The organism is Flavobacterium shii (genome assembly GCF_025847235.1).
In the GTDB taxonomy this organism is placed as follows: Bacteria; Bacteroidota; Bacteroidia; order Flavobacteriales; family Flavobacteriaceae; genus Flavobacterium; species Flavobacterium shii.
The window spans coordinates 1-230,686 of record NZ_JAOZEW010000002.1 but is presented as its reverse complement, the minus strand read 5'-3'; the positions used below and the strand labels follow the sequence as shown (position 1 = coordinate 230,686).

Genomic DNA, 230,686 nt, shown 5'->3' with positions numbered 1-230,686 from the left:
CAACGGCTATTTATGGTTCCCGTGGAGCTAATGGGGTAGTGCTCATTACCACTAAAAAAGGGAAGGAAGGAAAAACCAAGTTTACCATCACTGCTTCCTCAGGCGCAGGAACAGTCACCAAGTTCATGAAACTCATGGATACCCAGCAATACCTTGCCATGCGCCGTCAGGCATTTGTCAATGATAAAATCACTACATATCCCACCAGTGCATACGATATCAATGGCACATGGGATCAAAATAGATACACCGATTGGCAAAAGGAACTCATAGGTGGTACAGCTGTAATAACAGATCTGCAAGGAACCATAACTGGAGGATCACAGTATACCCAGTTCCTTTTTAGTGGGAATTACAATACCCAATCCACAGTATTCCCCGGTAATTTCTTGTACAAAAAAGGAGGTTCTCAGTTCAATCTTAATCATCAATCTGTAGATGGTAAATTTCGTTTGGTATTCTCAGTTGGATATACTGCGCAGAATAACAACCAACCAGCAGGAGATCTTACCTATGATTCTCGTGCGCTGTCTCCCAATGCCCCTGCACTCTATGATGCAGTTGGAAACCTCAATTGGGAAAACGGAACATGGGACAATCCCCTTAGAAACTTGTCAGCGGAATCTAAATCCAAAACCAAAGACTTACTGGCAAATACAATCTTGTCTTATGAAATAATACCCAATTTAATAATTAAAAGTAGCTTTGGATATACCGATTTGCAACATGAAGAGAGTCGTATTAGTCCTTCAACTATTTATAACCCTTCTTATGGATACACTAGTGCTAATTCTGGTTTATACCTCAATAATACCAAACGTAGCTCTTGGATTATTGAACCCCAAATCAATTGGGAAAAGAAATTTGGAGGTGGCAAATTTGGTATTCTACTAGGAGGAACCTTCCAGCAACAAACAACTTCCCGATTGTTTCAATCCGGCAGTGGGTTTAGCTCCAACAGCTTAATCTATGATTTAGCATCAGCAACTACAAAGCAAGTACTCCTAAGTGATGAAACTATATACAAGTACCAAGCATTCTTTGGTAGAATGAACTACAATTGGCACGACCGTTATATTGTAAACCTAACTGCAAGGCGTGACGGCTCGAGTCGTTTTGGACCAGGGAATCAATTCGCCAATTTCGGAGCAGTTGGTGTAGCTTGGTTATTTTCTAATGAAAGCTTTCTTAAAGACAGTTCCTGGTTCAGCTTTGGAAAATTGCGCAGCAGTTATGGAACAACAGGGAGTGACCAAATTGGGGATTACCAATATTTAAATACCTATAATTCTTCGGGTGTTAATTATGAAAGTATTGTCGGATTACAGCCCACACGTTTATTTAATCCTGACTTTGGATGGGAAATCAATAAAAAATGGGAGGCTGCCTTGGAAATGGGATTCTTTGCGGATCGTATCTTTTTCACAGGAGCATGGTACCAAAACCGCTCTTCGAATCAACTCGTTGGGATACCACTTCCCGGAACCACAGGTTTTACCCAACTTCAAGCCAATCTGGATGCAACGGTGGAAAATACAGGATTAGAATTCACACTGCGCACCGTCAATTTTTCTACTAAACATTTTAATTGGACCAGTAGCCTTAATCTCACTATTTCCCGTAATGAACTCCTAAGTTTTCCTAATTTAAAAAGCTCCACATACAAAGACAGATACCGTATAGGAGAACCACTGAACATTCAATTGGGATACAAATATGTTGGAATTGATCCTGTAACTGGCGTTTATCAATTTGAAGATCAGAACAACGATGGGATATTATCTTCTCCGGATGATAAACAAACAGTAGTGAATCTTAATCCAGACTATTTTGGAGGATTGCAAAATCAATTGAGTTACAAAAATTGGAAACTGGATTTTCTTTTTCAATTTGTAAAACAACTCAATCGAAGTTATCTCTTAGGACTTGGCGGACTTATGATTAACCGACCGGAAAGAATGGTAGATAGTTGGCAACAAACAGGAGATACAGGATCCTATCAAATCTATAGTACAGGATACAATGCAGCTGCTGTAACAGCACAATCTCGCTACAGTACCAGTGATGCTACTGTTGTAGATGCTTCTTATATAAGGCTAAAAACCGTTGCAGTAAGTTATGCTGTTCCATTAAAGACAAAAGCAGTACAATGTACCCTTACGTTGCAAGGACAGAACCTTTTGACTTTTACTCCCTATGAAGATGGAGATCCAGAGTTTAAAAGTAGTGGCTATCTCCCGCCGTTAAAAGTGATTACCGCTGGCATTCAACTAACTTTTTAATCTATAGAGTATGAAAACGATATATGCAAAAAAGAAAAAGCACTTGAATATAGTGCCTGCAATACTATTTTTAGGTCTTGTGCTATCCATGTCTTCTTGTGATTCCTTTGTGGAGGTAGATCTTCCAAAATCACAACTTACCAATGTTACCGTATTTCAGGATTATGCTACAGCCAATGCTGCTATGGCAGATGTTTATTCCAAGATTCGCGATAAAGGAGTCCTTACAGGAAGCCAATTTGGGATTTCAAATTATTTGGGCAATTATGCAGATGAGCTTATTTTTTATGGACCCCCGAGTAATTCGGCTTTGGCTTTTTACACCAATCTGGTTTTGCCTTCCAACAGTACTATAGCACTGTTTTGGAACAATTCCTATAATCAAATTTATGCTGCCAATGCCGTATTTGAAGGAGTTGGAGCATCTACTTTTAATGTTGAAGAAAAGGCACAATTACAAGGGGAAGCGCTCTTTGTACGTGGACTACTTCATTTTTACTTACTCCAACTCTTTGGAGCTATTCCTTACGTGCAAACCACCGATTACAAAGCCAATAGTGTTGTAAAAAGAATGTCGAGTAATGAAGTTTATGCACAAATTATAAGCGATTTAAAAACAGCTGAAACATTGCTTTTACCTTCCTATGCAAATACAGAAAGGGTACGTCCTAATTCATTTGTAGTAAAAGCACTTTTAGCACGAGTTTATCTTTATAAAGGTGCATGGGATGATGCTAATAAAATGGCTACAGCTGTGATAGAGAATAATACGTTGTATGTTTTTGAAAACAATCTCGATAAGATATTTCTAAAAACGGCTACAGAAACAATCTGGCAATTCATGCCTACTGTCGCAGGGAAAAACACAGATGAAGGTGCTTTTTTTATTTTTACTTCAGGACCACCTCCACTGGTAGCACTCAGCGAATCACTCATAAATTCTTTTGCTGTGAACGATCTTCGTAAATCACGTTGGACCGCCTCAGTAAGTAAAGGAAGTGGGATATGGTATTATGCCTATAAGTACAAGGAATCCAAATTTACTTCGGCTTCAAAGGAATATTCCATAGTACTAAGGTTGACAGAGCAATACCTGATTCGCGCAGAAGCTCGCGCAGAACTAGAAAATCATATCGGAGCAAAACAAGATTTGAATAAAATCAGAAAACGTGCAGGACTCTCTGATATAGTGACAAATTCAAAAGAAGAACTCTTGGAAGCAATCCAGCAGGAAAGAAGAAAAGAACTTTTTTCTGAATATGGGCATCGTTTTTTCGATCTCAAGCGCAGAGGTAAACTTGATGCTGCTTTGAGTGGAAAGTCAGGATGGAACACTACCGATAGTCTTTTGCCTATTCCAGAGAGTGAACTCAGTGTCAATCCGAATCTAGGGCCTCAAAATCCAGGTTATTAAGAATTTAATTCTAGTGATAAAACCAAGTGCTAAGATGAAAATACCACCCAGAACAACCGTTAGATTGCCATGGCGAAAGCCATTCTTTTTATTAGTTTTTATTTTGCAATTAGTAGCCTGCTCCCTTTGGGGGCAGGTAATGCAAAAAAAGACATTAACAGTAGCCGATTACCCAAAGTGGGGCAGATTAAATATCGATAAAATGAGCCCAAACGGTGAATGGATTAGTTATACCATGTCTTATCATTCGGGTCTTGATACATTATTTATAAAGAATACCAAGTCATTAAAAACGCATTTTTTTGCACTTGGAAACAGAAGCAGTTTTATAACATCTGATTGGTTTACCTGCCAAACTACAGAAGGTTTACAACTGATGAATTTGAAAACAGGAAAGAAAGAAACAGTGTTTGATGCAGTCAAATATGTTTATACTCCAATAGCTAAGAAACTCCTTATTTTGATAAAAGAAAAGAAGAAATTAAACACACTGCTTATTCGGGAACTAGATGGAGTGGCACAGGATCTTATTATGGGGGTGAATGAATTTACAATAGATCCTACAAACCAAAAAGTCCTCTATACAACAACAATGGGAAAAGAGCATACTGTTGGTCTTTTGGAGCTTTCCAAGAAGAACCAAAAAACAATTCTGCTTAGTAGCACTAGTTCTTTTTCTAATTTGGTTTGGCATATAAAAGGAAAAGCCCTCGCTTTTATGCAAAAGTCTATAGATGCAAGTAGTCCCAGCAATACTATTTTTTATTATAATCTGTCAAGCAAGAAATTATATAAACCCAATCCTGAGATAGAGCAGACCTTTCTGAGCGACTCCCTATTTATACCAACAGTAAGTTATAAATTAAAAATTTCAGATGACATGCAGAGCGTTTTTTTTGCTGTAGTGCAAAGAGCAAAAGCCAAAGATAGTACAACAGATTCCGACGTGCAATTATGGAATGGAAATGCCAAATTGATTTATCCAATGCAAGAAAAACTAAAACAAAATCAGACAATTTATCTTGCACTATGGCATCCCTTGACAGATAGGTATCGACTTATTTCCAATGATAGTTTATCAGAGTTTATGCTAAGCGGAGATCAGAATTATGCCATACTATCGGATCCCCAACAATATGAGCCACAATATGCTTATAATGGTCCTCGGGATTTTTATTTGGTTGATTTGTCTACTGGTAAAAGTGAGCTGCTTTTAAAGAAACATTCGGGACATTCTCAATACACCATTGCATCTCCCACGGGAAAATACATTTCTTATTTTCAACAAGGAAATTGGTGGGTTTATACTATTGCAAAGAAGACCCATGCCAATATTACTGAAAATATAGGACAATCTTTTTCTAACAACGAAAATGAGTATCCACAAAAAGCGAGTCCTTATTCCTCTTTAGGATGGACACAACAGGATAAAGAAATCTTATTATATAATGCCTATGATATCTGGGCAATTAGCCCAGATGGAGTGTCTGTCCGTAGGTTAACCCAAGGCAGGGAAATCCAAACTTGCTTTCGACTGGCAGGATTTTCCAATAAATTTGTATCCAAAGAAAATTACAATGGAAGGATTCATGAAACCATTGACCTCAATCAGGGATTACTATTAGCGGCTAGAAATGAACAAGAGTATTCGGGTTATTACAAATGGTCTCCTAGGTCCAATGAAAAAATGGTATTTTCAGACAATATGAGACTGGATGAGTTAATTCAGTCTGCCAGTGGTGATACCTTTGCATATAAAGAAGAACGTTATGATCTTTCTCCACGATTGATGCTGCAAACTCCTACTGATAAAGTACCTAAGATACTATTTCAAAGTAATCCACAACAGCAGGATTTTTATTGGGGAAAAGCAGAACTAATTCATTATAAAAATGCAAAAGGCAAATCCTTACAAGGCATCTTGTATTATCCAGCGGGTTATGACAATCAAAAGAAATATCCAATGATTGTTTATATTTATGAAAAATTGTCTCAGGGACTACACAATAAATATATCAATCCTTCTGAGTTTACAGGGGATGGAATGTTTAACATTTCTACTTTTACAACACAAGGTTATTTTGTACTCGCTCCGGATATTTCATATGAGATAGGTAACCCTGGAGTGTCAGCAACTGATTGTGTTGTTTCGGCAACCAATGAGGTAATTGCACGAGGTCTTATATTGCCGGATAAAATCGGACTCATTGGGCATTCTTTTGGAGGGTATGAAACTGATTTTATCATCACGCAGACGAACCTTTTTGCTGCTGCTGTGGCTGGCGCTGCTGCAACAGACTTAACAAGTTGGTATCTGACAGTGGGGGCTTCAGGGAGACCTGACATGTGGCGTTTTGAAAATGACCAACATCGTATGGGGAAATCGTTATTTGAAGATAAAGAAGGCTACGACAGAAACTCTCCAATTGTGCATGTGAAGAATATCACAACACCATTACTGTCTTGGTCAGGAGCAGAAGACAAACAGGTGAACTGGAATCAAAGTATAGAACTTTATTTGGCATTGCGTCGTTTGGAAAAGAAACATATTATGTTACTCTATCCCAAAGAACAGCATATACTTACCAATAGTGGCAATCAGAAAGACCTTTCCATTCGATTACACCAGTGGTTTGATTATCATCTAAAAAATGTACCACCAGCAACTTGGATAAAGACAGGGCTTAAATAATAACCAGTGTTAAATAACAATGCAGTTCCAAAAGAACTGCATTGCATTTTAAAGGGTATTTTTAAAAATTAAATTTATGGACGATATACGACTTCCGTACAAGTCGTTGGGCTGTCTTTCGCAAAGGCTTGTGGTCCTTCGTCATCAAAAAGACGACATGCGTCACCTTGGTCCGTACTACATTCTACTTCGATACTACAAGGAGCCCCTGGTACGGTAACATAACCCAATATAGGATCGTCATCTACTTTAGCTTCACTTTGCATCGATGTGGTTAGAAATGCACCGGAAATGGCCAGTACAAAAACTGCAACTGGCATCATATTGCTTTCATAATAGTAAAATTTAAAATTAATAGCGATCTACTTTTTTCTACAGGTGTTCGATATCGTTTTTGATACTTAGTCTGTTAGCATTTTCTATCATGGATATATTATGTCCATGATTATGATTAAAATGCAACTTACCTTTGTAAAAGGTAGGAAGTTATTATTTTTAGATAGGTAAATTTTACCTATCATTTTAAAAAAGTAGCTTCTTATCTTTGTTAGGAAGTATGATTTTAATGTAGAATTAGCAAAAGACCGTTATAGCGGTCTTTTGCTATTTAATGAGGGAGGTACAAGATGGGAAATGAAGAAACAGATGAAAAAAGAAGAATCACTCCAGAAAAAGTCTTTAAAAGGTTACAGGCAAAAAGACTGGATTTAACGCTGCAACGCAGAAAAAGAAAGCTCTGTAAAATAAAAAGCAATGGGGGAAAGAAACAAGGTAAATTGACAATTGAAGAATTAAGAAGATGTAAAGGTTTTGATGAAATATCAGAATCGGAAGCAAATGAGCTAATTGATAGTTTGTTTCAATTAGCAATAATCATATATAATTTAAAAGAGTGAATTATGGGAATAGAAAATTTTAAAAGATTTCAAAAAGAAAAAATAACCCAAAAGATTGCCGTGAAAGAGGTTTGGGGTTATACCAGAGTGAGCTCCAAATTACAATTGGTAAACAATAGTTTGGAAGAGCAACGAAATGAAATAGTCCAATTTGCGAGCAAAAACGGCTATACTTTGAAAAACATCCTTGGAGGAACTTATGAAAGTGCTTCGGGAGATTTCACAAGGAAAGAGTTTACGAAATTATTAGACGAGGTTAAAAGTTCCAAACAAAAACCTTTTGCAATTGCTATAAAATTTATCAGCAGATTTTCTCGAACTGGTGGTAATGCTATAACCATCGTACAAGAACTAGTAGATAAGTTAGGAGTTCATTTGATTGAAACATCATCAGGGCTTTGTACTAATGACGAATATAGTAAGTTGGATATTTATAGCAAACTATTAGATGCCAGAAGAGAAAACATGGATAGATTAGAGAAAACTATTCCTGGCATGAAAGCACTGCTCAGAGCAGGTAATTGGTTAGGAAAAGCACCTAGAGGATATACCATGAGAGGGAGAAAAGTATCCGATTATGCCTTACTTCAAGAAACGCAATCTATTACAGTCAATGCCGAAGGAGTTATTTTAAAAAAAGCTTGGAAATGGAAGCTCGCAGGCGAAAGAGATTTTGTAATAAGACAAAAACTAGATCTGTTAAATTTAAAAATAACAAAACAAGGGCTTAGTGCTATGTGGCGCAATCCGTTTTATTGTGGAATATTGGTTAATTCTTTGCTGGAAGAGCCGGTGAAAGGAAATTGGGACGGATTACTGAGTCAAGAAGATTTTTTGATAATTAACAATATCCTTTCGGAAAATAATAACAATGCAGTTAAGGAACATACCAAAAGTAAGGTCAATGAGTTTAGACCCCTGACAGGATTTCTACGATGCGAATGTGGAAGCTTGCTTACAAGCTACGAAGTTCGTGTAAAAAACAAACATTATTACAAATGTCAAAAGTGTAAAAATGCTAGTTTTAATGCAATTACTACTCCAAAATCAAAAACAGAGGGATTAAACAATTCATTTGAAAATTTATTATCAAATTACACACTTAACGCTCGATTTGTCGAACCTTTTAAATTACAGTTAAACAAACTCTTTGATATGATGAATACAGAGGGTAAGGATGAAATAAAAAGTTTACTTGTAAAGAAAAAAGAATTAGAAATAAAAATAGAGAATTTAGACAAACGCTATTTTGATAATCCAACTTTTGGTGATGAAAAATATAATAAATATGTCACACAATTTGAAGCAGAATTAAAGGCAATCATAGTGCAGATAAACATAAATGAAAAGAAACTATCTAACCATAAGAAACATATTGACAAGGTGGTTGATAAAGTTGTAAACATCAATAAATGCTGGAAAGAAGGAGATATTGATAGTAAAATAAGGATTCAAAATTTGGTGTTTCCTGAAGGATTGTCAATTGGGGCGAAAAATAGGGAATATCTAATTGGAAAAGTGAATTCTATTTTTGTTTTAATCTCAATGATTACAAAGGGTGATCTAAGTAGTAAAAAACAAAAAACCCATCAATATTTTGATGGGTCATTCTTAGTAGCGGGAACAGGACTCGAACCTGTGACCTTCGGGTTATGAGCCCGACGAGCTGCCTACTGCTCTATCCCGCGTTGTTTCGGGTGCAAATGTATAGCCAATTATTGGATATTTCAACAAAACTGAGCATTTAACGAATAAAAATAAAATAAACAAAGCTTCGGATTTCTCTGAAGCTTTTTTGGATATCCACATTCATTTAAGTATCAAAAACATCCAGCTAAATAAAAGTCTTTTTGAATAATTTATAATGGAAAAATTATATATTTGAAAATAAATAATGTGTAATACTTATCATATATATCTACCCTAATTTGGGGAGTTTTGTGTGGTTTTGACATACGTATAAATAAGTCGGGGCAATTTTCGGGAACCTTAATAATAAATAATAAACCAAAAAAATAATAAACCAAAAAAATAATAAACCAAAAAAAAGATAATACAACATGAAAAAAAAAATACTCTTACTTCTTACATTATTCATTGCAAATTTTAACTATGCCCAAAACATATTACTTGACAGTTTGGTTCAAAAGAATAGTTTTCCTTTCCAAAATGATAAAAACGTTTCATTTCAGGGAAAAGGATGGGATGTTTTGCTAGACGAAATAAAACAATCTAATTCGGTTTTGTTGGGAGAAAGTCATTTTACAAACGAAATTCCTTATTTCACAAATGCTATTATCAATGAGGTTAAGTTTGATAACTATTTTCTTGAGGTTGATCCTTATTCAGTAGATATAATCGAAAAAAAAATTAAATCTCTATCTGCCGAAAAGCTTAATTCTTTTGTTAAAGAATATAGTACAAACTTTTCTTTTTTGGAGTATGAACCCGAATTTAATTTGTTTAAGGATTTAGTTAAACGTAACACCAAAATATATGGTGCTGAGCAAATTAGCGTTTTTGCGGATCAAATGATAATTTCAACTTTAAAAGAAACTTCAAAAAATAAAAAAGTAATTGAGATATATGAGCAAATGCTTCATAATTCCAAACTAGTTGCGTCTAAAGAGGGTTTTGAAAAATACTACCTATTATCCGAAGATTGTCTTCAAAAAATAGATTTGTTGTTGAAGTTAAAACTTTCTGACAATGAGCGAAAACAAATCGAAGCATTAAAGTTAAGTAGAGAGATTTATAATAATAGAAATCATCCCTTAAGGATTCAATTGATGAAAAGCATCTTGCTAAACCAAATGCCCGACTGGAAAGACAAAAAAAATCTTTTCAAATTTGGTGCGGTACATCTACCAAAAGGTGAAACCATATTAATGAAAACTGATATATATGATATAGGCAACTTAGTTCTTAATGTTGAAGAGGCAAGTTTTAGGAAATCGTTGCATATAATGCTTATTGGTAAAGGAGAAGACGAAGAAGATAACACAAGTTTTAAATCTTTTCTAAATGTGCAAAAAGAGGAACAATGGTACTGTTTTGATTTAAGACCTTTAAAGAAATCTATTTTACAAAACAAGCTAAAACTAGATGATGCATACTTATTGAGAGTTATAAAGGGGTATGATTATCTTATTTATATTCCTAAAGTGACTAAAAGTAAAGAAATTTCGATAAAATAACAAAGCACAACCGCCGTCTGGCAATGTGGTGGGTTTATTAATTTGAAGATGGTTTTGTAATAGGAGAATTAGTCATAAGTCGATAAATTGGGCTTTTGTAATACTTAATTCGTTTATTTGTAAAGAATTATGAATATATTTAGTTCAGACAAATATAACGTTTGACATTCTTATCAATCCAAAATTAGGTGCCTTTGCATGATTTTGTCATATATATGTTAGTCAACATTGTAAAAAAAACCGCTTCTCTAAGAGTTTTTGTGGAAAGCTGTGTGAATGTCTCCTGACTTCGCACCCGCAATCTAAATCAAAAAGAAAAGTATTTGATTTTTAGTAGTGTTGCTTATGAAAAGTTGTGCAAATATCAATTTTATAAAAACTAATATAAACGAAAAAAGCTCCAGATTTATCTGAAGCTTTTGTCTTAGTAGCGAGAAGCATTCAAATATCTAATCGATTTGTAGAAGATTTTAATCAAATTTTATCTACTTAATTTAGTGCCAAACCCGCTGTAGTAGTGGAATGTTAGAAGTCAGTTTAGTGCAGAGAAAATTATAAACAGAAAATATGAAGATATTTAAAATAATCGTTATTCTTTTTCTTTTTAATATTTGTCATGGACAAATTCCACCAAAAGGAACAATTCAATATAAATACTATAATTATTGCAATGAAAACTTAAGCGAAACGGAACGATTAAAAACATATCCTTTTTATCCAACTGAAGAATTATGTTCAATTAGAAAATGCTTCAGAGGAATAAGTTATCCTGAAATTAACGAATTAATATACAAAAGAATAGTTGAAATTGCTAAAGTGAATTTTGATGAAAAAAATTACTTATATTTAATTAAAGGAAAGGAATGTATAGAATTAGCGGAGATGAAAAATAAAAATTTAGAGGATGATAATAAGCTAATTTATATTGGGATTGACGAAATTTATTACGATGAAGAAGTTTCGAAAGGTATAGAACTTTATAATTCTGAAACTGAAAGACTAATGAAAATAAAACGGAGCCGCTAACAGCTACCCGCTCTGTGAAGAGTTCTTGCGAAAAATAAATTTGTAGAAAGTGCTGTGCAAACGTCTCTGGCTTTGCCCCCGCAACTATAATCCACAAAGAATAGAAATAAGAAAACCCACTGCGGAAAGTGTTCCTAATTAAAAAAAGCACAAATGTCCTGTTAGGGCTGGAATTGTTGCTAGAGCATCAGATTATGTCTATTCTAGTGCAAGTAATTATGTGAATGATTTAGGGCTTTTAGCAATCGAAAAAGCAGATAATCCTGTTGTTAATGTTTTAGATTCTAAATATTTAGTGAGAAACAATTTATATTGAACTATATTTGAAAGTCAGAGATTTTAGAACTTTTTAGTTTTTGGATTAAATTTGTTTAAAAATGACGTAAAGTCATAGACATTTGCGTAGCGTTGGTGATTTATACTTCTCGGAGAGCGGGGAATTCTCTATCACAAAAAAACTTAAGTAATAAAATAATTTTATAAAAAAATGAACCTAAAAACAATACTTTTTTTCTCTCTTTTTTTTCAATATATGATAAGTTTTGGGCAATTTAAAGGTCCTGAACCAACAATAATTCGGCCTGAAGTTATTCTCCCAGAAAATCAATTAAAAGACTATACAAAATCTTATAATAAAAAAATTAAAAAAACGATCATTGATAAAAAAATCACGGAATATGATGTAAATGGAAATATAACCAAAGAAATAGATCCTGGGATTTCTTCGACGACAACAACACTTTACACTTATAAAAATAATATTTTAGTTGAGAAAATCACGACCACAATATCGGATTCGGAAATAGTGAAAAGGAATAATGCTGAGAATGCCGCTTACATAAAAGAAAGTTTAAAAAGAGGTGAACAAAGCGTTGCAGTAGCTTCATTTAATGACGAAAACAAATTGAATACATACAAAGCTATTTTAGATAAAAAAAATCGTGTGATTTCGTATATATCTGAACAAAAAGAAAATGACGGTTATAGACCAATTGATATTACCAAACAAGTTAAAATCGTTTACGATAGAGATAAAATAGTAGAAATTAACACGAACAATACTGGAAAAAAGCATTATTTCTATGAGAAAAATTACCTTGTAAGATCTGAATCTTCAATAGATGATGTTGATTCAAAATCATCCTATATAGATGATTATGTTTATGATAGTAATAATAATTTAGTTCTAATAAAAAGCAGTAGTAAAGGGAAACCTTTTCAATATAGTGCTGTTAGGGATTCAGCCGTTTATGATAATAAAAACAATTTAGTTTGGGCATATTATATAAGTATTTATAGACCATCGCAAGAAAATTTAAAAAAACAATTTATAACTTATAAATATGATAACAATAATAAACTCATCGAGTCTTCTCGATATGAGGATGGAATTGAGTATGAAAAAAATGAATATTTTTATGAAAATAATCTAATAACAAAAGCAGTAAAAACCTATTTCGTTGGTTTTCCTGTTAAAACTATTGGCTCAAAAACTTATAATTACACCGATGGTAAATTATTAGGATACAATGAAATAGATCCTTTTACTAACAGCGAAAAACAATGTGTTTATGAATATGATGATGCTAAATATTTAAAAAAGATAACTGAAGTAAGTAAATATACAGATAGAGAAACAGGGGAAATTACAAATTACAGTACAACAGCTGATTTCTCTTTTAATAAAAATACACTCACTTTTAAAAATCAAATAGGACAATTAGAAATTTATGAATTTTTTTAATAAAAGCTTGATAGATTAGATTCATAACTACAAATGAACAGAAGTTCTTAAAACGAAAAAAGCTCCAGATTTCCCTGCTGCGCAAAGTGTAGCTGGCTGTGCAAACGTCTCTGACTTTGCACCCGCAACTATAATCCACAAAGAATAGAAATAAGAAAGCCCACTGCGGAAAGTGTTCCTAATTAAAAAATGCGCAAATATCTTTGACTTTGCTCATTTTTTTGTGTTCTTAAAAACCGTAAATCCATAAAAAGTCTCCTGACTTTCTATAACTAGTTCTTGGTGTTCTTTAATCTCGATCAGAACGAGTAAAAACTGCTGTAAACCAAAAAAGCTCCAGATTTCTCTGAAGCTTTGTCTTAGTGGAGGGAAGTATCAAAATATCTAGCTGATTTGTTGATGATTTTAATGGCATTTTATCTGCTTGAGTAGAAGTTTACTTGACATAGACAGTTTAAATTGTAAATTGAATTTTTATTTCAAAACATCTAATAAATTTTAATAGAAACATTTCATATATTAGTTTGAAATAAAAGTAAGCTAATGATGCAAAATTAATTTTAAAACAAAATCTTATTTCATTACTGTTACAAATAACCTCTATACAATGTATTTTATCATCTCAATTCTTTTTTCGATTTTTAATTTGAACAGCCAATCGGAAGAAAAAACCTATTTTGGAAGATCACACAACTACAGTGCAATTTATAGTTATAGTGTTGCTGAAATTCACATTTCTTCAGATTCGACAATGACAAGATATGATTATAGATTACCGAATAAGAGAGAATGGAAAAACTATAAAAATTATGAAGCTAAGAAAGAAGTGGAAATAATTTCAAAAAAAGGAAAATATTATTCATTAATTAATCCTGTGAATCATTTAGAAAATGAAATGCATTGTGTTAAAATAACAGATAGCAGATTAACTTATTATTATAAAGCCCCAGATGGGAGTTTCATAAAAGGTTTTACGTTTAAAAGAAAATGAACTTAGAATAATCCCTTCTTTGATGCTTTTCTACGGAAACATGTTGAAATGAAGAAACGGGATTTTTTCATAAAAAAAACTCCAGATTTCTCTGAAGCTTTGTCTTAGTAGCGGGAACAGGACTCGAACCTGTGACCTTCGGGTTATGAGCCCGACGAGCTGCCTACTGCTCTATCCCGCGTTGTTTCGGGTGCAAAGGTATAACCAATTATTGGATATTTCAACAAAAACTTTAAAAAATGTTTTATTTTCTGTATTGACTTGATATGACTACCTTTGCAGAATAAATAGTACACAAATGTCACATAAAGCAGGTTTCGTAAACATTATCGGAAATCCAAACGTTGGAAAATCAACACTAATGAATGCCTTCGTTGGAGAACGATTGTCTATAATTACATCTAAAGCACAAACTACACGTCATAGAATCCTAGGAATCGTAAATGGAGAGGATTTTCAGTTAATCTTATCTGATACTCCTGGTATCATTAAACCAGCATACGAAATGCAGGAATCGATGATGAACTTTGTAAAATCGGCTTTTGAAGATGCTGATATCCTAGTTTATATGGTCGAGATAGGGGAGCAGGAACTTAAGGATGAAGCTTTCTTTAATAAAATTGTTCACGCCAAAATTCCAGTTTTATTATTATTGAATAAAATCGATAATTCGAATCAGGAACAATTAGAAGAGCAAGTTGCATTCTGGACTGCTAAAGTTCCTAATGCTGAGATTTTCCCAATTTCGGCTTTGCAAAACTTTAATGTGCCTGAGGTTTTTGGTAGAATCATCGAATTATTGCCAGAATCTCCAGCGTATTACCCTAAAGATCAATTGACAGACAAACCGGAACGTTTCTTTGTAAACGAAACTATCCGTGAAAAAATCTTATTGAATTATAGTAAAGAGATTCCATACGCAGTAGAAATTGTAACAGAAGAATTTTTTGAAGATGAGAATATCATCCGCATTCGTTCTTTGATTATGGTGGAACGCGATACTCAAAAAGGAATTATCATTGGGCATAAGGGGGCTGCTTTGAAAAAAGTAGGAATGGAAGCTCGTGCTGATTTAGAGAAATTCTTTGGTAAACAAATTCATATTGAGCTTTATGTAAAAGTGAATAAAAACTGGAGAAGTAATGCTAATATGTTAAAACGTTTTGGGTATAACCAATAAGGTTAGTATTCAGTGACAGTCTCAGTATTAAGTTTTCAGTTTTGCAAATAAAACGTTTAGTGTAAAACTGAAAACTTGAACTGAAAACTGGATTTTAGCCCTGATAGTAGTGGAGATCCTTTTGTGACGCTTCTTCAGCGGAACAAAAGATTAAAACGTCCCGAGGCTTCGGGAGCAGGGAATAGCTCCTGATAAAAGTGTTTAGTCTCAGTTTTTAGTAGCAGTTTGAGAGCTTTTTTTACTGAAAGCTTAAAACTGATAACTACAAACTAAAAAAGACTACCTTTGCAAAAAATTAAAATAAAGCATTTTGGACTACAAGTGATTAGGTTTTTGGGTAACTAAAAATCTAAAATTTGAAATTCAAGATCTAAAATTCAAAAAAATGAATAACATTGTTGCGATAGTAGGAAGACCTAATGTAGGGAAATCAACCCTTTTTAATAGGCTGATACAAAGAAGAGAAGCTATTGTAGATTCAGTATCTGGGGTTACCCGTGATAGAAACTATGGTAAAAGCGAGTGGAATGGAAAAGAATTTTCTGTAATTGATACGGGTGGATACATTCGTGGATCGGATGATGTTTTTGAAGGGGAGATTCGTAAGCAAGTAGAATTGGCTATTGACGAAGCCGATGTAATTATTTTTGTGGTAGATGTCGAAGAAGGTATAACTCCTATGGATGACGTTGTTGCCCGCCTGTTGCGTAAAGTGACTAAGCCAGTTTTATTGGCTGTGAATAAGGTAGATAACGCTATGCGTGAGAAAGATGCGATTGAGTTTTATAACCTTGGTTTAGGTGAATATTATACGTTTGCAAGTATATCCGGAAGTGGAACGGGAGATTTATTGGATGCTTTAATTGAGTCTTTTCCAGTAAAACCAGAACCAGTTCAAGAAGAGGTAGTTTTACCTCGTTTTGCTGTTGTAGGACGTCCTAACGCTGGGAAATCAAGCTTTATCAATGCACTTATTGGTAAAGAACGTTTCATGGTAACCGATATTGCTGGAACTACTCGTGATGCAATTGATACTAAATTTGACCGTTTTGGTTTTGAATTTAACCTGGTTGATACTGCGGGAATCCGTCGTAAAGCTAAGGTGAAAGAAGATTTAGAGTTTTACTCAGTAATGCGTTCGGTTCGTGCAATTGAACATGCTGATATTTGTATCTTGATTATTGACGCTACGCGTGGATTTGAAGGACAGGATCAAAGTATTTTCTGGTTGGCAGAGAAGAACCGTAAAGGAGTTGTTATCTTGGTAAACAAGTGGGATTTGGTCGAAAAAGATACCATGTCTACACGTGATTACGAGGCTAAAATTAGAGAAGAATTAATGCCTTTTACTGATGTGCCAATTTTGTTCGTTTCGGCTTTAACGAAACAACGTTTATTGAAAGCATTAGAAGCTACGGTTCAGGTTTTTGAAAATAGAAAACAAAGAATATCAACATCCAAATTCAATGAATTTATGTTGAAAGTTATTGAAGCATATCCACCGCCAGCAACTAAAGGGAAATATGTGAAAATTAAATATTGTATGCAGTTACCAACACTAACGCCTCAGTTTGTGTTTTTTGCCAATATGCCACAATATGTTAAAGAACCATATAAGAGATATCTTGAAAATAAGATTAGAGAAAATTGGGACTTCTCAGGAGTGCCAATCGATATTTATATTAGAGAGAAATAATAAACAGAAATCCCGAGTAATCGGGATTTTTTTATGCCTTTAATGTAATGTTTAATATAACTGTTCGTTATGTATTAAAATAAGGATTGTTTCAAAAAGTGAATACAGATTAAACGAATTTGTTCTTGGGTTAGTGTTAGATACGAGTTCTATAGGTTGACACAAATAATTAGTGGAAATTCGTGTAATTGGCAGCAATAAAAAAATGTATTAATTAATTTATTGGTACTTGAAACGTTTGCTTTTAGTAGGCTATCTTTGTCTGGATGATTATTTACCTGATTGAAAAAATATATGGGTAATTAGTAATAAAAACAGATTAAACCTTTGTCCTTTTTTTAGGTCTTATAGTATTAAAAAACTCCTTCATGTTTAGATTTTACTTCTTTTTATTGTTTCTTTTTTTAGGTTTTACTGCCAGCGCTCAAAATGATATTGTTATTAAAGGGACGGTCGTTGATATTAATACGCAACTACCCATGGAACTTGCTACAGTATATTTTACTACAGTTAAAGATTCTACTATAATTGAATATGCTACGACCGATAAAAATGGATTTTTTAGTATAAGCACTAAGAAATATGATAAGCCTGTTTTCTTAAAGATTAATTACATGGGGTATCAGCCTTATTTTGAGGAAGAAAAAGGACTTCTTGCAAGTAAAGATTATGGTAAATTATATTTACTCGAAAATGTAAATGCCTTGGATAATGTGGTTGTAAAGAGTGAGGCTGCGCCAATTACAATGAAAAAAGACACGCTGGAGTTTAATGCATCTTCTTATAAAGTGCGTCCAGACTCTAATGTTGAAACATTATTAAAACAATTGCCGGGGGTTGATGTGGATAATGATGGTAAAATTACGGTAAATGGAAAACAGGTAACTCAGTTTTTGGTAAATGGGAAACCTTTTTTTGATAAAGACGGTGCTATTGCGTTGAAGAATCTACCGGCAGAAATTATAAAAAAAGTTCAGGTATCTGATTATAAAACCAAAAAAGAAGAGTTGTCAAAGCAAGAATCTACTTCGGATTATTCTAGTATTAACTTAACTATAGATGAAAAGAAAAATAAGGGCTTCTTTGGAAAAATAGTTGGCGGTTATGGCTCTGATGATCGTTATGAAAGTAGCCTTATCATGAATTTTTTTAATAACCAACGAAAGATAAGTATTCTCGCCTCTTCAAATAATATTAATTCTACAGGATTCTCTATGGATGATGTATTTGATAACATGGGAGGAGGGAGAAATAGTAAAGGTTTAAGTGGTAGCTCATCTGGAGGAGGAAAAGGAATTACGCAGTCTAACTTAGTTGGATTTAATTATTCGGATGATTGGGGTAAGGATTTGGCAGCTACGGCGAGTTATGATTTTTCGAATACGATTAATGAAAATAAAAGTAAGTCGGATCAAACCAGTTTTTTGCCAACAGGAAATATTCAAACCAGTTCGGAATCGAATACAAGAAATGAAAATACAGGAAATAATGCTAATCTGGAATTAGTATACAAAATTAATCCCACGACCCAGATTTTTGTTTTACCAAAACTTAGTCAATCTCGTTCCAATAATAATTCGGATTCGTCTAGTTTTTCTGAGGATGAGAACGGACAACCTTTAAACGAAAGCAATTCTAAATCTTATACTGAAAGCACAAACACAAGTTTTAATAACGTTATTAACTTTAATAAAGCTTTTGAGAAGAAAAATCGTAATCTAAGTTTAGTTCTTATTAATGCTAATACAAGTAGTGACTCGGACGCATTAAATCTTTCTAAAACCATTTTTTATCAGGATACTAAGCCTAACGACGATAGAAATCAGAATACTAAGAAGAATACAGTTAGTGATTCTTATTCATTGGATGTTGAATATACAGAACCCATAACCGATTCATTGAGAGTAAGATTTGGGTCGGATTTTGATTGGGCAAGTACTATAAATGATGAGAAAACATTCAATTTTGATCCTGGTACACAATCGTATTCAGATTTAAATTTATCATTGTCTAATTATATTACTTCAAAACAAAATTCGATTAGTCCTAAAGTTGGTATTACTTGGCAGAAAAATAAATTTACTGTAAACTTGGATTCCAGAACGGCAATTGTAGATTATAATAATCATTCTTTATACTTGAATACAACTACAGATTTGAATCAAAAGTATGTTTTACCTTATGGGGGAGGGCAAATAAGATATAAGTTTAATAAATCAAAAAACTTAACGTTTAAGTATGATTATTCGAATACGCTTCCTACTTCGGCTCAGTTACTACCAGTTTTGAATTTGAGTAATCCGTTGAACACTATAATAGGAAATCCAGATTTAAATCCTATCGAAAAAAATAGTGCTAATTTTAGTTTTAGAAATTTTGATTTCCGTACACGTTCCGGTTATAGTTTGTTTGTAAAAGCAGATTATTATAATAACGATGTTGTTTCGACTTCTGTTTATGATGATAGCGGAAAAAGAACGACTACTTATGCTAATATTTCAGGAACTTATATTACTTCTGTAGGCGGAAATTGGAATCAGTCTATAAAGAAAGATGCCCATGTTTTAAGATATGGTGTTGGGTTAAATGGTAGTTATTCTTTTGATAAAGGATATACAAATGCTGTTTTATATAATGCAAAATCTACTGCAATCACTCCAAAAGTGTACTTGGCATATGATTATGGTGAGTTGCTTACCATTGCTCCATCATATAGTTTATCTTATAATGAAACAAGTTATGAGAATTATTCGAGAGACGCTACCTCCAATGTAATTCATAAAATTAATTTGCAAACAACATCATATTGGCCAGAGAATTTGGTTTTCGGTAATGATTTTGGATATACTTATAATTCTAATATTTCTAGTGATTTCAAGAAGGATTTTTTTCTATGGAATACAAGTTTGTCTTATGGAATTCTAGATAAAAAAATGTTTGTTAAAGTCAAAGTTTACGATGTTTTAAATCAAAACCAAAGCGCTACGAGAACAATCTCTTCGACATCGATTCGCGACGAAGAAAATACTGTTTTAAAAAGATATGTGATGTTTTCGCTATCTTATAAAATTGGAAATTTCATGTCTGATAAAAAAGAATCTAAGAAGAGAGGGAAGGAGAGGTTTTAGGTCAAGGGGTTTTGAGGCTCAAAGGGTTTAGAGGTTCAAAGTGACAAAGGTTAAAGGTATTGGTAAAAAAGGTTTTAGTTTAATCTTTTGCATTTTACATCTTATAGATTTCATGATTTGACTGCTTGGTTAAAAAATAGAACGTAGATAAATACGAATTTCTCTTTGATGCTTTTAAAAATTCGTGTTTCCTTTTAGGTAATCTTTGGTTCTAAATAAAAAAACTGGAGCAAGTTGTTTAAGACTTACCCCAGTTAATAGGAATTTAATTTATGAAGAATAAGTTCTATAAAGAATATTTAAACGTTACTCCATATGTTCTTTGATCTCCTAGTACACCAGCATATTGTCCTGCATTTCCTCCAGCAGGTAATAGTTGTTCGTAGTAATCTTTGTCCAATAAGTTACGTCCCCAGAAGTGGATTGATAATCCTTGTGATGCGCGGAAACCTATGCGAGCATTAAATATTGCATAACCTTGAACATTTAGATATTTAGATGCTGAGGCGCTTGATGAGAATTCTGAACGAGCATAAGAATCAATAGCTAAAAAAACTTTTCCTGCGTTTCCAAAGAATTTTGCATTATCAGAAAGTTCACCTCCTAAAGACCCTGCCCATTTTGAAGCACCAGGCAAAGAAGAACCAGATACATCTTTAAATGCTACAGGAGCTCCTGTTTCTTCTAATGGAAGTGGTGCATTTGTAAATTTAACATATTTAGCATCAGTATAAGTTGCAGCACCATTTATGGTTAGGTGTCTGTTTACTACAAAACTAGCATCTAGTTCTGCTCCTCTTACACGTACTTTATCTGCATTGGCAAGATATCCACGGTTAACACCTAGTTCAGCAGCTTGAACATTTGTTTGGTAATCTTTTATTTCTGTATTAAAGAATGTTAAGTTGAATATAGAGTTTTTAAATGGAGAGGTTTTTACTCCAATTTCATAATGATTTACTTTTTCCGGTTTAATTACGGCAAGATCTAGTAGAGGCTTACCAGCAGAATCTGTTGGAAGTCCAGCTACATTTACACCAACTGGTTTATAACTTTTTGCATAAGTTGCATAAGCGTTGATCTTGTCTGTTGCTTTATATGATACTGTTAAGTTTCCAGAAAAGTCGGTATTATCTGTATTTGATGTAAAAGCCTGATCAGAGTAAACTTGTTTTTTCAAAGCAAGTAATGCTGGATCGGTAGTTTGAAGTCCTCCGTATGTTGTACGGGCGTAATCGGCATCTTTTTTGTCGTAATTGTATCTTAAGCCTGGTAATATGTGTAAACGATCTGTAATTGCCCAGTCTAGTTGTCCAAATACAGCTGCACTTGATGATCTGATACTAGCATTAGTTTTGATTCCGTATCCTTCAAAAAGACCCGGAGTTTTCCATAATGGACTAGTAGAGCTTTGTGAGAATCTCCACTGTGCATTACCAGACTCTTCAGTACCATTTGTTTTTGATGTTTGATCAATATAAAATACACCTACAACACCGCTTATTCTAGATGTAAGTTGACCTGCGTAACGAACCTCTTGTGTTATTTGTGTTTGTCTTGTTGGATTTTGTGATTTTGCAAGTACTTGTAATCCTGTAAAATCTCTATCATTTGATGGGTCCCAATTCCAAAAACGCCAAGCTGTTGTTGAGGTAAGAGTTCCGCCTCCAATTTTTGTATCAATATTAAGTGATAGACCACCTAAGTCTTGTCCTGAACGCCAAGGCGTATCTTGGTCAATCTTACGGTCAAAAGCATTCTGACTTGGAAGTTGGTAGTTTAAATCGGCAATAATTGCGTCAAATTGGCGGTAAGCAGCTCTTTGAGTTGGAGCAACACCAGCAACTACCTGAGCATATCCATCTGGGCGTTGAGTGGTGATATCTGCTGCAAATATAATATTGGTATTTTCTGATGGAGTATAAAGTAATTGACCTCTAATTCCTTGATTGTTTAGTGTGTTTGTAGGTCTTCCTGTTACAACATTGTCAATAAGACCATCACGTTGAGTACCAGAAAATGATAAGCGACCTGCTATTTTGCTGCTTAAGGCTCCTGTAACGGAAGCTTTGGCTTGCAGGAAGGCATAATTTCCGTAGCTTACTTCAAAGTCTGCACCCGAAGTAAAACTTGGTTTGCGAGTTGTGATATTAAAAGCACCCGAAGTTGTGTTTTTACCAAATAATGATCCTTGTGGTCCGCGTAATACCTCGATTTGTTCTACATCGATAAAATCCAAGGTTGTTGCTGCCGGACGTGCATAATACACACCATCTACATAGAAACCAACACCAGGATCGATTCCGTCATTGGTAAGCCCAAAAGGAGATCCAAGGCTTCGAATGTTAATGCCTGTATTTCTAGGATTTGATGAATAAAGTTGTACTGATGGAACTAACTCTTTAATACGGTTAACGTTAAAAGCTCCAGTTTGTTCTGCTTGTTTACCTGTTATAACCGAGATTGCGATTGGAACGTCCTGAACTTTTTCTATTCTACGTCTTGAAGAAACTACAACTTCTATAAGTGCATTTTCTTCATTTAAAGTTAGTAATAAAGGAGTTGTTGGTAAGTTGGTAAGTTCTACCTCTGTGGTTTTGTAACCTATATATTGAACCAAAAGCGTTATAGGAAGTTTGCCTTTACTGTCTATTGTGAATTTTCCGCTAGAATCTGAAGTTGTATTCGATGTTGTTCCTTTTATGATAACATTGGCGGCTTCTAATGGAATGTTTTGATTATTTGTTACGACGCCTTCAATGTTTTGTGCAAATGAAATTGAGAAGGTTAAAATTGATAGTATTGTAAGTGTTTTTTTTATAGAATTTTTCATTTTTATATTAAGTATATGTGATTAGTAGAATTTAAATTAAATTTTTTTACTAACACATACACATAATAATACGATCACTATTTTTTATAAAGAATCTTGAAATTGTACTCTGCAATCGGCTTGTCTTTATAACAAGTTTACTTTCACGTAGTTTCATAGGGTTGGTTTTAATTAGTTTTTTTTTGGCAAATATATATAAATTCTACATGATTACTAGAATTTGAAATATATTTTTTTATTTTTTCACTAATGAGGCTATGGTAATGCCTTGCATTGCTTGTAAAGTTTTATCTCGAATAAGCATTAAGCCGTGTCTTAAGTGGCATTCTGATTCGGTTTTGCAATCTGAGCAAGGTTCATAAAAGTTTAAAGATGCACAAGGCAAAAGCGCAATTGCACCATCAAAAAGACGGTGAATTTCGGCTAGTGTAATATCGTTTTTGGATTTTATAAGGTAATAACCACCGTATTTTCCTTGTTTACTGCTCACAAAATGGCCTCTCTTTAGATCAAGTAAAATTTGTTCTAGAAATTTTTTAGGAATATTGGCACCCTCAGCAATTTCTATAGTTTTAGAAATGTGATTTTCGTCTTGCTCAGCTAGATAAAGTAAAGCTTTAAGGGCGTATTTGGCTTTATGTGATAACATTATTATGAATTATAATTTGCAAATATATTATAAGTTTTTAAACTGTGACTCTTAACTGTAACTGAAAACTAAAAATTACCAACTTCCGCCTGATCCTCCGCCAGAAAATCCACCTCCGCCAAAGCCACCACCGAAACCTCCGCCTCCGCCAGATGATCCTCCGCCAAAACCACCACCACCAAAACCGCCTCCGCCACCTCGACCAAGACTACTTAGGATGATAACGTCGAGTAGGCTAGGGCCCCCACCGCTATTGTTTCCAGAATTTCCTCCGTCACTATTTTTATTTCTTGATATAAGGAATATCACAATAGCTATAATAATAATGAAAGGAAAAATAGGGAAATCTTGTCCTTTGGTTGCTTGTTTTCGGGTTCCTTTATATTTTCCTTTAAAGACGTCAAAAAGTGCATCGGTACCTTTATCAAGTCCTTTGTAATAGCTTCCTGCCTTAAATTCTGGAATAATTATATTTCGGGTTATTTCCCCACCAATACCAGCTGTTAATCTGTCTTCGAGACCATAACCTGGTGAGATCCATATTTTTCTTTCGGCTTTTGCCAATAAAATAAGTACACCGTTATCATCTTTTGCTGTTCCTCCAATTCCCCATTGATGTGCCCATTTTGGAGTTAAAATTCCAATATCTTCACCTTTAAGGCTCTCGATTGTAATTACAACAATTTGGGTAGTAGTAGAATCAGAATAGCGAATAAGTTTTTCTTCCAGTTGTGTTTTTTCCGTAGGGCTTAAAACATTGGCATAATCGTAAACAGAAGTCTGAAATTTTGGTTTTTCAGGAATTGTAAATTGAGCAAAACCTATTTGGGTAAAGAACAGACAAACGATTAATTTTAGAAAAATCGTGGTATTTAGTTTGGGTGTAATCATTATCCTTTAGAGATTTCGTTTGATAATTCGTCGGTATTGTCAGCAGACCAAGGGAAATGTTTTTTCAATTGTTCACCCGCTATCAGGATACCATCGATAAGTCCTTGTTTGAAGTTTTCTTGTTTAAAATGTGATGCAATGGCTTCTTTTGTAGAATCCCAAAAATTAGCATGTACAACATCATTTATTCCTTTGTCTCCGCAAATAACGAACTTATGGTCATCAACGGCAACATATAATAAAACACCATTTTTAAGTTGTGTTTCATTCATTTTTAATTCATGAAAGACTTCCAAAGCTCTGTCATAATGAGCTTTGGAAGTTGAACTTTCTATATGAACTCTAATTTCGCCAGAAGTATTTTTCTCGGCCACACGAATAGCTTCAACAATTGCTTGTTCTTCTTCTTTGGTTAAAAAATCTTCTACTTTTGACATTGAAATTAGTTTTGAGTTAATTTATAATATTAAATCTTTTTAGAATTTTACTTCAACAGGTTTATCAGCACCATCAACAGCAGTGAAATATGCTTTTTCTTTAAATCCAAACATACCAGCAAACAAGCTGTTTGGGAAAGTTTTGATATGACTGTTATAAGGTTTTACTGCCTCATTAAAACGAGTTCTAGCAGTAAGAATTTGATTCTCTGTACTCGCTAATTCGTCTTGTAATTTCAAGAAATTTTCATTCGCTTTTAATGTCGGATATTGTTCAACAGAAACTAATAATCTAGACAAAGATGAAGAAACACCACTTTGAGCTTTGTTGAATTCTGCAAGTTGCTCTGGTGTGATATTAGTAGGGTCTACAGTTACACTTGTTGCTTTTGCACGCGCTTCGATAACTGCTGTTAAAGTTGATTTTTCAAAATCAGCAGCACCTTTTACCGTATTTACTAAGTTTCCGATAAGGTCATTACGTCTTTGGTAAGCAGTTTGTACATCTCCCCAAGATTGTTCAACATTTTGGTTTAAAGTAACTGCTGTATTGTTAATTCCTTTAACCCAGCTGTAAATACCAATGATAACAACTATTCCAATAATCCAAGGCAAAAATCTTTTCATGTTTGTTTAATTTAAGTTTAATAATTTATTGTTACAATTCGTTTTTAATTTCAGTCAATTGTGTTTTTATCGTCTCTAATTTACGTATTATTTCGAATTTATCTAAAGTTTTCTTTTGTCCTTCCTTTAAATGTATTTTGGCGCCTTCTAATGTAAAACCGCGTTCTTTGACCAAATGAAAAATTAATTGTAAGTTTTTCACATCCTCAGGGGTAAACATTCTGTTGCCTTTGGCATTTTTCTTTGGTTTTAGAATGTCAAATTCTCCATCCCAAAACCGTATCAAAGAAGCATTCACATGGAATGCCTTGGCGATTTCGCCAATACTATAATATCGTTTATCGGGTTGTAATTCAATATGCATATTGTCTTTCTAGTTGAATATTTTTTAGATAACTAATTTAAGGATTCTATCAGAACTGAGTACCGACAGAGAATACTTTTTTGTTTATGTTAATCTAATGATTGATTTTCTTGGTTTGCTAATTTTGTAATGGCTACATATTCCACCGCAGAGATGTTTCCGTAATAAAAATTAAGCGGATTCACTACTTTACCATCTTTATGAACTTCATAATGACAATGAGGCCCCTCGGATCTTCCTGTGCTTCCTACATATCCTATTACATCTCCACGTTTTACTCTTTGTCCCGGTCGGCAGTTGTATTTGCTTAAATGGGCATATAAAGTTTCGTAGCCAAAACCATGCCTAATTACGACGTGATTCCCAAAACCAGAGGCATTATTGTCTGCTCTGTCTACTACACCATCTCCAGTGGCATAAACAGGAGTTCCTACTTTGGCTGTAAAGTCCATACCCTCATGCATCTTACGTACTTTGGTAAAAGGATCTGTTCTATATCCAAAACCTGAAGCCATACGTTTTAAATTCTCGTTCTGTACTGGCTGAATGGCAGGAATTGCAGATAATAAATTTTCTTTGGCACCTGCCAGTTTCAAAATCTCATCCAATGACCTCGATTGTATCGCTAATTGTTTAGTGAGTACATCAATTCTTTTTGTGGTATTGATTACTAATTGTGAATTGTTGTAACCTTCTAAAACTTTATATCTTTCGATTCTTGAAAATCCTGCTTTTCGTATAGAATCCGGAATTTCTTTTTTATTAAAATAAACCCTGTATAAATTATTGTCGCGATCCTCAAGACTCTCAACAACAGCATCAATCTGATCCATTTTTTTATTCAAAATCGAATAATTCAACTTTAAATTTTCAATTTCTCGAGCTTGTAATCGGTCTTTTGGAGTTTCGAAATAAGGTGTGTTAAGCAATATTACAAATGCTAAAAAACCAAATAATGCCGATGCCAATAAAAATAGGATAATGAAGCCAAATTTTATTCTCTTTTTCGTTTTTATTTTTCGGTAGGCCAGATTTTCCGAATCGTAATAATATTTTACTTTCGCCATATTTTAAAATACCCTATTTTTGCACACTGTAAAAGTGTTAGTCGAACAAATTTAATAAATGTTTCAGTTGTTCCGCCCTTTTTTCAATAATAAATATAATAATGTGCCCAATCCGGCTATTCGTTTCAAGTTCTCGTTTATAAAACTTTTTTATAATGAGTTAGCAGGAGCTTCCTTCGGTCGCTCTGCCCACTCAATAAAAAATAGATTTATAAATTTCGAAGCTTTTCACTACTATCCGGGGCAAAAAGTTGATTTGGTTAATTGTTTAATCGGTTATTCGATAAAGAACTAAAAACAATTCAACGATTCAACAAATTATAGATTAAACTAACAAAAATGAAATCACAAGACGTACGTAAGCAATTTTTAGACTTTTTTCACAGCAAAGGACATTTAATAGTACCATCTGCTCCAATTGTTCTTAAGGATGATCCAACCCTTATGTTTAATAACTCGGGAATGGCCCAGTTTAAAGAATATTTTTTAGGAAATGGAATACCAAAAAGCCCTAGAATAGCCGATACGCAAAAATGTCTTCGCGTTTCAGGAAAACATAACGATCTAGAAGAAGTAGGTATTGATACCTATCACCATACCATGTTCGAAATGCTTGGGAACTGGTCTTTTGGAGATTACTTTAAGAAAGAAGCAATCAATTGGGCTTGGGAATTATTAACCGAAGTTTATAAAATTGATAAAGACATTCTTTACGTAACCGTTTTTGAAGGAAGCGAAGAAGAAAACGTTCCTTTTGATCAAGAGGCATACGATATCTGGAAAACACTTATTGCCGAAGACAGAATCTTACTTGGAAACAAAAAAGATAATTTCTGGGAAATGGGAGATCAGGGACCATGTGGACCATGTTCTGAAATTCACGTAGATATTCGTTCTGCCGAAGAAAAAGCATTAGTTCCAGGAAAAGACCTTGTAAATAATGATCATCCACATGTGGTAGAAATCTGGAATAATGTATTCATGGAATTCAACCGTAAGGCTGATGGTTCTCTTGAAAAATTACCAGCACAACACGTAGATACCGGAATGGGATTTGAGCGTTTGTGTATGGTTTTGCAAAATGTACAATCGAATTATGATACCGATGTTTTTACACCGATTATCCACGAAATAGAATCGATTACAAAAACAAAATATCACATAAAAGCTACGAACGAAGCCGAGGATAAAGTAAATATTGCTATTCGTGTAATTGCCGATCACGTTCGCGCAGTTGCTTTTGCTATTGCCGACGGACAATTACCATCTAACACTGGAGCGGGTTATGTAATACGTAGAATATTACGTCGTGCTATTCGCTATGGTTTTACATTCTTGGATACCAAAGAGCCTTTTATCTATAAATTGGTTGAAACACTAAGCACACAAATGGGTGGTTCATTTCCGGAAATTAGATCACAAAAAGAACTTTGTGCAAACGTGATCAGAGAAGAAGAAAATTCTTTTTTACGTACACTTGACCAAGGATTGGTATTATTGGATAATATAATTACTAATAGTTCGGGTAAAGTTATTTCGGGTAAAAAAGCATTCGAATTATATGATACGTATGGTTTTCCTATCGACTTAACTGCTTTAATTCTTTCTGAGAAAGGATTAACGTTGGACGAAGGAGATTTTGAATCAGAATTGCAAAAGCAAAAAGAGCGTTCTCGTGCAGCTTCGAAAGTAAAAGCAGGAGATTGGCAAATTTTGATTGATGATGAAGATGAAGAATTTATAGGGTACGATCGTACAGAAGCAATGGTAAAGATTACTCGTTACCGTAAAGTAGAAAGTGCAAAAGATGGAGAAATCTATCAAATTGTATTTAATATGACGCCTTTTTACCCAGAAGGTGGTGGACAAGTAGGAGATAAAGGATATTTTGAAGCTAGTAACGGAGATGTAATTTACATAATCGATACTAAGAAAGAGAATAATGTAATCATACATTTTGCCAAAGAACTTCCGAATAATCTATCGGAGACTTTTAAAGCTTTTGTAGATGTAAGTACAAGAAAAAGCTCGGCTTCAAATCACTCAGCGACACACTTAATGCACCAGGCATTGCGTTCTATTTTAGGAACGCACGTAGAGCAAAAAGGATCATTGGTGAGTCCGAAACATTTAAGATTTGACTTTTCTCATTTCTCTAAAGTTACCGACGAAGAATTGCAACAAGTTGAAGATTTTGTAAATGCAAGAATTCAAGAACAATTACCATTAATAGAAAGACGTAATGTGCCATTTGAACAAGCTGTAGAGGAAGGCGCAATGGCATTGTTTGGTGAAAAATACGGAGATCATGTTCGTGCTATCAAATTTGGGGATAGCATGGAATTATGTGGAGGAATTCACGTAAACAACACAGCCGATATTTGGTATTTCAAGATAGTGAGCGAAGGTGCAGTTGCGTCTGGAATTCGTCGTATCGAAGCAATAACTTCGGGAGCTGTAAAAGAATATTTTGCAAGTCAGGCAGAGAAATTAAAAGAGATCAATGCAGTTTTAAAAAATGCGCAAGATCCTATAAAAGCAGTTGTTTCGTTGCAAGATGAAAATGCTAAACTTAAAAAACAGTTAGAAGCTTTATTAAAAGATAAAGCCAAAAATATGAAAGGAGATTTGGCTAAAGAAATACAAGAAATAAATGGAGTTCAGTTCTTGGCAAAACAAGTAGATTTATCTCCGGAAGGTGCTAAAGATTTGGTTTACGAACTAGGTAACACAGCAACAAATTTATTTGTAGTATTGGCTACAGCCGAAGAAGGAAAGCCAATGTTAACGTGTTATATTTCTAAAGAGTTAGTTGCTGATAAAAAACTAAACGCAGGACAAGTAGTTCGTGAGTTAGGAAAATATATCCAAGGTGGAGGTGGAGGACAACCTTTCTTTGCAACTGCTGGAGGAAAAAATGCCGATGGTATTCCAGAAGCCTTGGTTCGCGCAGTTGATTTTGTGAAGTAAGCATTATTTTCAATCTCGCAAAAACGCAGAGTCGCAAAGTTTTATAAGCTTTGCGACTTTTTTGTTTATGAAAGCTGTATTTTTATAAGTTTATACTTTATTTTTTAAATATGACTGAAAATGAGATTTCAACTACCGTGGTCGATACCTGCTATAAAATATACGTTAAACTTGGTACAGGATTATTAGAATCTGTATATGAAGCAATATTTTGTATCATGAATTAGCAAAAAGAGGATTATCAATAGAAAGACAAAAGCCATTACCTGTATTTTGGGACGGAATTAAATTAGATATTGGATTCAGAGCTGATTTAATAGTTGAAGAAAAAGTAATTTTGGAAATTAAATCAATTCAACAAATTACTGATGTTCACACAAAACAAGTTCTGACTTATTTTAAAATTTAGGCTTACTAATAAATTTTAACGTCCCAATTATTAAACTAGGTATTAAAAGAGTAGTTTCTAATCTCTAGCTTTTTAAACTTAAAAATTTTATTTATAAAAAAAAAACAAAGCAGCAAAGCCATATAAAACTTTGCGACTCTATGTCTTTGCGAAATTATTTCTTTCCTAAATTTAAAGAAAATATATTTTTACTATTACTTACGCTCCCCAATTTGCTGGCGCCACATTGCATAATACAAACCTTTTTCGAGTATTAAATCATCGTGTTTACCTTGCTCAATAATTTTACCTTGTTCTAATACAAATATTTTATCGGCATGCATTACAGTAGATAATCGGTGTGCAATTAAAACAGTAATTCTGTCCTTATCGGATATGTTTCGGATTGTAGTATTTATTTCTTCTTCGGTAATAGAATCTAATGCAGAAGTTGCTTCATCAAAAATCAATAAATTAGGATTTCTTAAAATAGCACGAGCGATAGATAAACGTTGTTTTTCGCCACCAGAAACTTTAATTCCACCCTCACCAATTGTTGTGTTTAAACCGTCTTCGGCACGATGTAATAGTGTCTCGCAACTGGCTCTTTTTAAAGCATCGTATAAATCTTCATCAGTAGCAGATGGTCTCACAAATAGTAAATTCTCGCGAATTGTTCCCGAAAATAATTGAGCATCCTGAGTTACAAATCCCAATTGCTTTCTTAAATCTAATAAATCAATTTCGGTAGAATCAATATTGTTATAAAGTACTTTACCTTCCTGTGGCACATATAATCCGACTAATAGTTTTACCAAAGTTGTTTTTCCAGCTCCGGATGGTCCGACAAAAGCAACAGTTTCACCTTGCTTGATATCGAAATTTATATTCTCTACAGCTTTGAATTTGGCAGTTTTATGCTGGAAACTTACATTCGAAAAAAGTAACGAACGGATAGCACCAACGTGTTTTGGGTTTTTCGGACGGAATTCTTTTGGAGCGCTTAGTAAGGTTTTAAAGTTTTCCATAGAAACTTTGGTTTCGTTAAGTGCAATTATAAAATTACCTAATTCTTGTAAAGGTCCAAAGATGAAAAAAGTAAAAAATACCATAGTAAGTAAATCTCCCACGATGATTTTTTGTCCAAACAAGAAATAATACAGAGTAAAAACTACACAGGTTCTTAAAAAGTGAACCGTAGTACCTTGAATAAAACTTAAACTTCTTATAAAACGTATTTTTTCTAATTCCAGTTGCAGGATTTTAAACGTATTTAAATTCAAGCGTTTCTCTTCTTGATACGTTAACCCAAGACTTTTTACAAGTTCGATATTTCTTAAACTCTCGGTTGTAGAACCAGCCAATGCATTGGTTTGATTTACAATTTTGCGAGAAACAATTTTTATTTTCTTACCCAGATATGAACTTACTAAAGCAATAATTGGAGCAGTAATTAAAAATATTATCGAAATACGATAATCAATACGGGCAACGTAAACGATTACAAATATGAATCCTATAACAGTTTGAAAAATTAAAGAAATAGAAAGTGTAATTAGTTTTTCGGAGTCAGAACGCACTTTTGTCAATTTGCTTAATGTTTCACCACTACGTTGATCTTCGAATTCTGCAAAAGGCAAATCGAGAGATTTTTTAATACCATCAGTATACATTTGAGCGCCAGTTCGCTGGATGACTACATTGGTAAAATAATCCTGAAAATTTTTGGTAATTCTGGAAATCATGGCCGCACCAAGCGAAAGACCTAGCCAGAAAGCTACAGATTTAATAAATCCGATTTCATTTCCTTTGTATTTATACAATCCAACACCGCAATCCTGCATTAATTTACCGGTAATAACAGAGTCGGATAAACTGAAGCAAATGTTTATAGACGCCATAATTAAGGCTAAAAACAATAGCATTTTATGTTTGATTATATAGGAATATAGTAATTTCATATGTGAATTTTAATTAATTGCAGATGCAAAAGTAGTGAATAGATTGACTTTATAAATCTGATTTTAGTTATTAAAAAATCTATTTTTTTGAATAGATAAGCTTATCTTTTAGTTTTTTAAATGAAGTAGATTGGTTTAATTGGTTGTTTTTTAATAGAGTAAAGGCGTAATGATAAACAGAGATAATTGCAGGTAAAAGAGAGTTGTTTGTTGTATTATTAGTTTTGGTTTCTGTTATATTTGCAAAAAAAAACTTAAAATCTATAAATGAAAAAATTACTCTATTTATTTCTAACTTCTCTATTAACGCTAGCTTCTTGTTCATCTGATAATGATAATTCTTCTTCTGTTCCTTCAGAAGATACTTCGATCTTGCCAAAAACTACAACATCTATTTATTCTGAGGGAAATAGGTCAATCTCAACAAATACTTATGAAGGTAACAAGATTTTAAGTGTTACAAGTAAAGATAGGAGAGTAGATTTTATTTACGATGGTGATGTAATTGTAAAAGAAAATCAGTACAATACAGAGAATGGCAAAGATATAAAGGAAGTGGTGACTACTTATACTTATGCAAATGGAAAATTAGCTACGGTTTTGCATGCGTATAATTTTACGATTCATTCTTCGGAGGAAAAATTTGAATTAATTAAAGATATTTATACTTATAATGCAGATGGTAGTATCAATATAGAATCATATTACACTGATGTAAATGGAATAGAAGATAAAGATAGTTTTGGAGCCAAAGTTTTGACTTTTGAAAATGGAAATTTAACTAAAAGTGTGTCGATAAACAGGGAAATAGGAAAAGTAATTAGCTCTGAATTATATGAATATGACACTAAAAGTAATCCTAAAAAATATATTTTAGGGTTTAATTTACGGGTTTATGGTACTACAGCGAGTATTAATAATGTAGTTAAGAGAACTTTTTTTTCAACAGATAATTCTTCAATAGATTATAAAACTAGTTATGAATATAATGCTGATGGATTTCCTATTAAAGTAATTTCTTATAATTCAGATGGAACTGGAGCTGGTGTAATAGAATACACTTATTAACTAAAAACAAATGTTTAAAAAACCAAATACTTCTGTATTTGGTTTTTTTATTGGTGAAAATTGGTGAAATTCGTGTATAAATTAAAAAGATGCAATTCAGAACCCAAATACCGATATCACAAAGCAACAATCCAATTGATTATAATTCCAGAGTATTGTCTTTAGGTTCTTGTTTTGCAGTAAATATGGCGGAGAAGCTAGATTATTTTAAGTTTCAGAATAGTTGTAATCCGTTTGGGATTTTATTTCATCCTCTGGCAATTGAAAAACTAATAAGTTTTGCGGTTTTGCATAAGACATTTACCAAAGAAGATGTGTTTTTTCATAACGAGCGTTGGCACTGTTTTGATAGTCACTCGGATTTGAGTAATCCTAATAAAGAAGATTTAATCAATAATTTAAATGAGATTATTGAAAGATTATATAAACAATTAACCGATTCAACGCATGTTATAATTACCTATGGAACTTCGTGGGTTTATCGAAATATCGAAAGTAGAGAGCTTGTTGCAAATTGCCATAAAGTACCACAAAAGCAATTTACAAAAGAGCTTTTATCAGTTGATACAATCACCGAAAGTATAAAAAGAACCATAGATTTAATTGCTTCAATCAATCCAGCGGCAAAATTCATATTCACTATTTCTCCTGTTCGCCATATAAAAGATGGTTTTGTAGAAAATCAACTTAGTAAATCGCATTTGTTTACCGCAATCCATGCGACTTTTGACTTTCGACTTTCGACTTTGAGCTACTTCCCTTCCTATGAAATCATGATGGATGAACTTCGCGATTATCGTTTTTACGCCGAAGATATGCTACATCCCAACCAAATTGCTATCGATTATATTTGGGAACGATTCAGTGAAAATTATATCTCCAAAGATGGAATTACTACAATGCAAAAGATCTCAGAAATACAAAAGGGACTTTCGCATCGCAGTTTTAATCCAGATTCTGAACAACATCGTATTTTTTTATCAAAACTGGATAATAAAATAAAAACTATAGCAGAAAAATTGCCGCATATAAAGTTTTAAAGACGTTCTTTACTTGTGTTTTTAAGTAAAAATATGCTTACAATATTGTTTGATTCTAGAGTAAGTTTAGATAATTTTGTAAAATGTTGGGGTATATTTTTTACAATTTTGTAAATTGTATATACTTAGTTAAATTTAGTAACTAGATACCGATAATCTAAACCAGTTTTATTAGCCTCATTTTCTTTATATGAACAAGAAACGAATTTCTTTTCTTAAAAAAATACTACGTGTGCTACTTTGGTGCGTAGTAACAATAGTGGCATTATTGTTATTACTTATAATCTTAATTCAGGTTCCAGCAGTCCAAAATTTCGCAAAAGATAAAGCCATCACTTATTTACAAAAGAAGATAAGAACCAAAGTTTCTTTGGATCGGATAGCAATTAGTTTTCCTAAAGAAATTGTGTTGGAAGGATTTTATTTTGAAGATCAAAAGAAAGATACTTTGCTTAGCGGAAAAAGATTGGAGGTTGATATTGACTTATTTAAAATAATAAATAATGAAGTAGAAATAAACTCGATTTCTCTTGAAAATGCCACTGCAAATATTTCACGAAACAAAGATGGAGTTTTTAATTTTGATTATATAATAGCAGCATTTGCTTCCAAAGAATCTAAACCTGCGGATCCCAATAGTAAACCTTATAAAATATCGGTTGTAAAAATCAATTTGGATAAAATCAATTTTAACTTTAAAGATGATTTATCTAAGAATGATATTCGAGTTAAACTAGCTAATTTTCAAACAGAATTTAAAAAATTCGATTTGGATAAAATGGATTTTGATATTCCGAATATAGATCTAAAAGGATTGAAATTAGTTTTAAATCAGGATTTGGTAGAGAAAATCGCCGAAGTGTCTGTAAATGCCGTAGATACAGTGTCGAAAAGATCAGATTTTAATTTAAAACTGAATAAAATCAACTTGTCTAAAATTGATATTTCTTATGACAATAAAGATTCTAAACTAGCTTCAGGATTAGTTTTGGATAAATTACAATTGAAGGTTAATAAATTAGATTTAAACAAGCAAATGCTGGATTTTGATTCTTTTGAATTAAAAAACCTAAAAGGGAATTTGCAATTAGGGATAAAAGATAAGCAGCTTAAAACTCCCAATCTTGATACTACAGCTATAAAACAAGCAGGGTGGAAATTAAAACTTAAATCTGCCGATATACAAAACGTTGCTTTTAAATATGATGATATGCAATCGAAACCTGGTAAAAAAGGAGTCGATTATGGGCATCTTGATTTAGATAATTTTAATCTGAAAGCCGAAAAGATCTATTATGCGAATGATACAATTTTGGGAAGTATAAAATCATTTGCAGTAAATGAGAAAAGCGGACTTAAAATTCAGGAATTTAAAACAGATTTCTTTTACGGACCTAAAAATGCTTATTTAAACGATTTGTATTTAAAAACGCCACAAACTTTATTGCAAAAGAATATTAAAATTGGATATCCATCAATTGCAGCCGTTACAAAGAATATTGATAATCTAACTTTGGATGCCAATTTAAATCAGGCAAAAGTTGGATTTAAAGACATATTACTTTTCGTTCCTGATTTACAAAATACCAATCCTTTTAAGAGTAATCCTAATGCGGTTTTATCTATAAACGCAAGAGTGAATGGGAAAATAAAAGATTTGATAATTTCTCAGTTTGAAATCAGTGGAATCGGAACCACAAAAGTTTCGGTTTCGGGGAAAATTACAGGATTACCAGATGCACAAAAAGCGTATTATGATTTGGATATAAGAAACTTTGTGAGTTCATCCAAAGATGTAATTTCATTTGTACCAGCAGGAACAATTCCCAAAAACATTCAATTGCCTTCTCAATTTAATTTAAAAGGAAAATTTAAAGGTTCAGTTAGTAATTTCAAAACTAATCTGGCGCTAAATGGTAGCTTCGGAAATGCCAAAATCGATGCTTTATTTGATCAGCGAATTAAGAAATCCGAAAAATATGATGCTACAATTTCCTTCTCAGATTTTGATTTAGGTAAACTAATAAAAAATGATTCAATAGGAAGAATTACGCTTAAAGCAAAAGTACAAGGGAAAGGACTGGATCCCCAAACAGCACAGGCACATTTGGACGGAATTGTACAAAAAGCTGTATTTAATAAATATACATACCATGATTTAACTTTGAATGGAGAGATTGCAAAAGGTGCATTTTCGGTAAAATCTGGAATAAAAGACCCAAATTTAAATTTTGGACTAGTCGCCAATGGAAGATTTGATGATAAATATCCAGCGGTGAAACTAAAATTAAATCTTGATATTGCCGACCTCGAAAAATTAAATCTTCATGCGGGACCGATGAAACTTCGTGGTAATGTCGATGCTGATATTGCCAATAGTAATCCTGATTTTTTAAACGGAAAAGTTTTCATGTCGAATATTCAGGTTTTAAAAGAGGCGCAGCCAATTGTTTTAGATTCTATTAAAATTTTGGCTTTTGCAGATAATGAAAAAAATAATATCAAGATAATATCTCAGTTCCTGAAAGTCGAATTAGATGGTAAATATAAATTGACAACATTACCGGCAGCATTAAAGAAATCGCTATCTAAATATATGGATTTGCAAGTTCCTAAAACCAAAGGAGATTCAGATGAGCAGCGATTAACTTTTAATTTGTCTATAGATAGTGATCCATTACTTTTTCAGCTTGTTCCTGATCTTAAAGGATTGGAACCTATTAAAATTACAGGAAAATATAATAATGTGGTAGATTCTTTGGAGATAAAAGGAACTATTCCGAAGCTTATTTATGCAGGAAATACAATTTCTGATGGTAAGATAAATATAGAAGCAAAAGATACGGCATTAGAATATCAAGTTTCTGCGTCCCCGTTACAAAGCGGAGATTTTAAAATTCCTTATGTTGGAGTATCAGGTAAAATTGAGAATAATGTACTGGAGTATGCTTTGCAAGTAAAAGATAAAGAACAAAAAGAACAGTATTTCATTAAAGGAGAATTGCTTCATGAGAATAATAAAAACACAATAAAATTTGATTCTGATAATTTTGTATTGAATTACGATAAATGGAATTTAGATCCGGAAAACTGTGTTGAATTTGGAGATAAAAGACTTTATATTGATAAATTTTATTTAGAGAATTCAGGGAATCAACTAAAAGTTCAATCTCAAAATGAAGGAAAGAATGCGCCATTACAAGTTGATTTTGTGAATTTCAAGATTGAGACAATTTTGAATATGGTTAAAACAGACGAATTATTGATGCAAGGGTTGATTAATGGATCTGCTTTGGTCGAAAATGTCATGACGAAACCCACTTTTACCTCAGATTTAAAAATAGAAGATTTTGCTTTTAAAGGGGAGCCTATTGGGAATATTAGTATAAAAGTAGATAATAAAACGGATAATGTATTAGCAGCCAATGTTACACTAAGCGAGCAAGGGAATGATGTGAATCTTATCGGTAATTATAAAATAGATGATAGTACTTTTGATTTTGATATAAATCTTAATCATTTAAATATTAAAAGTATTCAAGGTTTTAGCATGGGTAATATTACTGATGGAGCTGGTTTCTTATCGGGTAAATTTAAAATTACAGGAAATACAAATGCACCGAAACTTAATGGAGAGTTAGATTTTAATGATACAGCTTTTAAGATTACAAAGTTTAATTCTATTTTTAAAATTGGCAACGAAAAAATCAAGTTTGAAGATGAAGCGATTGTCTTTGATAATTTCTCTGTTTACGATGAGAATAAGAATGAACTATTTGTAAATGGAAGTATCAATTCAAAAAATTTCAGAGATTTTGGTTTTGCTTTAACAGTAAAAGCAGATAAGTTTAGAGCGATTCATTCTACCGAAGTCGATAATGATTTATTTTATGGAGATTTATCATTAGATGCAAATTTAACTATTAAAGGAACGTTGAATAATCCTGTTGTTGGAGGAAATATCAAGATCAATGAGGATACTAAATTTACTGTTGTTATGCCGCAATCCGATCCTTCGATTGCCGATAGAGAAGGAATTGTAGAGTTTGTAAATGAGGATAATTTGCTAAAGACACAAACTGCAGCAATGGAAAGTAAATTAAATCAGTCTCGATTGATTGGTATGGATGTAAGTGTTGCTATTTCGATAGATAAAAAAGCAGAACTTACTTTGGTAATCGATAAAGGTAACGGAGATTACCTAAGATTATTAGGAGAAGCAGATCTTATTGGTGGAATTGATCCTTCGGGGAAAACTACACTTACAGGGAAATATGAGTTTAGCGAAGGGGCTTATGAGATGAGTTTTAATATGATAAAACGAAAATTTGATATTCAAAAAGGTAGTTATATTGTATGGAATGGAGAGCCGACAATGGCAAATTTAAATTTAACTGCAATTTATAAAGTAAATACGGCTCCGATAGATTTATTAGGGAATCAACTAGGTACTCAGTCTGCAACGGTTAGAAATACGTACAAACAAAAAATTCCATTTCAAGCTTTATTAAAGATGAACGGAGAACTTATGAAACCCGAAATTTCATTTGATATTGTTCTTCCAGATGGTAACTATGATGTCTCATCGGATATTGTAACAACATCTCAGGCAAAACTGGAGCAGTTAAGGCAAGATCCTGGAGAACTAAACAAACAAGTTTTTGCATTATTACTCTTAAACCGATTTGTGGGCGAGAATCCTTTTGCTAGCGAAAGTGGTGGTATGAGTGCCGAATCGATGGCAAGACAAAGTGTTAGTAAGATATTATCGGATCAATTAAATAATCTTGCGGGAGATTTAATAAGTGGTGTACAATTGGAATTTGATTTGCAATCGACAGAAGATTATACTTCGGGATCAAAAGAGAACAGAACCGATTTGAATGTAGGTCTTTCGAAAAAATTACTTGATGATAGATTAAAAGTTACAATAGGAAGTAGTTTTGGACTAGAAGGGCAAGAGCGCAACAATGAGCAGGATACTAATATTGCAGGGGATGTTGCTATAGATTATCAGCTTACAAAAGATGGGCGATATATGGTAAGAGCATATCGAAAAAATCAATATCAGGTTGCTGTAGAAGGTCAGGTTGTCGAAACAGGAGTTGCATTTATTATTACAATGAATTATAATAAATTCCGAGAACTGTTTCATCGTAGCCAGGAAGAAAAAGAACTCATTAAAAAAGAAAAAATACGTAAAGAAAAAATCGAGCAGAAAAAGAAAGACGAGAAAAAGCAAGAAGAATTAGATAATGAGCAAGAGCAAAAAACATAGAAATATGAAAATCAACTATCTTAAAAATTTTATAGTGCTCTCCTTGTTTTTTACTTTCGGATGTAGCAACACTAAATATCTGCCAAAAGGAGAATTATTATATACAGGAGGTTCGGTTAAAGTGGAGGATTCTATTCTTAAAAAGAAAGAAAGAAAAAATCTTGAGGCCGAACTAGAGGCGTTGTTACGTCCCAGACCTAACAAACAATTTTTAGGATTGCGTCCCAAATTATGGATATATAATGTAGCAGGAGTTCCTAAGAAAAATAAAGGAATCAGAAATTGGCTTAGAACCAAAGTCGGGGAAGCTCCAGTATTTTATAGTAAGGTAGATTTAGATTATAATTCGGCAGTATTAAGAAATGTTATCGAAAATAGAGGTTATTTTAAAGTAAAGGTTAGTGCCGATTCTACAGCAAAAGACAAGAGAGCAACTGCAGAATATACAGTTTTTACTAAGCGACAGTATAAAATAAAAAGTGTTACGTTTCCTGATGATTCTTCGGCTATAGCCAAAGAAATAGCCAAAACAAGTCGTAGATCATTATTAAAAGTAGGTAAACCCTACGATTTGGATGTTATAAAATCGGAGAGAGATCGTATTGACTCCCGATTAAAAGAAAAGGGATATTATTATTTTAATCCCGATTATATCTTGGCGCAGGTCGATAGTACCAAAGGAGATTATGAAGTAAGTATTAAATTAAAAATAAAAGACGAAACTCCGGCCAAAGCCAAAATTGCTTATACAATTAATGATATTGTCGTGTATCCTAATTTCTCAATTTTAAAAGACAGCGTTGTTTATAAAAAAGAAAATGTAGTAAAATATAAAGATTTTACGATAATCGATTCTACAAATACATTTAGACCAAGAGTATTTGATAGAGCTTTATATTTTAAAAAAGGGGATTTTTATAATCGGACACATCATAATCTTTCCCTGAATCGCTTTGTGAATTTAGGAACTTTCAATTTCGTTAAAAACGAATTTAAAGAATCAGATAGTGTTAAGAATGCTTTAGATGCTTATTATTATCTTACGTTGTTGCCTAAGAAATTTATACGAGTTGAGGTTTTAGGAAAAACAAATTCGGCTAGTTATACAGGTTCAGAGGTAAATGTGAATTGGAATAATCGAAACCTGCTTAGAGGTGCCGAGTTGTTTACGGTATCTATATTTGGAGGCGCCGATTTTCAAATTTCAGGTCAGAATAAAGGAAATAACATTTATAAAGTAGGAGGGGAAGCAAGCCTAACATGGCCAAGATTAATTACTCCATTTAATTTTCAAGGTTCCAGTGAATTTGTTCCCAAAACAAAAGCTACTTTGGGATATGAATATCAAAACCGAATTAACCTTTATGCGCTAAATTCTTTTAAAGGATCTTTTGGTTATATATGGAAAGAAAATATCCGTAAAGAACATCAATTGGATATTTTAGAAGTTAATTATGTGAGTCCAAATAACGTTACACCTTATTATAAGCAAGAAGCCCTGAGCGATCCATCATTATCCAAGGTACTGGAAAAGCAATTGATTTTTGGACCTACGTATTCGTATACTTATACCAATACAATGCAAAAAAGGAAAAAGAATACATTCTATTTTAATGGAGAACTGGATTTAGCAGGAAATATAACTGGTTTGGTTACTGGAGCCAATGCCAAAAAAATGGATACCATAAAGATATTCAATGTGCCTTTTAGTCAATATGTGAAGATAAAGACCGATTTTAGGCATTATTTAAAGCTAGGGAAAGAAAGTCAATTGGCAAGCCGACTTGTTCTTGGAGCGGGTATCGCATACGGGAATTCAACATCATTGCCTTCCATAAAGCAATTTGTAGTGGGTGGAACCAATAGTATTCGTGCCTTTAGAGCTCGATCCATTGGTCCGGGTACTTATAAAGATAGAGATACGACAACTACATTTTTGCCGGATCAATCGGGAGATTTAAAATTAGAATTTAGCACAGAATATAGAGCTAAACTTTTTAGTATCGTAAGAGGAGCATTGTTTATTGATGCTGGAAATATTTGGCTTTTAAATGCCGATCCAAATAAACCAGGGGCAGAAATCAGTAAAGACTTCTTGAAAGAAATTGCTGTTGGTGCCGGAGCAGGTTTGCGTTTTGATTTATCTTTTTTAGTGTTAAGAACCGATTTAGCATTCCCGTTAAGAATACCTTATTTGCCACAAGGGCAACGATGGGTAATAGATGATATTAATTTTGGAAGCGGTTCCTGGAGAAAGGATAATCTGGTACTTAATATTGCAATAGGATATCCTTTTTAGGTGTACTTAAAAGTAGTTTTTTATCATAAATGAATTAAAACAGCATCGTGCTATTAACATCTATACCTTTAAGTAATTGCACATTTGTTTTTAATAAATTTGATAAAAGCAATTTTTTTGATTTGTCCTTTTTACCGCTTATATCTCGAATGATTCTGTAAATATATCGTTTGGTGATATACTTAATTTTTCTGTGAGTTTTCATAATTAAGGGAGTTATAATTTGTTATCTAAAGTTACAAAAAATATTTTTTGAATCCATCAAGTTAAGCTAAGAAGTTTGTTGTCTTTAAGTTATTATATAATTATTAAAAATAATGAATTATATTTATCGTTGTTATATTTATTTAACGCTGTTAAAAAATTATAATTCAATTAACAATTGAGAATTTTAAGACTTAAAATTAATGGCTAATTTTGTAAAAAGATAAAATCCAATGAACAATAATATACCCATTTCTTTACTAGAATTAGCATTCATTACTCAGGATAGTAATGCTGCAGAAACTTTTGAAAAAACAAAAGAACTTGCACAACTGGCAGATAGTTTAGGTTATAATCGATTCTGGCTGGCCGAACATCATAATATGGCTCACGTAGCAAGTACAGCAACCGTTATTTTAATTGGATATGTTGCAAGTCAAACCCAAAATATTCGTGTGGGATCAGGAGGAATAATGCTTCCAAATCATTCGCCACTTATAATTGCAGAGCAATTTGGAACTTTGGCAACACTTTACCCTAATAGAATTGATTTGGGATTGGGGAGAGCACCAGGTACAGATTCTCTAACTGCGCAAGCTATTCGCGAAGATTTTTATGCGCAATCACAGCAATTTCCAAGAAATGTACAGGTAATTCATGATTATTTTTCACCAGATAATGCTTCCGCAAAAGTACGTGCTTTTCCTGCCGAAGGGACAGATGTGCCCGTTTGGATATTAGGCTCAAGTATGGATAGTGCCTCTCTTGCTGCTGCCAAAGGATTACCATATGCATTTGCTGGACATTTTGCACCAAGAATGATGTTACAGGCATTCGAGTTTTATCGGGAGAATTTTATTCCTTCAAAATATCTAAAAAGTCCAAAAACAATGGCATGCGTAAATGCTATTGGAGCAGATACTAATGAAGAGGCCGAAGTTTTATCGACTACTTTATATCAGATGTTTCTAGGTTTAATACGTAACAATAGGAAACCAATGCAACCACCACTGGCAACATTAGAAGGATTAATGAGTGAAGAAGAGAAGTTTCATGTAGATCAAATGACAGCTTGTACTTTTACAGGAAGTAAAGAGAAATTAGAAAAAGATTTAAAACAGTTCATAGATCATTCTCGTATAGATGAATTGATGATTACAAGTCCAATTTTTGATCATCAGGATAAGATGAAAAGTTTGAAAATTCTTAAAGAAGTTATAGATAACATAAATAAAGGGTAGTGATGTTTTCTAAAAAAATCACTAAATTGGCTTAATAATAGACATCACTAAAATAGAATTATGCTGAAAAGAGTTTTAATCGGAATCGTAATCATAGTCGGAATTGTTCTTGCATTTAGATATTGTGAATTCAAGAAAAATGATGCATCGACTTTGGATTACAATACCAATTTGATACAGCAACAAATTGTAAATGTTGGAAAACTAGTAGTTACCGAAGGTCATTTCTCTGAAGTAGTGACCTATAAAAACTCAAATAAGTATTTGCTAGACATGATTTCTTTCGAAAAGAAAGCATTAATTATAGTGAATGCAAATGTTACAGTTGCCTACGATTTGCATAAAATGAAATATGAAATTGACGAAAAAAATAAAGTCATAAAAATTATATCGATTCCAAAAGAAGAAATTACAATCAATCCCGATATTCAATATTATAATGTTGAGCAAAGTCAGTTAAATGCGTTTACAGGAGATGATTATAATAAAATAAACAAATCGGTAAAAGAGAGTTTGGCTAAGAAAATAGAGAAATCTTCGCTTAAAGCAAATGCACAAAACCGACTGATTAGCGAATTGTCTAAGATTCTAATCCTGACAAATACTATGGGTTGGAAACTACAATATGATGGTAAAACAATTCAAAACGAAACTGAGCTTAGTAACGATTTGAAGTTGTAAAAATCTAGGTGTAAAGGTTCAAAGTAGCAAAGGCACAAAGTTTTTCTCTCAATCTTGTCATGCTGAGCGGAGTCGAAGTACCGCAATCTTGTCTTTCCGAGGAACGAGGAATCTCCACAAGAAACTAACACAAAGTATTTCTCCGTTGTAGAGCTACTCGTGGAGATTCCTCGTTCCTCGGAAAGACAAGTTTATAAATAAAAGTCTCTTTTTAACACTTTTCCTTATCAAAAATTAAATCTAAACCTCCAGCAATTAAATGCGCAACTTTAGGTCTTTTTGATTTTAAGTTTTCAAGATGGGCCAATACTTCTTGTAGTAATTGAGGTTGATTACTGTTCTTTAAAAGTTCAGTAATTTCTACAGATAATAACCAATCATTAGTATGATTAGCTTTTATTTTCTCAAATACAGAAGTCAGTAATGTTTCGTGAGAATTGGTTTCTCTGATGGTTCTAACCTGTTGGTATAATTCTTCAAGCTCATCACGTTCTTTAGAATGTTTGGCTTTGATAGTTTTTGTCTTCGGAATAGAATCTATTAGATCAAAACTATTTACATCGGCTGGACCAGAAAATGCCGAAACTACTTTCTTGCCAATTGCCATGTCATAATTCCCCCATTCAGGTTTAAACAAAATAGTATTTCCGTGAGTTACGGTACAGTTTTTAAAACTGATTAAAATAATTTCGCCATGTAAATTTCTAGAACCGGTAATGATTTCTCCTTCTACAATAATACCACCTTCAAATTCTAGTTTGACATTTTCATTTTCGACAATTTTGTAAGCATACAAATCCATCGGACTCATGTCTTCAATAGCAAGATTAAAGCCTTTTAATTTTCCGATAGGACTACCAAAACCTTCAGGATGTGTTAGCGTTCCGTGACCAACTAATTCTTTTTCGCGGTAAGATAATGCTGTTTTTCCTGTTGTTTGTATATAAATAGGCTTTCCATCAGCTTCAATAACATTGGTAAAAACACCAGAAATTTGTAAACCTGTGCTTAGTTCTATTGTGCCTAAAGCATTCGAATTTATTAATTTCTCAATTCCCGAGATACCTCCTGTACGTAAAGCCATTTTATTAGCAAATTCTTCAAGAATAAGACTTAAATGGGCAAAAGTAGGCGTAACATATAGTTGAGGTTGCAATTTTGTAATATCAAAACTCTGGTTTGCAGCCGAGATATCGTAAGGGATTTTAATCACGTTATCCGTCATACACCAAGCGCTTTCTCCGATTGATGATAATAAACCAGCTCCATAAATTTTAGGATTTTCGATTGTGCCAATTAAGCCATATTCAACAGTCCACCAATGTAAGTTTCTTATTTGTGCCATTTCAGACAATTCGCCCATATTGTTTTGCAAATCTTCAACTGCTTTTTCGGCTTGATCGATATCGGCTTGTGGAGTTCCTTCGGCTTCTTTTAAAATCGAAAGCAATCTTATCGCTTCATACATTTGGTAATCTTTGTGCGAAGAAATGGCTTTGCAACCAATCTCACCAAAACGACGTAAGTATTCGGCATATTCAGGATTAGCAATAATAGGAGCGTGACCGGCACCTTCGTGAATAATATCGGGTGCGGGAGTATATTCAATATGTTCTAGCTGACGAATATCCGAAGCAATTACCAAGACATTGTAAGCTTGGAATTCCATAAATGCATTTGGCGGAATGAAACCGTCAACTGCTACAGCAGCCCAACCAATTTCGGTTAAAATTCGGTTCATGCCATACATACTTGGAATATTATTGATTTCGATTCCAGTTTTCTTTAATCCATCTAGATATGAATGGTGAGCAACTTTAGATAAATAGTCAACATTCTTACGCATTACATATCTCCAAACCGCTTGATTAATTGGCGTATAATCGCTATAATCTTGTGGTTTAATAAATTGCTTTAAGTGTTTAGGCAACCTGTCCAATAATGGATTTGTTTCAATAGTTGGGTTCATTTCGAAATCGTTGTAGTTCTTCTGCGAAATTACGAATTTATCAAGCTATTTTTAGCTTTATTAGTAATTTTTTGCATTATCATTTTGATAAGAAATTTGAAACTTACTTTAGTTTTTTAAATTCTTTGTCAAAATCAGAAATGATTTTTTGAGTTTTGTAAGGTTTTTTTTAGATCTTAGTTCAGGTTTATGAATTAATTTCATTTGTAAACTATAGATTACAACTATTTATAATTTCTTTTCTAAATTCCTAAAATATTCAATTTTGTAATTAAACATATAGGCCATATTAGCTGCACGAACTTTGGCTTCTTCAGCAACAATTCCTTTAAAAAGACTATCAACAGTTTCTGTGAAAATTTCCATCCATCTGTCAAAATGTGATTGATCAACAGGTAAATGTTTGTGTGGAGGAAATGGGCTTCCTGAATAAGTGTGTTGTTCTAATAAAATGGTTTGCCAGAATTTATACATTTTTTCCAGATGTTCCGGCCATCTTTTCTGAATCTTCTCATTGAAAATGACTCCAATGTAAGTGTCTTTCTGTACTTTATCGTAAAAGGTGTTTACTAATAATTTTATGTCTTCTATAGTAGTTATATCGTGAATTGCCATGTTTTTATATAAAAAAATTATATGCAAAAATACGATATAATATAGTGTTTAACCATTTTGACTAGTTAAATGAATCTAAAAATTTGTACGAATAAAGCTGTAATTCTGTTTTAAAGAGATTTAGCTGTTTGATGAGTAAATAGTTATTTCATTTGTATGTTTATGAAAGGTTTTAAAAGCTTATAATTAATGCTTTTTTGTTGTTTTAAGATGGGTTTTTGTAGTGTAAAGTTTATTATTTGATGTGTTTTTGTAATGCTTTTAAATTATTGTTTTGATTAAAATTAACATAATATTACATGATATTAATAAAAATAACAGAAATTTTTTAATTAATCCAAATTATTAAAAACCTACAAAAAATGAAAAAAATTACTAAAAAATTTAAAGAAGAAGGATGTAAAATAATAATGATGTTTTTCGTCGTTATTGTTTCGTTTATTTCAAAATTAGAAGCGCAGACCGTTACGCCGTGGATGACTACTGGTGATCAAACCAAATTATTACAACAACAGGGCAATGTAAGTTTTGGTACAAATTCGGGTTCAAACCCATCAACTGTAACTATTAATACAGGTACTACGTACCAAACGATGGACGGATTTGGTTACACTCTTACCGAAGGAAGCGCTGAGGTGATAACTGCAATGGCAGCGACTCAACAAAATGCATTGCTTAATGATTTATATAATCCTACTACAGGTTTAAATGCAAATGTAGTACGTATAAGTATTGGAGCTTCAGATTTAAGTAGTTCATCTTATAGTTATAATGAAACTGCGGGAGATGTAAATATGAATAATTTTAGTCTTGCAGGACCCGATGCTACTTATTTAATTCCGATTATAAAAAAGATATTGCTTATAAATCCTAATATAAAAATATTAGCAACTCCTTGGTCAGCACCACGCTGGATGAAAACTAATAACTCGTGGGTTGGCGGATCTTTGCAAACACAATATTATGCTGCTTATGCGAGATATTTTGTAAAATATTTTGATGCTATGAAGGCACAAGGAATAAACATATGGGGAATTACACCTCAAAACGAGCCGGAAAACCCAAACAATGAACCAAGTCTTTTAATGAATTCTACAGAGCAAAAGAATTTTATTAATTCTCAGCTTGGTCCACAAATGGCAGCAGCCGGATATGGTGGAATAAGAATTATAGCTTTTGATCATAATTGTGATAATACTGCCTATGCAATAGATGTTCTTAATAATAGCAGCTATGCCGAAGGTGCAGCATTTCATTTGTATGCAGGGAATATCTCGGCGATGTCTACGGTGAGAAATGCGACAAATAAAAATGTCTATTTTACAGAGCAATATACTGGACCAAACGGAAGTTTTTCGGGAGATTTTGGCTGGCATATGCAAAATGTTGTAGTTGGCGCTACAAATAATTGGGCAAAAACAGTTCTGGAGTGGAATGTGGCAAATAATCCGAGTTTAGGTCCACATACTCCAGGAGGTTGTACAACCTGTTTAGGAGCAGTGACGATAAATAATTCGACAAGTTACACACGTAATGTTGCTTATTATATTATTGGGCAAATATCAAAGTTTGTAAAACCTGGGGCATTTCGTGTTGCAACATCCAGCACAAATAGTACGATAGTTTCTTCAGGATTTCGTAATCCTGATGGTTCTGTGGCTCTTTTAGTTTACAATCAAGGTTCTACAAGTAATACAATCAAGATAGTTTCCGGATCATCTGCATTTAATTATACTGTTCCGGGATCATCTGCAGTGACATTTAATTGGTCATCTGGAGGAACACCGACGCCTGCATTTCCTGGATATTATAATATTATTTCTAGAAATAGTAATAAAGGACTAGATGTTGCCGATAATTCGACTATAAGTGGAAGCCGCATTCAGCAATATGATATTACAAATGGAGGAGGAAATAACCAACGTTGGAAATTTGTATCAGACGGGAGTGGAAATTATTACATCATCGTGAAATCAACTCAAATGTATCTGGCAACCGAAAATAACGGAACTGGTGACGGTGTAAAAGTGGTGCAAAGATCTTTGGTAAACTCAAATGAATTTAAATGGACAATTACCGATATTGGTTCAGGATATTATAGCATAATTAATGTGAATAGCGGGAAATCACTTGATGTCGAAAATGTTTCGACTGCCAATGGTGCTAATATTCAAGTATGGGCATATGGTTCAGGTTTAAACCAGCAATGGCAATTTGTTCAAGTAGAATCTACTGCTAAAAACATTGCCGAACAGCCACTTTTTGTAGAAGAGGGCGAGTCGGTTTTTGTCTACGCAAAAGGGAATTCGTTAAAAATAAACAGTACTTATTCTGGTCATGGAGAAGTACAAATATATTCGGTAACTGGACAGATTGTCTTGAAAAAAGAATATGATTTAGCAAGTACAAAAGAGGCACAAATAGATATTTCTAAATTGTCTAAAGGGATTTATATTGTAAAAATCAATGATGAAAAAGGAACACACTCCAAAAAAATCATTAAAGAATAGATTAGTTAAAATTGAGTTGGTTTTAAAAATGCTGTCTGAGAATCAGACAGCATTTTTTATTTTTACCCAATTAGTTGCGCGTATAAATCTTGATTTTCATTGAGATATTGAAATTCAAATCCTTTGGTAACCATATTGGTTTTAATATTCACGATGTCTTTTTTGTTTTTAAGTTCTAATCCAACTATAACTGAACCAACCTCTCGACTGTTTTTCTTGGCAAATTGAAAATAAGTGATATCATCATTGGGACCTAGAATGTCATTTACAAATTCTTTAAGCGCACCAGGACGTTGTGGAAACTGAATCATAAAGTAATGCATTAATCCTTCATAGAGTAGGGAACGTTCTTTTATTTCGGCAGTACGCTCAATATCATTATTACTTCCACTTACAACACAAACTACCGTTTTTCCTTTTATTTTGTCTTTATAAAAGTCTAATGCAGCAATGGTTAATGCTCCGGCAGGTTCTACAACCATCGCTTCTTCATTATACAAACGTAAAATCGTAGTACAAACTTTGCCTTCGGGAACAAGAATAATATCATCTAAGTTTTTACGGCAAATATCAAAAGTCATATCGCCAACTTGTTTTACCGCTGCGCCATCTACAAATTTATCAATGGTTTTTAATGGTGTGTTTTTACCATCAATAATAGCCGTTTTCATCGATGGAGCCCCTTTGGGTTCTACCCCAATAATTTTAGTTTCAGGACTCAAATGTTTAAAGACTTCTGAAAGTCCAGATGCAAGTCCGCCACCGCCAATAGGAACAAATACATAATCTATAGGTTCTTTGTAGAATTCCAGAATTTCTAATCCTACGGTTCCTTGACCTGCAATAACTTTTAAATCATCAAAGGGATGAATAAGGATTTTGTTACTTTTTTCAGCATCTTCAGTTGCAGAGGCATAAGCATCATCAAAAGTATCGCCAATAAGCACAATTTCTACAAATGATTTCCCGAATAATTGTACTTGTTTTACTTTTTGTTTCGGAGTTGTTTTCGGCATATAAATCTTGCCTTTTATTTGTAATAAATTACAAGAGTAGGCTACACCCTGAGCATGATTTCCTGCACTTGCACAAACAACGCCTTTTGCTTTTTCAGTAGTGTTTAACGATGAAATTTTATTATAAGCACCTCTAATTTTATATGAACGTACAATTTGTAAATCCTCTCTTTTTAATAAAATAGTCGATTTAAACTCGTCCGAGAGATTTAGGTTTTGTGTTAGTGGAGTAGCGGCAACTACTTTGCTTAGTTGTTCTTTGGCTGTAATTACTTCATTAAATAAATTCATTGTGTTTGTTTTTTGCTACGAATCTCACGAATTAGCACTAATTTGTATTGTTTAAAACGAAAATAATTCGTGGCTATTTTTTAATCATCCATTAAAATAAAAAAACCTCCCGATTTGGGAGGTTCTAATAAATTGTATTTTGTTTACTTATTTATATAACACCTCGCCATTATTGCAGAATTACAATAATGTTAATAGCGATAATAATGTTATTTAAGTTTGTCATTATTTATTATTTGAAAAAACAAATGTATTAATTATTTAATAAGAATAATAAAAAAGATTATTTTTTTGCAATTACAGGAGGATATTGTGCTAATATTTTAGTCACAAAATCAGTTACTATTTTATCTTTTTTATCTCCTCCTTGTTGGGTTAAGGATCCAACACCTTCACCTTGCCAAATCATTTCTTTTTTCTTAGCATCGATGAAATCAATGTATAAAGTTCCTTGAGTAGATGTTGTAACAGAAGTTTGGTTTCCCATCATTAAGTAAGGATTCCACCCATATCCCCATCCATAACCCCAACCAGCACTAAACTGGTTCACATTCACTTCTTCTCTGGCTTTTGTAAAAATGTTTATTAATAAATCTGGATTATCACTTTTGGCAAAACCTTTAGCAGCCATTTGCTCGTCGATAGCGCGTAAAATCCTTCTTTTATCCAAGTCAGAAATTTCTACTTTATCAATACCGGCTTTAAAATAGGCATATGTTTTATAACGATTAAAATCGACAGATTTATCATAATCTGAGTACACACTAACGGTACTACAAGAAGTTAGAAAAAGAAGGAATAGAATCGGTAAAATAAATAATTTTTTCATGTTTAATTAATTTAAAAGTTATATCGACTTTAATTTAGAATAATTTTTCGTCAACTATATTAGGGATGGTCACTTTCAATAAAGGTTGCGTGTTCATAGCTCTTTTTATTGCAAAAATTGCTTCATCATTACGTGCCCAACTTCTTCTTGAAATTCCATTGTTTACATCCCAGAAAAGCATTGATGCTAAACGTCTTGATGCCTCCTTAGATCCATCAAGAACCATACCAAAACCACCGTTTATAACCTCTCCCCAGCCTACGCCACCGCCATTATGTATAGATACCCAGGTTGCTCCTCTGAAGCTGTCACCAATGACATTTTGTATTGCCATATCGGCTGTATATCTTGATCCGTCATAAATGTTTGAAGTTTCTCTGTAAGGAGAATCTGTTCCCGAAACATCATGATGATCACGACCTAAAACGACTAGTCCAATTTCGCCTTTGGCAATAGCTTGATTAAAAGCTTCGGCAATTTTTATACGACCTTCGGCATCGGCATATAAAATACGTGCCTGAGATCCTACAACCAGTTTATTTTCTTGGGCACCTTTTATCCATTTGATATTATCCTGCATTTGTTGCTGAATTTCATCGGGTGCAGTTTTTGCCATTTCTTCTAAAACTTGAGAAGCAATAGTGTCTGTTTTTTGTAAATCTTCTGGTTTTCCAGAGGTACAAACCCATCTAAAAGGACCAAATCCGTAATCAAAACACATAGGACCCATGATATCCTGAACGTAACTAGGATATTTAAAATCGATATTGTTTTCGGCCATTACCTGAGCACCTGCACGAGAAGCTTCTAGTAAGAAAGCATTTCCGTAATCAAAGAAATAAGTTCCTTTGGCAGTGTGTTTATTTATAGCATCGGCATGACGACGAAGTGTTTCCTGTACTTTCTCTTTGAACAACTCAGGATTATTTGCCATCATTTCATTGGCAGCTTCAAAGGTAATTCCAACAGGATAATACCCACCAGCCCAAGGATTATGTAATGAAGTTTGATCAGAACCTAAATCAATCTTAATGTTTTCTTGATCGAATTTCTCCCAAACATCTACTATGTTTCCTAAATAAGCAATAGAAACCACTTCTTTGTTGGCTTTCGCCAAAGCAACTCTTTTTACCAATTCGTCAAGGTCTTCTACAATCTCATTGATCCAACCTTGTTCATGACGGATTTTTGTGATTTTAGGATTTACTTCGGCACAAACAGTGATACAACCTGCAATATTTCCAGCTTTAGGTTGAGCACCACTCATTCCGCCTAATCCAGAAGTAACAAATAAGTTCCCTTCAGGATTTAGTTTTATTTTTCTAAAACCATTTAATACCGTAATTGTCGTTCCGTGTACGATTCCTTGTGGTCCAATGTACATGTAACTTCCCGCAGTCATTTGCCCATATTGAGAAACCCCAAGCGCGTTCATTTTCTCCCAATCATCCGGTTTAGAATAATTCGGTATAACCATTCCGTTAGTTACAACTACACGTGGAGCTTCGGGATGCGAAGGGAATAAACCCATCGGGTGTCCAGAATACATGGTAAGCGTTTGTTCATTTGTCATTTCCGACAAATATTGCATTGTAAGCAAGTATTGCGCCCAGTTCTGGAAAACAGCTCCGTTACCACCATAAGTAATTAATTCGTGTGGGTGTTGCGCTACAGCATAATCCAGATTGTTCTGAATCATTAGCATAATCGCTTTTGCTTGCTCCGATTTTCCAGGATATTCGCTAATAGGTCTGGCATACATTCTGTAATCCGGACGAAAGCGGTACATATAAATACGTCCGTATTGTTCTAATTCTTCCGAAAATTCGGTTATTAATTCCGCATGGTGTTGTGGTTCAAAATAACGTAATGCATTTTTTAAGGCTAGTTTTTTTTCTTCAGCCGAAAGGATCGCTTTACGTTTTGGTGCGTGATTTATAGCCAAATCGTAGGTTGCCTTTGGAGGTAATATTGATGGAATTCCTTGTTGAATTTGTTCTTGGAAAGTCATTTTTTTTAGATTGTTAGATTATTGGATTTTTAGACTTCTTAGATTTCTACAAACTAAGTAATCTAAAGAATCCATTAATGGGATTTTTTAATTGTAATTTTTTAGACTTTCGAATAACCGAAATAGTCTAAAATTGAATAATCATTTTTCTAAATTAATAACTAGGGATACCGAATATCCGACCTATGATAGGATTTGTGGATTGTAATCCTATATTTTTGAGAGCAGATATCCATATTTCGTATTTAAAGATTCAAGAATTCGTTTAAAGATAATTATCTAATTTTCAAATTGGCACATTTTCTAATTGACTAGCAATCTATTTTCTTATTTCTCCTGTTTTTTTATCATATCCATAAGGACAGTGGCGACATCCACTTTTGCAACAATATCCTCTTTTTAGATGGTGTTTTTCGGTGAAACATTTGTATCCTTCGGGGGTATAATAAAAATCTTCGCCTTCAATTAATTTATTTTCCTTATTTTGTTCGTTCATAATTCTGAATCAGGCAAAATGCTATTTTTATGTTTAATTTTAAGTAAATTCAATTGATTATGATTTTCTTTGTATAGAAGTAATTTACTACTACAAATTTATAAATTTTACAGCGAATGTTTTTGATTATTGCTAAATATTTAATTCCGAAAGGATATCGAGGAATGGCTGTGTTTCCGTTTGTATTGGTAAAATATCCTTCGGACAAAAAGAATCAGGTTTTTGTTAATCATGAAAAAATACATTTACGCCAACAATTGGAGTTATTGATAGTGCCATTTTTTCTTTGGTATTTAATAGAATATGTGGTGCGTTTATTTCAATATAAAAATGCAAGTCTAGCCTACCAGAACATTAGTTTCGAAAGAGAAGCCTATCGAAATGAAACGAATATAGATTATCTGAAAAACAGACCATTCTTTCGATTTGTACAATATTTAAATTAAAAATAAATTAGATCTTGAATCAAAAAAACCATACCGTTTTTCCCAGTAATATTTCACTTACAATTAAAAGAGAAGATTTAATTCATCCTTTTATTTCAGGAAATAAGTACCGAAAGCTAAAATACAATTTACTTCAGGCGAAAGCCGAAAATCAAGAAACGTTACTCACATTTGGTGGGGCATTTTCCAATCATATTGCCGCTGTGGCTTATGCAGGAAAAGAAAGCGGATTTAAAACCATCGGGATTATCCGTGGCGATGAACTTATCGATAAAATCGAAGGGAATCCAACTTTAAAATTTGCTCAGGAAAACGGAATGCAATTGGAGTTTGTTTCCAGAGAGGACTATCGTCTTAAAAGCGAAAAAGACTTTTTGGATAATCTAAAACAAGAGTTTGGAGACTTTTATCTTGTACCCGAAGGAGGAACAAATGAATTAGCAGTTCGAGGTTGTGAGGAGATTTTAACGCCTGAAGATTCAGTGTTTGATTATGTATGTTGTGCAGTAGGAACTGGTGGAACAATTGCGGGAATTATTAATAGTGCTTTACCAAATCAAAAAGTTTTAGGGTTTCCAGCGTTAAAAGGGGACTTTTTAAAAGATGAAATTCGTATTTTTGCAAAGAATGAAAATTGGAAATTGATTACAGATTATCATTTTGGCGGTTATGGCAAAGTAAATTTGGAATTAATTACCTTTATTAATCAGTTTTTTGATGAAAATCAAGTGCCTTTAGACCCAATTTATACAGGAAAGATGGTTTTTGGCGTTATAGATTTAATAATGAAAAAATATTTTCCCGAAAATTCAAAAATTCTGTTGATTCATACAGGAGGATTGCAAGGAATAAAAGGAATGAATATGAAGCTGAGGAATAAAAATTTACCAATAATTAAAAGCGATGTTTAAAAAAACACTACTACTCTTAATAACAATAAGTCTAATAGGTTGTTCGGCTAGCAAACCAGCTATTGCAACAACCAAAAAGGCAGCTACTACCCAACAAAGACAAAGAGTAGCAATCCAGACGAAGAAAAAGCCAACTTATACCAAACCAACAGTAAATACTACGAGCGAAGTTATCGAGTCGACTTCCAAAACGGTTGTTACCAATACCTTAATTAGTGATTATATCTTGCAGTATAAAGATATTGCAATGGGTAATATGAAAAACTACGGGATTCCTGCAAGTATTATTTTGGCGCAAGGAATTTTAGAATCAGGAGCTGGAAAAGGAGATTTAGCTCTTTCGGCAAATAATCATTTTGGAATAAAATGTCATAAAGATTGGGTTGGAGAAAGTGTTCGTCATGATGATGATTCGGCCCAAGAATGTTTTAGAAAATATAAAGAACCATCGGAATCGTTTCGCGATCATGCTTTATTCCTAACAGGAAAAAGTCGATATGCTACCTTGTTTACTTACGAAAAAGGAGATTATAAAGCATGGGCAAAAGGATTAAGAGCAGCCGGATATGCTACAGATCCTAAATATCCCGAAAAGTTAATTAGTTATATTGAGCGTTATGAATTACACCAATACGATAACATAGCTATGGGTAAAGATTATGTAGTAATAGAAAAAACTACAACGGTCGTTGTGACAAAACCTAGTACAACAAATAATAATAATGCAGGTAATCTTCCTTTGTACGAAGTCCAAAAAGGAGATACATTGTATTCTATTTCAAAAAAATTCAACGTGCTTGTTGATGATTTAAGACAAAAAAATAATCTTGCTGATAACACTCTTTCCATCGGACAGAAGTTAATTGTGAAGTAGGATTCCAATAAAAATTCAAGTATTTTCGAAAGAAAAACAAATCCAAAAAAAAATATTTTTTAATGAGTTATAATAGATGAAGATTTAAACCTAATAGTGTAATCTAAAATCAGAACTCTAAAATTTAAAATTAATAATGATATATCAAAGAAGCAGTCAGCTTTTTGCTGAAGCAGAAAAAGTAATTCCGGGTGGTGTAAATTCGCCTGTAAGAGCATTTAAAGCAGTAGGAGGAACTCCAATTTTTGTAAAAAGCGCCAAAGGAGCTTATTTATATGATGAAGACGGAAACAAATTGATAGATTATATCAATTCATGGGGACCAATGGTTTTAGGCCATGCATACGCTCCAGTTGTTGATGCTGTAATTGAGAAAGCCAAATTAGGAACCTCTTTTGGGATGCCAACAGAATTGGAAACGCAAATCGCAGCTTTGGCAGTTTCGATGGTTCCAAATATAGATAAAATTCGTTTTGTAAACTCAGGAACTGAGGCTTGTATGAGCGCAATACGTTTGGCAAGAGGATTTACAAAGAGAGATAAAATTATAAAATTTGCAGGTTGTTACCACGGGCATTCCGATTCATTTTTGATTCAGGCTGGTAGTGGTGCTGTTACTTTTGGGAGTCCGAATAGTCCAGGAGTTACAGAAGGAACGGCAAAAGATACTTTGCTGGCAAAATACAATGATCTGGAAAATGTAGCGACATTAATTAACGCTAACAAAAACGAAATTGCAGCCATTATCATAGAACCTGTTGCGGGAAATATGGGTTGTATTCCGCCAAATAAAGGATTCTTAGAAGGCTTACGCGAATTATGCACAGAAAACGGAATACTATTGATCTTTGATGAGGTTATGACTGGATTTAGACTTGCACGTGGTGGAGTTCAGGAATTATTTAATATCAAGGCAGATATCGTAACATTTGGTAAAGTAATCGGTGGTGGTTTACCAGTAGGAGCATTTGCTGCTCGTGCAGAAATCATGAATTACTTAGCACCAATAGGACCAGTTTATCAAGCGGGAACATTATCAGGAAATCCGTTGGCAATGGCAGCAGGATTAGCAATGTTACAAGCGTTAGATAATGACCGTGCTATTTTTACTCGTTTGGACGAGAAAACGGCTTATCTAGAAGCTGGAATTGACAGAGTTCTTAAAGCTAATAATGTAGTTTTTACAATTAATAGAGTAGGATCGATGATTTCGGTACATTTTGATGCCGCTCCAGTAACAGATTTTAAAAGTGCTGCGAATGGAGATAACGAAACGTTCAAGAAATTCTTCCACGGATTGTTAAATGAAGGAATATATATTGCTCCTTCGGCATACGAAACATGGTTTATCACAGATGCATTAACATACGAAGATTTAGACTTTACAATTCAGGCAATTGATAAAGTTTCTAAAACTTTCTAGATTAAATAAATTTTACCATTAAGAAATTAAGCCTGTTATGGCTTAAAAAAAACTTCCAGTTTTGAACGCTGGAAGTTTTTTTATGTATTTTATTGGTTGCTTTTTTTGTCTTTCATTTTTTCTTTAAACTTGTCTTTGTTCTCTTCTTGTATTGCAGTCCATTTTTTGTACTGGTCGGCATTTAGGATAGATTTCATTTGAGCATCGTTTGCTGCTTTTTCATCCATCATTTCTTTTTTAAGAGCAGCTTTTTCTTCGGCAGTTGGTTTTGCATTACTGTCTTTTCTAGCTTTTCTGGCTTCCATGTACTTTTCAGCTTTAGCACTTCTGTCGGCTAATAATTTCCCAACTTGGGTTTGCTGTGTAGCAGTTAGATTTAGCTCAGTTGTTAATTTTTTTAAATGTTTTTCATTTCGTTGTTCAGGAGTCAGTCTTTCTCTTTGAGGTTTAGAGGTTGTTGTAGTAGCGTCTTGAGCAAAGCTTACCATTCCTACGAATAATAAAGCAGCGATAAATAATTTTTTCATAATTGTTTAATTTTAAATGGTTATTGTTAATGTTAGACATTGATAAAATCAATAGGTTTAATGTGCTTTTTTTAATTATAATTTATTTAACAGATGATAAAATAGATTTTGTTTCTTAAATTCGCAACGTGAAAAAAATGGTCTTCATATTGATTCTTGCTATTTTTCTAAAACCAGTATTCCCGGTTATAGAATATATAGTCAATTATGATTACATTTCGACAGTCCTTTGTGAGAACAAAGCAAAGCCGATTATGCATTGTAATGGAAAGTGTCATTTGATGAAGGAATTGGCCAAAGCTGCCGATGCCGAGAAGCCATCTTCATCTGATAAAAAAAATACCTTTCTGGATAAAGTCGATTTAATGGTTGAGCCAACTATTGTGTTTACACTACAATTTTACCCAAACAATAATAAATTACAAATCAATGCGGCTTACGCTAATTTGTATTCGCATCTTAATGCCGATTTGTTTTTTCACCCGCCTGCGAGTATTTCTTAAATTTTTAATTAAAACACTTTTGTGTCTGCTATTTCATTTGACTCTCGTCATTTGAGGTAAGCGTATGCATATACTATTTTAAAAAAACTTATTAAAGATAAAGAATATAACTCAAAAATGAAAAAAATATTATATAAAGTAGTAGCTATTTTAGTTCTAACTGCTACAATTTCAGCATGTTCAAGCGATAATGACGATCAGGCTTCAGGATCAGGGAAAATTACATTAGAATTTGACAATGCTTTTGGATCAAACGATTTAATACTGCAAACACAAGGAAATAAAACATCGAACAATGAGATTCTAAAAATTACTACAGTTAAATACATCGTTAGTAATGTAGTGCTTACAAAGGCGGACGGAACGATATTTACGTATCCAAAAGAAAAAAGCTATTTTATTGCCGATGAATCAACTAAGGCGGGACAAGACTTTGAGCTTTCGGATATTCCTGCGGGAGATTACGTAAAAGTAAAATTCGGAATCGGAGTAGATAAGGCACAATGGCAATTGGGGGCAACCGGACAAGGAGATTTTCTGGCACAAGCACAAGCAGCTGGGATGTTGTGGAACTGGACTGCAGGATATAAATTCTTTGCTCTTGAGGGCAATTTTACTTCACCAACCGTTACAACAGCGGTTCCGTTTATGATTCACACAGGGCAAACTGGGACCGATTATAACTATACCGAAGTAACACTTGATTTCCCTACAAAAGCTTTGGTGAGAACCAATATTAACCCAGATGTACATATCATTACCGATTTGTCTAAGATTCTTGACGGACCTAATAAAATCAAACTTACAGACTACAACACTAGCGGAATGGGTGCGATGATTATGGGTGGAGCTGCTTTGCCTTTAATTACTGCCAACGTAGCAACAATGTTTAGAGTAGATCACGTACACAACGATTAATTTCATTTTTAGGAGCACAAAAGTTATTTTTCATAAGTAACTCTCGTCCCGCTTTTTGCTTTATCTTTTTTATTTTGAAAAAAAATAAAAAAGGATACCGCTGCAATCGGGGCTAAGAATGAGCTTTTGTGCTTCTTTTAAAATTTAGAAACCATGAGGATAAAATATTTTCTTTGGGTTCTGATTCCGTTATTATATAGTTGTAGTGATCAGGATGATGAATATATAAATGTGCCTTTAGATTTTAAAGTGCCATCAAATTTTCCGGCTTTGGTTTATGATATTACTTTAAACCCGCCAACAGAAAAAGGGTTTGAACTCGGTAGAAAATTATTCTACGACGGGCGTTTAGCATCCGATGGGATTGTTTCCTGCGGATTTTGCCACATTCAGGAAAATGCATTTACACACCACGGACACACAGTGAGTCACGGTGTTGGTGATGCCTTGGGGACAAGAAATGCACCGCCAATCCAGAACCTGGCGTACCAAACTACTTTTATGTACGATGGTGTAACCAACCATTTGGATCTACAGCCAATAATTCCGTTAACGAGTGATATCGAAATGAATGGTAATCTAAATGCTATTCTTGAAATGATGCGAGGTGATAAAACGTACCGAACATTATTCGGACAGGCTTTTACCGATGGTGCTATAACTACCGAGAATATGCTAAAAGCACTTTCGCAATTTATGGTAATGGCAACCTCATCCAACTCTCGTTTTGATAAATACCGTCGTCAGGAATCAGGTGGAACCCTTACAACCGATGAATTGGCAGGATACGCCTTGTTTAATTCCAAATGTGCTTCGTGCCATGCAACCGATTTAATGACCGACGATTCGTTTAGGAATAATGGTCTTGCCGTAAATCCTAAAGTAAACGATGTGGGACGCTATAAAGTAACCGAATTGGCTAGTGATTATTATAAGTTTAAAGTACAAAGTTTGCGAAATGTAGAAGTTTCGGCTCCCTATATGCATGACGGAAGATTTGGAACACTGGAAGCTGTTCTCGATCATTATGCTAGCGGAATAGAAGCATCGGCAACACTAGATCCAATCCTGAGACAAAATGGAAAATTCGGAATAGAACTTTCGGAAACGGATAAAAAACAAATAATCGCATTCTTGAAAACACTAACCGATCATCAATTTTTGACTGACAAGCGATTCTCGGAGTTTTAGGTTTTCTACAAAGTTTTTGAAACCTTGTAGGTATGATAATTAATGTGAAGATACTTAAGAGTTTTTTAAAAATATGAGTGATTGGAATAGTTTAAGTTGTATTAATGAAGGTAGTTTATGTAAATACTCTTCTCATTTTTGAATTGACTCCAGCTAAAGCAGGAGGGGCAATTCAAGACTTTAAAACTTAACGATTATGGTTATGTTTTGCTAACCTTTTGGATATGATAATCAATATGGAAATACCTAACAGGTTTTTAAAACCTGTTAGGATAGGAATAAATAATATAATGAAAATAGGAGTCTTAGCCCCGATTGTAGTGCAAAGCCTTTTTGAGAAAAGCCCTTATTTTTCTTGGGTTTACAAAGTGACCAGCGGAAACTGTGTAAACGTATAGAAAAAAGGGATTTTAAGAAAAGCTTGTAGCGGAAAGCGGGAATAGCTCCTAAAAAAAATAATACAATGAAAAAAATAATAGTTTTAAGTTTGGTTTTAGTTTGTAATCTAACTTTTGGTATAACAGTAAAAGATAGTATTTCGAGCTTTACTTTCCAGCGCATGGCAATGATGGAAGATTTTGATTGCGATGCTTGCGGTTGTTCGGCAAGTGGTGGAAGCATGGGTTTTAGCTCGATGTTAAATACCAATTTTGTTGGTGTGCGTTACTTTCACCAAAGTTATACAAGTCGCGATGGGATTTTTGCCAACTCACCCTGGATAGATGAGAATTTTAATACGGTTCAGGCTTGGGCACGTATTCCAGTTAGCAAGAGAATCCAGATTTCGGCATTGGTTCCGTATCATTTTCATAATCGTACATTGGAAACTGGAACCGAGAGTATTTCGGGATTGGGAGATATTTCGGTAATGGGACTTTATACCATCTTTGAAACTCAAAAAGACAGTGCTGTTTTTACACATAAAATAGAACTTGGCGGAGGTGTAAAAATGCCTACAGGAAAGTTTAACGAAGCCAATAATCTAGGGACAGTTAATAAAAGTTTTCAATTAGGTACAGGAAGTTGGGATTATTTATTGGTTTCGGAATATGTAATTAAAAGAAAGAATTTAGGACTAAATACAATGCTGAATTACGTTATTAAAACCGAAAATGATCAGAAATATCAATATGGAAATCAGTTTAATTATGCGGGAACGTTCTTTTATTTGTTCGATTTACCATCAGTACAACTAGTTCCGCAATTGGGTTTTGCAGGGGAAGTTTATGCTACAAATAAGCAACATGGATTGGACTTGCCAAATACTGCGGGAGATATCCTTTTTGGTAAATTTGGCCTCGAGGTTGGGAAAGATAAATTCTCTGTTGGTGTAAATGCAATGCTTCCTATAAACCAGAATTTATCTAGGGGAGCAATGGAAGCTAATTACCGCTGGAGTGTAAATCTTAATTATACTTTGTAAATTAAGATTAAGAATGTTTCTTGGAGACTTCTATGTTAATGAACTAACAGTTTGTTGATATAGAAGTTTTTTTATGTGTGATAGTAAACGAAAATTTTATGTTGTCTTGATGGTTTTGTATAAATAGGTTTTTAAATTTGTGTAGATATCGAAAAATTAAAATAGATAGTATTAAGAGATAAAATGGAGTTCAATAAGAAAAATAAAAACCGCGTTCTTAAAGCCGTAAATGGCGAGATGTCTTATAAGAAATTAACTGCTCCAGAGTTGCATCAGTTTGTGCAACATTGGAATTATGATGACGGAATCGAACCTTTTAATTGGATTGTTAAGCAAAAGTTTTGCGACAAAGGAACGGCTCTGTGTTTATATTGGTTACTACAGCCTGATTATTTTTGCAAGTTTAAAAATGAAGATGAAATAAAAGAGGATATAAGCTATGAGAGTTATAAACTGCTAAAAGAAATCGAGGAGAAATATTGTACTGGTTTTTATGAAGATGAAAAATTTTCTTTTAACCCAAAAGAGGAATTTGTTGACGAAAAATCTAATACAAAATGTATTCCTAAGGAAATGCTTGAGGAATCAGGAGGAATTGTTTTTGAGCGCCAGGATATTGAATTTGCTTTTTTAAGAATGCCGAATGAAAAGGAATTAAAAACAATCGATACTAAGATAAAAGACGCAATAAAAATTATTCATATTTCAAATCCAGACTTTGTTTATGATCAAGCCGATGCTGCAATACAAGCAATAATAGAAAGTGTTGAATATTGGAAAGGAAAGGAATTAGGGAAGGTGAAAATTAATAATCTATCTTATTTATGGATGGATTGCATTTATAAAAAATACGATTGGGATTGGATAATCTGGGATTGGGAAACAGGGAATAATATAGGTATAACCAACTCAACAAAAGAACTAACTTGTCTTGCCGATACGATTATAAGACACACAATAGATGGGTTTCAGCCAGGTTCAATAATTTCTAATTTATATAAAGATTTGGCTGGAGTAAATAATTTTCATGATTTAAAAAGAGATCCATACAGTGGTATTGGTTTACTTTTTAGTACAGATCATTTGAAATTTAGAGAACAAAATAATTGAGGGTTATATGGATTTAAGATTGTAATAAAAAGTTAACCATATAAGTAATGTAAGTCCATTTAAGTTTAGGCTGATTAAGTCGCACTTATATTTACTTAAATTAATTATATGGTTAAAATAATTTCACTTTTAATAATGTCTAACATAATTGGAAATGCTTAATTTTACAGTCCAATTTTAATAAAATATAATATGCTTAAGAATAAAAATTTGTGGTTTGTAGTTTTGGTTTCTTTCATTTTTAACTTTGGTTTTGCCCAGGAAAATGAATACTTATTAAAGTTTAAAACTTCTAAAGAATTACAGCAGTTTTTAAATTATTCTAAAAAGACAATTCCGTTGGTAAGCGCGCACCGTGGTGGACCAACAAAAGGGTTTCCTGAGAATTGTACACCAACATTTGCCAATTCGATAAAATATAATCCTACGATTGTAGAGACAGATATTGCATTGAGTAAAGATTCGATTCTGGTAATGATGCATGATAACACATTGGACAGAACGACTACAGGAACAGGAGTAATCGAAGGATATACCTATAAAGAATTACAACAATTTTTCTTAAAAGATACCGAGGGGAAAGTCACGCCTTATAAAATCGAAACTCTAGACCAACTTTTACAATGGGGGAAAGATAAAGTAATTTATAATCTGGATATTAAAAAAGGAGTACCAGCGCAAATGATTATTGATGCAGTAAGAAGAAATAAAGCAGAAGCTTATTCGGTAATTATTACCTATACTGCAACTCAGGCTGCTGAGATTGCTAAACTGGCGCCAGATTTAATGATTTCGGTTTCGGCAAGAGGAAAAGAAGATGTGGAACGTATGGAGAAATTAGGTGTAAAAGCCAATAAAATGATTGCTTTTGTAGGTACTTCTGAACCAAAACCAGAAGTGTATGAATATTTACACAGTCGAAAAATTTCTTGTATTCTAGGGACTATGGGGAATCTTGATAAAAGTGCTGCTGCTAAAGGTGATGAACTATATTATAAACTAGTTGAGAATGGTGCCAATGTACTTTCTTCTGATCGTAATGTAGAAGCTGGGAAGCAGTTATTAAAATATGCAACCGATAAAAAATTAAAGTCCAAACATATCGTGATTCAGAAAATAAAATAAAAAAAAGAGCTTCATTTGAAGCTCTTTTTTTTGGCTCATAAATTTACTTTGCGATTAATTGTTTAATTTTAAGGGATAAACAAGTAAGTGTTCGGAGGTTCTAATTTTAAAGAAGCAAGATATGTATTTAGATAGAGTAGCAGGTATGAATAAGATAACGTTTTTCTCGGCTCAGCCTTATGATAAAACTTTCTTTAACAGACATAATTGTGAGTTTGGATTTGATTTGGAATTTTTCGAAACACAACTAAATAAGCATACCGTAAGTTTAATTCAGGATTCAAATATTATCTGTGTTTTTGTAAATGATATCGTAGATGAAATTGTGATAAAGCAATTAGCAGAAAAAAGCGTGAAGATTATCGCTTTACGTTGCGCGGGGTTTAATAATGTAAATCTGGAAGCTGCAAAGAAATACGGAATTCATGTATGTCGTGTTCCCGCTTATTCACCCGAAGCTGTTGCCGAACATGCAATGGCAATGATCTTGACACTGAATCGTAAAACTCATAAAGCGTATAATAGGGTTCGTGAACAGAATTTCTCCCTGAATGGATTATTAGGATTTGATTTGCATGGTAAAACAATTGGTATAATTGGAACGGGGAACATTGGGAAGGCGTTTTCCAAAATAGGAAAAGGTTTTGGCTGTAGAATTCTTGCTTATGATATAGTGAAAAATCCCGAAATGGAAAAAGACGGAGTTGTTTTTCCCGATTTAGATACTGTTTTTAAAGAAAGTGATATCATTTCGTTGCATTGTCCTTTAAACGAAAAAACAAAGCACATTATAAATAAAAACTCACTAACTCTAATGAAAAAGAGTGTTATGATTATTAATACAAGCCGTGGCGGATTAATAGAAACAACAAGTGTTATTGAAGCGCTTAAAGATGGTAAAGTCGGCTATTTAGGTATTGATGTGTATGAACAGGAAGAAAAATTGTTTTTCAGAGATCTTTCCGAAGACATTATAAAAGACGATGTAATCCAGCGATTAATGAGTTTTCCTAATGTATTGGTAACAGCGCATCAGGCTTTCTTTACGAGTGAAGCGCTAACACAAATTGTACTTGTAACTTATAATAATATTAAAGAATTACTGATAAGAAAAGATATCGAAAATAAATTGGCTTTGCTGGTTTAGTAACAAAAAAGAGCTTCATAATTGGAGGGCACTGAAAAAGTACTTCGAATGAGTAAAATGGAAATAATCAAAAAAGGTCGAAAACACTATGTTTTCGACCTTTTTTAATTATTATAAAGCCTTTTTAGTCGCAGAAAATCAAATTTGACTAAAAAAGAATTTAAAAAAAATCAAAGCCTTATTTAATAGCTTTTTTTGAGGTTTTTCAGAAAGGGGGACTTTTTCAGTGCCCTCCAATTATGAAGCTCTTTTTTTATTGTTTAATTAGAATTTTATCTAACATTTTTGGATTCTGACAGTTATCCCAAAATGCAATTACAATTAGTTTATTTTTAGTTGTCTTGTGTAAAATGTTATAATGACCCAAAGGCGAAGTCCTTATATCGATAAAATTAGTGGCAATATAAACTTCAGGATTGTTAACTAGAAACTTAACTCTTTGAGAAATCTCAAGGATAAATTTTTTTGAGTAAGTTGTTGATTTATTTCGTTTTGTTCAATAGCTTAATGTTTTTCTTCTTTGAAGTACAGCAGAGTGAGTCCAGACTATTGTTTTGTTAGCTATTCCAAATCCTCCTTGTCCAAATCTTCTTGCGAAATAAGTCTACCGTATTTTATATCTTCTTCACTTTTCTCTATGGAAGTAATTTCTTGTATGCTTAATTGATAAAATTCTAATCTTGGTTTATTATGCTTTTTTAAATTATCCATTAAAATAAGGTTTAATCAAGTTGTAGTTATGAATTTAGTCTTGGTATTGTTTTATTAATTTTTTCTTGTTCTTCCTTTATTTCTTTTCTCATTTGAGTTTTGAGTTGATTAAATGATAAATGATACTTTTCAGAAAAATCTTTTATTTCAGAATTGTGTTTTTCCATTTCTTCCAAAGTTAATGTCGTAAATTTAGGAAGAAAGTCATTTGTAAACTTTTTAAAAATTGAATTATAATTGTTTTTTACATTCTCAATTAATTCATATACTTCATCAGATGAATTTAATATTGAAGGTTGAATCTCTATATTTAATAAATGATATAAATCATTATATTTTTTTGATATGGAACTAAAATTTTCTTGAAATTTTTCATAAAATAATTCAAGTTCGCTAGTAGATTCAAGTTCATTGTTATATGACTTGTTTTTTTCAGAATTAAATTCAAAAACAGTAAGTAAAAAATCTTCAAAAATGAGATCATGTGTTTCTTTTGAATATTTGCTTATTATTTTTAGTAGATTCTCATACCCATTATGTTTTTGAGTATAAATAAATTCTGCTCTTTTATATTCAAGATCAATTTGTTTAAATTCTCTAATGTGTTTTAAATCAGCTTCTATCTCTCTTATTTTTTTGTAGCTAGCTAAATAGATTGCTGAAAAAGATCCAAGAAATGCTAATATTACGGGGATATATTTATAAAATAAATTCAAACTCAGACATAAAGTATATTTTAAAAGTTAGTCATTTTTAGACAAATATAGAACAAAAAAAATCTGCCCCGAAGAGCAGATTTGTGTATTATAAGTATGAAAAGTGGTTACCCAACCAATTCCACAAATTTGAATTCGCCTTCAACAGCAACTTTTGTCAAACCGTGTTTAGATAAGTTTTTCATAGACGCATCCCATTTTTTACCACTTAAATTAGCAGTAATTTTTAATTGCTGAAGATCCATTTTATTTTCATTTCCTTTCAATAAATCCAAGATAAATTTCTCTTCATCAGATAATTCAATAGTTTGTTTTTTCTCAGGACGCATTTGTGGGAACAATAATACTTCTTGTATAGATGCATTGTTTGTTAAGTACATAATCAAACGATCCATTCCGATACCCATTCCAGATGTTGGAGGCATACCATATTCCAGCGCTCTTAAGAAATCTTCGTCGATAATACCATTTGCTTCATCATCTCCTTTTTCAGACAAACGCATTTGATCTTCAAAACGCTCACGTTGGTCAATTGGGTCATTTAATTCAGAATAAGCATTTGCTATTTCTTTACCACAAACCATTAACTCAAAACGTTCAGTAAGTTCAGGATTATCACGGTGCTCTTTACATAAAGGTGACATTTCTTTAGGGTAATCTGTGATGAAAGTTGGCTGAATGTAATTTCCTTCGCATTTTGCTCCAAAAATTTCATCAATCAGTTTTCCTTTCCCCATTGTTTTATCTACCTCAATTCCCATTCCTCTTGCAGCATCAAACAACTCTTCTTCCGTTTTTCCAGAAATATCAAAACCAGTAAAATATTTGATAGAATCTGTCATAGTAACACGAGCATAAGGCGCTTTAAAGTTAATTTGGTGTTCGCCAAAAGTAACTTCGCTAGTTCCGTTTACTGCAATAGCACAATGCTCAAGTAAACCTTCAGCAAATTCCATCATCCAGTTGTAGTCTTTATAGGCTACATATATTTCCATTGCGGTAAATTCAGGATTATGTGTTCTGTCCATACCTTCATTTCTGAAGTTTTTAGAGAATTCATAAACACCTTCAAAACCACCAACAATTAATCTTTTTAAATACAATTCGTTTGCAATACGCATGTAAAGCGGAATATCAAGCGAATTATGATGTGTGATAAAAGGTCTTGCCGAAGCACCACCTGCAATTGATTGTAAAATTGGAGTTTCAACTTCAAGATAACCTGCATCATTAAAATAGTTACGCATAGCGGTAAACAATTTCGTACGCTTAATAAAGGTTTCTTTAACTTGTTGATTAACCGTTAAATCTACATAACGCATTCTGTAACGTAATTCAGCATCATTAAATGCATCGTGTACATTTCCGTCTTCGTCAACTTTAGGTAAAGGTAACGGACGCAATGTTTTACTCAAGAAAGTAAATCCATCTACACGTACACATTGTGCACCAACTTTTGTAGTAAACAATTCCCCTTCGATACCAATAAAATCACCTAAATCAGTTAATTTTTTAAATACAGTATTGTATAAAGTTTTATCATCTCCTTCACACAAAACATCACGATTCACGTATAATTGCAAACGTCCTTCGCTATCTTGCAATTCAGCAAAACAAGCTTTTCCCTGATCACGAACACTCATCAAACGTCCCGCAACAATAACCTTCTTACCTTCTTCAAAAGACTCCTTAATTTGCTTAGAAGTATGATTTACAGGAAAAAGATTCGCTGGATAAGGATTGATTCCTAAGTTGCGTAAGTTTTGAAGTTTCTCTCTTCGGATAATTTCTTGTTCTGATAATGCCATTTTGCGCTTTTTTTATAAGAGTGCAAAGATAAAGAAAAGAATGTAGATTTTAGAATGCAGGTTTTAGATTTTTTGTAGCAGCAATTTATTGTATTTCAATTCTCTTCTCTTAGGAACAAAGGAACAGAGGGACAAAGAAACAAAGACTCGGGTTGTGTGTAAAACATGCGTCGTCTCTAGAAGTAATTGGTTTAATAACGAGTAATCCTTCGACTCCGCCTCAGGAGGACAACGTGTGTATGATTAAATCAGCTGAAATCTTTCAAATCAGCGTGAAATAAAAACTTTGTGATTCTTTGTGGCTTTCTTTGTGAAACTTTGCGAGATAACTTTTTCTTACAAAACTTGTTTACATTAGCATTTTAAATTCTAAGCCTTTTAAATGAAAAATTATTTCTCCTTCCTTTTACTCGCAATATTTTTTACAAGCTGTCAAGTTACCGAAACAATACATTTAAACGAAGACGGTAGCGGAACTATCGAAACAATACAGTTTAGAGACGAACATAGTTATATGCTTTTGATGGGAGAAAAATATTCCAAAGAAGAAAAGTTTCAAGATACCACCTATGTTTTTCGAGATTTTATTACAAAATATAACGAAACGTTTTTAAAATATACACGACCAGAACAGCAGTTGTTCCAGAAATATGCCAATGCAAAAGTGAATGCAAGAATGAGTTCTTTTGATAAGGAATTTAAAACTATTATTACATTTTCTTTTACCAAAATAGATGCTGTTCCTAACTTATATAATACCGAAGATTATGCAAATGATCTTGAAAACAATTATGCACTTACGGCAGAAAGTCATTTTTTTGATATAAAATATAGTTTTGATGGAGCTATTTTTAAAAGAGCGGTAAAGGTTATTAATGAAGCTGAAATTGAGAAGAATAAAAGACAAATGGATCATTTTAAATCTAAATTCAACATCCTGAATTTCACGCAAACTTATACGCTCAAATATAATTTTCCTCGTAAGATAAAGTTGGTTTCTAATTCAGCAGCAATTCTTAGCTCAGACAAGAAATCAGTAACACTTACATTCCTGCTTTCTGATTGTTTAATGAATCCTGAAAGTACAAATCTAGAAGTTGTTTTAGAATAGAAATCTTGATGCATAGGGACTTTACATCTTACTACCTTTGCAGCTATTTTTTTAAATAGACTTCGTATCTTTGAGAAAAAATATAATCTACACATGAAATTAATCAAATTCTTTAGTCTTTCCCTTTTAATAGCGACATTAACAAGTTGCACTTTTACAGAAAATATTGATGTTACAGATAATGGGTCTGGTAAATTTTCGTTAGATATGGATGGTTCTGCACTTATGGCAATGGCAGGGCAGCAACTAGGAAACGAGGTTGGTGATGCAACAAAAAGTATAGATTCTACTTTTGCATTCAAAGAAATGTTCAAGAACAAGAAAGATAGTATTGCAAAACTTTCTCCCGAAGCGAAAAAAGAATTAGAAAAACTAGAAAATTTTGTAGTTCATATGAAAATGAATGTAGAACAAAAGCAACTTTTACTTGATTTAAAAACGAATTTTAAAAGCGTAAGTGAATTGCAGGATATGATGAAAACCATGAGTACGCTTCAGAATATCGAAAAGAGTAAATCTCCAGATAACAAGATGCCTTTTGATGGGGATTTTAGTAATAATAGTACAGTAAGTTTTAGCTACGATGGAAAAAAGTTTAATCGTAAGGTTACCTTAAATTCAAAAGAAACTAATAAACCTGTAGAAGATTCATTAGGAATGTATAAAATGATTTTTGCTTCTTCGACTTATATTATAAAATATCGTTTTCCTAAAAAAGTAAAGAAAGTTTCTAATGCAGATGCTATGTTTAGCGAAGACAGAAAAACAATAACGATACAATATCCATTTACAGATTATATGGAAAATCCAACTAAAATGGGACTTGAGGTAGAGTTTGAAAAATAATACAATGAACAAAAAAATCCAACTTCTAGATTTAGGTCAGAAAGATTATAAATCGACTTGGGAATATCAGGAACAATTATTTGCAGCTATTGTTGACTTAAAAATTAAAAACAGGAGAGAAGAACTTGATTTGCCAACTCCTAATTATTTCATTTTTGTAGAGCATCCACATGTATATACTTTGGGTAAAAGTGGCGATTTGAGCAATTTACTTTTGTCCGAAAAGCAACTAGAAGCCAAAGGAGCTACTTTTTATAAAATAAATCGCGGCGGTGATATTACGTATCATGGCCCTGGACAAATTGTAGGGTATCCTCTTCTGGATCTAGAAAATTTCTTCACCGATATTCATAAATACTTACGTTTCCTCGAGGAGTCTATCATTCTTACTCTTAAAGAATACGGATTAGAATGTGGTCGAAGCGAAGGTGAAACTGGTGTCTGGTTAGGCGTAGGAACACCGTTTGCCCGCAAAATTTGTGCACTTGGAGTACGTGCTTCGCGCTGGGTAACGATGCACGGATTTGCTTTAAATGTAAATGCCGATTTAGGTTATTTTGATAATATTATTCCGTGTGGAATTCGCGGAAAAGCCGTTACCTCACTTCAGGTAGAACTTGGTGTAGATAGAGTAGACGAAGCCGAGGTAAAAGCTAAAATCTTAAAACATATGGCTGAATTATTTGAAGCTGAATTTATTTAGAATAATATCTGGTTAGAGTTTTAAAAAGGAACGCAGATAATAGAGGTTGAAAAAAATATTTTTAATTAGTTTAATTTATTTGTTTTTAGTTTTTTATGTCTGGATTAATTTGTGCAATTTACAGCCAAAAAAAAGTAATACCATTTATTATTTTTTCATTGTCATGACTTACAAATGTTCTTTTATCAGGCTTGTTGGATTGTATCCAAATTGTTTTTTGAAGGCAAATGAAAAATGAGAAATATTTTCAAAGCCCAAATCAAGATAAATATCGGATGGTTTTTTTCTTTCTTTTTCAATTTGGAAATGAGCTTCCTGCAATCTTTTCTGCATTAACCAATGATTAGGAGTGTCATTAAAAATCTTTTTGAAATCTCTTTTAAAAGACGATAGACTTCTGCCTGTTAGGTATGCCAATCTTTCCAGGCTTACATTAAACTTATAATTTCGATATACAAACGCCTCTAAGTCTAATTTTTCGGGAATACTATGGTCAAATAACACACTGGAAATTTCGGGATTGGTTTGTAATAATATCAATAGAAGTTCTTCTCTTTTTACTTTGGAAAACGTTTCGTCTATGGTACCGCCCTCGTTGTAGTATGGCATCAGGGAATTTATAAAATTGGGTACTAAAGCATCTTTTTCAAGTAAGAAGAATGAGCTTTTAGAGTCCGATTTTACATTTATGATGTTGTGATTTTTCTTAAATTCGGCAAGAAAATCTTCATCAAAAACAACTACAACTTTTTCAAGCTTTCCATTGTATTTCTGTTTATTGTATTTTGCCAAATGATTTTTTCTCACAATGCAATAATCGCCTGCTTTAAGGAAATGCATCTTGTGTCCGTCATGTCCTTCAATTTCACCCACAGCCAGATATAAAAAGAAATGTTCTGGAATAAATTGTTCAGGAGAAATTTCGGGACCAATATAACATGATTTTATTTCTGAAATTTTCATCTTATTTTTGATTAATCGAATGCTAATTTACGTCTTTCCACCATTCTTTAAAAACTTGTGTATCATCATTTAGATTTACAATTTCACCTATCATAGGAGTCACCAATGGTAGATTAGCTGTTTTACTAAGTTCTGATAATTTGCTTAATGGTTCATCCCACGCATGCATTGCCAATTTGAATTTTGAAGAATGTACAGGAAAAAGTTTCTTGGTTTTTAAGTCTTGTGCAGCTTTTAATACCTGTTCCGGTAACATATGAATTGCTTCCCAAGCCAGATTATATTGTCCATTTTCCAGAATCGCAAAATCTATTGGGCCGTATTGTTCTCCAATTTTTGCAAAATGACTGTCATAACCGCTATCGCCTCCAATATATATTTTGATGCTTGGTGTTTGCAGAACATAAGACAACCATAAAGTATTGTTTTTGGAAAAACCTCTTCCCGAAAAATGTCTTGCAGGAGTTGTATATACTTTGAATCCATCTTCTAAAACAATGGTTTCATTCCAATCTTTTTCGATTATTTTGTCTGTAGGATATCCCCATCGTTCAAAATGACCTCCAACTCCAAGACCACAAATTACTTTTTTTACTTTAGACTTTAAAGCAATTATGGTTTCGTAATCTAGGTGATCGTAATGGTCGTGACTTATGAATAAATAATCAATTGTAGGCAAATCAGCAACTGTATAACCATTTGCACCTTTAAAAGAACTTACTGTTCCTGGTAATGGCGAAGCATTGCCACTAAATACTGGATCTACAAGAAAACGTTTTCCATCTATTTGCATGAAATATGAGGAGTGTCCAAACCAAATCAATACATCGGCATTTGGAGGGAGATTATGTAAATCGGTCTTTATAGATGGGATAGAGTCAACAGGCTCTCGTCGGGGATGATTTCCAAATAATTGGTCATAGAGAATACCTCCAAAACTATATCCTTTTGTAAGAGTGGGGGTGTCATGTGTATTTTGGAACTTACCATGGCTATAATTTGCCGAGGTTTTTATTAATTCTAAACGATTGCCTTCGGGTGCTTTTCCAAATTTTGGATGCATCATATATAAAAACGTAATCAACGTTAATACTGCCAGAATACTTATTACTATAATCATAATTCTTTTTGTAATTTTTAAAAACCGTTTCATGCGATTTATTCAACTATTAATTTGTTTTTAAGTGACCAAATTCAAGAATGCTTTTTGTAGTCGCTAATATTGCTTCTTCGTTACTTCTAGGATTCCATCCTAATAATTTTTTTGCTTTTTCGTTACTTGCATTATGATAAACTCCTACCAATGAAGCTATGGTCTTTTCCCGCTCATTAAATAAGGCCTTAAGATGGACTATCCAGTCAGGTCGTGTTTTAGAAGTAGCATGTTTTGTGACTTCAGGCATTTTTATTTTAAGTAGTTTCGATATCTCTAATAAGGAAATATTTTCTCCTCCCAATGCTAAAAACCGTTGTCCATTTGCAGCAGGATTTGTCATTGCTCTAATATGTAGGTCTGCGAGATCACGTACATCTACAATGTAGAAATTAATATTGGGAATGGATTTTGCGGAGCCGTCGATTAGTCCTTTAAATAATTGAAAACCACTTGATAAAATAGGGTTTAGTGATGGGCCAAAAATCCCCATTGGGTTAATTACGGATAGTTCTAATGTACCACCTTCTTTTTCTATAAAATCCCAAGCGGCTTTCTCTGCCAAAACTTTTGATTTATTAAAGATAGAAAGCCCTTTTTCGTTTGGATCTGTCCAATCCGCTTCTGTAATCAAAGTGGTTTTGTCTTTGTGGCTATAGCCAACAGCACTAAAATTTGAAGTCATTACTACGCGCTTAACTCCTGCATTTCTTGCCGCTTTTAGTACGCGTAAAGTTCCTTCAACAGCAGGTTTAATGATTCCGTCTTCATGTTTTGGCACTCTTAAAAAAATAGGAGATACAACATGTAGAATATAGTAGCAATCTTTTACAGCTTCATCCCAATTTTGATCTGAAGTTAAATCTGTAACAATAAATGATAAATTGTCAAAATTGGTGATGCCACCTTTTTTTAGCATTGCTATAACTTGGTCTTTTCTTACTACAGAAGGAATTGTTGTTCTTACAGAATAACCTTTTTGTAATAATTGCAGGACACAATGAATTCCAACAAATCCAGAACCTCCGGTTACCAACACTATTTTATTTGAATCTTCCATAAACTATCTAAATTGATCGTACAAAATTGCGAGAAAAAAAACAGTCTTACTTTGTTGAAAAGTCCAAATTTACTTTGTTGAAAAGTTCATTTTGAAAATTGGCTGTTCAATAAGAAAGATAAATTTTTTAATATCGGATAATGTTAAAAAATTTACTATCCGATATTAAGGTAAATGGTTTTCTTATTTTGTTTTAAAAATCCCATCTTTTTCTTTAAATGTCCACGCAGCCATTGCCTCGATGACAGGCAACAACCCATTTCCGGCATCACTAAGGCTATAAGTAACAAAAGGAGGGACAATAGGTTTTGCCTCTCTAATAACCAGATTGTCTGCTTCTAATTGTTTTAAGTGCTGGATAAGCATTTTCTCTGTTATCGCAGGAATAGCTCTCTTTAATTCGCTATAACGTTTATTACCTGTCGACAAATGGTAAATAATAATAGGTTTCCAGTATCCTCCTATTTTTTCCATCACATAAGTTACTGGGCATTTATCTAATGCATATTGTTTATTTTCCTGTATAGTCGATGATTCTTTGATTGCTGTCATGATACATACTTTAGGGTAAGTACTTGTGTAAAAGTAAGTACAAATATACCTTTGTTATTATAAATAAAAAAGAATTTAAGATGAAAATTATAATTTCAGGTTCTTTAGGGAACATAGGGAAACCATTGACAAAAATAATAATTGCGGCAGGACATGATGTAACTGTTATAAGCAGTAATGTCAATAGGAAAGCGGCTATAGAAGATCTAGGTGCACATGCTGCGATTGGATCGGTAAGTGATGTTGCATTTTTAAAAGAAACTTTTACTGGGACCGATGCTGTTTTTGCAATGACACCACCTAATATGGGAGGTTCAAATGTAATTCGTAATACGACTGATGCAGGTCAGGCTTTTGCAACAGCGATTAACGAGGCGGGAGTAAAGCGTGTAGTAATGTTAAGTAGTATTGGTGCCGATTTACCTGTGGGAAATGGTCCAATCGCAGGGCTTTATAACATTGAAAACTTGTATGATGCTCTTGATGATGTAGCAGTTACTTTTCTTCGCGCAGGATTTTTTTATACAAATCTCTATAATGATGTGCCTTTAATTAAAGGTGCTGGGATTATTGGAGCCAATTATCCTGCCGATCTTAGTATGCCTTTGGTACATCCTGTAGATATTGCTGAAGCAGCTGCCGAAGAATTACAAAAAACGTCGATTGGCAAAAATATACGTTACATTATAAGTGATGTACGCAAGGCTAATGAAATTGCAAAAGTTTTAGGTACGGCTATAGGTAAACCAGAATTACCGTGGGTAGAGTTTACCGATGAGCAGTCTTTACAAGGAATGATACAGGCAGGTTTGCCAGAAGAATTTGCTGGTTTGTATACAGAGATGGGAACTGGTTTGCGCAGTGGGAAGATTACAAATGATTTTCATAAAAGTAATTCTCCAGTAACGGGGCAGGTAAAATTAGAAGCTTTCGCAAAAGAATTTGCCGAGAAGTTTTAACAAAAATAATTGCGACTCGATTTATATGCAGTCGCAATTATTTTAAATTTTAATGGCTACTGGGATATTAATTAAGTACTTTTTAGCTTTTTCATAAAATCTCCAAATACAGGGAAAAAATCGCCAAACAGAGGATGCTTTCTGTTTTTAAGCATTACTTCACTGAACATTTTTAGTCCAATTGCAAATTCTGTGGCTTGATTTTTATCTTCAAATAGATTTTTCTCCCGAATTACTTCAATAATTTTAAAGATCTCATCATGATTTTCAAATTCCAGTTCTAATGGTTGTTGAGATAAGATTGTATCTTCTTTAGCCAAAGAAATTTGCTCCAAAGTAAGCTTGTATTTATTTGTTCGTTTTGTCATAACTATTTTTTTTGTTCCAAGACGGGTCTTTTTCTGTATTAATTCCCATTTCAAATAGAATCTTTACTTGTAGTTTCTCAAAATAACTCCAATTGATCTGGTAATAGTCTAAAAGTCATTCGGTGATATTTGGTAGGGCCATATTTACGGATTGCTTCGCGATGTTCTTTGGTTGGATATCCTTTGTTTTTTTTCCAGTTATACATCGGGAATTCTTCATGAATCATATTCATATATTCGTCTCGATAAGTCTTCGCTAATACCGAAGCTGCTGCAATACTTAAGAATTTAGCGTCTCCTTTAATGATACTTTGGTTAGGGATGGATTTTAATAATTCGATTTCTTCTTTGGAAAATTGCTTACCTACCGTATTTTTTAAACCCAGTTTTGCATTTAATAGTCTGTTACCATCAACAATAATAAATTCTGGAATCTGGCTCAATTTCAGGACGCATTCTTGCATTCCTTTCATTGAGGCATTTAGAATATTTATTTCGTCAATTTCTTTTGGATACAAATGAGTAACGGCAAATGAAATGGCTTGTTCCTCTATTATAGGTTTTAATTTTTCCCTTGCTTTTTCGGATAATTGTTTACTGTCGTTTAAGATTTTATTTTCGAAGTCGGGAGGTAAGATTACGGCTGCAGCGGTAACAGGGCCTGCAAGGCAACCACGTCCGGCTTCATCGGTTCCGGTCTCTAAATTATATCCAGAAAAATTGAGTTGAAGCATAGTTTTTTTTGAATTACAAATATTATAAAATTTTATCGGAAGTAAAATTAAAACGACAATTGAAACTTAAATGCATGCAGTCGAAATGTATCTCATTAGAAGCAAAAGCAAGATTAGACCAGATGCTGTTATGATTCTTTTTTGATTTAAAGAAAACTAATACTCTTTTAGATAGAACAGAAGTAATCATGACTCAGAAATTACAAGCCGAGTTATGATTATTGCTCTCGTAAAAAAAAGGGCAATGGTTAATTTCAAGAGCAGAAATTAATGCTAATCCATTATTAAAATAAAATGAGTTTTAGTTTTTGATATGAATTTGTATGAAATTTTTCGAGAAATAAATTGTTTTCTTTCTATTTGCCAATGTAATGGTATAATTTGCAGTGTTTTTTTATTTATATGTTTTTATAATTTACCTTTGCTTCACTAAAATTATTATCTATATATAACCCTTTCAAATGAGAATTCTTTTTTTTATTTATTTTTTAGTACTGCCGACACTATTATTTTCTCAGGAAAAAACAAATAATAAAAGCAATTTAGACATGAATGGCCAGCATCATGGTCTTAATGACACTATAAAAGCCAAAAAGAAAGTAGCAAGAGTAGATCAATATCGATTCATTACACTCGAGCGCGATACTACTTATGTAGATACATCGCTTACAATTCAAAAAGAATACAGTCATAATTATTTGCGAAAGGATAATTTTGGACTTTTGGCTTTTTCTAATATTGGGCAAACTTATAATACATTACAATATAGTCTGACAGATTTTAACCCATATCCGGAAATGGGATATAAAGCCAAGCATTTTAATTTTCTAGAAGCCAATGACGTTATTTATTATTCAGTTGCAACACCTTTGACCGAATTATATTTTAAATCTACAATTAATAAAGGACAAACATTAGATTCATTTATAACCCTGAATACTACAGAACGGTTTAATGTTTCTGCAGAATATAAAGGATTACGATCAGAGGGGAATTATATTAATCAGATGTCTAGTACAGGGAATTTTAAATTAACTGCCAGTTATAGAACTAAACATGGTCAATATTATATTAACGGGCATTATACTTATCAGGATATCCTGAATGAAGAAAATGGGGGGATAACAACACCTTCAGATTTTGAAAGTGGTAATCCAGACTATAAAAATCGTCAAAGGCTAGAAGTTTATTTAACCGATGCGAGATCCTTTTTAAAAGGAAAGAGATTATTTTTTGATCATGCTTACCGAGTAAATGAAACACACGGAAGTAATAATTTATATGTAACACACCAATTTAATTACGAGAATAAATTTTTTGAGTATAATCAGCCAACTGTTTTGTCAACTGTAGGAGGAACAAGGATTCTTCGATTTGGAGACTCTTATATGACGAGCGGAATTAACGATCAGGCTCATTATAATAAGATGTATAATAAGGTAGGGGTTGCTTATGAAAATGTACTCCTAGGAAAATTTCAGTTTTTTGTTGATGATTTTAGAAGTAATTTTTATTACGGAAGGGTTTTAATTTTTGATAATGGAGTTGTTATTCCTAGTTCATTAAGTCAGGATATTAATAGTTTTGGAGGTCAATATGAATATCAAAAAAATAAATGGAATGGAAGATTTTTATACTCAAGATCAGTAACAAAGGAATCTATTTCGGATTTGGAGGCGAAATTGAAATATCATTTCAGTGATAAAATTCAGTTCGTATTTCAATATCAAAATATAAGTAAGCTGCCTAATAATACTTATAATTTATATCAAAGTAGCTTTGTCGAATACAACTGGTCGAATAATTTTAAAAATGAAAAGATTAATTCACTTAGTGCTAGTGCAGTTACACCTTGGGTTAATATGTCATTTCAGTATTCAGTATTAAATGATCATTTGTATTTCGAAGATCAGTCTACAGTTGCAGAAGAAGCTGTGAGAACACAAATTATAAAACCGGCACAATATAATAATGCAATAAATTATTTAGAGGTAAAAGCAAGTAAAGAATTTAAATTTGGTCGATTTGCTTTGGATAATACGATTCTATATCAAAAAGTAGGTCAGTCGGACGCGATCTTAAATGTTCCGGAAATCGTAACAAGAAACACTTTGTATTATACCAGTTATTTCTTTAAGAAAGCACTTTTTTTACAAACTGGGATTGTGTTTAATTATTTCACAAGTTACTATGGTAACGATTATAATCCTGTAATAGGAGAATTTTTTGTTCAAAATAAAAAAGAAATCGGAAATTATCCGAACTTTGATTTCTTTATAAATGCAAGAATTAAACAAACTAGAATATTTTTAAAAGCAGAGCATTTTAACTCATCATTTTCTGGTAGTAATTACTATTCTGCACCTAATAATCCTTATCGTGATTTTGTAATCCGATTTGGTTTAACTTGGAATTTCTTCCAATAAAAATTAATTAATAATAAAGAGAACCGGACCTTATAATTTCCAAACTCAACAATAATGAATTACTCAAAGAATATCTTAGAAACAATTGGCAACACTCCGTTAGTCAAATTAAATAAAATTGCTGCCGAAATCGACGCATTAGTTTTGGCGAAAGTCGAAACCTTTAACCCAGGAAATTCTGTAAAAGATAGAATGGCAGTAAAAATGATTGCCGATGCCGAAGCCGATGGGCGCTTAAAGCCAGGAGGAACTATAATCGAAGGTACTTCGGGAAATACTGGAATGGGATTGGCATTGGTTGCTATTATAAAAGGATATAAACTTATTTGTGTGATATCTGATAAGCAATCCAAGGAAAAAATGGATATTTTACGTGCTGTAGGTGCAAAAGTTGTGGTTTGCCCAACCGATGTAGAGCCAACAGATCCTCGTTCATACTATTCAGTATCAAAACGTCTAGCCGAAGAAACTACAAATTCATGGTATGTAAATCAATATGATAATCCATCGAATTCATTGGCTCATTATGAGCAAACCGGACCAGAAATCTGGGAACAAACAGATGGTAAGATAACACATTTTGTAGTTGGAGTAGGGACTGGTGGGACAATATCTGGAGTTGCAAAATACTTAAAAGAAAAAAATCCAAATATTAAAATTTGGGGAATTGATACATATGGTTCTGTTTTTAAAAAGTATCACGAAACTGGTATTTTTGATGAAAACGAAATCTATTCATACATTACAGAAGGTATTGGAGAGGATATTTTACCAAAAAATGTTGACTTTTCATTGATAGATGGTTTTACAAAAGTAACTGATAAAGATGCAGCTGTTTACACAAGAAAAATTGCTCTGGAAGAAGGGATTTTTGTTGGTAATTCAGCAGGAGCAGCTATGAAAGGATTGTTACAACTTAAAGAGCATTTTACAAAAGATGATGTGGTTGTAGTTCTTTTTCATGATTCAGGAAGTCGCTATGTAGGTAAGATGTTTAACGATGATTGGATGCGTGAGCGTGGTTTCCTCGAAGAGAATGTCACCAAAGCAGAGGATGTTATAAAAGATCATATAGATAAACAATTGATTGTTGTTCGTACAGAAGAATTGGTTTCGCATGCTATCGAAAGAATGCGTAAATATAAAATATCTCAGATTCCAGTAGTCGATATTACAGGATTTGTAGGTTCTGTTGATGAGACAGATTTGTTTAGAAGTTATGTGGCAGACAAAAATGTAGCCGAAAAACCAATTAAAGAAGTAATGGGCAAGCCTTTTCCAATTGTAAAAATGGGTACTTCAATAGAAGAAGTCTCTAAGTTGTTTACCAAAGAAAATGATGCTGTTTTAGTTGATCTTGGAAACGGGAATCACCATATTATTACAAAATATGATATCATTGGTTCTATAAAATAAACTTTAAATTATTTAGATGAAATAGCCACAAATATAGCGGAAGACTTTGCTGTATTTGTGGCATTTTTGACTTAAAAACAAATAAAAATGACTTTTACTGCTATAGATTTTGAAACTGCTATTGGACACCATCCATGTTCTGTGGGTATAGTCACGGTAGAGAATGGAGTGATTGTAGATGAATTTGTTACTTTAATTAAGCCTCCCAAGAATGAATATTCGCCATTTACGATTAGAGTTCATGGGATTTATCCTCGAGATACAATAAATGCAAAATCATTTACAGAAGTTTATCCAGAAATAAGGAAACGCTTAGAAAATAGGGTTGTTGTTGCCCATAATGAAAGCTTTGATCGCAATGTTTTGGTTAAATCTATGGAGTTGTATGGATTTAATTATGCTGATTTAAATATAGCTTCACGTTGGGAATGTACTGTTAAAATATATAAAGCCAAAGGCTTTAAACCTACCAAATTGAGTGATTGTTGTCGAGAAATGAAAATACAACTAAATCACCATGAAGCATTGTCTGATGCTCGTGCTTGTGCTAAATTATATTTATTGAGGTAATTTTCCTTCATTTTAACTTTTTTTCGTTTACTTTAGTCGATCCTTAAAAGACTAAAGAAATGAAAGAAGATTTTCTGCATTACCTCTGGAAGTATAAGAAGTTCGATACTTTAAACCTCAAAACGTATAATAACGAAGAACTTACCATTATCAATGTTGGACAGTACTTGGAATTGGCTGGTCCTGATTTTTTTAATGCCCAAGTTATAATTGAAGATCAAAAATGGGCAGGAAATATAGAGATTCACTTAAAATCTTCAGATTGGTATCTGCATCATCATGAAAAGGATAAGGCATACGAAAATGTAATTCTACATGTTGTTTGGGAGCATGATACCGAAATTTTTAATCAAAATAATTCAGAAGTTCCAGTTTTGGTTTTGAAGAGCTATGTTTCCGAAGAAATTATTAAGAATTATAAAACGTTGATTGTTCCTAAATCTTGGATTTTTTGCGAAAAAGAAATCAAAAACATTGATGGTTTTTCATTCATTAATTGGCAGGAACGTTTGTTTTTTGAAAGATTAGAGCGTAAATCAAAACCTATTTATGATTTTTTGGCACTAACAAATAATGATTGGGAAGCAGTTATGTTTTGTTTTTTGGCGAAGAATTTTGGCTTAAATACCAATGGGAATTCATTTTTGGAATTAGCACAATCGATTCCGTTTACTATAATTCGAAAAGAAAGTTTTGAGGTTGAAAATCTGGAAGCATTACTTTTTGGAAATGCTGGTTTATTAGACGTAGAAAAAGAAGATAATTATTTTAAAGATCTAAAGTTTAGGTATTTTTATCTTTTGCATAAATATCAATTTGATAAGGTACATGTCGAACCAGTTCAGTTTTTTAAACATAGACCTGATAATTTCCCAACAATTCGCCTTTCGCAACTAGCTAATTTATATCATAAGCATCAAAATTTATTCTCTAAAATTATTGCATTAAAGACAGTTAAGGATATTTATGATTTTTTATTAGTTACAGTTGCTCCGTATTGGCAAAGTCATTATCAGTTTGATAAAGAAAGTCCATATAAATTAAAGAAAACAGCTCATTCATTTGTTGATTTACTTATTATAAACACGATTATTCCGATCCAGTTTGCTTATGCTAAAAAGCGAGGAGAAGCTATATCTGAAGATTTAATAGCACTTTTAAATGAGATTAAACCAGAAAGAAACTCGATTATAGATAAGTTCTCGTCATTCGGAATTTACGCTGGTAATGCCTTCGAAACACAGTCTTTATTGCAGTTGAAAAATGAGTATTGTAATAAAAATAGATGTCTGGATTGTGTTGTTGGAATGGAGTTACTAAAGGGGAATTAGGAAATTAGGTAATTAGAAAATTGCTTGATTAGTTAATTTTGTACTTTTGTCTAGCAATTAATAACAAACATTTATGTCAGCAATTCTCAAGCTAAAATTCTTTTTTGAAAAATATGGTTTTCATGTATCTTCGAGATTAGCCGATAAGTTGGGAATGCGAGTTACAAGTGTCCGTTTATTCTTTATATACATATCATTTGTTACTGCTGGATTATGGTTTGGGGTGTATTTAACTTTAGCATTCTGGATTAGGTTAAAAGATTTAATTAGAGCCAAAAGAACTTCAGTTTTTGATTTGTAACTTGTTTTGCTCCATAAAAAAATGGATTATAAAGTATGTACTTTATAATCCATTTTTATTTTAATCTTGAGGAATATTATTTCCTTGGATTGTTTAATTTACTGTTTTTCTTACCATAAGTAAAGTAGATAGCAATACCTAAAGCCATCCAGATTACAAGTCTTACCCAGCTTTCGTTTGGTAAAGAATACATTAACGCCAAACAGATTACAATACCTGCAATTGGTACGAAAGGTACTAATGGAGTTCTGAAAGATCTTGGAGCATCCGGCATTTTTTTACGCATTACCATAACACCTATACATACTAATACAAAAGCTAATAAAGTACCAATGCTTACCATATGTCCTAAATCGCTTACAGGAACGAATCCAGCAAATAAACTTACAAATACTAAAAAGAAAAGATTAGTTTTCCAAGGAGTTCTGAATTTTGAGTGAATTTCACTAAAAAAAGATGGCAATAATCCGTCTTTGCTCATAGTGTAAAACACACGGCTTTGTCCCATTAGCATTACTAATATTACGGATGTATAACCAGCTAAAATAGCAACGATTAGACCTGTTTGTAAAAAAGTATAACCAGTTTTTGCAAATGCTGTTGCAGCAGGTTTAGCATCACCAGCAAACTCATAATAAGGTACAAGGCCAGTCATTACGTGAGCAAATAAAACATATAATATAGTACAGATTACCAAAGATCCTAAAATACCAATTGGCATTCCTTTTTGAGGATTTTTTGCTTCTTGTGCAGCGGTAGAAACAGCATCAAAACCAATGAAGGCAAAAAATACAGTACCAGCACCGGCAGCTATACCAGACCATCCAAACTCGCCAAAAACACCTGTATTTTTAGGAATATATGGAGTATAGTTTGCAGTATCGATATAACCCCATCCTAATACTATGAATACAATAACCACAGTAACTTTTAAAACTACTAGGAAGTTGTTTATAGATGCGGATTCTTTAGTACCTCTTATTAATAATAATGAAAGCAATGAAACTATAATAACGGCAGGAAGGTTAATCATTCCGCCTTCTATAATTGTTCCGTCACTTAGTTTTAATGTTTCCCAGGGAGAACAAATTAAATTATGCGGAAGATGAATGTTATATTTATTAAGTAATTCGAGTAAATAACGCGACCAACTTACACCGACTGTTGCGGCTCCTAATGCATATTCTAAAACTAAATCCCAACCTATAATCCATGCCATAAATTCACCCATAGTTGCATAAGAGTATGTATAAGCACTACCAGCAACAGGTATCATCGAAGCAAATTCTGCGTAGCAAAGACCTGCAAAAGCACATCCTATGGCAGCTAGAATAAAGGATAATGTAACTGCAGGTCCAGCATGTTCAGCTGCGGCAATTCCGGTTAATGAAAATAATCCGGCTCCGATAATTGCACCTACACCTAGTGCCACTAATGACCCTGAAGATAAGGTTCTTTTTAAGCCTTTTTCAGATTCGGAAGCTTCATTAAGCAATACCGAAAGTGGTTTAGTTTTCCAAATTGACATATATTATTTTGGTTAATTGTTATTAAGCTCCAAATGTATTCTTTTTTATAAAAAATAAAAACAATAAGTGCATTTTAAGTTATAAAATAATTAAAATTCTACGAAATTGTTTGTTAATCGCACATTTCGTATTACAAGGTATCTAAATAGTTTTGTATTTGATGATAAAATTTTAAATATTTTCTTACGAAATAAATGGTTTTTGACTTAATTTACAGCTTCAAGTTAAATCAAGTTTAGATCAAAAATGGATTTTAGAAAAATTGCTCCTTATTTTAAATTTAGTAAAGAACAGCGAATTGGCATTGTTTTGCTTTTTGCAATAATTATTTTTTTGCAGTTGGTTTACTTCTTTGCGGATTTTAGTCTGCCTTCGCAATTTTTTCCTGAAAAAGAAAGATGGATGTCTTTGCAGAGGGAAATTGATTCAATTAAAATTGCGAGTAATAATAAGGAAGGGAAAATATATTTGTTCAATCCTAATTTTATTACAGACTATAAAGGATATAAACTTGGTATGTCTGTAGAAGAGATTGATAGATTGCTGGATTTTCGAAAAGATAATAATTATGTTAATTCTCCAAAAGAGTTTCAACAAGTGACCAAAATTTCCGATTCATTATTAAATGTGATGATTCCGTATTTTAAATTTCCGGATTGGATAAATAACAAGAAAGAACCCAAAGAATATAAAAAATATCCCAACGTGAAGAATTTTGTCAAAAAAGAAAAAATAATATTATCGGATATAAATTTAGCAACTCAAGAAGATTTAACGAAAGTTTTTGGAATAGGAGAGGCATTGTCTTTGCGAATCTTAAAACAAAAAGAAAGTTTCGGATACTTTGTTTCAATGGAACAACTCGATGATGTTTGGGGGCTTTCGCCCGAAGTGATTTCGAATTTAAATACTCATTTTAAAGTTTTCGAGCTTTCTAAATTCAAAAAAATAGCTATAAACGATGCTTCATTAAAGGAGTTGGGAGTCTTTCCTTATTTTAGATATGCACTTGCAAAACAAATCGTCACTTATCGTAGTATGAACGGAAATATAAAGAATGTTGAGGATTTGATAAAAATTAAGGGCTTTCCTGTTGAAAAAGCAAATATAATTGGTTTATATTTGGAGTTCTAAAAATATAAGAATGAATTTTGATTATAACGAAACGCAATTAATGATTGCTCAGTCCATAAAAGAATTTGCCGAAAAAAATATCCGTCCTTATATAATGGAGTGGGATGAAGCGCAAATATTTCCAATTCCATTATTCAAAGAATTAGGAGCGATGGGTTTTATGGGAGTTCTGGTTCCAGAAGAATATGGTGGTTCAGGATTGGGTTATCATGAATATATAACTATTATAGAAGAAATTTCCAAAGTTGATCCTTCAATTGGTTTGTCTGTTGCGGCTCATAATTCATTATGTACGAATCATATTTTAACATTTGGTAACGAAGAGCAAAAGAAAAAGTGGCTTCCTAAGCTAGCTACTGCCGAATATATTGGAGCTTGGGGTTTAACCGAGCACAATACAGGCTCTGATGCAGGAGGAATGAGTACAACTGCTGTTAAAGATGGAGATCACTGGATTGTAAATGGAGCAAAGAACTTTATTACGCATGCTAAGTCAGGTGATATTGCTGTAGTTATAGTGCGTACTGGTGAGAAAGGAGATTCTCGTGGAATGACTGCTTTTGTATTCGAAAAAGGAATGCCGGGTTTTACTTCAGGGAAAAAAGAAAATAAGCTAGGAATGCGTGCAAGCGAAACAGCCGAATTGGTTTTTGATAATTGCCGAATTCCAGATGCGAATAGATTAGGTAATGTAGGAGAAGGATTTATTCAATCTATGAAAATACTAGATGGAGGAAGAATTTCTATCGGAGCATTGTCTTTAGGAATTGCCAAAGGTGCGTATGAAGCTGCTTTAAAATACTCAAAAGAAAGATATCAGTTCGGGCAGCCAATCAGTAATTTTCAAGGTATTTCTTTTAAATTGGCAGATATGGCGACCGAGATAGAGGCTTCTGAGTTGCTATTGCATAAGGCTGCATTCTTAAAAGAGCAACATAAGCCGGTTACAACTATGGGGGCAATGGCAAAAATGTACGCATCCGAAGTATGTGTAAAAGTGGCCAATGAAGCTGTTCAAATCCATGGTGGATACGGGTATACCAAAGATTATCCTGTAGAGAAATTCTATAGAGATTCCAAGCTGTGTACTATAGGTGAAGGAACTACCGAGATTCAAAAAGTAGTAATCTCTAGAAATTTACTAAAAGAGTAGTATAATGATTCGGGCGTGCCCTTAAAAAAATAAAGAAGCCATTCACTAGATTGTTGAGTGGCTTCTTTATTTTTTTAAGGTCGGGTTTTTCATTACAATCTTTTATGTTCTTAAAGGAAGAACATAAAAGGATTTCCATTGCAACCCCTCACGCATTCATGGTTATCATAGGGCTTTGTAAAGTGGATGACTTCTTTAAGGTATAAGGTGTTTGTAATAATGGTAGAATTTTCTGTAGAGGATTTGTTGTAAAAATAAGGGCTAAAGTCTTTCTTTAAAAATAATTTATAATTTATAACTCATAATCCATAATTAATATATACTTTTGCACACTTAACGAAAGGGGGTGTCAATATTATGTTAATTATACCAATTAAAGACGGAGAAAATATCGATAGAGCATTAAAGCGCTATAAAAGAAAATTTGATAAAACAGGAACTGTTCGTCAGTTAAGAGCACGTACTGCTTTTATTAAGCCTTCTGTAAAAAATAGAATCAAAATTCAAAAAGCTGCTTACATCCAAAACATGAAAGACAACTTGGAGAGTTAGATAAAATCTATATTCAAATAAATACCGTTAGTCATCAAAATTTTATAACTTTGATGCTAGCGGTTTTTTATTTTATGAAAACAAATAAACAAGCATTTCAGGACTATCTTCAGTTGGAGAAAAAATATTCTTCACATACCCTGAATGCTTATATGAATGATATTACTTCTTTTGAGTCATTCAATAAACTTCATTTTGATCAGGAGAATATTGATCAGGTAAATTATAGTCAGGTTAGATCTTGGATAGTTTTGCTTGTGGATGGTGAGATATCTAATGTTTCTGTTAATCGGAAAATGGCATCTTTAAAGGCTTTTTATAAGTTTTTATTGAAAACAAAGCAAATAGAAGTTAATCCGATGTTGAAGCATAAGGCGTTGAAAGTTCCTAAGACGATACAGATTCCGTTTTCGGAAAAAGAGCTAGTAGATATAATGAGTCAAATGAATAATCCTGTTGGTTTTGAAGAGGTCAGGAATAGATTGGTGATTGATTTGTTTTATACGACGGGTATTCGAAGAGCGGAGTTGATCGGATTGATGATGAGTAATGTTGATGTGTCTGCTAATGTAATTAAAGTCTTGGGTAAGCGCAATAAGGAGCGGATTATTCCAATTTTACCAGTTATTACTTCACAATTTTTAATGTATATAAAAGAGCGGGGAAGTATTGAAAACATTGTCGATGAAGAATATTTTTTTATTACTAAAAAAGGGTTAAAATTAAATGAAACCTTTGTCTATCGATTAATAAATTCATACTTTAGTAAAGTCTCCAAAAAGGTAAAAAAGAGTCCGCATGTCTTACGGCATACGTTTGCGACTCATTTATTGAATAACGGAGCCGATTTAAATTCAGTTAAGGAATTGTTGGGACATTCAAGTTTGGCTTCTACGCAAGTATATACGCATAGCAGTTTGGTAGCGCTTAAAAAGGTTTATGCGGAGGCCCATCCTAGAAATAAATAATAATTCTGAAATGTTTAATCCTAAAATAACTATTATGAAGGTAAATGTTCATGCGGTTAACTTTGCTGTTGACAGAAAATTAGTAGATTTCGTTCAAGAGAGAATGGATAAGTTAGAAAAGTATTACGATCGGGTGGTTTCGGCAGATGTTTTTTTGAAGGTTGAAAAAACTAGTGATAAAGAGAATAAAATTGCTGAGATAAAAATTAATGTTCCTGGAGATGATTTTTTAGTAAAAAAGCAGTGTAAGACTTTTGAAGAGGCAGTTGAGCTTTCGGCGGAATCACTAGAACGATTGTTAGTAAAGAGGAAAGAAAAGGTAAGAACACATATTTAATGTAAATTTTTTTTAAAAAAAGTTTTGATACAAAGATAAAATAGCTACATTTGCAGTCCGTTAGAAATAGCGGACTTTTTTATTGATATTGCCAGCGTAGCTCAGTTGGCTAGAGCAGCTGATTTGTAATCAGCAGGTCGTGGGTTCGAGTCCCTCCGCCGGCTCAAAATATTTCAAATGCGATTTGAAATTGTTCGTGTAATTATTGATAAAAAAATTGGGGAGATACTCAAGCGGCCAACGAGGGCAGACTGTAAATCTGCTGTGTGAACTTCGCAGGTTCGAATCCTGCTCTCCCCACAATTTTGATTTCAGATTAATGATTTCAGAATTTAGATTTCTGAAACAAAAGATGAATTTGATCGCTTTTTGTTTTTGATCTAAAATCAAGAGTCTAGAATTTAAAATTGAAACTCTGCCGGTGTAGCTCAGGGGTAGAGTGCTTCCTTGGTAAGGAAGAGGTCTCGGGTTCAATTCCCGACATTGGCTCAAGTAAGTAGGAAATTGAAAATTAATATATAACTAAGATTAAAAATTAAGTAAAATGGCAAAGGAGAATTTTAATCGTTCCAAACCGCACTTAAACATAGGTACAATTGGACACGTGGATCACGGAAAAACTACATTAACTGCAGCAATTACTAAAGTATTGTCTGATGCAGGTTACTGTCAAGCAAAATCGTTTGATCAAATCGACAACGCTCCAGAGGAGAAAGAAAGAGGTATTACAATTAATACATCACACGTTGAGTATGAAACTGCTAATCGTCATTACGCTCACGTTGACTGTCCTGGTCACGCGGATTACGTAAAGAACATGGTTACAGGTGCTGCTCAAATGGATGGTGCTATTCTTGTTGTTGCTGCTACAGATGGTCCAATGCCACAAACTCGTGAGCATATCCTATTAGGTCGTCAGGTTGGTATTCCAAGAATCGTTGTTTTTATGAACAAAGTGGATATGGTTGATGATGCTGAGTTGTTAGAGCTTGTTGAAATGGAAATTAGAGACTTATTGTCTTTCTATGAATATGATGGAGATAACGGTCCTGTTGTTCAAGGTTCTGCTTTAGGAGGATTGAATAATGATCCTGCTTGGGTTCCTAAAATTCTTGAATTGATGGAAGCTGTTGATGCTTGGATCGAAGAGCCAGTAAGAGACGTTGCAAAACCTTTCTTGATGCCAGTTGAAGATGTATTCTCTATTACAGGTCGTGGAACTGTTGCTACAGGTCGTATCGAAACTGGAGTTGCTAATACTGGAGATCCTGTTGAAATCATTGGTATGGGAGCTGAAAAATTAACTTCTACTATTACAGGAGTTGAGATGTTCCGTAAAATCCTTGATAGAGGTGAAGCTGGAGATAACGTAGGTATTCTTTTAAGAGGTATTCAAAAAGAAGATATCAAAAGAGGAATGGTTATTTGTAAGCCAGGTTCAGTTAAACCACACGCTAAGTTTAAAGCAGAGGTTTATATCTTGAAAAAAGAAGAAGGTGGTCGTCACACACCATTCCACAATAATTACCGTCCACAATTTTATGTTCGTACAACAGATGTAACAGGAGTTATTATGTTGCCAACGGGTGTAGAAATGGTTATGCCAGGGGACAACTTAACTATTGATGTTACTTTGTTAAGCCCAATCGCATTAAACGTAGGTTTGCGTTTTGCTATCCGTGAAGGTGGTAGAACTGTAGGTGCAGGCCAGGTAACTGAAATTGTAGAGTAATCTATTGAATAAATTATAGAACCAGTAGTAACTTGGTTACTACTGGTTTTTAATATAAACGGGCGTAGTTCAAGGGTAGAATAGCGGTCTCCAAAACCGTTGATGGGGGTTCGAATCCCTCCGCCCGTGCAATAATAAATATATCATGACAAAAGTTGTTAATTACATATCAGAAGCATTCGAGGAATTGAAGTCAAATGTAACTTGGCCGGCTTGGGCTGAAGTCCAACGATTGACAATTATTGTGGCTGTATTTTCAGTTTTATTCGCTTTGGCAACTTGGGGAGTAGATGAATTTTTTGCAAAAGCATTGGCTGGATTTTTTAACTGGATAAAAGCGTAATTTTTTTGTAATGGCAGATAATAATGTGAAAAAGTGGTATGTCGTTCGAGCAGTAAGTGGACAAGAGAATAAAGTCAAAGCTTACATCGAAACTGAAATTGCCAGATTAGGTATGGGTGATTATGTCTCTCAGGTTTTAGTTCCTACCGAAAAAGTTGTAACTGTAAAAGAGGGCAAAAAAATAGCTAAGGATAAGGTATATTTTCCTGGTTATGTTATGATCGAAGCCAATTTAGTTGGTGAAATACCTCATATTATTAAATCAATAACTAGTGTAATTGGTTTTTTAGGTGAAATTAAAGGTGGTGAACCTGTTCCACTTAGATTATCCGAGGTAAATAGAATGTTAGGTAAGGTAGATGAACTGGCTGTGAATACAGATACACGTTCAATTCCGTTTAACCTAGGAGAAACAATTAAGGTAATTGATGGTCCTTTTAACGGTTTCAATGGAACTGTTGAGAAAATCAATGAAGAGAAGCGTAAACTTGAAGTGATGGTTAAGATTTTCGGAAGAAAAACTCCATTAGAGTTAAGTTTTATGCAAGTAGAAAAAGTATAATTTTTGTTACATCTATAATATCCACTACAATTGCTTCCAATAATTGCAGTGTTAAATTTTTTAAAAAATGGCTAAAGAAATTAGTAAGGTAGTTAAACTACAAGTTAAGGGAGGTGCTGCGAATCCGTCGCCACCGGTTGGACCTGCTTTAGGAGCTGCTGGGGTTAATATCATGGAGTTCTGTAAGCAATTTAATGCTAGAACACAAGATAAACCTGGCAAAATATGCCCAGTACAAATTACTGTGTATAAAGACAAATCATTTGATTTTGTTGTAAAAACTCCTCCAGCAGCAGTTCAGTTAATGGAAGCTGCAAAGCTAAAATCTGGTTCAGGTGAGCCTAATCGTAAAAAAGTAGCTAGTGTTACTTGGGAACAAATTAGAGCTATTGCTGAAGACAAGATGCCAGACTTAAATGCATTCACTATGGAGTCTGCAATGAGTATGGTCGCTGGAACAGCTAGATCTATGGGTATAACTGTATCAGGAGATTCTCCTTTTTAATTAAGAGAAAGACATGGCAAAATTGACAAAAAAGCAAAAAGAGGCTGCTTCAAAAATTGAAAAGAACAAACTATATTCTCTTAAAGATGCTGCGGCATTATTAAAAGTTATAGCTTCTGCAAAATTTGATGAGTCTGTTGATATCGCAGTTCGTTTGGGTGTAGATCCAAGAAAAGCGAATCAAATGGTTAGAGGTGTAGTAACATTACCTCACGGAACAGGAAAAGATGTAAAAGTATTAGCATTAGTTACTCCGGATAAAGAAGCAGAAGCTTTAGCAGCTGGAGCAGACTATGTAGGTCTTGATGATTATTTACAAAAAATAAAAGATGGTTGGACAGATGTTGATGTAATCATCACTATGCCAGCTGTAATGGGTAAATTAGGTCCATTAGGTCGTATTTTAGGACCTAGAGGTTTAATGCCAAACCCTAAAACAGGTACTGTAACTATGGATGTTGCAAAAGCTGTTCAAGAGGTTAAAGCTGGTAAAATTGACTTTAAAGTTGATAAAACTGGAATCGTGCATGCAGGAATTGGAAAAGTTTCTTTTGGAGCTGACCAAATTATTGACAACGCACACGAAATTATTCAAACATTAATCAAACTTAAACCAACTGCTGCTAAAGGTACCTATATTAAAGGTATTCACCTTACAAGCACTATGAGTCCTGCAATTGCATTGGACCCTAAAGCAGTATAATTGGTAGTTAATAATTTTTAGTATGACTAGAGAAGAAAAATCAATCGCGATTGAAGATTTAACTGCACAGTTAGCTGGTACAAATATTATTTATGTATCTGATATTTCTGGATTGAACGCAGAAACAACTTCAAACTTGAGAAGAGCTTGTTTTAAAGCAGGTATTAAATTAGAGGTTGTAAAAAATACTTTGCTTGCAAAAGCAATGGAAGCTTCTGCTAATGACTATGGAGATTTACCTTCAGTATTGACAGGTAATAGTGCTATATTTATTTCAGATGTTGCAAATGGACCTGGAAAAATTATCAAAGATTTCCGTAAGAAATCTGATAAACCAGTTTTAAAAGGAGCATATATTAATGCAGAAGTTTATATTGGAGATGATCAATTAGATGCACTAGCAACTATCAAATCTAAAGAAGAACTTATTGGAGAACTTATTGGATTACTTCAATCTCCAGCTCAGAGAGTTATCTCTGCTTTACAAAACCAATTCGCAAACAGCGAAGAGGCAGAAGCATAATAACTACAAATGCAAGGGATTGTATTTCCTTGCTGCTTAATTAGCGCACAATAAAAAAAATATATTTTACAAATCATTTTAAACGATAGAAAAAATGGCAGATTTGAAACAATTCGCAGAACAATTAGTTAACCTAACAGTTAAAGAAGTTAACGAATTAGCAACAATATTAAAAGACGAGTATGGTATTGAGCCTGCTGCTGCAGCTGTAGTAGTTGCTGCTGGTGGTGATGTAGCTGCTGAAGAAGCACAAACTGAATTTACAGTTGTATTGAAAGAAGCTGGTGCTTCTAAATTAGCTGTAGTTAAATTGGTAAAAGAACTTACAGGTTTAGGTCTTAAAGAAGCTAAAGATGTAGTTGATAGTGCTCCAAGTAACGTTAAAGAAGGTGTTTCTAAAGAAGAGGCTGAAGGTCTTAAAAAATCATTAGAAGAAGCTGGAGCTGTAGTTGAGCTTAAATAATTCAACTCAGTTTTAAGAACTAGGTTTAGGTCTTGAGTTATCTCAATGGCCTAAACCATTTTTCGTATAATAAAATATATCAAGTTTTATTATCAAATAGTTTAAAATACGAAAAAGTTTTTGATCAATACGAAGAAAAAAAATTGAACCGAATTTTATCGGATTATTTTTAAAGATGTATTGATTATAATAAGAAAGTATTAAATTAAACAATGTGTTTTTACACAAAAACTACTTTTTTTTAATCAAAATTTTGTCCATTGATGATAACAAATCAGACTGAAAGATTGAATTTTGCCTCTACAAAAAATATCCCTGTATATCCAGATTTTCTTGATGTTCAGGTTAAATCTTTTAAAGATTTCTTTCAATTAGAAACTAAATCTGACGAAAGAGGCAACGAAGGGTTGTACAACACCTTCATGGAAAACTTTCCAATTACAGATACAAGAAATAACTTTGTATTGGAGTTCCTAGATTATTTTGTTGATCCACCACGTTATACAATTCAAGAATGTATAGAGAGAGGTCTTACTTATAGTGTGCCTTTAAAAGCCAGGTTAAAACTATACTGTACAGATCCAGAACACGAAGATTTTGAAACTATTGTACAAGATGTTTATCTTGGAACAATACCTTATATGACTCCAAGCGGTACTTTTGTAATCAATGGTGCTGAGCGTGTTGTAGTATCTCAACTACACCGTTCTCCTGGGGTTTTCTTTGGACAATCATTCCACGCAAATGGAACAAAACTATATTCTGCCAGAGTAATTCCTTTTAAAGGTTCTTGGATAGAATTTTCTACAGATATTAATAGCGTAATGTACGCATATATCGATAGAAAGAAAAAATTACCGGTTACAACTTTATTCCGTGCAATTGGATTCGAGAGAGATAAGGATATCCTTGAGATTTTCGACCTTGCAGAAGAAATTAAAGTTTCTAAAACAGGAATTAAAAAATATATTGGAAGAAGACTTGCTGCACGTGTATTGAACACTTGGCATGAGGATTTCGTTGATGAAGATACTGGTGAGGTAGTTTCTATCGAACGTAACGAAATCATCCTTGATAGAGATACTATTATCGACAAAGATAATGTTGAAGAAATCATCGATTCTAACGTAAAATCTATTTTGTTACATAAAGAGGATAATAATCAAGCAGATTATGCTATTATCCACAATACATTACAAAAAGATCCAACAAACTCTGAAAAAGAAGCTGTTGAGCATATTTACCGTCAGTTGCGTAACGCAGAACCGCCTGATGAGGAAACTGCTCGTGGTATTATAGATAAATTGTTCTTCTCTGATCAACGTTATAACTTAGGTGAAGTTGGTCGTTATAGAATGAACAAAAAACTTGGTTTAGATATCCCAATGGAAAAGCAAGTGCTTACCAAAGAAGATATCATTACCATTGTAAAATATTTGATTGAATTAATCAACTCTAAAGCTGAGATTGATGATATTGATCACTTATCAAACCGTCGTGTTAGAACAGTTGGAGAACAATTGTCTCAACAATTCGGTGTTGGTTTAGCACGTATGGCTAGAACTATTCGTGAGAGAATGAACGTTAGAGATAACGAGGTGTTTACACCAATTGATTTGATCAATGCTAAAACATTATCATCAGTTATCAACTCTTTCTTTGGTACTAACCAGTTGTCTCAATTTATGGATCAAACGAATCCACTTGCTGAGATCACGCACAAAAGAAGATTATCTGCACTTGGACCAGGTGGACTTTCTAGAGAAAGAGCTGGTTTTGAGGTACGTGACGTTCACTATACGCATTATGGACGTTTATGTCCAATTGAAACTCCAGAGGGACCAAACATTGGTTTGATTTCATCTCTTGGTGTTTATGCTAAAGTTAACGGAATGGGTTTCATCGAAACACCTTACCGAAAAGTAACTAACGGTGTTGTAGATCTTGAAACTACTCCAGTATATTTAAGTGCTGAAGAAGAAGAAGGAATGATGATTGCTCAGGCAAACATCGAAATGGATGCAACCGGAAAAATTATTGCTGATAACGTAATTGCGCGTCAGGAAGGTGATTTTCCAGTAATCGAACCAACTCAGGTAGATTATACAGACGTTGCTCCAAATCAAATTGCTTCTATTTCTGCATCTTTGATTCCTTTCTTAGAGCATGATGATGCGAATAGAGCCTTGATGGGATCAAACATGATGCGTCAGGCAGTACCTTTAATTCGCCCTGAAGCTCCTATTGTAGGAACAGGTTTAGAGCGTCAAGTTGCGTCTGATTCAAGAGTGTTGATTAATGCTGAAGGTGATGGAACGGTAGAATATGTTGATGCAAACATTATCACTATCAAATACGATCGTTCTGAAGAAGAAAGAATGGTTAGTTTTGAGTCTGATGAGAAAACATATAATCTAATTAAATTTAGAAAAACCAATCAAGGAACAAGTATTAACTTGAAACCAATCGTTAAGAAAGGTGATAGAGTTGCACTTGGTCAAGTATTATCAGAAGGATATGCTACTCAAAATGGAGAACTAGCTTTAGGGCGTAACCTAAAAGTTGCGTTTATGCCATGGAAAGGATATAACTTTGAGGATGCGATTGTAATTTCTGAAAAAGTAGTTCGTGATGATATCTTTACGTCAATTCACGTAGATGATTATTCATTAGAAGTTAGAGATACTAAATTAGGTAACGAAGAGTTAACTAATGATATTCCTAACGTTTCTGAAGAAGCTACTAAAGATTTAGATGAAAACGGTATGATTAGAATTGGAGCCGAGGTTAAACCTGGTGACATTCTTATCGGAAAAATTACTCCAAAAGGAGAATCAGATCCTACTCCTGAAGAGAAATTGCTTAGAGCAATCTTCGGTGATAAAGCAGGTGATGTTAAAGATGCTTCATTAAAAGCTTCTCCTTCTTTACATGGTGTAGTTCTTGACAAAAAATTATTTGCAAGAGCCGTAAAAGATAAACGTAAACGTACTCAGGACAAAGACGCTTTAGGTGCTTTGGAAATGGAATTTGAAACTAAATTTGTTGAATTAAAAGACAGATTGGTTGAAAAATTATTCTTGATCGTTAACGGAAAAACATCTCAAGGTGTAATGAATGATTTGGGTGAAGAAGTTTTACCAAAAGGTAAAAAATATACTCAAAAAATGCTTTATGCAGTAGAGGATTTTGCTCACTTAAGTAAAGGTCAGTGGGTTGCAGATGATGCAACTAATAAAATGGTTAATGATTTAATTCATAACTATAAAATTAAGCTGAATGACTTACAAGGATCTTTAAGAAGAGAGAAATTCACTATTACTGTTGGAGATGAATTACCAGCAGGAATCTTGAAATTAGCAAAAATTTATATTGCTAAAAAACGTAAGTTGAAAGTAGGGGATAAAATGGCAGGACGTCACGGTAACAAAGGTATTGTTGCAAGAATCGTTCGTCATGAAGATATGCCTTTCCTTGAAGACGGAACACCTGTAGATATCGTGTTGAATCCACTTGGGGTACCATCTCGTATGAACATCGGTCAAATTTATGAAACGGTTTTAGGTTGGGCAGGACAAAATTTAGGTAGAAAATTTGCTACTCCAATTTTTGATGGTGCTACTTTAGATCAAATCAATGAATTGACTGACGAAGCGGGAATACCAAGATTCGGTCATACTTATTTGTATGATGGAGGAACTGGAGAACGTTTCCACCAAAGAGCAACTGTAGGTGTAATCTACATGTTGAAATTAGGACACATGGTAGATGATAAGATGCACGCACGTTCTATCGGACCATACTCGTTGATTACTCAACAACCACTTGGAGGTAAAGCTCAATTTGGGGGTCAACGTTTTGGAGAGATGGAGGTTTGGGCACTTGAGGCTTATGGAGCGTCAAGTACACTACGTGAAATCTTAACTGTTAAGTCTGATGATGTTATTGGTAGAGCTAAAACTTACGAAGCAATCGTTAAGGGAGAGTCTATGCCAGAACCAGGTTTGCCAGAATCATTCAATGTATTGATGCACGAATTGAAAGGTCTTGGACTTGATATTCGTCTAGAAGAATAAAAATAAAATTCAGTGATAGTCTCAGTATTCGGTTGTAAACCGAAAGCTGAGACTTAAGCTGTTTAGTGAAGTTTGAGTTTTTAAGATTTATACCCGTAACCCGTTCCGATTTTTTATAGTAATGCCAGGCATTTTATAACTAGCGCTTCAAAAATTGTGTTTGAAGTTTAGAGAAGTAACCCGAGGTAGCAGCGTAATGATTTAAATCTTTTGTAAGGTAACTTTTAAAAGATGTAGATTATCTAAAATCAATTTTTAATAGCAAATAAATCAATAGTAAAAACTATGATGAATAATAGAAATAATAATAATAAAGATAAAAATCCAGTTAAAAGATTTAATAAAATCTCGATAGGATTAGCTTCACCAGAATCTATCTTGAAAGAGTCAAGAGGAGAGGTGTTGAAACCAGAAACAATCAACTACAGAACGCACAAGCCAGAGCGTGATGGACTTTTTTGCGAAAGAATCTTCGGACCTGTTAAGGATTTTGAATGTGCTTGTGGTAAATATAAAAGAATTCGTTACAAAGGTATTATATGTGACCGTTGTGGTGTTGAAGTTACTGAGAAAAAAGTACGTCGTGATAGAGTAGGACACATCAACCTTGTTGTGCCAATCGCTCACATCTGGTATTTCCGTTCTCTTCCTAATAAAATTGGTTATATCCTTGGACTTCCTTCTAAGAAATTAGATATGATTATTTACTACGAAAGATATGTAGTAATTCAAGCAGGTATTGCTAAAAATGCAGATGGTGAATCTTTACAAAGATTAGACTTTTTAACTGAAGAAGAATATTTAAATATTTTAGATTCTCTTCCTCAAGATAACCAATATTTAGATGATTTTGATCCTAATAAATTTGTTGCCAAAATGGGAGCAGAGTGTATTATGGATTTATTGGCTCGTATTGACTTAGATGAGTTATCTTACCAACTAAGACACAGTGCTAACAATGAAACATCTAAACAACGTAAAACAGAAGCATTAAAAAGATTACAAGTAGTTGAGTCTTTCCGTGAGTCTAACTTAAACCGTGAAAACCGTCCAGAATGGATGATTATGAAAGTGGTTCCTGTTATTCCACCAGAATTACGTCCGCTTGTGCCACTTGATGGAGGTCGTTTTGCAACTTCAGATTTAAATGATTTATACCGTCGTGTAATTATACGTAACAACCGTTTGAAAAGATTAATGGAGATTAAAGCTCCAGAAGTTATCTTAAGAAACGAAAAACGTATGTTACAAGAATCTGTAGATTCATTATTTGATAATACTCGTAAAGCTTCTGCTGTTAAAACAGAATCAAACAGACCATTAAAATCATTATCAGATTCATTAAAAGGTAAGCAAGGACGTTTCCGTCAAAACTTACTTGGAAAACGTGTGGATTATTCTGCTCGTTCGGTAATTGTTGTTGGACCGGAATTAAAATTATTCGAATGTGGTATCCCTAAAGATATGGCATCAGAATTATACAAACCTTTTGTTATCCGTAAATTGATAGAAAGAGGTATTGTTAAAACGGTAAAATCTGCTAAGAAAATTATAGACAAAAAAGAGCCTGTAGTTTGGGATATCCTTGAAAATGTAATTAAAGGTCACCCAATATTACTGAATCGTGCTCCTACGTTACACAGATTAGGTATCCAGGCATTCCAACCAAAATTAATTGAAGGAAAAGCAATCCAATTGCACCCATTAGTTTGTACGGCGTTTAATGCCGATTTTGATGGGGATCAAATGGCGGTACACTTACCATTAGGGCCAGAGGCTATTTTGGAAGCTCAATTATTGATGTTGGCTTCTCACAATATCTTGAACCCTGCTAACGGTGCGCCAATTACTGTACCTTCTCAGGATATGGTCTTGGGTCTATACTATATGACCAAAGAACGTCTTTCTACTCCAGAACTTAAAATTTTAGGTGAAGGCTTAACTTTTTACTCTGCAGAAGAAGTAAATATTGCATTGAACGAAGGAAGATTAGAATTAAATGCTTCAGTGAGAATTAGAGCAAAAGATTTTAATGAAGCTGGAGAATTAGTGTATCAAATTATTAAAACTACCGCTGGTCGTGTATTGTTTAATGAAGTGGTACCAGAAGCTGCAGGATATATCAATGATGTATTGACTAAGAAAAACCTTAGAGATATTATTGGACACGTTTTAAGCGCGACTAATGTACCTACTACTGCTGCCTTCTTGGACAATATGAAAGATATGGGTTATAAATTCGCTTTTAAAGGTGGTTTATCATTCTCTCTTGGAGATATTAGAATTCCAGATCAAAAACCAAAATTAATTGCAGATGCCAGAGAGCAAGTTGAAGGTATTTCTGTAAATTATAACATGGGTCTTATTACCAATAACGAGCGTTACAACCAAGTTATTGATGTTTGGACTTCAGCGAATGCACAGCTTACAGAATTAGCAATGAAAAACATTAGAGAAGACCAACAAGGTTTCAACTCGGTGTATATGATGCTTGACTCTGGGGCGAGGGGTTCTAAGGAACAAATTCGTCAGTTAACTGGTATGCGTGGTTTGATGGCTAAGCCTAAAAAATCTAATGCTGGTGGTGGTGAGATTATTGAAAACCCGATTCTTTCTAACTTTAAGGAAGGTCTTTCTATCCTTGAGTACTTTATCTCTACTCACGGTGCTCGTAAAGGTCTTGCGGATACGGCTCTTAAAACTGCCGATGCTGGTTACTTAACTAGAAGATTACATGACGTTTCTCAAGATGTTATTGTTAACATTGAGGATTGTGGTACTCTTAGAGGAGTTGAAGTTTCTGCATTGAAAAAGAATGAAGAGATTGTAGAATCATTAGGAGAAAGAATTTTAGGACGTGTTGCATTGCAAGATGTAATTAATCCTTTAACTAGTGACTATTTAGTAAGATCTGGTGAGCAAATCACAGAAGCAATAATGAAAGCAATTGAGGCTTCTCCAGTGGAGAAAGTTGAAGTTCGTTCTCCATTAACTTGTGAAGCGCTTAAAGGTATTTGCGCTAGATGTTACGGTAGAAACTTAGCTACTGGTAAAATGACTCAAAGAGGAGAAGCAGTTGGAGTAATTGCAGCTCAGTCTATTGGAGAACCAGGTACACAGTTAACATTACGTACTTTCCACGTTGGAGGGGTTGCGGGTGGTATATCTGAAGAATCTAGTATCGTTACAAGATTTAATGGTAAACTAGAAATCGAAGATTTAAAAACTGTTAAAGGTGAGGATAATGAAGGTAATGCAGTTGATATTGTAGTATCTCGTTCTACTGAATTGAAATTAATTGATGAAAGAACAGGTATCTTATTAAGTACAAACAACATTCCTTACGGTTCAAGTATCTTTGTAAAAGATGGTCAATCGGTTGTTAAAGGTGATGTGATCTGTAAATGGGATCCATATAATGGAGTTATCGTTTCTGAGTTTACTGGTAAAATTGCTTACGAAGATTTAGAGCAAGGTCAATCGTTCATGGTTGAAATTGATGAGCAAACTGGTTTCCAGGAAAAAGTAATTTCTGAATCTAGAGCTAAAAAATTAATCCCAACTTTATTAGTTTACGGTAAAGAAGGTGAATTAATTCGTTCTTATAACTTACCTGTTGGAGCCCACTTGATGGTTGAAAACGGTGAGAAAATTAAAGCTGGTAAAGTATTGGTAAAAATCCCACGTCGTTCTTCTAAATCAGGGGATATTACTGGAGGTTTGCCTAGAATTACTGAGTTGTTAGAGGCTCGTAATCCTTCGAACCCAGCTGTAGTTTCTGAGATTGATGGTGTTGTTTCTTTTGGAAAAATCAAAAGAGGTAACCGTGAGATCGTTATCGAATCTAAATTTGGTGATGTTAGAAAATACTTGGTTAAATTATCAAGCCAAATTCTAGTTCAGGAAAATGACTTCGTTAGAGCAGGTGTACCATTGTCAGACGGTGCTATTACTCCAGACGATATTTTAAGAATTCAAGGTCCAGCTGCTGTTCAACAGTACTTGGTAAATGAAATTCAAGAGGTATACCGTTTACAAGGGGTAAAAATCAATGACAAACACTTCGAGGTTGTTATTCGTCAAATGATGCGTAAAGTAAGAGTACAAGATCCAGGTGATACTTTGTTCTTAGAAGATCAATTGATTCATACTAAAGATTTTATCGTTCAAAACGATAAATTATATGGTATGAAAGTAGTTGAAGATTCTGGAGATTCTAGCGTATTAAAAGCGGGTCAGATTATTTCTCCTCGTGATTTACGTGATGAAAATTCATTATTGAAACGTACAGATAAAAATCTTGTTGTAGCAAGAGATGTAATTACTGCAACTGCAACGCCAGTTTTACAAGGTATTACAAGAGCTTCGTTACAAACTAAATCATTCATTTCTGCTGCTTCTTTCCAAGAAACAACGAAAGTACTTAACGAAGCTGCAGTAGCTGGTAAAGTAGATTATTTAGAAGGATTAAAAGAAAATGTAATTGTTGGACATAGAATTCCTGCAGGAACAGGTATGAGAGAATACGATCATACAATTGTAGGTTCTAAAGATGATTACAATGAAATGATGGCTAATAAAGAAGAATATATTTATTAATCCTCACCCTAACCCTCTCCAAAGGAGAGGGAAATGGAAAAAATTATAAATTTATGAGCAATATTAATCAACAACAAGAGCAAATTAATATAGAGTTAGATGAGAAAATCGCTGAAGGAATTTATTCTAATTTAGCAATTATAAATCATTCATCTTCAGAGTTTGTTTTAGATTTTGTAAGTATTATGCCGGGTATTCCTAAAGCCAAGGTAAAGTCAAGAATTGTCTTGACACCACAACATGCTAAACGATTGTTAAAAGCTATTGGTGAAAACATTCATCGTTTTGAAGTCGCTCATGGCGAAATTAAAGAAACTGAACAAGTACCAATACCGCTTAATTTCGGTCCTGCGGGACAAGCATAATTTTAAAAGAAGAGCCTCAAATTAAATTTGAGGCTTTTTTATAGCATTTAATTTGGTGAACTCGGTGTAAATATTTGAGGTATTAGCGGTTAGATATTGCTTAAATAGGTAGTTTATCTGATTTTAATTCACTTAATCGATTAAATTTCACTCTTAGGATTCATTATTTTAAATTGCAACTTCCTAAAATTGAATACTAGAGGTTATTTTATTAATTCAGAATTCAAAAAAAGCGCTACTTTTTAAAAGTAGCGCTTTTTTTATATAATTTCGAATCAGATAATTATTCAAATTCTGAAGTGAAAAATAATTTTACACTTGGATATTTATTTTGAGTCATCTGTATTGTAAAGTCAGAATCGGCTAGAAATACTAATTGACCATATTTATCTTTTGCTAAGAATTTTTGTTTGATACGTTTAAATTCTTTGAATTCATCATTTTTGGCATCATCTGGTTTTACCCAACATGCTTTATGTACTGGGAAATTTTCATAGGTACATTTTGCCCCATATTCATGTTCCAAACGGTATTGGATTACCTCGTATTGAAGTGCTCCTACGGTTCCAATAACTTTACGGTTGTTCATTTCAAGGGTAAATAACTGAGCGACACCTTCGTCCATTAATTGATCGACACCTTTGTCTAATTGCTTAGCTTTCATTGGGTCGGCATTATTAATGTATCTAAAGTGTTCCGGAGAGAAACTTGGAATTCCTTTGAAACTCATAACTTCTCCTTCGGTCAATGTATCGCCTATTTTAAAATTTCCAGTATCATGTAAACCAACAATATCACCAGGATATGAAATATCTACAATTTCTTTTTTCTCAGCAAAAAATGCATTTGGACTAGAGAATTTTAAATTTTTCTTTTGACGAACATGGTAATAAGGTTTGTTTCTTTCGAAAGTTCCAGAAACAATTTTTATAAATGCTAAACGGTCTCTATGTTTAGGATCCATGTTGGCATGTATTTTAAATACAAAACCAGTCATTTTTTCTTCAGTTGGATCAACCAGACGAGTTTCTGAATCTTTTGGCCTCGGTGAAGGCGCAATTGTAACAAAACAATCTAATAATTCACGTACTCCAAAGTTATTTAAAGCAGAACCAAAGAATACTGGTTGCAATTTTCCGTCTAAATAATCCTGACGATCAAATTTAGGATATACTTCATCAATTAGTTCTAATTCTTCACGAAGTCTATCAGCAGGTTTTTGACCAATAATTTTTTCCAGTTCAGGATTTTTAACATCAGAGAAAGCTATAGTTTCTTCAATGTTTTTACGGCTATCACCGCTAAAAAGATTGATGTTTTGTTCCCAAAGGTTGTAAATTCCCTGAAAATCATATCCCATCCCGATAGGGAAACTTAATGGAGTAACAGTTAATCCTAATTTTTGCTCTACTTCATCCATTAAATCGAATGCATCTTTACCTTCACGATCTAATTTGTTTATAAAAACAATAATCGGAATTTTACGCATTCTACATACAGAAACTAATTTTTCGGTTTGTTCCTCAACCCCTTTTGCAACGTCAATAACTACGATTACACTATCTACGGCGGTTAAAGTTCTAAAAGTATCTTCGGCAAAATCCTTGTGACCAGGTGTGTCAAGGATGTTAATTTTTTTGTCTTTATAGTTAAAAGCTAATACAGATGTAGAAACCGAAATTCCTCTCTGACGCTCGATTTCCATGAAATCGCTGGTAGCCCCTTTTTTTATTTTATTGTTTTTTACCGCTCCTGCTTCCTGGATAGCACCACCAAATAACAATAGTTTTTCGGTTAATGTTGTTTTTCCAGCATCGGGATGCGAAATAATTCCAAATGTTCTTCTACGTTGTATTTCTTTTAAAAAGCTCATATTTAATATCAATAGTTTGCAAAAGTACTATTAATTACGGCTTAATAAAAATATTAGCTTCTAATTTAAGTTTGTTTGGTTTAGATAATTCGTTACTATTATTTGTGTTTTTAAATAAAAAAGAGGCTGATTATTTAAATCAGCCTCAAAATTAAATGTAATTTTTGGATCGTATTAGTTATTTATAGACCAAACAGAATATCCTTTTGGGGGACATTGAATTTTAACCCATTTATCGGCTTGTGTTGTTGGGTACCAGGTTGATGCTCCGGTAAAATCCTTAATTTGAGCGTTTGCCCAGTTTGTTTGGATCCATCTTTCTTGCCATGATGTCGAATTATTGATGTATACTACTAATCCCGGGTTTCCGTTATATCCATTTCTTCTGGCAATATATTCATCATCGTCAGAGTATAATATAGAAGTTGTTCCGGTGGCTTTATTATTGTGTATCCATATAAGGTTGTTTAATTTGTTTTTATCCAACCATTCTTCGTAGTCTCTATAAAAAATTGTAGGATATCCTTCGTGAGTTAAAATATAGGAATAAGCCAGTAATTTGTTCGAAATCTCGTCGGTATCATGATTTGTAACAAAAGTAACAGCTTTGTAAGGGTTTCTTTTCCACATCATATCATCATTTAATAAGGCAAGATTATTTCCATCAAAGGCATCATTCATTTTATAATAACAAGCAAAATCAAAAACAGAACTATTGGCATTATTAGCCCAGTCATTTAATACATTTACATTCGAATCCCATAATTCGCCAACCGAAAAGCCGCCTACATTAGCATTCCAAGCGTTTACAACCCACGCACCAAATCCTTTTACGTAATCAAATCTCCAACCATCAAATTTCATGGTATTTTTATAATATTTACCAACTCCATCAGCTCTAAGCCATAACCAATCTTGTACATGAGGATTTGCGTGGCATAAATCCGGGAAACCGCCAAATGAACCTTCGTCATTATTACCGTAACTATTTTTATAAAAGTCATTATAATTACGAGTGAATTTTCCTGAAGCAACTCCGCTAAAGTTGGTCCAGGTATTGGTTCCAGTAAAAGGATTCGCTTCTGATTGTCCTCCGCTATTATGATTAATTACAATATCGGCATATACTTGCATGTTTTCAGTATGTACTTTGGTTATCAGACTAACCAATTCTGTTTTGGAACCAAATCGGGTTTCTACTGAGCCATTTTGATTGTAATCTCCAAAATCAAAATAATCGGTAGGATCGTATCCCATCGAAAAAGCACCGTTTTGAGCTTTTGATGCTGGTGGTAGCCAAATTGAACCAATTCCGGCATTTGACCAATCTGTAATTTTAGTATTGATCGTATTCCACCAGGTTCCACCAGCAGGAACGTCCCAGTAAAATGCTTGTATCATTACTCCGCCGCCAGGATTTGCAACATATTTTCCTGTAGTAGAAGTTCCAGTGCTAAACGGATGTCCATCGTGATGTGTTACGTTAATAACCTTAAATTGGGAATTTGCAGCTTGAATTTCAGATTCTGCATTTTCATTTGAGCTGCACGAATAGAAAAGTGCAGCCAAAGCTGTAATTAGATAAACCGTTACAATTTGTTTTTTCATAGTTAAATGATTTTAGGTTAAATATAGATTTGGGTAATTGAATTACGATTAGCTATAAAATTGGATTAAAAAAATGTTTAATCTGTATAATAACTAGTCTAATAATGTTAATTATTCATCTAATGTATGTAAATATTGGTTTTTTCAACATGTCGTAATTTTATTTACGTAACGAAAACGTTGTAGTGTTGAAAACTTTAATGTATTTATTTAGAAATAAGCTATTTAATTGTGTTTTGTTTGAGTTTTTCAGGGTTGACAGAGATACAATTGTAAATAATAATATGCATGAGAGTATGCTTACAGATGTTTTAAAAATTTGAAGCGATTAACTGTAGCTATTATAATTTTTTTAACAGCATATAATTTTTTGTTAATAGTAATAAGGAAACTTGTATTATGTGATTGAATTGTTATTTTTGTTCGTTATAAGTTAATAAAGCAATGTTTGTTAGATTTGTAAAGATTTTATTTTCTGAACATTTAAAATATATATTGAAATATTTGGTTTACTATATTTATAACCTAAATAATGCTGGATAATAAAAGCTACTTTACATTAAATTAAATTTTAAAATAATGCTATTAAAAAAATTACGATTAAAAACTATCAATTGTCAATTTGTGTTAACAATAAGTTTTTTGCTTCTTTTCAATACGCTAACCAGAGCGCAAGAAATTATTAAAGATCCTGTTGCAGTAAAACCAGTTGAAGTTAAAAGTAATCAGAAACAAAAAATTGATGGTATTATCGCTACTGTAGGTGATTACATTATTTTGGATTCGGATATCGATAAAGGATATTTAGAAATTGCAAGCCAAGGTGGGTCTATAAAAGATGTTACAAGATGTCAAATGCTTGGAAAACTTCTAGAAGATAAATTATATGCACATCAAGCAGTTCAGGATAGTATTATTGTAAGTGATGCCGAAGTTAAAGGTATGATGGATGAGCGATTAAATTATATGGTTCAACAAATCGGAGATATAAATAAAGTAGTTCAGTATTACAAAAAGAATTCTGTTGAGGAATTTAAAACTTATTTTGCTGACATCTTGAAAGAGCAAAAATTGGCTTCTGAAATGCAGAAGAAAATTATTGACGGAGTAGAAATCACTCCAGAGGAAGTTCGTAACTTCTTCAAAAAAATACCTAAAGAAGAATTGCCAGTTTTTGGAGCTGAAATGGAAGTAGCGCAAATTGTTGTTCATCCTAAAATTTCGGATGTGGAAAAGAAAAAAGTAATTGATCGTTTAAATGGTATTAAAAAAGATGTTGAGGATGGAGCTAGTTTTGCGACCAAAGCTGTTTTATATTCTCAGGACCCTAGTTCTTCTCCAAATGGAGGGTATTACAAGATGACTAGAAAAACTGCTTTTGTAAAAGAATTTAAAGATGTAGCTTTTAGTCTTCAGGAAGGAGAGATTTCAGTTCCTTTCGAAACAATTTATGGATATCATATTATAAAAATTGATAAAATTAAAGGGCAGGAGGTTGAGTTACGTCATATTTTAATTGCTCCAACGGTATCTGAAGATGCTTTGAAAGAGGCTAAAGAAAGAATTAATGTAATCAGACAAAAGATCATCGACAAGAAAGTTACTTTTGCAGAAGCAGCAAGAACGGAATCAGATGAAAAGGAAACTCGTGCTAATGGTGGTGTTTTGATTAATCCAAACACACAAGATACTCGTTTTGAATTGACAAAAATGGATCCAACTTTATATACTCAGGTTTCAAATTTAAAGGACGACGAAGTTTCGCAACCAGTTTTAGATACAGATCCTCAAGGCAAAAAAAGTTACAAATTAATTACTGTTACTAAAAGAATTGAAGAGCATACTGCCGATTACGGTAAAGATTACATCAAGATTAAAGATTTGGCTTTAAAAGAAAAACAAATTAAAGCAATCGCTAAATGGTTTGATGAAAAAATAAAAGAAACTTATATTAAAATTATTGGTGAATACAGAGATTGTGCTTTTACTAATAATTGGCTGAAAAAATAATTTTTATAAAATAAATAAAAAGAGTTAGTTTTATGAATTCATAGAACTAACTCTTTTTAATTTTAAATACATTCATAAATGTCTGACGTAGCAGCAATTCATAACCTAGTTCAAAAACGTAACGAATTAAAAACCGAAATCGCAAAAATAATTGTAGGTCAGGATGCAGTTGTAGATCAAATCTTGATTTGCATTTTTTCTGGTGGACATGCACTTTTGATAGGTGTGCCAGGATTGGCGAAAACATTATTGATAAATACGCTATCTCAAGCTTTAGGTCTTGATTTTAAGAGAATTCAGTTTACTCCGGATTTAATGCCTTCGGATATTTTAGGAAGTGAGATATTGGATGAGAACAGAAGATTTAAATTTATAAAAGGACCAGTTTTTTCAAATATTATTCTGGCAGATGAGATTAATAGAACACCGCCTAAAACGCAAGCGGCTTTGCTTGAGGCAATGCAGGAACGTTCGGTAACGATTGCTGGTGAAAATCATAAATTAGATTTGCCTTACTTTGTATTGGCTACGCAAAATCCTATAGAGCAAGAAGGAACTTATCCATTACCGGAAGCGCAATTGGATCGTTTTATGTTTGCTATAAAATTAGAATATCCAAGTTTTGAAGAAGAAGTACAAGTTGTAAAACGTACTACTTCGGATAATACGAGTATTATTAACCCATTATTTACTGCTAAGGAGATTATCGATTTTCAGCATCTTATTCGTCGAATTCCTGTTGCCGATAATGTGATTGAATATGCGGTAACATTGGTGAGTAAAACTCGTCCGGATAATAATTTGTCTAATGATTTTGTTAAAAATTATTTAGATTGGGGAGCGGGGCCAAGAGCTTCGCAAAATTTAATTTTGGCAGCCAAAGCGCATGCAGCATTCAATGGTAAATTCTCACCGGATATTGAAGATGTGAAAGCAGTAGCAACCGGTATTTTGAGACATCGAATTATTAAAAATTACAAAGCCGATGCCGAAGGAATTACCGAAGAAATTATAATTCAGAAGCTGATGTAAGAGAATATAAAAGCTTAAAAAAAAGCCTAACCGATTTTAGAATCAGTTAGGCTTTTTTTGTTTCTGTGTGCAATTGCGATTAAGTTGTCTAAAAAGATTTCATATTCTTTGTTTGTTTCTGGCTTCTATTGAATCGATGTATCTATATAAAAAATCATAAACTACCATTTCATTTAATCTACCTTTCGACTTGAAAAGTCTGTTGGTTAGCATATGTATGTGACTGCTTACAAAACTGTTTAAATTTAATGTTTCATTTTTGTTGATATCTATTATCTTTTTTATAATGTTGGCTGTGAAATCACTTTTGGTACTTAATAGATCTTCAATTTCAATATATTTTTCGTTGTCTTTGATTGTGTAAAGCATAAAATCTTCTATGATTTTTCGGTTATTTCTATATTTACTATTCACTTGAATTCTTTGAGCTTTTGTCAAATCAAATTCGTTGGCATAACCAATTTTTAGATTTTCTAAAAGATTTAATTTCTCTCGGTTTGAATATCTAAAATCATCTAAAAATTTATTAATAGCTTTTAAACAGAATAGCCATCTTATTTCTTCGCCTTCTTCTCCCTCAATCAAGTCAATAAATTCTACAATCATATTGCTATCATGAAAGAATAATTCTTCAGATAATTCTATCGTATTTTCACCATATCGTTCAATTTCTCGTTGATATGTGTCGATTTGTATGTTCCAAATCAAATCAGACATCAAATATTCCTTTAAATAGGGGTTTAATTTATTAATAACTTCAAAGATATTCTTGTTTTCTGAACAATGAAAGCGAATTCTAAGATGGTTTTTAGGGTCTGAATATCTTATGTAAAACCACTTATCAATCAGGTTGTTTTTGAGTAGTTCAGTTGTAATAGGTTTAATGATTTCTGTTAAAATAACATCAGATGTTTTAAATCCAGTGTATATTTTATAATATAACCATTGATCGCCTATTATAAAACTTCGTTGTGTTTTTATTTTTGTTACCATGTTTATTCTTTGTCGTTATAAAAGGATAAAATAATTTCATTTGTATAATATTCTTCATTAATGTTTTTAACTTTAGTTTCTTTATTAAATAAGAATTCAATTATTTTAAAATCATTTCGGGGCTTTATTATTTCTAAGAACATTCTTAAAGATGTTAAATTAGTTAAATCAATTAATAATTGATTATCCCTTTCTACTAGTAAAACTAGGTTAGGTATTTTTCTTTTCTTTTGGAACTCTTTAATTTCATTTAATAAATTTTTATCATTTTCAAAATGTTTAAAAATATTTTTCATGTCATTAGAACTAATATTCCATGTTGCTTCTTGAAATATGATATTTTCAAATTCAATTCTTGGAATAAAATTATATTCATTTGAGATACTTCCTAAGTTAAAATTTATGCTATTAGTTCTTTCACTAGTTTGTAAGTCACATAAAAAATGATAAATTGGAAGGGATAACGAAGAGTAATTATGAGCATTTGTAAGTCTTGGTATGACTTCTTTATTGTGCTTTTTTGATCTTAAAATTATTTTATTATTTTTTATAGATACATATAGATCATTTATTTGTATCTGAAATTCTTTATCTAAAGTTGAATTTCCTAAATATGGTATTTCGTAATCTCTAAAATTTGGTCTCATAAGAATGTTTCCAACTCTTGATTCGGGAAGATGTACAATTTCAGCTAAAATTTTAGTATTATTTATTTTTTTTTCAACTTCAACTATCTTTTTTACATATTGGTGTGTATTTTTATCAGCGTGACAAAATCTTGATAGTAAATTTGCTGCGCTTGAACCGCCAATACTACTGAATTTTATTTTTTCTTGGCCATCAATATTTACTAACTCTATTATTGTTGACATTGTGTCAGGTAGATTGTCCCATTTATTTTCAATCTTATTTAATTCATTTTCATTTATTTTGAGAATATAGTCGTCATTTATATATGCATCCATAATTTTTTGATGGAAGAAACGATTATATGTTGAGGTGAAGTATTGAGTATTTTCTTTGTTTTTGTCGTCTGGATTAAGATCGTCTATTAAAGGGTTTAGGTCACCCTCATTATCTGTTTGTTCATATCCAATTCCAATTTCAGTATCAAGAACATTTGGCAATGATATTTCTCTGCCTTCATAGCGTTCTAAAAATGATTTTTTAAATTCTATTAAGTTTTTATTTTCAGATTTTGCGTTTAATTTATTTAAAACCGAAATTCCTTTTTTTACTTGTTCTACTATTTTTTCATTAAGAGAGTTGTTTGTGTAGTTCAATATCATATCTGTCTGGAACAAATATTTTGAGTCGAATTCTGTGCCTAAGTTTTCAACTAATTGGATTATTTCTTTATATTTTATTATCGGATTTCCAATAATAGTATCAAGATCACTAATTAATAGTTTTATTCTGTTTAAGGCTATTATTAGATCCTCAGTGTTGTTTAAATGTTTTAATATTTGTATAATTTGATCATAAAATTCTATTCCAGTAACAGATGGTTCTAAATTACTGACTAAAATTTGATTTTTAATTAAGTCATTTACAAATTCGGTTGCGGAATCTAGATCTATTTTTTCTGAGACAATTTCGGATATAATATCTTTTATAAGAGAACCATCTTTGCAAAAGTGTAATGTTTTCGATATATATTGAGAGTTGTAAAGAGATACGATTTGGTGATTTCGTTTTCCTTTTATATAAAAGTACTCTATATATCTAATGTTTTTTCCTACATGATAAATTGTTTTATTTGGAGAGAATTGAAGTTGAGATTTAATGCTTTCAAGATTTGCAATGTTTTGAGATAAAGCAACTAAAAAATTCATATCAAATCTTGTATGTCTTAAATTCTGATCATATTTTTTTAAAACAATATTTGTCTCCTTGGAAATTGTCCCTAAACAACAGCCAGCAAATAAGCCAAAGGGGGTGCACCTTGACGATAGTCTGGAAATGTACTTTAGAACTGAATGTTTAATCTTAATTTCTTGACTTTCATTTAAAGTTCCATTTATCCATTTTTCAATTTCGTTATAGAATTCAGGGGATGCTAAATATATTGATTCATTAATTGCTGGGTTTTTTAATAAATTTATAAATGTGTCTTTTTGGATTTCTTGAGAATTAGTTGTGCTTTTATAAAAATTCAAGGGTAGTAATGGAGTCCTAAGGATGTAATTTTCAAAATGCTTATAGGGTATATTATTATTATTCATTATTTATTAACTTAACATTAAACATTCATCCCATTTCGAATTTGATGGATTCAAAATTTCTATAATAACCAATCCAATTCCAGCAATTCCTTCCAATAAGGAAATTTCTTTTTCCCATATATTTTTTTCACTTAAGTATTTTTTGTATCCTGCGTATCCATCTTTATGGGAAGCCATTTTTAAACCTTCATTACACCAAAAAAGAGATGTTTTGTAAAATATTTCATTGTTAGTATTTTTAAATATCCTGTTAAAAATTAATGCTATTCCGAAGGCTCCATGGCATAATCCTGCATCATTAACTAAGTTATCTTCAAGGTCAATTCTGTGTGATGAATGTATTAGTATTTCAATTGAAGTTTTTAATAAAGATTCGTCATTTAAAGTTTTTGCAGCTTGCCATAATGTTATTCCAATACCTAAATCACCATAACACCAAGCGAGTCTGCTGTTTGTAATCTTATTATTATTATTATTATTATTTGTTTGAATGTTAGGGAATATTGAAGTTGAGGTTTCGCTCTTATTCTTACAACTGAGGATGTAATTTACTCCCATTTCTATCATATTTCTTACATGTGGTTTGAAATCTTCATATTCATGCAGTCTACACAGAAAATTAATAATACTTGGTATACCATGACAAAGACTTAAATTGTAACCTATGTTTTTCTTTTCAGAGTTAAGTTCAGAACTCCACTTTATCATATTATGTTCTTTTTCTGATTTTTCATCAAAATAACGTATTATTTTTAAGATATTCTCTTTATACTTGTGCTTCAAGTCTTCTGATTTGGTGTTTTTATAACGCTTTAAAAAATAATATCCATAACCTATACCCCCATGTAAAAAATCATGATTATTATTTTGTAAGTCATAGTCCATCTTAATAAGAAGATAGTCTTCTAAATCAATTAATAATTTATCATTGTTGAAATCAAGAAAATCTTCTTCCCATAAATGCTCTAAAAACCATCCAAAACCTGCTATTCCACTACAATAAGTTGGATAATTATATCCATTGTTTATTTTATTAAAGCAACTTTCAATCAATTCGATGCCAATTTCAGAAGCATTATCGTCGTTATTTAGCCTTGAATAATGAAAGAAGAAAAGTGATATTCCTGAGAGTCCTGTCAATACTCCTAAATTCTCGGTGTTATTATTAGTTTTAAGTATTTCGTATATTTCGTTTAGTTTTTTTTTAAGATTTGTTTCTACTAGATTTGTCATGCTTTTGTTTTACTGATTAAATAATATTAGGTTTGTTAAATTATAATTTATTACGCAAGTTTTTTTACAAAAATAGAAAGATAAATAAATTATTCTATATATTTGAATCTTATTAATTATAAACTATAACAAATTATGAAAAAGAAAAAATCAATCAATGAGTTGACTTTAAACAAAGAAGTAGTCACTAAATTAAATTTGGAAAAAATTAATGGAGGGAAAATAGCAGAAGATACCTATACTCATAAACAAAGCCCAATGACATCATGTGACGGGGATTGCAATAATTCTTGTCGTGCTTGCTGGTAATGTTAAGTCTTAAAAAAAAGGGTGCAATTTTAAAATTGCATCTTTTTTTTTACGGTGTTATGGCTTGAAATTGAGATATACAAAAAGGGTTGGTATAATACAGCAGTAATATTTCCTTAGTGTCAGACAAAGATGGTAATTTATTGATTGATGTTTCATTGCCAAAAGGGTTAGAATCTTCTTATAAAAAGCAAATTTCTTTTCAGTAGGAAATGAAAGGAACAGCTGATATTGTTACTGAGGATTTGAGATTAATCGAAAGAATTTTGTGTCATTTTAAAGGCATTTTTAAATAATGATTTAATATGCGAAAGATTGATACTCGGTATATTAAGTTTATAAAAAAACTATTCAGACTGGGGAGCGGGACCAAGAGCTTCGCAAAATTTAATTTTGGCAGCCAAAGCGCATGCAGCATTCAATGGTAAATTCTCACCGGATATTGAAGATGTGAAAGCGGTAGCAACCGGTATTTTGAGACATCGAATTATTAAAAATTACAAAGCCGATGCCGAAGGAATTACCGAAGAAATTATAATTCAGAAGCTACTATAACGTTATAAAAAGCCTTATTTAGAAAGGTTCTTTGTTTAAAACATAGCAAAGAACCTTTTTCTTTGTAGTGAAGAATTTCGACTTTGTCAAATAATGGATTTTATATTAATAATAATTTAATATTTTGACATTAAAATGTAATTTTACTAATTTTACGCAATGTAAATCGTTATTTTTTAATAATAACTTTTGAAAAGGCGACTTCTGTTATATTTTTTTTAATTCTCGGCTTTAATTTTTAAATTTGCATACAAAAAATAAGATACCTAGAAATACTTCTATTATGAATACTTATAACGATTACATTAAAGAGATTGCAGAACGAAAAGACCAAGGACTTCATCCGAAGCCAATTGATGGTGCTGAGTTGTTAAGCGTAATTATTGAACAAATTAAAGATATAGATAACGAATATCGAGAAGAATCGATTAAACACTTTATTTATAACACTATACCAGGAACCACAAGTGCTGCAGGTGTAAAGGCTAAGTTCTTAAAAGAAATTATTCTTGGAGAATTTGTAGTAAAAGAAATAACTCCAGTTTTTGCATTTGAGTTATTATCACATATGAAGGGTGGGCCTTCTATTGAAGTGCTGTTGGATTTAGCTTTGGGTGATGATGTTGCTATTGCAAAAGAAGCTGGAAATGTTCTTAAGACACAAGTTTACCTTTATGAGGCAGACACAGATCGTTTAAAAGAAGCATTTAAAAATGGTAATCCAATTGCTATAGAAATTATTAAAAGCTATGCACAGGCAGAGTTTTTTACTAAACTACCAGAAGTAGTAGAAGAAATTAAAGTAGTTGCTTTTATTGCTGGTGAGGGTGATATTTCGACCGATTTATTATCTCCAGGTAACCAGGCTCACTCACGTTCTGATCGTGAACTTCATGGTCAATGCATGATTACTCCTAAAGCACAAGAAGAAATTAAGGCATTGCAAGCACAACATCCTGACAAAAGTGTGATGTTAATTGCAGAGAAAGGTACTATGGGAGTTGGTTCGTCTAGAATGTCAGGTGTGAACAACGTGGCTCTTTGGACAGGAAAACAAGCAAGCCCATATATTCCATTTGTTAATATAGCTCCAATCGTTGGGGGAACAAATGGTATTTCTCCAATTTTCCTTACAACTGTTGATGTTACGGGTGGTATTGGATTAGATCTTAAAAACTGGGTTAAAAAGCTTGATGCAGATGGTAATATTATTCGCAATGAGAATAATGAGCCAATTCTGGAAGAAGCATACTCTGTTGCTACTGGTACAGTACTTACAATAAATACTAAGACTAAGAAGCTTTATAATGGCGACAAAGAGCTAATTGATATTTCTAAGGCATTTACTCCTCAGAAAATGGAATTTATAAAAGCTGGTGGATCATATGCAATCGTATTTGGTAAAAAGCTTCAGACATTAGCAGCAAAAATTTTAGATATTGAAGCTCCTCTTGTGTTTGCTCCATCAAAAGAGATTTCTCTTGAGGGACAGGGTCTTACAGCGGTAGAAAAAATCTTCAATAAGAACGCTGTTGGAATAGCTCCGGGTAAAGTACTACATGCAGGTTCAGATGTTCGTGTAGAAGTTAATATCGTAGGTTCACAAGATACGACTGGTCTTATGACTGCTCAGGAATTGGAGTCTATGGCTGCTACAGTAATTTCGCCAATTGTTGACGGTGCGTATCAGTCTGGTTGTCACACAGCTTCAGTATGGGATAAAAAAGCTCAGGCAAATATCCCAAAATTGATGAAATTTATGAACGAGTTCGGTTTAATTACAGCTCGTGACCCGAAAGGCGTTTATCATGCAATGACAGATGTAATCCATAAAGTTCTTAATGATATTACAATAGATGAGTGGGCTATCATTATTGGTGGTGACTCTCATACAAGAATGTCCAAAGGTGTTGCTTTTGGTGCCGACTCAGGAACAGTTGCACTTGCACTTGCTACTGGTGAGGCTTCAATGCCAATTCCTGAATCAGTGAAGGTAACTTTTAAGGGAGAGATGAAAAGTTATATGGACTTCCGTGATGTGGTTCATGCAACACAAGCTCAGATGCTTAAAAAGTTTGGTGGCGAGAATGTGTTTCAAGGTAGGATTATTGAGGTTCATCTTGGAACTCTTAATGCTGACCAAGCATTTACGTTTACTGACTGGACTGCAGAAATGAAGGCGAAAGCTTCAATCTGTATTTCTGAGGATGACACTTTGATCGAATCACTAGAGATTGCAAAAGGTAGAATCCAAATCATGATCGACAAGGGTATGGATAATGAGAAACAAGTTCTTCAGGGATTGATTAATAAAGCAGATAAGAGAATTGCTGAGATTAAATCTGCGGAGAAACCTGCTCTAACTCCAGATGAAAATGCTAAGTATTATGCTGAAGTTGTTGTTGATCTTGATCAGATTGTAGAGCCAATGATTGCTGATCCAGACGTAAATAATGTTGATGTTTCTAAAAGATATACCCACGATACAATCAGACCTTTATCCTTTTATGGAGGAGAGAAAAAAGTAGATCTTGGATTTATTGGTTCTTGTATGGTTCATAAGGGAGATATGAAAATTCTTGCTCAGATGCTTAAAAATATAGAAGAGCAACAAGGGAAGGTTGAGTTTAAGGCGCCGCTTGTAGTAGCGCCACCTACTTATAATATTGTAGATGAACTTAAAGCCGAAGGTGACTGGGAAGTTTTGCAAAAATACTCAGGTTTCGAATTCAACGATAGTGCACCTAAAGGAGCGGCACGTACAGAATATGAAAATATGCTGTATTTAGAGCGTCCGGGATGTAATCTTTGTATGGGTAACCAGGAAAAAGCGGCAAAAGGAGATACTGTAATGGCAACTTCTACTCGTCTTTTCCAAGGAAGAGTTGTAGAAGATACTGAAGGTAAAAAAGGAGAGTCGTTACTGTCATCTACACCAGTTGTAGTTTTGTCTACAATCCTTGGTAGAACTCCTACATTGGATGAATATACAGCGGCAGTAGAGGGTATCAACTTGACTAAGTTTGCGCCTTCTAATAAGCAGTTAGTTATGTAATACAGGATTAGTTATAATCATTATATATAAAAAGCCCGAGTCATAAACTCGGGCTTTTTCTTTTACAGCACTTCAATTTTTTGTATCTTGTCATGTTCAAAATAAAAAAAACAAAAACAATTACAACTTATGGCTTTTGATATTGAAATGATTAAAAAAGTGTATGAGAACATGCCTGGTCGTGTTGATAAAGCACGCGAAATTGTTGGTCGTCCACTTACATTAACTGAGAAAATTTTGTATAATCACCTTTGGGATGGAACTCCATCTAAGGCGTTTGGTAGAGGTGTTGATTATGTTGATTTTGCACCCGATCGTGTTGCTTGTCAAGATGCAACTGCTCAAATGGCATTATTGCAATTTATGCATGCGGGGAAATCCAAGGTTGCTGTTCCTACAACAGTACACTGCGATCACTTGATTCAGGCAAAAGTTGATGCTGTAACCGATTTGGCAAGAGCAAAAACACAAAGTAATGAAGTGTTTGATTTTCTTTCATCAGTTTCTAATAAATACGGAATTGGTTTCTGGAAGCCAGGTGCTGGAATTATTCACCAAGTAGTACTTGAAAATTATGCTTTCCCTGGTGGAATGATGATAGGTACCGATTCTCACACTGTAAATGCAGGTGGTTTAGGAATGGTAGCTATTGGTGTTGGTGGAGCCGATGCAGTAGATGTTATGTCAGGAATGGCGTGGGAACTTAAATTTCCTAAATTAATTGGAGTAAAATTAACTGGTAAATTATCAGGATGGACTGCTCCTAAAGATGTTATCCTTAAAGTTGCTGGTATTCTTACTGTAAAAGGTGGTACTGGGGCTATCGTTGAATATTTTGGAGAAGGTGCTACTTCTATGTCATGTACAGGAAAAGGTACTATTTGTAATATGGGCGCAGAGATTGGAGCTACAACTTCAACTTTTGGATATGATGATTCTATGAGTCGTTACCTACGTTCTACAAACAGAGCCGATGTTGCAGATGCTGCAGATAAAGTAGCTTCTTACTTAACAGGAGATCCAGAAGTTTACGCTAATCCAGAAAAATATTTTGACCAAGTTATCGAAATTAACTTAACGGAATTAGAGCCACACTTAAACGGACCTTTTACGCCGGATTTAGCTACTCCAATTTCTAAAATGAAAGAAGCTGCTATAAAAAATAACTGGCCATTACAAATTCAGGTTGGTTTAATTGGATCATGTACAAACTCATCTTACGAAGATATTGCACGTGCAGCATCTTTGGCAAGACAAGTTTCGGCTAAAAAATTAAAAACAAAATCACAGTTTACCATTACACCAGGTTCAGAGGTAGTTCGCTATACAATCGAGCGTGATGGTTTTATCGATACATTCCATAAAATTGGAGCAACAGTTTTTGCTAATGCTTGCGGACCATGTATTGGTATGTGGGATAGAGAAGGAGCAGAGAAAGAAGAAAGAAATACAATCGTTCACTCTTTTAACCGTAACTTCTCAAAACGTGCAGATGGTAACCCAAATACACTAGCTTTCGTAGGTTCGCCAGAATTGGTAACTGCTATGGCTATCGCAGGAGATTTAAGTTTTAACCCATTAACAGATACTTTAATCAATGAAGATGGAGAAGAAGTAATGTTAGATGCACCTACAGGAGACGAATTGCCTCCAAAAGGATTTGATGTTAAAGATCCAGGATTCCAGCTTCCAGCTGAAGACGGTTCAGGAGTTCAGGTTGTGGTTAGCCCAACATCAGAGCGTTTGCAATTATTAGCTCCGTTTGATGCTTGGGATGGTAAGAACATTACAGGTGCAAAATTGTTAATCAAAGCATTCGGAAAATGTACAACAGATCACATTTCTATGGCAGGACCATGGTTGCGTTTCCGCGGACATTTAGATAATATTTCTAATAATATGTTGATTGGTGCAGTAAATGCATTTAACCAAAAAACAAATTCAGTTAAAAATCAATTAACAGGAACATACGATGCGGTTCCTGCAGTTGCACGTGCATACAAAGCTGCTGGAGTTCCGTCTATCGTTGTGGGAGACCATAACTATGGCGAAGGATCTTCACGTGAGCATGCAGCAATGGAACCACGTTTCTTAGGAGTTAAAGCGGTATTGGTAAAATCTTTTGCTCGTATCCACGAAACAAACCTTAAAAAGCAAGGACTTTTGGGATTAACATTTGCTAACGATGCAGATTATGATAAAATCCAGGAAGATGATACAATTAACTTCGTTGATTTGGTAGATTTTGCTCCAGGAAAACCATTAACGTTAGAATTTGTTCACGCAGATGGAACTAAAGACATAATTTTAGCAAATCATACTTATAATGCAGGACAAATAGGCTGGTTTGTAGCTGGTTCAGCATTAAACTTAATTGCAGCAGGAAAAGCGTAATTAAAGATTTAAAACTATACTAAAAACTCTCAAGGCAACTTGAGAGTTTTATTATTTGAAGCTTTTTCCAGCTATCCGCTATATCTTTTCTTTTTTAAAGAAAAAAAGAAAAGGATGCCGCTCCAAATGAAATTCACTGAACTCCATTAAAATAAAAACATTGTGAAGTAATCTGGGCTAGGAAACTCGTTTACAGGATTAACTTTTTTATAAATTATAAAAATTTACTTCTATTTATTTTTGTGTTTTCAAATTCCGTTATATCAATACTATAAGTGTTTGACGATGGAGATCTGGAATAATCATTCTCTGTAAAACCTCCGAGTAAAAACAATTTGCTATCACTATAAAACATTTCAGCTGCTTTTAGTGGTAATGAAATTAAGTATTCCTTTAGTTGTTTGGTTAAGATATTGTAGGTAAATATTTTTTCATTTTCAAGAATATATATTGTACTGTCGTGATAAGTAACGGCAGGTTTGCTTAAACCATAAAATAATTCACCTTCAGTTTGCCATTTCTCAGTAGTTAAATCAAAAGATTCCATTTCAGATATAGGCTTTCCATTAAAACCACCAATTAGATAAATTTTATTTCCAATCAAAACTCCTTCCGTTTCTTTTGCAGTAAGCATATCCGGTAGTTCATACCAATATCCGGAGGTTATGTTGTATGAATGTACTTTGTTTGAGTATTCTTTAATTCCATCTTCGGCCATTTTTATAGATCCGCCCACAGCAATTATATTATCATTATAGGTAAAAGAAGCAAAATCGGCTGCTTGATGCGGGTTTGTGTCATCTATCGTGATTGATTCTTTGGTTATGTCAAAAACTTCAATCTTATTATCCAGATACTCAAATTTTCCATTTGCCGAAGAAGTTTTACCACCCAAAACGTAAATTGTATTATTGTAGAAATTGAGATTATGATAGGCTCTTTTTCTAAATTTTATTTTTGATGTTTCCCAGCTATTGGCTTTTATATCATAAATTAAGAGTTTTCCACTGTATGATTTTAAGGTCATTTGTTTTCTAAGTTCTGCAATGTAGTCATTCAGGGAAAAATCTGCTTTAGTATATTTTATTTTTTTCAATGCATCAGACTCAAAAGAGGCGTCACCACCAATAACATAAATTTTATTGTCTTTTAGAATAGAACCAAAAGAAGAAATAGCGTATTTTAAAGGAGCTAACTTCGTATAGGCTATTTTTAATTTAAGAGCTTTACTTTTAGAGACGACTGCACCATTTAAAATTTCTACTTCGGGTTCAAGAGAAATAATAGAGTTATTTAGCTTCAATTCAGTAAAAGGAACTTTTTTGGCAATGTATCCAATGTGTGATATATACAAAGTATCAGTCTCTTGAATTTTACCAGAAATGACCAGTTTAAATTCTCCTTTTTCATTTGTTAAACTTCTTGTGTCTAATTGTTTTACAAAAACATTAGCGTCTTCAATCGGAGTATTATTTGTTTTATCGATTACAGTTCCTTTTATACTTTGAGCAATTAATACTGCAGGAAAGAGTATGAAAATTAAAATTAGCTTTTTCAAGAATGTTGTTTTTAATCGGTTATTCCTTGTCTAAAAGTAATACTATTTTTTTAGCTCAGTAATAGAATTAATATAGAACGATTATTTTTTATGCGAATTTTGTTAATTTGAATATAAAGAGTTGTTAAAAAATAGTGATTTTTAGTTTTATAAGTTAAATTAGCTTTTTTAGTAATTGGGGTGTTGTTTTTTAATTTTTTAGATTAATTAAACATAATCTGCGAATGTAATTTGAATAGGAATGAAGAGTTTTGGACTGATATTAGCATTGTTTTTTTTTAGTTTTGGTGTTTTTTCACAAGAAAAGTATATCAAGCACAAAATCTCTCAGGGAGAGAATGTTAGTGTAATAGCAAAAAAATACAATGTAAAAGTAAAAACCATTCTTGATTTAAATCCTAAAGCAGGTAAACTACTAAAGTTAAATTCTATTTTACTAATTCCTAATTCTGAGAAAAAGATCACCAATAAATCTGCAGAAAAAAAGCCTAAGGAAATAATAGCAAGTAATAAAGATAATAATCAAGAAGCTACTACACATGAAATTCTGGCTAAAGAAACATTGTACGGAATTTCAAAACAATATAAACTCACTGTCGAGGAGTTAAAAAAGGCCAATCCCACATTAGAGACCGAAGGTTTAAAAATTGGACAGCAAATTATAATTCCCGGAAATGCTAAGCCAGTTATAACAGAGACAGCAATAGTTGTTACTACAACTCAGCCTGAGATAATCGAAGAGGTTAAAGGAACTGAAATTATACGCGAGGTTTTACCTAAAGAAACCAAATATGCAATTGCTAAAGAATATGGACTTACAGTTAAGGAATTAGAAAAGCAAAATCCATTTATCAAAAAGAAATTACCAGTTGGTTATTCTTTAAAGATTCGCCCTTCGAAAACATTTGTAATGAAAGAAGGTCAGGATGTAGCTAAAACAGTAATTGATAGTACATCTACCGCATTAGTAACAACAACGATCAAAGATACCGCAACAACAGATGGAGTAAGATTTACTCATAATTCAGATTTGCTAAATCAATTAGTGTTAAACGCTACAGAAAACGTAGGTGTCCGGTACCGCTCCGGAGGAACTTCAAGAGCAGGTTTTGATTGTTCAGGGTTAATGGTGACCACATTTGGAAGTTTTGATATTAAGTTGCCTAGAAGTTCTATTGAGCAATCTCGTATTGGTGTGAAAATTGCTTCAGGAGAAGCTCAAAGAGGAGATTTGATTTTCTTCAAAACCAATGGGAGGCGCCATATAAACCACGTAGGTATGGTGATAGAAGCTACCGATGGTGAAATCAAATTTATTCATTCATCTGTTCATGGTGGTGTTATGGTTTCTTCTACAAAAGAACCTTATTACGAAAGGAATTTTACTCAGGTTAATCGTGTTTTAGAATAAAACATCAAACTACAAATCTACTTTTTTAGCTTATCGGCTTTTAATTTTCTCTAAATTTTCTTTTACCCTAAAATTTATAATCTTGGTTATTAAATCCAGAGGCATTGGTTTATTTAATGGAAACTGAATTGAGCCTTTTCCGGATTTATAAATAGAAAGTTCTTCTTGAAAAGCTTCATTTCCCGATGGCATTGCATAAAAACCAATATGATTTTTGAACGCAGCAAAATGTACTAAGTTGCCATTAAGTGTAAAAGTAGGGATAGCATAACTTATTTTTTCTTTGGCATCTGGAGCAGCTTTTTTAATAGTCATGCGTATTTGTTCTAAGATTTTCTGAATTTCCTCAGGGAAATCAACAATATATTCATCAATATTTTTGGGTTTGGAAGTTATCATAATTTTAATTTTTTTTGATTAAAACCAAAACCGCAATTAGATAATTGCGGTTGGTTAAATATAAAAGTATTCAAAAAATATTATTTGGATATTTCTTCCAATGTTTTCTTTCCGCTCTCATTTTTTGGATCAAGTTGGATCGATTTTTTATAATTTAGAATAGCGAGTTTTTTATCTCCGTCTTTTAAATAAGCTTCTCCCAGACTATCGTATGCATTTCCCGATTTAGGAAAAGCATCTACATTTGCTTTAAAAACGGCTATTGCTTCTTTGGTTTTTCCCGATTGTAGTAATTCATATCCAGCATAATTCATCTCATTTTCCTTAATAGCATATTCATTAGATTTCTTGAATTCTTCAAGGTTTTTCAATCCAGTTTCTAATCCTTGAGCTTTAATAATATTTAATAAAGCATAAGCAGCTGATCTTTTGGGTGTATCATACGGCATATCGTATAAAATAGCTCGTATTGCTTTGGACATTTCATTAAGACCAGTTCCTCCAGTATTGTTTAATAAAACTATCAAATCTTTAGATGATGGAATACGAGAGATTAGTGTATTGAATCCATTTATTCCACCACCATGTTCAATAATCTGTACTTTTTTATCTGTTTTGTCAATACTAGCTTCCTCAATAAACCATCCATATCCATAATATGACGTGGGTGAGAATCTTGTGTTTATGTATTTGTCAAATAATAATTTTTTGGAATTAGCTGATAATAATTTGTCGGTATAAAGTGCCTGATCCCATAAGTATAAATCTTCTACAGTCGAATACAAAGATCCTGCGGCATAAGGAAGAGACATGTCGATGTAGCTCGAGTTCATATAGTTGCTCATATCGCTTCTTTCTTTTCGTTCGTATCCCGTGGCTCTATTGGCTAAAATAATGTCATGATGGTCATAGCCGGAATTTTTCATCATAAGAGGCGTGAAAATGTTATCTTGTAAACATTGCTCGTATGTTTTTCCTGTAACTTTTTCTATGATATAACCCAATACGAAATAGCCAGAATTACTATAAGAGAATTTTTCTCCCGGTTTAAACTCAAGGGGTAAATCGGCAAATGTTTTTACAAATGCTTCCGGTGTATATGGATTTCTGCTAGTTTCTTTGAAAAAATTAGGAAATGAAGTGTAATTAGGTATACCCGAAGAATGTGTTAGTAATTGATGAATGGTTATTTTGTCTCCATTTGTTTTAGAATAGTCAGGTAGATAGGTAGAAATGGGAACATCTAATTTTAATTTTCCTTGCTCGACTAACTGAAGGATCAATAAAGCTGTGAATTGTTTAGTGATAGAACCTAATCTAAATTTTGTATTAGGTTCATTGGGGATTTTCCATTCCATATTGGCTAATCCAAAGCCTTTTTTATAAATAATATTTCCGTTTTCTGCCACAAGAACAGTTCCATTAAACTGGTCGTATTTGGAGTATTGACTTATTAATTTATCTATTTTATCTACTTTTGTTTGAGCAAAACAGGTACTAACTAAGATAAATTGGAAAAAAGCACTAAAAATTAGCACTTTTAATAAGGAGTGATTTGATTTTTTTTCCATGATGATTGGTTTTGGTTGATAACTTTTAATTACTAAATTTTAAACATGTTTTTATATAGGACGATTAAAATTTAATAAAGTTACTGGAAGTCAGTTTTTTGTTTAACTAAGTGCTATAATTGTCGATGTAGCAGTGACTCTTAGTGATATGTTATGGGCAATCATGGACGCTATAATTTTGATCGATTGTAGAATAGAGGTTTTATTAGTATTTATTGCTATACTATGATTGTGATAAGGTTCGTATTTTTTTTGCTCACTAATGGAGAATAGCCCAATTGTTGGTGTTTGTACCGAACTTGCTAAGTGCATAATCCCACAATCGGCTCCAATGAAAACTTCTGTATTTGCAATTACTGCTCCAATTTCACGAATATCTTTACTGTAAAAGTGAGGTGCTTTAAAATCAATTTGTGAAATATTTTCAATCGGTAAAATTTCAATGATATTATGATTCGGATATTGAGATTTTAATTTTTTATAAAACTTTCCCCACCATGATTTGGAGTAGCATTTATCACCAGTAGCATAAGTATAAATACAAAGTGTTTTTTTATCTTTATTCACTAATTTGTCTAATGCTTTTTTACCTTCAATAATTTCTAAATCGCTTAATTTGAGATTTAAAGCCGCGATTGGTTTGTTATTGGGTGTAAAGCCTATGTAGTTTAAGTAACTCCTGAAATTATATACCGGATATTTTGCGATATGATCATAATCATCGTATTTTGATTGAATATTTTCTATCGTAGAATCTCCAAAAAATTTGAATTTTGAATTCGAAAACTTAACGGAAAGTCTTCCGGATGATGAATTTTTATCAACATTAATTGCGATGTCGTATTCTTGTTTTCTAAGAGATATCCACACTTTTATGTATTGTAATAAACTCTTAAAAGGCCTTTTAGGTAATTCAATTATTTTGTCTACATTATCATAGTTTTTGAATAATATAGGTGCTAGGCTTCCTTTTACAAACAGATCTATTCTACAGCCTGGAAATGTGGTGATTACTTCTTCTAATAATGGAGTAATCAATATTAAATTTCCTAATCGACCGTTGGGGCGGGAAATTAAGACTCTTTTAATTTCGGGTTTAATGGCTAGATTACTTTTTTTATTAAGTTTCGAATGACCAATATTTTTGGTAATACTATGCATTAATTTCCTTCTTATTATGTTTATGTTTTTTAAAATTTTCATAGCGTAAATGTTTTTTATCTGAAACTTTTTTATTTAAGACCTAATTTTTTTAAATTGGTTTAATTAAAATAAAATTAATTTATTTCAAAAAGTAATAGTTATATTATTTTCGCGAATCGTTACATAATTATTTTAAGTTATTATTTTTTATTGAGTATTATGTTGTTTTAATGTTAAATTATGGACATTTGTTGGTTTTTACTAAAAGATAGGTTATGCTTATGATTTTAATTAAGTTATCTAAAAGGATATACTACTTTGTGAAATTTTGAATATTAAAAAAACAATCAAATATAATGTAAATTGTTGATTTTTAATTTGTTATATGCTGTATTGTCTGTGATTTATAAGTAGAAACTATAAATTAAGACTTTAAAATTGTGTCCCGAAGAGTAATTTGTAGTATTTTACTTTTTAAAATTTTACAGTCACATAATTATTATAAAAGGTTAATTTTTTTGAGGTGCTGTTCGTTAAAAGTTTTGGTCTTTTACTTTTTGAAGTTGAGTAATTTGGAAGATTATTTTCTGTTAAGCAGAAAGAAGAAATTAAATAATGGTAATAAAAAGGGAACTTCAAAGAGTGGTTTTTTTAGTAGAAAAATCAAAGTAGTGGAATTGTTAATTGTAAAGTTGTTAACGGATATAATGACAAGTTCTAAATAATCTGTATAGATTATTTAGAACTTGTTGCTCATTAAATAATAATAGAACGTTTACCAATTAGTTTATCATTAGTCGAAATGTCCCAGGAAACTCCAGACGCAGGAACAGCTCTTTCTTTTCCCCAGACTCTAATTGCTTCAATTTTTTCGGGCGCAGTTTTGCTCAAGGGCACGATGTTCTTAAAACATTTTTCAAAAAGTGAGTCATCAACAATGTTATCTCCATGAATTACTGCCTGTATGGCAACATCTCTAACTGCTCCTTCAAGGTCAGAGCCTGCAAAGCCTTCGGAAATTTCAACGAGTTGATCCAATGTATGCGCTGAAGGCTGAGTTAATAAATTTCGTTTTATATATAAATTGATGATATCTTTTCTCTCGATTTCGCCTGGTAAATCAACAAAAAACAATTCATCAAAACGACCTCTTCTCAAAAGTTCAGGTGGTAATTTACTAACATCATTTGCGGTAGAAACCACAAAAACTTTTGCCATACTTTCTTGGAGCCAAAACAGAAATTGTCCAACCATTCTTGTGGATGTACCGCCATCACTAGAACCCGTTGCGCCAGAAAGCCCTTTTTCGATTTCATCGATCCATAATATACAAGGAGCAGCATTATCTGCAGATGCCAACGCTTCTTTTAACCTATTTTCAGATTGCCCGAGATATTGACCTTGAATGGCAGCAAGATCCAGGCGATATAAAGGCAGGTTCCAGTTTGCTGCAATAAATTTGGCAGATAATGATTTACCACAACCTGGTACTCCCACTAATAAAACGCCTCGTGGAGGCCTCATCTTTCTTGCTTTTAAGTCGGCTGTTAAAAGTTGTTTTTGGTTGTCAAGCCAATGCTGAAGTCCGCTTAATCCAGCAACAGAAAGGGTAGAAGGATCGAGTTTTACTTTTTCTAATCCTGATATATCGCTGAATAATTTATCCTTTGCATTGCTTAATTCTTTTATGTCTTCCTTTGTTATGGAACCTTTTGCCATTTGCGTAGCCAAAACATTTTCGGCCTCTATTTTGGTCATATTAGCCAAAATAGTTGCGGCCATTTTATAATCTGCTTCATCCCATTCTAGTGGGATTGAGCCCTTATAAGGTGTTACGCATTCTTTAACGACTTCAAGCATTTCTTCTTCATTTGGTGCATCGAGTGTGATGGTCATGCCTAAACGTTGTAGTTGTGGCCAGATAGTCTTAGTTGTAATTAGGCAAATACTCCCACCTCTTTCGATTGCTTGGATTACACAATCATAAAGATGTCTTGAAACTAGATTATCGTCTTCAATGTCGCTTACTTCTGTAAAGATAAAAGTTAAGTTTTGTCTTTGCGAAATATTTTGAACGGCATAATCTAAACCTCCTGCAACAGATCGATCATCATTTACACTTTTTTTGGATTTTATATCTATAGTCCCATGTGATAAACTATGGTAGTAAATTGGAATATTGATTTCTTCTGCTAATTGTTGAATAACCTCTAAAACTCGTGCTCTTTCGATACTTCGTATAGATATAAAAGGGATTCTGGCTCTGAACATTCGCAAAAGCGAAGTTTTGAATTCTGCTTTATTTGCCATTTTAAAATATTATTTTTCTACCTGTTGGAGCAATTATTTCGTTTGTATTTGGGGTATTGTTTTTAATACTTGTTTTGATTTCTTCGGAAGTAGTATAAAGTTCAAAAGAGTTTAATAAGAATATTATCTTGTCCCTTCCTTTTGCGTTTTTTAAATTGTTGTTTTTTAATGACGTTTTTATTTCAGTCACAAAATCTTCAAGATCTTTTTTTAATGTTTTGTTTAGATCATCGGGAAAACCTTTTAGCATGACAAATTTTCCCAGTGGAGAAAGATTCTGTTTGCCATCTCTTAGGGCAATTTCGAAATCATCTTCTGTTTTAAAATCTTGCAACTGAAAGGAACGTTGGAACTTGTCCAGCCAGTTTTGTTTCCGTTTCTTATATACTTCTTCTACTTTTATATAGAAGCGCGTTGCAGTTCCGGCGTCAATAATGAAACTGCCTTTATTTAATTCTTCTAAAACGGTGTCATTTCCATCACCAAATTGATCAAGTAATTTTGTCCACTCAGAATAAGTTGTAGGTGCTATCATTATTGTGATTTAATTCTTGGATTTATGAATTGATTTGGAGGAACAATATCCCAATCTGGAAATTTTGAATTTCCTAATTCAGCCTCAGTTCTGCCTTGAAATAAATTTGGTTTTATATTGATTTCTCTCTTTGTTTCGAGTAAGGTATTCTCAGATTCTTCTGAGTGATCGCCTAAAATTATTTTTGTCATTGTGTTTGATTTTAGATATTAGATAATATTTCTTACTGTTTCTTTTGATACACTCGAAAAATCTTCTGGCGTAATGGAACATAGTAATTCCCTTATTTCTTCGGCTTTATTATCTTCTGTTGTATGTTCCTTCCTATAATCTACAGTTTCTGCGAGACAACCCCTTAAAACCTCCTTTGCTTTTGTTTTTCGTTCTTCTACACTTTCAATGGTTTTATTTTTTGCTTTGCTGTAATTGCTAATAGAGTTAAAAACTATAAGACCACCAATGGCAACTCCTATAAAGGCAACCATAACATGGAGATTATACGCCCAAAGCCCCAGTAAACAAATTAATATTCCAATGATAACGCCAGTGTAAGGAGATGAAAGACTTTTAAGTTGTGTATTTAAGATATGACCATAAAATTCTTCTTGTTTATTTAAAAGTTCGTTTTCTTCGCTTCCATCTTTTGTTGAAGCTTTAAAATCATCTATAGAAAGTTCAATAGATTGAGGAATTTTATTTCTGTTTTGTGCAGTAAAGGTATTGTGTGCTTCCATAATCCAAGGCTGACTTATAGAAACAGCTAGTGCTTGAGTTACTTTGGTTGCTCCGGATAGTTCGGGGTTAAATGATGCATTGGTAAGCAATTGTAAGAAATCAACTTGTTCCTCAAAAATATGTTTTTCGGCATCCATAATGGCCTGAGCAGCTGTTTTGTTACCATCCATTTGTATGATGAGTTGGTTAAGCCTTACCTGTTCCTGTAATGGCAATTCTTCATCATCAAAGTTGGTTACTAATAGGGATAAAATTTCATCTAATTGAACTTTTGCGCTTTTTGAAAAATCGGATGATGATGAGATGATACTTTTAAAATGTGTGTCTAAAATTGCATGCGTCTTGGCTTCTTTTAAAGAGTTGTCTAGTAGATTCCAATTAAGGGAAAATTTTTCAAGTAATGGGTATTTACCATTAGACAAAGGACCCAATGCTTCAAAGAATTTAACCCATTGTGATTTTTGTTCATTTATAAAATTATCTCCTTGTGTAAGTTGATCGAGCCAGTTTTTTACATTAACCATCATTAATTGTCGCGCCGCAGGAGGAAATACACCAGTTGTAACGGCTTCGAGTATGATTATAAATTCTCTGTCAAGGTTATGCGGGTTTTGATGCATGAAATAGCGCTCAAGCCATTTTAAACTTGCATCATTTCGTGTTAGCCTTCGCATTACAGTCATAAAGAAAAGAGTCGTTTTATAGTCATCTCTCTTTAATGCTTCATTCAGTGCTTTTTCGGTTGTGTTTTTATCGTTTCGAACCCAAGCTGATAAAGCTACCAATGCAGGTGCTAGCTAATAGCTGGGTGCTTTTATCATTACCTCTTCGGTAGTGAATTTTAAAGTGTCATCACTTACAACACCTGTGTCTACTCCCTGAAGGATGCCAGTTGCCATTCTTCGCACTTCGGCATAATATCCAAATCTGATTTGCAAGTCTTGTTTTAAATTTCCTTGTCGGGTTTCGGCAAGCTGTAATGATTTATGCTTTAAATCGGCTTCTACAAAATCAGCAAAAGAGTAAGCGAGTTTTACCAATTCACTTTCTAAGTGATCTTGTTTAAAATTTAATGTTCCTAATTCAGATAGAGCTATTGACATATCTGATTTAATTACCTTTAAAGAACTATTTATGAACGAAAGGTCGGCATAAGAGATTGCATGTTGTGACATAATTATTTTGGTTAATTGGTTTTATAGTTTTGTTGCAGTTCCGTCTTCGCGAATTAAAATGATTTTATCTTTATAGATCTCAACCATTGCATAAGCATTGTGTTGGGCAACTGTTCTGGCTTTTTCAAAATCTGCTTCCATTGTTTCGGTTGCTTTATAATGCTTAATAATTTGGCTACCACTTAAATCAAGTGTATGTACCTCATAAGGATGTCCTAGAAAACATTTGGCAACGATTCCTAATGGCAAACTAGTAAGTTCGGCTGTTCCAAATTCTTCCTGAATTGCTCTCATAAACTCGCTCATTTCTTTAGTATCCGTTAATGTTTTGGCATCTAGTCCCACAATGAGGGCGAGATATTTTTTGGAACGGTTTTTTAAAATATCTCTATCGCTAATAAAACCAGTTGTTAAAGTCTGCTTTTTGTTTGTGTCAAGATTTACATTGTCGTTTTGTAAAATGATTCTCCCCATAGTATTTTGATTTAAAGCTTTGTTTTATATGTTTCTGATTTTCAAATGTAAACAGATGTGTAAGTATAATTTTATGGGAAACCATAAACGCTATTATTATCTAAAGAGATCTAATGAAAAAGGGATTATTGTAGAAAAAGACTTCGATTCCGCTAAATATGACAGTGAGACTGTAACTAAAAATGATAATTTTGAGATAAACTAACAATCTGATAAGCGAATTAAGAAATTTCCAAAAAAAGTATATCTTTAGCCAACCAAAAACCAAAAAAAATGCAAGAAAACAAGCCGGAAGATTTTAAAAGAGAACTCGGATTATTAGACGGAACCATGCTTGTGGTGGGATCTATGATCGGTTCGGGAATATTTATTGTGAGTGCCGATATTGCCCGACAGGTAGGCTCCGCAGGTTGGTTAACCTTAATATGGTTAATTTCAGGATTAATTACTGTTATCGCAGCTGTAAGTTATGGGGAACTAAGTGCTATGTTTCCAAAAGCAGGTGGACAATATGTTTACCTAAAAGAAGCTTACAATAAATTAATAGCTTTCTTGTATGGATGGAGCTTTTTTGCAGTAATTCAAACTGGTACAATCGCTGCAGTGGGTGTGGCTTTTGCCAAATTTGCGGCATATCTCTATGAGCCTTTTAGCGATGAGAATATTCTTTTTAGTATAGGTTTTTTTGATTTAAATGCAGCTCAATTGGTTTCTATTGTAACGATTGTTATCTTGACGTATATTAATAGTCGGGGAGTAAAAAACAGTAAAATTCTACAAACTGTTTTAACAATTATCAAAATTTTATCACTTTTAGGTTTAATTGTTTTTGGATTAACGCTTGGAGCAAAAGCTTCTGTTTGGGATGCCAATTGGGCTGATGGTTGGTCTACACGTGCTTTTGATGCAGATACTAAATCTTGGTTTCCAATAGGTGGTACGGCATTGCTTACAGGTATTTCGGCTGCTATGGTTGGGTCTTTGTTTTCTAGCGATGCATGGAATGGAGTGACTTTTATTGCAGGAGAAATTAAAAACCCAAAGCGTAATGTAGGTTTTAGTTTGTTCTTAGGAACTTTTATAGTTACGATTATTTATGTTTTGACAAATTTAATGTACTTGGCTGTTATCCCTTTTGATGAAATTGCAACTGCAAAATCGGATAGGGTAGCGGTTGTAGCATCTCAATATATTTTTGGAAATATTGGAACCTTAATCATTGCAATTATGATTATGATTTCGACTTTTGCTTGTAATAATGGTTTAATAATGGCAGGAGCAAGAGTGTATTATACAATGGCCAAAGATGGTTTGTTCTTTAAGAAAGCAGCGGTCTTAAATGAGTCTAGCGTACCAGCTTGGGCATTATGGGCACAATGCGTTTGGGCTTCGGCTTTATGTCTTACAGGGAAATACGGAGATCTACTTGATTTTGTTATTATCATCGTTTTGATTTTCTATATTTTGACTATTTACGGAATTTTTATCCTACGCAAGAAAATGCCAGATGCCGAAAGACCTTACAAAGCCTTTGGATATCCATTTTTACCGGCTTTGTATATTGTAGTAGCATCGGCAATTTGCATTTGTTTGTTGCTTACAAAATTTTCTACTTGTGGTTGGGGCGTTTTAATTATGTTAACGGGAATCCCAGTTTATTACTTAACAAAGCCAAAAGAATAAGCGGGAAATTTAAAGAAAGCCATTAATCTGTGACTAAAAGATAGGCGTATAGATTTGTCTAAAAGAGAATAGTTGCTAACTTAGATTCTCTATAGAAGAACGCGTATTAAACGGATTTATACTTTTGTAAATCCGTTTAATCCGTGTTCCTTTCACAAAGAGTTAAATATAATTAAAGGATTAAAAGGAGGAAATAATCTGTAAGAATTTTTTTAATCAGTGGCAAAAAGATAAAGTATTTAAAAGTTATTAGTGGCTAAAAACAGAAAACCCGTCTTTGGACGGGTTTTTCTAGTGTAGTAAGCACTTATATAATGTTAACACTATGCGTTTGTTAACACTAACTCTTCGTTAAAAGGAAGATTCCAAGCTTCGGCAACACCTTTATAAAGGATTTTTCCGTTAGCGATGTTTAATCCTTTTTTCAATTCTTCATTTTCAGCACATGCTTTTTGCCATCCTTTATTTGCTAATTGTAAAGCATAAGGTAAAGTAGCATTTGTTAAAGCAAGTGTAGATGTGTAAGGTACAGCTCCAGGCATATTAGCCACACAGTAATGTACAATATCATCGATAATAAAAGTTGGGTTTTCGTGCGTTGTTGGAGTACAAGTTTCGATACATCCACCTTGGTCAACAGCAACATCCACAACAACAGTTCCCGGACGCATTAATTTAAGCATATCGCGAGTAACTAAGTGAGGTGCTTTTGCTCCTGGAATCAATACAGCACCAACTACTAGATCTGCATCAGCAATTGCTTTTGTAATGTTATAATGGTTAGACATTTGAGTGTTTACGTTTGCAGGCATAACATCATCTAAATAACGTAAACGTGCTAAACTCACATCCATAATAGTAACTTGAGCACCTAAACCAGCAGCCATTTTTGCAGCTTGAGTACCTACGATTCCACCACCAAGTACTAATACTTTAGCAGGAGGAACACCAGGAACACCACCTAAAAGTATTCCTCTTCCTTTTAATGGTTTCTCAAGATATTTAGCTCCTTGTTGGATAGACATACGTCCCGCAACTTCAGACATTGGAACTAATAATGGTAAACTACGGTCTGCTTTTTCAACAGTTTCGTAAGCTAAACATACAGCACCTTTTTCGATCATGGCGTGTGTTAACGGCTCTGATGAAGCAAAGTGAAAGTATGTAAATAATAATTGATCTTTTTTGATTAAATCGTATTCAGAAGCAATTGGCTCTTTTACTTTAATAATCATTTCTGCAATCGCATATACCTCTTCAATAGTTGCTAATACCTGAGCACCAGCAGCTGTGTACTCCTCATCGCTGAATCCACTTCCTAAACCAGCAGTTGCTTGAACGTAAACAACATGTCCGTGTTTTTTCATTTCAGAAACCCCAGCTGGTGTAACAGCTACACGGTTTTCGTTATTCTTGATTTCTTTTGGAACACCTATTATCATTTTTTATATATTTTTTTGTTTTTGTTAATTTTGTTTTACAAAGCTACATATAGAGAATATATTATCGATATTATGGGTATAATTAAGAAAATATTGTTTTTATTTAATATTTTTACCAAAAAATATTCTTTTTAGTGAGCTTTTATCGTCTATAAAAAGAAAAAATGACTGATTATCAATAATTATTGAAACACTTTTTACTATGCTTTTAGACGAAACTGACAAAAAAATCCTACGCCTTTTACAAGAAGATGCGCATTATACCTTAAAAGACATTGCTAACAAGATAAATCTGTCTCTTACACCTGTTCATGATAGAGTTAAACGTCTTGAGAGAGAGGGAGTTATTGAGAAATATGTGTCTATTTTGAATAAGAAAAAATTAGGCAATAATCTTACCGTTTATTGCCAGGTTACGCTCACAAAACAAACTTATGATACATCGGAAGGGTTTAATCAATCTATTTTGAATTTACCCGAAGTTGTAGAGTGTAATTACGTATCAGGAAATTTTGATTATATGCTTAAAATTATCATTCCCGATATGGAATCGTATCATCATTTTCATCAGAAAAAATTATCGATTTTACCCGAAGTTTCTTTAATCAATACAGTCTTTGTAATATCCGAAGTAAAGAGTACGACGGTTTTACCAATAATATAATCCAAAACAAAAAAAGCATCAAGAAATCTTGATGCTTTTAAGAAAAAGTTGGTTTTGGTTGGTGTATATGCTAGTAGTAAGTAAAACGTCTTACTTTCGCGATATATTTTGCTAATCGAATAACTTGGTGACTATAGCCGTATTCATTATCGTACCAAATATATAACACAATGCTTTTTCCGTCTTTGGAAACAATTGTAGCATTACTATCATAAATTGAAGGTGCCGATGTACCGATAATGTCAGAAGAAACCAACTCTGTATTCAAAGAATATTTTATTTGTTCTACTAATTCACCTTCGAGCGCGTATTTCTTCATTATTTTATTGATTCCAGCAATCGAAGTTGCTTTCTTAACGTCAAGGTTTAATACCACTAATGATCCATTAGGAACAGGAACACGTATTGCATTCGATGTTAGTTTTCCTTCAAGTGATGGTAATGCTTTTGCGACAGCGCTTCCTGCTCCAGTTTCGGTAATAACCATATTCAAGGCAGCAGCTCTACCGCGACGGTATTTTTTATGCATATTATCAACCAGATTCTGGTCATTTGTATAAGCATGAATAGTTTCAAGGTGACCTTTTACTACTCCAAGCGTATCTTCAATTGCTTTTAAAATTGGAGTTATCGCATTTGTAGTGCAAGATGCAGCCGAAAAAATATCATTTTCATCAGGATTGTATTCGTTATGATTTACACCATGTACGATATTAGGAACTCCTTTACCTGGGGCAGTAAGTAAAACTTTGTGTACACCTTTGGAAACCAAATGACGACTTAAAGCTTCTTGAGTTGTAAAAGCACCAGTATTATCAATTACTAATGCATCGTTTATACCATATAGAGTATAATCTATCTCTTCGGGAGAATTTGCCGAAATAACATGTACAGTAGTTCCGTTAATTAATAGCGCATTATTTTTAGGGTCGGCAACCACAGATCCTTGAAAATCACCATGAATTGAATCATATCTTAGTAAAGAAGCTCTTTTTTCGAGATTGGCAAGTTCGCTTTTGTCACGAATAACAATAGCTCTTAAACGCAATTGATTTCCTTTACCCGTTTTCGACATCAATTCTCTGGCGAGCAAACGGCCAATTCGACCAAAGCCATAAAGAACAACATCTTTAGGTTGAATTTCTTCAGATGATTTAGCTTCCTTAAGTTTTTCTATTACAAAATGACGTGCATCAGGATATTTTTCATCCTCCAAACGATATTCATAAGTTAGCTTTCCAATATCTATTTTGGCAGGTGGTAATTTTAGAGAAAGAACAACTCTCGCAATTTCTACAGAGTCAAAAATAGTAATTGGTTTGCCTACAAATTCCCCAGCATATTGATGCAAGTTAATGATGTCGCTTACATTTTTGTCTAGTAATTGATTTTTGAATAAAACCATTTCAATGGATTTGTCATACCATAAATCGCTTATGATTTTGATCAATTCTACTCCGGCTCTTCGTCTGTCGACTTGAAATGATACTTCTTTTTGGTACAATGATTTTTTGCTCATAGTTGAAAATTTCTAAAAATAAAACAGCTTGTTTTTTTGAATTTGGCGCAAAAATACCCATTTCAATCGATTTCGTAAACTATTTTGTGATTTATTTTGGAAACCCATAAGAATATATTTTATTCTAAATAAAATGAAAAGAGAGTTCTCTGACAGCAAAAAATAAATTCGATATCAGAAGGAAATAAAAAAGCCATCCTGATTTTTACAAGATGGCTTTAGTTTTGGGAAATAAAAAGAATTAGATGATAACTCGAATAACCTCTCCGTTTTTATTAATCATTTCAATTCGTATGCTTTGATTTTCGTCTTTTTGGCTTAGAAGTTTCGAAACCGTTTCAATATCTGTTGCTTTTATATTGTCAATACTCAAAATAATATTGCCTTGTAATTCATTATTATATTGTTTGAGGTTTTCGTTTGTAAGCGCTTTTATTTTTACACCATAGTTTAGGCCGAATTTCTTTTTATCAGTAGCATCGATATTTTCTAATTCGATTCCTTTAAACTCAGTACTAAAAAGTTCATTTTTGCTTAAAGTAACAGGAACTACTTTGTTTTTTCCGTCACGTATATATGTTACTTGAACTATGTCATTCGGTCTTTTTGTGTTAATATATCCAGAAAAATCGGCATAAGTAGCGATGTCTCGATTGTCTAATTTTATAATGATATCCCCTTTTTGAAGGCCAGATTTTTCAGCTCCGGAATTTTTATTTACTTTATTGATGTAAAAACCCTGAGTTTGAGATACACCAAGTTCTTTAGAGGCAGCATTATTAAGTTCACCACCTTCAACACCTAGTATTGCTCTTTGTACATTACCAAACTCCATTATATCCTCAATAATTTTTCTGGCAATATTAGATGGAACTGCAAATGAATACCCTACATAAGAACCTGTTGTAGAAGAAATCATGGTATTGATACCAATTAATTCTCCGCGAGTATTTACCAATGCACCACCACTATTACCCGGATTTACTGCAGCATCAGTCTGGATAAAAGATTGGATTCCGTTTGTATCCAAATTTCTGGCTTTGGCCGAAACAATTCCAGCAGTTACAGTTGAAGTTAGGTTATATGGATTTCCAACGGCCAGAACCCATTCGCCTACTTTTACTGCATCAGAATTTGCAAAAACAGTATAAGGTAATTTTTCGTCGGCATTTATTTTTAATAAAGCAATATCCATTTTGGAGTCAGTTCCAATAAGTTTGGCTGTATAAGATTTTTTATTGTTTAAAGTAATTTCAATTTCAGTGGCGTTTTTTATCACGTGATTATTGGTTACGATATAACCATCAGCAGAAATAATTACACCAGACCCTGTACCAACTTGTTCTTGTGTTTGTTGACCTCCATAACCATAAAAATATTCCAACATGGGGTTAGTAACTGTTCTGCGAGATACATTTTTTACGTGTACTACCGTATGAATAGTTTTATCTGCAGCAGCAGTAAAATCAACAGTTTCGGCAGCCAATCCTACTTGTTTTGAGTATGAATTTGGAGCAAGAGTTACTATCGGACTTTTTTTACCAAAAATAGAGCCGTTATTTTCAAATAATAACTTGTATGCACCAAGTGTAGTAGCGCCACTTAGTAGGGATACTAAGAATAAGGTAGAAAATCGTTTCATAGTTGATTAATATTTAAGTTATCTAGTGTAAAATTATATCAAAAAAAATCCGAAGTAAAGTCGTTTAACTCTCTTTAACAATGATTAACATTTCATTAATAGTTCGTACTTTTGTATTTCTCAATTCAAGGAAAATGCAAGTAGAATTTTATAAATATCAGGGAACAGGAAACGATTTTGTAATGATTGATAATCGTTCGGATTTTTTTCCAAAGAAAGATACGAAATTAATTGAACGTTTGTGCGACAGACGATTCGGAATAGGAGCAGATGGACTTATTTTATTAGAAAATGATTCCGAAACCGATTTTAGAATGGTGTATTATAATGCCGATGGAAATCAAAGTTCGATGTGCGGAAACGGTGGTCGATGTTTGGTAGCTTTTGCTAAAAAACTAGACGTAATTAAAGATAAAACTACATTTATAGCTACAGATGGTTTACATCATGCCACAATTGCGCCAGATGCTATTGTTTCTTTACAAATGATAGATGTAGACACTATAAATAAGCATGATGATTATACGTTTTTAAATACAGGTTCTCCACATCATGTACAATTAGTAGAAGATTTAGAACATTATAATGTAAAAGAAAATGGAGCTGCCATTCGTTATGGAGATTTGTACGGAAAGCCCGGAAGCAACATCAATTTTGTAAAAAAAATCGATGATAAAACCTTTTCATTGCGTACTTATGAAAGAGGAGTAGAAGACGAAACTCTTGCATGTGGAACCGGTGCGACAGCTGTTGCAATAGCCATGAATGCAATTGGACAGACTAATGAAACAGATATCAACTTAAATGTTGAAGGAGGGAAATTAGTAGTTTCTTTTGAGAAAATGGGAGAGCATTTTACAAAAGTTTTCCTAAAAGGACCAGCCGAATTTGTGTTTAAAGGGACAATAGAGATTTAATATTTCAGACTGAAATCTGAAATCTATCCCGATAGCTTCGGGACTAAAATCAAAAAACTAAAAATGATTACACTCAAAGGCGAGACTATTTATATACGTGCATTAGAACCAAATGATTTGGAATTTATTTATGCAGTCGAAAACGATCTTAGTATTTGGGAAGTTAGTAATACCCAAACACCTTACAGCCGATTCCTGATAAAACAATATCTGGAAAATGCACATCAGGATATTTATGAAGCTAAGCAATTACGTCTTGCTATTTGTCAGGATAAGGACTTTCCAGCCATTGGTCTGATTGATTTATTCGACTTTGACCCTAAGAATAATAGAGCAGGAGTTGGAATTGTAATTCAACGAAACGAAGACAGAAACAACAAAGTAGGATCGGAGGCATTAGAGTTATTAATAAAGTATTGTTTTTATCATCTTAATTTACATCAATTATATGCAAATATTGGTGTTAAAAACGAAGCAAGTAATGCACTTTTTACTAAATTTGGCTTTGAAAAAATTGGAATTAAAAAAGATTGGCTTTTAATAAATGGAGTCTATCAGGATGAAGCACTATTTCAATTAATCGATAAAAAAGAATAAATATCTAATTTCCAAATTGTTATAATTTAAATACACACTAGCAAGTAATGCAGCCACATATGAATATAAAGAAAATTATAACGATAAGTGCCGTAATTGTAATCTCGGTTTTGATGGTTTATGGATTTATTTTGATAAACCAAATTTTTAGTGCGAATACTAAATTTTCTGAAAAAGAAGTTTACGTTCATGTGCCAACAGGATCTAATTATGAAGATGTAAAGAAAATATTAGAGCCTTATGTTAAGAATATTGAGAATTTTGAAATGGTTGCCAATAAAAGAGGGTATCCTGATAATGTAAAACCAGGACGTTTTTTATTGACCAAGGATATGAATAATATCGATTTGGTTAGAGCCATGCGATCTAATGTTCCAGTAAAATTAGCTTTTAATAACCAAGAGCGTTTGGAAGATTTTGCTGGGCGTATTGCTTCTCAAATAGAAGCAGATAGTTTATCGTTATTAAATGCTTTTAAAGATCCTGTTTTCTTAAAAGAAAATGGATTTAATGAAGAAGATGTGTTTGCAATGTTTATCCCGAATACTTATGAAGTTTATTGGAATACTTCGGCTCTTAAGTTTCGTGATAAAATGATTAAAGAATATCATAACTTCTGGACCAAAGAACGAATTGACCAAGCAGCAGCACAAGGTTTAACCCCAGTGCAAGCTACAATTCTGGCATCTATTGTGCATAAAGAATCTGTAAAAAAGGACGAAAGACCAAGAATTGCAGGAGTTTATTTAAATAGATTGCGTCTGGAAATGCCATTACAAGCCGATCCAACAGTTATTTATGCAATCAAAAAGAAATCAAATGACTTTGAGCAGGTGATAAAAAGAGTTTTCTATAAAGACTTAACAATGTCCTCTCCATATAATACCTATATGAATACAGGACTTCCTCCAGGGCCCATTGCTATGCCGGATATTACAGCACTAGAGGCTGTTTTAAACCCAGAGAAAAATGATTATATCTATTTTTGTGCAAGCGTAGATCGTTTTGGATACCATGAATTTGCTGCTACTCTGGCGCAACATAATGTAAATGCAAAAAAATATTCAGACTGGATTAACAGTCAAGGTGTAAAAAGATAGATAGTTTTGAGAATAAAATACCACTTACTTTTTTTGTTTTGTTTTATAGGAACCCAGTTTTTTTTCGCTCAAAGCAAAATTGAAAATTTTCTTACCCCTTCAGATTCTTTAAATATAAAAAGACAAAATACTGTCATTGTTTCCGAAGCCGTATTGGCTTCGGTAGCATTGGTCGGCTTAAATCAGCTTTGGTATGCCGATTACCCAAGATCGAACTTTCATTTTATAAACGATAATGCCGAATGGCTTCAGATGGATAAAGCAGGACATTTTTATTCTGCCTATCATCTCGGACGCTTTGGAGCCGAAATGTTGCAATGGAGCGGTGCAAGCTCTAAAAATCAAATGATTTATGGAGCAGGGTTTGGATTTGCATTTTTAACTGCAGTTGAGGTTTTGGATGGATTTTCATCAGAATGGGGAGCTTCTCCGGGAGATGTTATCGCAAATGCCGTAGGAACGAGTTTATACATATCACAAGAACTACTTTGGAAAGAACAGCGAATTACTCCTAAATTTTCTTTTCACAGAACTTCGTATGCTAATTATCGACCAGAAGTTTTGGGAGGTACGCTAAATGAACAAATTTTAAAAGATTATAACGGACAAACGTATTGGCTTTCGGTAAATATTCACTCCTTTATGAAAAACTCAAAAATACCAAAATGGTTAAATTTGGCAGTGGGTTATGGAGCAGAAGGAATGTTATCTGGGAATGTAAAAAACAGCACCGATTTGACGATTTATAACCCAGAAAGATATCGTCAATTCTACTTGAGTTTCGACGTTAATCTTACAAAAATTGAAACAAAATCACATTTATTGAAGACGATTTTCTCTGTTTTCAACACTATAAAAATCCCAGCTCCCACTTTGGAATACTCTCCTAACGAGGGGTTTAAGGGGCACTTCTTGTATTTTTAGAAAAGTTTAACTGGTTGATTTTTAGCTTTATAAAATTTATTGTATCTTTGTAGGCAGAAATTTTTGAATGGGACAGCGTTCAAAAGAAAAACAATCTATGATAAAGAAATGGTATTTTTACACAACGTTAACCGTTGTTATTGGGTTTTTAAGCTCAGGATTTAAGCCCTTCAATTTAGACACCAAACCTTGGTTTCTTACAGAAAAAACAGATGGAACCGACTACTTACTTCCATCTAAAGAAAAGAAAGATTATCCTGTTGTAGACAGTATTCCTTTCACCGGAAACCACCTTATTGGTTTCAAAGAAGCAATCGCCTTAAAAGAATCTCAAGGCAAATACAGAAAAGTAAATTCACTTGGTTATATGGGGAAATATCAATTCGGTACTCAGGCGTTACGCGCTATTGGAGTTCGAAATGATGAAGCTTTCCTAAAAAATCCTGCGTTACAAGAAAAAGCTTTTATTGCTTTATTGTCTAAAAACAAATGGATATTAAGAAAAGAAATCGAGAAATATGAAGGAACTTTAGTAAGTGGGATTTATATCACCGAATCAGGAATATTAGCAGCAGCCCATTTAGGTGGTGCAGGTTCTGTTAAAAACTTCTTTAAGTATAAAGGACAAAAATATTTCAGAGATGCTTATGGGACGTCTATAAGAAGTTACATGAAAGCTTTTGGAGGATATAATGTTTCATCTGTCGAAGCAGATAATGATGCCACAGTACACACAATATAATTCGTTACGAGTTAAGAATATAAAAAAACCTGCAAGAGATTGCAGGTTTTTTGTTTTTAATCAATTAAGATTTCTAGAATTGTGATTGCAGCTTCACTAATTTTTGTTCCAGGTCCAAAAACGGCAACTGCACCCGCATCAAATAAATATTGATAATCTTGTGCAGGTATTACACCACCCACAATTACCATGATATCTTCACGACCGTGTTTTTTAAGTTCTTCGATAACCTGTGGAACAAGCGTTTTGTGTCCCGCTGCAAGTGAGGAAACACCCAGAATATGAACATCATTTTCTACAGCTTGTTTGGCAGCTTCTGCCGGAGTCTGGAAAAGAGGACCTATGTCCACATCAAAACCTACATCGGCATAACCAGTTGCAACTACTTTTGCACCTCTGTCATGACCGTCTTGCCCCATTTTGGCAATCATAATTCTTGGGCGACGACCTTCCTGTTTGGCAAAGGTATCGGCCAATTGTTTTGCTTTTTCAAAGCTTTTGTCGTCTTTTATCGCTGCACTATACACACCACTAAAGGATTTAATTTGTGCTTTGTATCTTCCAAAAACAGTTTCTAATGCATCACTGATTTCGCCTAGAGTAGCACGATTTCTAGCAGCATCAATAGCTATTTCCAGTAAATTACCGTCACCGGTTTTTGCACAATGAATTAATTTTTCGAGTATTGCTTTTACTTTTTCAGAATCTCTGGTTGCCTTTATATGTTCTAGTTGAGCAACTTGTTGTTTACGTACCATTTGGTTGTCAACATCGAGAATCTGTAAAGGATCTTCTTTTTCTAATCGGTATTTATTAACACCTACGATAATATCTTGTCCGCTGTCTATTCGGGCTTGTTTTCTTGCCGCAGCTTCTTCTATTCGTAATTTAGGGATTCCAGCTTCGATTGCTTTTGTCATTCCGCCAAGTTCTTCAACTTCTTCAATAAGTTTCCAGGCATTGGCAACAATTTCATTTGTTAAGCTTTCTACATAATAACTACCAGCCCAAGGATCGACAGTTTTTGTGATTTTGGTTTCTTCTTGCAAGAAAATTTGTGTGTTACGAGCAATTCTTGCCGAAAAATCTGTTGGTAATGCAATTGCTTCGTCCAATGCATTTGTATGTAAAGATTGTGTACCACCAAAAGCAGCCGCAGTAGCCTCGATACAAGTACGAGCCACATTATTAAATGGATCTTGCTCTGTTAAACTCCAACCACTTGTTTGGCAATGTGTTCTTAATGCAAGAGATTTATCGCTTTTAGGATTAAATTGCTGAACAAGTTTTGCCCAAATCATTCTTCCTGCACGCATTTTGGCAATTTCCATAAAGTGATTCATTCCTATTGCCCAGAAAAAAGACAATCGTGGAGCAAACTCATCTATAGGCATTCCTGTTGCTAATCCGGTTCTAATATACTCTAATCCATCGGCTAGTGTATAGGCTAATTCGATATCGGCTGTAGCACCTGCTTCTTGCATATGATATCCAGAAATTGAGATAGAATTGAATTTCGGCATTTTTTTGCTTGTAAATTCAAAAATATCTGCAATAATCTTCATCGAAGGAGTAGGAGGATAGATATAAGTGTTACGTACCATGAACTCTTTTAGGATATCATTTTGTATAGTTCCTGAAAGTTTTACAGGAGGAACACCTTGTTCTTCTGCAGCAACAATATAAAAAGCCATAATTGGTAAAACCGCTCCATTCATTGTCATAGAAACCGACATTTCATCCAATGGAATTTGGTCGAATAAAACCTTCATGTCTTCGACAGAGTCTATCGCAACTCCAGCTTTTCCTACATCACCAACAACACGCTCATGATCAGAGTCGTATCCGCGATGTGTAGGTAAATCAAATGCGATGGATAATCCTTTTTGTCCTGCGGCAAGATTACGTCTGTAAAAAGCATTGCTTTCTTCGGCAGTCGAGAATCCTGCATATTGCCTGATTGTCCAAGGACGTCTTACGTGCATAGTTGCATAAGGACCTCTTAAATTTGGGGCAAATCCAGCTCCAAAATCAAGATGTTCTATATTCTCAATATCTTGTTTTGTATAGGTTGCTTTTAGGTCAATCCCTTCGGCTGTTTCAAAGTTACTGCTTGTCGTTTGTTGGTCTTTAGGAGCAACGTCTAACTTCTCACTTTTAACTTCTAACTTTATATGTGTAAGGTCTTTTCTCAATTCTAAAATTGTTATTAAAATAAGTTTAATTCGTTATCTCTCGATGTATGAAAAATGGATTTTATAACAATACAATTTTCATAAATAGAATAATGCAATGCGTATGGAAAAGATTTAAAAAAAATGATTCGAACGTTGTCATATCTTATTTGAAATAATAATGGATTTTTTTTAATGATGGCTATGCTTTTTTTTGAAGGAATCATTAAATCTGACAGCTAATTTTGAATCTATATCTTTATAAAAGAACAAAGATTTTTTATAGTCTATTTTAGCTTCTTCAATAATAACTACTTTATAAATCATCTTCAATTTCTTTTAAAAAATCATCAATGTCAGTAACATTTTTTGGGTTTTTTAAATAGGTTTCAGTTCTTTCTCTAACTTGATCAATTTGCCATTGAGGAATTCTATATTCATCATTTTGAACAGGTAAAATAATTACTTCTACTTCATCTGCTGTAAAATCATCTGGTAGAATAACAGTTACAGAATGATTTTTGACCGATACTATTCTTCTAATTGCTTCCATAATTATTTTAGGTTTGTATTCAAATATAACTATTTGAAATTAATTTATTCAAGCTCAAGTCTTTCCTGTTCTAATTTTTCAGCCAACCGTTTTTCTATTATTGGTGTAATTAATGTCTTTCTTGGTTTTATTTTTACAAAAGGAAAGAGTTCTAAATCATGTTTCATTTTGTCGTCTTTGTTCGGATATTTATTTGTTCCGAGTAAAACTTCTTTCTTTGTATCAAATAATTCTTGTTCCTTATCTGCACTTTCCTGAATTTTTCTTTTGATGATTCCTTCGTTTAAAAGCTTTAAGAATCCTCCGCTGGCTTCGATATCCTTAAATAAAGTCAATGCTTTCTCTGCAAGTTGGTTGGTAATACTTTCGATATAATAACTTCCATCGGCTGGATTATTGACTTTATCAAAATAACTTTCGTTTTTAAGAATCAATAATTGATTGCGCGCAATTCGATCCCCAAATTCATTGTCTTTATGATATAAAGCATCGTATGGTAAGTTTGCAATAGCATCGGCGCCACCAATTATTGCCGACATGCATTCGGTTGTGGTGCGTAACATATTTACATTGTAATCATACAATGTTTTGTTTCTCTTGGTTGGAGAAACCAGTAAATGGCATTCCAGATTTGGATTGTATTCTTTTGCAATTAAATTAAAAAGTAATCGTAAGGCACGAAGCTTAGCAATTTCAAAAAAATAATTGGTTCCAACGGCTACTTGTAATACAACTGTTCCGTTTATTGAAGGGATTCGATTAAAATATTCATTGGCATGTGCTACTGTATATGCAATTTGCTGTACCATATTGGCACCTGCATTTTGATATAAACCAGGATTAATACTTACGATTGAAGCATTTGGTATAGTTTTATAGAGTATTTCGAGGGTTTCGAAATTATTTTTGTCTTTGGTAGTAAATGAAAACCAATTTCCATCTTTTGCCAATTGCCCAATGGGATCAATATTGTAATAAAAACTCGCTTTTTTTTGTTGTGAAATGGTGTTTAACTTTTTCACGAAATCGATTGAAATAAAATTCAAATTAAAGTAAACGTTCGTGTTTTCTAAGGGTAGTTTTTCGAATAATTTTTCAACAGGGATGCTGTCGTTTTCAATTGTAAAACGCAAACTTTCGGCACCTCTTTTTAGAGAGTCCAAAGCCCTTTCAACTGATTTTGAAACGTCATGAACAAAAATGTTCTGACATATTTTAAAATCAGTTGCTTTGGTTGTTACTTCAACGGGCTTGATGTTTTCATCACTATGATAAAATGGTTTTACCTGAATGTCTTCTGGCGAATTCCAAATCAGGGTTTCGTTATAATCGGCACCATCTAATTCAAATTGGATTTTTTGTTTCCACTGTTTGGATGATACTGGACTAAAATTATCGAAAAGGGGAGTAGCCATTTTTATCGTTTTATAATTCTGAATTTATTTTTTCTTGATAGTGTCACCTTCAAATTCGATGATATAAATGTCTTCACTATCTTTTTTCATGAAATATTTTTCCCTAGCATATTTTTCAATTTGCTCTGGGTTTTTAAGCTCTTTTATTTGTTCCTGATCTTTTTTTATTTCTTCTTGATAATAGGTTTTGTTATCTTGTAATTCATCTATTTGATTATCTAGAAAACGATGGTCAAAATAGGAGTAATTATCCAGAAATACCATCCAGATTATAAAAAATAACAGTACCCAAACATACTTGTTGCTCAGGAGTTTAAACCAAGGTTTGTTTTTATAAGGATTCGTCATTTTTTATTTTTTAGCCCTGATAAAGCCGATATCCTTTGAGAGGAACGAACAAAGATAAAGGCGAAAGCAGGAAATAGCTCCTAATTATTAATGCAATAAATTTACAATAAAAATTATAGAATACGTTGATTAATTACTGCACGAACTACATCTATTGCTACAGTATTGTATTTGTCGTTTGGTATAATAATGTCTGCAAAAGCTTTAGTTGGTTCGATAAATTGCTCATGCATAGGTTTTAAGGTGTTTTGGTAGCGTGTTAAAACTTCATCCAAATCCCGACCACGTTCGGCAATATCACGCTTTAAACGTCTGATAAGTCTTTCGTCAGAATCGGCGTGAACGTAAACTTTAATATCAAAAAGGTCTCTAAGTTCAGGGTTTGTCAGGATTAAAATCCCTTCTACAATCATTACTTTACGAGGATGTGTACTTATTGTATCGTCGGTTCTGTTATGAGTGATAAAAGAATAAACGGGCTGATCGATCGTTTTTCCTTCTTTAAGTTCTTTTAAATGGGTAACTAATAAATCAAAATCAATAGCACGTGGGTGATCAAAATTTATTAAGGCTCTTTCATCAAAAGATAGATTTTTATTTTCTCTGTAGTATGAATCCTGAGAGATTACGCCCACTTCGGCATGGGGTAATTCATTCATTATTTGATGTACTACGGTTGTTTTTCCGCTTCCTGTTCCGCCTGCAATTCCAATGATGAGCATAAAAATATTGTTATAATTTGAAGCCGCAAAAATAGGAATTTATACGGATTTGTCATTAGTTAAAATTCCTAAAATTATTTGTTGGTTTTGTTGTGTTTTTATTTTTTAGAATTTAATTCTTAATTGAATAAATAACCTTAAATGAAGGAAAAGTTAAATAAGAATTACATGTATTTTCACAAATTTCAGTTTATTATTTACTTATTTGTCTAAAGTGCTTTTAAGGTTAATATTAATTAATTCAAATTTGTAGAATTTGTGCTTTATTTATTTTTTTGATTTTGAATAAAAACCCGCATGATCCTCAAAAGAAAAGGTCTCAATTACCAAAGTAGTTGAGACCTTTTGTGCAATCAGTGATTTTTTTGAATACCTGATTTTAGTAAGCACTTATTATTTGTTTTTCTTTGCTTTTATCATCATTTCAAGCTGATCCCAAAGTTCTTCTGGAATTGCTTCTAATAAATTAAATTGTCCGGCACCTTTTAACCATTCACCACCATCGATAACAATTACTTCACCATTTACATAGGCAGAGAAATCTGAAACTAAGTATGCAGCTAAATTGGCTAATTCCTGATGGTCACCCACACGTTTTAATGGTACTTTTTTTGCCATATCAAACTTTTCCGAAAGATCTCCGGGAAGTAATCTGTCCCAAGCACCTTTTGTAGGGAATGGGCCAGGAGCAATGGCATTGGTACGGATTCCGTATTTTGCCCACTCGACAGCAAGACTTCTTGTCATAGCTAGAACGCCAGCTTTTGCAGTAGCACTTGGTACAACATAAGCCGATCCTGTCCAGGCATAAGTAGTTACGATATTTAAAACCGTAGCTGATGTTTGTTTAGTATCAATCCAGTGTTTTCCGAAAGCTAGTGTGCAGTTTTTGGAACCTTTTAATACAATGTCGATAACTGTGTCAAAAGCATTAGCAGATAATCTCTCGGTTGGTGAAATAAAGTTTCCGGCAGCATTGTTTAATAATACATCTACTTTTCCAAAAGCTTTTAAAACTTCTTGCAGCATGTTTTCTACTTCTTCGTAATGACGAACATCACATTGCAGCGGTAAACAAGTTCCACCAGTTTGAGACTCAAGTTCTGTAGCTGTACTTTTTAGTTTTTCTAAATCTCTAGATGTTATTGCGACTTGAGCACCTAACTCCAGGAAGTATTTAGTCATGGCTTTTCCCAGACCACTTCCGCCACCAGTTACTACTATTACTTTGCCTTTTAAAGCATCGTCTCTTAACATTTTATCTGTATAACTCATGATTTTTTAAATTTTAAAAGTAAATATAAGAATTAAATAGTATGCATGCATAATAAATGTGTTAATTTTAGTTTATACTAAATGTTGCATAATCTTTCGGCAGCAGCCTCGAGTGTAGTATTATCTTTGGCAAAACAAAAACGGATTAGTTTTAAATCTTTTCCGTTGGCATAGAAAGTTGAAATCGGTATTGCAGCGACTCCATATTCGGTTATTAATCTTTTGCAAAAAGTAACATCATCTTCATCGGAAATTGATTCATAGGACGCTACCTGAAAGTAGGTTCCTTGGCATGGTTTTAATTCAAATCGGCTTTTTGATAATAATTGCTTAAAGTAGTCTCGTTTTTCCTGATAGAATTTGCCAAGTTTGGTTACGTCGACAATATCCAGATATTCGCTTATTGCAACTTGACAAATGCTGTTGACGCTAAAAACCAAAAACTGATGTACTTTTTTAATTTCTATCATTAAATGTTCTGGCGCTACTACATAACCAATTTTCCAACCTGTAATATGGAATGATTTCCCGAAAGAAGAAATCATAATACAACGATTTAAAAGTTGCTTACGGGTATGTGCCGAGATGTGTTTTTCTTCAAAAGTGATGTATTCATAAACCTCATCAGATAATACTAATAGGTCTGGGTATTTTTTAAGAATATTTTCTAATTGTACAAAATCTGCTTCCGCTAAAATTTTCCCTGTCGGGTTATGCGGATTATTAATTATTATCATTCTTGTTTTGGTAGAACAAGCTTTTTCGATAGTTTGCCAATTTGGTGTGTAATCGTCGTTTAAAGCTACTCGAATGGGTTTTGCATTACAAAGAAGAACTGGAGATTCGTAAGAATCATAACTCGGATCCAAAATAATAACTTCATCCCCCGTTTTTACTAAAGCCAAAATCGAGGTAAAAATTCCTTGAGTTGCGCCGGCGGTAATCAGAATTTCTGTTTCAGGAATGATGGTTCTGTTGTATGATTTCTGAACTAATTTTGCAATCTGATTCATCAACGGCGGATAACCTGCCATTGGTGTATATTGATGCACATTTTCTTTGGCTAGTTTTGCTATAATATCTGTCAATCTTTCGTCTACAGGAAAATTCGGAAATCCCTGCGAAAGATTAATTGCATTATATTCGGTTGCCATTTTAGACATTATTGTAAAAATACTAGTGCTAACATTTGGGAGTTTACTCATAATTTTTGTTGCCGAAATTGTTATTATAAAAGTACTTGTTTTTATAATAAATTGAGTGTTTTTTTGTTTTTTAGAAGCATAAAAAAGACATTAAAAAAGGACTATTTGTCAATAGTTGTTTTTTAATGTCTTTTTTTTTTGAATTATGTTATTTTATAATCTCTCCATTAGATTTTACGACAATTTTAAGAATAGAGTTATCTTTTTTGATTTTGAGATTGTACTCTTTTTTTTCAATATCTCCTTCTTTTTGTGTATAAAGGAATTTATCTTTTACAATTGTCCATCCAGGATATTCTTTATAAATAGAGTAAATTACTTTACCGGGAAGCTGCACATTTTCGTAATTTTCAATTACGTGGGTTAGTTTTCCGTTTTTATTATAGGTTGCAGATAAGGAGCCTTTTGGGTCTTCTAAGACTACTAAGTATTCATCATAGCCTTCATAGTCTTTTCCTAAATTATAAGAAATAAACTTTTCTTGAAGTGCTCTAACATTTTCATCGGGATTTCTGTCTGGTAAGTAAATAGAAAAATCCTTTCCTACGCTTTTAATTACAACAGCAGGTAAATCGATCATTTTAATTTCGCCTTCTTTTGAACGTGTAATATTTTCATCTTGAGCAAAAGAATTCGTCGTTAAACTAAAAAATAATAATAAAAAAAGAAATGTTTTCATGATATTTATTTTTAAAATATTAATTGTTTAGGTTAATTTTAATGATTTAAAATATATGAAGGTTTCTTTTTTCTTCCCCTTTTTGATGATGTTTGTTGTTAGTTAAATCATTAAAAATTAGTGTTTTGAATAATTATTTTTAGATCAATAAAAATAATCTTTTTACTAATGTATAAGAGTTAAGAATATCTTTATGTATTGTTAATTTAAAGGAATTTGAATGTTGCTTTTTAGGAAGAAAATATGTTGTAATTATCAATGTTCTTACATAAGAAGAAAGTGCCGCGTGATATTTAGTAATTGAAAAAAACAAATTCAAATAATAGCGATAGAGATTTTGCACTAACGTTTGTTATTGCATTTTATGTATAATAAAAATAGTCGGTCTATTATGTAAATCAACTTTTAGTTTTTTCCAATCGGCAGCCCGCATAGTTTTTATGAATTCGGTTGGTAAAGTAATATCTGTAGCAATACAAAGATGTGTTGCTGGATTTAAAATTTGCAGAATATCTTCGACTAATTTATTGTTTCTGTATGGAGTTTCAATAAAAATTTGAGATTGATTTTTGTCTTGTGATAATTTTTCAAAATGTTTTAATGCCGATTTTTTCTCGTCTTTGTCTATTGGTAAGTAACCATTGAAAGTAAAACTTTGTCCGTTCATTCCAGAAGCCATCATAGCCAATAAAATAGAAGATGGGCCTACAAGTGGTACTACCTGGATTCCTTTTTCATGTGCCAATTTTACAATTACAGCACCAGGATCGGCAACACCAGGACAACCCGCTTCGCTCATTAATCCAACATTTTTACCTTCTAATAAAGGTTTTATGAAGTCTAAATGTTCGCTGTTTTCGGTGCGTTTATTAAGTGTGAAAAGAATAAGATCTGATTGTTTTTTTTCTGGAGAAACTGCTTTTATGGATTTTCGTGCTGTTTTCTCATTTTCGACAATATAATGATCTATAAAATCAATACTTCTCTTTATTGTTTGTGGTAAAACATCCATAGGATCACTTTCGCCTAACGTTGTTGGGATCAAATATAGTTTTCCTAATAAAGCACTTGATTTCATGAGTTTGATTTTAAATTTATAGGACTAATGCTGTTGGTGTTTTGTAATTAGTTTTTGGGCAATTACTTCAGAAACTTCATCCAGCATTTCGTAAACGGAGTTAAAGCCATTTGGTAAGCCGTAATATGGATCGGGAACATCGACATTTTCAGAAGGGAATAATTCGTTCAGTATAAGTTGAACTTTGTCTTTTTGTTCTTGGTTTTTTGCCAATGCAATAACGTCATCATAATTAGAACTATCCATGACGTAGATATAATCGAAAGTATCAAAATCGGATGTATTGAATTGTCTTCCTTTTTGATTTGAGATATCTAAACCATTTTTTTTTGCTACAGCAATAGAACGTTCGTCAGGATTACGACCAACATACCAAGAGCCCATTCCGGCTGAATCGACAAAAAAAATGTCTTTTGGTAATTTTGAAGCTAATATTCCTTCGGCCAATGGTGATCTGCAAATATTACCCAAGCAGACCATTAATATTTTTACGGGCATGGTGCGTTTATAGCGTTAATTTTTTATTGATGTCTTCGACAAATTTTTTGAATTGTTTGTCTGTAGAGACTAAGTTGTCGACTGTTTTACAAGCATGTAATACGGTTGCGTGATCGCGATCACCGATTTGTGAGCCAATGTTTGCCAAAGATGCTTTGGTAAATTTCTTAGCGAAGAACATAGCCAATTGTCTTGCCTGAACGACGTGTCTTTTTCTAGTTTTGGATTGAAGTGTTTCAATATCCAACTGGAAATAATCGGAGACAATTTTTTGGATGTAATCTATAGAAATTTCTCTTTTTACATTTTTAACGAATTTTTCGACTACACTTTTAGCCAATTCAATCGTTACTTCTTTTTTGTTGAAAGAAGATTGTGCAATTAATGAAATAATCGCTCCTTCAAGTTCACGTACATTAGATTTAATGTTGCGTGCTACGTATTCGATTATATCTTCAGGTATTTCAACACCATCACGATATAAGATATTTTTTAAGATAGAAATTCTAGTTTCGTAATCTGGCTGATGTAACTCTGCAGATAATCCCCATTTAAAACGAGACAATAAACGTTGTTCAATGTCTTGCATGTCAACAGGTGCTTTGTCTGAAGTCAAGATTACCTGTTTTCCATTTTGATGTAAGTAATTAAAGATATGGAAGAAAACGTCTTGTGTACCTGATTTTCCAGATAAAAACTGAACATCGTCAATAATTAAAACATCGATTAACTGATAAAAGTGAATGAAATCATTACGATTGTTCTTTTTTACGGAGTCGATATATTGTTGGGTGAAAATTTCGGCAGAAATATATAAAACCGTTTTTTCTGGGTATTTGTCTTTTACTTCAACACCAATTGCATGAGCTAAGTGTGTTTTTCCTAATCCAACTCCACCAAAAATCAATAATGGATTAAATGATGTTCCTCCAGGTTTATTGGCAACAGCCATACCTGCAGAACGAGCTAAACGGTTAGAATCTCCTTCAAGGAAATTATCAAAACTATAGTTTGCATTTAATTGAGACTCTATTTTTAAATTACGGATTCCAGGAATTACAAAAGGATTTTTTAATTCAGGATTTAAGTTTTTAAACGGAGCATCAACATCTTGGGGTTTCATTGGTCCTCTATTGGCACTTGGCAATTGTTCCGTAAACGGTTGTTTGTTACCATAAGTGTTTTCCATTTTGATTTTATAGAGTAACTTTGCATTTTTTCCGAGTTCTTTGGTAAGGGCTACTTTAAGTAATTTAACGTAGTGTTCTTCCAGCCATTCGTAGAAAAATTTACTTGGAACTTGAATATATAACGCGTTGTCGGTGAGCTCAACTGATTTGATTGGTTCAAACCAAGTTTTGTACGCTTGATCTTGAATGTTGTCTTTTATAAAAGACAAACAGTTTTCCCATACCGATTGTGCAGTTTTAGTCATAGATTCAAATAAATTATATGTATTGATAATATTTCCCTTATAAAAACGAGGTTAGATATTTGTCATTTTTCAAGATAACAAATATGTGAACAAATTTCGTTAAAAAAAAATATTTAGGGAGGTAATTTTCTAAAATATTGTTGTAAGGGAGGCTTTTAAAATTAATTTTTTTTAATAAATAAATAATGAAAAATCATCAAACTCAAGTACGTGTTCGTTACTCAGAAACGGATCAAATGGGAGTCGTTTATCATGGGAATTATATCCCTTATTTCGAAATTGGACGTGTGGAATGGCTTAGAAACAAAGGAGTTTCGTATAAAATCATGGAGGAAAGCGGGGTGGGGTTGCCAATCGTTTCTATGAACATTAATTATAAAAAATCGGCACGTTATGATGAGTTATTAACAGTGCATACGACATTTAAAAGTCAGTCGTCTGTTAAGATAGAATTTGATTGCGCAATTTATAACGAAGCAAATGAGTTATTAACAACTGCTGTCTTTATTTTGGTTTTTGTGTCCTTAAAAACGGGTCGTCCAATGGCTCCTCCAGACTATATTTTGGAACTTCTTAAAAAGATTGAATAATTGCTAAAATTCACCTTAAATGAAAGTGATTTTAGCATGATTTTATTTCTATTTCAAACATTGAATCAAAAATGTCGAATATCATTTCGGCATTTTTTTTGCGTATTTGGACCGTAATTTTGCCAATTGGGAGCCCGGAATCTTCATTGATTTCCATTTCTTGTGAGACAATCTCCAATCTTTTTTCTTTGATTACTCGCATTACTTTATTCATGTTTTTGTAATCAAAAGAGATTAAAAACTGCACATCAATCGTTTTTTCAATAATTTCGCAAGCTTCCAATGCCATTTGAGCAGTAGTTCTGTAAGCAGAGATTAGTCCTCCAACGCCTAGTTTAATTCCGCCATATATACGAACTATAACTAAAAGAACGTTTGTTACGCCAAAAGATTGTATTTGACCATAAATAGGCATGCCAGCTGTGTTGCTTGGTTCGCCATCATCATTGGCTCGGTAGCTTATTGATGGTTCAATACCCAATTGATAGGCATAACAATAATGTACGGCACTAGGATGTTGTTTTTTTAGGGTTTCAATTATTGGTTTAACTTCTTCTTCGGAAGTAATTGGGTAAGCATAGCCGAAAAATTTACTACTCTTTTCTTTATACAATACTTCTTCTGAAGGAAATGCTATAGTTTGGTACGTATCTTTAAATTCCAAGATTGTTTTTTAAATTATTTTTTTGTCGAATAAATCCACGACGTCTTCTTTACCTACTTGCAAGTTCCATACTTGAAGACCTAATTCGGCTGCGGCATTAGTGTTTTCGATTTTGTCATCAATGAACAAAGTTCGTTTTGGTGATAAGTCGTGTTTATTGATAATGTAATTAAAGGCTTCGAGATTTGGTTTTCTCATTCCGATTTCGAAGGAAAAATAAACTTTTTCAAAGCATTGATAGAAATCACTGTAAAAAGAAACTCCAGTTTTATGTTCGAATGTCTTGATATGGATAGAATCAGTATTGCTTAACAAAAACAGCCTGTATTTCTCGGATAGCATTTGTAAAAATTCCAATCGGTATAAAGGAAAGTCTAACAAAACTGCATTCCATGCATTCAGGATTTGTTTTGTGGAAGCATTCGGAATTTCTTTTTGGAATCCGGATATAAATTCTTCGGGCGTAATGTTGCCTGTTTCGAACTTAATATTCAGCTGTTCTAAATTAGAGTTCCAATCTGATAGGCCAAGTTTTTTTAGTCCATCAATGGTAGCTTGTTTATCGAGGTTGATAAATATATCTCCAAAATCAAAAATAATAGTGTCAATCATGGTTTCTAACTTGTATTAATTCGTCGTTGCCAATGTTTATTTTTTTTAATTTTTTACCAGTAATTATAGGAGCTTTAGTGCCTGTGGTAAAATATGTGTTTCCGATAAAAAAGCGCCCTTCATCCCAAAGATTGGTATTGATAAAGGTTTGTAAAGTTTGTAATCCACCTTCGATAATAATCGACTGAATTTGGTGTTGATATAAAACAGAAAGTATTTGTTGAATTATATTTTGTTTAAAATCAATTACTTCAAAGATAAGGTTTTCTTTTTCAATGACAATTTTGGATTTTGTAAATACAATAGTTTTAACATCATTATTAAAAATATGACTGTCTTTTGGAATGCGATTGTTCTGATCTAAAACTATGCGAACAGGGTTTTTTCCTGCCCAATCGCGTGTATTGAGTTTTGGGTTATCATCAATAACTGTTTGGGTCCCTACCAAAATAGCTTGTTCTTCACTTCGCCATTTGTGTACCAATTGTCTCGAATATAAATTGGTAATCCAGATGGGTTCTCTTTTTAAAATGATGTCAGTATTTTTTTCGGGAGATATAAATCCATCTTTACTTTCGGCCCATTTTAAGATTATATAAGGTCTTTTTTGTTGATGGAAAGTAAAAAAACGTTTGTTTAGTTCATTGCATTCCTCTTCCAGAATTCCAACGGTTACATTTTTTCCGGCTTCGAGGAGTTTTTTAATTCCTCTTCCAGCAACTTTTTCGTTTGGATCAACGGTTCCAACGACAACATTCGGAATTTCGTTTGCAATAATCAAATCACAACAAGGCGGCGTTTTTCCAAAATGACTGCAAGGTTCTAAACTCACATAAATAGTTGCTTTTTTGAGTAATGATTTATCTTTTACCGAATTTACAGCATTTACTTCGGCATGAGGTTCACCTGCTTTTTTGTGCCAGCCTTCTCCTATAATGACGTTATTATAAACAATTACGCTGCCAACCATTGGGTTTGGATATGTAGTTCCTAAACCATTTTTGGCAAGCTGAATGCAGCGTTTTATGTATTTTTCATGTATATTCACAATGCAAAAGTAGTTATTTTTGAGTTTATGATTTAGTTTTGAATCTATCTAAAATTACAATAAAGTATATTTACTTTTGTACTTTTAACAAGACAGAATAAGAAGGAATGGAAAATTGGATTATTAGAAAAATAATAAAAGAAGACAATCAGGCTGTAGCACGATTAATAAGAGCTGTTTTTGATGAGTTGAATATCCCGAAGGTAGGAACGGCATATGAAGATCCTTATTTGGATTTAATGTTTGAAGAATATAATAAGTCTAAATCGGTTTATTATGTGGTTGAAAACGATGGTAAAATTGTAGGTTGTGCAGGAGTTGCTCCCTTGGAGAATGAAGCACCAATAATTTGTGAATTACAAAAGATGTACTTTTTGCCGGAAACTCGTGGACTGGGCATAGGAAGTAAAATGATGGAGGAATGTTTGCAAAGTGCCAAGGATTTTGGTTTTGAAAAATGTTATATCGAAACGATGCCTTTTATGCATGCGGCTCAAAAATTATATAAAAAATCAGGTTTTGAATATCTTGATGCTCCAATGGGAAGCACAGGTCATACTTCGTGTCCGGTGTGGATGTTGAAAAATCTATAAGCTTATGAAAAATTTAATTACAGGGATTTTTTTACTTTCTGTTTTGGTTTCTTGTAAAGATTCTAAAGAAGTAAAAGGTGAAAAGGCTATCGAAGTTGTTGAGAAATCGGTTATTAAAGATTCTCTTCGACAGGACAAGGTTGTTTCGAATGGAGATTTTAAAAATGACTTTGATATTTTGTTACCACGAAGCTATCGAAGCTCTGAAGGTAAAAATTCTGCTACTTCTTTAAATAAAAAGTGGATTGATTTATACGAACAAAACGGCGAATATTATTTGGGAAAAGCAAGTTTTAAAATTGAAAAAGGATTCGATGAGTGTACAGGAGATTCATTAAAATCAATTGTTTCTAAAAATAAGACTATTATTTTTATGGATTATCCTAGTTTGAAATTAGGGAAAATAAAATCTTTAAAAATTGAAGAAGATAAAGTTTGGCCTGATGAAAAAGTGACTTTTGTATTTAATAATGTTAATTATATTTTGCGTGCCGAAGGTAAAGTTCTTTCTTCTGAAATGGTTTCTACGGATAATAATACAGAAGAAGTTTTTAAGAAGGTTGAAAATTATAAGCTTTATCTAACTACGGGAAATACTACTGAAAAATTACTTTTAGCGGAGCAATCGTTTAACGATACTTTTGTAGAGTTGCTTTTTGCAGGAGATATTGATAACGATGGGAAATTAGATTTTATTTTTAGTGCAAACAGAAATTATGAAGAGGAGCGAGTGATTTTATTTCTTTCGTCTAAAGCTAAAAGCGGTGAGGCGATGGAAAAGGTTTCTGAAATTGCAGTAGGATTTGATTGCTAATTAAGCCTGTTTTTAAACAATAAGTATAAAATGAAAATAAAACAATACAGAACGCAATTTATTCAAGAGCTTTCGGGAATTTATGATGTTTTGGAAGTGGAGAGTTTCTTCTATTTAATTCTAGAAGTGAAACGAAATCTTAAGCAAATAGATTTAGCTTTAAATCCGGATCTGTCTTTTTCGGAACAAGAAATTGCAGATTGGAGTATCCTAGTTTCTGAATTAAAAAAAGAGATTCCGATACAATACTTGTTAGGGAAAACGAATTTTTACGGATTGGATTTTGAGGTAAACTCAAATGTTTTGATTCCGCGACCAGAGACGGAAGAATTGGTTGAGTGGATTATTAAAGAGAATTTAAATGTTGGGAAATCTAATGGTCTCAAAATTCTGGATATAGGTACAGGAAGCGGATGTATTGCAATTTCGCTGGCTAAAAATCTTCCTCATGCGCAGGTTTATGCTATTGATGTTTCGGAGAATGCTTTGGCTACTGCCAAAAGAAATGCTATTTCTAATGGAGTTTCGGTTACTTTTTTGCTTCAGAATATTCTGGAAACCGAAGATTTAATGCAGGAGTTTGATGTTATTGTTTCGAATCCACCTTATGTAAGGAATCTTGAAAAAGAAGAAATAAAGAAGAATGTATTAGATTATGAGCCGCATTTGGCGCTTTTTGTGGAGGATAATGATGCGCTTATTTTTTACAGAAAAATAGCTGAACTCGCACAAACGAATCTAAGAAAAAACGGAAGTCTTTATTTTGAAATCAATCAGTATTTAGGAAAGGAAACGGTTAAATTGCTTGAGAATTTAGGCTTTAAAAACATCGAATTGCGTAAAGATATTTACGATAATGACAGGATGATTTTTTGTGTTAAATAAGTTTTTAGTCACAGTTTCATTTTTCGGTCTTTATCCTGCAAGGTTTTTTTAACCTTGTAGGTATCTAGTTGTGTGGACTTTTAGGTAGAACTTTATTTTTAAACCATGTAAGTGATGTAAGCACATGTAAGCAAGGTTTGTATTTTATTGGGGTGGGGCTTTTAAGGAAAATATAAAAAAGTAGATTCTTCTATGATTTACTTTATATCTACAAGGTTAAAAAACACTGCAGGATGAATATGACTTGAAAATGTAAGTTGTAGAATAGCCCCGATTGCAGTGGAAATCCTTTTATCTTGATTTTTTCAAGATAAAAGATTGGAACGAAAGCGGGATTGTCCGTGTTATGAAACGATTATGTTGTGCTCCTGCAAACTTTTAGTGAAATAGTTAAGCTGTGTACTGTAACTGAAAACTGAGACTGAATACTACTCATAGCGCAAAGCTTCGATAGGGTCTAGTTTGGAGGCTTTTATTGCGGGATATAGTCCGGAAATAATGGCAACCATAAAACTAGTTCCAAAAGCGGCGAATATGGCTGCCCACGGAATTACAAATACGAATTTCATTGCTGTAGCAAATGCAAAACCAACTAGAATTCCCAGAACGATTCCGACCAAGCCGCCTAATTGTCCGATGAGTAAAGTTTCGATAAAAAACTGAACTGCGATGGTTGTCTTTTTGGCTCCCAATGCTTTACGAACACCGATTTCGCGGGTACGCTCTGTTACCGATACAATCATGATATTCATTAAGGCAATTGATGAGCCTAAAATGGTGATTATACTAATAATCCATGATGCCCAACCAAGATATTTTGTGATGCCGAGAATACGATTGATAAGATCGTCACTACGTACTACTCCAAAATTGTTGTCACGCATTGGGCTTAAATTTCGAACGCGACGCATGGTACTTGTTGCGTTGTCGATGGCTTGATCCAATAATTCTTTTTTGGAAACCATTACGCTTATCGTGTAATTTATGTTTGGAGCAGTAAATAAGGAACGCGCTACCTGTATAGGAATTAATACTCGTAAATCCTGACTGTTTCCAAATGTGGAGCCTTTTTCTTTTAGTACGCCAATAACTTTAAAACGTGCACCACGTATAGAAATTATTTTGTCGATTGGGTTTACATCTTTTAATAATCCTTTCATGAAATCGGAACCAAGAACACATACATAAGTGTTGTTTTCAATATCAAATTGGTTGAAAGTTCTACCGATACTAGTTTCCAGGCCTGAGTTACTAATAAAATGTTCGTCAACGCCGAGAACTTTAATTTCGGGATCGGTTTTGGTAGCTTGGTACTTTACTTCGGCTGTAGAAGTTGCTGTGAAAGAAAGCGATGTTTCGGTAAATGGATATTTAAATTTATTCTTGAAAGCAACGGCTTCGGGATATGAAATAATAGGGTTTATAACTTCTCTTTCGTTTCCGCCACGGTTTCTAACTTCGTTTTCGTATTGATTGATATTGAAGGTATTTGCTCCCATAGAAGCAAAATCGGTAGAGATAGTGTTTTCTAAGGCGGAAACTACGGTTAAGATTCCAACTAAAGCGGTGATGCCAATTGCGATAATTAAGACGGTAAGAATGGTACGTAATAATTGTGTTCGAATGGAACCAAATGCAATTCGAATATTTTCTTTGAATAGTTTTAGCATCATACTAGTTTGTCACGAAAATACAATTTTTGTTACAAGTTTGTTTTAGAAGAGTCATTATTTATTTTAAAAAGTGAGATATTTGCACTCGATTAGAATTTAAGATTTCGAAAGCAAATCTAAAGTCTAAAATCAGAAATTTAAAATATCAAAGAGAAATGGCTTCGAAACCAAGTATTCCACAAGGAACAAGAGATTTTTCGCCTGCAGAGGTGTCAAAACGTCAATATATTATTCAAACCATAAAAAATAATTTTGAGAAGTTTGGTTTTCAACCGATTGAAACACCATCTTTTGAAAATTCCGATACTTTAATGGGGAAATATGGTGAAGAGGGTGATCGTTTGATTTTTAAAATATTGAACTCAGGTAATTTTTTCTTCAATAAAAACAAAATTGAATTACCGGAATCTATAGAATCTTTACAAGTTAATTCTGCTGAAAAAATTGATATCAATGAAAGAATTGAGTTGAATAAATTTACAGGGAGAATTTCTGAAAAAGCATTGCGTTACGACTTAACAGTTCCGTTTGCAAGATATGTAGTGCAGCACCAAAATGAAATTGAATTCCCTTTTAAAAGGTATCAAATTCAGCCAGTTTGGAGAGCTGATAGACCTCAGAGAGGACGTTACAGAGAGTTTTTTCAATGTGATGCCGATGTGGTTGGTTCTAAATCATTATGGCAGGAAGTGGAGTTGGTACAATTATATGATACTGTTTTTACTTCTTTGGGTTTAAGTGGTGTTACGATAAAAATAAACAACCGAAAAATATTATCTGGAATTGCTGAAGTTATTGGTGCTTCGGATAAATTAATTGATTTTACGGTAGCACTAGATAAGCTTGATAAAATAGGCGAAGATGGTGTGAAAAAAGAAATGATGGAGAAAGGAATTTCGGAAGAAGCGCTTGTAAAAGTGCAACCATTATTTAGTTTTACAGGAACAATTTCGGATAAAATTAATCAGCTTTCAGATTTATTAGCTTCTTCTGAGGAAGGAATGAAAGGGGTAGAGGAGCTGCGATTTATTTGTGATAACGTATCTAATTTAGGATTGTCTACGGCAATTTTAGATCTTGATGTTACGCTTGCTCGTGGACTTAATTATTATACAGGAGCTATTTTTGAAATAGGAGCGCCAAAAACTGTTGCCATGGGTTCTATTGGTGGTGGTGGAAGATACGACGATTTAACGGGTGTTTTTGGTTTGAAAAACATGAGTGGTGTTGGAATCTCTTTCGGCTTAGATCGTATTTATTTGGTGCTTGAGGAATTGCAATTGTTTCCTGAAACAGTTACAGCAACGTCTAAAGCTTTGTTTATAAACTACGGTGATAAAGAGGCGTTTTATGCGCTTAAAGCGATTCAGGAATTAAGAAAAGAAAATATAAAAGTAGAGTTATATCCGGATAATGTAAAGGTAGGAAAGCAGTTTCAGCATGCTGATAAACGTATGATTCCTTTTGCTGTTATTGCGGGAGAGCAAGAAATAGAATCTAATATGTACTCGCTTAAAAACTTATTAACGGGCGAACAAATTTCAGTTGATTTAGAAGGTTTGAAGAAAGCATTATTGGCTTAATAATTTAATCGCAAAGTGCGCTAAGGTTTAATTTCACGCATAGAAAATACAAAGTTCGCAAAGCTAGATCAACACAAAGCTTTGCGAACTTTATGTTTTTATAAAATCATACTTTTAAAAATCTTGGCGACCTTTGCGGTTATTTCACAAAGCTTTTGTTTTGATTAAAGAATGCAAAATTCACAAAGTTCTGGAGGTGATTGAGTTAATGAATTATTAGGGTTTGTCGGCTTAAATCTTTTTAAATTTGCGTGAAATAATTGGTGAGAAAGAAAAAAAAGCGTTTAATTTGCGACCTTAAGTTACGGGCGTAGTTCAAGGGTAGAATAGCGGTCTCCAAAACCGTTGATGGGGGTTCGAATCCCTCCGCCCGTGCAATAAAAATATATCAAATAACGACTGTTATTAATTATTTATCAGAGGCTTTTGTAAAGTTACAGTAAAAAGCATAAAAAAAAGCTTCGTCTATCAGGCGAAGCTTTTTTTAATATAAGGTAAAGTTGAATTAATAATTTATTATAAAGCCGAGGCTAACCTTAAATTCAATTTTGATAGGTAATAATTTTTATTTTGTAATATATCAAATATATTTAATCCAAATTGCAATTATCTTAAAATTATACTAATTTTTTATGAGAATAAATAGGTTTAGATTTACAGATTGAAGTAGAAATCAAATAAGAAAATGTCAAAAGATGACAATTTGACATTTTATAAGATTTGGCAGTACTTTTGCAATCCATAGAAAAGAATAAAAAATGAAGTTTAAGAATATTTTTAAAAATAAAAGTAATATGACTACGGAGAATACAGAAATCGATCAAGAAATAGATGACGTAACGTTAGAAAATAATGCCAATGGCGAACAAATTATTATTGAGGAATTAAGTGTAGAAGAACAACTTGCTCAAGACCTAGCGAAAGAGAAAGATAAATTCTTGCGTTTGTTTGCTGAATTTGAAAATTACAAAAAAAGAACTTCAAAAGAAAGAATTGATTTGTTTAAAACAGCTAATCAAGAAGTATTATTGGCAATGCTTCCTGTTTTAGACGATTTTGACAGAGCTTTGGTTGAAATCAACAAATCGGAAGATGAGCTTTTAACAAAAGGAGTAGAGTTAATCTATGAGAAGTTAAAAAATACATTAGTATCTAAAGGATTAGAGCAGGTAGAAGTAAGACCTGGTGATGCATTTAATGCGGATTATGCTGAAGCAATTACTCAAATCCCAGCGCCTTCAGAGAAATTGAAAGGTAAGATTGTTGATGTACTTGAGAAAGGATACAAACTAGGAGACAAAATTATTCGTTTCCCTAAAGTGGTTATCGGAAACTAAAATAACAAATTATAACTCCCAAATCCCAAATAAATAGTTTTGAATCTTCAGAATTGAGTTATTTACTGGGTTTTGTTTTTTGGAATTTAAACAATTATGAAAAAAGATTTTTACGAAATATTAGGCATTTCAAAAAATGCGGATGCTGCCGAGATTAAAAAAGCGTACCGTAAATGTGCGTTAAAATATCATCCGGATAAAAATCCGGACGACAAACAGGCAGAAGAGAACTTCAAATTGGCTGCAGAAGCATATGAAGTTTTAAGCGACCCTAATAAAAAAGCCAAATACGATCAATATGGACATCAAGCTTTTGATGGTTCAGGTGGTTTTGGAGGTGGTGGTCATGGTGGTATGAATATGGATGACATATTCAGTCAGTTTGGTGACATCTTCGGAGGCGGATTTGGTGGTTTCGGAGGCGGTGGAGGCGGAGGCCCTCGTCGTACGAAAGGAAGTAATCTTAGAATTAAAGTAAAATTAACTTTAGAAGAGGTTGCAAATGGAGTTGAGAAAAAAGTAAAAGTAAAACGTAAGGTTCAAGCCAAAGGGGTTACTTATAAAACATGTTCTACTTGTAACGGTCAAGGGCAGGTAATGCGTGTGACTAATACAATTTTAGGTAGAATGCAATCGGCTTCGACTTGTCCAACTTGTGGAGGTTCTGGTCAGATATTAGATAAAAAGCCTTCTGAAGCAGATTCGCAAGGAATGGTTCAGGAAGATGAAACTGTATCAATCAAAATTCCTGCGGGAGTTACTGATGGGATGCAGCTTAAAGTTTCGGGCAAAGGAAACGATGCTCCGGGAAATAGTGTTCCAGGTGATTTAATTGTTGCAATTGAAGAGCTAGAACATGAATACCTGAAACGCGAAGGCGAAAATTTACATTACGATTTATACATAAGCTTCCCAGAAGCTGTTTTAGGTATCTCAAAAGATATTGAAGCAATTAACGGAAAAGTACGAATTAAATTAGAAGAAGGAATTCAATCAGGAAAAATCCTAAGATTGAAAGGGAAAGGAATTCCAAGTATCAATGGATACGGAAACGGAGATTTATTGGTACATGTAAATGTTTGGACGCCCAAAACATTGAGCAAAGAGCAAAAGCAATTTTTTGAAAATGCTCTAAATGATGAACATTTTATTCCTAATCCTGAGAAATCGGATAAATCATTCTTTGAAAAAGTAAAAGATATGTTTTCATAAACACATCTTATCTTTTATAAAACGTTACAATTAATTTACAAACCCATCTTAACTTTATTTTAGGATGGGTTTTTTTTGTAACAATACTAAGTATTCGCTACTAATTATTTACTTTTACAGGCGCGAGGCCAAAAAGGTCAAATTGACGTAGTAAATCCAAAAAAATAGCATGAGCAACTTACTCGAAGTACATAAAGTCGTAAAACAATACGGTGATTATGTTGCGCTTAACGAAGTTTCATTAAATGTCCCTAAAGGCAGTATTTATGGACTATTAGGTCCCAATGGAGCAGGAAAAACATCACTTATACGAATCATAAATCAGATTACTTTGCCAGATAGTGGAGAAGTAATTCTTGATGGTGAAAAATTACAGCCTAAACACGTTCAGCATATCGGGTATCTTCCAGAGGAAAGAGGATTGTATAATTCTATGAAAGTAGGAGAGCAATGTTTGTATTTGGCTCAGATGAAAGGACTCTCAAAAGGCGAAGCTAAGAAACAATTGGAATATTGGTTTGAAAGATTGGAAATACAAGGTTGGTGGAATAAGAAAGTTCAGGAATTATCAAAAGGAATGGCGCAAAAAATTCAGTTTGTGGTTTGTGTTTTGCATAAACCAAAATTGTTAATTTTTGATGAGCCGTTTTCTGGTTTTGATCCTGTGAATGCCAATGTCATAAAAGATGAAATTTTGGCATTAAAAGAACAAGGCTCGACGATTATTTTTTCGACACATAGAATGGAAAGTGTAGAGGAGTTATGTGATCATATTGCTTTGATTCATAAGTCGAATAAACTGATAGAAGGAAAACTGGTTGATGTTAAGCGACAATTTAAAACGAATAGTTTTGAAGTAGGAATATTAACAAACAATATCGAAGGTTTGATGTATGATATTTCGCAAAAATTCACCGTTTTACCGGCACATTTTAAATCTTTGAGTGATGAGTTAAAACTGGAAATTCAGATAGGAAATGCAACTCCAAACGAGCTATTGAATATATTAACACAACGCGGACAAGTAACTCACTTTGTTGAGAAGATCCCAAGTGTAAATGATATTTTTATTCAAACAGTAACGAAATAGATTTTTAAACTTGCTTAGATTTTTAGACTACTTAGACTAATCTCAAAATCTATGAAGTTTCAAAATCTAAGCAAGTCTAAGAAGTCTAAAAATCTAACAATCTAAAATAAAAGATGAGTATTATATCATTAATTATAAAAAGAGAATTTATTTCTAAAGTCCGTAATAAATCTTTTATCGTAATGACTTTTTTGAGTCCGTTGTTGTTTGTAGGGATAGCAGCATTTATTGGGTATTTAAGCTCTATGAAAGCCGAAACAAAGCGTATTGCAATACATGATGAAACAGGTTTATTTGCAGCTCAATTTATAAAGCAAAATGCAGAAAAAGTAGAATTTAAGTACCTTGATTTATCCAAGATTCCAGTACAATCCTTAAAAGATAGTATTGCCAAAGAAAGTTTGGATGGATTGCTTGTAATTCCTAAAACGAATAAGATAAAAGATTTAGAAGGTAAAATTGAATTTATATCCAATAATAGCCCGAGTATTTCTTTTATTGAAAATACGCAAAATATAATTGCTAATGAAATTACTAAGATTAATTTTCAAGAGGCAAATTTAGATACGGTAGCTATAAAAAATGCTCAGGCAAATGTAAATATTCATCTAGCAAAAGCATCGGGAGAAGAAAGTTTAAAAGGGCTTAATGAGATAAAAATTGCAATAGGAGGTTCTTTTGGTTACTTGATAATGATGTTTATTGTTATTTATGGTAATATGGTTATGCGAAGTGTAATCGAGGAAAAAACTAATCGAATTATTGAAATCATTATCTCATCGGTAAAACCTTTCCAGTTGATGATGGGAAAAATAATCGGAACTTCATTGGCAGGATTATTACAATTCCTAATCTGGGCAGTAATAGGATTTGCTTTAATGTTTGCGGCATCGGCCTTTTTTGGGGTAAATGTAGGACCTACGGCTAAGATTCCGCCCGAATTAATGCATACTGCACAACAAGAATTTGTAGGTACAGCTCAAATGTATATTAATGAATTATGGAATTTGCCGATTGCAAGTATCTTAATTGGATTTGTAATTTATTTCATAGGAGGATATTTTTTATATAGTTCATTTTATGCAGCTATTGGTGCGGCGGTTGATAACCAAACCGATTCACAGCAATTTCTTTTGCCTATCATTATGCCATTGGTTTTAAGTGTTTATATTGGTTTCTTTACTGTTGTAAATGATCCACATGGGACAATTGCAGTAGTGTTTTCGATGATTCCGCTTACGTCACCAATTGTAATGTTAATGAGACTTCCGTTTGGAGTGCCTTGGTGGCAAATAGTCATTTCGGTAACTTTATTGTTTGCTTCATTTTTTGCAGTAGTTTGGTTTGCTGCCAAAATATACCGCGTAGGAATATTGATGTACGGAAAGAAACCTACATGGAAAGAATTGTATAAATGGCTTAAATATTAATTTTTTTAAAGTTGCTAAGGTTCTAAGTTACTGAGTCGCTAGGATTAGCTTCTTTAAAAAAAACTTAGAACCTTAGTACTTCAGAACCTTAGAACCTCAAAAAGAATGAGTAAAATACTAATTATAGAAGACGAAGCGGCTATTCGTAGAGTATTAACCAAGATACTATCAGAAGAGAATGATAGCTATCAGGTAGAAGAAGCTGAAGATGGTGTTTTGGGTCTTGAAAAGATAAAAAATAACGATTACGACTTGGTTTTATGTGATATAAAAATGCCTAAAATGGATGGTGTTGAGGTATTGCAGGAAGCAAAAAAAATCAAACCAGAAATTCCAATGGTGATGATCTCAGGTCATGGTGATATGGAAACAGCTATTCATACAATGCGTCTTGGGGCATTTGATTATATATCGAAACCACCGGATTTAAATCGATTGTTAAATACGGTTCGTAATGCTTTGGATAAAAAACAACTCGTTGTAGAGAATAAAATTCTGAAGAAAAAGGTTAGTAAGAATTACGAAATGATCGGAGATAGTGAAGCTATTAGTCATATTAAAGTTATGATTGAAAAGGTAGCCGAAACCGAAGCCAGAGTTTTAATTACAGGACCTAACGGAACAGGAAAGGAGTTGGTTGCACACCAATTGCATGAGAAAAGCGCACGTTCTAATTTCCCTTTAATCGAAGTAAATTGTGCTGCAATTCCGAGTGAGTTAATAGAAAGTGAATTGTTTGGTCACGTAAAAGGTGCTTTTACATCGGCTGTAAAAGATAGAGCAGGTAAATTTGAAGCAGCAGATAAAGGAACTATTTTTCTTGATGAAATTGGCGATATGAGTCTTTCGGCTCAAGCCAAAGTGTTGCGTGCTTTACAGGAAAGTATGATTACCAGAGTAGGAGCAGAGAAAGATATAAAGGTCGATGTTCGTGTGGTTGCCGCTACCAATAAAGATTTAAAAACAGAAATAGCCGAAGGCCGTTTCCGTGAAGATTTATACCACCGATTGGCAGTGATTTTAATTAAAGTACCGCCATTAAATGATAGAAGAGAGGATATTCCTGCTTTGATTTCGCATTTTGCCGAAAAAATAGCTTCGGAGCAAGGAAATACCGTTAAGTTATTTTCGCCTCAGGCAGTTACATTGCTACAAGAGTATGATTGGACAGGAAACATCAGAGAATTACGAAATGTTGTAGAGCGCCTTATTATATTAGGAGGAAGTGAAATTTCGGAAACAGATGTGAAGATGTTCGCAAGCAAATAAAAATTAATTTAATGATTTAATGATTTAAAATTTAAAGATTCTACGTTAGTTCAATCTTTAAATCTTTCAATTTTTAAATCTTTCAATCTTTGAAGATGAAACTAAAAAAAATAAACGAAAAGTTACAAGAGGCATTAATCGAAAACGGTTTAACCGAAGCTAATGCATTGCAGCAGGAAACTTTTTCTACACTAAAGAGTGGTGTAGATTGTATTATTGTGGCTCCAAAAGGTAGTGGAAAATCAACTACAATTGTTTTGAATGTTATTCAGCAATTGGCAGGTAAAACAGAAGAATCTCCACGTGCTTTGATTATCGTAGAAGATAAAGCAAAGGTATTGGAAATGGAAGACCTTTTTGAAAAGTACGGAAAATATACCAAGCTAGAGGTTTATGGAGTGCACGATAAAGGCGACATGGAATATGATAAAAATTATATCTCGACAGGGATTGATGTTTTAATTGGAACACCAAATAAACTAAGTGATATGTTTACTACTGCGGGTTATAATGTAAACCGTTTAAAAATGTTTATTCTGGATGATGCAGATCCAATTTTGAAATTGCGTCATGAAACTAAAATCATGCGTATTTCTAATAGTATTGCCAAAACACAACGTATTGTTTTTGCAGAACAACTTACAGAACGCATCGAAATTTTGACTGATAAAATGTTGCTAGAGCCTTATTTATTCGAAATCGATGAGGATGGAGAAGACGAAGAGGATGAGGAAGATGTTGAAGAATAGGTTTGATTATTAATAAATAAAATAGAAACGATATGGGATTAATGAAAGTGTTTTCGGGAAGTGAAATTTTAGCGCAAGCGTTACAATTAAAATTAGAAGAGGCGCAAGTAGATACAGTGCTTAAAAACAATATTCAATCGGCTCGTTTGGGAGGTTTTGGAAATACAGATTTGGCAGTTGAGGTATTTATTCAAGAGACTGATTTTGCAAAAGCAAATCCTGTTATCGAAGAGTTCAGAATGAGTCTTTAATTTTAAGTAATTAGTGTCAGTTTACAGTCTCGGTAATCGCAGTGAACTTAAAATCACAGTCACAGTTTTTAGTAAGTACTGAATACTGCGACTGAAATAAAAAAAATATGCAATATAAAATGCTGGTTTTAGACATGGATGATACCTTGTTGACCGATGACCATAAAATTTCGGATATCAATAAAGAAATGCTTCTTAAAGCTCAGGCAATGGGGGTTCACGTAGTTCTGGCTTCTGGCAGACCAACTTCGGCTATGACTGCTTTCGCAAAAGAATTAGAATTGGATTTGAATAATTCCTATATGATTTCTTTTAATGGAGCTGTTATCAGTAATGTGAAAAGCGATGAGATTATTTTTGAGCAAACTTTATCAAAAGAGCAGATACATGAATTGTACGATTATAGCATAAAAAATAAAACGCATATTATTACCTATTTAAATAATGAGATTATCAGTGAAACTGACTCTGAATTTATTGAAATAGAAAAAACTATTACTGGTTTAAAACATAATAAAGTTGCAAGTTTTAAAGAAGCTGTTAATACGGCTGCAGTAAAATGTATTTTGCTTGAGGAGCCAAGTTATTTAAAAGGACTTGAGAATGATTTAAAAGCAGCTATGCCTCATTTAAGCGTTGCGATGTCTAAGCCTTTTTTCCTGGAGGTTGCTCAAAACGGAATCGATAAAGCGGCAAGTTTAAAGCTTTTGGCAGAGAAATTAAATATTCATCAAAGCGAGATTATTGCTGTAGGAAATGCAGGTAATGATTTAACGATGATAGAATATGCAGGCTTAGGGGTTTGGGTAGATAATGTTACGCCCGAATTACGAGACAGAGCTGATGTAATTGTGGCATCAAATAATAATCACGGAGTTGCGGAAGTGGTGCAACGCTATATTTTAAATTAAATCCAGATGAAAGAATCAATTGAAACAGAACGATTATTGTTAAGAGAATTTCTTTCTACAGATGATGAAGGAATGTTTACTTTGGATTCTAATCCAAATGTACATAGGTATGTAGGGAAAAAACCAGTTACGCATATTGACGAAAGTCGCGCATATATAGAATTTGTGCAGCAACAATATAAGGATTTTGGAATAGGTCGCTGGGCTGTAGTTCTTAAAGAAACTAATACTTTTATAGGTTGGTCTGGTATAAAATTCATTACTGAGAGTATCAATAATCACCAAAATTTTTATGAGATAGGATATCGTTTCATCGAAGAACATTGGGGAAAAGGATATGCTACGGAATCTGGAAAAGCCTTTATGGATTATGCTTTTAATGAAATGAAAGTCGAAGCTATTTATGCTTACGCAGATGCAGGGAATAGTGGTTCAAGAAGTATCTTAGAAAAGCTTGGATTAAAGTACGTAAACTCTTTTATACTTGATGAAGAAGAAGAAGTGTGGTATGAATTAAAGAATCCAAATCTGTAATTAAGATATTATGTTTTTTTAAGAAAGTTAAGAAACATAATACACTCAAATCTTTACAAACTATTGTTTTAACGCAGTAACAAAATGTAGGTAAGTTGTTACCGAATTTTGGTATGTAAAGATTTGGGTGATGTTGTCCGTTACTAAGATAACGGTATCTTATAAAGCTTATTTTTTAGCTACAGAGATAAAATATTTATTTCCGTCACCCATTGTAAGTTTTACGCGTTCGTCGCAAACATCAATAGAGTAATTAGCATTCTCATAACAAGTACAAGTTGTATTTTTATCTTTAGACATTTCGGTTTTACAGTTGTTGCTTTTGTAAGTAGACAATTGCGGTGTGTATAATGATACTAAATCTGTCGAAGCAGTTACTAATGATATAATACTTGCAGTATTACCATTGGCAATTCTATAGACGATTCTGTCTGTATAAGAAATATCATTTACAGTTACTTTTCTAATGTAGGTAAAAGCAGTAGAACCTTCTTCAACAGATTTTACTTCGAATTTGAATCCAATACTACGGATTTCTATATCGAATTTTGATTGAGAGTTATAACTCGCCCAAGAAGTAAGTGTTGCAATAGAAGGAAATGGATTTGTAGGAGCACTCGCAGTTTGTGCTTGCACACCAAAAATAGTTAATAGCATTAATAAGATTGTGGGGAAAAATGCTTTCATAGTATTTTTAATTAATTTAGATACCTACTCTATATGGTTTTCGGCTTTCCCATTTTTATTTGATGAATATTGTACAATAACATTGTGAAAAATGTTAACGTAAGTTATCGTAAAATAGTATTGTATTTTTCATGTTACTTTTCGAGATGTGAATTTAAGACGAATATTTACGCTAACAAAGCGTAGAACAAGAAAAGTTTAGTTTTTAAAATCATTTTTTTTAATTGATTGCATCTTATTAGTACCCATTTAATTGGGGCTTTTTAGTTTGTAGAATCTATAGTTTTAGAAAATGGTTATTGGATATAAAAATAAGATTTATCTGTAGTAAAAATGTTTTTAGATTCATTTTTATTTTTGTTTGTGGCTTATTTTGTCTAATTCCCTTTTGTTTTATGGCGAAGTGTACTTTTTTAAGCCTAAATTTTGATTTTTGACATAAAAACAATTCATTATTATTTTATCTAGTATTTTTTTAAAGGTATTAAATGTTAAAGCAATACAAAATATTGATATATAGATTATTATTGATTTCGTTTTGAAAAATATTGTACGTAAATTTGCCAACTCTTTTATAAAGAGGTAAATTATAATAAATACTACTTAAAACGTAGTTTATTCCTATGGAAAACAGAAAAAAAGTTGCTTTTTATACGCTTGGATGTAAACTGAATTTCTCAGAAACATCTACAATTGCAAGAAATTTTCAGGATGAAGGTTTCGATCGTGTCGATTTTGAAGATGTTGCAGATATATATGTAATCAACACTTGTTCGGTTACCGAAAATGCTGATAAGCAGTTTAAGCAGGTTGTAAAAAAAGCAATGAAACTTAATGATAAAGCGTTTGTTGCAGCAGTAGGTTGTTATGCGCAACTTAAACCCGAAGAATTAGCATCTGTAGATGGTGTTGATTTGGTTTTGGGAGCAACCGAAAAGTTTAAAATCACAGATTATATCAATGATTTGAGCAAAAACGATATGGGTGAAGTACATTCTTGCGAAATTTCGGAAGCCGATTTTTATGTAGGAAGTTATTCCATTGGTGATAGAACACGTGCTTTCCTAAAAGTACAAGACGGTTGTGATTACAAATGTACTTATTGTACAATTCCGCTTGCTAGGGGGATTTCTCGTAGTGATGCTTTGGAAAATGTATTGCAAAATGCCAAAGAAATATCGGCTCAGAATATTAAAGAAATAGTTCTTACAGGAGTTAATATTGGAGATTACGGAAAAGGGGAATTCGGAAATAAAAAACACGAACATACTTTTCTGGATTTAGTTCAAGCTTTGGATAAAGTAGAAGGAATTGAGCGTTTGAGAATCTCTTCGATTGAACCGAACTTATTGAAAAATGAAACAATTGAATTTGTATCGAAAAGCAGAACTTTTGTACCTCATTTTCATATTCCGTTACAATCGGGAAGCAATGATATCCTTAAACTAATGAAACGTCGCTATCTTCGTGAAGTATATACAGAGCGAGTGAATAAGATTCGTGAAGTTATGCCACATGCTTGTATTGGTGTTGATGTAATTGTTGGTTTTCCTGGTGAAACAGATGAGCATTTCCTGGAGACATATCACTTCTTGAATGAAATGGATATTTCTTATTTGCACGTTTTTACTTATTCGGAACGTGATAATACCGAAGCAGCCAATATGCCCGGAGTTGTTCCTGCAAATGTGCGTGCGAAACGCAGCAAGATGTTACGTGGATTATCGGTTAAAAAACGTCGTGCTTTTTACGAAAGCCAATTAGGAGCTAATAAAACGGTGCTTTTTGAAAGTGAAAATAAAGAAGGATATATTCATGGTTTTACCGAGAATTATGTAAAGGTTAAAACGCCTTGGAATCCAGAATTAGTAAATACACTACACGATATTAATCTTACTACAATTGATGAAGATGGTAGCGTACGATTGGAGTTTGTAAATAAATTAGCAGAAGCTTAAAAGAGAGAAAAGACAGAGGAGAAGCAAGAAGCAAGACTTACGCGATTCTAGAAGAAAGAAAATTTAAGTTATTTGTCTAATTGAGCGGAGTCGAAATTTATATAAGTGAGAATAGGATACTATAAAATAATAAAACCCCTTTTACGAGGGGTTTTATTGTATATAAATGTTAGCTGTAATTAAGGATTTGTTGACCAAATGCTGCTGTTTTTAATAAAAACTCTACGGTTTAATTTTAGTTGTGCAATGATCAGTTCTGCGATATCCTCAGATTGCATCACTTTTTCAGGATTACCATCTGTAAGTTTTAATTCTTTTGCCATATCGGTAGCAACAGTACTTGGTGTTAATGCGGTAACTCTAACGTTGTGTTTTCTCATTTCTTGCATCAAAGAATCGGTTAATCCCAGAACTGCAAATTTAGAAGCGCTATAAGCACTTGTTAATGCGTTTCCGTTTAATCCAGCTGTTGAAGAAATATTGATAATATCTCCCGTTTGGTTTTCGATCATATTTGGTAAAACAGCACGGGTTACATAATAAGTACCCATTAAGTTTACCTGAATAATTCTCTCCCAGGCTGTTGGCTCTAGTTCTAAGAAATTACCAAAAGCTGCAATTCCGGCATTATTAATTAAAATATCAATATTTTTAAATTCAGCTAATGCTTTTTCTACTGCTTTATTTACAGAATTAATGTCTGAAACATCGGCAGTTATGGCTAATGATTTTACACCAAGAGCATTTATTTCGGTGGCTACTTTATCAATATCAGCTTGAGTTCTTGCTAGCAAAATTACATTTACACCTTCCTTGGCCAATGCAATTGCAACAGCTTTTCCAATTCCTTTTCCGGCACCTGTAATCAGTGCATTTTTATTTTTTAAATTGCTCATATTAGTTATTTTTAATGTACTGAAAGTACAATTTGTTTATATCGCTTGTTGTACAAAAATACTTATTTTCAACTTTGAAAGCGGCATTTAATAGGGATTCTTAATATAAAATTAACTGGATTTTCTTCTTTGAAAATACTATTACGTTTTCGGTTTTACTTTTATTCTTATCTTTAAATAAAATAACGAATCGGGATAATTATGTAATGCTTTACACAATTAAATAAGCCAAATTTGTAATAAACATATTTATTATGAAAAAAGTACTTCTTATTCTAATCATATCTATTTTGTCGTTTTCATGTAAAAAAAGTGATCCTCCAGCGATAAAAGAAATCCAAATAAGAAAAAAAACTGCAGTTGTTTCTTATCATCTCGAGAAGAGAAAAGAATGGTTAAAAGCTAATCCTACTGATGATTCAAAACTAAATATAGTTATTGCAGTTAATCGAACTGATATAGCCAATTTTGCCAAAATGGATTCCATTATAGTTCCTTCTGATTTAAGTGGTAAGATCGAAAACTATTTTCCGTTTCCGTTGACAGTTCCGTATTTGAGAGATATTGATAAGATAATTTTCTTTTCTTATCCTACGCAAGCATTTGCAGCCTATGAGAAAGGACAATTAGTTTATACCGGACCTACTAATATGGGGAGGAAAAACGACCCTACGCCAACGGGACTTTTTTATACCAACTGGAAAGCCGAAAAAACGACAAGTACTTTTAATGATGAGTGGGAGTTACGCTGGAACTTTAATATAGAAAACAAGAAAGGCATTGGTTTTCACCAATATGCTTTGCCGGGATATCCTGCCTCGCATTCGTGTTTACGTCTTCAGGAAAAAGATGCACGTTATCTTTATGATTGGGCTGATCAATGGGTATTGGCAGATAAAGAAAATATAAAGGTTAAGGGAACTCCTGTAATTGTTTTCGGGTCTTATGATTTTGATGCAAAGAAACCTTGGCTGCAATTAATTAAAGATCCTATGGCATTAGAAATTTCGAAAGAAGAAATAGAAAAGGAAACAACGCCTTTCTTAGATAAGATTTTGACCGAACAGAAGAATAGGGAAGCGTATCAAAATAGTAAGTAATATATTTTCTTTTGTCTAAATCCTGCAAGGTTTTTTTAACTTATTGAGTATGATAATAAATATGGATACCTAACAGGTTTTAGAAACCTGTTAGGATAGCTAAAATTGAGCTTTAACACATTCAAAAAAGAAGCCTAATTTTATTAAATAACAAATAATATAAAAGCCATGAATTCCTTTTATTGGAGCAGTTCATGGCTTTTTTTGGGTATTATATTTTAGCATTGCAAACTTCTTTTACTTGTTTGCTATCGCTCGGTTATCAAATTAATTAGTAGAAATTAGAGAAATTGGTGGCTAACTAAATTTTTAAGAATATAATTTATTCTTTTAATACCATATCGATACACATTACTGCAGCAAGAATAAGTTGTCTTACGCTATCGTCTTGTGCTACGGAGTTTTCTATTTGTAGTACATAATTATCGGCACTAGTGAAGAATTCTTTCCCAATTCCTGCCCATTTCTTATTTACTTGTCCAAGCATTTTGGTGTCTTTGGTAAATTTAAAATCCCAACCTGTCCATTTTCCTTGTAGTGTACAAACGGGTTTTTGGTTTTTATCTAAAATTTCAAATTTTCCCCCGATAGAAAATAATTTTTGTTGAAATGTTCCGATCAAACGCTCTTTTTCGTCGAATACTTCTACTGTAGAACGAAAAATTGCTACACCACGTTTTACATTAATTATTTTTTCTCCTGCTGGAGTTGCAATTTCAATGTCAAAAGGGGTTGCTCTTTTAAAATCGGTAAAACGTAATACTTTTGTAAAAAAGCCTAGATTTTTTTCTCGGCAATTCATTATTAGTTCATTGTTCTCGGGATTGTAAATGTCATAGTTATTAGCAGCTTTGAACATTCCGATATGTTCTTTTACTAAAAATAGGTTTTGATTTAAAATAGGGTTCATTTTAATTGTTTAGGGTTAATTTGTAAATCTTAGTTTCTAGAAGCTCGGTGTCATTGTCTTCGCAAAGTAAAAACTCGATTTGATTGTTTGATTTTTTATATAATGTAATACCTTCGAATTTATTGGTTGCACTGATTTTTTTAGTAAAATCAATTTTCATGGTTTTCAAATCAATTCGACCAATAAAGCTTCCTAATATTTCTCCATCGGCATAGGTAGATTTGGTGTCTTCGGCTGTAGCCAAAAAGTAAATTTTATTATCAACAAGTATGGCATCTGTAAAACTGCTGCGAACTCCTTTTATTTTAGGGAGCTTATAATCTACAGATATAAGGCTAAATTCTTCTCCTAAGCTTTTGGCATGTATGGTGAAAATGGCATTTTTATTGGTTTTTCCGTTTCCTCGATTGAATAAATACCAATTTTCGCCATCGAAAATAGCGCCTTCCAGATTAAAATCCTCTGGTTTTATACCTGAGAAATTTTGCATTACGGCATAAAAATCGGTTAAGTTGTTTGTCGCGATTTTGGTTTTGTTTTTTAAATCGAATTCGACCATTTTGTTTCTCTGATCGGTTGATCCTGAACCAAAAATATATAAGGTATCTCCATGTTGTGTAATGGATTCAAAATCGGGTTTTATATTTTTTGCAATGTTTTCGGTTGGATTTGCAATTATCTCATGTTTTTTTAAATCGGAATTATCGATGTTGTATTCGTATAAATAACCACTATTGTCGCCAATTATAAATAATGAATTGTCTTGATATATAAGTCCTGATGCAGAACCAATCCCAATGATTTGGAATAGGATTTCGAGTGTGAATTTTTCCATGATTGTTGTTTTTGGATGTAGATGTTTTAGCCCCGATTATAATGAAAATACTTTGAGAGGAAATTGTTATTTTTTCTTAAAGAAACAGAGCGACCAGCGGAAGCTCCTGTTACTTTTTTAGAAAAAAGCAATTTACTGAAAAGTATTGTAATGCAAAGCGGGAAAAAGCTGACCAAAAATAGTATATTTACTTTAATTAAAACGATGAAATATGAAATCAATTGACCCAAAAAATTTTAAAGTTGTTGATAAAATAAAACTATCAAAAATTCCGACTTTACTGGATATAAATGCCGATGAGAAGGACAAGGAAGTAAAACTGGATAAGGTACAAGCTAAATTAAGTAAACAGCAAGATGTGATGTATGCTCATAATAGGTACGGCGTTTTGATTTGTTTGCAAGGGATGGATACTTCGGGAAAAGACAGTTTGATTCGTGAGGTTTTTAAGGAGTTTAATCCACGTGGAGTTGTGGTTCATAGTTTTAAAACACCTAATTCTTCCGAGCTTGAGCATGATTATTTATGGAGACATTATCTTGCTTTGCCCGAAAAAGGAAAATATGCAATTTTTAATCGTACGCATTACGAGAATATTTTGGTTACTCGTGTACATCCTGAATTTATATTGAATGAGAATCTACCAGGAATTGAGAAGGTAGAAGATATTACAGAGGATTTTTGGAAAAACAGAATTGAGCAAATTAATAATTTTGAGAGGCATATTACGCAAAACGGGATTATTGTTCTTAAGTTTTATTTGCATTTAAGCAAGGAGGAACAGCGCCAAAGATTATTGAGACGATTGGACAAGGAAAAGCATAATTGGAAATTCTCAGTTTCGGATTTGAAGGAGCGTGGATATTGGGATGATTATCAAAAGTATTATGAAGAAGCTATAAATAAAACTTCGACCAAAGATGCTCCTTGGTATGTAGTTCCTGCAGATGATAAAGAGATGGCACGTTATATTGTGGCCAAAATTATTTGGGAAACAATGGAGAAACATACCGATATTAAGGAACCAGAATTGCCTGAGAGTATCAGGGAAAACATTGGAATTTATAAAAAACAATTGGAAAACGAGTCTTAGAAATAAGGCTCTTTTTTTTGGTTTGATGTTACTGCAAGTTTATGAATGTTTTGTATTACTAATTTAATGTTAATTATTTTGACGTTTATTGGGTGGTTTTGATGTGACTTTTGTTTTTTTGATAATATCGAAATCATTTTTAGTTAAAGAGTAGGAGGTTACTTTGTAAAAAAAATATAAACCAACTTTAACTAAAATGAAAAGAATTATTTTACCCCTAATTATTCTTGGATCTTTAATTACATCATGTAATAATGATTCTAAAGATCAGGAACCAACTGCAACGACGAGTGTTGTATTAAAAGACCAATCGGTAACGCCAAGTTTATTAAAGGCAAAGGCGGGTTTTGAAAGTTTGAAGATTTATTCTCTTTTTAGTTCAGACGATGTTTTTCCAGACAGTCCTAAATTTGTTTTTGGAGGTTCTGCAGATGGTTCTGGTTTGTTGAAAAATGCAGATGGAACTTTTACTTTTTTAGTAAACAACGAAGATAACTTTGCTGTTTCAAGAATTATGCTTGACAAAACATTCAAACCTACCAAAGGAGAATATTTGTTAAACTCTAGCGGAGGAACATGGAGATTATGTGGGGCTACTATGGCTACACCTGCAGAACATGGTTTTGGACCTGTGTTTTTAACTTGTGGAGAATCTGGAGAAGAGTCTCGTACACATGCATTAGATCCTAACGGAAGTGTTGGTTCGGCATCGGTTTCAAAAGAATTAGCAGGATTTGGTCGTTTAAGTGCCGAGAATGCTTTGCCGTTACCTATATCTGCTTATAAAGGAAAAACGGTTGTTGTAATTGGTGATGATGATTCAGGAACTTACGGAGGTCAAGTTTTTATGTATGTATCAAATACTGTGGGTGATTTATCTGGTGGTTCTTTATATATGCTAAAAAGAAATGACGATAACCAAAGAGAAATGGATATGACGGTTAGTAAGTCTTACCCTGTTTCTTTTGTAAAAATCGACAATCATAAAACACTTACTGGTGCTCAAATTAATGCATCTGTAAATACATTGAAGGCTATTAAATTTGGTCGTGTAGAGGATTTGGATTACCGTAAAGGTGGTGGTACTGCAGATCGTGAATTGTATTTTAATGCTACTGGACAAAATACAACTGGAACAAATGCTGATGCTTCGAGAACTAAATATGGTAGAGTTTATAGATTAAATCTTGATGCTGCAGATCCATTAAAAGGAACTCTTGAAGTTATTCTTGATGGTGATAATCGTTCGGGAATTGCTGGTAAATTCCAAAATCCGGATAACATCTGTGTGACTAAAAACTTTGTATACGTTCAGGAAGATGCTAATGGTTACGGAGACGAAACTCATGATGCTTATATCTACCAATACAACATTGCGACGAAGGATTTAAAAGTTGTAGTTGAGTTGGATCACCGTCGTACTCAAGCTGATGCTGCTAAATATAACGTAGGTGGAATGTCTAAATTCGGAGATTGGGAGTATGGTGCTTTAATCGATGTTTCGGAGCAAGTAGGTATCGAAGATACTTTTATGTTGAGTGTACAACCACATACTTGGACTGGCGATAAATATAAAGGCGTTGATGGTGGAACAAACCGTCCTAACGAACAACAAGCAAGTCAAATTTTAGTTCTTAAAGGTTTAGCGAGATAAATTTTTAAGTAATTGTAAAAACAGTAATCCACTACTTCAATTTGAGGTAGTGGTTTCTGTTTTTCTAAATGTTCCTCTTTTAATCGGTATTAAATCATGAAAAAAATATACTGTTTGTTGTTCGTTATAGCGTTGGTTGCTTGTCAGAAAAAAAACAAACATCAGGAAGTAAATGAATTGTTTAAAGATGATATTTCTTTATTGATTCAAAAAGTTGCCAAACTTAAGTATTCGGTACAATCGGATTCTACCGAGGCACAAATTCAGCGACAGTTTCTGGAAGCGCACCAGAGCTATAAGAAAGTCGAAATGATAAGTGAATATTACTCGCCAACGGTTTCCAAAGCTATTAATGGACCTGCAATAAGCGAGTTTGAAGAAAATGATAAAGTAACAGTTCCACCAGAGGGTTTTCAGGTTATAGAAGAATTAATTTTTCCAAAATACAATACCGAAGTTAAAAAAGAATTGGTTCAGGAATTGGGTGTCTTGGAAGCTAATTTAACGCGTTTGGAAAAAGTTTCAAGTACTAATGAATTAACCGATGCTCATGTTTTTGATGCCATGAGATTACAAGTATATCGCATTATTACCTTGGGAATTACTGGATTTGATTCGCCTATTGCCTTTAATTCAATAAATGAGGCATTGGTATCGTTAGAAACTATCGAAAAATATTATCGTATTTATATTGAAAATAAAACAGTTTCGAATTCTAAGCAAGTGCTTCAGATTCTTGAAAAAGGTAAAAAGTATTTAAAAGCACATACGGGCTTCAATACTTTTGATCGTGCTTTTTTTATAAGAGAAATAGCCAATCCGTTAAGCAGAGGGCTTTATCAAACCCAAACTGAACTTGGAATTCCGTTCATGAAAGAATCAAGAGGTTTAAAAGCAATCGCACAAACGATATTTGATGCAGAAGCATTTGATGCAGAAGCATTTTCGGGTTTTCCGGATTATAAAACAACGCCAGAAAAAATTGCTTTAGGGAAAAAGTTATTTAATGATCCTATTCTATCAGGAAACAATACACGTTCCTGTGCATCTTGTCATCATGCCGAGAAAGCATTTACGGATGGTTTGGAAAGAGCAGTTTCATTAGACGGGAAATCGATGATTCAGCGTAATACACCGACACTTAATAATATTGCTTTTCAGCGTGTGTTTTTCTCGGATTCTAGAGTGGGATATCTCGAAGATCAGGCAGTTGCTGTTATTAAAAATGAAAATGAAATGCATGGTTCTCTGGAGAAATCGGCATTGGCAATCAAGAAAAATGCCGACTATGTAAAGGAATTTAAAAAAGCATTCCCGAAAGGTGAAATAAACGCATTTGAAATAAAAAATGCTTTAGCTTCTTACATTCGTTCTTTAAGCCATTACGATTCTAAATTTGATAGGTATATGCAAAATAAAGGAACGTTTACTGCTGATGAAAAAGCAGGGTTTAATTTATTTGCTGGCAAAGCCAAATGTGCAACGTGTCATTTTATACCACTTACGAATGGAACTGTTCCGCCAAATTTTGACAGATCGGAAAGTGAAGTATTAGGTGTGCCAAATAAAAACAAAACACTTGATGGCGATTTGGGTAAGTTCGTTATAACGCAAGCTGCTATTCATAAGTTTTCGTTTAAAACTCCTACCATAAGAAACATAGCACTTACTGCTCCTTATATGCATAATGGGGTTTATAAAACACTAGAAGAAGTTGTTGATTTTTATAATGATGGTGGAGGAATAGGTTTAGGTTTTGATCTTCCTAATCAAACTTTACCCGAAGACAAACTAAATTTATCTGATAAAGAAAAGAAGCAATTAATTGTTTTTATGAAGACGCTAACGGATGAGAGGTATCTAAAAATGAGATAATAGAGGCAAGACTAAGAGATGCTAGATTTGAGATGCAAAAAAATTAACCGCAAAGCACGCAAAGATTTACGCGAAGTTCGCAAAGCTGATTCAACACAAATCTTTTTAAAATCTTTTTAATCATTATAATTCTATCTAACTGTTTGCGAAAGGAACGCGGATGAGGCGGATTCGCTAGAGCGAAAACGCTGATTAAAACGGATTTTATTTTTGATTGTTTTAAATCAGTTTTAATCCGCGGCTTTACTTTTGTAAATCCATATCATCCGCGTTCCTCTATAGACAATTTAAGTTAGCAACTCTTTGTCAAAGTCCCAAACCGACTTTCTTGAAATCTGTGGCAAATTTTTACCACAAAGGGCGCAAAGATTTACGCAAAGTTCGCAAAGCTGGTTCAACACAAAGCTTTGCGAACTTTGCATTTTATAAAAACTTGTAAATAAAAGGCTTTGCGTTCTTAGCGGTTAATTATTTTGTCACAGATTTGTTTTCGGTCCGTTGGTCAAAAGACTAATGCCGTTCATCAAACTAATTTTAATAGGGATTATAGTTTATGCTCCTTTGCATCAAATTAATAAAAACTATTATCATGAAAATTTACAAATTAGTATTGTTGACTGCTCTTTTCTTATTGGGTTTGATTTCTTCTAAAGTTAATGCACAATCTCCGCTTCCAATCCATATTGGTATAAAAGGTGGAGCAAATTACTCTGAGTTGCCTGTTTCTGCAGGCTTTAGTTCCAAATATGCAACTGGTTATTTTGGAGGCGCAATGGCACGATTTGATGTTGGAAGGTTTTATGTACAAAACGAAATTTTGTATAGCGAGAAATCTTCTAAAATTGAGAAATCCTCTTTATTTGAATCAAGAAATGTAAAATGGAAAAGCATTGAGGTACCATTGGTTATTGGTTATAAAGTAATCGATATGGACGCTCTAAATGTGAGAGTTTTTGGAGGTGGAGTTTACTCTTATGTTATCGATGAAAATGTTACCTCATTAAACCAATTAAAAGATTCTTTCGGGAAATTTAATAAATCGAATATAGGATATCAGGTTGGAGCAGGAGTAGAGATGTGGAAGTTTACGCTAGATTTTACTTATCAAGGCGGCTTAAATAATATAAGCAAAGACTTTAACTCTAAAGTAAGTTCCTTTAATGTAAGTATAGGATATTTTATTTTATAACCTCTTTTTTATAGTTAACTCAGAAGCAGCAGCAAAGAATCTTTTCGGTACTTTGCTGCTCTTTTTAGAAATATCGAGTTACTTTTGAATACTAATTTTCTCTTATTTCTTTTTTAGATGAAAACAAAAAATAAAGATCAATTTCACTGGATATTTTTAATCTTTTTCTGGTTTATACTCGGTACAACCATTTGTGCGCAACTGATAGCCGATTATGGTACAATGGCGGCTATACGCCAGTCAGCTTTAATATTATTAAGCTCTATTGTTTTGGCGCATTTTCTTAGTGATGTGATGCTTCCTAAGGCATTACGTAAAAATAAAATGGCACTATTTGCGGTACAGGCTTTTGTTGTAGTGCTGCTTTTGTCACTTTGCCTAGCTGTGATTTATGCTGTCTTCTCAGATTCACATACACGTAACCGTGCATATCCCGAAGAAGCTAATATGACTACCATTCAGTTTTTGTGGGCTCGGTTTTGTGGAAGCATTCCCGCTGCAATTTTGATTTGTGGCACCGCTTGCGGACTTCGATTTTATCAGGAACATAATGTTATCGAAAAAAACCATGCGCAATTACAACAAGTTCATTTAGAAGCACAGATAAAAATTTTACAAGATCAAATTAATCCGCACTTGATGTTTAATGTGCTTAATCATATTCATATTTTAATGCAAAGTAATGTAAAACTAGCTTCGGACTTATTGATTCAGTTTTCGGATATTTTGAGATATCAATTGTATGAATGTAATAAAGAATATGTTGCGCTATATCTCGAGATCAAGTATCTAAAAGATTTGGTTTCGGTCGAAAAAACCCGATGGGGAGATGAGCTAGATGTAAAGACTAATTGGAATATCGAAGATGGACAACTACAAATTGTTCCATTGCTTTTGGTACCTTTAATAGAAAATGCTTTTAAACACGTTTCGCGATTACCAAACCAAAAAGGGTATGTGCATTTATTTTGCGAACAAAAAGACAAACAACTGATTTTTAAAATAGAAAATTCATATACAGAGCAATATAAAGTTCCGTCGAGCAGTCAGGGATTAGGTCTTGAAAACGTCCGAAAAAGACTTGCAATACAATATCCGGATCGACACGAATTGAAGATAAATAAGACTGATTCTGATTTTACAGTTATGCTTGTTCTGGATTTAAAGTAATACGTTTTTGTTTGCCATAGATTGTAAAGGCTTTTTACCGCAAAGGGCGCAAAGTTTTTTTACACTGATGGCTTTTATAAAGCGCAAAGTTCGCAAAGCTTTGTGTTGAATCAGCTTTGCGAACTTTGCGTAAATCTTTGCAAACTTTGCGGTTAATTTTCTGCCACTTATTCCACGTGCCTAATTTTAAAAAAAATAATAAAAAATATATAAGTTATGACCATGAAATGCCTTGTAATTGATGATGAACCTATAGCTAGAAATGGGATTGTAGATTTTATTTCTAAGATAGATTTTCTGGAAGTAATAGGTACATGTGCTTCTGCTCTGGAAGCTACTTCATATATTCAGGATAAACAGGTAGACTTGTTATTTCTGGATATTAATATGCCTTATCTCTCAGGATTAGAATTTTTGGAGTCTTTGGATAATCCGCCATTGGTGATTTTTACGACGGCTTATTCTGAGCATGCTTTGGATGGATATCGTTTGCAAGTGGTAGATTATTTATTGAAACCTATTACATTTCAGCGTTTTTATCAGGCCTCTTTAAAAGCAAAACAGTGGTTTCAGATGGTTGGTTCTCCTAAACAATCCCCACTTGATCCGTATCTTTATGTACGCCAAGAAGAGGGATTTCAAAAAATTTCCTGGGTAGATATTTTGTATATTGAGGGAATGCAGAATTATGCTAAGCTTCATTTTAAGGATAAAGTTCTTGTAATTCATCAAACCATGATTTCATTGGAAGAAACACTTCCGACAGAAATTTTCTTTAGAATTCACAAATCCTTTTTGGTAAACATTACACATATAGATTCTGTTTCAGGAGGACGTTTGTTTGTAAAAGGACAAGAACTACCTATTTCAAGAACACGCCGGGAGGCATTATTGAAAGAGGTAGTTTATAAGAATTTATTAAGCAGGTAGTTTAAAATTTCCACTTAAGAGCTACAGCTCCATAGAATGTAGTAGTAAATCTTGGATCGGCGAGATCTTTTTCCTTGAAAATATCTTTTATTTTTCGGCTATTGGTCGAAAAAGAACGAACTAATGTTGTTCCTACTGTAGGTTCTAATATCCAGTGTTCTCCTAACTTTAATTGAGGTTTTATACCGGCAATGATTTGCTGGTATCCTAATAGCATAGATTTATTTCCTACTTTAGTTTCTGCTGTCATTCCGCTTAATTCTACAACTGCTTTTAAATCAAAGTTGTCAGACATTCGATAACCTAACTCTAAACCTTCTGGGAAGGCGACTTTAAAATGTAAGGCTCTTTTGGATTCCCAATTAAAATAAATCCCGGGAAGAACCATTGGAACACCAAAACTATTGGTAAGAACTGGTCCCATTCCGAATGCTAAATTTGGGTTGAATTGTTTGATGAAAAGTACACCTCCCTGAATTAATACATCGTCCTTATTAATTTCTTCCATATCGGTATAAACACCTACAGAAGCCATTATTAATAGCGACCACGACTGAGAAATGGAGCGTAAGTGTTTGACTCCGATCTGTGCATTTAGCAGCTCTGCAGGAAATCCATTTGGTAATATTGCCGGGAGAGATTGTATTTCATAATTTTTATTTTCCATTTTTGCATAAGCACCCTGAAGACCAATTGACCAAAGTCTTGGATGATTGTATTTGTCCATTTTTAGTGAAACTGGTATTTCCAGAGCTATTTGAGCCCTTTTGAAATTACTTTTGGCATCTGTTTTTGTACTGTCAATTGGTCGAACATAATTAGAAAACGGAACATAATCAACTTTGACTTCCCCAGTTATGCCCGATTGGGATCTTACAGAAATTGAAAATAATAGAAACAGAAATAGATGTGATAGATAAAAAACAGATTTTTTCATGGTTTTAATTAAAATTTTCTACGAATTACCATGTTCTGTATCGATACTAAAAAATCATTTGACTACTGGTTGTTATCTTTTGACCAATGGTAATAAATGATGTATGATTATTTACATAAAACTAAAAAAAGCCTCTCTTTCGAAAGGCTTTTAAATGGATGTTTTATAATTTGGTTTACAATTTAAAACCGTATGCCAATCGCAATGCAATTTGGTTGGTATTGAATTTTGCGTAATCTTCATATCTCACACTTATATCAACGTATTTATTGGCATAACCAATTCCTGGTGCCCATAAAAAAGTAGTATCATTGTAGCCATTTGTTACTGCAAAACCAGCTCCAACTTCTCCTAATACATAAAATTGATCTTCCCATACAAAGGCTTTAAAACCAGCTTTTGCAGGGATGAATCCGATGTCTTTTAAATCCTGTTTGTTCACAAACAAATTGGTAAATCCAGTTGTTAAGGTCAATGATGTTTTTTTGGATAAATCATATTGTAATCTAACGTCACCACCCAAAGACCAACTATAGGCCTTATTTGTTGGGATTCCACCATTTAATCCAAATCCCAAACGGAAACCTTGGTTATAATTTTTAATTTCGGTACTTACTTGGGCAGATGTAGTAGTGTATACAATCGCAAAAACAGCAACTAATAGCACTTTTAAATTGAATGTCCTTTTCATAATCAGAATGTTTAAGTTTATTAATGATGTAAAAATAGCAGTAGGGTAGTGCGAGAACGTTATATAATTATCAGCGTTTATTATATAATATTGAGGTTCCTGAGAAATTGGATAATAAATAAGGTTATAAATTGAATAATAGAGAAAGAATTGAAAGGTTCTAATTATCTTTGCACACTAAAAAAATACAAAGTGAACTTTTCTCAATACACCAAAGAATTTTCTTATAATTTAAAACTTGCATATCCAATAATCTTAGGAATGGTTGGACATACCCTTATCGGTATAGTCGATAATATCATGGTAGGTAAACTAGGAAGTACAGAGTTGGCAGCAGTTTCATTAGGAAATAGCATGATTTTTATTGCAATGTCCTTAGGAATCGGGTTTTCAACTGCGATTACTCCAATAGTTGCCGAAGGAGACGCAGAGAAAAATGACGGCAAAATTCGGTCGGCATTTCATCATGGTTTGTTTTTGTGTATTATTTTAGGATTAATGCTTTTTGGAGTAATTGTTTTGGCAAAGCCAATAATGGAATTACTACAACAACCTGCCGATGTAATTGCAATAGCCAAGCCATATCTGGATTGGGTTGCTTTCTCGTTGATCCCTTTAATTATGTATCAGGGATATAAGCAATTTGCCGATGGACTTTCGCTTACAAAATATTCGATGTATGCTATGATTATGGCCAATGTGCTGCATGTAGGTATAAATTATTTATTGATTTATGGAATTTGGATTTTTCCAAAGATGGGAATTATTGGAGCAGCTCTTGGAACAGTAATTTCAAGAATATTTTTGGTAATGTTCATGCATATTATGCTATCAAGACGAAATGATTTAAAGCGTTACTTCCAGAATTTTAGTTTTGATGAAATCAAAAAAGAAACAATCAAGAAAATAATAAGCATAGGATTTCCGTCGGCTATGCAAATGCTTTTTGAAGTAGTCTTGTTTACAGCTTCAATCTGGCTTTGTGGTAATATTGGTAAAACCAGTCAGGCAGCAAATCAAATTGCTTTGAGTCTGGCTTCGATGACCTTTATGTTTGCTATGGGCTTAAGTGTAACTTCTATGATTAGAGTTAGTAATCAAAGAGGGTTGAATGATTATAAAAACTTAATTATTGTTGCACGTTCAATCTTTTTGCTTGCAATCATAATCGAAACTGTTTTTGCTATTCTGTTTGTAGCTTTTCATAATTTTTTACCTCATATCTTTTTAAATATGGAAAATGGAGGACAACTTCTGGATAATAACGAAGTAATAAGTATTGCATCAAAATTACTTTTAATAGCAGCTGTTTTTCAAATTTCAGATGGAATACAGGTTGTTGTTCTAGGAGCTTTACGTGGATTGCAAGATGTAAAAGTCCCAATGTACATTACATTTGTAGCCTATTGGGTTATAGGTTTTCCTATTTCATATTATTTAGCCGAATATACCGAATTAAAAGCGCAAGGAGTTTGGATAGGACTTTTGGCAGGATTAACAGCGGCTGCCGTATTTTTGTATATTCGTTTTCATTACCTGACAAAAAAATTAATCAATAATTCAGTTTCAAATTCTTAAATTTGGAGCATAAAAAATAATAAGTACAGATTTTACTGATTAACACAGGTTGTTTTAGAAATCTTTGTAATCAGTGACTCGAGATTGAAAATCGAACAGACGAAGTAAATCTGTGATAAAAAAATTCGCTTAGCGGATAAAACAAAAAATAAAATAAAACAAAAAATAAAATGGAATTACCTAAATTTTTACTTGGCGACAATACTGATTTTCCAGATGATATCTTCATTATTCATCTTGATTATCCAAGATTTATCATAAATTTAAAAGACGATGAGGTTGAGTTTATGGAAGAAGCTGAAGATCTTGATGAGGCCGAATTAAATGCCGAAATGGAAGGGTTAATTGTCCTTGCCAATGAGTTTTATGATCGAGAGATAAAACTTTACGAAGAGTAGAGATACGCCACCGTGTGTCTATATGGTATGCCCCAAAACCAAAAAAATATTTAAATCTTTCTAATGAAAAAATTCGCGTTTTTAAAACCTATTTTTAATTTCATAGCAATTGGATTGCTGATAACTACATTAAGTCGAATATTTTTATTTTTTTTATTCAAGGAAAGAGTAGTTGAAACTCAGGATTTCTGGTATATTTTCCCAATTGGGTTACGAATGGATTTGATATTACTGTGCTATATGTCTTTTCTTCCAGCACTTTTAATCACTTTCCTACCTAATAATTGTATCAAAATCACAAATAAATTTCTGGTATTTTATAGTTTCTTGTTTCTGTTTTTGATCCTGTTTGTAGAATTGGCAACACCAGATTTTATAAAACAATACGATACGCGCCCAAACAAAATATTTTTGGATTATTTGATATATCCAAAAGAAGTTGTAGGGATGCTTTTAAAAAGTTATTTAGTTTCTATAATTGTTACTTTTTTAATTCTAGGAGTTGTATTATATCTTGCATTTAAAAAAGGAAAAAAATATTTCCATACACATCCAGCAGACTATAAATTCAAATTAATTGTATTTCCGTTTCTAGCTTTTCTATTGTTTTTTGGAGCCCGTTCAAGTCTTACTTCAAAGCGACCAATAAATGCTAGTAACGCTGTTTTTTCCACAGATCAGCTAACGAATACCTTAGGATTAAATTCATTTTATACAGTTGCTTTTGCTGCGTATTCAATCAAAAATGAAGGAAATACGAAGATGTATGGTAAGATGGAAGAAGCAGAGGCTATTGCTCGTGTAAAAAAATACATGACAGTAAATCCAAATGATTTTACTGATCCGGAAATTCCATTTTTACATATTCAGAACCCTGATACACTTTTAAAAAGACCTTATAATTTGGTTATATTTTTACAAGAGAGTTTAGGAGCAGAGTATGTTGGAATTTTAGGAGGAAAACCATTAACTCCAGAGTTTGATAAACTTTCAAAAGAAGGATTACTTTTTACCAACTTATATTGTACAGGAACACGTAGCGTACGTGGGATAGAAGCTGTTGTTACAGGATTCCTGCCTTCACCTTCAGAAAGTGTAGTGAAATTAGGAAACTCACAACAAGGATTTTTTACTTTGGCAGATGCCTTAAAAAGAAAAGGATACGAGACTAGTTTTATTTACGGAGGGATGGCCAATTTTGATAATATGGCTTCTTTCTTTAATGGGAATGGATTTCAAGACATAGTAGATCAGGAAGATTTTGATGCCGATGGGAATAAATATGCATTTAAAGGAACCTGGGGTTATTCTGATGAAGATTTGGTTGTAAAAGCAAACAATTATTTTAAAGCCAAAGGAGATAAACCATTCTTCTCCTTAATGTTTTCTACTTCTAATCACGAGCCATTCGAGTATCCGGAAGGAAGAATCAAACCTTATGATAAGAAAGCTGCTACGGTTAATAATGCTATGAAATATGCCGATTTTTCGATTGGTAAATTCTTTGAAATGGCTAAAAAAGAACCTTACTATAAGAATACTATTTTTATCGTAATTGCAGATCACAATACAAGAACTTACGGAAAGAATTTAGTGCCTATAAACAAATTTCATATCCCTGCTTTAATAATGGGACCAGGTGTTCCTAAAGGCAAAGCATATGATAAATTGGCGAGCCAGATTGATATTCCACCTACATTGTTAAGTTACATCGGTGCACAGTTTGAAACGCCAATGATAGGGAGAAATCTAACTAAAATTGGACCAGACGTAAAAGGAAGATCTATTATGCAATTTAATGACATCAATGCATTTAGAGTAGAGAATAAGGTGGTAATCATGCAGCCAAATTTAAAACCATTGCAGTTTGAAATTAAAAATGACACTACTTTAGTTCCGGTTAAACTAGATGAAGAACTTGCAAAAGATGCTTTGGCACATGTAGTAACAGCAGGAAATTTATATAAAGAGAATAAATATAAGCTTAGAAAAAAATAGGTACAGAGGAACGAAGGTACAGAGTAGAAAACCTATGAACCTTTGTTCCTTTCAACCTTTTTTATATAATTCCAACAAAATAGTAGCAGCTGCAAAAGGTGATATTTCATCATTTTGCACTGCTTTTTTGTTTTTATCAAGTTCGGCTATAATTTCAGGATGATTGTAGAAGTTCGTTTTTAATTGCTCATTGATAGTTTCCATCATCCAGAACTGGTTTTGTTCTTTTCTTTTTTCCTGAAAATAAAGACTGTTTTTAGCCATTTTAAAATAATCAAGAATAGTTTGCCAAACTTCTGGAATTCCTTCGTGAGTAATGGCGCTACAAGTCGTTACGGTGGGTTGCCATCCCGATTTTTTGGCAGGAAATAAATGCAAAGCTCTATTAAACTCTGTTTTGGCTAATCTTGCTTTTTTTATATTATCTCCATCGGCTTTGTTAATGACAATTGCATCTGCCATTTCCATAATGCCCCTTTTAATACCTTGTAGCTCATCGCCAGCGCCAGCAATTTTTAGTAATAAGAAAAAATCAACCATACTGTGAACAGCGGTTTCGCTTTGTCCAACGCCTACGGTTTCAATTAGTATCGTGTCAAATCCTGCTGCTTCGCAAAGTATAATGGTTTCTCTGGTTTTACGGGCAACACCACCAAGAGTTTCTCCAGATGCACTTGGTCTTATAAAAGCATTTTCGTCTTTAACCAATTCTTCCATTCGGGTTTTATCACCCAGAATACTTCCGTGAGAGAAAGAACTACTTGGATCAACTGCCAAGACAGCTAGTTTTTTGCCTAATCCTGTGAGTTGTTTTCCAAAGGCTTCAATAAAAGTACTTTTTCCAACTCCGGGAACGCCAGTAATTCCTATCCGAACCGATTTATTGGCATGAGGAAGGCAGGCATTAATTATCTCATTGGCTTTAGCCAAATGATTCGGATTAGTGCTTTCTATAAGTGTAATAGCTCTGCTTAGTGCAGTAATGTTTCCTGCTAAAATACCAGAAACTAATTCTTGAGCAGAAGGTTGAATCCGTCTGAAACGCAGAATTTGCTCAATTGATGCTCCACTGGTAATTTCAGGTTGTGAAATTCCAGGCTTTTCATTTAAACTGCTTCCTTGTTTTTTATGTGTAGACAAACTCTTTACTTTTGAAAGGTAAAAGTAATCAAAACAAAAACAGTTTCAAAAGTAGAAAATTGCTTTCGAAACTGTTTTTTGTGAATTTGTTCGGTATTACTGGGATTAATAAGCTGCAGTAAAACGAACTTGATGGTGTTTTGGGGTTTCAGCTTCATCGGCAATAACAACCGCCAAATCTTCTACAGATAAAATGCTTTTTTGATCTTCATCAAAAACAGGATTGTCTAATCCTAAGCGGTATTTAGCAGTTCTACCAGTTGTAATTCCAGGATGCATTTCGAAAGCTGGACTAAAAAATACCCAATCTAAATCTTTTTCTTCTTTCAAGATGTTTAAATAATCTCTTGCTGCCGATGCACCTGCGTGGTATTCTTTTGGGAAATCTGGGGTATCTACAGCTTGTAAATTTGGTGCAACAAATAAACTTCCTGCACCACCGATAGTGATAAAGCGTTTTACGCCTGATTTTTTTACAGCCTCCTGAATAGATTTTGAACCTGCAATAAAATCATCATAAAGATTTGGATTTGTCCATCCTGCATTATAAGCGCTAATTACAAGGTCATTTCCTTTTAGTATTGTTGCCAATGCATCTGTATTAAGAATATCTGCCGATACCCATTTTACACCGCTAGTTTCTTTAGGGTTTCTTGCAATTGCAGTGATTTCATGATTGCGATTGGCTAATTCTTTTGAGATTGTAGAGCCTACAAAACCTGTAGCTCCGATGATTGCGATTTTCATAATATATAATTTAATTAGTAATAAAAAATGTTACAGTTTTGTGTAAAAAAATAGATCTAAAATTGATTAGAGAAATCTTCTAATGTGATTGTACTTAATTGTGCATTTATTTTCTCATTAATATCTAAGTATAAAAAATCTAAATTCTCATTTATTCTTTTGCCTACAGGACAATCTGGATTAGGTTGATTTTTGGCATAACCTAGACTAACGGTATCAAAAGTCATTTTGAAAATGTCATGTAAAGTAATTTCTGATGCTGGTTTTAATAATCTGGTACCACCATTTTTACCTTCTTTACTCTCTACAATATGATTTTTCTTCAGGTTAGAAATTTCCTTTCTTACCAAAACAGGATTCAAATTAATACTACCCGCAATATATTCCGATGATAAATAATCATTCGGGAATTTAGAGAGTAACGTGAGAATATGTGTTGTTATGGCAAACTTACCTGAAATCATACTGTAATAAAATATGTTACAAATTTATGGGTTTATATTGAACTGACAAAATAATTTACTTTAAAATTAAATAATTTAAGAAAATATTAAGTGCTATTTTTGTTTTTTATTCAAGATGAGCAACTTTATTTTAATTTTTGTTTTTATTACTACGGGACTTATATTGCAAAATATCAAGGGTTTTCCGGTACATATCTACAAAACGTTAAACAAACTCGTAATTTATTTATGTCTTCCGGCTTTGGCTTTATTTTTTATTCCAAAGATAAAATGGAGTAACGAATTGTTGTTTCCTATAGGTGCGGCATGGATTGCTTTTATAGTTGCATTTTTTCTTTTTTCTATTTTAGGTAAAAAATACGGTTGGTCAAATAAATTAATAGGATGCTTGATCCTTACAACGGGATTGAGTAATACATCATTTTTGGGTTATCCTATAATCGAGGCTTTATATGGAAAGGAAGGGGTAAAAACAGCTATTTTGGTAGATCAGCCAGGATCATTTGTTGTGATTTCAACCTTGGGTGTTTTTGTGGCCGCATTTTATTCCAAAGGAAGCCCCGATTCACTTGCAATTGCAAAGAAGATAGTATGTTTTCCTCCTTTTATCACGTTTGTAGTGGCTTGTTTTATGAACGTTTTTAATTATGATTTTGATGTAAATCTTCAGTTTGTGTTTCAAAAATTAGGCAGTTTAGTTACGCCACTTGCATTACTCTCGGTAGGTTTGCAACTTCGTTTTGAAAAAAATAGTAAGCATTGGAAGTTTTTAACATTAGGCTTGTTTTTCAAACTCATCATTACGCCATTATTGTTTTTGGTATTATATGTTTTTATTCTAAAACAGAATTCTTCGGTAATTAAGGTGACTATTATGGAAATGGCTATGGCACCTATGATTACGGGAAGTATTTTGGCATCAACATATGGTTTAAAACCTCGATTGAGTAGTATGATGATAGGTTTTGGAATCCCCATTTCGTTTATCACACTTGTAGTTTGGTATTTTATTATGAGTTTTATTTAGTTTATATATTAATTTTTAGTCAATTTTATTATGAGTTCGTCCAGTAATACAGCTACAATCGATGGTAAAGTTTTAGTTCAAAAAACAGTTTATTCCGTATTATTTTCAATAGCATTTGCTCATTTACTTAATGATTTAATGCAAGCAGTAATTCCTGCTACTTATCCTATTTTAAAGGCTAATTTTAATCTAAATTTCACAGAAATAGGGTTAATCACTTTTGTTTTTCAGCTTACAGCATCTTTATTACAGCCTTTTGTTGGATTTTATACAGATAAGAAACCAATGCCATATTCATTAGTAATTGGTATGATATTTACCATTGCAGGATTATGTTTATTGTCAATATCTCATGCGTTTTGGATGTTACTAGTGTCAGTTGGTTTAGTTGGTATCGGTTCATCGATATTTCATCCGGAAGCATCCAGAGTAGCTTTTTTAGGATCAGGAGGAAAGCGTGGTTTGGCACAATCTATTTTTCAATTAGGAGGAAACGCAGGTAGTGCAATAGGACCATTATTAGTTGCTTTAATAGTTGCTCCTTTTGGACAATCACATATAGTTTGGTTTGTGATTGCAGGAATACTGGGTATTCTTATTTTGTCAAGAATTGCTGTTTGGTATGAAAATCATATGAACTTGCGTGCTGCCAATAAAATAAATTTTGAAGAGACGACAGTCCCTTTGTCAAATAGAAAAATAACGATTTCGATTATCGTTCTGTTATTGCTTATCTTTTCTAAGTTTTTCTATATGGCTAGTATGTCTAGTTATTTTACTTTTTATTTGATAGATAAATTTGGGATGAGTATTCAGGATTCTCAGTTTTATTTATTCATTTTCTTAGCATCTGTTGCGGCTGGAACATTAATTGGGGGTCCATTAGGAGATCGCTTTGGTAGAAAGTATATCATTTGGATTTCAATACTTGGGGCTGCACCTTTTACATTATTATTGCCTTATGCTAATTTATTTTGGACAGGAATACTATCGGTAATAATAGGTATTGTAATTGCTTCTGCATTTTCGGCTATTTTGGTTTTTGCACAGGAATTAAAACCTGGTAAAGTCGGAATGATTTCGGGATTGTTCTTCGGGTTTGCTTTTGGAATGGGAGGATTAGGTTCGGCAGTTTTAGGATATGTAGCCGATCAGACTAGTATTGAATATGTATTTAAAATAAGTTCCTATTTACCTTTAATTGGAGTTCTTACTTATTTCTTGCCTAATATTAAAAAGAAAGCATAATTCTATCAAGTCTATCAACTTTATGATTTTTTTATAAGGGTAGATGTTTTCCTTGTACTTTTTTTACTTATTTTTAAATAAAATTTTAAATAAATACTCATGGCAACACTACGATTAGGAGATATAGCTCCAGATTTTGAAGCAGATACAACTCAAGGAACAATTAAATTTCATGAATGGTTAGGAGATTCTTGGGGTGTGTTATTTTCTCATCCTTCAGATTTTACCCCAGTTTGTACTACAGAGTTAGGAACTGTGGCTAACTATTACCCGGAATTTGTAAAAAGAAACACAAAGGTTATTGCTCTAAGTGTTGATGGTTTGGAGTCGCATTTAGAATGGATTAAAGATATAAACGAGACTCAGAATACAACTGTAAATTATCCTATAATTGCTGACGATGATAAAAAAGTTGCTAATTTGTATGATATGTTACATCCAAATGCTAGTGATAAATTTACAGTTCGTTCGGTTTTTGTTATCGGAAATGATAAGAAAATAAAGCTAACATTGACTTATCCAGCTTCTACGGGAAGGAATTTTGATGAACTACTTCGTGTAATCGATAGTTTGCAATTAACAGCAAATTATAGTGTTGCAACACCTGCAAACTGGAAAGATGGTGATGATGTGGTAATCTCTCCGGCTATTCCGGATAGTGATATTGCAGCCAAGTTTCCAAAAGGGTATAATCGTGTAAAACCATACTTAAGAATCACTCCTCAGCCTAATAAATAGGAGAATTTCTAAATATTTGAAATAAAAAAAAGGTATAATTCACATGAGGGCACTGAAAAAGTACTTCGAATGAGTAAAATGGGAATAATCAAAAAAGGTCGAAAACACTATGTTTTCGACCTTTTTTAATTATTATAAAGCCTTTTTAGTCGCAGAAAGTCAAATTTGACTAAAAAAGAATTTAAAAAAAATCAAAGCCTTATTTAATCGCTTTTTTTGAGGTTTTTCAGAAAGGTAGACTTTTTCAGTGCCCTCATGTGAATTATACCTTTTTTATGTTTTATACTTTTTTTACGAACTGCTTCATCCTTTTTTTATCGCCAACAACCCAAATTATATCATCTTTTTCTAATGTTAAATTGGATTCTGGATTTAAGATTCTTTTTCCGTTTCTTTCAATTCCTACGACCAAAGCATTAGTTTTTCTTCGAAATTCACTAACACTCTTTTGAAGAAATTCACTATCTGCTAATTCCAGCTGGCGTAAAACAATCTCTGATTCTTCGACTGCTTTAGGGATTTCGATATCATTCTTGTTCAGATACTCTGTAAACTCATTTATCTGAGCATCTGTACCAATTACGCATATTTCATCTCCTGGAAATAAACGTTCTGTTTTGGTTGGAATTTGTATGGTAATATCTCCTCGTTTTATAAATGCAATATTGATTCCTAATTGTTCTCTAATCTTTAACTCTTCCAGTGTTTTACCGGCAAGATTAGATTCTTTGGCAATTTCAAATATAGACATGTGACCATCCCAAGGTGTTAAATTGGCATATTTTCTATCTATTTTGGTTGTTTCACGATCGTTAAGATTCTTTAAGAAATGATTCTCAATTCGATGGTATTGTTCGTTCAGCTTTTTCGGGAAAAATTGATACGCTGCAATTGCAATAATCAATGCTATAAAAGCAACCAAAGGAGAGAAGAAAATGTTTAACAGGAATCCTACATAAAATAATCCTAACGCAATACGGATTAAAATCATCATCATGATGGGGCCACGGTATTTTCTTTCTTCCCATAAAATTTCGACTTCATTAACGGCTATACGTCTTAAGGAAAGTGCCCATAAAAATGGAGCAATAACTACAAGAGTAAGAAGTGCAGCAAGCGTGTTTCCAAATCTGGTATCTTCAACCAATGGAGCTACAAACTTAGAAGAAAGTATGATCGCAGCCGTTATTATTATGGTATGCAATACGATTTGGGTAATATAGGAACGTAGTACAATTTGCCATACACTAACCGATTTTATGGCTTGGGCATTCACACTATAACGATTAATGTTTTTAACCCATTTGCGAGGCAATTTCTTCTCTAAATACTCCGAAAAAGGATCAGAAAATTTTATAAGGAACGGAGTTGTAAATGTAGTTATGGCAGATACTGCTACAACAATTGGGTATAAAAAGTCACTAGTAACCTTTAATGTCATACCTAATGTTGCAATAATAAATGAGAACTCGCCAATTTGTGCCAAACTCATTCCGGTTTGAATAGATTGTTTAAGAGGTTGTCCGGATAATAAAGCCCCAATTGTAGAGCTTGTTGCTTTTCCAAATATGGTGATTAAGGTTATAATCGCAACAGGAATAGCATAAGTTATTAAAGTTTGAGGATTGATAAGCATACCTACAGATACGAAAAAGATGGCTCCAAATAAATCCTTTACAGGTTGAATAAGATGCTCTATTTTTTCGGCTTGCGTAGTTTCTGCAAGAATAGATCCCATGATGAATGCTCCCAAAGCAGGAGAGAAACCAACATTGGCAGCTAGAATAACCATCATTAAACAAAGTGCCAATGAGATAATAAGCAACATTTCATCGGTTAAGAGGTGTTTTGCTTTCTTTAAGAATGTAGGGATTATAAATATTCCTCCTAAAAACCAAATGATTAAAAAGAAGACAAGTTTTAATACAGATTGTAGTAAGGCAGTACCCGAAAATTGATCACTTACGGCTACTGTAGATAATAAAACCAACATTAAGATTGCCACAATATCTTCGACGATTAATGCACCAAAGACAATTCCAACGAACTTTTTTCCCTTGACACCAAGTTCATCAAAGGCTCGTATAATAATGGTTGTAGATGAAATAGAGAGTGTTGCTCCCAGGAAAAGACTATCCATTTTGCCCCAACCAATCCATTGCCCTACCATATATCCAATGATAGTCATACTCAGGATTTGTGTTATGGCTGTAATAGAGGCAGTTCCGCCCACTTTCATTAGCTTCTTAAAACTAAATTCGAGTCCTAAACTGAATAATAGAAATATCACACCAATCTCGGCCCAAACTTCAACACTTTTATTATCGGTTACAGAAGGAAAAAAATCGATATGATTTCCTGCCAAAAAACCTGCGATTAGATAGCCCAGAACCAAAGGCTGTTTTAGTTTTTTAAAGATTAGCACAGCTATTCCAGCTGTCATTAGGATTAATCCCAAATCGCTAATTATTGGTTCTAAATGTTGGGCGGCATGTGTTACTGTTTCAGTTGGACTCATAGGCATATACTTTTTTGCATTTATTTTTGAATTGTTGTAAGGTATTAAAAAATAAAAAAAGATGAAAGTAATGAGATTTCTAAATGTGAAATTTATGATAATTTTATAATAATAAAATCCCGTTATCTATAGTAAATATACTTATAAATAACGGGATTTTTATGTGAAAATCAGTGACTTAGATTCCTAAAAAGTTGCTAGGAGTGATTTTCAGCAGTTCAGATTTAATTTCTTCCGAAACATCCAGAGTTGCGATGAAACTATGAATTGCATTTTTATCAATTGCTTCGTTTGTTCTGGTTAATCCTTTCAATGCTTCGTAAGGATTTGGATAAGCCTCACGACGTAGAATTGTTTGGATTGCCTCTGCAACAACCGCCCAGTTTTTCTCTAAATCCTCATGGAATTTAGATTCATTTAAAAGCAGTTTATTTAATCCTTTTAATGTTGCCTCAAATGCGATAATTGTATGACCAATAGGTACTCCAACGTTTCTTAAAACAGTACTATCTGTTAAGTCACGTTGCAATCTTGAGATTGGTAATTTAGCCGAAAGATGTTCGAATATTGCATTTGCTATTCCTAAATTTCCTTCAGAATTTTCAAAATCAATCGGGTTAACTTTATGTGGCATAGCCGATGAACCTATTTCACCCGCTTTGATCTTTTGTTTGAAATATTCCATTGAAACATACGTCCAAATATCTCTGTCTAAATCAATGATTATATTGTTGATTCTTTTTAAAGCATCAAAGAATGCTGCAAAATGATCGTAATGTTCGATTTGTGTAGTTGGAAAAGAGTGGTGTAATCCAAGAATGTTTTCTACAAAATTACTACCAAATTTTTTCCAGTCAATTTGAGGATAAGCAACATGATGTGCATTGTAATTTCCTGTTGCTCCACCAAATTTTGCAGCAAATGGGATATTAAACAACAAACGCATTTGCTCTTCGATACGTTCTACAAAAACGCCAATTTCTTTACCTAAACGAGTAGGAGAGGCAGGTTGTCCGTGAGTACGTGCAAGCATTGGGATATCTTTCCATTCTACGCTTAATTCTTTTAACTTTGATGTAAGTGTAATTAATGAAGGCATGTATACTCTTTCAAAAGCTTCTTTTGTTGAAAGAGGAATTGCTGTATTATTGATATCCTGAGAAGTCAATCCAAAATGTATGAACTCTTTATATTCTGATAAACCTAGTTTTTCGAAAGCATCTTTTATAAAATATTCAACCGCTTTTACATCGTGATTGGTTACTTTTTCGGTTTCTTTTATCCAAAGAGCATCCTCGGTAGAGAAGTTTTTATAGATGTTACGTAAACTTTCGAATAGGTTTGGATTTACGCTTGCAAGCTGTGGCAATGGCACTTCGCATAAAGCAATAAAGTATTCAACTTCAATCAATACCCGGTATTTAATTAGCGCTTCTTCAGAAAAAAATGGGGCTAATGAAAGGGTTTTGTTTCTATATCTTCCGTCAATTGGCGATATGGCATTCAATTCGTTTAAAGTAGTCATTGTTGTGTTGTTAATTTTGAAAGATGCAAATGTAAGTTATTGTTAAAACTTCTGAAAGTTAGTTGCTAGTTATTATACGCTACAGAACAATTTTAAATGATTGTTTTAAAAATTTTGTCCCAAATAGTAAAGTAAAAACCAAAATTATGAGATTCATTTTTATGATGATTTGAATGGAATTGGGTTGTCGAAATCCATTTTGTGACAACATTTACATTCCAGAACTTAGGATAAATGTCTTTATTTAAATGGCCTAATATTCCATACGATAAATTCAGAATTAAATATAGTATTATGCTTACACAGTTAAATTCCAATATTGAAATTATAATAAGCCAAATAGTTCCAAAACCTAAAGTTTCAATCGGATTAAGAACGAATAAACTATAAACATTTGTTTCTATGTGTGTGTGATGTAATTGGTGAATAGGACGAAACCATGTTAATTTGTGTGCTAGGAAATGAAAGCAAAACATAAAGAAATCCATTAAGAAAATCAGTAAAAGAGTATCAAATACTATCGTGAAAAATGAGGTCGAGAAGTTTATTTTAATAATTTGATATTGGTATAATTTATATCCTATTATAGTTACTATCGTATTGCATATTAAGGTACTGATGACCCATTTTATATCCGATTGCTTAATTTTTGTAATATTGGGTTCAATTAATTTTCCAATAAGAATTGCCAAAAGCATCAGTAATAAATTTTCGATAAGGAAAAATACAGTGATAGTAAATAAGTCGTAATAAGATAATAAGTTAAGCCATTTTTCCAGTATCATATATTTACAGGTTTATAGTGTTCTATCTATTATCTCAATCAGTTTTGTTTTTAAGATTTCCATTCCTTTTGAGGCAACTTCGGGAATGATCTCGATTTTATTTCTCAGATTAGCAATTTTAATAGGTTTTGGATCAATATAAAAAAGCGGTGCGTTTGCAGGAGTATAAGAAATTAATCCTGCGGCAGGATATACTTGCAATGAAGTTCCTATTACTGCAAAATAATCGGCTTGCTCTGCAATTTCAATTGCTTCTTCGAGGGCAGGAACTTCTTCGCCAAACCAAACAATATGTGGGCGTAGCTGATTTCCGTTTTTATCTAAATGGGTCATGAATAAATCATCATTCCAATCCAGAATATAATTCATATCCTGAGTACTTCTAACTTTTAATAATTCACCATGCAAATGTAAAACGTTGGTACTTCCGGCACGTTCGTGCAAATCATCAACGTTTTGGGTTATAATATGTACATCAAAATATTTCTCTAATTCAGCTAAAATTAAATGCCCGGAATTTGGAGAAACTTCTTTTAGTTGTTTGCGTCTTTGGTTGTAAAAATCAAGAACCAATTCAGGATTTTTATACCAACCTTCTGGCGTTGCCACATCCATAACATTATGTCCTTCCCAAAGACCATCGCTATCGCGGAAGGTTTTAATACCACTTTCGGCACTAATTCCTGCGCCAGTTAAAACCACCAGTTTCTTTTTCATTTTGATTATTTCTAAAAAAATAAAAATAGTCAATTTTAGCTTAAAACCAGCTTTAGATACTTGTTAAAATGATTTTGTTAAAACGATACTTTTTTTATTATTTTTACAAGTAACAATTACCAAAATAAGGATTTAGGTTACTGTTGTTTTGTAAATAATGGTTTAAATAATGATAATTTTTAAATGATATTAATACAGTTTACAGGTTTGTCTGGTTCAGGTAAAACTACATTGGCACAAAATGTAGGGCATTTGTTAACTAGAAGAGGATTTAGTGTTGAAATAATTGATGGCGATGTTTATCGAAAAACGTTATGTAAAGATCTGGGATTTTCGAAAGAAGACAGATGCGAAAACGTTAAACGTCTTTTTAATGTAGGTCAGGATTTTGTTAGATTAAAAACTATTGTTTTAATGTCGGTAATAAATCCTTACGAAGATTTAAGAAATGAGATAGGTCAACATGAATTCGTTAAAACTGTATTTCTAAATTGTTCGATTGATAATCTCATAAAAAGAGATCCAAAAGGGTTGTATAAAAAAGCATTATTGCCGGATAGTGATAGTAATAAGATCAATAATTTTACAGGAATAAGTGATGTTTTTGAAATTCCTCTAAAAGCAGATTTAATACTAAAAACAGATTTAGAATCTGTATCAGTTTCAACCGATAAACTTTATTCTTTTATCATGGAAAATATTCCGGATGCTACTGTTTAACTGGTATCCAGAATGTCTTTTGGAGTAATTTTTTAAATAACATTTTACTTTACGTACTTCATAATAAACTGTTTTTATAGTTTGTACTTTGCAAAATGTATATATTTAGGATGTAAAAAACAATATAGAAACTTATAGTAGGTTTATAAGAAAAATAAATTTTATAGAATGGAAAACTCAGCTCATCCACTTTTAAATTGGATTCCCTATAAGTTAGTCGAAACAGATAATGATGTATATTTTGAATGGATTTATCTGGATGATAAAAGGTATATAGATCCTTTTTTTGATGAAACCATTATAAAATGTAAAGGTCATTATAACAATTCAACAGGATATAAAGTTGTAAGTACTGTAGAGAATCTTATAGAATGGTCGGCAGGATTAGTTTCGGCAGAGTTAAAGTCGTTATTATTTCATGTATCCCGGTGTGGCTCTACGATGATGAGTCAGTCTTTATCGGTTTCACCACAAAATATAGTAATTTCCGAAGCCCCAATTATCGATCAGATTTTAAGAAGCGATGCCTTTAATTTTGATAAAAAGGGAGTGCTTATTAAATCTGTACTATCATTATTGGGACAAAAGAGATTTTTGGAAGAGAAGAATTTAATTGTAAAACTAGATTCGTGGCATATATTTCAGGTTAATCAATTACGATTAATTTTTCCTGAGTTACCTTTTGGCTTGCTTTATAGAAATCCAGCAGAAGTATTAAAATCTCATGCACAGTTAAAGGGAATGCATATGGTACCTAATTTGTTGCCTTCGTCTGTTTTCGGGATTAGTGCTCAAGAGATTGAGGTTATTTCTTTTCAGCAATATGGAGCGGTAGTTTTGGAGAAATACTTTCAGGCATATCTTGATTTTTATGCAAAAGATCACAACGTTTCCATGTATAACTATAAAGAGGGGATGAAATACATTTTGGAAAGATATTTATCTTTTATCAATGCAGATTATTCTGTTGAAGAAATTGATAGGATGTGCGAACGCTTAAATAGGTATTCTAAAAATGGGAATACTGTTTTTAAAGGTGATTCTTATGCAAATGATATCTTGGCAATTGATCTGACTAAGGCGAATAATTTATATAAAAAATTAGATGTAAGTTTAGCCGAATTGGTTGATAAAAATTAAACCATTTTTCTGTGCTTTTGCCAAATAGAAATTAAAAGCTATCTGTTTTTCATCGTTTTAATTGTACTCTTTTTAGTATTTTTGCGGCAAATAAATACCAAAATGATTAATATAGATTACCTTAATTTTCTTGAAAATATCCTAACCGAAAATAGAAAGAGCAAGTTTTTAAAAGTTCTTGAAAATCGTACAAAGCATTTTACTATTGTTGTCGAGGATATTTTTCAGATGCACAATACAAGTGCAGTAATGCGTAGTTGTGAAGTTTTTGGAATTCAGGAACTTAATGTTATCGAGCAACGTTACGGTAAAAGTATAGATAAGGAAATTGCGATGGGAGCCCAAAAATGGGTTGATATTAATACATTCGATAGTATTACGAATTGTGTAGATACATTAAAGAATAAAGGATATCAAATTATTGCTACAACACCTCACGAAAATGATTGCTTACTTGAGGATTTCGATATTACTAAACCAAGTGCCTTATTTTTTGGTACAGAAAGAGATGGTTTATCCGAAGAGATTTTACAAAGAGCTGATGGTTTTCTTAAAATTCCGATGGTAGGTTTTACCGAAAGTTTGAATATCTCGGTTTCGGCAGCGATAATTATTCAGAATCTAACTAACAGATTACGAAATACTGATATTGAGTGGCAATTATCCAATGATGAAATTATGGAAAAACGTTTGGCTTGGGCCAAGAGTTCTATTAAAGATATCAAACGAATTGAAGCTCGTTATTTTGAAGAAAATCCACGATAAGTTTCTAAGTTACTAAGGAAAAAACTTAGAGCTTTAGTAACTTAGAATCTCAGTAGCTTGAAATTACTTCTTCAAAAATAAAATAAAACCTAAAATACTAACTATTAAAATGGCTAAAGCCGCCAGAACCATAGTTAGATCCCGAATGTTTTTTCCTGCCCAATCCATAAATAAAAATTTATGCAAAATGGCAAATGAGTACCCTTCTACTTTATCTCCATTTTTTATTATTGCAGCCAATCTGGAGGTTGAAGTTTCGATAAAGTAAGTTGTTTTATCCGGAGTGTCATACGCAAGTTTGATTACGGGCAATCTTTTGTTGACAAAACCATACTCTCTACTTTCAAAATCGGTTAAGACTTTTGTCTCTAATAATTTTACATTTTCTAAAGAAATTTCAGGTTCTTCATTGGTTTCTACCATTTCGCAACAGGCTGCTTTTGGAGCACCATCAGTAAAATAATACGCCAGAAATTCAGCATATTGAAGATCAGTATTTGGTGTGATTTTATTGGTTGTTGCATTGATGTAAACTACTTCAGATTTTGGATCGCCTTTTTTATCCCATTTTGAATTTGAATCTGATTTCGGTTTTTTGAATTTCTTATTTTCTTTTTCTGCCAATTGACAACGATAATAAGTGGTATTGTTTAATGTAATAATACTTGAATTTTGGAAACGATTCCAATCTAAATCCAGATTATTGTTAGGAAGAGTGATGTCTTTGATTGTAAAAGTAGGTTCATATATCATTTGAGATAATGTATATGGTTCCCATTTGGTCGTTGCATGGTATGCGCCACTAAAAGCAAAAGTTAAAGTGAAAAGCGAAATCCAAATTCCAATTTGACGGTGGTATTTTCTAAGCCCTTTTTTGGGTTGTAGGCTATCCGTTTTTTTGAATTGTTTCCACAATAAGCCATAAATTAAGATTCCGCTAAGTGCCGAGAATCCAATAATGGATAACAATAAAATCATTGTAATGATTCGGACACTGTTGTTGGTAATGGCGTCAATAAAAGACCAGTTATGGAAAGTATCGAAGAACCAAATGAATGTTTGTCTCGAGGTTGGGTTATAAGTGGCTAATTTACTTGAAGATGTTTCGACATAAACCTGCATCGCATCAGGGCGATCAAAACTTATTTTGTAAACTGGTAAATAGCGATTTACATATTTATATTGTGAGGTGAATTCGGTAATAACTTCGCTCTTTTTTACGGAGCTTTTTTGGTCATCTAAAAAATAACGCGAAAGCCATTCGGCATATTTTTGATCTCCATTGATTAGTTTTTTTGCATTTAAAGTGTCAAAATATAATAAGTCACCAGTAATGGTTTTCACTTGATAAAAAGCAGCATTATTGAAAGTTACAATTCTGAAATTTTTGAATTCAGAGATATTGTTTTTTTGTAAAACCTCCTGAATCGAATATTGTAATTCGTTTTTTGTAACTGGTTGTTGTTCTATTTTATCATGGGCGATTTCGGGTTTAAAGAAATGTGCCATAAACGGATGCATCAACCCTGATAGTGTCCAGAATATTACAGGAACAATTGTAATAAGCCCAATTGTACGGTGCCATTTGTACATGTGCTGTTTGATTTTCTTGATGATTTTCGAATCTTTCTTTTTGGAAGGATTTTTTCTTTTTATTTCTTTGCTCATTGTTAGGTTTTTTAGCCCCGATGGATCCGATATCCTTTTTTTGAGGCGTTTTTTTCGCCTCAAAAAAAGATAAAGCAGAGAGCGGGAATAGCTTCTAATAATTATTATTTTTCAGTCACAGATTTAAAGGATTAAAATGATTTTTTCATCATTAAGAAAATTTAAGTTTTATGCTTAATGAACCTTAATTTCTTAATGGTTCATTTTTTTTAAATCTGCTTTAAATACTCTTTTTAATCTGTGGTAGAAACTTTATTTATTTTTTTAATGAAAGATTGTATTGTATTCCGAATACAAAAGTTCTTGGTGCTGCTGCAGTATATGTAGGCTGAGCATCTGTTGTATTGGCTCTTGAAACATTATAGGCGTATAATTTATCGGTTAGATTGAGTACATTTCCATAGATTTCAATGCTTTTCCATTGATAGCCTATTCTTGCATTGAATAAATTATAGCCATCGTATTTTACAGTATTAATTTGGTCTTGGTAGTAACTACCTACAAGTTGCCATTCTATCGATGTTCTTAGGTTAGGGAGCCAATTTGGGTAATAACTTATTTCTGAATTTCCAGACCATTTTGGCGCTGCCGGCATTTCTTTTCCGTCTAAATTCTGAATGGGATCGCTTGGTTTATCCGAAAGCTTAAAATCGATGTAAGTATGTTGTGCATAAGTTCCTCCCGCACGAATATTGAATTGTTTGGAAGGTCTGTATGTAGCACCAAATTCAATTCCTTTATGACGTGTTTCGCCTGCCGAACGATAATCGGTTGAATTATCGGGAAGCTTTACGTTTAATAATTCATTTTTACCTTCCATATAATAGAAAGCGTAGTCAAAATTTAGTTTGTTTTCTAAAAGAGTAATCCATCCGCCAATTTCGTAATTGTTGAAAGTTGCAGGGCTTAGATTATAATAAAAATCTGCAGGAATACCTGTTGTTCCCCCTGTTCCGGGTTTGGTTCTAAAAATGGAAGTAATTCCCGGAGGCGCAAATCCTTGTGAATAATTGCCGTAAAAACCAGCAAATTCAAACGGATTGTAATTCGCTCCTGCCTTAAAAGTTGCTTTGTCATAGATTTTGCTTCCGGTAGAATTATCGAGTCCATTTTCGTAATTTACTTTCATGTTGTCATAACGACCACCAATGGTGATGATTAATTTTTCGATTGGATTAAAACTCAATTGCGCATATCCTGCCGTGTTGAAAATATCGGCTGTATAATCGGCTAGTTTAGAATCTGGATGTTCGGCAATAATTTGATAGGAATCTACGGTTTGCTTTCCTGTTTCTCCCGGGTTTAAATTTGCTTTTAAATCAATTACGTAAGACCAATAAGTGACTGGTGAGTAATCGTATAGAGCTCCAGCGACAATTTTGGTATTTAGGAAATCAAACTTTTGAGTATGCTGTCCGATGGCGCCATAACTTTTAAAGTTATTCGAATTTACTTCTCCTTTAGCAGTTGTTGGATTTACAGTAGGACTCCATCTAATTCCATAAGATGGGTTTTGTCCTAATTTATTATCGCGTAAATAACCTGTTATGTAACTACTTGAACTGTTATTCCAATCGTGTTCCAGTGTTAATCGTGTTCGTAAAGCTTCGGATTTTCTATAGGTGAAATCGGTAGTGCTTTTGTAAGTTCTATTGTTAAAAGCTTCTTCGTTGACACTTCCGCTCATATCCGAGTAATATTTTCCATACATGGTATTACTTATTAATCGGGTAGAAGGGGAGATGTTGTAATCGATTCGGGCATTTAGATTGTCTTTGTTATAATCGGAATAAGTCATCCAGCCGTTTTCTTGTAAACTTGAAATTCCTGCAATATGAAAACCGACTTTCCCTATTGTTGCTCCGCCCGCTGCTTGAAATCTTCGGTAGCCATAATTATCTGCCTGTACCCCAAATTTAAACTCAGGATCAACTGGTGGTTTTAATGAAATTAAGTTGATTGTTCCACCAACAGCTTCAGGCCCATATAATGAGGAAACGGGACCTTTTACGACTTCTATGCTTTGAAGATTAAATTGATTAATTTCTAATAGTGCGTTGTGATTGAAGATTCCCATTGGGCGAATCGGTAAACCGTCTTCCAGATATAAGTAATACGCATTTGTTGTCATTGGTTGGCGAATCGACATCATATGTTGTTCGTTACCCAAGTTTACCATTAAAACACCAGGAGTTTTATTGATGATTTCATAAACCGCTGTTGCTTTGGTTTCGTTGATTGTTTTTGCGGTTAATTTGCTTATCGCGACTGGAGTTTCTTTACGTAATGTAGCAGTACGATTGGCTGTTACGAAAATATTTTCCAGTTCTTGTGTTTTGGTAGTGTCTTGTTTCGTTGTGTTTTGCGCAAAGACACATTGCCCTATGATTAATAGGGTAAAGCATATTTTTTTCATTTTAGATTATATAAAATTTTAAAGTAACGTGTGTTTTTCCTCATCTTAAGACAAGAAAAATTATTCCAATATGAATTGAAATGTGTAACTAGAATTTATATAAAATAGGATGGAGGGTGAAAAGTAGTATTAGAAACGGAAATAGGTTTCTTGTCGAAAGAAGCAAATATTTTTGCTTTTGATTCGATTGGGGCTACTAATTTTAAATTGTTTGTGGTGGAGTTTTGAATGTAAATGACTTCTGCTTTTTCTTTCAGATTGTTTTGCATTCTTTTTTCGTTATCGGCGTATTTCTTCAAGCTTTTTTGAAGATCACATCGACCGTTACATGAATTAAAAACCATTTTGCGTTGTACACAAATAGTTTTAGATATTTCTTCCTGATTTAATTTGAATGATGTATAAACGAAAAAACTACCAAAAGAAGGTATTAAAAGCGTACAGGAAAGAAATATGATGAAAAATTGCTTCAAAGTTTATTTCGTTGTTTTCGATTGCAAAAATACATTTTATTCGTTTTGCTTTGGATGAATTTAGTCTTTTTTGCAATAAAAAATCCCCAACTACATAGTAATTGGGGATTTTTGAGTTTGTAGTCTCAATTTTAAGTTTGCAGTATTAGACTGTAAACTGCGACTGAATACTATTTTTATTATTTAACGATAACCCATTCGCCAGAAGCAATTAGGCTTTCGGCTTTTTTAAATTTCATCGTTTCGATTGTTCCAGTTGCAACTTGTTGAACTGTTACAGTATCATTACGATTGATTTTTGGCATATCTCTAGTGATAGTTTCAGTAACTTGGCGTTGTTGAGTTTCCCCAGCTTCGCGGTTGATACTTTCACTATTTTCGATTTCGTCTTTACTTAATTTATAATTTTCTTTCTGGCGTACTTCTCTTGCTTCCTGAATTTCTGGAACGTTTTGAGCTGGTAAATCACCTTTGAATAAGAATGAAATAACTTCTTTGTTTACATTCTCAAGCATTGAACGGAATAAATTAAAAGCTTCTAATTTATAGATAAGCAATGGGTCTTTTTGCTCGTGAACAGCAAGTTGAACAGATTGTTTCAATTCGTCCATTTTACGTAAGTGTTTTTTCCAAGCTTCATCAACGATAGATAATGTGATGTTTTTCTCAAAATCTGCAATTAGTTGCGCTCCTTCAGTCTCGTATGCTTTTTTAAGATCGGTAACAACATTTAATGTTTTGATTCCATCTGTAAACGGAACTACAATACGCTCAAATTGGTTGTTTTTCTCTTCGTAAACTCCTTTAATGATAGGAAAAGCTTCTCTTGCACTACGTTCTGTTTTCTCTGTATAAAATGCTAAAGTTTCTTTATAGATTTTTCCTGTAATCTCAATTTCTGTAGATTTAATAAAATCAGCTTCAGAGATTGGAGATGTTATAGAGAAATAACGAATTAAGTCAAATTCGAAATTTTTAAAATCATTAGTTGCTTTATTGTGATCTACGATAACTTCACATGTATCGTAAAGCATGTTTGCGATATCAAGTTTTAAACGCTCACCAAACAATGCATGACGACGACGTTTGTAAACTACTTCACGTTGTGAATTCATAACGTCATCATATTCTAATAAACGTTTACGAACTCCAAAGTTGTTTTCTTCTACTTTTTTCTGAGCACGTTCGATAGATTTGGTCATCATAGAATGCTGAATTACTTCACCTTCTTGTAATCCCATTCTATCCATTACTTTGGCAACTCTTTCTGAACCAAATAAACGCATTAGGTTATCCTCAAGAGAAACATAAAATTGAGAACTTCCCGGATCTCCCTGACGACCAGCACGACCACGTAACTGTCTGTCGACACGACGTGAATCATGACGCTCTGTACCAACGATTGCTAAACCTCCTGCAGCTTTCACCTCTGGAGATAATTTAATATCGGTACCACGACCAGCCATATTGGTTGCAATGGTTACTACTCCGGATTTTCCTGCTTCTTCTACGATTTGTGCCTCTTGCTTGTGCATTTTAGCATTCAATACATTGTGTGCAACACCTCTCATTTTAAGCATACGGCTTAATAACTCAGATATCTCTACAGATGTTGTTCCAATTAAAACAGGTCTTCCTGCTTTTGATAATTCAGTTACATCTTCGATTACAGCATTGAATTTTTCACGTGTAGTTTTGTAAATGTAATCTTCTTTGTCTATTCTAGACATTGGGCGATTCGTAGGAATCTCTACAACATCCAGTTTATATATTTGCCATAACTCACCAGCTTCTGTTACTGCAGTACCAGTCATACCACCTAGTTTGCTGTACATTCTAAAGTAGTTCTGTAATGTAACAGTTGCAAAAGTTTGAGTTGCAGCTTCGATTTTTACGTTTTCTTTAGCCTCAATCGCCTGGTGTAATCCGTCTGAATAACGACGACCATCCATGATACGACCTGTTTGCTCATCGACAATCATAATCTTATTGTCCATGATTACGTACTCTACATCTTTTTCAAAAAGAGCATACGCTTTTAATAACTGAGTTAAAGTATGGATACGCTCGCTTTTTACACCAAAATCCTGAAATAATCTTTCTTTGGCTTCAGCTTCAGCGTCTTTGTCTAATTTTTGTTTTTCAATCGCAGCGATTTCGGTTCCGATATCTGGTAATACAAAAAAGTCTGCATCAGTATCTCCCGATAGGAATTTGATTCCGTTATCAGTTAATTCAACTTGATTGTTTTTTTCTTCAATTACGAAGTATAAAGCCTCATCAATTTTATGCATATCACGGTTGTTGTCCTGCATGTATTGATTTTCGGTTTTTTGAAGCAATTGTTTGATTCCTTCTTCACTCAAAAATTTAATTAAAGCTTTGTTTCTAGGTAAACTTCTGTAAGCTCTTAATAATAAGAAACCACCTTCTTTGGTATTTCCTTCTTTTATTAATTTTTTAGCTTCAGCTAAGAAACCATTTGCCAATTGGCGCTGTAAACTTACTAAGTTTTCAATTTTTGGTTTCAATTCATTAAACTCATGACGGTCTCCTTGAGGAACTGGACCAGAAATGATAAGTGGTGTTCTTGCATCATCAATTAATACAGAATCGACCTCATCGACAATTGCATAATTGTGTTTTCTTTGCACCAAGTCGTTTGGCGAATGCGCCATATTATCTCTTAGGTAGTCAAATCCGAATTCATTATTTGTTCCGTAAGTAATATCGGCATCATATGCTTTTTTTCTTCCTTCAGAACTTGGTTGGTGATTATCAATACAATCAACAGTTAAACCATGAAATTCAAATAAAGGTGCTTTCCATGTACTATCACGTTTTGCTAAGTAATCATTCACAGTTACTAAGTGTACTCCGTTTCCAGTTAAAGCATTTAAATAAAGAGGTAAGGTTGCTACCAAAGTTTTACCCTCACCAGTTTGCATCTCTGCAACTTTTCCTTCATGTAATACCATCCCACCAATTAACTGAACATCGTAGTGAACCATGTCCCAAGTAATTTCTTTTCCGGCAGCATTCCATTTATTAGCCCAGATAGATTTTTCTCCATCTATTGTAATATAAGTTTTTGTAGCCGAAAGTTCGCGGTCTTTTGCAGTAGCAGTAACTTCGATTTGAGAGTTATCTTTAAAACGACGCGCTGTTTCTTTTACTACAGAAAACGCTTCTGGAAGAATCTCCAATAATGTTTTCTCTGAGATTTCGTAAGCTTCTTTTTCTAAAGTATCAATAGCTTCGTAGATGTCTTCTCTTTTATCAATATCCTCAATGCTTTCTACTTCTGTTTTAAGAGAAGCGATTTTAGCATCTTTTTCGGCTCTTGCTTCTTTTATTTTTTCTTTAAAAAATGCAGTCCTAGCCCTTAGCTCGTCATGAGACAAAGCGGTTAAGCTAGTTTCGAAAGTTTTAATTTTGTTTAAATAAGGTTGTAAAGCTTTGACATCTTTTTGTGATTTATCACCTACAAAGACTTTAATAATACTGTTAATGAAACTCATGATCTGTTGGTATTTCTATAATTTATCTAAATGTGTAAATTTAAACAAAAAAAAAGCCTCTTTTTGAGACTTTTTCTTTGGGGTTACTTTTTAATATTCATCCTCGTTCCAAAGATAATCTTCGTCAGTTGGATAATCTGGCCATATTTCTTCCATTGATTCATATATCTCACCTTCGTCCTCGATAGACTGTAGGTTTTCTACTACTTCTAATGGAGCTCCTGCTCTAATAGCGTAGTCTATAAGTTCGTCTTTGTTAGCAGGCCATGGTGCATCACTTAAATAGGATGCTAATTCTAATGTCCAATACATGTTTTGTCGATTTAGTTTGTGCAAAAATAATTTTTTTACTGAGAAAGACAAGTAAAAAACGATTTATTTTAGTAAAATTTAAGAACGTTTCTAATAGTTTTCATTTTTCAGTGGCAGTTTACAAAGTGAATACTTAAAACTGTAACTGATTTACTTTCTCGGAATCCATTTAACTTCTTCCGCTTTTAGGTCTGAAGACAACTTTCGTGCCAAGACAAAAAGGTAGTCAGAAAGTCGGTTTAAGTACTGTATTGCTATTTCGGGAACAGTCTCATTATGGCTTAAATGTACTGCCAATCGTTCGGCACGACGACAAACACAGCGTGCAATGTGACAATATGACACGGTTTGGTGCCCGCCAGGTAATACAAAGTGCGTCATTTGCGGAAGCGTTTCTTCCATGGCATCGATTTGATTTTCAAGTAATTCGATATCAGATGGTACGATACCGAGATTTTTAAGGCGTAATTCTCCGTTTTTAAGTACTTCTTTTTCTACCGGAGTGGCAAGAATTGCTCCTACAGTAAATAAACGATCCTGAATTTCGATTAAAATACTCTTATAATGCGCATCCATTTCCTGATCGCGTATGAGACCTATATAAGAGTTCAATTCATCGACGGTTCCATAACTGTCAATACGAATATGGTCTTTGGGAACGCGAGTACCGCCAAAAAGCGCAGTAGTTCCCTTGTCTCCTGTTTTTGTATATACTTTCATTGTTGTGATTTTAGATTTTAGAGTATGATTTTAGATCTATAGAGTACGTGTAATCTACAATCTAAAATAGAAATCTACAATTATTTTTTAGTAGTAGTGTCGCTTTCGATAACGCCGTCGCGCAAACGAATTACTCGGTGTGCATAGGCGGCAATATCCTCTTCGTGTGTTACCAAAATTACAGTATTGCCATTGGCATGGATGTCTCCAAAAAGCTTCATGATTTCTACAGAGGTTTTACTATCTAAATTTCCGGTAGGTTCATCGGCAAGGATAATCGAAGGTTTATTTACTAATGCCCTTGCAATAGCTACACGCTGGCGTTGTCCACCCGAGAGTTGGTTGGGCTGATGATCCATTCTATCATCAAGATTTACCTGTTTCAATACTTCGGTTGCGCGAACAATTCGTTCCGATTTTGAGTGACCTGCATAAATCATTGGCAAAGCCACATTATCTAGTGCAGTAGTTCTTGGTAAAAGATTAAAAGTCTGGAAAACAAAACCAATTTCTTTATTACGAATCCCAGCCAGTTCATCATCCTTCATTTGGCTAACATCTTTTCCGTTAAGGATATAGCTTCCAGAAGTAGGTGTGTCCAGACATCCCAGTAGGTTCATTAATGTCGATTTTCCAGAACCCGATGGTCCCATTAAAGCTACATATTCTCCTTTATTTATTTCTAAATCAATTCCTTTTAAAACATAAACAATTTCGTTTCCAAGGACAAAATTTCGTTTAATATTAGTTATTTTAATTAATGGATTTGCCATTGGAGTTTATGATTGTTTATTTGCAATTTTTAGATTTTAAAAGTACAAAACACTTTTGAATTAATGATAAGTAGTTCAAAATACATTTTTGTTACAATTGCTGGCGATGACAGATGAATTTATACCAGTTTTTTACACTCAGACCACAACGAAGTAAAATCTTTTATATAATTACTTTTTAATTTTATATAATTGTCATATTTTTTAGTTTTTAATAATTTTAATTCAATAAAAAACGTTATTTATTGATAATTGTTTAGTTTTGTATGAAAAAATAGCTATATTTGACAAATAACATTAACAAATAGAGATTATGAAAAATACACAATTATTGTTCGGAATAGCATTTGTTGCGATGGGATTTACCTCTTGTAAAGATGAAAAAGCTGCACAAGCAGAAAAAACTATTGATACTTATGTTGTATATGTAGATTCAATAAAAAATGTAACTGCTGATAACGTAAAAGCGAATTGGAATGCAATTGAAGATAAGTACAAAGCTAAAGCTGAGAAAGCAGAAATGGCTTTGGCTGATATAAAAGAGAACGCGAAAGATCAAGAAAAAATAGAAGCAAGTAAAGCAAAATATGAAGCTTTTAAAGCTGAAATGGAATTGCTTAATGCTCCAAATCAAAAACAAAAATTAGCAAATGCTTTATTTGGAGATGGAAAAATAACAAATAATGATATGAGTTTTGTATGGGTTAATACAAAAAACATTCTTGGTGTTTACCAACAGTTTGTAGATACTGTCGAAAAAAATAAAGACAGTTATTCCAGAGAAGATTGGGATGAAATAAAAATTATGTACGAAGCACTTGATAGTCGTAAAAATACAGTTGAAAAAGAAGGTCTTACGGCTTCGGATAATAAAAAAATTGCTAAGTTAAAACTGAAATTTGCACCAATGTTTACTTTAAACAGAATGGGAGCAAAATCCGAAGAGACTGCTGAAGCAAAAAAATAGTTAATTGAGTATTTATTTTAGAATTAGGTTGAATTTTGAATTTTGAGCGAAATGGCAGTCAGAAATGGCTGCCATTTTTTTATGCTCTAATTATAAAATGTTCTTTTTCTTGTTCGTATCTAAAAAATACCAATCCCCATTGGTATGTATCAATAGTAACTTTTACCTTGGGATGTTTTTTTATCATTTCCCAGGCTTCTTCCATTTCTGGTGACCAATGTATATCGTCGAAAATCCAAACAGTATCATTGGAAATTGTTGGAAGTAAAAACTCAAAATAATCTAAAGTTGCTTTTTTAGAATGATTTCCATCAAAATAAACTAATTGATAATTAGTAGTTGATAATTGATAATTGCTCAGATAACCCTCAAATTCTGTTACAACCGATTCTACATTATCACAATTAAATTCTTGCAATGCACTTTTGGCAGCCGATGCAGTTGCGAAGCAGCCTTCGAGAGTTGTAACTTTTGTTTTTGTTCCGTAGTTTTGGGATCCTAAGGCTAGGGCAGAAGTAGCCAATCCTAGTGAAGTTCCTATTTCCAGAATGCTGTCAGGTTTAAAATAAGCTGTAATTCGGAAAAGTAATTCGGCTCTTTTAGGAGAAATACCGGCTGTTTTGGCAATCTTAGAGATTTGTCTAGTATTGCTTTTAAAAACTCTGGATCCTGCACCAAAATCAGTTACTTCAATAAAATTCTTATTTTCTAGCAATGATTTTCGATAATTTGTAAGGATCGAATATTCTGGTTTTGGTTTTTTATCGTAGAAACATTTAGTTAGTAAATTAAACACAAAAGGCGAATGCACAGCGTGTTCGTTTTTGGAGTTCCAAAGGAATTTGAGGTACGATTTTATTTGAAATAACATAGTAAGTTGTGCAAAGTAGGCGCGAAGATACAAAAAAGTCATAAAGTCAAAGGTCGAAAGTCAAAGAGGGAAAGGCGAAGATCAAAAGTTTTAAAGTCGAAAGGTAAAGACTTTATGACTTTATGACTTTGGACTTTCAGACTATAAAATGAGTATATTTGCGGGCTTTAAATTTGAGCTAATAGTAATACGCATTTTATGATGACGAAGGAAGAAATAGAGATTAAGAATACGATAACTTCGGAAGAAATAGACCGATGCATTGCTGTTTTGGCACAATTAAATACCGATACGGATCAGATATTTGAGATTCCCAAAGAACAAAGAATTGCTTTGCTTAAAGAAGCTGGGATGTTTTCCAGACCTGACAGAGGTGAATTTTCCAGACGAGTTAAGGATGGGAAGGAAGCTGCTAAACGTAAAAAGGAAAAGAAGGATAAAACGGCTCGTAAAGAAACCGGAATCCGTCATGCTCGTGAAGCAAGTATATTTGTTGCACCAAAATTATTAGCTTATAATGACCTTGCTTATAAGGAACAATTGGAACTGGAAACGCCTAGAAATTGTTATGTATGTAAAACTGGGTTCACCAAGATGCATCACTTTTATGACACAATGTGTACTGATTGTGGCGATTTTAATTATGCCAAACGTTTCCAAACGGCAGATGTAAAGGGACAAGTTGCTGTTATTACAGGTTCTCGTTTAAAAATTGGGTATCATATTACATTGATGCTTTTGCGTGGCGGAGCAACCGTTATTGCAACAACTCGTTTTCCTGTAGATTCGGCACTGCGATTTTCTAAAGAAGAAGATTTTATGGAATGGGGACATCGCTTAAAAATTCACGGATTGGATTTACGTCATATTCCGAGTGTGGAAATTTTCTGTAATTTTATTGAGCAAAAGTACGAGCGATTGGATATTCTTATCAATAATGCTGCGCAAACAGTGAGACGTCCGGCTGGATTCTATACCCATTTAATGGAAAATGAAGAGCTTGCAATAAGTTCTTTGCCTAAACAAGCACAAGAATTATTATTGGATCACACGAATTGCTTGGATGAATTAAAGGTATTGACTTCAGGAGCTTCTTCTAATCAAAATATGCCAGTAACTTGGCACGGACCTGAACCAGGAATTGGTTTGCGTGCTTCGGCCAAATTATCTCAGATTCCTTATTCTTTTGATAATGCGCTTGTAGCAAATGAGGTTTTTCCGGAAGGAGAACTCGATGCCGATTTACAACAGGTTGATTTACGTAAAACAAATAGCTGGCGTTTACGATTGGGGCAAATAGAAACGACTGAGATGATTGAAGTTCAATTAGTAAACTCGGTTGCGCCTTTTGTTTTATGCAATCGCCTTTCGGAAGTAATGAAGAAAGATAATACGGGACAAAAACATATTATAAACGTTTCGGCTATGGAAGGGAAGTTTCATCGCTTTTTTAAAGAAGACCGTCACCCGCATACTAATATGGCAAAAGCTGCTTTGAATATGTTAACGCATACCTCATCGGGAACGTTGGCAAAACATGGAATTTTTATGAATGCTGTTGATACGGGTTGGGTAACCGATGAAGATCCTGCCGAATTAGCCAAAAAGAAACAAGAACTAGAAGATTTTCAGCCACCGCTTGATATTGTTGATGGTGCTGCACGTGTAATGGATCCTTTATTTGACGGAATAAATACTGGAAAGCATTGGTGTGGTAAATTCTTAAAAGACTATAATCCGATTCCTTGGTAGAATTAATTTTTAGTCTCGGTCACAGTCTCAGTTTTTTTACCTCATAATAATAAAAGCCACAACAGAATTAAATTTTGTTGCGGCTTTTGTTATTTAAAACAGTAAAGAAGAAATTTAGTTTACGGAAATTAATTTAATATCAAAAATAAGTACCGAACCTCCAGGAATAGAACTATAATCATTGTCTCCATATCCTAAATGAGCAGGAACTAAAAGAATACCAGTGCCTCCTGTTTTAAAATAAGGAATGCCTTCTGTCCATCCTTTTATAACTTGGTCTAAGCCAAAAGAAATTCCAGCGCTACTTTCGTCAAATACTTTCCCGTCAGTAAAAGAACCTTTGTAGGCTACAGTTACGTTAGAGCTTGTAGTTGGTTGCACTCCAGTTCCAGGCTCGTTAATTACATAATATAAACCAGATTCAGTTCTATGTGCGTCCAATTTATTTTTGGCTACATAATCTTTGATTTGTTGCTCGTTTTTGGCAATATTGTCAACAGGAGAATCAGTGTTTTCTGCTTTTTTGTTTTTGGCACAAGAAATAAAAAGTGTTAAGGCTAATAGTGCAGGTATAAGGTGTTTCATGTATGGTGTTTTTTATTTTAGCTATGTTTTTTATCTATAATATAAGTTTTTGTTTTTATTCTCCCTTTGGGGGTTAGGGGGATTACCCTTCAATCTTAGCAGAAAGCTCAAACCAACGTTCTTCTTTTTGATCTATTTTGTTAATGATATTTTGTAACTCATTGGCTTTTTTCTCAATATCGGCATCGGCTACTTTTCCGTCAGAGAATAATTGCTCAATTTTAGTTTTATCAATCTCTAAATCTTTAATTTCTCTTTCTAGTTTTTGATATTCTTTTTGCTCATTGAAAGTTAAGTTTCCAGTTGGATTGTTTTGTTTCCAATCTTTCTTTTCGGCTTTGTTTTCTTCTTTTTGAGCTACATCACTACTATCTTCATACGCTCTAAAATCGGAATAATTTCCTGGGAAATCTTCAACAACACCTTGTCCTCTAAATATGAACAAGTGATCTACAATTTTATCCATAAAGTATCTATCGTGAGAAACTACCAATAAACATCCAGGATAATCCAAAAGGAAACTCTCAAGAACGTTTAATGTTACGATATCTAAATCGTTTGTAGGCTCATCCAGAATAAGGAAGTTAGGATTCTGAATTAAAACGGTACATAAATACAAACGTTTTAATTCTCCTCCACTTAGTCTATCTACAAAATCGTATTGTTTTTTGGCATCAAAAAGGAAACGCTCCAATAACTGTGAAGCCGAAATGATTTTTCCTTTCATCAACGGGATATATTCTCCGTATTCCTTGATAACATCGATTACACGCTGTCCCGGTTTTGGGTTGATTCCGCTTTGGGTATAATATCCTATTTTGATTGTTTCACCAACAACAACTTTTCCAGAATCTAGCGGAAGCGTTCCTGTTAATAAATTAAGGAAAGTTGATTTTCCAGTTCCGTTTTTACCGATGATTCCGATACGTTCACCACGTTGGAAATCAAAACTAAAATTATCTAAAATAACGTGATCCTTGAATTTTTTAGAAATTTTGTGAAGCTCGATAATCTTGCTTCCCATGCGTTCCATATTAATTTCAAGCTCGACTTTATTTTCGCGACGACGACTTTGTGCTTTTTCTTTAATATCATAAAAGTCATCCTGACGAGATTTAGATTTTGTCGTTCTCGCTTTTGGTTGGCGACGCATCCATTCTAATTCTTTTACAAATAAGTTTTGGGCTTTATCTACACTTGAGTTTTCAGAAGCAATTCGTTCTTCTTTTTTCTCTAAGTAATAAGAATAATTTCCTTTGTATTGGTATAATTTTCCGTTGTCTAATTCTATGATTTCATTACAAACGCGCTCTAGGAAGAAACGGTCGTGTGTAACCATAAATAAGGTAATGTTTTCTTTAGCAAAATAACTCTCCAACCATTCGATCATTTCAAGATCTAAGTGATTGGTAGGCTCATCCAGAATTAATAAATCAGGACGATTGATAAGGATAATGGCTAATGATAAACGTTTTTTTTGCCCTCCAGAAAGACTTTTTACTTTAAGTTTAAAGTTCTCTAGTTTTAGTTTAAACAGAATTTGTTTGTATTGCGTTTCGAAATCCCAAGCATTATGTTGATCCATTCCGTCAAAAGCTTTTTGATATGCTTCCTCGTCTTCTGGATTTTCTAATGCTTTTTCATAAGCTTCAATAACTTTTAGGGTTTCATTATCCGAAGCAAATATGCTTTCTTCGATAGTAAGTTCCTCTTGTAAATTATTGTTTTGCGAAAGAAAAGCCATTTTGATTCCTTTTCTTAAAACTACCTGACCTGTATCTGGTTCTTCCAAACCATTGATAATACTCATAATAGTTGTTTTTCCAGAGCCATTTTTGGCAATGAAAGCAATTTTTTGATCCTTATTGATTCCAAAAGAAATGTTGTCAAATAAGGTTCTTTCGCCAAATGACTTGGATATATTTTCTACAGATAAGTAATTCATGGTGTTCTAGTGCTTTAATTCAAGCTTTTTTGTTTGTTAAAATTGAGAGGTCTCTAATTGAGTCTCTAATTTTAAATAGGAGTCAAAAACGACGGTGCAAAGATAGCTTTTTGAAGCAAACAAAAAAAGATAGCTTTACAACTATCTTTTTTATTAGAATTTCAACATTTTGTTTTCTTTAAAGAGTAATTTGTAGCCTTAAAATTAGATATTCCAAATTCCAGTTTTGGCAATTTCGAGTGCATAGGTAGTAAAATATTTTGGTTTTCTACCAAGAACTTTTTCAATATCATTAGTAATATTAGAATTTCTTCCGTCGAGTACTTGCTCAAAAAGATAATTTACTAACCAGATGTAATCTTCGGGTAATTGATATTCTTGCAACATTTGATTGTATTGTTCTAAAGTCAACGCTTGAAAAGTAATGTCTCTGTTTGTTGCTTTGGCAATTTCAACGACAGCCTGCTTAAATGTTAGTAGTTGTGGTCCTGTGAGCTCATAGGTTTGTCCGTTGTGTGTATCGTGTAAAAGTGATTCGACTACAACATCGGCAATGTCGTCTGCATCTGTAAATGGTTCTAGTGTTTCGGCTCTTGGTAAGGCTACAATTCCTGAGAGAACGGGTTCTAGAAAGAAACTTTCACTAAAGTTTTGGTTAAACCAACTTGCTCTTACAATTGTCCAATGTTTGGCAGTAGCTTTTACAATTTCTTCACAAATTTGAGCTTCTTTTTCGCCTCTGCCAGATAATAAAATCATTTTTTGTACGCCATTTTGTACTGCAAATTTGGTAAATCTCCTGATTGTATCTTCTGCTGAGGGAACGGCCAGATCAGGCTGAAAAGTAATATAAACAGTGTCTATATCTTTAATAACGGCCAACCAAGATTGAGGGTTTTCCCAATCGAAGGGTATTTTTTCAGTTCGGGAACCTAATCGAACTTCTACATCTGTTACTTTTCTTAATCTTTCGACTACTCTGTGGCCTGTTTTTCCGTTTGCACCAAGCACTAAAATTTTCTTTTTGTCCATATCAATTTTTTAAGTGAATATTGATACAAAAGTGATTGTATTAGGGCTAAATCATTTGTCTCAAAAGAATTAAGATTTGTTTGAAAGGGACCCTTGTTATAGTTCGTTGAGATAAGTTTCAAATACGCTATAAAAGAACTTAGATTTTCCGGTTGCTACGTTAAAGTATATATGGGCTTAAGATAAATTTAGAAAAATCAAGAAGGAGGTTCCAGATTCGCCATCACTTTCCATTTCTATAGTTCCTCCATGTAGTTCTACAATTTGTTTGGTAAGATACATACCAAGCCCGGTAGTTTGTTCGCCACCAGTTCCCATTCGTTTGGCTTGGGTAAACTTGTCGAAAATATGATCTTGTAAATTTTTTGGTATACCAATTCCATTATCTTTTACAACCAGTTTTAGCCTATTATCATGCATAGAAGTAGCGATATTGATACAACCATTTTCATGAGTGAATTTAAGACTATTCGATAATAAATTATGAATAGCTCTTTCAAATTTTTGGCGGTCCAGTTTAATAGATTTACCGAAATTAAGATCCTTTGATAATATGATTTGTTTTTTCTCGAGTTCCTTAGAAAAATAGGTAATACATTTCTCGATCAGGGCATCAAAATCTTCATTGGTATAATTCGCTTCTTCTTCTATAACTTGTTCGGTAGTTAAGACGTCTTCGATGATTTTTAGAGCAAAATCACAGCTTTGGTTTAGATAATCGACTAATTGTTTATTCTCTATGAGTTTAAGGTTGCTTTGAAGCATATCGCTAATCATTCTTATGGAAGCGATTGGATTTTTTAGATCATGTGCTGCCCATTGCATGGTTTGTTTTTGTATACTGAGGCTGGAGTGCAAATGATATATGATGTCATTTTGAGAAATAGTACCCACAAAGGTTTCTTTATCATACACCATCAGTACATTTTGTCCGCTACTGTCCATAAGATTAAGAACATCGGCGATTTTATCAGTTTTACCAACAATAGGTTTCTTTGTGAGGCAATCTATAATGATAGAATGTTGTTTTTTTGCCAAATCAGAAGAGGTAAGGATACCTATGGCTTCATTTTCTTCCATTACAACAATCCCTTTTTCTATAGAGTCGCTACGTCTTGCAGTTACGACACCTGCATAGGCATCTAACGTTACATAATCATAATTTACAAATGGTGTTATACTCATAGTTAAAAATCCTTAAGAACTATATTTTTTACTGAAATATTTATTTTGAAATCTACACTTATAAGCTCGCCTTCGGATATAAATGGGAAGACATTTTTTTCTAAAATTTGTATTACTTTTTCTTTTTCTATTTTGGCGAGTATATTTTTATTGACAAAAACGGTTTCTATATTTTTATTACCAACATCGATTGTTTCGAAGCCATTTGGAACTAATAATTCAAATGATTTTGAAAGACCAATCTTACCTTGGATAGAATTCTTTGCAAGAACAAGGATATCTTGAAATGGAGGGAGTTTTATTTCCTCAAAACTGAGATTAATAGTGTATGTTTTGTTTAAATCATTCATATTTTGGAGGGTATAGGAGTGGTGGACAGACAAATATACATTTAAATTTTTATGTTTTAAATAGATGATGCTAAGTCAAAAATGTTTGCTTAAGATTTTTCTTATTTTGTTTTAATATATCGTTTGTATACTTTGGCAGAAGTTTTTTAATATTGAAATTGTATTGAAATTTATGTCAAGCAGATGTTGAGTTATTTATATAAAAGTAGTGTTTTAATGTAGGTTTTTTACGATATCGATGAAAAATATGAATAAAATTTAGATTAAAATTATTAATAAATAAAAAGCAAAACGTGTATTTGTTTGATTTTTAGTTATTTATTGACTGATTTTAAATATGGGAATTACATTAAATATAATGCTCTATATTAAGAATTAAATTAATCGAAAGTATCTAAGCAGATATCTATATCGATATAAAACATTTTTAGCGAACCTTGAAAATCTATTATGTTGTGTACAATCGAGACGTATTGATATAAATTATGGATAAAAAAATGTTTAAGAGGTATTTTAAAACAGAAAAATCCACTTTATTGTTAGTAAAGTGGATTTTTGATTTGAGGTTTTATTTATAAATCTCTAGGTTATTTTGTTGCCTGTTGATTATCTTTCATAAACTTCTGGAAGTTTTCTTCGGAGGCAAAATAGGCGACATTTCCTTCTTCGTTTAATGATACGATATATGCCGAGGCTTTATCGATTTTTTCTCCTGTAAATGGGTCTGTTGCTTTACGAACGCTTTCGTCGCTTGGGATGCGTTCTACGCACATTGCACAACATCCGTAGTACATTTTTCCATCAAAGGGAACTTCCATTTGCTTTTTTGCCATGTGTTTGTCATTGACCATACATACCTCATCGGTAGGAACATGTTTTGCTATGTTAGGAATATCTTGTTGTACTGGTATTTCTTGCGGTGTTTGTACTGCGATTTGTTCTTTGACTTCTTTGTCTTTGCAAGAAATTAATACTGCTGCAATTGCGGCTATAATTAGGTATTTGCTATATATTTTCATTGTTTTTATTTTTTGATTTTTGTTCCTTCTACTATTTCTTCGGTGGCTTTTAGGAGTATGTTATCGTCTTCGTTTAATTCGCCAAATACTTCGATTTTATCCATTAATGGTCGTCCTTTTGAAACGGGAATGTTTTTGGTCATTCCGTTTTCGATGCGAATTACATACATGCCGATATTACTTTCGACTAAGGCTGTTTTTGGAATGAAAAATGTTGCTTCTTTTGCTTGCAACGGTATCATTGCTTCGACTATCATTAGGGGTTTTAGCTCTGGATATACTTTCATTAAATCGGCTTCGATACGTTCGGAACGAAGTTTGAAATCTAGCACTCCTGATTTTCGAGATATTTTTGCCATATACTTTTTCTGAGGTATCGAACTTACCTTGAAGTGTATAGAATCGCCTGAGTTTAAAAAGGCTGTATTTGCCTCGGGAACTGATAAGGAAACTCTTAATTTCTTATTATCCTGAAGTATTAATAAGGGTTTGTCGGAACCTTTTCCCATTGGGCCAACATACGAGCCTAAGTCGATGTTTCTTTCGGCAACGATTCCGCTAAATGGCGCTCGGATTACTAAGTAATCGTTCATAATTTGTATTTCCTGATAGGCTGATTTGGCAGCTTCTAGTTGTGCTTGGTCGGCTAGTTTTCTTGCTGTAATCTGGTCTAAAGCATCTTTGGCAATGGCACCTTTTGTTTCATTTGCTTTGAACATTCGGTCGTAATTAGATTTTGTAGCAATGTATATTGCTTCTTGTGCTTTCCATTTTGATTTTGCCGATGCTAATTGTGCCTGAATTTCTGGCGCTTCGAGTACAAGGATAACTTGTCCTTTGGTCACTACGGAGCCAATATCTACAGGAAGTTTCTTAACATAACTGTTTACTTTGGCATAAATAGCCGTTTCTTGGTCAGAAACTAACTCTCCAGCTAGTTTTAATTGTACTAGCGGATTGCTTTTTTTGATGGCTATTGTTTCAAAATTTGGCATCATCATCATTGGCATCGCGTCTGTTTTTTCGGCCTTTTTAGTTTCTGAATTGCAGGATGCAAATACAATTCCGATAAGGATATAATAGATTAGTTTCATATGTAGATAATATTTGTTTTTTATTGGAATATGGTATCGCCATTCTTCATTATTGTTTATGATTTCGAATCATGGCGATTTCATACGTAGATAATTTATTTTTCTGATGTTATATAATGTGTACTGTTTTCGTCCTCAGGGTCTAATGATGGGGATTGTGTCGATGCTTTGCCTTGTATCCATACAAATACTAATGGTAAAAGGAGCAATACACTAAATGAGGATGCGATTAATCCGCCTATTACGGCTCTTCCTAGTGGTGCAACTTGGTCGCCACCTTCGCCATGTCCTATAGCCATAGGTAGCATTCCTGCTATCATTGCCAGCGATGTCATAATAATAGGACGAATACGAAGTGATGCTGCTTGAATGGCTGAGGTTAATGCATTTCCGTTTTGCATACGTAAGGTTTCGGCATTACTTATTAATAATACGGCATTGGCAATAGATACTCCTACGGACATAATGATTCCCATGTATGATTGTAGGTTTAATGTTGAGCCTGTTGCTTTCATTAATAACAGTGAACCTAAGATTACAAATGGAACGGTTGTTAGGATTACAAACGAAACTTTGAATGATTGGTAATTAGCCGCCAACATTAAGAAGATAACCATAATGGCAATTAATAATCCTAATGCCAAGCTGCTCATGGTTTCGTCTAGGACAGGTACCATCCCTGAGATTTGAATATTTACTCCTTTTGGTAATTCTCCCAATGATGTAATCGCTGCTTGTACATCTTTTTGCGCACGACCTAAATCGGTATTATGAATATTTGCCGTAACGGGTGTGTAGCCCATTGTTCCTAGATTGTAACTTTCGCCCAAAACTTTTGTTGGTGTAATGGTAGCTACATCGCCCAGAACAGGTCGGTCGGAGTTTTTTCCTAACGGAACATTAAGTAATTCGTCTTTGCTATTTAATATATTTTGCGGCGTTTGTACTTGTACATCGTAAGCAATTCCCATCATTCCGCCTACCCACATATTCTTGCTTGTATAGCGTGAAGATGCTGTAATTGGTACTAATGAACGAGCAATATCTTGCGCATCGATTCCTAATTGTGCAGCTCTAATTCTGTCGATATTAATTTCATAAGCTGGATAGCTTAACGATTGTGGAATTTGCTGGTCTCTTAAATAATCGATTTCTTTTAGTTTTGCCAGTAATTTATTGGCGTACATGATGTTCATTTTTTTCATCATTCCAGAAAAACGAACTTCGATTGGCGTATTAGTTCCTTGGCTAAGAATCTTTTCTGTTAGTTCTATTGGTTCGAAAGAAAAATGCAATTCGGGCATTTTTGTTTTCATATGATGACGGATTTTTTCTTTTAAATCATTGGTGTTTCCGTCAAAATCTTTTAATGCAATTTGCATCAATGCTTCGTGTGGTCCTGCATTATATAGGTAAATTGGGCTTACCGCAAATGATGATGGATGCTGACCGATAAATACCGAAGAAATTGCAATGTGGTCTTTGCCAATTACGGTTTCTAGCTCGCGTAAAACCTGTTTAATTTTTAGTTCTGTTTTTTCGATTCGAGTTCCTTCGGGCGCTTTTATACGTACCTGAAACTGACTTGAGTTTACAGTTGGCAATACATCTTTTCCTGTATTACTGTACATTACAAAAATACCTAAGGCAACTACGACAAAACTGGCAATTAATATGGTTTTGCGTTTTTCCATTATAGATTGTAAGAACGTTACAAAACGATTTTTAAATCTATCAAATTTGTCTTCTTTGTGTTCATGACCTTCTTCTTTTGCTTTCATTAACCAGTTTGCCATTACGGGAACAAAGGTTTGTGATAGGATGAATGACAAAATCATCGAGAATCCTATAGCAAGTGCCAATGGCATGAATAATGAACCAGGGATTCCTGTCATCATAAATGCTGGTGCAAATACTGCCAAAATACAAAGTAGTATCAATAATTTAGGGAAGGCAATTTCGCGACAAGCGTCTAGAATTGCTTTGGCTTTTGTCTTGCCCATTGCAAGATGTTGGTGGATGTTTTCGATAGTAACGGTACTTTCGTCAACCAAGATTCCTATGGCTAGAGCTAATCCTGATAAGGACATAATATTGATACTTTGCCCAAATAATTTCAGGAATAATACCCCCGAAATAATCGAAATAGGTATCGTTAATACCACAATTAAAGCGGCTCTGTTATCACGCAAGAATAGTAATACCATTAATCCGGTTAATAGTGCGCCTAATACACCCTCGAGTATCAAACTTTTTACGGCATTGATAACATATACTGATTGGTCAAACTCATAAGAAATAGTAACATCATCTGGTAAATTGTTCTGAATCATCGGGATGGCTTTCTTTAAATTTTTTACCACATCCCAAGTCGATGCATTACCCGATTTTGCAATATTAATGTATACAGAGCGTGCTCCGTTAATCAAAGCATAACCTGTTGTAATATCGGCTCCATCTTTTACAGTTGCTACATCGCGGATATAGACATTCTCAACTCCGCCTTTAAAAATCGGAATATTTCCAAAATCGGCAACTTCTTTAATCGTGTTATTTGTAGGCGTTAAATAATTAATATCATCAATGTATATATTACCAGATGGTGAGGTAATATTATTGCGACTAATAGCTTCTACAATTTGCTCAGGAGTTAATTGATGGGTACGTAATTTATTCGGGTCGATGTTTATTTCGATTGTTCTTGGGCTTCCGCCAAAGGGTGGTGCGGTTGTTAATCCCGGAATTTTAATCAAGAATGGTCGAGCCGTAAAGTTGGCGATATCCTGTAACTCGTTATTGGTTTTTGAATTACTCTTGAAAACCAATTGTCCAACAGGTTGTGACGATGCATCAAATCTTATGATGAATGGAGGCGGAGCTCCCGGTGGCAAAAATACCTGTGAACGGTTTGACAAGGCATTGATTTCGGCAATAGCCTGACCCATATCTGTACCCTCATAAAAGTTTATTTTCATTAAGGTAAGTCCTTGTGTATTCTTGGTTTCGATGCTTTCGATTCCGCTTGTAAACAACATCATGTTTACGTACATCTTCGTAAAATAACCTTCCATTTGTTGAGGTGTATAGCCATTAAAGGAATGGGCAATATACACGACTGGAAGATTCATATCTGGCAGAATATCTACCTTTATATCTTTGGTAGCTTTAATTCCGAAGAATAAAAGCCCTAGCACCATCACCATAATCGAGATGGGCTTGCGCAAGGCAAAACGTATTAAATTCATAATTTATGCTTTAGTATATGGCGTTTAATAAAATAGTCAGGTCACCTTTGGCTGCAGCTTTAATCCATAAGGCTTGCCAGATGTTGTTTTGTGCTATTTCATAGTCTATTTCGGCTCTGTTGAGCGTATAGAAAGATTGTGTCAGGTCTACAATAGTGGTTAATCCGTTATTGTATAATGCAGTATGTTGTTGATAAGCCTCTGTAGCAGCTTTTACTTGCGTTTTGGTTTCTTCAAAATTTTCAAATGCATTTTTTAATTTATCATCTGCCAATTTTTGTTGTGCCACAAGTTCTTGATTCATATAATCATATTCCTTTTGCAAGGATTGAGTAATGAATTTTTGCTCTTTCTTTTTGGATGACTGACGATATACATTCATCAGATTCCAACTTATGCCAATACCTACAAGATAATTGCTACGGTCTATGCCAACTCCATCTGAGTAGGATTTAGAAAAGGCGGAATTGTCTTGTACATAATTCCAATCGAACCCTGAACCGCGACCTTGTATTACACCAAATGACGAAATAGTAGGAAGTCCAAGTGCAGATTGTAATTTTTCTTGTTGCACGCTTTTTTGAACCGCACTGTTTTGCCATTCCAAAATAGGATGTTTGCTAGTTTCTAATGAAGATTCAAGAAGTAGCATAGGAGTTTTGCTGGTAAAAAGGCTATCGAGTTCATACTTACGATATTCTTCGCCCATCATAACAGCCAGTGCTTTGGAGTAATCGAGTTCTAAATCATTGGCTTTTATTACTGCCGATTTAGCATTGGCAACTTCGGCTTTCGCCAAAGAAAAATCTACTTCTGGAATCAAGCCACTATTAGAACGGCTTTCGGTAGTTGTAGCAACAACTTCGGCACGTTCTAGATTTTTATCCTGTACAAATTTTACGCGTTGTGCAGCCAAGAGATTTAAGTAAGCAGCGCCAACTTTTACCTGATGTTGAAATTTTAATTGGTCTAAGTCTTTTTGAGCAACAGTTTCATCGGCTTTGGCAATAGCAACCTGGCTTTTTATTTTGCCAAAAGTAAATAGGTTCCAATTGATGTTTGCTAAGTAAAGAGAGCCAAAAGCGGCATTCCAGTTTTGTTCCTGCAAAGGCATAGATGTCGATGCAACACCCAAACCTCCGTAACCATATAAAGGTCCGTTTTGAGCATTGATAGTTCCATAACTTTGTTGTGCCATCAATGTGAAATCAGGCAAATATTGACTTTTTTGGTATATTACATTTTCTCTCGAAGCAAGTACCATTGCTTCTTTGGCTTTTATTTTTTCAAAATTCTGAACAGAACGTTCAAGAGCATTTGGTAAAGTTACGGTCTGCGCCAAAAGATTTCCAGAGGCAAAACCGATGAATACCAATGCAAAGAATTGCATTTTCATACATTTATATTTAAAATTAAACAATAGAAGTCCCATGCTTTTCTTTGGGAATAGCACAGTTTATCAATTGAATAAAATCAAATACGATATACGCAATAATAAATGTAGAGTAGGGTGTTCCTAATAGGAATCGTCGTAAAGACGTATGAAAATCCAGAAGTTTTTACCTGTGGAAGTTCATAGCCAAAGACAACTTTAAAGAAATGAAAAGGCAAGGCAACTCCTAGGTATTTAAAAGGAGGAATCTCAGAAGTTGCTTTTTGCGCCTTTTCTGTTATTTTTAATAATTTGGTTTCATGCTTGCAGCAATCCTTACGTATTTTTTTGTCTTTAAAAGCACATTTAGTACATGGTTGCCCCTGTTTGTTTTGTGCAAAAAAATAAGTTTCCTGTTGAACTCCTTTGCAGATATGAGTATTCTTGGTAAAGCCACAAGACAATACCAAGTAAAAAAAGGAGAGGAATAAGATTAATGCTTTTTTCATATCAGGGAACAAAGGTTGCTATCTTCTTGCAAATCGTTGTTGTATAATTTTGGTAGATATTTGTAAGATTTACAATTTTTATTTTACCATTAAGGGATTAACCGCAAAGGACGCAAGGGGCACAAAGTTTTTCTCCAA

Annotated in this window: 193 protein-coding genes, 7 tRNA genes and 2 pseudogenes (1 of these 202 cut by a window edge); 110 read left to right on the top strand and 92 right to left on the bottom strand. The window is 33.3% G+C overall.

The annotated features are described in order from the left end of the window. The 3 genes in view from OIU83_RS03065 to OIU83_RS03055 are tightly spaced (at most 34 nt apart) and all read left to right on the top strand, a layout consistent with a single transcriptional unit that may run on beyond the window. Positions 1–2,282: the 3' portion of a SusC/RagA family TonB-linked outer membrane protein gene (locus OIU83_RS03065; protein ID WP_264204800.1), read on the top strand. It extends 742 nt beyond the left edge of the window; only the last 2,282 of its 3,024 coding nucleotides appear in the window; the start codon falls outside the window, past its left edge; it ends in the stop codon at positions 2,280–2,282. Between the two features lie 10 nt (positions 2,283–2,292). Beyond that, positions 2,293–3,696, top strand: coding sequence for a RagB/SusD family nutrient uptake outer membrane protein (locus OIU83_RS03060; RefSeq protein ID WP_264204799.1), 1,404 nt, complete (start codon positions 2,293–2,295; stop codon positions 3,694–3,696). A gap of 34 nt (positions 3,697–3,730) precedes the next feature. After that, positions 3,731–6,388: an alpha/beta hydrolase family protein gene (locus OIU83_RS03055; RefSeq protein WP_264204798.1), complete on the top strand. Its 2,658-nt coding sequence runs from the start codon at positions 3,731–3,733 to the stop codon at positions 6,386–6,388. Positions 6,389–6,462: 74 nt separating this feature from the next. Here OIU83_RS03055 and OIU83_RS23590 read toward each other — a convergent pair whose 3' ends face one another. Then, on the bottom strand, positions 6,463–6,708 hold the full coding sequence (locus tag OIU83_RS23590; protein WP_404827644.1) for a DUF6520 family protein: 246 nt from the start codon (positions 6,706–6,708) through the stop codon (positions 6,463–6,465). A gap of 306 nt (positions 6,709–7,014) precedes the next feature. Between OIU83_RS23590 and OIU83_RS03050 the strand changes: the two genes are divergently transcribed. Together OIU83_RS03050 and OIU83_RS23585 are read left to right on the top strand one after the other, a co-directional pair. Beyond that, positions 7,015–7,284 (top strand): hypothetical protein, encoded by a 270-nt coding sequence (locus OIU83_RS03050; RefSeq protein ID WP_264204797.1) that lies wholly within the window; start codon positions 7,015–7,017, stop codon positions 7,282–7,284. A 3-nt stretch (positions 7,285–7,287) separates the two neighbouring features. Further along, the gene (locus OIU83_RS23585; RefSeq protein ID WP_404827643.1) at positions 7,288–8,940 is read left to right on the top strand and encodes a recombinase family protein; all 1,653 of its coding nucleotides are present in this window, start codon (positions 7,288–7,290) and stop codon (positions 8,938–8,940) included. Here the strand turns inward: OIU83_RS23585 and OIU83_RS03045 are convergent. Beyond that, a tRNA-Met gene (locus OIU83_RS03045) sits at positions 8,900–8,972 on the bottom strand. The two genes, OIU83_RS23585 and OIU83_RS03045, sit on opposite strands and share 41 nt — an antisense overlap. Before the next feature lie 372 nt (positions 8,973–9,344). On the opposite strand from OIU83_RS03045, the gene OIU83_RS03040 reads away from it, so the two are divergent. The 4 genes from OIU83_RS03040 to OIU83_RS03025 all read left to right on the top strand — a co-directional run bounded on the left by OIU83_RS03040 (position 9,345) and on the right by OIU83_RS03025 (position 14,242). Next, positions 9,345–10,481, top strand: a complete 1,137-nt coding sequence (locus OIU83_RS03040) for a hypothetical protein (RefSeq protein WP_264204796.1) — start codon at positions 9,345–9,347, stop codon at positions 10,479–10,481. A gap of 567 nt (positions 10,482–11,048) precedes the next feature. Next, positions 11,049–11,507, top strand: coding sequence for a hypothetical protein (locus OIU83_RS03035; protein WP_264204795.1), 459 nt, complete (start codon positions 11,049–11,051; stop codon positions 11,505–11,507). A 487-nt stretch (positions 11,508–11,994) separates the two neighbouring features. Further along, positions 11,995–13,251: a hypothetical protein gene (locus OIU83_RS03030; protein WP_264204794.1), complete on the top strand. Its 1,257-nt coding sequence runs from the start codon at positions 11,995–11,997 to the stop codon at positions 13,249–13,251. Positions 13,252–13,858: 607 nt separating this feature from the next. Further along, positions 13,859–14,242, top strand: coding sequence for a hypothetical protein (locus tag OIU83_RS03025; RefSeq protein WP_264204793.1), 384 nt, complete (start codon positions 13,859–13,861; stop codon positions 14,240–14,242). Between the two features lie 108 nt (positions 14,243–14,350). Here the strand turns inward: OIU83_RS03025 and OIU83_RS03020 are convergent. Next, positions 14,351–14,423, bottom strand: a tRNA-Met gene (locus OIU83_RS03020). A 117-nt stretch (positions 14,424–14,540) separates the two neighbouring features. Between OIU83_RS03020 and era the strand changes: the two genes are divergently transcribed. The 3 genes from era (at position 14,541) to OIU83_RS03005 (ending at position 20,246) form a co-directional block, all read left to right on the top strand. Beyond that, positions 14,541–15,422: a GTPase Era gene (gene era / locus OIU83_RS03015; RefSeq protein WP_264204792.1), complete on the top strand. Its 882-nt coding sequence runs from the start codon at positions 14,541–14,543 to the stop codon at positions 15,420–15,422. A 385-nt stretch (positions 15,423–15,807) separates the two neighbouring features. Next, positions 15,808–17,118, top strand: a complete 1,311-nt coding sequence (der, locus tag OIU83_RS03010) for a ribosome biogenesis GTPase Der (RefSeq protein ID WP_264204791.1) — start codon at positions 15,808–15,810, stop codon at positions 17,116–17,118. A 368-nt stretch (positions 17,119–17,486) separates the two neighbouring features. After that, positions 17,487–20,246 (top strand): outer membrane beta-barrel protein, encoded by a 2,760-nt coding sequence (locus tag OIU83_RS03005; RefSeq protein ID WP_264204790.1) that lies wholly within the window; start codon positions 17,487–17,489, stop codon positions 20,244–20,246. 286 nt (positions 20,247–20,532) lie between these two features. Here the strand turns inward: OIU83_RS03005 and OIU83_RS03000 are convergent, their stop codons facing one another. From OIU83_RS03000 to OIU83_RS02970, 7 genes are all read right to left on the bottom strand, one after another. Next, positions 20,533–23,079 carry a TonB-dependent receptor gene (locus tag OIU83_RS03000; RefSeq protein ID WP_264204789.1) on the bottom strand — a complete coding sequence of 849 codons (2,547 nt, stop codon included), beginning with the start codon at positions 23,077–23,079 and terminating at the stop codon, positions 20,533–20,535. 235 nt (positions 23,080–23,314) lie between these two features. Continuing rightward, positions 23,315–23,728: an RrF2 family transcriptional regulator gene (locus OIU83_RS02995; RefSeq protein ID WP_264204788.1), complete on the bottom strand. Its 414-nt coding sequence runs from the start codon at positions 23,726–23,728 to the stop codon at positions 23,315–23,317. A 75-nt stretch (positions 23,729–23,803) separates the two neighbouring features. Continuing rightward, positions 23,804–24,619: a TPM domain-containing protein gene (locus OIU83_RS02990; protein ID WP_264204787.1), complete on the bottom strand. Its 816-nt coding sequence runs from the start codon at positions 24,617–24,619 to the stop codon at positions 23,804–23,806. Continuing rightward, positions 24,619–25,056: a TPM domain-containing protein gene (locus OIU83_RS02985; protein WP_264204786.1), complete on the bottom strand. Its 438-nt coding sequence runs from the start codon at positions 25,054–25,056 to the stop codon at positions 24,619–24,621. Before OIU83_RS02985 ends, OIU83_RS02990 begins: the two co-directional genes overlap by 1 nt. 39 nt (positions 25,057–25,095) lie before the next feature. Beyond that, positions 25,096–25,683: a LemA family protein gene (locus tag OIU83_RS02980; protein WP_264204785.1), complete on the bottom strand. Its 588-nt coding sequence runs from the start codon at positions 25,681–25,683 to the stop codon at positions 25,096–25,098. 31 nt (positions 25,684–25,714) lie between these two features. Continuing rightward, complete coding sequence (locus tag OIU83_RS02975) at positions 25,715–26,047, bottom strand: MerR family transcriptional regulator (protein ID WP_035619327.1); 333 nt, start codon at positions 26,045–26,047, stop codon at positions 25,715–25,717. Positions 26,048–26,136: 89 nt separating this feature from the next. After that, positions 26,137–27,114, bottom strand: coding sequence for a M23 family metallopeptidase (locus OIU83_RS02970; RefSeq protein ID WP_264204784.1), 978 nt, complete (start codon positions 27,112–27,114; stop codon positions 26,137–26,139). Between the two features lie 339 nt (positions 27,115–27,453). Between OIU83_RS02970 and alaS the strand changes: the two genes are divergently transcribed. From alaS to OIU83_RS23545, 3 genes are all read left to right on the top strand, one after another. Beyond that, positions 27,454–30,084, top strand: a complete 2,631-nt coding sequence (alaS, locus tag OIU83_RS02965; RefSeq protein ID WP_264204783.1) for an alanine--tRNA ligase — start codon at positions 27,454–27,456, stop codon at positions 30,082–30,084. A 110-nt stretch (positions 30,085–30,194) separates the two neighbouring features. Continuing rightward, on the top strand, positions 30,195–30,311 hold the full coding sequence (locus OIU83_RS23550) for a GxxExxY protein (RefSeq protein ID WP_319005343.1): 117 nt from the start codon (positions 30,195–30,197) through the stop codon (positions 30,309–30,311). Then, positions 30,296–30,493 (top strand): GxxExxY protein, encoded by a 198-nt coding sequence (locus tag OIU83_RS23545; RefSeq protein WP_319005342.1) that lies wholly within the window; start codon positions 30,296–30,298, stop codon positions 30,491–30,493. Before OIU83_RS23550 ends, OIU83_RS23545 begins: the two co-directional genes overlap by 16 nt. Positions 30,494–30,687: 194 nt before the next feature. Here OIU83_RS23545 and OIU83_RS02955 read toward each other — a convergent pair whose 3' ends face one another. Continuing rightward, positions 30,688–32,433, bottom strand: a complete 1,746-nt coding sequence (locus OIU83_RS02955; RefSeq protein WP_264204782.1) for an ABC transporter ATP-binding protein — start codon at positions 32,431–32,433, stop codon at positions 30,688–30,690. Positions 32,434–32,700: 267 nt separating this feature from the next. On the opposite strand from OIU83_RS02955, the gene OIU83_RS02950 reads away from it, so the two are divergent. The 6 genes from OIU83_RS02950 to OIU83_RS02925 all read left to right on the top strand — a co-directional run bounded on the left by OIU83_RS02950 (position 32,701) and on the right by OIU83_RS02925 (position 44,244). Beyond that, on the top strand, positions 32,701–33,501 hold the full coding sequence (locus OIU83_RS02950; protein ID WP_264204781.1) for a hypothetical protein: 801 nt from the start codon (positions 32,701–32,703) through the stop codon (positions 33,499–33,501). Positions 33,502–33,590: 89 nt separating this feature from the next. Beyond that, positions 33,591–34,541: a GSCFA domain-containing protein gene (locus tag OIU83_RS02945; protein WP_264204780.1), complete on the top strand. Its 951-nt coding sequence runs from the start codon at positions 33,591–33,593 to the stop codon at positions 34,539–34,541. Between the two features lie 190 nt (positions 34,542–34,731). Continuing rightward, positions 34,732–39,819 (top strand): translocation/assembly module TamB domain-containing protein, encoded by a 5,088-nt coding sequence (locus OIU83_RS02940; RefSeq protein ID WP_264204779.1) that lies wholly within the window; start codon positions 34,732–34,734, stop codon positions 39,817–39,819. A gap of 4 nt (positions 39,820–39,823) precedes the next feature. Continuing rightward, entirely contained in the window at positions 39,824–42,118 is a 2,295-nt protein-coding gene (gene tamL, locus OIU83_RS02935; protein ID WP_264204778.1) for a translocation and assembly module lipoprotein TamL, read from the top strand. Positions 42,119–42,555: 437 nt separating this feature from the next. Beyond that, positions 42,556–43,563, top strand: a complete 1,008-nt coding sequence (locus tag OIU83_RS02930) for an LLM class flavin-dependent oxidoreductase (protein WP_264204777.1) — start codon at positions 42,556–42,558, stop codon at positions 43,561–43,563. 60 nt (positions 43,564–43,623) lie between these two features. Continuing rightward, entirely contained in the window at positions 43,624–44,244 is a 621-nt protein-coding gene (locus tag OIU83_RS02925; protein WP_264204776.1) for a DUF4230 domain-containing protein, read from the top strand. A gap of 211 nt (positions 44,245–44,455) precedes the next feature. Here OIU83_RS02925 and OIU83_RS02920 read toward each other — a convergent pair whose 3' ends face one another. Both OIU83_RS02920 and OIU83_RS02915 read right to left on the bottom strand, forming a co-directional pair. Then, on the bottom strand, positions 44,456–46,213 hold the full coding sequence (locus OIU83_RS02920) for an aromatic amino acid hydroxylase (RefSeq protein ID WP_264204775.1): 1,758 nt from the start codon (positions 46,211–46,213) through the stop codon (positions 44,456–44,458). A gap of 228 nt (positions 46,214–46,441) precedes the next feature. Then, positions 46,442–46,828, bottom strand: a complete 387-nt coding sequence (locus OIU83_RS02915) for a group III truncated hemoglobin (protein ID WP_264204774.1) — start codon at positions 46,826–46,828, stop codon at positions 46,442–46,444. A 362-nt stretch (positions 46,829–47,190) separates the two neighbouring features. Between OIU83_RS02915 and OIU83_RS02910 the strand changes: the two genes are divergently transcribed. Continuing rightward, the gene (locus tag OIU83_RS02910) at positions 47,191–49,338 is read left to right on the top strand and encodes an RICIN domain-containing protein (RefSeq protein ID WP_264204773.1); all 2,148 of its coding nucleotides are present in this window, start codon (positions 47,191–47,193) and stop codon (positions 49,336–49,338) included. Positions 49,339–49,400: 62 nt separating this feature from the next. On the opposite strand, the gene ilvA is transcribed toward OIU83_RS02910, so the two are convergent. The 4 genes from ilvA to OIU83_RS02890 all read right to left on the bottom strand — a co-directional run bounded on the left by ilvA (position 49,401) and on the right by OIU83_RS02890 (position 53,981). Further along, positions 49,401–50,645 (bottom strand): threonine ammonia-lyase IlvA, encoded by a 1,245-nt coding sequence (ilvA, locus tag OIU83_RS02905; protein ID WP_264204772.1) that lies wholly within the window; start codon positions 50,643–50,645, stop codon positions 49,401–49,403. 283 nt (positions 50,646–50,928) lie between these two features. Continuing rightward, positions 50,929–51,474 (bottom strand): DUF4136 domain-containing protein, encoded by a 546-nt coding sequence (locus tag OIU83_RS02900; protein WP_264204771.1) that lies wholly within the window; start codon positions 51,472–51,474, stop codon positions 50,929–50,931. 34 nt (positions 51,475–51,508) lie between these two features. Then, positions 51,509–53,485, bottom strand: coding sequence for a urocanate hydratase (locus OIU83_RS02895; protein ID WP_264204770.1), 1,977 nt, complete (start codon positions 53,483–53,485; stop codon positions 51,509–51,511). A 319-nt stretch (positions 53,486–53,804) separates the two neighbouring features. Beyond that, positions 53,805–53,981 (bottom strand): DUF5522 domain-containing protein, encoded by a 177-nt coding sequence (locus OIU83_RS02890; protein ID WP_165571403.1) that lies wholly within the window; start codon positions 53,979–53,981, stop codon positions 53,805–53,807. A gap of 116 nt (positions 53,982–54,097) precedes the next feature. Between OIU83_RS02890 and OIU83_RS02885 the strand changes: the two genes are divergently transcribed. The 4 genes from OIU83_RS02885 to hemL all read left to right on the top strand — a co-directional run bounded on the left by OIU83_RS02885 (position 54,098) and on the right by hemL (position 57,635). Next, entirely contained in the window at positions 54,098–54,427 is a 330-nt protein-coding gene (locus OIU83_RS02885) for a hypothetical protein (RefSeq protein ID WP_264204769.1), read from the top strand. Between the two features lie 14 nt (positions 54,428–54,441). Further along, positions 54,442–55,338, top strand: a complete 897-nt coding sequence (locus tag OIU83_RS02880) for a 1-aminocyclopropane-1-carboxylate deaminase/D-cysteine desulfhydrase (RefSeq protein ID WP_264204768.1) — start codon at positions 54,442–54,444, stop codon at positions 55,336–55,338. Next, positions 55,331–56,212, top strand: coding sequence for a glucosaminidase domain-containing protein (locus OIU83_RS02875; RefSeq protein ID WP_264204767.1), 882 nt, complete (start codon positions 55,331–55,333; stop codon positions 56,210–56,212). Before OIU83_RS02880 ends, OIU83_RS02875 begins: the two co-directional genes overlap by 8 nt. A gap of 136 nt (positions 56,213–56,348) precedes the next feature. Beyond that, positions 56,349–57,635 carry a glutamate-1-semialdehyde 2,1-aminomutase gene (hemL, locus tag OIU83_RS02870; RefSeq protein ID WP_264204766.1) on the top strand — a complete coding sequence of 429 codons (1,287 nt, stop codon included), beginning with the start codon at positions 56,349–56,351 and terminating at the stop codon, positions 57,633–57,635. Positions 57,636–57,724: 89 nt separating this feature from the next. Here hemL and OIU83_RS02865 read toward each other — a convergent pair whose 3' ends face one another. Continuing rightward, complete coding sequence (locus OIU83_RS02865; protein ID WP_264204765.1) at positions 57,725–58,162, bottom strand: hypothetical protein; 438 nt, start codon at positions 58,160–58,162, stop codon at positions 57,725–57,727. A gap of 137 nt (positions 58,163–58,299) precedes the next feature. On the opposite strand from OIU83_RS02865, the gene OIU83_RS02860 reads away from it, so the two are divergent. The 7 genes from OIU83_RS02860 (at position 58,300) to OIU83_RS02830 (ending at position 65,579) form a co-directional block, all read left to right on the top strand. After that, positions 58,300–58,665 (top strand): hypothetical protein, encoded by a 366-nt coding sequence (locus OIU83_RS02860; protein ID WP_264204764.1) that lies wholly within the window; start codon positions 58,300–58,302, stop codon positions 58,663–58,665. A gap of 117 nt (positions 58,666–58,782) precedes the next feature. Continuing rightward, the gene (locus OIU83_RS02855) at positions 58,783–59,583 is read left to right on the top strand and encodes an MbnP family protein (RefSeq protein ID WP_264204763.1); all 801 of its coding nucleotides are present in this window, start codon (positions 58,783–58,785) and stop codon (positions 59,581–59,583) included. Between the two features lie 153 nt (positions 59,584–59,736). Beyond that, positions 59,737–60,774: a cytochrome-c peroxidase gene (locus OIU83_RS02850; RefSeq protein WP_264204762.1), complete on the top strand. Its 1,038-nt coding sequence runs from the start codon at positions 59,737–59,739 to the stop codon at positions 60,772–60,774. A 463-nt stretch (positions 60,775–61,237) separates the two neighbouring features. Beyond that, positions 61,238–62,197: a transporter gene (locus tag OIU83_RS02845; RefSeq protein ID WP_264204761.1), complete on the top strand. Its 960-nt coding sequence runs from the start codon at positions 61,238–61,240 to the stop codon at positions 62,195–62,197. A gap of 183 nt (positions 62,198–62,380) precedes the next feature. Further along, positions 62,381–63,307, top strand: coding sequence for a DUF4274 domain-containing protein (locus OIU83_RS02840; protein WP_264204760.1), 927 nt, complete (start codon positions 62,381–62,383; stop codon positions 63,305–63,307). A 192-nt stretch (positions 63,308–63,499) separates the two neighbouring features. After that, the gene (locus OIU83_RS02835; protein ID WP_264204759.1) at positions 63,500–64,432 is read left to right on the top strand and encodes a glycerophosphodiester phosphodiesterase family protein; all 933 of its coding nucleotides are present in this window, start codon (positions 63,500–63,502) and stop codon (positions 64,430–64,432) included. A 121-nt stretch (positions 64,433–64,553) separates the two neighbouring features. Then, entirely contained in the window at positions 64,554–65,579 is a 1,026-nt protein-coding gene (locus OIU83_RS02830) for a 2-hydroxyacid dehydrogenase (RefSeq protein WP_264204758.1), read from the top strand. Between the two features lie 561 nt (positions 65,580–66,140). Here the strand turns inward: OIU83_RS02830 and OIU83_RS02825 are convergent. The 3 genes from OIU83_RS02825 to lysS form a co-directional block, all read right to left on the bottom strand. Beyond that, the gene (locus tag OIU83_RS02825) at positions 66,141–66,290 is read right to left on the bottom strand and encodes a hypothetical protein (RefSeq protein WP_264204757.1); all 150 of its coding nucleotides are present in this window, start codon (positions 66,288–66,290) and stop codon (positions 66,141–66,143) included. Between the two features lie 26 nt (positions 66,291–66,316). Continuing rightward, complete coding sequence (locus tag OIU83_RS02820) at positions 66,317–67,006, bottom strand: hypothetical protein (RefSeq protein WP_264204756.1); 690 nt, start codon at positions 67,004–67,006, stop codon at positions 66,317–66,319. Positions 67,007–67,113: 107 nt separating this feature from the next. Next, complete coding sequence (gene lysS, locus OIU83_RS02815) at positions 67,114–68,814, bottom strand: lysine--tRNA ligase (protein ID WP_264204755.1); 1,701 nt, start codon at positions 68,812–68,814, stop codon at positions 67,114–67,116. A 382-nt stretch (positions 68,815–69,196) separates the two neighbouring features. Here lysS and OIU83_RS02810 point away from each other — a divergent pair, with 382 nt between their 5' ends. From OIU83_RS02810 to lipB, 3 genes are all read left to right on the top strand, one after another. Next, entirely contained in the window at positions 69,197–69,925 is a 729-nt protein-coding gene (locus tag OIU83_RS02810; protein WP_264204754.1) for a hypothetical protein, read from the top strand. Between the two features lie 93 nt (positions 69,926–70,018). After that, on the top strand, positions 70,019–70,771 hold the full coding sequence (locus OIU83_RS02805; RefSeq protein ID WP_264204753.1) for a hypothetical protein: 753 nt from the start codon (positions 70,019–70,021) through the stop codon (positions 70,769–70,771). 4 nt (positions 70,772–70,775) lie between these two features. Beyond that, positions 70,776–71,474, top strand: a complete 699-nt coding sequence (gene lipB / locus OIU83_RS02800) for a lipoyl(octanoyl) transferase LipB (RefSeq protein ID WP_264204752.1) — start codon at positions 70,776–70,778, stop codon at positions 71,472–71,474. Positions 71,475–71,642: 168 nt separating this feature from the next. Here lipB and OIU83_RS02795 read toward each other — a convergent pair whose 3' ends face one another. From OIU83_RS02795 to OIU83_RS02780, 4 genes are all read right to left on the bottom strand, one after another. Further along, positions 71,643–72,437 (bottom strand): helix-turn-helix domain-containing protein, encoded by a 795-nt coding sequence (locus OIU83_RS02795; RefSeq protein ID WP_264204751.1) that lies wholly within the window; start codon positions 72,435–72,437, stop codon positions 71,643–71,645. A 22-nt stretch (positions 72,438–72,459) separates the two neighbouring features. Continuing rightward, positions 72,460–73,557, bottom strand: coding sequence for an MBL fold metallo-hydrolase (locus tag OIU83_RS02790; protein WP_264204750.1), 1,098 nt, complete (start codon positions 73,555–73,557; stop codon positions 72,460–72,462). Positions 73,558–73,606: 49 nt separating this feature from the next. Beyond that, the gene (locus tag OIU83_RS02785; protein WP_264204749.1) at positions 73,607–74,650 is read right to left on the bottom strand and encodes an SDR family oxidoreductase; all 1,044 of its coding nucleotides are present in this window, start codon (positions 74,648–74,650) and stop codon (positions 73,607–73,609) included. A gap of 183 nt (positions 74,651–74,833) precedes the next feature. Continuing rightward, a complete protein-coding gene (locus tag OIU83_RS02780) occupies positions 74,834–75,202 on the bottom strand; it encodes a winged helix-turn-helix transcriptional regulator (protein ID WP_264204748.1) in 369 nt (122 codons plus the stop codon). Between the two features lie 80 nt (positions 75,203–75,282). Between OIU83_RS02780 and OIU83_RS02775 the strand changes: the two genes are divergently transcribed. Beyond that, positions 75,283–76,161: an NAD(P)H-binding protein gene (locus OIU83_RS02775; protein WP_264204747.1), complete on the top strand. Its 879-nt coding sequence runs from the start codon at positions 75,283–75,285 to the stop codon at positions 76,159–76,161. 71 nt (positions 76,162–76,232) lie between these two features. On the opposite strand, the gene OIU83_RS02770 is transcribed toward OIU83_RS02775, so the two are convergent. Together OIU83_RS02770 and OIU83_RS02765 are read right to left on the bottom strand one after the other, a co-directional pair. Further along, entirely contained in the window at positions 76,233–76,529 is a 297-nt protein-coding gene (locus OIU83_RS02770; protein ID WP_264204746.1) for a DUF3861 domain-containing protein, read from the bottom strand. 77 nt (positions 76,530–76,606) lie between these two features. Next, the gene (locus tag OIU83_RS02765) at positions 76,607–77,263 is read right to left on the bottom strand and encodes a ribonuclease HII (protein WP_264204745.1); all 657 of its coding nucleotides are present in this window, start codon (positions 77,261–77,263) and stop codon (positions 76,607–76,609) included. 461 nt (positions 77,264–77,724) lie between these two features. Between OIU83_RS02765 and OIU83_RS02760 the strand changes: the two genes are divergently transcribed. The 5 genes from OIU83_RS02760 (at position 77,725) to OIU83_RS02740 (ending at position 83,307) form a co-directional block, all read left to right on the top strand. Continuing rightward, complete coding sequence (locus OIU83_RS02760) at positions 77,725–79,689, top strand: putative porin (protein ID WP_264204744.1); 1,965 nt, start codon at positions 77,725–77,727, stop codon at positions 79,687–79,689. Positions 79,690–79,743: 54 nt separating this feature from the next. Then, entirely contained in the window at positions 79,744–81,105 is a 1,362-nt protein-coding gene (locus OIU83_RS02755; protein WP_264204743.1) for a pyridoxal-phosphate dependent enzyme, read from the top strand. Between the two features lie 87 nt (positions 81,106–81,192). Then, the gene (locus OIU83_RS02750) at positions 81,193–81,675 is read left to right on the top strand and encodes a 3'-5' exonuclease (RefSeq protein WP_264204742.1); all 483 of its coding nucleotides are present in this window, start codon (positions 81,193–81,195) and stop codon (positions 81,673–81,675) included. A gap of 59 nt (positions 81,676–81,734) precedes the next feature. Continuing rightward, complete coding sequence (locus OIU83_RS02745) at positions 81,735–83,006, top strand: DUF2851 family protein (protein ID WP_264204741.1); 1,272 nt, start codon at positions 81,735–81,737, stop codon at positions 83,004–83,006. 73 nt (positions 83,007–83,079) lie between these two features. Then, positions 83,080–83,307 carry a PspC domain-containing protein gene (locus OIU83_RS02740; protein WP_264204740.1) on the top strand — a complete coding sequence of 76 codons (228 nt, stop codon included), beginning with the start codon at positions 83,080–83,082 and terminating at the stop codon, positions 83,305–83,307. A gap of 76 nt (positions 83,308–83,383) precedes the next feature. Here the strand turns inward: OIU83_RS02740 and OIU83_RS02735 are convergent, their stop codons facing one another. Next, positions 83,384–84,835 (bottom strand): amino acid permease, encoded by a 1,452-nt coding sequence (locus OIU83_RS02735; protein WP_264204739.1) that lies wholly within the window; start codon positions 84,833–84,835, stop codon positions 83,384–83,386. A gap of 247 nt (positions 84,836–85,082) precedes the next feature. On the opposite strand from OIU83_RS02735, the gene OIU83_RS02730 reads away from it, so the two are divergent. The 19 genes from OIU83_RS02730 (at position 85,083) to OIU83_RS02640 (ending at position 102,851) form a co-directional block, all read left to right on the top strand. Beyond that, the gene (locus OIU83_RS02730) at positions 85,083–85,970 is read left to right on the top strand and encodes a ComEA family DNA-binding protein (RefSeq protein ID WP_264204738.1); all 888 of its coding nucleotides are present in this window, start codon (positions 85,083–85,085) and stop codon (positions 85,968–85,970) included. A 10-nt stretch (positions 85,971–85,980) separates the two neighbouring features. Further along, on the top strand, positions 85,981–87,123 hold the full coding sequence (locus tag OIU83_RS02725) for an acyl-CoA dehydrogenase family protein (RefSeq protein ID WP_264204737.1): 1,143 nt from the start codon (positions 85,981–85,983) through the stop codon (positions 87,121–87,123). A gap of 357 nt (positions 87,124–87,480) precedes the next feature. Next, the gene (gene rpsU / locus OIU83_RS02720) at positions 87,481–87,675 is read left to right on the top strand and encodes a 30S ribosomal protein S21 (protein WP_039111382.1); all 195 of its coding nucleotides are present in this window, start codon (positions 87,481–87,483) and stop codon (positions 87,673–87,675) included. Between the two features lie 74 nt (positions 87,676–87,749). Continuing rightward, positions 87,750–88,643 (top strand): tyrosine-type recombinase/integrase, encoded by an 894-nt coding sequence (locus OIU83_RS02715; protein ID WP_264204736.1) that lies wholly within the window; start codon positions 87,750–87,752, stop codon positions 88,641–88,643. A 34-nt stretch (positions 88,644–88,677) separates the two neighbouring features. Then, positions 88,678–88,980 (top strand): ribosome hibernation-promoting factor, HPF/YfiA family, encoded by a 303-nt coding sequence (gene hpf / locus OIU83_RS02710; RefSeq protein ID WP_264204735.1) that lies wholly within the window; start codon positions 88,678–88,680, stop codon positions 88,978–88,980. A gap of 90 nt (positions 88,981–89,070) precedes the next feature. Beyond that, a tRNA-Thr gene (locus OIU83_RS02705) sits at positions 89,071–89,144 on the top strand. Between the two features lie 55 nt (positions 89,145–89,199). Further along, positions 89,200–89,280 (top strand) — tRNA-Tyr (locus tag OIU83_RS02700). A 117-nt stretch (positions 89,281–89,397) separates the two neighbouring features. Then, positions 89,398–89,469, top strand: a tRNA-Thr gene (locus tag OIU83_RS02695). Positions 89,470–89,524: 55 nt separating this feature from the next. Further along, entirely contained in the window at positions 89,525–90,712 is a 1,188-nt protein-coding gene (gene tuf / locus OIU83_RS02690; RefSeq protein WP_264204734.1) for an elongation factor Tu, read from the top strand. A gap of 58 nt (positions 90,713–90,770) precedes the next feature. Continuing rightward, positions 90,771–90,841 (top strand) — tRNA-Trp (locus OIU83_RS02685). 16 nt (positions 90,842–90,857) lie between these two features. Then, positions 90,858–91,055, top strand: a complete 198-nt coding sequence (secE, locus tag OIU83_RS02680; RefSeq protein WP_264204733.1) for a preprotein translocase subunit SecE — start codon at positions 90,858–90,860, stop codon at positions 91,053–91,055. Between the two features lie 10 nt (positions 91,056–91,065). Then, complete coding sequence (nusG, locus tag OIU83_RS02675) at positions 91,066–91,617, top strand: transcription termination/antitermination protein NusG (RefSeq protein WP_039111377.1); 552 nt, start codon at positions 91,066–91,068, stop codon at positions 91,615–91,617. A 67-nt stretch (positions 91,618–91,684) separates the two neighbouring features. Continuing rightward, positions 91,685–92,122: a 50S ribosomal protein L11 gene (gene rplK, locus OIU83_RS02670; RefSeq protein ID WP_035619182.1), complete on the top strand. Its 438-nt coding sequence runs from the start codon at positions 91,685–91,687 to the stop codon at positions 92,120–92,122. Between the two features lie 13 nt (positions 92,123–92,135). Beyond that, positions 92,136–92,825, top strand: a complete 690-nt coding sequence (gene rplA, locus OIU83_RS02665) for a 50S ribosomal protein L1 (protein ID WP_264204732.1) — start codon at positions 92,136–92,138, stop codon at positions 92,823–92,825. A 22-nt stretch (positions 92,826–92,847) separates the two neighbouring features. Then, complete coding sequence (gene rplJ / locus OIU83_RS02660; RefSeq protein ID WP_264204731.1) at positions 92,848–93,348, top strand: 50S ribosomal protein L10; 501 nt, start codon at positions 92,848–92,850, stop codon at positions 93,346–93,348. A 94-nt stretch (positions 93,349–93,442) separates the two neighbouring features. Further along, a complete protein-coding gene (rplL, locus tag OIU83_RS02655; protein WP_039111372.1) occupies positions 93,443–93,811 on the top strand; it encodes a 50S ribosomal protein L7/L12 in 369 nt (122 codons plus the stop codon). Between the two features lie 263 nt (positions 93,812–94,074). Further along, positions 94,075–97,887: a DNA-directed RNA polymerase subunit beta gene (gene rpoB, locus OIU83_RS02650; RefSeq protein ID WP_039111370.1), complete on the top strand. Its 3,813-nt coding sequence runs from the start codon at positions 94,075–94,077 to the stop codon at positions 97,885–97,887. 285 nt (positions 97,888–98,172) lie between these two features. Next, positions 98,173–102,486 carry a DNA-directed RNA polymerase subunit beta' gene (rpoC, locus tag OIU83_RS02645; RefSeq protein ID WP_264204730.1) on the top strand — a complete coding sequence of 1,438 codons (4,314 nt, stop codon included), beginning with the start codon at positions 98,173–98,175 and terminating at the stop codon, positions 102,484–102,486. Between the two features lie 53 nt (positions 102,487–102,539). Further along, complete coding sequence (locus OIU83_RS02640; protein WP_264204729.1) at positions 102,540–102,851, top strand: DUF3467 domain-containing protein; 312 nt, start codon at positions 102,540–102,542, stop codon at positions 102,849–102,851. A 283-nt stretch (positions 102,852–103,134) separates the two neighbouring features. Here the strand turns inward: OIU83_RS02640 and OIU83_RS02635 are convergent, their stop codons facing one another. Together OIU83_RS02635 and OIU83_RS02630 are read right to left on the bottom strand one after the other, a co-directional pair. Further along, positions 103,135–104,724, bottom strand: a complete 1,590-nt coding sequence (locus OIU83_RS02635; RefSeq protein WP_264204728.1) for a peptide chain release factor 3 — start codon at positions 104,722–104,724, stop codon at positions 103,135–103,137. 174 nt (positions 104,725–104,898) lie between these two features. Next, positions 104,899–106,332: an alpha-amylase gene (locus tag OIU83_RS02630; protein ID WP_264204727.1), complete on the bottom strand. Its 1,434-nt coding sequence runs from the start codon at positions 106,330–106,332 to the stop codon at positions 104,899–104,901. Between the two features lie 579 nt (positions 106,333–106,911). Here OIU83_RS02630 and OIU83_RS02625 point away from each other — a divergent pair. Both OIU83_RS02625 and OIU83_RS02620 read left to right on the top strand, forming a co-directional pair. Then, positions 106,912–108,342 (top strand): peptidylprolyl isomerase, encoded by a 1,431-nt coding sequence (locus tag OIU83_RS02625; RefSeq protein ID WP_264204726.1) that lies wholly within the window; start codon positions 106,912–106,914, stop codon positions 108,340–108,342. Between the two features lie 78 nt (positions 108,343–108,420). Next, a complete protein-coding gene (locus OIU83_RS02620; protein ID WP_264204725.1) occupies positions 108,421–109,374 on the top strand; it encodes an AAA family ATPase in 954 nt (317 codons plus the stop codon). Positions 109,375–109,473: 99 nt separating this feature from the next. Here the strand turns inward: OIU83_RS02620 and OIU83_RS02615 are convergent, their stop codons facing one another. The 3 genes from OIU83_RS02615 to OIU83_RS02605 are packed head-to-tail and all read right to left on the bottom strand — an operon-like array spanning position 109,474 to position 113,825. Continuing rightward, positions 109,474–110,367: a thiopeptide-type bacteriocin biosynthesis protein gene (locus OIU83_RS02615; protein WP_264204724.1), complete on the bottom strand. Its 894-nt coding sequence runs from the start codon at positions 110,365–110,367 to the stop codon at positions 109,474–109,476. Positions 110,368–110,369: 2 nt separating this feature from the next. Further along, positions 110,370–112,592, bottom strand: a complete 2,223-nt coding sequence (locus OIU83_RS02610; RefSeq protein ID WP_264204723.1) for a lantibiotic dehydratase family protein — start codon at positions 112,590–112,592, stop codon at positions 110,370–110,372. A 6-nt stretch (positions 112,593–112,598) separates the two neighbouring features. Further along, positions 112,599–113,825, bottom strand: coding sequence for a lanthionine synthetase C family protein (locus tag OIU83_RS02605; RefSeq protein WP_264204722.1), 1,227 nt, complete (start codon positions 113,823–113,825; stop codon positions 112,599–112,601). A 135-nt stretch (positions 113,826–113,960) separates the two neighbouring features. Here OIU83_RS02605 and OIU83_RS02600 point away from each other — a divergent pair, with 135 nt between their 5' ends. From OIU83_RS02600 to OIU83_RS02580, 5 genes and pseudogenes are all read left to right on the top strand, one after another. After that, the gene (locus OIU83_RS02600; protein ID WP_264204721.1) at positions 113,961–114,134 is read left to right on the top strand and encodes a class I lanthipeptide; all 174 of its coding nucleotides are present in this window, start codon (positions 113,961–113,963) and stop codon (positions 114,132–114,134) included. Between the two features lie 107 nt (positions 114,135–114,241). Then, a pseudogene (locus OIU83_RS23580) lies at positions 114,242–114,430 on the top strand (HlyD family secretion protein); the annotation flags it as partial. A 46-nt stretch (positions 114,431–114,476) separates the two neighbouring features. After that, positions 114,477–114,689 (top strand): annotated as a pseudogene (locus OIU83_RS02590) (AAA family ATPase); the annotation flags it as partial. A gap of 283 nt (positions 114,690–114,972) precedes the next feature. Next, positions 114,973–117,744 (top strand): bifunctional aconitate hydratase 2/2-methylisocitrate dehydratase, encoded by a 2,772-nt coding sequence (locus tag OIU83_RS02585; RefSeq protein WP_264204720.1) that lies wholly within the window; start codon positions 114,973–114,975, stop codon positions 117,742–117,744. Positions 117,745–117,873: 129 nt separating this feature from the next. After that, positions 117,874–120,138: an aconitate hydratase gene (locus OIU83_RS02580; RefSeq protein WP_264204719.1), complete on the top strand. Its 2,265-nt coding sequence runs from the start codon at positions 117,874–117,876 to the stop codon at positions 120,136–120,138. Between the two features lie 214 nt (positions 120,139–120,352). Here OIU83_RS02580 and OIU83_RS02575 read toward each other — a convergent pair whose 3' ends face one another. Next, on the bottom strand, positions 120,353–121,696 hold the full coding sequence (locus tag OIU83_RS02575) for a Kelch repeat-containing protein (protein WP_264204718.1): 1,344 nt from the start codon (positions 121,694–121,696) through the stop codon (positions 120,353–120,355). Between the two features lie 241 nt (positions 121,697–121,937). Between OIU83_RS02575 and OIU83_RS02570 the strand changes: the two genes are divergently transcribed. After that, positions 121,938–123,107 (top strand): C40 family peptidase, encoded by a 1,170-nt coding sequence (locus OIU83_RS02570; RefSeq protein ID WP_264204717.1) that lies wholly within the window; start codon positions 121,938–121,940, stop codon positions 123,105–123,107. Positions 123,108–123,137: 30 nt separating this feature from the next. On the opposite strand, the gene OIU83_RS02565 is transcribed toward OIU83_RS02570, so the two are convergent. From OIU83_RS02565 to OIU83_RS02525, 9 genes are all read right to left on the bottom strand, one after another. Further along, positions 123,138–123,506: an iron chaperone gene (locus tag OIU83_RS02565; protein WP_264204716.1), complete on the bottom strand. Its 369-nt coding sequence runs from the start codon at positions 123,504–123,506 to the stop codon at positions 123,138–123,140. 80 nt (positions 123,507–123,586) lie between these two features. Then, on the bottom strand, positions 123,587–125,077 hold the full coding sequence (locus OIU83_RS02560) for a serine hydrolase (RefSeq protein ID WP_264204715.1): 1,491 nt from the start codon (positions 125,075–125,077) through the stop codon (positions 123,587–123,589). 102 nt (positions 125,078–125,179) lie between these two features. Continuing rightward, on the bottom strand, positions 125,180–126,280 hold the full coding sequence (locus OIU83_RS02555; protein WP_264204714.1) for a glycosyltransferase family 9 protein: 1,101 nt from the start codon (positions 126,278–126,280) through the stop codon (positions 125,180–125,182). A gap of 696 nt (positions 126,281–126,976) precedes the next feature. Further along, on the bottom strand, positions 126,977–128,530 hold the full coding sequence (locus OIU83_RS23660) for an ATP-binding protein (RefSeq protein ID WP_264204713.1): 1,554 nt from the start codon (positions 128,528–128,530) through the stop codon (positions 126,977–126,979). Between the two features lies 1 nt (position 128,531). Continuing rightward, on the bottom strand, positions 128,532–129,065 hold the full coding sequence (locus OIU83_RS02545) for a hypothetical protein (RefSeq protein ID WP_264204712.1): 534 nt from the start codon (positions 129,063–129,065) through the stop codon (positions 128,532–128,534). Further along, positions 129,065–129,256, bottom strand: a complete 192-nt coding sequence (locus tag OIU83_RS02540) for a hypothetical protein (RefSeq protein WP_264204711.1) — start codon at positions 129,254–129,256, stop codon at positions 129,065–129,067. Before OIU83_RS02540 ends, OIU83_RS02545 begins: the two co-directional genes overlap by 1 nt. A gap of 18 nt (positions 129,257–129,274) precedes the next feature. Beyond that, positions 129,275–130,585, bottom strand: coding sequence for a hypothetical protein (locus OIU83_RS02535; protein ID WP_264204710.1), 1,311 nt, complete (start codon positions 130,583–130,585; stop codon positions 129,275–129,277). A gap of 12 nt (positions 130,586–130,597) precedes the next feature. Further along, positions 130,598–130,975: a hypothetical protein gene (locus tag OIU83_RS02530; RefSeq protein ID WP_264204709.1), complete on the bottom strand. Its 378-nt coding sequence runs from the start codon at positions 130,973–130,975 to the stop codon at positions 130,598–130,600. A 21-nt stretch (positions 130,976–130,996) separates the two neighbouring features. Further along, positions 130,997–131,449, bottom strand: a complete 453-nt coding sequence (locus OIU83_RS02525) for a hypothetical protein (protein WP_264204708.1) — start codon at positions 131,447–131,449, stop codon at positions 130,997–130,999. Between the two features lie 273 nt (positions 131,450–131,722). Between OIU83_RS02525 and OIU83_RS02520 the strand changes: the two genes are divergently transcribed. Further along, positions 131,723–133,132, top strand: a complete 1,410-nt coding sequence (locus OIU83_RS02520) for an APC family permease (protein WP_264204707.1) — start codon at positions 131,723–131,725, stop codon at positions 133,130–133,132. 323 nt (positions 133,133–133,455) lie between these two features. Here OIU83_RS02520 and ald read toward each other — a convergent pair whose 3' ends face one another. After that, on the bottom strand, positions 133,456–134,574 hold the full coding sequence (ald, locus tag OIU83_RS02515) for an alanine dehydrogenase (RefSeq protein WP_264204706.1): 1,119 nt from the start codon (positions 134,572–134,574) through the stop codon (positions 133,456–133,458). A 202-nt stretch (positions 134,575–134,776) separates the two neighbouring features. On the opposite strand from ald, the gene OIU83_RS02510 reads away from it, so the two are divergent. Then, a complete protein-coding gene (locus OIU83_RS02510) occupies positions 134,777–135,238 on the top strand; it encodes an Lrp/AsnC family transcriptional regulator (protein ID WP_264204705.1) in 462 nt (153 codons plus the stop codon). Positions 135,239–135,308: 70 nt separating this feature from the next. On the opposite strand, the gene OIU83_RS02505 is transcribed toward OIU83_RS02510, so the two are convergent. After that, positions 135,309–136,757, bottom strand: coding sequence for a glyceraldehyde-3-phosphate dehydrogenase (locus tag OIU83_RS02505; RefSeq protein ID WP_264204704.1), 1,449 nt, complete (start codon positions 136,755–136,757; stop codon positions 135,309–135,311). Positions 136,758–136,998: 241 nt separating this feature from the next. Next, positions 136,999–138,399 carry a trypsin-like peptidase domain-containing protein gene (locus OIU83_RS02500; RefSeq protein WP_264204703.1) on the bottom strand — a complete coding sequence of 467 codons (1,401 nt, stop codon included), beginning with the start codon at positions 138,397–138,399 and terminating at the stop codon, positions 136,999–137,001. A gap of 134 nt (positions 138,400–138,533) precedes the next feature. Between OIU83_RS02500 and dapF the strand changes: the two genes are divergently transcribed. The 5 genes from dapF (at position 138,534) to OIU83_RS02475 (ending at position 142,679) form a co-directional block, all read left to right on the top strand. Next, positions 138,534–139,316 (top strand): diaminopimelate epimerase, encoded by a 783-nt coding sequence (gene dapF / locus OIU83_RS02495; protein ID WP_264204702.1) that lies wholly within the window; start codon positions 138,534–138,536, stop codon positions 139,314–139,316. Between the two features lie 63 nt (positions 139,317–139,379). Beyond that, complete coding sequence (locus OIU83_RS02490) at positions 139,380–139,913, top strand: GNAT family N-acetyltransferase (protein WP_264204701.1); 534 nt, start codon at positions 139,380–139,382, stop codon at positions 139,911–139,913. Positions 139,914–139,972: 59 nt separating this feature from the next. Continuing rightward, positions 139,973–141,013: an endolytic transglycosylase MltG gene (mltG, locus tag OIU83_RS02485; protein WP_264204700.1), complete on the top strand. Its 1,041-nt coding sequence runs from the start codon at positions 139,973–139,975 to the stop codon at positions 141,011–141,013. Positions 141,014–141,025: 12 nt separating this feature from the next. Next, complete coding sequence (locus OIU83_RS02480) at positions 141,026–141,937, top strand: YfiM family protein (protein WP_264204929.1); 912 nt, start codon at positions 141,026–141,028, stop codon at positions 141,935–141,937. Positions 141,938–142,034: 97 nt separating this feature from the next. Beyond that, the gene (locus OIU83_RS02475; RefSeq protein WP_264204928.1) at positions 142,035–142,679 is read left to right on the top strand and encodes a peptidoglycan-binding protein LysM; all 645 of its coding nucleotides are present in this window, start codon (positions 142,035–142,037) and stop codon (positions 142,677–142,679) included. Positions 142,680–142,735: 56 nt separating this feature from the next. On the opposite strand, the gene scpA is transcribed toward OIU83_RS02475, so the two are convergent. The 11 genes from scpA to dnaA form a co-directional block, all read right to left on the bottom strand. Next, positions 142,736–144,874, bottom strand: a complete 2,139-nt coding sequence (scpA, locus tag OIU83_RS02470) for a methylmalonyl-CoA mutase (protein WP_264204699.1) — start codon at positions 144,872–144,874, stop codon at positions 142,736–142,738. A 295-nt stretch (positions 144,875–145,169) separates the two neighbouring features. Then, positions 145,170–145,406, bottom strand: a complete 237-nt coding sequence (locus tag OIU83_RS02465; protein ID WP_264204698.1) for a hypothetical protein — start codon at positions 145,404–145,406, stop codon at positions 145,170–145,172. A gap of 44 nt (positions 145,407–145,450) precedes the next feature. Beyond that, positions 145,451–146,821 (bottom strand): methylmalonyl-CoA mutase subunit beta, encoded by a 1,371-nt coding sequence (locus OIU83_RS02460; protein ID WP_264204697.1) that lies wholly within the window; start codon positions 146,819–146,821, stop codon positions 145,451–145,453. A gap of 24 nt (positions 146,822–146,845) precedes the next feature. Then, the gene (locus OIU83_RS02455) at positions 146,846–147,169 is read right to left on the bottom strand and encodes an FtsB family cell division protein (RefSeq protein WP_264204696.1); all 324 of its coding nucleotides are present in this window, start codon (positions 147,167–147,169) and stop codon (positions 146,846–146,848) included. Between the two features lie 113 nt (positions 147,170–147,282). Further along, on the bottom strand, positions 147,283–147,891 hold the full coding sequence (gene udk / locus OIU83_RS02450) for a uridine kinase (RefSeq protein WP_039111328.1): 609 nt from the start codon (positions 147,889–147,891) through the stop codon (positions 147,283–147,285). 393 nt (positions 147,892–148,284) lie between these two features. Further along, positions 148,285–149,166 carry an SDR family oxidoreductase gene (locus OIU83_RS02445; RefSeq protein WP_264204695.1) on the bottom strand — a complete coding sequence of 294 codons (882 nt, stop codon included), beginning with the start codon at positions 149,164–149,166 and terminating at the stop codon, positions 148,285–148,287. A gap of 77 nt (positions 149,167–149,243) precedes the next feature. Further along, the gene (locus tag OIU83_RS02440; protein ID WP_264204694.1) at positions 149,244–150,371 is read right to left on the bottom strand and encodes a methionine aminotransferase; all 1,128 of its coding nucleotides are present in this window, start codon (positions 150,369–150,371) and stop codon (positions 149,244–149,246) included. Between the two features lie 148 nt (positions 150,372–150,519). Next, entirely contained in the window at positions 150,520–151,050 is a 531-nt protein-coding gene (locus OIU83_RS02435; protein WP_264204693.1) for a hypothetical protein, read from the bottom strand. Between the two features lie 352 nt (positions 151,051–151,402). Next, positions 151,403–152,128, bottom strand: coding sequence for an SAM-dependent methyltransferase (locus OIU83_RS02430; RefSeq protein WP_264204692.1), 726 nt, complete (start codon positions 152,126–152,128; stop codon positions 151,403–151,405). Between the two features lie 24 nt (positions 152,129–152,152). Next, on the bottom strand, positions 152,153–152,626 hold the full coding sequence (locus OIU83_RS02425) for a low molecular weight protein-tyrosine-phosphatase (protein ID WP_264204691.1): 474 nt from the start codon (positions 152,624–152,626) through the stop codon (positions 152,153–152,155). A gap of 7 nt (positions 152,627–152,633) precedes the next feature. Then, positions 152,634–154,061 (bottom strand): chromosomal replication initiator protein DnaA, encoded by a 1,428-nt coding sequence (gene dnaA, locus OIU83_RS02420; RefSeq protein ID WP_264204690.1) that lies wholly within the window; start codon positions 154,059–154,061, stop codon positions 152,634–152,636. Between the two features lie 185 nt (positions 154,062–154,246). On the opposite strand from dnaA, the gene OIU83_RS02415 reads away from it, so the two are divergent. Next, positions 154,247–154,651: an acyl-CoA thioesterase gene (locus OIU83_RS02415; protein ID WP_264204689.1), complete on the top strand. Its 405-nt coding sequence runs from the start codon at positions 154,247–154,249 to the stop codon at positions 154,649–154,651. Between the two features lie 31 nt (positions 154,652–154,682). Here the strand turns inward: OIU83_RS02415 and OIU83_RS02410 are convergent, their stop codons facing one another. The 3 genes from OIU83_RS02410 to ribD are packed head-to-tail and all read right to left on the bottom strand — an operon-like array spanning position 154,683 to position 156,975. Further along, entirely contained in the window at positions 154,683–155,315 is a 633-nt protein-coding gene (locus OIU83_RS02410; RefSeq protein WP_264204688.1) for an IMPACT family protein, read from the bottom strand. Positions 155,316–155,324: 9 nt separating this feature from the next. Further along, on the bottom strand, positions 155,325–155,927 hold the full coding sequence (locus OIU83_RS02405; protein ID WP_264204687.1) for an HAD family hydrolase: 603 nt from the start codon (positions 155,925–155,927) through the stop codon (positions 155,325–155,327). Further along, entirely contained in the window at positions 155,920–156,975 is a 1,056-nt protein-coding gene (gene ribD / locus OIU83_RS02400; protein ID WP_264204686.1) for a bifunctional diaminohydroxyphosphoribosylaminopyrimidine deaminase/5-amino-6-(5-phosphoribosylamino)uracil reductase RibD, read from the bottom strand. Before ribD ends, OIU83_RS02405 begins: the two co-directional genes overlap by 8 nt. A gap of 107 nt (positions 156,976–157,082) precedes the next feature. Between ribD and OIU83_RS02395 the strand changes: the two genes are divergently transcribed. Genes OIU83_RS02395 through prmC form a run of 3 tightly spaced genes read left to right on the top strand, consistent with a single transcriptional unit; the run spans position 157,083 to position 159,267 of the window. Beyond that, the gene (locus OIU83_RS02395) at positions 157,083–157,568 is read left to right on the top strand and encodes a GNAT family N-acetyltransferase (RefSeq protein ID WP_264204685.1); all 486 of its coding nucleotides are present in this window, start codon (positions 157,083–157,085) and stop codon (positions 157,566–157,568) included. Positions 157,569–157,572: 4 nt separating this feature from the next. Further along, positions 157,573–158,382 carry a hypothetical protein gene (locus OIU83_RS02390; protein ID WP_264204684.1) on the top strand — a complete coding sequence of 270 codons (810 nt, stop codon included), beginning with the start codon at positions 157,573–157,575 and terminating at the stop codon, positions 158,380–158,382. 30 nt (positions 158,383–158,412) lie between these two features. Continuing rightward, positions 158,413–159,267, top strand: a complete 855-nt coding sequence (gene prmC / locus OIU83_RS02385) for a peptide chain release factor N(5)-glutamine methyltransferase (protein ID WP_264204683.1) — start codon at positions 158,413–158,415, stop codon at positions 159,265–159,267. A gap of 428 nt (positions 159,268–159,695) precedes the next feature. Here the strand turns inward: prmC and OIU83_RS02380 are convergent, their stop codons facing one another. Then, on the bottom strand, positions 159,696–160,940 hold the full coding sequence (locus tag OIU83_RS02380; RefSeq protein WP_264204682.1) for an ABC transporter permease: 1,245 nt from the start codon (positions 160,938–160,940) through the stop codon (positions 159,696–159,698). Positions 160,941–161,095: 155 nt separating this feature from the next. On the opposite strand from OIU83_RS02380, the gene hisS reads away from it, so the two are divergent. The 11 genes from hisS to OIU83_RS02325 all read left to right on the top strand — a co-directional run bounded on the left by hisS (position 161,096) and on the right by OIU83_RS02325 (position 171,306). Then, a complete protein-coding gene (hisS, locus tag OIU83_RS02375) occupies positions 161,096–162,523 on the top strand; it encodes a histidine--tRNA ligase (protein WP_264204681.1) in 1,428 nt (475 codons plus the stop codon). 304 nt (positions 162,524–162,827) lie between these two features. Further along, a tRNA-Trp gene (locus OIU83_RS02370) sits at positions 162,828–162,898 on the top strand. 383 nt (positions 162,899–163,281) lie between these two features. Further along, complete coding sequence (locus OIU83_RS02365; protein WP_264204680.1) at positions 163,282–163,860, top strand: nucleotide exchange factor GrpE; 579 nt, start codon at positions 163,282–163,284, stop codon at positions 163,858–163,860. A 96-nt stretch (positions 163,861–163,956) separates the two neighbouring features. Then, entirely contained in the window at positions 163,957–165,072 is a 1,116-nt protein-coding gene (gene dnaJ / locus OIU83_RS02360) for a molecular chaperone DnaJ (RefSeq protein ID WP_264204679.1), read from the top strand. Between the two features lie 169 nt (positions 165,073–165,241). Beyond that, positions 165,242–166,162 (top strand): ABC transporter ATP-binding protein, encoded by a 921-nt coding sequence (locus OIU83_RS02355; RefSeq protein ID WP_264204678.1) that lies wholly within the window; start codon positions 165,242–165,244, stop codon positions 166,160–166,162. Positions 166,163–166,275: 113 nt separating this feature from the next. Beyond that, positions 166,276–167,592, top strand: a complete 1,317-nt coding sequence (locus OIU83_RS02350) for an ABC transporter permease (protein ID WP_264204677.1) — start codon at positions 166,276–166,278, stop codon at positions 167,590–167,592. A gap of 105 nt (positions 167,593–167,697) precedes the next feature. Next, on the top strand, positions 167,698–168,861 hold the full coding sequence (locus OIU83_RS02345; protein WP_264204676.1) for a sigma-54-dependent transcriptional regulator: 1,164 nt from the start codon (positions 167,698–167,700) through the stop codon (positions 168,859–168,861). 95 nt (positions 168,862–168,956) lie between these two features. After that, positions 168,957–169,610, top strand: a complete 654-nt coding sequence (locus OIU83_RS02340) for a DEAD/DEAH box helicase (protein ID WP_264204675.1) — start codon at positions 168,957–168,959, stop codon at positions 169,608–169,610. A gap of 32 nt (positions 169,611–169,642) precedes the next feature. Further along, positions 169,643–169,861 (top strand): DUF2007 domain-containing protein, encoded by a 219-nt coding sequence (locus OIU83_RS02335; RefSeq protein WP_264204674.1) that lies wholly within the window; start codon positions 169,643–169,645, stop codon positions 169,859–169,861. Between the two features lie 107 nt (positions 169,862–169,968). Continuing rightward, entirely contained in the window at positions 169,969–170,772 is an 804-nt protein-coding gene (locus OIU83_RS02330; RefSeq protein WP_264204673.1) for a Cof-type HAD-IIB family hydrolase, read from the top strand. A 6-nt stretch (positions 170,773–170,778) separates the two neighbouring features. Continuing rightward, the gene (locus OIU83_RS02325) at positions 170,779–171,306 is read left to right on the top strand and encodes a GNAT family N-acetyltransferase (protein WP_264204672.1); all 528 of its coding nucleotides are present in this window, start codon (positions 170,779–170,781) and stop codon (positions 171,304–171,306) included. Between the two features lie 168 nt (positions 171,307–171,474). Here OIU83_RS02325 and OIU83_RS02320 read toward each other — a convergent pair whose 3' ends face one another. Beyond that, on the bottom strand, positions 171,475–171,993 hold the full coding sequence (locus OIU83_RS02320; RefSeq protein ID WP_264204671.1) for a hypothetical protein: 519 nt from the start codon (positions 171,991–171,993) through the stop codon (positions 171,475–171,477). Between the two features lie 623 nt (positions 171,994–172,616). Between OIU83_RS02320 and mtaB the strand changes: the two genes are divergently transcribed. Then, positions 172,617–173,951: a tRNA (N(6)-L-threonylcarbamoyladenosine(37)-C(2))-methylthiotransferase MtaB gene (mtaB, locus tag OIU83_RS02315; protein ID WP_264204670.1), complete on the top strand. Its 1,335-nt coding sequence runs from the start codon at positions 172,617–172,619 to the stop codon at positions 173,949–173,951. A 179-nt stretch (positions 173,952–174,130) separates the two neighbouring features. Here mtaB and OIU83_RS02310 read toward each other — a convergent pair whose 3' ends face one another. Next, the gene (locus OIU83_RS02310; protein WP_264204669.1) at positions 174,131–174,847 is read right to left on the bottom strand and encodes a 3-ketoacyl-ACP reductase; all 717 of its coding nucleotides are present in this window, start codon (positions 174,845–174,847) and stop codon (positions 174,131–174,133) included. A 254-nt stretch (positions 174,848–175,101) separates the two neighbouring features. On the opposite strand from OIU83_RS02310, the gene OIU83_RS02305 reads away from it, so the two are divergent. After that, a complete protein-coding gene (locus OIU83_RS02305) occupies positions 175,102–175,947 on the top strand; it encodes a L,D-transpeptidase (RefSeq protein WP_264204668.1) in 846 nt (281 codons plus the stop codon). A gap of 322 nt (positions 175,948–176,269) precedes the next feature. On the opposite strand, the gene OIU83_RS02300 is transcribed toward OIU83_RS02305, so the two are convergent. After that, a complete protein-coding gene (locus tag OIU83_RS02300) occupies positions 176,270–176,857 on the bottom strand; it encodes a phospholipid scramblase family protein (RefSeq protein WP_264204667.1) in 588 nt (195 codons plus the stop codon). 1 nt (position 176,858) lies between these two features. Continuing rightward, on the bottom strand, positions 176,859–177,692 hold the full coding sequence (locus tag OIU83_RS02295; RefSeq protein ID WP_264204666.1) for a DUF6929 family protein: 834 nt from the start codon (positions 177,690–177,692) through the stop codon (positions 176,859–176,861). 211 nt (positions 177,693–177,903) lie between these two features. Here OIU83_RS02295 and OIU83_RS02290 point away from each other — a divergent pair, with 211 nt between their 5' ends. From OIU83_RS02290 to OIU83_RS02265, 6 genes are all read left to right on the top strand, one after another. Beyond that, on the top strand, positions 177,904–178,785 hold the full coding sequence (locus OIU83_RS02290) for a PPK2 family polyphosphate kinase (protein WP_264204665.1): 882 nt from the start codon (positions 177,904–177,906) through the stop codon (positions 178,783–178,785). Between the two features lie 196 nt (positions 178,786–178,981). Then, complete coding sequence (locus tag OIU83_RS02285) at positions 178,982–180,439, top strand: PhoX family protein (RefSeq protein ID WP_264204664.1); 1,458 nt, start codon at positions 178,982–178,984, stop codon at positions 180,437–180,439. 96 nt (positions 180,440–180,535) lie between these two features. Beyond that, complete coding sequence (locus tag OIU83_RS02280; protein WP_264204663.1) at positions 180,536–182,314, top strand: cytochrome-c peroxidase; 1,779 nt, start codon at positions 180,536–180,538, stop codon at positions 182,312–182,314. Positions 182,315–182,903: 589 nt separating this feature from the next. After that, on the top strand, positions 182,904–183,503 hold the full coding sequence (locus tag OIU83_RS02275; RefSeq protein WP_264204662.1) for a porin family protein: 600 nt from the start codon (positions 182,904–182,906) through the stop codon (positions 183,501–183,503). Between the two features lie 117 nt (positions 183,504–183,620). Continuing rightward, positions 183,621–184,673, top strand: a complete 1,053-nt coding sequence (locus OIU83_RS02270) for a sensor histidine kinase (protein ID WP_264204661.1) — start codon at positions 183,621–183,623, stop codon at positions 184,671–184,673. Positions 184,674–184,889: 216 nt separating this feature from the next. Next, the gene (locus tag OIU83_RS02265) at positions 184,890–185,603 is read left to right on the top strand and encodes a LytR/AlgR family response regulator transcription factor (protein WP_264204660.1); all 714 of its coding nucleotides are present in this window, start codon (positions 184,890–184,892) and stop codon (positions 185,601–185,603) included. Between the two features lies 1 nt (position 185,604). Here the strand turns inward: OIU83_RS02265 and OIU83_RS02260 are convergent, their stop codons facing one another. Both OIU83_RS02260 and OIU83_RS02255 read right to left on the bottom strand, forming a co-directional pair. Next, the gene (locus OIU83_RS02260) at positions 185,605–186,540 is read right to left on the bottom strand and encodes a DUF6268 family outer membrane beta-barrel protein (protein WP_264204659.1); all 936 of its coding nucleotides are present in this window, start codon (positions 186,538–186,540) and stop codon (positions 185,605–185,607) included. 175 nt (positions 186,541–186,715) lie between these two features. Continuing rightward, positions 186,716–187,231, bottom strand: a complete 516-nt coding sequence (locus OIU83_RS02255; protein ID WP_264204658.1) for a hypothetical protein — start codon at positions 187,229–187,231, stop codon at positions 186,716–186,718. A gap of 192 nt (positions 187,232–187,423) precedes the next feature. Between OIU83_RS02255 and OIU83_RS02250 the strand changes: the two genes are divergently transcribed. From OIU83_RS02250 to OIU83_RS02240, 3 genes are all read left to right on the top strand, one after another. Continuing rightward, positions 187,424–188,809 carry an MATE family efflux transporter gene (locus tag OIU83_RS02250; protein ID WP_264204657.1) on the top strand — a complete coding sequence of 462 codons (1,386 nt, stop codon included), beginning with the start codon at positions 187,424–187,426 and terminating at the stop codon, positions 188,807–188,809. Positions 188,810–188,979: 170 nt separating this feature from the next. Then, complete coding sequence (locus OIU83_RS02245; protein WP_129537524.1) at positions 188,980–189,207, top strand: hypothetical protein; 228 nt, start codon at positions 188,980–188,982, stop codon at positions 189,205–189,207. Positions 189,208–189,270: 63 nt separating this feature from the next. Beyond that, positions 189,271–191,205 carry an LTA synthase family protein gene (locus OIU83_RS02240; RefSeq protein WP_264204656.1) on the top strand — a complete coding sequence of 645 codons (1,935 nt, stop codon included), beginning with the start codon at positions 189,271–189,273 and terminating at the stop codon, positions 191,203–191,205. Positions 191,206–191,256: 51 nt separating this feature from the next. Here OIU83_RS02240 and meaB read toward each other — a convergent pair whose 3' ends face one another. The 3 genes from meaB to OIU83_RS02225 all read right to left on the bottom strand — a co-directional run bounded on the left by meaB (position 191,257) and on the right by OIU83_RS02225 (position 193,556). Beyond that, on the bottom strand, positions 191,257–192,345 hold the full coding sequence (meaB, locus tag OIU83_RS02235) for a methylmalonyl Co-A mutase-associated GTPase MeaB (protein ID WP_264204655.1): 1,089 nt from the start codon (positions 192,343–192,345) through the stop codon (positions 191,257–191,259). A 105-nt stretch (positions 192,346–192,450) separates the two neighbouring features. Further along, positions 192,451–193,092 carry an NAD(P)-dependent oxidoreductase gene (locus tag OIU83_RS02230; RefSeq protein ID WP_264204654.1) on the bottom strand — a complete coding sequence of 214 codons (642 nt, stop codon included), beginning with the start codon at positions 193,090–193,092 and terminating at the stop codon, positions 192,451–192,453. 56 nt (positions 193,093–193,148) lie between these two features. Next, positions 193,149–193,556, bottom strand: a complete 408-nt coding sequence (locus OIU83_RS02225; protein WP_264204653.1) for an Rrf2 family transcriptional regulator — start codon at positions 193,554–193,556, stop codon at positions 193,149–193,151. Between the two features lie 115 nt (positions 193,557–193,671). On the opposite strand from OIU83_RS02225, the gene OIU83_RS02220 reads away from it, so the two are divergent. The 3 genes from OIU83_RS02220 to OIU83_RS02210 all read left to right on the top strand — a co-directional run bounded on the left by OIU83_RS02220 (position 193,672) and on the right by OIU83_RS02210 (position 196,569). Further along, on the top strand, positions 193,672–194,583 hold the full coding sequence (locus OIU83_RS02220) for an AEC family transporter (RefSeq protein ID WP_264204652.1): 912 nt from the start codon (positions 193,672–193,674) through the stop codon (positions 194,581–194,583). A gap of 30 nt (positions 194,584–194,613) precedes the next feature. Continuing rightward, positions 194,614–195,831, top strand: a complete 1,218-nt coding sequence (locus OIU83_RS02215) for an MFS transporter (protein WP_264204651.1) — start codon at positions 194,614–194,616, stop codon at positions 195,829–195,831. Positions 195,832–195,930: 99 nt separating this feature from the next. Beyond that, positions 195,931–196,569, top strand: coding sequence for a peroxiredoxin (locus OIU83_RS02210; protein WP_264204650.1), 639 nt, complete (start codon positions 195,931–195,933; stop codon positions 196,567–196,569). 280 nt (positions 196,570–196,849) lie between these two features. Here OIU83_RS02210 and OIU83_RS02205 read toward each other — a convergent pair whose 3' ends face one another. From OIU83_RS02205 to OIU83_RS02190, 4 genes are all read right to left on the bottom strand, one after another. Next, positions 196,850–199,087, bottom strand: a complete 2,238-nt coding sequence (locus OIU83_RS02205; protein WP_404827634.1) for a cation:proton antiporter domain-containing protein — start codon at positions 199,085–199,087, stop codon at positions 196,850–196,852. 178 nt (positions 199,088–199,265) lie between these two features. Beyond that, a complete protein-coding gene (gene purB / locus OIU83_RS02200) occupies positions 199,266–200,612 on the bottom strand; it encodes an adenylosuccinate lyase (RefSeq protein WP_264204648.1) in 1,347 nt (448 codons plus the stop codon). A 92-nt stretch (positions 200,613–200,704) separates the two neighbouring features. Beyond that, a complete protein-coding gene (locus OIU83_RS02195; protein ID WP_264204647.1) occupies positions 200,705–201,397 on the bottom strand; it encodes a sterol desaturase family protein in 693 nt (230 codons plus the stop codon). A 12-nt stretch (positions 201,398–201,409) separates the two neighbouring features. Continuing rightward, the gene (locus OIU83_RS02190; protein WP_264204646.1) at positions 201,410–202,114 is read right to left on the bottom strand and encodes an SIR2 family NAD-dependent protein deacylase; all 705 of its coding nucleotides are present in this window, start codon (positions 202,112–202,114) and stop codon (positions 201,410–201,412) included. A 183-nt stretch (positions 202,115–202,297) separates the two neighbouring features. Between OIU83_RS02190 and cysC the strand changes: the two genes are divergently transcribed. The 3 genes from cysC (at position 202,298) to OIU83_RS02175 (ending at position 204,739) form a co-directional block, all read left to right on the top strand. Further along, positions 202,298–202,834: an adenylyl-sulfate kinase gene (cysC, locus tag OIU83_RS02185; RefSeq protein WP_264204645.1), complete on the top strand. Its 537-nt coding sequence runs from the start codon at positions 202,298–202,300 to the stop codon at positions 202,832–202,834. A 168-nt stretch (positions 202,835–203,002) separates the two neighbouring features. Further along, positions 203,003–203,974, top strand: a complete 972-nt coding sequence (locus tag OIU83_RS02180) for a sulfotransferase family protein (RefSeq protein ID WP_264204644.1) — start codon at positions 203,003–203,005, stop codon at positions 203,972–203,974. Between the two features lie 102 nt (positions 203,975–204,076). Then, on the top strand, positions 204,077–204,739 hold the full coding sequence (locus OIU83_RS02175) for a TrmH family RNA methyltransferase (RefSeq protein ID WP_264204643.1): 663 nt from the start codon (positions 204,077–204,079) through the stop codon (positions 204,737–204,739). Positions 204,740–204,802: 63 nt separating this feature from the next. Here OIU83_RS02175 and OIU83_RS02170 read toward each other — a convergent pair whose 3' ends face one another. The 7 genes from OIU83_RS02170 to OIU83_RS02140 form a co-directional block, all read right to left on the bottom strand. Next, a complete protein-coding gene (locus OIU83_RS02170) occupies positions 204,803–206,407 on the bottom strand; it encodes a PepSY-associated TM helix domain-containing protein (protein WP_264204642.1) in 1,605 nt (534 codons plus the stop codon). Positions 206,408–206,663: 256 nt separating this feature from the next. After that, positions 206,664–208,823, bottom strand: coding sequence for a TonB-dependent receptor (locus tag OIU83_RS02165; RefSeq protein WP_264204641.1), 2,160 nt, complete (start codon positions 208,821–208,823; stop codon positions 206,664–206,666). Between the two features lie 95 nt (positions 208,824–208,918). Next, complete coding sequence (locus OIU83_RS02160) at positions 208,919–209,296, bottom strand: hypothetical protein (RefSeq protein ID WP_264204640.1); 378 nt, start codon at positions 209,294–209,296, stop codon at positions 208,919–208,921. A gap of 179 nt (positions 209,297–209,475) precedes the next feature. Further along, positions 209,476–212,817 (bottom strand): preprotein translocase subunit SecA, encoded by a 3,342-nt coding sequence (gene secA / locus OIU83_RS02155; RefSeq protein ID WP_264204639.1) that lies wholly within the window; start codon positions 212,815–212,817, stop codon positions 209,476–209,478. Between the two features lie 90 nt (positions 212,818–212,907). Further along, positions 212,908–213,129 (bottom strand): DUF2795 domain-containing protein, encoded by a 222-nt coding sequence (locus OIU83_RS02150; RefSeq protein ID WP_007138072.1) that lies wholly within the window; start codon positions 213,127–213,129, stop codon positions 212,908–212,910. Positions 213,130–213,279: 150 nt separating this feature from the next. After that, positions 213,280–213,849 (bottom strand): cob(I)yrinic acid a,c-diamide adenosyltransferase, encoded by a 570-nt coding sequence (locus OIU83_RS02145; RefSeq protein ID WP_264204638.1) that lies wholly within the window; start codon positions 213,847–213,849, stop codon positions 213,280–213,282. A gap of 80 nt (positions 213,850–213,929) precedes the next feature. Then, positions 213,930–214,622: an ABC transporter ATP-binding protein gene (locus tag OIU83_RS02140; protein WP_264204637.1), complete on the bottom strand. Its 693-nt coding sequence runs from the start codon at positions 214,620–214,622 to the stop codon at positions 213,930–213,932. Positions 214,623–214,935: 313 nt separating this feature from the next. Here OIU83_RS02140 and OIU83_RS02135 point away from each other — a divergent pair, with 313 nt between their 5' ends. Further along, positions 214,936–215,589, top strand: coding sequence for a DUF6565 domain-containing protein (locus OIU83_RS02135; protein WP_264204636.1), 654 nt, complete (start codon positions 214,936–214,938; stop codon positions 215,587–215,589). Positions 215,590–215,668: 79 nt separating this feature from the next. Here OIU83_RS02135 and OIU83_RS02130 read toward each other — a convergent pair whose 3' ends face one another. Next, on the bottom strand, positions 215,669–216,460 hold the full coding sequence (locus OIU83_RS02130) for an O-methyltransferase (RefSeq protein WP_264204635.1): 792 nt from the start codon (positions 216,458–216,460) through the stop codon (positions 215,669–215,671). Positions 216,461–216,661: 201 nt separating this feature from the next. On the opposite strand from OIU83_RS02130, the gene OIU83_RS02125 reads away from it, so the two are divergent. Continuing rightward, entirely contained in the window at positions 216,662–218,212 is a 1,551-nt protein-coding gene (locus OIU83_RS02125; RefSeq protein ID WP_264204927.1) for an SDR family NAD(P)-dependent oxidoreductase, read from the top strand. 114 nt (positions 218,213–218,326) lie between these two features. On the opposite strand, the gene OIU83_RS02120 is transcribed toward OIU83_RS02125, so the two are convergent. The 10 genes from OIU83_RS02120 to OIU83_RS02075 form a co-directional block, all read right to left on the bottom strand. Beyond that, positions 218,327–218,797: an FKBP-type peptidyl-prolyl cis-trans isomerase gene (locus OIU83_RS02120; protein ID WP_264204634.1), complete on the bottom strand. Its 471-nt coding sequence runs from the start codon at positions 218,795–218,797 to the stop codon at positions 218,327–218,329. A gap of 82 nt (positions 218,798–218,879) precedes the next feature. Further along, positions 218,880–220,742: an ABC-F family ATP-binding cassette domain-containing protein gene (locus OIU83_RS02115; RefSeq protein WP_264204633.1), complete on the bottom strand. Its 1,863-nt coding sequence runs from the start codon at positions 220,740–220,742 to the stop codon at positions 218,880–218,882. Positions 220,743–220,946: 204 nt separating this feature from the next. Next, complete coding sequence (locus OIU83_RS02110) at positions 220,947–221,774, bottom strand: NAD(P)H-binding protein (protein WP_264204632.1); 828 nt, start codon at positions 221,772–221,774, stop codon at positions 220,947–220,949. Between the two features lie 177 nt (positions 221,775–221,951). Further along, positions 221,952–222,959 carry an ATP-binding protein gene (locus OIU83_RS02105; RefSeq protein ID WP_264204631.1) on the bottom strand — a complete coding sequence of 336 codons (1,008 nt, stop codon included), beginning with the start codon at positions 222,957–222,959 and terminating at the stop codon, positions 221,952–221,954. Between the two features lie 2 nt (positions 222,960–222,961). Beyond that, on the bottom strand, positions 222,962–223,309 hold the full coding sequence (locus OIU83_RS02100) for a hypothetical protein (RefSeq protein ID WP_264204630.1): 348 nt from the start codon (positions 223,307–223,309) through the stop codon (positions 222,962–222,964). Between the two features lie 587 nt (positions 223,310–223,896). Continuing rightward, on the bottom strand, positions 223,897–224,328 hold the full coding sequence (locus tag OIU83_RS02095; protein ID WP_264204629.1) for a hypothetical protein: 432 nt from the start codon (positions 224,326–224,328) through the stop codon (positions 223,897–223,899). A 5-nt stretch (positions 224,329–224,333) separates the two neighbouring features. Next, positions 224,334–225,422, bottom strand: a complete 1,089-nt coding sequence (locus OIU83_RS02090) for an efflux RND transporter periplasmic adaptor subunit (RefSeq protein ID WP_264204628.1) — start codon at positions 225,420–225,422, stop codon at positions 224,334–224,336. Between the two features lie 95 nt (positions 225,423–225,517). Beyond that, a complete protein-coding gene (locus tag OIU83_RS02085) occupies positions 225,518–228,667 on the bottom strand; it encodes an efflux RND transporter permease subunit (RefSeq protein WP_264204627.1) in 3,150 nt (1,049 codons plus the stop codon). A gap of 10 nt (positions 228,668–228,677) precedes the next feature. Beyond that, the gene (locus OIU83_RS02080) at positions 228,678–230,063 is read right to left on the bottom strand and encodes a TolC family protein (RefSeq protein ID WP_264204626.1); all 1,386 of its coding nucleotides are present in this window, start codon (positions 230,061–230,063) and stop codon (positions 228,678–228,680) included. A 77-nt stretch (positions 230,064–230,140) separates the two neighbouring features. Then, positions 230,141–230,548: an HYC_CC_PP family protein gene (locus tag OIU83_RS02075; RefSeq protein ID WP_264204625.1), complete on the bottom strand. Its 408-nt coding sequence runs from the start codon at positions 230,546–230,548 to the stop codon at positions 230,141–230,143. Positions 230,549–230,686 lie beyond the last annotated feature (138 nt).

Coding starts and splice junctions, on each gene's coding strand:
- OIU83_RS02135 (WP_264204636.1), top strand. CDS start 214,936: ATGAAAAATACACAATTATTGTTCGGAATAGCATTTGTTGCGATGGGA.
- OIU83_RS02260 (WP_264204659.1), bottom strand. CDS start 186,540: ATGAAAAAATCTGTTTTTTATCTATCACATCTATTTCTGTTTCTATTA.
- OIU83_RS02210 (WP_264204650.1), top strand. CDS start 195,931: ATGGCAACACTACGATTAGGAGATATAGCTCCAGATTTTGAAGCAGAT.
- OIU83_RS02220 (WP_264204652.1), top strand. CDS start 193,672: ATGAGCAACTTTATTTTAATTTTTGTTTTTATTACTACGGGACTTATA.
- rplL (WP_039111372.1), top strand. CDS start 93,443: ATGGCAGATTTGAAACAATTCGCAGAACAATTAGTTAACCTAACAGTT.
- OIU83_RS02825 (WP_264204757.1), bottom strand. CDS start 66,290: ATGGATAATTTAAAAAAGCATAATAAACCAAGATTAGAATTTTATCAA.
- OIU83_RS03040 (WP_264204796.1), top strand. CDS start 9,345: ATGAAAAAAAAAATACTCTTACTTCTTACATTATTCATTGCAAATTTT.
- mtaB (WP_264204670.1), top strand. CDS start 172,617: ATGGAAAACAGAAAAAAAGTTGCTTTTTATACGCTTGGATGTAAACTG.
- prmC (WP_264204683.1), top strand. CDS start 158,413: ATGAAAATAAAACAATACAGAACGCAATTTATTCAAGAGCTTTCGGGA.
- OIU83_RS02150 (WP_007138072.1), bottom strand. CDS start 213,129: ATGTATTGGACATTAGAATTAGCATCCTATTTAAGTGATGCACCATGG.
- OIU83_RS02600 (WP_264204721.1), top strand. CDS start 113,961: ATGAAAAAGAAAAAATCAATCAATGAGTTGACTTTAAACAAAGAAGTA.
- OIU83_RS02760 (WP_264204744.1), top strand. CDS start 77,725: ATGAGAATTCTTTTTTTTATTTATTTTTTAGTACTGCCGACACTATTA.
- OIU83_RS02740 (WP_264204740.1), top strand. CDS start 83,080: ATGTCAGCAATTCTCAAGCTAAAATTCTTTTTTGAAAAATATGGTTTT.
- OIU83_RS03055 (WP_264204798.1), top strand. CDS start 3,731: ATGAAAATACCACCCAGAACAACCGTTAGATTGCCATGGCGAAAGCCA.
- hpf (WP_264204735.1), top strand. CDS start 88,678: ATGAAGGTAAATGTTCATGCGGTTAACTTTGCTGTTGACAGAAAATTA.
- OIU83_RS02475 (WP_264204928.1), top strand. CDS start 142,035: ATGATAAAGAAATGGTATTTTTACACAACGTTAACCGTTGTTATTGGG.
- OIU83_RS02310 (WP_264204669.1), bottom strand. CDS start 174,847: ATGAGCAATTTAAAAAATAAAAATGCACTGATTACAGGTGCCGGAAAA.
- OIU83_RS02440 (WP_264204694.1), bottom strand. CDS start 150,371: ATGAGTAAACTCCCAAATGTTAGCACTAGTATTTTTACAATAATGTCT.
- OIU83_RS02115 (WP_264204633.1), bottom strand. CDS start 220,742: ATGAATTACTTATCTGTAGAAAATATATCCAAGTCATTTGGCGAAAGA.
- OIU83_RS02195 (WP_264204647.1), bottom strand. CDS start 201,397: ATGATACTGGAAAAATGGCTTAACTTATTATCTTATTACGACTTATTT.
- OIU83_RS02580 (WP_264204719.1), top strand. CDS start 117,874: ATGGCTTTTGATATTGAAATGATTAAAAAAGTGTATGAGAACATGCCT.
- OIU83_RS02365 (WP_264204680.1), top strand. CDS start 163,282: ATGAAGTTTAAGAATATTTTTAAAAATAAAAGTAATATGACTACGGAG.
- OIU83_RS02810 (WP_264204754.1), top strand. CDS start 69,197: ATGAAAAATTATTTCTCCTTCCTTTTACTCGCAATATTTTTTACAAGC.
- OIU83_RS02430 (WP_264204692.1), bottom strand. CDS start 152,128: ATGAAATCAAGTGCTTTATTAGGAAAACTATATTTGATCCCAACAACG.
- mltG (WP_264204700.1), top strand. CDS start 139,973: ATGAATATAAAGAAAATTATAACGATAAGTGCCGTAATTGTAATCTCG.
- OIU83_RS02985 (WP_264204786.1), bottom strand. CDS start 25,056: ATGTCAAAAGTAGAAGATTTTTTAACCAAAGAAGAAGAACAAGCAATT.
- OIU83_RS02305 (WP_264204668.1), top strand. CDS start 175,102: ATGAAAAAAGTACTTCTTATTCTAATCATATCTATTTTGTCGTTTTCA.
- OIU83_RS02775 (WP_264204747.1), top strand. CDS start 75,283: ATGAAAATTATAATTTCAGGTTCTTTAGGGAACATAGGGAAACCATTG.
- OIU83_RS02945 (WP_264204780.1), top strand. CDS start 33,591: ATGCAATTCAGAACCCAAATACCGATATCACAAAGCAACAATCCAATT.
- OIU83_RS02640 (WP_264204729.1), top strand. CDS start 102,540: ATGAGCAATATTAATCAACAACAAGAGCAAATTAATATAGAGTTAGAT.
- OIU83_RS02130 (WP_264204635.1), bottom strand. CDS start 216,460: ATGTTATTTCAAATAAAATCGTACCTCAAATTCCTTTGGAACTCCAAA.
- OIU83_RS02180 (WP_264204644.1), top strand. CDS start 203,003: ATGGAAAACTCAGCTCATCCACTTTTAAATTGGATTCCCTATAAGTTA.
- OIU83_RS02900 (WP_264204771.1), bottom strand. CDS start 51,474: ATGAAAAAATTATTTATTTTACCGATTCTATTCCTTCTTTTTCTAACT.
- OIU83_RS02140 (WP_264204637.1), bottom strand. CDS start 214,622: ATGGCAAATCCATTAATTAAAATAACTAATATTAAACGAAATTTTGTC.
- OIU83_RS02540 (WP_264204711.1), bottom strand. CDS start 129,256: ATGACAAAAATAATTTTAGGCGATCACTCAGAAGAATCTGAGAATACC.
- OIU83_RS02215 (WP_264204651.1), top strand. CDS start 194,614: ATGAGTTCGTCCAGTAATACAGCTACAATCGATGGTAAAGTTTTAGTT.
- OIU83_RS02325 (WP_264204672.1), top strand. CDS start 170,779: ATGAAAGAATCAATTGAAACAGAACGATTATTGTTAAGAGAATTTCTT.
- alaS (WP_264204783.1), top strand. CDS start 27,454: ATGAAATCACAAGACGTACGTAAGCAATTTTTAGACTTTTTTCACAGC.
- OIU83_RS02275 (WP_264204662.1), top strand. CDS start 182,904: ATGAAAATTTACAAATTAGTATTGTTGACTGCTCTTTTCTTATTGGGT.
- OIU83_RS02425 (WP_264204691.1), bottom strand. CDS start 152,626: ATGCCCGTAAAAATATTAATGGTCTGCTTGGGTAATATTTGCAGATCA.
- OIU83_RS02930 (WP_264204777.1), top strand. CDS start 42,556: ATGAACAATAATATACCCATTTCTTTACTAGAATTAGCATTCATTACT.
- OIU83_RS02095 (WP_264204629.1), bottom strand. CDS start 224,328: ATGAAAATATATAGCAAATACCTAATTATAGCCGCAATTGCAGCAGTA.
- cysC (WP_264204645.1), top strand. CDS start 202,298: ATGATATTAATACAGTTTACAGGTTTGTCTGGTTCAGGTAAAACTACA.
- hemL (WP_264204766.1), top strand. CDS start 56,349: ATGATATATCAAAGAAGCAGTCAGCTTTTTGCTGAAGCAGAAAAAGTA.
- OIU83_RS02840 (WP_264204760.1), top strand. CDS start 62,381: ATGGAGTTCAATAAGAAAAATAAAAACCGCGTTCTTAAAGCCGTAAAT.
- OIU83_RS02865 (WP_264204765.1), bottom strand. CDS start 58,162: ATGAAAAAATTATTTATCGCTGCTTTATTATTCGTAGGAATGGTAAGC.
- OIU83_RS03050 (WP_264204797.1), top strand. CDS start 7,015: ATGGGAAATGAAGAAACAGATGAAAAAAGAAGAATCACTCCAGAAAAA.
- OIU83_RS02585 (WP_264204720.1), top strand. CDS start 114,973: ATGAATACTTATAACGATTACATTAAAGAGATTGCAGAACGAAAAGAC.
- OIU83_RS02465 (WP_264204698.1), bottom strand. CDS start 145,406: ATGGAAGCAATTAGAAGAATAGTATCGGTCAAAAATCATTCTGTAACT.
- OIU83_RS02355 (WP_264204678.1), top strand. CDS start 165,242: ATGAGCAACTTACTCGAAGTACATAAAGTCGTAAAACAATACGGTGAT.
- OIU83_RS02350 (WP_264204677.1), top strand. CDS start 166,276: ATGAGTATTATATCATTAATTATAAAAAGAGAATTTATTTCTAAAGTC.
- OIU83_RS02245 (WP_129537524.1), top strand. CDS start 188,980: ATGGAATTACCTAAATTTTTACTTGGCGACAATACTGATTTTCCAGAT.
- OIU83_RS02735 (WP_264204739.1), bottom strand. CDS start 84,835: ATGTCAATTTGGAAAACTAAACCACTTTCGGTATTGCTTAATGAAGCT.
- OIU83_RS02280 (WP_264204663.1), top strand. CDS start 180,536: ATGAAAAAAATATACTGTTTGTTGTTCGTTATAGCGTTGGTTGCTTGT.
- OIU83_RS02445 (WP_264204695.1), bottom strand. CDS start 149,166: ATGAGTTATACAGATAAAATGTTAAGAGACGATGCTTTAAAAGGCAAA.
- OIU83_RS02290 (WP_264204665.1), top strand. CDS start 177,904: ATGAAATCAATTGACCCAAAAAATTTTAAAGTTGTTGATAAAATAAAA.
- OIU83_RS02995 (WP_264204788.1), bottom strand. CDS start 23,728: ATGTTATCACATAAAGCCAAATACGCCCTTAAAGCTTTACTTTATCTA.
- rpoC (WP_264204730.1), top strand. CDS start 98,173: ATGATGAATAATAGAAATAATAATAATAAAGATAAAAATCCAGTTAAA.
- rplA (WP_264204732.1), top strand. CDS start 92,136: ATGGCAAAATTGACAAAAAAGCAAAAAGAGGCTGCTTCAAAAATTGAA.
- OIU83_RS02270 (WP_264204661.1), top strand. CDS start 183,621: ATGAAAACAAAAAATAAAGATCAATTTCACTGGATATTTTTAATCTTT.
- OIU83_RS02455 (WP_264204696.1), bottom strand. CDS start 147,169: ATGACGAATCCTTATAAAAACAAACCTTGGTTTAAACTCCTGAGCAAC.
- OIU83_RS02225 (WP_264204653.1), bottom strand. CDS start 193,556: ATGATTTCAGGTAAGTTTGCCATAACAACACATATTCTCACGTTACTC.
- OIU83_RS02845 (WP_264204761.1), top strand. CDS start 61,238: ATGAAAAAAATAATAGTTTTAAGTTTGGTTTTAGTTTGTAATCTAACT.
- rpoB (WP_039111370.1), top strand. CDS start 94,075: ATGATAACAAATCAGACTGAAAGATTGAATTTTGCCTCTACAAAAAAT.
- OIU83_RS03030 (WP_264204794.1), top strand. CDS start 11,995: ATGAACCTAAAAACAATACTTTTTTTCTCTCTTTTTTTTCAATATATG.
- OIU83_RS02795 (WP_264204751.1), bottom strand. CDS start 72,437: ATGAAAATTTCAGAAATAAAATCATGTTATATTGGTCCCGAAATTTCT.
- OIU83_RS03025 (WP_264204793.1), top strand. CDS start 13,859: ATGTATTTTATCATCTCAATTCTTTTTTCGATTTTTAATTTGAACAGC.
- OIU83_RS03005 (WP_264204790.1), top strand. CDS start 17,487: ATGTTTAGATTTTACTTCTTTTTATTGTTTCTTTTTTTAGGTTTTACT.
- OIU83_RS02765 (WP_264204745.1), bottom strand. CDS start 77,263: ATGCTTCAACTCAATTTTTCTGGATATAATTTAGAGACCGGAACCGAT.
- OIU83_RS23660 (WP_264204713.1), bottom strand. CDS start 128,530: ATGGCAAATAAAGCAGAATTCAAAACTTCGCTTTTGCGAATGTTCAGA.
- secE (WP_264204733.1), top strand. CDS start 90,858: ATGACAAAAGTTGTTAATTACATATCAGAAGCATTCGAGGAATTGAAG.
- OIU83_RS02345 (WP_264204676.1), top strand. CDS start 167,698: ATGAGTAAAATACTAATTATAGAAGACGAAGCGGCTATTCGTAGAGTA.
- OIU83_RS02895 (WP_264204770.1), bottom strand. CDS start 53,485: ATGACTTTCCAAGAACAAATTCAACAAGGAATTCCATCAATATTACCT.
- OIU83_RS02835 (WP_264204759.1), top strand. CDS start 63,500: ATGCTTAAGAATAAAAATTTGTGGTTTGTAGTTTTGGTTTCTTTCATT.
- OIU83_RS02505 (WP_264204704.1), bottom strand. CDS start 136,757: ATGAGCAAAAAATCATTGTACCAAAAAGAAGTATCATTTCAAGTCGAC.
- OIU83_RS02605 (WP_264204722.1), bottom strand. CDS start 113,825: ATGACAAATCTAGTAGAAACAAATCTTAAAAAAAAACTAAACGAAATA.
- OIU83_RS02510 (WP_264204705.1), top strand. CDS start 134,777: ATGCTTTTAGACGAAACTGACAAAAAAATCCTACGCCTTTTACAAGAA.
- OIU83_RS02925 (WP_264204776.1), top strand. CDS start 43,624: ATGCTGAAAAGAGTTTTAATCGGAATCGTAATCATAGTCGGAATTGTT.
- lysS (WP_264204755.1), bottom strand. CDS start 68,814: ATGGCATTATCAGAACAAGAAATTATCCGAAGAGAGAAACTTCAAAAC.
- OIU83_RS02565 (WP_264204716.1), bottom strand. CDS start 123,506: ATGATAACTTCCAAACCCAAAAATATTGATGAATATATTGTTGATTTC.
- OIU83_RS02955 (WP_264204782.1), bottom strand. CDS start 32,433: ATGAAATTACTATATTCCTATATAATCAAACATAAAATGCTATTGTTT.
- rpsU (WP_039111382.1), top strand. CDS start 87,481: ATGTTAATTATACCAATTAAAGACGGAGAAAATATCGATAGAGCATTA.
- OIU83_RS02755 (WP_264204743.1), top strand. CDS start 79,744: ATGAATTACTCAAAGAATATCTTAGAAACAATTGGCAACACTCCGTTA.
- dapF (WP_264204702.1), top strand. CDS start 138,534: ATGCAAGTAGAATTTTATAAATATCAGGGAACAGGAAACGATTTTGTA.
- OIU83_RS02940 (WP_264204779.1), top strand. CDS start 34,732: ATGAACAAGAAACGAATTTCTTTTCTTAAAAAAATACTACGTGTGCTA.
- OIU83_RS02285 (WP_264204664.1), top strand. CDS start 178,982: ATGAAAAGAATTATTTTACCCCTAATTATTCTTGGATCTTTAATTACA.
- OIU83_RS02875 (WP_264204767.1), top strand. CDS start 55,331: ATGTTTAAAAAAACACTACTACTCTTAATAACAATAAGTCTAATAGGT.
- OIU83_RS02295 (WP_264204666.1), bottom strand. CDS start 177,692: ATGGAAAAATTCACACTCGAAATCCTATTCCAAATCATTGGGATTGGT.
- OIU83_RS02635 (WP_264204728.1), bottom strand. CDS start 104,724: ATGAGCTTTTTAAAAGAAATACAACGTAGAAGAACATTTGGAATTATT.
- OIU83_RS02610 (WP_264204723.1), bottom strand. CDS start 112,592: ATGAATAATAATAATATACCCTATAAGCATTTTGAAAATTACATCCTT.
- OIU83_RS02170 (WP_264204642.1), bottom strand. CDS start 206,407: ATGAGCAAAGAAATAAAAAGAAAAAATCCTTCCAAAAAGAAAGATTCG.
- OIU83_RS02915 (WP_264204774.1), bottom strand. CDS start 46,828: ATGGCAATTCACGATATAACTACTATAGAAGACATAAAATTATTAGTA.
- OIU83_RS02970 (WP_264204784.1), bottom strand. CDS start 27,114: ATGGCGAAAGTAAAATATTATTACGATTCGGAAAATCTGGCCTACCGA.
- OIU83_RS02730 (WP_264204738.1), top strand. CDS start 85,083: ATGGATTTTAGAAAAATTGCTCCTTATTTTAAATTTAGTAAAGAACAG.
- OIU83_RS02770 (WP_264204746.1), bottom strand. CDS start 76,529: ATGACAAAACGAACAAATAAATACAAGCTTACTTTGGAGCAAATTTCT.
- OIU83_RS02630 (WP_264204727.1), bottom strand. CDS start 106,332: ATGAAAAAACAAATTGTAACGGTTTATCTAATTACAGCTTTGGCTGCA.
- OIU83_RS02165 (WP_264204641.1), bottom strand. CDS start 208,823: ATGAAAAAAATATGCTTTACCCTATTAATCATAGGGCAATGTGTCTTT.
- era (WP_264204792.1), top strand. CDS start 14,541: ATGTCACATAAAGCAGGTTTCGTAAACATTATCGGAAATCCAAACGTT.
- OIU83_RS02785 (WP_264204749.1), bottom strand. CDS start 74,650: ATGGAAGATTCAAATAAAATAGTGTTGGTAACCGGAGGTTCTGGATTT.
- OIU83_RS02745 (WP_264204741.1), top strand. CDS start 81,735: ATGAAAGAAGATTTTCTGCATTACCTCTGGAAGTATAAGAAGTTCGAT.
- OIU83_RS02975 (WP_035619327.1), bottom strand. CDS start 26,047: ATGCATATTGAATTACAACCCGATAAACGATATTATAGTATTGGCGAA.
- OIU83_RS02080 (WP_264204626.1), bottom strand. CDS start 230,063: ATGAAAATGCAATTCTTTGCATTGGTATTCATCGGTTTTGCCTCTGGA.
- OIU83_RS02620 (WP_264204725.1), top strand. CDS start 108,421: ATGTCTGACGTAGCAGCAATTCATAACCTAGTTCAAAAACGTAACGAA.
- OIU83_RS02525 (WP_264204708.1), bottom strand. CDS start 131,449: ATGGGGAGAATCATTTTACAAAACGACAATGTAAATCTTGACACAAAC.
- OIU83_RS02615 (WP_264204724.1), bottom strand. CDS start 110,367: ATGGTAACAAAAATAAAAACACAACGAAGTTTTATAATAGGCGATCAA.
- OIU83_RS02340 (WP_264204675.1), top strand. CDS start 168,957: ATGAAACTAAAAAAAATAAACGAAAAGTTACAAGAGGCATTAATCGAA.
- hisS (WP_264204681.1), top strand. CDS start 161,096: ATGGCTTCGAAACCAAGTATTCCACAAGGAACAAGAGATTTTTCGCCT.
- OIU83_RS02980 (WP_264204785.1), bottom strand. CDS start 25,683: ATGAAAAGATTTTTGCCTTGGATTATTGGAATAGTTGTTATCATTGGT.
- OIU83_RS02265 (WP_264204660.1), top strand. CDS start 184,890: ATGACCATGAAATGCCTTGTAATTGATGATGAACCTATAGCTAGAAAT.
- OIU83_RS02790 (WP_264204750.1), bottom strand. CDS start 73,557: ATGATTATAGTAATAAGTATTCTGGCAGTATTAACGTTGATTACGTTT.
- OIU83_RS02910 (WP_264204773.1), top strand. CDS start 47,191: ATGAAAAAAATTACTAAAAAATTTAAAGAAGAAGGATGTAAAATAATA.
- OIU83_RS02240 (WP_264204656.1), top strand. CDS start 189,271: ATGAAAAAATTCGCGTTTTTAAAACCTATTTTTAATTTCATAGCAATT.
- OIU83_RS02625 (WP_264204726.1), top strand. CDS start 106,912: ATGCTATTAAAAAAATTACGATTAAAAACTATCAATTGTCAATTTGTG.
- OIU83_RS02145 (WP_264204638.1), bottom strand. CDS start 213,849: ATGAAAGTATATACAAAAACAGGAGACAAGGGAACTACTGCGCTTTTT.
- OIU83_RS02230 (WP_264204654.1), bottom strand. CDS start 193,092: ATGAAAATCGCAATCATCGGAGCTACAGGTTTTGTAGGCTCTACAATC.
- OIU83_RS02715 (WP_264204736.1), top strand. CDS start 87,750: ATGAAAACAAATAAACAAGCATTTCAGGACTATCTTCAGTTGGAGAAA.
- OIU83_RS23550 (WP_319005343.1), top strand. CDS start 30,195: ATGACTGAAAATGAGATTTCAACTACCGTGGTCGATACCTGCTATAAA.
- ald (WP_264204706.1), bottom strand. CDS start 134,574: ATGATAATAGGTGTTCCAAAAGAAATCAAGAATAACGAAAACCGTGTA.
- OIU83_RS03060 (WP_264204799.1), top strand. CDS start 2,293: ATGAAAACGATATATGCAAAAAAGAAAAAGCACTTGAATATAGTGCCT.
- tuf (WP_264204734.1), top strand. CDS start 89,525: ATGGCAAAGGAGAATTTTAATCGTTCCAAACCGCACTTAAACATAGGT.
- OIU83_RS02920 (WP_264204775.1), bottom strand. CDS start 46,213: ATGAACCCAACTATTGAAACAAATCCATTATTGGACAGGTTGCCTAAA.
- OIU83_RS03000 (WP_264204789.1), bottom strand. CDS start 23,079: ATGAAAAATTCTATAAAAAAAACACTTACAATACTATCAATTTTAACC.
- OIU83_RS02435 (WP_264204693.1), bottom strand. CDS start 151,050: ATGAAAACATTTCTTTTTTTATTATTATTTTTTAGTTTAACGACGAAT.
- OIU83_RS02890 (WP_165571403.1), bottom strand. CDS start 53,981: ATGAACGAACAAAATAAGGAAAATAAATTAATTGAAGGCGAAGATTTT.
- OIU83_RS02570 (WP_264204717.1), top strand. CDS start 121,938: ATGAAGAGTTTTGGACTGATATTAGCATTGTTTTTTTTTAGTTTTGGT.
- OIU83_RS02175 (WP_264204643.1), top strand. CDS start 204,077: ATGATTAATATAGATTACCTTAATTTTCTTGAAAATATCCTAACCGAA.
- OIU83_RS02255 (WP_264204658.1), bottom strand. CDS start 187,231: ATGAAAAGGACATTCAATTTAAAAGTGCTATTAGTTGCTGTTTTTGCG.
- OIU83_RS02855 (WP_264204763.1), top strand. CDS start 58,783: ATGAAAAAAATATTATATAAAGTAGTAGCTATTTTAGTTCTAACTGCT.
- OIU83_RS02125 (WP_264204927.1), top strand. CDS start 216,662: ATGACGAAGGAAGAAATAGAGATTAAGAATACGATAACTTCGGAAGAA.
- OIU83_RS02545 (WP_264204712.1), bottom strand. CDS start 129,065: ATGATAGCACCTACAACTTATTCTGAGTGGACAAAATTACTTGATCAA.
- OIU83_RS02860 (WP_264204764.1), top strand. CDS start 58,300: ATGGTCTTCATATTGATTCTTGCTATTTTTCTAAAACCAGTATTCCCG.
- OIU83_RS02405 (WP_264204687.1), bottom strand. CDS start 155,927: ATGATTGACACTATTATTTTTGATTTTGGAGATATATTTATCAACCTC.
- OIU83_RS02460 (WP_264204697.1), bottom strand. CDS start 146,821: ATGGCTACTCCCCTTTTCGATAATTTTAGTCCAGTATCATCCAAACAG.
- OIU83_RS02950 (WP_264204781.1), top strand. CDS start 32,701: ATGAAAAAATTACTCTATTTATTTCTAACTTCTCTATTAACGCTAGCT.
- OIU83_RS02750 (WP_264204742.1), top strand. CDS start 81,193: ATGACTTTTACTGCTATAGATTTTGAAACTGCTATTGGACACCATCCA.
- OIU83_RS02490 (WP_264204701.1), top strand. CDS start 139,380: ATGATTACACTCAAAGGCGAGACTATTTATATACGTGCATTAGAACCA.
- OIU83_RS23585 (WP_404827643.1), top strand. CDS start 7,288: ATGGGAATAGAAAATTTTAAAAGATTTCAAAAAGAAAAAATAACCCAA.
- OIU83_RS02300 (WP_264204667.1), bottom strand. CDS start 176,857: ATGAACCCTATTTTAAATCAAAACCTATTTTTAGTAAAAGAACATATC.
- dnaJ (WP_264204679.1), top strand. CDS start 163,957: ATGAAAAAAGATTTTTACGAAATATTAGGCATTTCAAAAAATGCGGAT.
- OIU83_RS02090 (WP_264204628.1), bottom strand. CDS start 225,422: ATGAAACTAATCTATTATATCCTTATCGGAATTGTATTTGCATCCTGC.
- OIU83_RS02805 (WP_264204753.1), top strand. CDS start 70,019: ATGAAATTAATCAAATTCTTTAGTCTTTCCCTTTTAATAGCGACATTA.
- OIU83_RS02120 (WP_264204634.1), bottom strand. CDS start 218,797: ATGAAACACCTTATACCTGCACTATTAGCCTTAACACTTTTTATTTCT.
- OIU83_RS02110 (WP_264204632.1), bottom strand. CDS start 221,774: ATGGACAAAAAGAAAATTTTAGTGCTTGGTGCAAACGGAAAAACAGGC.
- OIU83_RS02500 (WP_264204703.1), bottom strand. CDS start 138,399: ATGAAACGATTTTCTACCTTATTCTTAGTATCCCTACTAAGTGGCGCT.
- lipB (WP_264204752.1), top strand. CDS start 70,776: ATGAACAAAAAAATCCAACTTCTAGATTTAGGTCAGAAAGATTATAAA.
- OIU83_RS23590 (WP_404827644.1), bottom strand. CDS start 6,708: ATGCCAGTTGCAGTTTTTGTACTGGCCATTTCCGGTGCATTTCTAACC.
- OIU83_RS02780 (WP_264204748.1), bottom strand. CDS start 75,202: ATGACAGCAATCAAAGAATCATCGACTATACAGGAAAATAAACAATAT.
- OIU83_RS02380 (WP_264204682.1), bottom strand. CDS start 160,940: ATGATGCTAAAACTATTCAAAGAAAATATTCGAATTGCATTTGGTTCC.
- nusG (WP_039111377.1), top strand. CDS start 91,066: ATGGCAGATAATAATGTGAAAAAGTGGTATGTCGTTCGAGCAGTAAGT.
- OIU83_RS02560 (WP_264204715.1), bottom strand. CDS start 125,077: ATGGAAAAAAAATCAAATCACTCCTTATTAAAAGTGCTAATTTTTAGT.
- purB (WP_264204648.1), bottom strand. CDS start 200,612: ATGACTACTTTAAACGAATTGAATGCCATATCGCCAATTGACGGAAGA.
- OIU83_RS02085 (WP_264204627.1), bottom strand. CDS start 228,667: ATGAATTTAATACGTTTTGCCTTGCGCAAGCCCATCTCGATTATGGTG.
- OIU83_RS02885 (WP_264204769.1), top strand. CDS start 54,098: ATGTTTTTGATTATTGCTAAATATTTAATTCCGAAAGGATATCGAGGA.
- OIU83_RS02390 (WP_264204684.1), top strand. CDS start 157,573: ATGAAAAATTTAATTACAGGGATTTTTTTACTTTCTGTTTTGGTTTCT.
- OIU83_RS03035 (WP_264204795.1), top strand. CDS start 11,049: ATGAAGATATTTAAAATAATCGTTATTCTTTTTCTTTTTAATATTTGT.
- OIU83_RS02330 (WP_264204673.1), top strand. CDS start 169,969: ATGCAATATAAAATGCTGGTTTTAGACATGGATGATACCTTGTTGACC.
- OIU83_RS02725 (WP_264204737.1), top strand. CDS start 85,981: ATGAATTTTGATTATAACGAAACGCAATTAATGATTGCTCAGTCCATA.
- OIU83_RS02190 (WP_264204646.1), bottom strand. CDS start 202,114: ATGAAAAAGAAACTGGTGGTTTTAACTGGCGCAGGAATTAGTGCCGAA.
- ilvA (WP_264204772.1), bottom strand. CDS start 50,645: ATGAATTTATTTAATGAAGTAATTACAGCCAAAGAACAACTAAGCAAA.
- OIU83_RS02850 (WP_264204762.1), top strand. CDS start 59,737: ATGAGGATAAAATATTTTCTTTGGGTTCTGATTCCGTTATTATATAGT.
- rplJ (WP_264204731.1), top strand. CDS start 92,848: ATGACTAGAGAAGAAAAATCAATCGCGATTGAAGATTTAACTGCACAG.
- secA (WP_264204639.1), bottom strand. CDS start 212,817: ATGAGTTTCATTAACAGTATTATTAAAGTCTTTGTAGGTGATAAATCA.
- OIU83_RS02990 (WP_264204787.1), bottom strand. CDS start 24,619: ATGATTACACCCAAACTAAATACCACGATTTTTCTAAAATTAATCGTT.
- OIU83_RS02555 (WP_264204714.1), bottom strand. CDS start 126,280: ATGAAAATTTTAAAAAACATAAACATAATAAGAAGGAAATTAATGCAT.
- OIU83_RS02520 (WP_264204707.1), top strand. CDS start 131,723: ATGCAAGAAAACAAGCCGGAAGATTTTAAAAGAGAACTCGGATTATTA.
- OIU83_RS02320 (WP_264204671.1), bottom strand. CDS start 171,993: ATGAAAGCATTTTTCCCCACAATCTTATTAATGCTATTAACTATTTTT.
- OIU83_RS02075 (WP_264204625.1), bottom strand. CDS start 230,548: ATGAAAAAAGCATTAATCTTATTCCTCTCCTTTTTTTACTTGGTATTG.
- rplK (WP_035619182.1), top strand. CDS start 91,685: ATGGCTAAAGAAATTAGTAAGGTAGTTAAACTACAAGTTAAGGGAGGT.
- OIU83_RS02395 (WP_264204685.1), top strand. CDS start 157,083: ATGGAAAATTGGATTATTAGAAAAATAATAAAAGAAGACAATCAGGCT.
- OIU83_RS02530 (WP_264204709.1), bottom strand. CDS start 130,975: ATGTCACAACATGCAATCTCTTATGCCGACCTTTCGTTCATAAATAGT.
- OIU83_RS02415 (WP_264204689.1), top strand. CDS start 154,247: ATGAAAAATCATCAAACTCAAGTACGTGTTCGTTACTCAGAAACGGAT.
- OIU83_RS02105 (WP_264204631.1), bottom strand. CDS start 222,959: ATGAGTATAACACCATTTGTAAATTATGATTATGTAACGTTAGATGCC.
- udk (WP_039111328.1), bottom strand. CDS start 147,891: ATGCTCATCATTGGAATTGCAGGCGGAACAGGAAGCGGAAAAACAACC.
- OIU83_RS02830 (WP_264204758.1), top strand. CDS start 64,554: ATGTATTTAGATAGAGTAGCAGGTATGAATAAGATAACGTTTTTCTCG.
- tamL (WP_264204778.1), top strand. CDS start 39,824: ATGAAAATCAACTATCTTAAAAATTTTATAGTGCTCTCCTTGTTTTTT.
- OIU83_RS02205 (WP_404827634.1), bottom strand. CDS start 199,087: ATGAGTCCAACTGAAACAGTAACACATGCCGCCCAACATTTAGAACCA.
- der (WP_264204791.1), top strand. CDS start 15,808: ATGAATAACATTGTTGCGATAGTAGGAAGACCTAATGTAGGGAAATCA.
- OIU83_RS02335 (WP_264204674.1), top strand. CDS start 169,643: ATGGGATTAATGAAAGTGTTTTCGGGAAGTGAAATTTTAGCGCAAGCG.
- OIU83_RS02100 (WP_264204630.1), bottom strand. CDS start 223,309: ATGAATGATTTAAACAAAACATACACTATTAATCTCAGTTTTGAGGAA.
- dnaA (WP_264204690.1), bottom strand. CDS start 154,061: ATGACTAAAACTGCACAATCGGTATGGGAAAACTGTTTGTCTTTTATA.